Source organism: Streptomyces sp. NPDC048001, from assembly GCF_043203115.1.
GTDB lineage: Bacteria > Actinomycetota > Actinomycetes > Streptomycetales > Streptomycetaceae > Streptomyces > Streptomyces sanyensis.
In genome coordinates this window covers 84,628-310,526 of record NZ_JBIDBN010000008.1, presented here as the reverse complement: position 1 = coordinate 310,526, position 225,899 = coordinate 84,628, and the positions used below count along the sequence as shown (strand labels likewise).

The window sequence follows — 225,899 nt, the reverse complement described above, 5'->3', positions numbered from 1 at the left end:
GATCGCCGAGGTGGTCGCGCCCGGGGTGAAGATCTCCGCCACGCCCTTCTGCTTCAGGGGCGGGATGTCCTCCTCCGGGATGATACCGCCGCCGAAGACCTTGATGTCCTCCGCGTCGCGCTCCTTCAGCAGCTCGATGACCTTCGCGAAGAGCGTGTTGTGGGCACCCGAGAGGATGGAGAGGCCGATCGCGTCGGCGTCCTCCTGGATCGCCGTGTCGACGATCTGCTCGGGTGTCTGGTGCAGCCCCGTGTAGATGACCTCCATCCCGGCGTCGCGCAGCGCCCTGGCGATCACCTTGGCGCCGCGGTCATGGCCGTCGAGCCCCGGCTTGGCCACCACGACACGGATCGGACCCGTCACACCCATCTCAGCCTCCACATACCGTTGCGCCGCCTCCGGCACGGGTTCCGCGCCCTGGGACGGGCGCGGCAGGCGGACGCGGAAGTGAACGAACGTTATCTCCCGGTGTCCAGCATCCCGCAAGCCGCCGTTTCGCGGTGCGCCGGGAGGGGGAAATCACACCTGGGACATATTTCACCGAGCCCCGTGCCGGCACCGGGCACCGCACACCCCCCACAGGTGTGGACCCGCGGCACGGTCGCAAGGGGAGCCGCCGCAGGTCCGGAGCCTGCCGAGCCACCGCGCCGCGAGCCGCACGGCACGGCGGCCGGCAGCTCCGGACCACCGACGCGCCGTGCGCCCCCACTCAGGGCGCACGGGGCGGAGCCGCCCCCGCCGCGCCGGTCGGGAGGTCGCCGTGTCGGCTCCGTCATCCCCCTCGCAACCGCTCCCCTCGCAACCGCTTCCGCGACTCCTCCCCCTGCTCCCGCCCCCGCTGCGCCCCCTGGTCCGGTCGCTGCCGGTCGCGGTCCCGGCCGCCGCGCCCGACCTGACGCGGGAGATCGCCGCCGGGGCGGTGCGGTACTTCCTCGGGCTGGGCCGCTTCCGTGTCCCGGCCGACCTGCTGCGCGCCACCACTCTGGAGCTGCTCGTGCTGGCCGGGCACATCGTGCTGTACCCCTCCGGCCTGGCACCCGAGCGGACCCGCCCCGGCCGGTGCGCCGACACGCCCGCGCCGGGACCCGGCCCGGGGACGCCCCGCGCGGACGCGCACAGCACCGCGGACCCGGCCGTGGGCGAACGAGTGGAGCCGCCCGGCAGCGGCCGGGAGACGGGGGCGCTGCGCACGCTGCCGCCGCACCCGGCCGACGGCACCGCCCCCGCCCTGCTGCTGCACGGCTTCGCGGACAACCGCTCGGTCTTCGTCCTGCTGCGACGGGCACTGGCCCAGGACGGGCGGCGGGAGGTGCGTTGCCTCAACTTCTCCCCGCTGACCCTCGACATCCGGGCGGCGGCCGAGTTGCTGGGCCGCCGCGTCGAGGAGATCTGCGCCCGGACCGGGCATCCCCGGCTGGATGTCGTCGGCCACAGCCTCGGGGGGCTGATCGCCCGCTACTACGTGCAGCGCCTCGGGGGCGACCGGCGTGTGCGCACCCTGGTCACGCTCGGCACGCCGCATGCGGGCACCTCGGTGGTCCCGTTCGCCGGGGTCCATCCGGTCGTGCGGCAGATGCGTCCGGGGTCGGAGGTCATCGAGGAGCTGACCCGGCCCGCACCGGGCTGCCGCACGCGCTTCGTCTGCTTCTGGAGCGACCTGGACCGGATCATGTCCCCGGTGGAGACGGCCCGCATCGTCCACCCCGACCTGCTGGTGGAGGACGTACCGGTGCGGGGGATCGGCCATCTCGCACTGCCCGTGCATCCGGCCGTGACCTCGCGCATCCGCGAGGTCCTGGCGCCCGCCGGGGAGCAGGGGGCCGGCGGCGCGGCCGGACGCGACGGGACGGCCTCGGTGGCCTGACCGGCGCCCGCCGGTTCGGCGCCCCCTCGGAACCCGAGAGTCCGCACACGGGCGACCACTTATCGAACACGTCTCGAACGTAGGGCCAAAGCTCTGCCCACCGTCCACCGAAAGACGGCTGAATGCCCGTTTCCCGGGCAGCCGGAGGGCCCCGAAGATTGTCGGCATCGCATACCGCCGGGTACAGTCGCGCCACTGCGTCACCCCGGGAAGCCGAGCACCAGGGCCCCCGGATGCAGGTCCTGCTGCCGAGGCGAGAGAGAAGTTGGTGAACGACCAGCACGCCCACGCCGGGTACACCGAGCACACCACCGGCAGCTACGGTTCCGACCCGCTTTTCGGGTCGCTCCCCGAGGACTACACATCCGGTCACAGCGGCCAGTACGACTCTTCCCAGTGGAGCACCGCCGCACACCCGGCCGCCGGTTACGACGCCTACGCCACGGCGGGCGACCCGTCCCAACAGCCGCAGTACGAGGGGCAGTACGGCCAGTACGCGCCGTACGAGGGCACCGGGCAGTGGGACGCGGGGGCCTGGAACCAGGCTTCCGGAACCGGCCGGTACGAGACCGCGGCAGCCGCCTTCCCCCATGACGCGACGGCCCAGTGGGCCTCCCCCGCCCCCGGCGGCGCCTACGAGACCGGCGCCTACGACGCCACCGCCTGGAACACCGCCGCCGACCCCGCGGCCGCCCAGGAGGGCCTGGTCCCGCAGCAGTACACGCCGGACCAGCAGTTCGCCGCCTACGCCGCCCCCCAGGGCGAGTTCACCCCGGGCACAGACCCCGAGGGCGCAGCCGTACACCAGGGAGCGTACGCGGAGTACGCCGTCGGCCAGGAGGGCGACTACACCGCGTACGGCACCACGGCCTACGACGCCCACCCCGGCTACGAACCCACGGCCGTGTTCGAGGCCGCCTCCTACGACGCCGTGGACACCCGCTTCGAACCGGACGGCCACGGCACCGAGGTGCCCGCCTACGACCTCGGCGCCGAACAGGCCGCCGTCCACGAGGCCCAGGACCCGGCCGGCCACGAGGCCGCCCACGGCGAAGCCGTCCACGAGGCCGCCGCGCCCGGTGAGACCGGGTACGAGACCGGGGACGACGGGCCGGAGAGCGACACGCCGGAACTCGACCAGCACAACGCCCTCACCCAGACCATGACCGCGGTGCCCGTGCCCCCCGCCGCGGCCCGGCCGGTCCGCCGGTCCGGAGGCGGTCGCGGACGGCGCCGGACCCCGGCGAAGCGCTCCGCGCTCCTGACCGTCGCGGTGCCCTCCGTCTGCGTCCTCGGGGCCGCCGGTATCGCCGCCGCCTCCGTCGGCGACCTCGGCAGCACCGAGCAGAAGGACGACAAGGCCACCCTGGCCGCGCCCGACCCGGCGTCCGCCAAGGCCGTCGCGGCCAACAGCAAGATGGACACGCAGCTGGCCGCGCTCAGTGCCGACGCCCGCGACTTCGGCGACCGCGCCTCGCGCACCCAGGAGCGGATCGACCTCAAGGCGCGCCAGGCCGCCGAGAAGAAGAAGCGCGAGGAGGAGGCGGCCCGCCGCGAGGCGATGCGGCCCAAGTTCCTGCTCCCGGTCAAACAGGACGGGCTGAGCGCCTACTACGGCCAGTCCGGCGTCAACTGGATGTCCCTGCACACCGGGATCGACTTCCCCGTCCAGTACGGCACACCGGTGATGGCCGCCACGGACGGCACGGTCCGCACCCAGTGGAACAGCGCCTACGGCAACATGGCGATCGTGACCGCCCCCGACGGGACCGAGACCTGGTACTGCCACCTCAGCACCACCAAGATCCGCAGTGGGTCGGTCAAGGCGGGCGACGTCATCGCCTTCTCGGGCAACTCCGGCAACTCGACCGGTCCCCACCTCCACTTCGAGGTGCGCCCGGGCGGCGGCTCGGCGGTCGACCCGCTCGCCTGGCTGCGCAGCCACGGCCTGGACCCGACCTGAGCCCGAGGGGCCCGCAGGGTCCCCGGCGCACCGCCCCGCACCACCCCTGGCCGACCGCTCCGGCGCAGCACCGCTGCCGGAGCGCCCCGGCAGCGGCCCCTCCACCCGGGCACCTCCCGCAGGACCCCTGCGCGCTGCGCGTATCCCGCCGCCCACCGGCTCGCGATCCGGCCGGGCAGCCACCCTCCGGCTGGCTCCCTGCCCGTCGCCCGCGGGCGGCCGGGAGCGGCGCCGCGCACGTCCGGCCCGAGCGGGGCACCGCCGCGCCGCGCCCGGCGCCCCGCCGCTGTCAGAGCTTCTCGACCGGCGCGTACCGCAGCAGCAGGCGCTTGGGCTTGTCGTCGCCGAAGTCGATCGTCGCCTGCGCCTCCGAACCCGTGCCCGTCACCCCGACGACCGTGCCCAGGCCGAACTGGTCGTGCGTGACCCGGTCGCCCACCGCCAGCGAGACCACCGGCTTGTCGCCGGTGCGGCGGGTGGCGAACCCGCTGGCCTTGCCGCGTGAACGGGACGAGGAGAGCGACGCGGCGACACCGGACGTCGGCCCCGCGGGCGCGGCCATCGGCCCGGTCCGCTTCCACTCCAGGTGGGCGGCGGGGATCTCCTCCAGGAAGCGGGAGGGCGGGTTGTAGGCGGGCTGGCCCCAGGCCGAGCGCATCGCCGACCGCGTCAGGTACAGCCTCTCGCGGGCCCGGGTGATGCCGACGTAGGCGAGCCGCCGCTCCTCCTCCAGTTCCTTGGCCTGCCCGAGGGCCCGCATGTGCGGGAACACGCCGTCCTCCAGGCCCGTGAGGAAGACCACGGGGAACTCCAGCCCCTTCGCCGTGTGCAGGGTCATCAGCGTGATGACGCCGGAGCCCTCCTCGTCCTCGTCGGGGATCTGGTCGGAGTCGGCGACGAGCGCCACCTGCTCCAGGAACTCCGCGAGGGTGCCGCCACCGTCGCCCTCGGCCCGGTCCTTCTCGAACTCCAGCGCCACCGCCGCCAGTTCCTGGAGGTTCTCGATACGGGTCTCGTCCTGCGGGTCGGTGGAGGCCTGGAGCTCGGCCAGGTAGCCGGTGCGCTCCAGCACGGCCTCCAGCACCACGGCGGGCCCGGCTCCCGACTCCGCGATGGTGCGCAGCTCCTCCATCAGGACGTTGAAGCGCTTCACGGCGTTGGCCGAGCGCGCCGCCATGCCGTAGGCCTCGTCCACGCGGCGCAGCGCCTGCGGGAAGGTGATCCGCTCGCGCAGTGCGAGCGCCTCGACCATGGCCTCGGCACGGTCCCCGATGCCCCGCTTAGGGACGTTGAGGATGCGGCGCAGGGGCACCGCGTCCTCGGGGTTGGCCAGCACCCTGAGGTAGGCGAGGACGTCCCTGACCTCCTTGCGCTCGTAGAAGCGCACTCCGCCGACCACCTTGTAGGGCAGGCCGACGCGGATGAAGACCTCCTCGAAGACGCGGGACTGGGCGTTGGTCCGGTAGAAGACGGCGACGTCCCCCGCCTTCGCCTCGCCCGCGTCGGTGAGCCGGTCGATCTCCTCGGCGATGAACTGCGCCTCGTCGTGCTCGGTGTCCGCGACATAGCCGGTGATCCGCGCACCGGCGCCCGCGTCCGTCCACAGGTTCTTCGGGCGGCGGGACTCGTTGCGCTCGATGACGGCGTTGGCCGCCGACAGGATCGTCTGCGTGGAGCGGTAGTTCTGCTCCAGCAGGATCGTCGTCGCCTCCGGGTAGTCCTCCTCGAACTGGAGGATGTTGCGGATGGTCGCGCCGCGGAAGGCGTAGATGGACTGGTCCGCGTCGCCGACGACGCACAGCTCGGCGGGCGCCAGGTCTTCGTACCCCTGCCCGACCAGCTCCCGCACCAGGGTGTACTGGGCGTGGTTGGTGTCCTGGTACTCGTCGACCAGGACGTGGCGGAAGCGGCGCCGGTAGTGCTCGGCCACGTCCGGGAAGGCCTGGAGCAGGTGGACGGTGGTCATGATGATGTCGTCGAAGTCCAGGGCGTTGGCCTCGCGCAGCCGCGCCTGGTACATCCGGTACGCCTCGGCGAGCGTCTTCTCGAAACCTCCCCCGGCGCCTTCGGCCTGGGAGGCGCCCCCGGCCGCCCGGTCGGCGAAGCTCTCCTCGTCGACCAGCTCGTTCTTGAGGTTGGAGATCTTGGCGCTGAACGACTTGGGCGGGAACTTCTTCGGGTCGAGGTCCAGGTCCCGGCAGACCAGGGCCATCAGGCGCTTGGAGTCGGCCGCGTCGTAGATCGAGAACGACGAGGTGAACCCGAGCCGCTTGGACTCGCGGCGCAGGATGCGCACACACGCGCTGTGGAAGGTCATCACCCACATGGCGTTCGCCCGCGGGCCGACGAGCTGGCCGACGCGCTCCTTCATCTCCCCGGCGGCCTTGTTGGTGAAGGTGATCGCCAGTATCTGGCCGGGGTGGACGTGCCGGGTGCCCAGCAGGTGCGCGATCCGGTGGGTGAGCACACGGGTCTTGCCCGACCCGGCGCCCGCGACGATGAGCAGCGGGGATCCGGTGTGGACGACGGCGTCGCGCTGCTGCTCGTTCAGCCCCTCCAGCAGGGCCGAGGGATCGACCGCGGGCCGGGGAGCGCCGTCGCGGTAGTACCCGTCGCGGGCCGGCGGCACGTCGTACGCCCCCTGGAAGAGGTCGTCCGGGATCGGCTCGGGGGCCGCGTCCTCGGGCGGCGGGGGGTGCTCCTCCCCGTGCGGCTCCTCCTCGGGGGGCTGGAGGCCGGTCAGGAAGCTGTCGTCAAAGAGGCTGCTCATCGCCTACCGAGTCTAGGCCGCCCCGCCGACACTCCGGGACGGCTTCCACCGGGCGGACGGCACCGCACGCGGGCGGGGGCGGAACGTGCACATTGGGTGACCGGCCGGATCCGGCGCGGGACCCCGGCACCCCCTCTCGAAAAAGGTCACGGAAATGTATCGGACATATCGAACATCAACCTTCACAGGGTGCTCACGTATTGGCTAGCGTGCTCGACCAGACGGCCCGCTCCCCTCCCGGCGAACCGCGCCGAACGGGTCGACTACGCCGAATCCGGGCCCCCCGCTGGGCGGTTCGGAGCCGGGGACCCACTTGATGCACGACCGGGGTGAATCGGGCCGCGCCGCGCGCTGCCCGTAGGGCGTCTTCCGTTCGCCCGAACCCGACAGCTAACCCGGTAGGCGGTCCACGGAAGAAGGAGATGCCGGCCTTGGCGTCGCATCGCAGGATCCGCAGCCGCAGTACCAAGCCCTCCCCCGCCGTCGGGTTCACCACGGCCGCCCTCGCCGGGGTCACGCTGCTGTCGGGACAGAGCGCCTCCGCCGCACCCGGCGAGCCCTCGCCCTCCATCGAGGAGGTGCAGAAGAAGGTCGACGACCTCTACCGGCAGGCGGGCAGCGCCACGCAGGAGTACAACAAGGCCAAGGAGGCCGCGACCGAGCAGCGGCGCGAGGTGGACACGCTGCTCGACCAGGCGGCCACCCGGGCGGACAGGCTCAACGAGTCCCGGCGCGCGCTCGGCACCTTCGCCGCCGCGCAGTACCGCACCGGGGCGGTGGCGCCGACCGCGGCGCTGATGTTCGCGGAGAGTCCCCAGGCCTACTTCGACCAGACCCGTCTGATGGACCGGATGACCGACCAGCAGCAGCAGGCGGTCGCCGACTACGAGGCCCAGCGTGCGGAGGCCGCCGAGCAGCGGGCGGAGGCGGGCGAGCGCCTGGAGGAACTGAGCGCCTCCCAGGAGGCCTTGCGCACCAGCAAGCAGAACGTGCAGGCGAAGCTCGCCGAGGCGCGGTCCCTGCTGTCCCGGCTGACCGCCGAGGAGAAGGCGCGCCTGGAGGCGATCGAGCGCGAGAAGGCCGAGGAGGCCCGCCGCAAGGCGGAGGAGAAGGCCAGGGCCGAGGCGGAACGGGCCGAGGCGGAGCGGCAGGCGGCGCAGGAGGCCGAGGCCGCCCGTGCGCCGGAGACGGCGCGGGAGACGGCACAGCCCCCGGCGCAGGACGCGGACCCCGGGAGCGGGACGGCGGACGGCGGGCACGCGGCGAAGGCCGACAAGGTGATCGACTTCGCCCGCGCGCAGATCGGCAAGCCGTACGTCTGGGGGGCCACCGGACCGAGCTCCTACGACTGCTCGGGCCTGACCCAGGCCGCCTGGAAGGCCGCCGGAGTGGACCTGCCCCGCACCACCTGGGACCAGGTGGAGGTCGGCACCCGGGTCGCCACCCAGGACCTGCTCCCCGGGGACCTGGTCTTCTTCTACGACGACATCAGCCACGTCGGCATCTACATCGGCGAGGGCATGATGATCCACGCACCGAAGCCGGGCGCCAACGTCCGCGAGGAGTCCGTCTACTCCATGCCGATCCACGGCAGCGTCCGCCCGGCCTGAGCCCGGCGGAGCCTGCGGCGGGGGGCGGCGGGGGTGCCGCCCCCCGCGGCCCCCGTCGGAGGCGAGCCGGACGGCGGCGGAAGCTCAGGTCCAGAGCGTGGCGATGAAGACGTTCGCCGTGGTCAGCGCCCCGACCGCGCCGAAGAGGGCCTTGTCCACCCGCTCCTCGTCCCGCTTGACGTAGACCAGCCCGAGGACCACCACCAGCACCGCCAGCTTCACGGCGATCTTGACGTTGTCGACGGGCTGGTCGTCCGCCTGGTTCAGCCCCACCAGGGCCACGCCCGTGACCAGCATGGTCAGTGCCCCGTGGAGCATCGCCGGGGTGAAGCGGGCCGTGCCCGCGCCCATCGCCTTCATCTGGGTCAGGAAACCGCCCAGCAGCGAGGCGATACCGATGACATGCAGGGCGACGAAGACATTGATGAGTACGTCCATACGGCGGAGCCTATGCGGCCCATACCACCGGATCCCGACCGGGTCGCCCCCGTCCGCGGCATCGGTCCACGGGCTCCCGTTCCCGGTCCTCCGGCGATCGGTTCCGACCGCCGGACGAAGCACGGAGGGCAGGCTTCGGGCAGTTCCGGTCGGCGCCGCCTCCCGCGGCGGCCGCGCGGTCTAGCGTCCAGCACCAGGTGGCCGGCTCCCACCGCCGTCGTGCAGCCGGACGGCTCGGCCACCCCCGCCGAAGGGTCCGGCGGCCCACCGCTCTCCCGTGCGGTGCGCGCCGCCGGGCCCCGGGGACGACGGACGGACGACGGAAGGAACGGCGCCACCGTGGCAGCGCACCGGAAACCCAGGCAGCGTCCGCACACCGGACCGGCGGGCCGGACGGCCGCCGCCCTCGCCCTCGCGGGCGCCGCCGGCGGCACGGCGCTCGGCGGAACGGCCCAGGCCGACCCGCGGCCGACCACCGCCCAGGTCAAGGCGAAGGTGGACACGCTGTACCGGGAGGCGGAGGCCGCGACCGAGCGCTACAACGGCGCCAGGGAGCGGGCGGACGCCGCCCGCGACGAGCTCGGCGCCCTCCGCGACGAGGCGGCCCGGCGCACCGAGCGGCTCAACACCTCGCGCGAGGCGCTCGGTTCCTTCGCGGCCGCGCAGTACCGCGCGGGCGGGATCGACCCCGGTCTCCGGCTCGCCCTCACCTCCGATCCCGGCGACTACCTGGAACGCGCCTCGCTCGCCGAGCGCGTCGGCGACCGCCGGGCGTCCGCCCTCGCCTCGGTGCGGCGCCAGCTCGTCGACCTCGCGGAGCTGCGCGAGCGCGCCGGGCTGCGGGCGGCCGAACTGGAGCAGCACCGCGGCCGGGCGGCACGGCACAAGCAGTCGGTCCGGGCACGGCTCGCGGCGGCGGAGCGGCTGCTGGCCCGGCTCACCGCGGAGGAGCGGGCCGCCTACGCGCGGGGCGCCGCCGAGGGTCCCGACCGCGCCGACCGCGCCGGGCGCGCGGACATGCCCGCCCCCAGGGCGCCCTCGGGTCCGGCCGACGGACGGGCCGCGCGGGCCGTGGCCTACGCCTACGGCGCCCTGGGGAAGCCCTATGTGTGGGGCGCCACCGGACCCGGCGCCTACGACTGCTCGGGGCTGACGCAGGCGGCCTGGCGCTCGGCGGGCGTGGCCCTCCCCCGCACCACCTACACGCAGATCGAGGCGGGGCGGCGGGTGGCCCGTTCCCAACTGGCGCCGGGCGACCTGGTCTTCTTCTACCACGGCATCACCCACGTCGGGCTCTACATCGGCGACGGCAGGATGATCCACGCCCCACGGCCCGGGTCACCGGTGCGGATCGCCGGCATCGACGAGATGCCGTTCGCGGGCGCGGTCCGCGTCGCCTGAGACCGGCGCGCCGCCCCCGACGGCGCCCCCCGCCCCCGACGTCGCCCGCCGTACGGCGGCGGCCCACCGGCCGCACACGCACGGCACGCCGGGCCCGCGTCAGACCAGGCGGCGGGCGGTCGCCCAGCGGGTGAGTTCGTGCCGGTTGGAGAGCTGGAGCTTGCGCAGCACCGCGGAGACGTGGGACTCGACCGTCTTCACCGAGATGAACAGCTGCTTCGCGATCTCCTTGTAGGCGTACCCGCGGGCGATCAGCCGCAGCACCTCGCGCTCCCGCTGGGTCAGCCGGTCCAGGTCCTCGTCGACGGGGACCGCGTCGGTGGAGGCGAAGGCGTCGAGCACGAACCCGGCGAGGCGCGGCGAGAAGACCGCGTCCCCGTCCTGCACCCGGAAAACGGAGTCCACCAGGTCCGCCCCGGTGATCGTCTTGGTGACGTAGCCGCGCGCACCGCCCCGGATGACGCCGATCACGTCCTCCGCGGCGTCCGAGACCGACAGCGCCAGGAACCGGACCGGATCGACCGCCGCGCCCATCAGCGTGGCGCAGCGCCGCAGCACCTCCACCCCGCCGCCGCCCGGGAGGTGGACGTCCAGCAGGACGACCTCCGGGCGGGTGGCGGTGATGACGGTGACGGCCTGGTCCACGTCGGCGGCCTCCCCGACGACCTCGACGCCCGTCTCCTCCGTCCGCCCGATCTCGGCCTGGACGCCCGCCCGGAACATCCGGTGGTCGTCCACGAGCACCACCCGCACCCGCCGCCCGGCGGTCTCCTCCGCAGCCTCGGTCATCCGTCAGCCCTCTCCATCTCGAGCTCCACCTCGGTCCCCCCGCCCGCCGCCGAGCGGAGCCGTGCCGTCCCGCCGTTGCGCTGCATCCGGCCGATGATCGACTCTCTGACACCCATCCTGTCACCGGGGACCGCGTCCAGGTCGAATCCCGGCCCCCGGTCCCTGACGGAGACGAAGACCGACCGCGGCTCCACCTCCGCGTACACCTGCACGGCCCCTCCCGAGCCACCGTACTTGGCCGCGTTGACCATCGCCTCGCGCGCGGCCTGCAGCTGCGCCCCCAGGCGCTCGTCGAGCGGGCAGTCCCCCACGACGACGACCTCCACCGGCACACCGTGCTTGTCCTCGACCTCGGCGGCGGCCCGGCGGACCGCCTCCGCCAGCGTGTCGGGGGCCTCGTCCTCCTCCTTGCCCGTGCCCTCCGGGCGGTAGAGCCAGTTGCGCAGCTCCCGCTCCTGGGCCCGGGCGAGCCGGCGCACCTCCCCGGCGTCCTCGGCGTTGCGCTGGATCAGGGTGAGGGTGTGCAGCACCGAGTCGTGGACGTGGGCGGCGACCTCGGCCCGCTCCTGGGCCCGGATGCGCATCGTCCGCTCCTCCGAGAGGTCCTGGGTCATCCGCACCAGCCAGGGGCCGGCGAGCAGCGCGACCCCGACGATCACCGCGATCGCGGCGGTGAGGATGTTGCCGAGCTGGGCGGCCGAGCCGCGCACCACGACGAAGACGGTGAGACCCGCCGCGGCGAGCGCGACACCCGCCACCACCCGCGCCACCGGGAAGAGCCGGCCCCCGCCGGAGGAGCCGGGCAGCCAGCTGGCCCGACGTGCGTTGTCGGCCTGCCGCCACACCAGCACCACGCCCGCGCCGATCAGCAGCGTGGGCACGATGTAGCGGTTGGTGCTGTTGCGTTCGAGGTTCTCCACGAACAGCGCACCGCCGAAGAGCAGCGCGGCGAGGGCGACGAGTTGCCCCTTGTCGGGCTTGCGCAGGCGCTTCCTGCCGTCGGGCGTGGTCTCGACGAGCGGGCGGGGGGCGGCCTCCCGCCCGCCGACACCCAGCGGGACGGCGATCCAGAGGACGGCGTAGGGCAGCGCGCCCAGGCCGTCCGCCATGAACAGCACCAGGAACACCAGCCGCACCCAGACCACCGGCACGCCCAGATGGCCCGCCAGCCCGCGCGCCACGCCGCCCAGCATCCTGCCGTCGGCGCTGCGGTAGAGCTTGCGCACGGCGGGCTCGTCGGTCTCGGGCGGGCGGGCGGCGACTGGCATACCCAGATCGTCACACGGAGGCGGGGGCGCGGACATCAGGGCCGCCCCTGAGACCGACCCTGACCCGGACCCGGCGCGGCCCCCGGTCCCGCAACCGGTCCCGCACCCGGGCACGGGACCGGGCGGGAACCCGGACGTCCCGGGCCGGACTCGGGGCAATATCAGGGGAGGTCCAGGGTCGTGACGGCTGCCGTGCACCCCGACGGCCCGTCACCATGGAGGCATGAGCCAGCCGACCGCCGCACCGCCCAGCCCCCCGCACGAGCAGCCGCAGCCGCCGCTGCGGCGCTCCCGGCGCGGCAAGCTGGTCGCCGGGGTCTGCGGCGGACTCGGCCGGCACTGCGACGTGGACCCGGTGATCTTCCGGGTCTCGATCGGCGTGCTGTCCGCCACCGGCGGCGTCGGCCTGATCTTCTACGGCTTCGCCTGGCTGCTCATCCCCTCCGACGACGACGATGACGGGGAGAACGAGTTCCGCCGCCTGCTCTCCGGGCGGGTGGACCGCGCCTGCCTGAGCGCCCTGCTGCTGGCCCTGATCGGCTGCGGCCTGCTGCTGTCGATGCTGCGCAACGCCGATCTGCTCGCCTTCGCGGCGATGCTGTCGCTCGCGACGGCGGGGCTCGGCGTGTGGTCGCTGCGCCGCCGCGCCGGCGCGCCCGAGGGCGCACCGGCGGCGCCCTCGGCGGCGCACACCGTGGCGGAGGCACCGCCCGAGACCAAGGCGCCGCCCTCGCCGGACGGCCCCTCCTGGTGGCGGGACCCGATCCTCAAGGACGGCACCACGGGGCCCGTGGCGACCGGCTACCTGTGGGGACCGGCGGATGCCGCGGCCCTCGCCCCCGAGGAGGCCGCCGGTGTCCGCGGGGCGGCGCCCGCGCGGCAGGGGTCCCGGCGGGGCATCGGCGGGCCGGTGGTGCTGCTGGCCCTGCTGGCCGGGGCGATCGGCACCGCGGCCACCTGGGGCGGGCCCCTGGGCACCAGCCTCCAGACGGGGCTGGTCGCCGCGCTAGCGGTGCTCGGCGCGGGGCTGGTGGTCAGCAGTGTGCTGGGGCGCACCGGGGCGGGCACGGTCCTGCTGACCGCGGTGACCGCCGGGCTCCTGGCGGGCGCCGCGGCGCTGCCGCCGGGCATCGACACGGACTTCCGCGAGGACACCTGGCGGCCCTCGACGGTCGCCGGCGTCCGCCCGTCCTACGAGCTGGGCTCGGGCTCGGCGACCCTGGACCTGTCCGGAGTGGACGTGCCCGAGGGGGACACCGCGTCGACCCGCGCGGAGGTGGGCCTGGGCGTGCTCAGGGTCGTGGTGCCCGCGGACGCGGTGGTGGTGCTTCGGGCCACGGCCGGGGTCGGCGGGGTCCGCCTGCCCGACGACCCGCCGGACATGGTGCGCGTCGACCCGGGACGCACCGTGCGGGAGACCCTGCGGCCCCCGGAGGGTGCGGCCGCCGCCGGGACCGTCAGGCTGGAACTGGAAGTGGGCATCGGACAGGTGGAGGTGGACCGTGCGCAGCCGTGAGAGCGTCCACGGCTTCCGGCCGGGGCGGCTGATCGCCGGGCTCTGCGCCCTGGCCGTCGCCGCGCTGTACGCGGGGGACGTCGCCGGCGAGTGGACGGTCCCGTGGTTCACGGCCCTGCCGCTGACGGCCGCCGGGCTGGCGCTGGCGGGCGTCGCGGGCTCGGTCCACTACACGGTGCGGCGCCGCCGCGCGCGCAGCAGGGCGTCCAGCGACCAGTAGGACGCCCCGGCGAGCACCAGGGGCAGCCAGGCCATCAGGTAGACCAGGTCGTTCCCGTAGTAGTACGGCTCGGTCTGCCAGCTGACCGTGAGCCACAGGCTCAGCGAGATGAGCGCGCCTCCGAGTGCCGCGACGCGGGCCAGCAGGCCGACCAGGGTGCCGAGGCCCACGGCGAGTTCGCCGAGGGCGATGGCGTACCCGAAGGCCACGGGGTCGTTCAGCGCGAGGTCGACCAGGCCCGGCACCGCGGCGGTACCGCGGACGGCGTTCATGAGCTCACCGAGGGAGCCGGGGCCGGTGGCGGCCAGGAAGGTGCTGTCGGTGAGCTTGTCGATGCCCGCGTAGACGAAGGTGATCCCGAGGAAGAGCCGCAGGGGCAGCAGGGCGTACCGGGCCGCCTGGTCCCGCCGGGTCGGCGGCGTTTCGCCGGCAGTACCGTAGGTGGCCGTCGTCCGGTCCATGTCTCTCATTGCCCGTCCCGCCTCGAAGTGTCCGTCTAATCGACCATACGTACGGGGAGACCGCCCCGCTCAGCGGTGTGCGGCGCGGATCGTGACAGGACCGTACGGCGGGCGGGGCGGTCGGCGGAAGCCCCCGGGGGCGGGAGGTGCCGGTGCCCGGACGCACCGGGGGACGGCGACGCCGCCGACCGCGCGGCGCGGGCGGCGGCGTCGGCCGGCCTCAGGGGGAGCTCACTCCCACTCGATGGTGCCCGGCGGCTTGCTCGTCACGTCGAGGACGACACGGTTGACGTCGGCGACCTCGTTGGTGATCCGGGTGGAGATGCGTGCCAGCACGTCGTAGGGCATACGGGTCCAGTCGGCGGTCATCGCGTCCTCGGAGGACACCGGCCGCAGCACGATCGGGTGGCCGTAGGTGCGGCCGTCGCCCTGCACGCCGACGCTGCGGACCTCGGCCAGCAGGACGACCGGGCACTGCCAGATCTCCCGGTCCAGGCCGGCGGCGGTGAGCTCCTCGCGGGCGATGGCGTCCGCCTGGCGCAGCAGGTCCAGGCGGGACTTGGTGACCTCGCCGACGATGCGGATGCCGAGGCCCGGTCCGGGGAAGGGCTGGCGCTGGACGATCTCCTCGGGCAGGCCGAGTTCCTGGCCGACCATGCGGACCTCGTCCTTGAACAGCTTGCGCAGCGGCTCGACGAGCGCGAACTCCAGGTCCTCGGGCAGTCCGCCCACGTTGTGGTGGGACTTGATGTTGGCGGTGCCGGTGCCTCCGCCGGACTCCACGACGTCCGGGTAGAGGGTGCCCTGCACGAGGAAGGCGACGTCCTCGCCCTCGCCCGCGGACTCGGCGACGATCTCGGCCTGGGCCTGCTCGAAGACGCGGATGAACTCGCGCCCGATGATCTTCCGCTTCTCCTCCGGGTCCGAGACGCCCGCGAGGGCGGCCAGGAAGCGCTCCTCCGCGTCCACGACCTTCAACTGGACGCCGGTCGCGGCCACGAAGTCCTTCTCGACCTGCTCGGTCTCGCCCTGGCGCATCAGGCCGTGGTCGACGTAGACGCAGGTGAGCTGGGAGCCGATGGCCTTCTGGACCAGGGCCGCGGCCACGGCCGAGTCCACGCCGCCGGAGAGGCCGCAGATGGCCCGCTTGGTGCCGACCTGCTCGCGGATGGCCGCGACCTGCTCCTCGATCACGTTGCCCGTGGTCCAGGAGGGGCGGATGCCCGCACCCCGGTAGAGGAAGTGCTCCAGGACCTGCTGGCCGTGGGTGGAGTGCATCACCTCGGGGTGGTACTGCACGCCGTAGAGCTTCTTCTCGTCGTTCTCGAAGGCGGCGACCGGCACGACGTCGGTGGACGCGGTGACGGTGAAGCCCTCGGGCGCCTCGGAGCAGGCGTCGCCGTGGGACATCCACACGGACTGCTCGGCCGGGGTGCCCTCGAAGAGGGTGGAGCCGGGCTTGGAGACGTGCAGCGGAGTGCGCCCGTACTCGCGGGAGCCGGTGTTGTCGACCGTGCCGCCCAGGACGGTGGCCATCAGCTGGAAGCCGTAGCACATGCCGAAGACGGGGACACCCGCCTCGAACAGCGAGCGGTCCAGGCGGGGCGCGCCCTCGGCGTACACGGAGGACGGGCCGCCGGAGAGGATGATCGCCTTGGGGTTCTTCGCCAGCATCTCCGCCACGGGCATCGTGGAGGGGACGATCTCGCTGTAGACGCGGGCCTCGCGGACCCGGCGGGCGATGAGCTGTGCGTACTGGGCGCCGAAGTCGACAACGAGGACGGTGTCCGGTTGCGTTGCGGGCGCGGCAGCGGGGGACGCTGATGACACTGGCGGCCTTCCGGCGGTGGGAGGGAGTCGGTATCTGTCGATTCTACCGGGGCGCCCGACGGCACTTTTCGTCTCACCATCCGAACCCGCTTTGGCGCGGGCCCCGCCGCGGTCCATACTGTCGCCATGCAGCAGCTGACCTTCGTCTTTACCTATGGCACCGGCCCGTCCGGCTGCCATGGTCGCGCTGCTTGAGCAACTGACGAGCGACTTCCCAGGCGCCCCGGGCCGACAGGCCCGGGGCGCCTCGGCTTTCCGGTCCGTGCCGCTCCGGGGCCCTGCCGACACCGCAGAGGAGCCCCCTCATGACCGAGGTACTCGACCGCACCGGCGCCCGCACCGAGGACGCCGCGCAGGTGATCACCGGTGCGCGCGAGCGCATCGACGCGCTGGACGACCGGATCATCGGGCTGATCCAGGAGCGCATGGCCGTCTCGGCCGTGATCCAGGAGTCACGGATCGCCTCCGGCGGGCGCCGGGTGAGCCTGGCGCGGGAGATGGACGTGCTGTCCCACTACCGGGACGCGCTCGGCAGGCCGGGCACCGCGCTGGCGATGACGGTGCTGGAGCTGTGCCGCGGCCGGGTCTGACCGGCTGCCGGGGCCGGGGAACGGCCCCGGCTCCCGGCCCCGGCTCCCGGCCCCGGCTCCCGGTCCGGGACGCCGGACGCCGGGGCGGGAGTACGGCGTGCACCTGCGTTCGGGTGCGCCCTCACCCGTACGGCGCGTGACGCCCGCGGCCGGATCTCGTTGTTCCTCTTGTCCGCGCCAGCCAGGGGCGGACCGCCAAGGAGAAACCACGCGTGGCTCCGCTGGAGCGTGTGACGCGCCCGAGGTGCGTCGTGGGACCTCGCCCCAGCGTGTGTGACCGGTCGGCAGGGGACAGCAGCCCGGTCACCCCAAGAAGCGGTCGGCTCCGGGGACGCCCGGCGCCGACCGCATCCGGTCCGTCCGCACGGACGCCCGCACCCTCCGTCCTCCCGACGCGGCGCTACCCCCCGGCGCCGCACACCGGCGCCGACGCTGCCCTGACGTCGGTGCTGCCCGAAGGGCCCCGCGGCCACTGCCCGCGGGGCCCTTCGTCTGCCCGGGTGCCCGCGTGGAGCCGGGGGAAGCGCGAGGGTGTCACCCGATCACGGAAAGTGACCCACCTCACACCTCGGACCGGTTACCGGGGGACAACCATTCCCAGGGGACACAGGTCATGCATGCGTAACAACGGCCACGTGCGCGCCCCGCGCGCCGGGCCGCGCGGGAACCAGGAGGCCGCTGCACTCGGAGGGGGGTGCAGCGGCCTTCGTCCTGCCGGTGCGCGCCGGGCGGACCGGGTTCCCCCTGGCCCGCGGGCGGCGGCTCAGACGTCCTGCGGCTTCTTCCCCCCGGCCTCCGCCGGGCGGGGAGGCACGGCGGGCATCCCGAGGAAGGGCAGGCGCAGGGCGCCGAAGGCCTCCGCCGGGACCGCGGGGCGCTCCGGCCTCACCGGAGCCAGCCGCACATAGGCCGCACCCTGCTCCGGGCGGGGGTCCGCCTCGCCCTTGTTGGGCCAGAAGGACATCGCCCGCTCGGCCTGGGCCGTGATGGTCAGCGAGGGGTTGACCCCGAGGTTGGCGGAGACCGCCGCCCCGTCGACGACCGAGATGCCGGGGTGCCCGTACAGCCGGTGGTAGGGGTCGATCACGCCGTCCTCGGCGGAGGCGCCGATGGGGCAGCCGCCGAGGAAGTGCGCGGTCAGCGGGGTGCCCATCAGCTCGCCGATGTTGGAGCCGGCGAAGCCGTTGATCTCCTCCGCCAGGAGGGAGGCGGCCCGGGTGGCCTCCGGGATCTGGGTGGGGTTCGGCGCTCCGTGCCCCTGCCGTGCGGTGAGGAGCCCCTTGCCCAGGCCGCCCGGCTTGCGGTACGTGGTCAGCGAGTTGTCCACGGACTGCATGACCAGGCCGATGATGGACCGCTCCGACCAGCGGCGGTTGGACAGCGAGCGCATGGCCAGCCAGGGGTGGCGGGCCACGTTGCCGAGCCAGCCCGCGACCCGGCCCTTGGCGCGGAAGGGCACCTGGAGGATCGTCAGCCCGCCCATGGCGTTGGAACCCCGCCCGTAGCGCACCGGCTCGATGTGGGTGTCGGCATCGGGGTGGATCGAGGAGGTGATCGCCACACCGCGGGTGAAGTCCGCCTTCGCGCCGTGGCGGCTGCGGTAGCGGCGGTCGGTGGTCTGCGCGCCCACCAGGGCCTCGGAGTTGGTGCGGGTCAGCTCTCCCAGGCGGTGGGAGAGGCGGGGCAGCAGGCCGCTGTCCTTCATGCGGTGCAGCAGGGTCTGGGTGCCGTAGGTGCCGGCGGCGATCACGACCCGCCGGGCGGTGTAGGTGCGCCCCGCGCCCCTGCGCCGCTTGTCGCTGGGCACCGTGCGGACGGCGAAGCCGCCGCGGGAGTCCTCGGTGACCGCGACGGCCGTGGTCATCGGGTGGACCGCGGCACCGGCCCGCTCCGCCAGGTGGAGGTAGTTCTCGTTGAGGGTGTTCTTCGCACCGTGGCGGCAGCCGGTCATGCACTCGCCGCACTGGGTGCAGGGCCTGCGCGAGGGGCCCGCGCCGCCGAAGTAGGGGTCGGGCACCTCGCGCCCCGGCCGGGCCGTGCAGGCGCCGTCGGCGTCCTGGCCGTCACCGAAGAACACGCCGACCGGGGCCATGTGGAAGGTGTCGCCCACGCCCATGGCCTGTGCGGTCGCCTTCAGATGGACGTCGGAGGGGGTCATCGTCGGGTTGAGGCGGACGCCCAGCATCCGCTTGGCCTGGTCGTAGTAGGGCCCGAGTTCGTCCTGCCAGTCGGTGATGGCCCCCCACTGGGGGTCCCGGAAGAACGCGGTGGGCGGCACGTAGAGCGTGTTGGCGTAGTTGAGGGAGCCGCCGCCCACCCCCGCGCCGGCCAGCACCATCACCTTGCCGAGCAGGTGGATGCGCTGGATGCCGAAGAGGCCCAGCGCGGGGGCCCACAGGTAGTTGCGCAGGTCCCAGGAGCTGCGGGGCAGGGTCTCGCGGGTGAAGCGGCGGCCCGCCTCCAGGACGCCGACCCGGTAGCCCTTCTCCGTGAGGCGGAGCGCGGAGACCGAACCGCCGAAGCCGGAGCCCACCACCAGCACGTCGTAGTCGTAGGGGCCGTCGCCCGCGTCCTGTTCTCGGGCAGGGGGTACCTCGGACATGGCTCTCCTCGTCGGCTCTCTTCGGGCGTGCGGGGCGGTTCGGGTCGGTTCGGGGCGGCGGGGGCGGGGGCGGCCGGCCGGGGGCGGGTCGGCCGGGGCAGCGCCGGCCGGGGGCGGGTCGGCCGGGGCAGCCGTCAGCGCAGGCGCAGCGCCTTCATGGCCCGGAGACCGGTGCTCATCAGCGCGGCGTACCTCTCGTCGTCCATCCCGAAGGACGGCGCCAGGGGGAGCACCCGCTGCTGGGCGACGGTCTGGGCCTCCGTGTACTTGAGGATGCCCTCGGAGCCGTGGCGGCGGCCGAGGCCGGAGTCCTTCATGCCGCCCATCGGCGCCCGGACGCTGCCGTAGGCGGGTGCGTAGCCCTCGTTGATGTTGACCGTTCCGGTGCGCAGCCGGGCGGCGACGGCGTGGCCGCGCCGTCCGTCGCGGGTCCACACACTCGCGTTGAGGCCGTAGGGCGTGGCGTTGGCCCGGTCGACGGCCTCGTCCTCGTCGGTGAAGCGGTAGAGGGAGACCACCGGGCCGAAGGTCTCCTCCTCGCACACGGCCATCGGCCCGGTCACGCCGTCGAGGATGGTGGGCTCGTAGAAGTAGGGGCCGATGTCGGGTCGGGCGGTGCCGCCCGCGACCAGGGTGGCGCCCGCCGCCACGGCGTCCTCCACGTGCCGGGTGACGGTCTCGAGCTGGCGCGGCCCGACCAGCGAGCCCATGTCCGCCCCGTAGGCCAGGGCGTTGCCGAGCCGCATGGCCCTGGTGCGGGCCGCGAAGCGCTCGGTGAACTCGTCCGCCACCGATGCGTGGACGTACAGCCGCTCGATGGAGATGCACAGCTGGCCGGCCGAGGAGAAGCACGCGCGGACCGCCCCGGCGGCCGCCTTCTCCACGTCGGCGTCGTGGAGGACCAGCATGGCGTTCTTGCCGCCGAGTTCGAGCGAGACGCCGACGAGCCGGTCGGCGGCGCCGCGGGCGACCTCGCGGCCGGTGCGGGTCGAGCCGGTGAAGGAGACGTAGTCGGCGTGCCGCACCAGGGCGGGGCCGACGACGGGGCCCTCGCCGAGGACGACCTGGAAGACCTCCGGGGGAAGCCCCGCCTCGACGAGCAGGTCCCGGGCCCACAGGGCGGTCAGGGCGGTCTCCGTGTCCGGCTTCATGACCAGGGCGTTGCCGGCGACGAAGGCGGGCAGGGCGTCGCCGACGGACAGCTCCAGCGGGTAGTTCCAGGGGGCGATCTGGCCGACCACGCCCCGGGGCTGGCGCAGCTCGGTGGTCTTGGTGAGCACGGGCACCACACCGGTGTGCCGGCGGGGGCGGAGGTAGGCGGGGCCCTTGCGGCCGTAGTGGCGGGCGGCCACGGCGACCGCCAGCACCTCCTCGTGGGCGTGCAGCCGGGCCTTGCCCGTCTCCAGCTGGATGAGGTCCAGCACCTCGGCCTGGCGTTCGAGGAGCAGATCGTGGAAGCGCAGCAGCACGGCGGCGCGGGCGCGGGCCGGCGTGGCCTGCCACGGGCCCTGGGCGGCGCGGGCCCGTACGAAGGCCGCGGCGACGTCCTCGGGGGTGGACTCGGGCAGCTCCGCGAGCCTCTCGCCGGTGAACGGCGCGTGGTTGGCCGTGCTGCCGGAGCCCACGACGTCCTTGGCCAGCCGGGCGACGACCTCGGGCGTCACCACGTCGGCGGCGGTGCGCGCACCGGCCGGGGCCGGTGCGACCGGGTTGGTTCCGGGGCGGGTCGCCGCGGTGGCGGTCGAGGAGGTGGTGGAGAGCGAGTCCGTCATGGGGCGAGACTAGGACGCAATCCCCACTTTGGATACCCGTCGGTAACACGTTTTCGGGGACCCTCGACACCACGCCAGTGATCACTGGCACATAACCCCTGATCAGGGGGTTGTCGCCCCCGGAAGGCCCGCGAGGTCCCTCGCGGAGCGCTGTGGGGGAAGACACCGCATGGGCGAACCCCGCCCGGTGCGGCGCTAGCCCGTGACCCGGTAGGTGGCGGTGGCCTGCCGGTGGATCTCGGTCACCTTCTCCCGCTGGTCCGCCGGGCCGATCACCTGGATGACGTGGTAGCGGTCGCCCACGATCAGCGCCAGGTTGCGCACATAGACCTCACGGCCGGTGCTGTCCTGCCAGGTGAACTGGCCCTCCGCCATGGCCTGGCGGCCCACGTCGATGCGCCGCAGCCCGCTCGCGGTCGCCCAGGAGGAGTCCCTGAAGGGCTGGAGTTCGCGCTCCTTGTCCCGCTGGTAGGCGAGCGGATCGTCGCCGTGCCCGGCCACCGAGTCCCGGCCGGGGACGACGATCAGGGTGAAGTCACCGCCGAGGTAGCGCACCTGGCCCGCGTCGTTGACGGGGCGCCGCTGCCACTCCTCCACGACGGCCAGGCGGAAGCCCTCGGCGTCCTCGCGGAGCACGTACCCGTCCGGGAGGGTGGCGGCCGGGGCGGACGTCTGCGGCTGCTGCGAGCCCGGGGTGGCCTCGGGGGAGCGGCCCGGGTCGGTGCGGTCCGGGCTCGGCTCGGCCTCCGCGGAGGGGCGCTGCCCCGCGCCGTCCGCCTTCGGGGTGCCCGACCGGTCGCCGGACGCGGGCATGAAGTAGTACGCGTAGGCGACCGCGGCCGCCAGCGCCAGGAGCACCGCCAGGAGCAGGGTGCGGCCCAGCGCCCGCGGCTTCCGGCCACCGCGGGTGCCGGGCCCGGGCAGGGGGTCGTCGAAGCGGTCGGCCGCGTCGAAGCGCTCACGGGACGCGGGAGGCCGGGAGGCCGGACCCCGGGACTTCCGGTGGCGGTGGCGGCCCGCCTCCCGCGCACCGAAGCGCCGTCGGCGCACCAGCTCGCCGCGGCGGCGCACGATGGGCAGCAGCGTCGGGTCGACCGGCCCGGAGGGCACCGACACCAGGCCGTGGCCGACCTCCGGTTCGGGCGCCGACCGGACCAGGGAGCGGAGCCAGCCGTTCAGCTCCTCGCACTCGGGCCGCTCCATGGGGTCCTGGCGCAGCAGGGACTCCACGACCGGCCGCAGCGGCCCGCACTCCTCGGCGAAGGCGGGCGGCTCCGCGCACACCATCTGCACCAGCTCGGCGGCGTTGTCCTCGGGGTAGGGGGCGTGGCCCTGCACCGCGCGGTAGAGCAGCGCACCGAGCGCCCAGAGGTCGGTGGCCGGGCCGACCGGCGCCGCAAGCTGCCAGTTCTCGTGCACGGGACCGGCCTGCTCGGGAGCCCAGCGCTCGGTCACGGCGCCGACGACCGTGATCCGGGCCTGCCGGGCCCGCTCGGCGGCCAGCGGCGTGGTCGGGCCGCGGAAGGACTCGGCCCGGGCGCCCGCCGTCTCCTCGTCCCATCGGGGGGCACCGGCGGCCGGGGCGGGTTCCCCGGTGGCGGGGCGGCGCTGGGCGTCGGCCCGCAGGGCGTCGGCGCCGCCGCTCCAGCCGCCGGCGGTGCCGCGGTGGGCGGGCAGGGCCGGGCGCGGCTGCGGCGACGCACGCTCCGCCGCGCGGCGACGCACCCCGTAGGGATCGTCCCGGTAGGCGTCGGAGGGGGCGGAGGGGCGCCTGGCGGGCAGCCCGCCGCCCCCGGCCGGGAGCGGGCCGGGGCCCTCGCGGCCGGGCGGGGGCGCGTCGTGCCAGGTGCCGGCGAGACGGGCCCGGCCGGGGCCGTCGGCGTCCCCCGGGCCCTCGCCGCCGGGAAGCTCCCCGGCGGTGCGGCCGTCCCCGGCGTCCGGTGCGCTCCCGGCGGGTCGGGCGGCGTCGGGGCCGTGGGCCCCGAAGCCGCCGCGGGCGGGGCCCTCGGCGGCCTCCGGCTGCGGGCGGCCTTCCCCCTGCCCGGGCTCCGCGAGCCGCTCGCCGTCCCGTGGCCGGGCCGCGGCGCGGGCACCGGCCCGGTAGGCGGCGATGGCCCCGGCCCCGGCGGCCCGTCCGTCGGGCGGGGCGGCCTGCTCGAAGCCGGACTCCCGCGGGAGCGCGGGCAGGTCCCGGGCCGGACGCCCCGGGGCGGGCACCGCCAGGCCGTGGCGGGCCGCCGGGGCGAGCGCCGCGGGGCCGCCCGGGGAACCCTCGGTGTACGAGGTGGTGCCGTAGGCGGTGCCGGCGGACGGGCCGCGGGGCCCGGCGGAGCCGCCGCCGGGGAGCGCGGGCGCGTCCTCGTCCGGCCGCCGCTCGGGCACCGGCTCGTACCCGCACAGGGCCTCCTCCGCGGCACCGGAGGCCAGCCCGGTCAGCACCACGCGGCCGTCCTCGCACACCAGCACCGTGCGCACGGTGATGTTCCGGTGGGTCCAGCCGTGGGCGTGCAGCACCCGGAGTGCGGTCAGGACGTCGGAGGCCACCTCCGCGGCGCGGTAGGGGGTGAGGGGCCGCTCCGCCAGCAGCGCGGCCAGCGGCCGGGCCGCCACGACCTCGCTCACGATCCACAGCGACCCGTCCTCGGCGAACACGTCGAAGACCTGGTCCAGCCGGGGGTGGTCGGGGATCCGCGCAGCCGCCTGCGCGGCCTCGACGGCGCGGAGCACCGCCGGGTCGGTGGGCCGCAGCGTGGCCCGGCCGTGCGCCCGGCGCGGCACGGCGGCCCCGGCCAGGCCGTCGCCGTCCATCACCTCGGCCTCGACGACCTCGGGCAGCGGCACCTGCCGCACGAGCACTTCGTGGCCGCTGTAGGTGTCGAAGGCGCGGGTCTCGGCGAGTTCGCCTTCCTCCGAGGACTCCGAGGGCAGACGGTAGCGGTCGGCGAGCACCCGTCCCGCGTACTCCTCCACGACGCCTCCCCGCAGCGCGCTGTCCCCCGGCCGGTCCGCGATCACCGCACCGAACCGTCATATCCGGTCGGCGGGCGGCTCCTTGTGGCGGTATACCGTCCGCGAGGTCTCACGATACGTGCCCCGACTCACTCCTTGGGGCTGAACGTGGCGAACGCCGTGCGGCGCAGGGTCGTGCAGGCCTCGCCGTCCCACTCGCTCGCCTTGCAGGTGATCATGATGGCGTAGCCCCGGCGGGCGTCCACCTTGAAGCCCCTGTTGAGTATCCGTACCCGCTGGCCGTTCTCGTTGCGCTCGAACTCCCAGTCGGCGACGGTCGGGTAGCCGTTGTACTCGACCCGGGTGATGCCGATGTGCCGGTAGCCGTTGCTGGTGGCGCTGACGCCGGCGACGGCGGCGGCCCAGGCGGCGTGCGCGTCGTCCCTGGGGCTGTCGGTGAAGTCGACCTGGACCCGGGGCACTCCCCCGTCCACGCTGAACTTGGCGCCCGAGTTGCGGCCCGCGATGCCGGTGAAGTGGAAATCCCGGGGCATGGCCACGGTGAAGCGGAACTGCTCGTTGGAGACGGCCGCGTACCCCTCGGGCAGCGCCCCGGCTCCGCCGGTGCCGCCGCCCGTGCCGCCGTCGTCCTCGGAGGCGTCGTCGTCGCCGTCCGCCTCGTCCTCGGTGCCGCCGGGTGCGGTGCCGCCCGTGCCGCCGTCCTGGTCGGGCTGCCGGACGCTGCCGGGGTCGGCGGCGCCGTCCGGCTCTCCGCCCGCGGAGCCCTCGGCGCCCGCGGCCGCGGTACCGGCCGAGGCCGTCCCGGTGCCCGTGCCCGGGGTGGAGCCCTTGGCACCGTTGTCGTCCCCGCCGTTGAGGGCGAGCACGAGGACGGTGGACAGCACGGCGAGTGCGGCCACCACAGCGATGATCACCAGTGTGCGGCGGGGCACCACGTCCGTGAGCGGGGCGCGCACCGGCGCGGGGCGCCGTCCGCCCGGGGCGGCGGGCACGGCAGCCCGCTCCCCGGAGGGGCCCTGCTCCGGGGTGCGCTTCTCGGCCGTGGCGGCGGCCGCCGCGTTGCGCACGGAGCGCAGGGCGCCGCGCACCCGGGCCGCGGCGGCAGGGTCCTTGGGCTGGGCGAGGGGACGCGGGGCGGTGGCGGGCGGCGGCGGGGGGGAGGCGGGCAGCGGTATGACCCGGGTCTGCTCGGGCGGGGCGGCGGCGTGGCCGTCGGCCTCCTCCGGGGCGTTCACCACCCGGGTCAGCAGGGCGCGGGCACCGGCGTCGTCGAGCCGCTGGGCGGGGTCCTTGGCGAGCAGGCCGTAGACGACGTCCGTGAGGGGGCCCGCGTTCTTCGGGGGGTCGAGCGGTTCGGTCATCACTGCGGTGAGCGTGGCGATGGCCGACCCCTTGTCGTAGGGCGGGCTGCCCTCGACGGCGGCGTAGAGCAGGCCGCCGAGGGACCAGAGGTCGGCGGCGGGGCCGGGCTTGTGCCCCCGCGCCCGCTCGGGCGAGATGTAGGAGGGGGCGCCGACGAGCATGCCGGTCGAGGTGAGGGAGGGGTCGCCCTCGACCTGCGCGATGCCGAAGTCGGTGAGGACGACGCGGTCGTCCTTGCCGATGAGCACGTTGGAGGGCTTGACGTCCCGGTGCAGGATGCCCTCGCGGTGGGCGGAGCGCAGTACGTCGAGGACGGCGAGTCCGACCTCGGCCGCGCGACGGGGGGTCAGTACGCCGTCCTCGCGGATGACCTCGGCCAGGGACTTGCCCTCGACCAGCTCCATCACGATCCACGGGCGGTCGTCCTCGTCGACCACGTCGAAGACGGTGACGGCGCTGTTGTTGCGGATCCTGGCGATGGCCTTGGCCTCGCGCAGGGTCCGGGTGATGAGGCGGCGCTTCTCCTCCTCGTCGATGGCGTTGGGGAAGCGCAGTTCCTTGACGGCGACCGTCCGGCCGAGGGTCTCGTCCACGGCGCGCCAGACGGTGCCCATGCCGCCGCGGCCGAGGACCCCGCCGAGGCGGTAGCGCCGTGCGAGAAGGCGGCCTTCGGCGGTGGCGGGCGCGCTCGCGCCGCCGGTGGGGAGGGAGCCCGTGGCGCCGCGTGCCGCCGCTTCGGCCCCGGACGCCTCCGCGGCGGGCCGCTTGCCGTGCGCACCCGTGCCCGGCGCGTCCTCGGCGGGGACGTCCCCGGCCGGCACCTCTCCGCCCGGAGCGCCGTCGTCGGACGCGTCCTCGTCGGGCGCGTCCCCGGCGGGCACGCCGGCGGCCGGCCCGTCACCTGCTCCGGGCCCGGCCGGCGCCGCAGCGGACTCCGCCGGGCGGCCCGCCCCGGCCCGCTCGGTCGGGTCCGCGCCGGAAGTACCCTCCGCGGCCGGGTCCTCGGCGGGGGCGGCCCCGCCCGGGGACGTCCCGTGCGCCCGTTCGCCGCCGGGTGCCTCCTCGGCGTCCGCGGCCCCGGGGCCCGGAGCGCTCCCGGCATCGTCCTGTGCGCCCTTGCGCGCGGTGCCGTTCGGCCCGGCCGCGCCCGCGGTGTCCGCCGGGGGGCCCTCTCCGGCCTCGGGCCCGGCGCCGCCCGCGGACGCGCGCCCCGCACCCGGTGCCGGACGGCCTCCGGAACCCTCGGCCGGCGCGGACCCCACCGGCTCCCCGGCATTCCGCGCCTCGTCCACCGCCCGGTCGCTCCGTGTCGCCGTCACGGTACCCACCCCCGACTCGCCCTCAGGAGCCGTCGCGCTCCCGGTGCCCGGCGCACCGGAGACCGCGGCCCCGCTTTTCTCGTCACGCTCCGTGGACACCGCGGACGAGCGCTGTCCGGGGATCGCACCGGCCGGGCCGAAGCCGCTGCCGGGCGCGCCGGACGCACCCTCACCGCCGGCGGATTCCTCACCCCTGCCTGCGGTTTCGGCCGTCACGGCCTCGTTCCGCCGGGACTCCCGCGACTGCTCAGCCTCCGACATGCGTCCCCTCTGCGATCCTGATCTTCGCCCGCGCCGCCCACGCGCGCGAGGCGGGTAACCCGCCCTGGCAGAGCGACCATTGTCCCTCACTCGGGGACCGCACGTGCTCCCGGGGGCCGCCCGGTCCCGGCCTCCTACGCCCCCGCCATGCCGCTACACGGCGTGTCGGCGGCCCTCGCGCTGGTCGGGACGGCGAGGGGCGGGGCGTGCGCCCGCCCAACCCTCCTCACCCCGGGGCGGGTTGGGCGGACGGGAGGAGACGGCGGCCCCGCGGAGGGCGGCGCGGGCGCCCGACGGGAGGTGGAAGCCTGCCCGGGACCCCGGCACAGGCGCTCACAGCGGCACGATGTCCGGCGCCCCCAAGCGTGCCGCGTCGGCGGTGAGGTCGTCGGGCTGGCGCTGCGACTCCCGCTCGGCCTCGACCCGCTTCTCGTAGTGCTCCACCTCCTTGTCGATCTGCTCCGGCCCCCACCCGAGCACCGGGGCCATCAGCCGCGCGCACTCCCGGGCGCAGCGCGTGCCGCGGTCGAAGGTCTCGATGGAGATGCGGGTGCGCCGGGTCAGCACGTCGTCCAGATGGCGGGCGCCCTCGTGCGAGGCGGCGTAGACGACCTCCGCCCGGAGGTAGTCGTCCGCTCCGGTGAGCGGTTCCCCGAGGGAGGGGTCCTCGGCGACCAGGGCGAGCAGTTCCTCCGTCAGGGCGCCGTAGCGGTGGAGGAGATGCTCCACCCGGACGACGTGGAGACCGGTGCGCGCGGCGATCCGGGCCCGGGCGTTCCACACGGCGTGGTAGCCCTCGGCGCCGATGAGCGGGGTGTCCTCGGTGACGCAGGCCGCGACACGCTGGTCCAGGCCGTGGACGGCCGCGTCCACCGCGTCCTTGGCCATCACCCGGTAGGTCGTGTACTTGCCGCCCGCCACGACCACCAGGCCCGGGACGGGATGGGCCACGGTGTGCTCGCGCGAGAGCTTGCTCGTGGCGTCCGACTCACCGGCCAGCAGGGGGCGCAGCCCGGCGTAGACGCCCTGGACGTCGTCGCGGGTGAGAGGCACCGCCAGCACGGAGTTGACCTGCTCCAGCAGGTAGTCGATGTCGGCGCTGGACGCCGCCGGATGGGCCTTGTCCAGATCCCAGTCGGTGTCGGTGGTGCCCACGATCCAGTGACGGCCCCAGGGGATGACGAAGAGCACCGAGGTCTCGGTGCGGAGGATCAGACCGGAGGTGGAGTGGATGCGGTCCTTGGGGACGACCAGGTGGATGCCCTTGGAGGCCCGCACGTGGAACTGCCCGCGCTCGCCGATGAGCGCCTGGGTGTCGTCCGTCCACACGCCCGTCGCGTTGACGACCTGGCGGGCGCGGACCTCGTAGGTGCCGCCGCCCTCGACGTCCTCCACCCGGGCGCCGACGACCCGCTCGCCCTCGCGCAGGAAGCCCACCACGCGCGCCCGGCTGGCGACATGCGCGCCGTAGGAGGCCGCGGTGCGCACGAGGGCGGTGACGAAGCGGGCGTCGTCCGTCTGGGCGTCGTAGTACTGGAGGGCGCCGACCAGGGCGTCGCGGCGCAGCGCGGGCGCGGCCCGCAGCGCACGGCGCCGCGAGAGGTGGCGGTGGAGGGGCAGGCCCCGGCCGCGGCCCGAGGAGACCGACATCGCGTCGTAGAGGGCCACGCCCGAGCCCGCGTACCACCGCTCCCAGCCGCGGTGGCGCAGCGGGTAGAGGAAGGGCACCGGCCTGACGAGGTGCGGGGCGAGGCGGTCCAGCAGCAGCCCGCGCTCCTTCAGCGCCTCCCGGACGAGGGCGAAGTCCAGCATCTCCAGATAGCGCAGACCTCCGTGGATCAGCTTGCTCGAACGGCTTGACGTGCCCGAGGCCCAGTCGCGCGCCTCCACGAGGGCGGTCGACAGACCGCGTGTCGCCGCGTCCAGTGCCGTGCCCGCGCCGACCACGCCCGCACCCACGACCAGGACGTCCAGTTCGTGCTCGGCCATCGCGGCGAGTGCCTCGGCACGCTGGCCGGGTCCCAGTGTCGCTGTCCTCACTGCTGCCTCCCGTCGCCCCCGTCGGTTGCCGCGCTCGGCATCCCACAGTCGATTCTGTCCCCGCTCGCCGGGTTCAGCCACCGCCTGTGGATAACACCCCGTTAGCCACGCGCTCCCAATGCGACAGAACGGTCATATTTACGCCTAGTCTGACATTGCATCCCCCTGTTTCGCCCACAGGGATTGCACAAGGAGTCCCCTCCGGCTATGGGAAGGACGGACCACGCCATGCCCGCAGATCTCGCCGTCATCGGTCTCGGCCACCTCGGTCTCCCCCTCGCCCAGGCCGCCGTCGCCGCCGGGGTGGAGACCGTCGGCTACGACCCGCGGCCGCGCGGCCCGGGGGGCGGCCACCCCGAACCCGCCGCCGGCGTCACCGCAGCCGACGTGCGCCGGATGCTCTCGGCGGGCTTCCGCACCGTGGACGACCCGGCGGAGCTGGGCCGGGTCCGCACCGCCGTCGTCTGCTCCCCCACCCCGCCGGGCCCCGACGGCACCCCCGACCTCACCGCCCTCACCGGCGCCGCCCGGGTCCTGGCCTCCCGGCTGCGCCCGCACACCACGGTCATCCTGGAGTCCGCGGTGCCGCCCGGCACCACGGACGGAGTACTGCGACCGCTCCTGGAGGACGGCTCCGGGCTGCGCGCCGGACGGGACTTCCACCTCGCGCACTCCCCCAGCCGCACCGACCCGGGCACCCGGGACCGCGGCTACGCCACCACCCCCAAGGTCATCGGCGGGCTCACCCCGGCCTGCACGGAGTCCGCGGCCGCGTTCTACGGGCGCCTCACCGACAAGGTGGTCCGCGCCCGCGGGCTGCGCGAGGCGGAGACCGTGAAGGTGCTGGAGACCAACTTCCGGCACGTCAACATCGCCCTGGTCAACGAGATGGCGGTGCTCTGCCACGACCTCGGCATCGACCTCTGGGACGTCATCCGCTGCGCCGAGACCAAGCCCTTCGGCTTCCAGGCGTTCCGTCCCGGACCCGGCGTCGGGGGCCACGGCACCCCCCTCGACCCCGGCCCGGCGCCCGGGCGGGGACTGCGGATGGTGGGTCTGGCCGCCGACATCAACACCCGGATGCCGCGCTATGTCATCCAGCGCTGCGCCACCCTCCTCAACGAGCACGGCAAGTCCGCCCGGGGTGCGCGGGTGCTGCTGCTGGGGGTGACGTACAAGCCCGACCTGGCCGACCTCCAGGGCTCCCCCGCCGCCGAGGTCGCCTGCCGGCTGAGGGACATGGGCGCCCAGGTCAGCTACCACGACCCGCATGTGCCCGACTGGCGGGTGCGGGAGGTCCCCGTCCCGCGGGCGGACTCGCTCTACGAGGCCGCGGCCCGCGCGGACCTGACGGTGCTGCTGCAGAACCACCGCACCTACGACCTGCAGGGACTGGCCGTGAAGGCCCAACTCCTGCTGGACACGCGGGGGGCGACGCCCGTCGGCGCGGCGCACCGGCTGTGACAGCGGCGGGAGGGCGGCGGGACGGCCGCACAACGGTCGGGTAACCGAGAGGCGTGGCGTCCGGGCGGACTGCTAGTGTCCGGACCGCTCGCACGTCCGTGCGACGAACGTCATACCTCCAGGGGGAACTTCCACATGACCCAGCCCGTACCGCCGCCGTCGGGGAACCCGTTCGCCCAGGGTCCGCAGGGCGCCCAGGGTCCGCAGGGCGTTCCGTACGCTCCGCCCCCGCCGCCCGCCCCGGCCCGGGAGAACCTGGGTCTCGGCCTGCTCGTCGCCCTCGCCGCCGCGCTGGTCCTGGCGGGCGCCTACGGCGCGCTCGCCGGCTCCATCGAGCGGGAGGTCGGCTACGCGGCCGTCGCGGTGGGCTTCCTGATCGGCTTCGCCTCGGCCAAGGTGGGCGGCCGGAACCCGGTCCTCCCGATCGCCTCCGCGGTGCTCGCCGTCGGTGCGGTCTACCTCGGGCAGCTGGTCGGCATCGCCGTCGTGGGCAGCAAGGAGCTGTCCGTCCCCTTCCTGGATCTCTTCCTGGAGTTCGACCTGCTGACGAAGGTATGGAGCGAGAGCGCGGAGGCCATGACCTACGTCTTCCTCGGGATCGGCGCGCTCACCGCGTTCGCCGGCGCCCGGAAGGCCAACGCCTGAGGCACCACGGCGCCCGCGCGAGCGGCGCACGGAACGAGGGCCGGGCACCCCCTGCGGGGTGCCCGGCCCTCGGCGTGCGGCCTTCGGCGCTCGGCGCTCGGCGCTCCGTCAGCGACGGTGCTGCGAGTCCGCCACGGTCACCTCGACGCGCTGGAACTCCTTGAGCTCGCTGTAGCCGGTGGTGGCCATCGCCCGGCGCAGCGCCCCGAAGAAGTTCATGGAGCCGTCGGGGCTGTGCGAGGGGCCCGCCAGGACCTCCTCCGTGGTGCCGACGATGCCCAGGTCGACCAGCTTGCCGCGCGGCACGTCCTCGTGGACGGCCTCCATGCCCCAGTGGCGGCCCCTGCCCGGGGCGTCCGTGGCGCGGGCCAGCGGGGAGCCGATCATCACGGCGTCCGCACCGCAGGCCACAGCCTTGGGCAGGTCGCCCGACCAGCCCACACCGCCGTCGGCGATGACATGGACGTACCGGCCGCCGGACTCGTCCATGTAGTCGCGGCGGGCGGCCGCGACGTCGGCCACGGCGGTCGCCATCGGGACCTGGATGCCCAGCACGTTGCGGGTGGTGTGCGCGGCACCGCCGCCGAAGCCGACCAGGACCCCCGCGGCGCCGGTGCGCATCAGGTGGAGCGCGGCCGTGTAGGTGGCGCAGCCGCCGACGATGACGGGCACGTCCAGCTCGTAGATGAACTGCTTGAGGTTGAGCGGTTCGGCCGCCCCCGACACGTGCTCGGCGGAGACCGTGGTGCCGCGGATGACGAAGATGTCCACCCCGGCGTCGACCACGGCCTTGGAGAACTGCGCGGTGCGCTGCGGGGAGAGTGCGGCGGCGGTGACGACACCGGCGTCGCGCACCTCCTTGATCCGCTGCCCGATCAGCTCCTCCTTGATCGGAGCGGCGTAGATCTCCTGGAGGCGGCGGGTGGCCTGCTCCGGGGCCAGCTCCGCGATCTCGTCGAGCAGCGGCTGCGGGTCCTCGTAACGGGTCCACAGGCCCTCGAGGTTCAGTACGCCCAGGCCGCCCATCTCACCGATGCGGATCGCGGTCCGGGGGGAGACGACCGAGTCCATCGGGGCGGCCAGGAACGGCAGGTCGAAGCGGTAGGCGTCGATCTGCCAGGCGATCGAGACCTCCTTCGGGTCCCGCGTGCGGCGACTGGGCACGACGGCGATGTCATCGAACGCGTACGCCCGGCGGCCGCGCTTGCCGCGCCCGATCTCGATCTCAGTCACGTGTGTGGCCTTTCCCTCTACGTCTGGCGCTACCAGTATCCCCGACATGGCGCGGGGCGGCCCCGGCGCCCGGCCACCCGTGGTGTCCGCGCTCCCGGGACCGCCCCTGCGGTGCCGTGCGGTGCGTGCGGGCGCCGGAGCCCCCGCGCCGCGCCTACGTCCTGCTGTAGTTCGGCGCCTCGACCGTCATCTGGATGTCGTGCGGGTGGCTCTCCTTGAGGCCCGCCGAGGTGATCCGGACGAAGCGGCCGTTGTCCTGGAGCTCGGGGACCGTCCGGCCGCCCACGTAGAACATCGACTGGCGCAGGCCTCCGACCAGCTGGTGCACCACCGCGGAGAGCGGTCCGCGGTAGGGGACCTGGCCCTCGATGCCCTCGGGGACCAGCTTCTCGTCCGAGGCGACGCCCTCCTGGAAGTAGCGGTCCTTGGAGAAGGAGCGCTGGTCGCCGCGGGACTGCATGGCGCCGAGGGAGCCCATGCCCCGGTAGGACTTGAACTGCTTGCCGTTGATGAACAGCAGCTCGCCCGGGGACTCCTCGCAGCCGGCGAGCAGCGAGCCGAGCATCACCGTGTCCGCGCCCGCGACGAGCGCCTTGGCGATGTCGCCCGAGTACTGCAGGCCGCCGTCGCCGATGACCGGCACCCCGGCCGACTTGGCGGCCAGTGCCGCCTCGTAGATCGCGGTGACCTGCGGGACGCCGATACCGGCGACCACGCGGGTGGTGCAGATGGAGCCGGGGCCGACGCCGACCTTGATGCCGTCCGCACCCGCGTCGATGAGCGACTGGGCGCCGTCGCGGGTGGCGACGTTGCCGCCGATGACGTCCACGGAGGCGTTGGACTTGATCTTGGCGATCATGTCCCCGACGAGCTTGGAGTGGCCGTGCGCGGTGTCCACGACGATGAAGTCGACACCCGCCTCGATCAGGGCCTGGGCACGCTCGAAGGCGTCGCCCGCGACACCGACCGCCGCGCCGACGAGCAGCCGCCCGTCCTTGTCCTTGGCTGCGTTCGGGTACTTCTCCGCCTTGACGAAGTCCTTGACCGTGATCAGGCCCTTGAGGACGCCCGCGTCGTCGACCAGCGGCAGCTTCTCGATCTTGTGGCGGCGCAGCAGCTCCATCGCGTCCACGCCGGAGATGCCCACCTTGCCGGTGACCAGCGGCATCGGCGTCATGACCTCGCGCACCTGGCGGGAGCGGTCCGATTCGAAGGCCATGTCGCGGTTGGTGACGATGCCGAGCAGCTTGCCCGCCGCGTCGGTGACCGGCACGCCGCTGATGCGGAACTTGGCGCAGAGGCGGTCGGCGTCGGCGAGCGTGGCGTCCGGGTGCACGGTGATCGGGTCGGAGACCATGCCGGACTCGGAGCGCTTGACCAGGTCGACCTGGTTGGCCTGGTCGGCGATGGAGAGGTTGCGGTGCAGCACGCCCGCGCCGCCCTGGCGCGCCATGGCGATGGCCATCCGGGCCTCGGTCACCTTGTCCATGGCGGCGGACAGCAGCGGGATGTTCACCCGCACGTTCTTCGAGAGATACGAGGAGGTGTCGATCTGGTCGGGGGCCATGTCGGAGGCCCCCGGCAGCAGCAGCACATCGTCGTAGGTCAGCCCGAGTGTCGCGAATTTCTCGGGCACTCCGTCGACGTTGGTCATGACACCTTCCCCAATGGCCTTGATCGGTGCGGATGTCCATGCTAACGGGCTCCGCGGCGGTCTCATTCCACGATCAGCGTCGATCACCCGCTTCGTAGCTTCGTACGTGGTGACGGCGCGGACGGTTCACTGCCCCGCGAGCGCCCTCAGACGGCTGAGCGCACGGTGCTGGGCGACCCGGACGGCGCCCGGCGACATCCCGAGCATCTGGCCGGTCTCCTCGGCCGTCAGACCGACGGCGACGCGCAGCACCAGCAGCTCGCGCTGGTTCTCGGGGAGGTTGGCCAGGAGCCGCCGCGCCCACTCCGCGTCGTCGCTGAGCAGGGCACGCTCCTCGGGACCGAGCGAGGTGTCGGGGCGCTCCGGCATCTCGTCGGAGGGGACGGCGGTGGACCCCGGGTGGCGCATCGCGGCCCGCTGGAGGTCGGCGACCTTGTGCGAGGCGATGGCGAAGACGAACGCCTCGAAGGGGCGACCGGTGTCCTTGTAGCGCGGCAGGGCCATCAGCACCGCCACGCAGACCTCCTGCGCGAGGTCGTCGGCGAAGTGACGGGCGTCACCCGGGAGCCGGCTCAACCGGGACCGGCAGAAGCGCAGCGCCAGCGGGTGGACATGCGCGAGCAGGTCGTGCGTGGCCTGCTCGTCGCCGTCGACGGCACTCTGGACGAGCGCTCCGATGGCCCCCCGGGCGCCCGCCGCCTCGTCGTCACGCATCGGTCCATGGTGCCTTGGCGGCGGCGCGTCCGCGGCGGCACGTCCCATGTTGTGCACCGAAGCGTTATGAGCAGGCGCGCCGGAACTCATCTCCTGCGCCCTCCCCTTCCGCTCGACCGAATCGTCCCCGAGGAACTCCACACCTCAAGGATGCGGCATCGCGCGGGAAACGGATGCCCTCGGGCATCCGTCACCCCCGTCGGGACCCTCTCAGCGGACCAGACCCCAGCGGAATCCGAGTGCGACGGCGTGCGCCCGGTCCGATGCGCCGAGCTTCTTGAACAGCCGCCGGGCGTGCGTCTTGACCGTGTCCTCGGAGAGGAAGAGCTCGCGTCCGATCTCGGCGTTGGACCGGCCGTGGCTCATCCCCTCCAGCACCTGGATCTCGCGCGCGGTCAGCGTCGGGGCAGCCCCCATCTCGGCCGAGCGCAGGCGGCGGGGGGCGAGCCGCCAGGTCGGGTCGGCCAGCGCCTGGGTGACCGTGGCACGGAGCTCGGCGCGCGAGGCGTCCTTGTGGAGATAGCCGCGCGCCCCCGCGGCGACCGCGAGCGCCACGCCGTCGAGGTCCTCGGCGACGGTGAGCATGATGATCCGGGCACCGGGGTCCGCCGAGAGCAGGCGGCGCACGGTTTCGACACCCCCCAGACCGGGCATGCGCACGTCCATCAGAATGAGGTCCGAGCGATCCGCACCCCAGCGGCGGAGGACTTCCTCGCCGTTGGCCGCGGTCGTCACACGCTCGACGCCGGGCACGGTCGCGACCGCGCGGCGGAGCGCCTCTCGGGCAAGCGGGGAGTCGTCGCAGACGAGGACGGACGTCATGACTGACCTCCGTGGCTCTCGCAGCTGATGCGCGTCACCTTGAGCCTCCAGGCTGGGTACGTATCTTCACCTGTGCGGTTGAACGCTGTCGGACATGTGCCCGAGAGCTTCTTCTTTCAACCGCCTCTGCACTCTCAACGATGGTCACTCGAAAGAGTTACGGCCGGGACCCGACTCTTCGGCACCCTGCGTGAGCACGCCTCCACAGAGGGAAGCTCCGCAGGTCACCTGGGGTCCCGCGAGAGATAGTGCCCCATTCAGACGGTTTTCTTCCCATTGACTGGTGTCTTTGGCTAGATTCGCAATGAGTCATATTTACATCTACTTACACAGGAGATGTACGGTCGTTGGCACAGCGCGGGACGCTGATCCGGGCAAGCACCGGCCCGTGGCCCCGCCCGCTCCCAGCGGTCCTGTTCCACCCAGGACCTCCACCCAGCACGGTTTCAAGGGGACATGCGCTATGGCAGATTTCTCTCGCCTTCCCGGACCCAACGCCGATCTGTGGGACTGGCAGCTCCTCGCGGCGTGCCGCGGAGTCGACAGCTCTCTCTTCTTCCACCCCGAGGGCGAGCGCGGAGCAGCGCGGAGCGCGCGCGAGAACTCGGCGAAGGAGGTCTGCATGCGGTGCCCGGTGCGGGCCCAGTGCGCCGCGCACGCCCTCGCGGTCCGCGAACCCTACGGAGTGTGGGGCGGGCTGACCGAGGACGAGCGCGAGGAGCTGATGGGGCGCGCACGGCACCGCCTGGTACCGGCGGCCAGCGCGGGCGGCTCGGGCCACGGCTGACGGCGGAAGGCCGCCCACGATCGAAGAAACGTTCCTGCGCCCCCGGCGGGCGGGCGCGGCGTGACCCCGGTGCCGCCCGGGGCGCCGGGCGGGCGCACCCCGGCGCGCGCCCGGCCGGGCTCAGCGCACCGCGGCGAGGGCGAGATGGTCCAGGGTGGCGGCGACGGCGGGCACCTGGGAGAGGTCCGGGAGGGTGAGCGCCACGATCTCCCGGCGCACCGGCGGATCCACGGCGACCGTCCGCACCCCCTGCGGACGCACCGACTCCAGGGCCAGCTCCGGCAGCACCGCCACGCCGAGCCCGGCGCGGACCAGACCGATCACGGCCGGGTAGTCGTCGGTGGCGAAGTCGATCCGGGGGGCGAAGCCCGCGTCCTCGCAGACGTCGACGAGCTGCCTGCGGCAGCGCGGGCACCCGGCGATCCACGGCTCCTCGGCCAGGTCCCCGATGGCCACCGTGCCCGCGCCGGCCAGCCGGTGGCCCTCCGGCACGAGGCCCACCAGCCGGTCGGTCAGCAGCGGCCGGACGGCGAGGTCGTCCCACTCCGCCCCCGCGCCCCCGTACCGGAAGGCCAGGGCCACGTCGCAGTCGCCCTCCCGCAGCATCTCGACGGACCGGGGCGGTTCGGCGTCCACGAGGGAGACCCGGGTGCCGGGGTGGGCGGCACGCAGGGCCGCCAGCGCGGCGGGGACCAGCGTGGAGCTGCCGCTGGGGAAGGACACCAGCCGCACCCGGCCCGCGCGCAGTCCGGCGATGGCGGCGACCTCCTCCTCGGCGGCGGTCAGTCCGGCGAGGATCCCGGCCGCGTGGCGCACCAGCACCTCGCCCGCCTGCGTCAGGCGCATCTCGCGCCCGGTGCGGACCAGCAGCGGCGTGCCGGCGGACGCCTCCAGAGCCTTCATCTGCTGGCTCACCGCGGGCTGGGTGCACCCGAGTTCGCGGGCCGCGGCGGAGAAGGAGCCGGTGGCGGCCACGGCGCGCAGAACGCGGAGATGACGGGCTTCGATCATCCGACCATCATAAGTGGTGCTTGGGGCGACGCGAGGTTGAGCGGCCTTCGCTTTGGGATGCTCGGCTAACGTCTCCGGCATGAAGCTCCTCAGCGTGAACACCGGACGGGCCGAGGCCGTCCCGTACACCACCGCGGCCACGGGAACCACCGGCATCGACAAGCACCCCGCGGACGGTCCGGTCGCGGTGGCGGACCCCGGGCCGCATGGCACCGGCGGCAGCGGGCTGGCCGGGGACTCCATCGGCGACCTGCGCCACCACGGCGGGACCCACCAGGCGGTCTACGCCTTCGCCCGCGAGGACCTGGACGCCTGGGAGCAGCGCCTGGGCCGCCCGCTGCGCAACGGGATCTTCGGGGAGAACCTGACCACCCTCGGCGTGGACGTCAACGGAGCGCTGATCGGCGAGCGGTGGAGGGTGGGCGCCGAACTCGTCCTGGAGGTGACCCGCGGCCGGATCCCCTGCCGCGTCTTCGCCGACCGGCTGGAGGAGAAGGGCTGGGTCAAGCGCTTCACCCGGCAGGGCGAGCCCGGGGCCTATCTGCGGGTGGTCGAGCCGGGGGAGATCCGCGCCGGGGACCCGGTGGAGGTGGTGCACCGGCCCGCCCACGGCATCACGGTGGCGACGGCCTTCCGGGCCGAGACCGTCGAGCGCGGCCTGCTGCCGACGCTCCTCGCCGCGGGCGACGCCCTCCACCCCGAACTGCTCCGCACGGCCCGGGAGTACGCCGCCGGGACCGGCACCGGCGGGGCGGGGGACGGCACGTCCGGCACGGGCGGGGAGGCAGAGGACGCACGAGAATAGGGCGGTGCGCGGCCGGCGGGCGACCAGGCCGGTGCCCTGCACGGCCGCCGGGGGCACTAACGTGCCGCCTATGACGACTGCACTGATCACGGGAGCGACCGCGGGCATCGGCGCCGCCTTCGCACGGCGGCTCGCGGCCGACGGGCACGACCTGGTGCTGGTCGCCCGTGACACCGCGCGCCTGCGGGAGCACGCCACGGAGCTGCACGACGGGCACGGCATCGAGGCCACGGTGCTGACCGCGGACCTCGCCACGGAGGCGGGGATCGCGGCCGTGGAGGAGCGGCTGCGCGACCGCCGGAATCCGGTGGACCTGCTGGTCAACAACGCGGGCTTCGGGAACAAGGGCCGCTTCCTGGACGTGTCCGTCGCCGACGAGCTGACCATGCTCAAGGTGCACTGCGAGGCCGTGCTGCGGCTGACGACGGCGGCGGCGGGAGCCATGCGGGAGCGGGGCCGCGGCGGCGTGGTGAACGTCGCCTCGGTGGCCGCCTTCGTGCCGCGCGGCACCTACGGCGCCTCCAAGGCGTGGGTCGTGCAGTTCACCCAGGGCGCGGCGCGGGACATGGCCGGGTCGGGGGTGCGGCTGATGGCACTGTGCCCGGGGTTCGTGCGGACCGAGTTCCACCAGCGCGCCGGGATGGGCACGGACAACATCCCCGGCTGGATGTGGCTGGACGCCGACAAGCTGGTGGCCGAGGCGCTGGCGGACCTCGCACGGGGCAAGTCGCTGTCGGTGCCCGACCCCCGCTACAAGGCGCTGATGGGCGTGGTGAAGCTGACCCCGCGGAGCCTGCTGGGCGGGCTGACGTCCCGGACGGGCCGGAAGTACGGGCCGCAGTGAGCGCGCGCACCGGGGACCACAGCACCGATATGTGACCTGCGTCACTAGAATGGCGGGTATCCCGACGTCAGGGAGGCGCCATGAAGTTCGTGCAGATCATCGACTACCGGACCGCCGACTTCGACTCCATGAACGCCCTCATGGACCGGTGGGTCGAGCAGACGAAGGGCAAGCGGACCGCCTCGCACGCGGTCATCGGCCGGGACCGCTCGGAGGCGGACCACTACCTGGACATCGTGGAGTTCGACTCCTACCAGGAGGCGATGGAGAACTCCCAGCTGCCCGAGACCGACGCGATGTTCCGGGAGATGGTGGCCCTCTGCGAGGGGATGCCGTCCTTCACCGACCTCGACGTGGTCCGTGAGGAGCAGTCCAACGCCGCGACCGTCCGGCGCTTCTTCCACGAGATCGCCGCGGGCGGGAACCTGGCGGCGATCGACGAGGTGTTCGCGCCGGACTACGTCGACCACGACGTCGCCAACGAGCCGGAGAGCGAGACCGGCGCGGAGGTCGTCCGCCGCGACCTGACCATGTGGCGGGAGGCCTTCGAGTTCACCTTCGACATCGAGCGGCAGGTGGCCGAGGGTGACGAGGTGGCCGTGATGTGGCGGTGGACCGGCCGCCACAAGGGCGACTTCCAGGGGATCCCGGCGACGGGCGAGCAGTGCTCGATGACCGGGACGACCTTCTTCCGCTTCGATGGCGGAAGGATCAAGGAAGGCTGGTTCCACTTCGACCGGCTGAGCCTGATGCAGCAGCTCGGCGCTGCCTGACCGGCCCCGCCGCGACACGGCCCCGCACAGGCGGGCAGGCCCCTGAGCGGACGGCCCCCGCCTGCCCGCGGGTGCGGGCGGGCGGGGGCCGTCCAGGCGGCGGCGCGGGGCGCCGCACGCGGTGCGTCAGTGGCTGTGGCCGTGGCCGTGGCCCGCCTCGGGCTCCTCCTCGGCCGGCTTCTCGACGACCAGGGTCTCGGTCGTGAGCAGCAGGGAGGCGATGGAGGCGGCGTTCTCCAGGGCGGAGCGGGTCACCTTGACCGGGTCGATGACACCGGCCTTGACCAGGTCGCCGTACTCGCCGGTGGCGGCGTTGAAGCCGTTGCCGGCCTCCAGCTCGGCCACCTTGGAGGTGATGACGTAGCCCTCCAGGCCGGCGTTCTCGGCGATCCAGCGCAGCGGCTCGACGGCGGCGCGGCGGACGACGGCGACGCCGGTGGCCTCGTCGCCCTCCTTGCCCAGGTTGCCGTCCAGCACCTTGACGGCGTGGACCAGCGCGGAGCCGCCACCGGAGACGATGCCCTCCTCGACCGCGGCGCGGGTCGCGGAGATGGCGTCCTCCAGACGGTGCTTCTTCTCCTTCAGCTCCACCTCGGTGGCGGCGCCGACCTTGATCACGCACACGCCGCCGGCCAGCTTCGCGAGGCGCTCCTGGAGCTTCTCGCGGTCCCAGTCGGAGTCCGTGGCCTCGATCTCGGCCTTGATCTGGTTGACGCGGCCGGCCACGTCGGCCGAGTTGCCGCCGCCGTCGACGATCGTGGTGTCGTCCTTGGTGACGGTGACGCGGCGGGCGGTGCCGAGCACGTCCAGACCGGCCTGGTCGAGCTTGAGGCCGACCTCCTCGGCGATGACGGTCGCACCGGTGAGGGTGGCCATGTCGCCGAGCATCGCCTTGCGGCGGTCGCCGAAGCCGGGGGCCTTGACGGCCACGGCGTTGAAGGTGCCGCGGATCTTGTTGACGACCAGGGTCGACAGGGCCTCGCCCTCGACGTCCTCGGCGATGATCAGCAGCGGCTTGGAGGCACCGGCCTGGATGACCTTCTCCAGCAGCGGCAGCAGGTCCTGGATGGAGGAGATCTTGCCCTGGTGGATCAGGATGTACGGGTCGTCGAGGACGGCCTCCATACGCTCCTGGTCGGAGACCATGTACGGGGACAGGTAGCCCTTGTCGAAGGCCATGCCCTCGGTGAAGTCCAGCTCCAGACCGAAGGTGTTGGACTCCTCGACGGTGATGACGCCGTCCTTGCCGACCTTGTCCATCGCCTCGGCGATCAGCTCGCCGACCTGCTGGTCCTGCGCGGAGAGCGCGGCCACGGCGGCGATGTCGGCCTTGTCGTCGATCGGACGGGCGGTGGCCAGCAGGTCCTCGGAGACGGCCTTGACGGCGGCGTCGATGCCCTTCTTCAGGGCGGCCGGGGAGGCGCCGGCGGCGACGTTGCGCAGGCCCTCGCGCACCAGCGCCTGGGCCAGCACGGTGGCGGTGGTCGTACCGTCACCCGCGATGTCGTTGGTCTTGGTCGCCACCTCCTTCACCAGCTGGGCGCCGAGGTTCTCGTACGGGTCCTCGACCTCGACCTCGCGGGCGATGGTCACACCGTCGTTGGTGATGGTGGGCGCGCCGAACTTCTTGTCGATGACGACGTTGCGGCCGCGGGGGCCGATGGTCACCTTGACGGTGTCGGCGAGCTTGTTGACGCCGCGCTCAAGGGCGCGACGGGCGTCCTCGTCGAACTTCAGGATCTTCGCCATGGAGCTTCTCAAGTCCTCTCGAAAACGAACCGCGCCCCTCGCCGCCCGGCTTCAGCGGGGTGACCAGGGGCGCGGCTCGAAGCAAATCGGTGAATTACTTCTCGACGATCGCGAGCACGTCGCGGGCCGAGAGGACGAGGTACTCCTCGCCGCTGTACTTCACTTCGGTGCCGCCGTACTTGCTGTAGAGCACGACATCGCCGACGGTCACGTCGAGCGGAAGACGCTCGCCGTTCTCGAAGCGGCCCGGGCCGACGGCCAGGACGACGCCCTCCTGGGGCTTCTCCTTGGCGGTGTCCGGAATGACCAGGCCAGAGGCCGTGGTCTGCTCGGCGTCGAGCGGCTGGACCACGATGCGGTCCTCGAGCGGCTTGATGGCAACCTTGGAGCTGGTGGTCGTCACGATCCGACCTCCCCCTTCGGAGATCTCACGGGGTCAACTGATCTGAGGTGGCGACCAGGTGGATCCGTCGTCGCGGGTGCCGGACCTGCCCGTCGCTGTGTTGGCACTCTCCAGTGGTGAGTGCCAGGAGCGAGACTATGACTGCGATTAGCACTCGGTCAAGCGGAGTGCCAATCCACGCGGTGGCGTCGCGCGGTTCCGGCGGTCGGGGACGCGGGTGCCCCCGACCGGAAACCCGGTCGGGGGCACCCGCGTCCCGCGCGCGGCGTACCGCCGGTCCCCGGCCGGGGACCGGCGGGATCAGACGTAGTCCTCCAGCCTGGCCACGGCGTAGCCCTTCTCCGTGACCGTGCGCATGACCCGGCGGACCATGTCCGCCATGGAGCCCTTCCACTCGTCCTCGCCCCGGAAGTGGGTGAGGATGATGTCACCCGGATGGAGGTCCCGGTCCCACTCGCGCCACTCCATGCGGTCCGGGAACGCCTCGGCCGCCCACAGCGGGACGGCCTCGATCCCGCAGGACTTCGCGACCCTGAGGGTGTCGCCGTTGTAGTTCCCGTAGGGCGGGCGGAAGAGTCTCGGGCGGGTGCCGAAGCGCTTCTCCATGCGGTCCTGCTGGCCGCAGATCTCGTGCTCCTGCCGGGCGCGGGAGAGACCGGGCAGATAGCGGTGGTTGAGGGTGTGGTTGTGCAGCGCGGCCCCGGAGTCGCGCATCTTCCCGAAGTAGCCGTAGTCGTCGCTGATCACGTAGTCGCTGAGGAAGGCGCTGTACGGGATCCCGAGTTCGGACATCATCCGGAGCAGTTCCGGGTCCTTCTCGGCCCCGTCGTCGATCGTCAGGAAGACGATCTTCTCCTTGGTGGGGACGGTCGTGAAGACCGGTGGCAGCGCGTCGCCCCCGGCCACCTCGAAGCCCTCGCGGGTGGTGATCTCGGGCTTCTCGGCGGGAGGGGGCGGGGCGGCCAGCGGGGTGCGCTCCAGCCCCCACTTCCTGGCCGCCGCCGCGCGGACGGCCTGGGTGCGGCGGACCTTCTCCGCGTAGGCCTCGAGCGCGCCCGAGGCGCCCCCGGAGGCGCTCTCCCCGGCCTTCCGCTCGGCCCCTGCGGCCGCGGGCGGGTTCCCTTCACGGGGGCCGGAGGGCTCCTCCGCCGCGCACGCGGCGAGTGCCGTGACGACGAGGGCGGCGAGCACGGCACGCGCCCGATGCCCCCTCATTTTTTCCTTTTGTCGTACTAGTTGCATGGCGTCGCATCCTGTCAGCGGTGGCCCCCCGCACCGCCGCGACACCGCCCGCGATGGCGGAACCGTCCCCCGCCTGGCCGACAATGGCCCGGTGAACGACCTCGATCCGCTCGCCGCCCTCACCGCCCTGCGCACCGACGAGGGCAGCGCCCTGCTGGCCCGGCTCGCCGACCACGACCCCGCGGAGGAACTGGCCCTCGCCACCCGGCTGCGCCGCGACCACCCGGCCGCCCTCGTCTCCGCGGCGCTGGGGCAGGCCCGGCTGCGGCAGCGGGCGGTCGCCAAGTTCGGTGCCGGGGACGCGGGCCGGATGTTCTTCACCCCCAACGGCGTGGAGCAGTCCACCCGCCGCACCGTCGCCGAGCACCGGGCGCGCCGCTTCGCCGGCCTCGGGGTCCGCAGCGTCGCCGACCTGTGCAGCGGCATCGGGGGCGACGCGATCGCCCTCGCCCGGGCGGGCATCACCGTGCTGGCCGTCGACCGCGACCCGCTGACCGCCGCCACCGCCCGCGCCAACGCCGAGGTCCTGGGCCTCTCCGGGCTGATCGAGGTGCGCTGCGCCGATGTCGCGGACATCGACACCACCCCCTTCGACGCGGTGTTCGCGGACCCGGCCCGGCGCGGCGGACGCGGCCGGATCTTCGACCCCGAGGCCTACTCCCCGCCGCTGTCCTGGGCGGTCGGCGCGGCACGCGGCCGCCCGCACGCCGCGCTCAAGGTCGCCCCCGGCATCCCCCACGAGGCGGTGCCCGAGGGAGCGGAGGCGGAGTGGATCTCGGACGGCGGGGAGGTCAAGGAGGCGGTGCTCTGGTTCGGCACCCGGCCGTCGGCGGTGCGGGCCACCCTGCTGCCCGGGGGACACGTGCTGTACGGCCGCGGGCTGCCCGACCCGGAGGTCCGCCCGCCGGGCCGCTACCTCTACGAGCCGGACGGCGCCGTCATCCGCGCCCACCTCGTCGCCGAGGCCGCGCAGGAACTCGACGGCGGGCTGATCGACGCCACGATCGCCTACGTCACCTCCGACGCACTGCGCCGCACGCCCTATGCGACCGCCTACGAGATCACCGATGTGCTCCCGTTCAACGTGAAGCGGCTCAGGGCGCTGCTGCGGGAACGCGGCGTGGGCCGCCTCACGGTGAAGAAGCGCGGCTCCGCGGTGGAACCGGAGGAGCTGCGCCGGAAGGTGCGCCCCCAGGGCCCGGGCGAGGCCACCGTCTTCCTGACCCGGGTGGCCGGCGCCCCGTCCATGCTGGTGGGACGGCCGGTGTAGCCGGTCCCCTCGGAGCGCTTCAGCCCGCCCCCGGCCCCCGGGTCCCGGGCTCCGCCGTGCCGGGGGCCGTGCGGGCCGCGCGGCTGTGGAGCAGCGCCCGCTCGCGTGCGTTGCGCGCGAGGCGGGCGGCGCGTGCGAACTCCCCGTGTGCTTCGTCCGTGCGCCCCATCCGCTCCAGCAGGTCGCCCCGGACGCTCGGGAGCAGGTGGTAGCCGCCCAGGGCGGGCTCGCCGGACAGCGCGTCCACGAGGTGCAGCGCCGTCTGCGGCCCTTCGGCGTAGGAGACGGCCACGGCCCGGTTGAGTTCCACCACGGGGGACGGGTCGAGGCGTGCCAGGAACCCGTAGAGCAGGGCGATCGTGGCCCAGTCGGTCTCCTCGTAGCGGGCGGCCCTCGCATGGCAGGCGGCGACGGCGGCCTGGAGCGCGTAGCGGCCGTGCGGCCCCGGGCCCGCGCGCTCCAGGGCGGCCGCGCCCCGGTGCATCAGCAGCCGGCTCCACCGCGACCGGTCCTGGTCCGCGAGCAGCACGGGCTCGCCCGAGGGGCCGGTCCGGGCCGGGATACGGGAGGCCTGGAACTCCAGCAGCGCGGCGAGCCCGTGGACCTCGGGCTCGCCGGGCATCAGCCCCTGGAGCACCCGGGCGAGGCGCAGGGCCTCCTCGCACAGGGCGGGCCGCAGCAGGTCGTCACCGGCGGTGGCCGCGTACCCCTCGTTGAAGACCAGGTACACGACCTCCAGGACGGAGCCGAGGCGCGCGATCCGCTCCTGTCCGGCCGGGACCTCGAAGGGGACGTCCGCGGAGGCCAGCGCCCGCTTGGCCCGCACGATGCGCTGCGCGACCGTGGGCTCGGCCGTGAGGAAGGCCCGTGCGATCTCCCCGGTCGTCAGCCCGCCGAGCAGCCGCAGGGTGAGCGCGATCCGGGCGTCGGCGGAGAGGACGGGGTGGCAGGCGGTGAAGATCAGCCGCAGCAGGTCGTCGTCGATCGCGTCGGGCTCGGCGGGCTCCGGCGGCGGCACGTCGGCCAGGTCCCTGCCGACCTCGGCCAGCTTGCGGGCGTAGGTCTCCCTGCGGCGGACCAGGTCGACGGCCCGGTTCCGGGCGACGGCCGTGAGCCAGGCGCCCGGGCGGTCCGGGACGCCCGACCCGGGCCACTGCTCCAGCGCGGCGAGGAGCGCGTCCTGGGCGAGTTCCTCGGCGATGCCGACATCGCGCACCACACGTGCCACCGCGGCGATGATCCGCGCGTACTCGATGCGGAAGGCGGCCTCGACGGCCTCTGCCGCCCGCCCCCCGGGGTTTCCCGTCACGGCCACCCATCACAGCAGCCGGGGCGGGGGCGGGCAAGCACGGCGGTCGTCCTTCGGTGATCAGTCCTCCGCGATCTGCCGGACCTCGCAGCTGAACTCCCACTCGACCGGGTGAATCTCCATGAAGCGGCGGGTCCATTCGAGGGCCTCGGCCTTGTCCTTGCACTGGCAGATCGAGTAGCCGCCGACGACCTCCCGGGTCTCGGTGAACGGCCCGTCGGTGTACGACAGGCGGCCGCCCGACCGGGTGATCCGGGTGGCCTCGGAGCTCGGCCGGAGCGCCGCGGTGTCGAGCATGACCCCCGCCTTGGTGATCTCCTCCAGCAGCCGGCCCATCCGGTCGCCGAAGTCCTCGGGGAACTCGGCGGCCTCCATCGACGCCTCGTCGATGCGGACCATGGTCAGAAAGCGCGGCACGGTGAACTCCTCGGATGCGGTGGCGGGGCCGTTCCCCGCCTCTCACCCCTGCGTCGAACGGCGATCGCCCGGATCGACAGCCCGTCGCGAGAATCTTTCTCCCGGGAACGGTCCGGACGGTCCGGGGGCGGCGGCCGGTCCGCCCGCCGCCCTCAGAGCGGGTCGAGTCCGGCCGACTCGAAACGCCAGCGGTGCACCGGCCTGGTGACCGCGTCCGCCGCGGGTTCCGGCAGCTCGGGCAGCTCGGCGTGCACGTCGTGCACCTCCCACCAGGTGACCACCAGCACCCGGTCCCCGGCCGCGCGGAAAGTCTCCCGGCGCAGCGGCCGGCGGTCGAGCACCTGCGCCCGGGCCCACTCCAGCAGCTCGGCACCGCGGCCCTCGGCGGCGCGGGCCTCCCACATCAGGGCGACGACGGTCACGAGTACAGGTTCTCCTTGCTGATCTCGTGCACATGGTCGTGGTCGTGGGAGTGGCCGTGGGCGCCGGGGACGTGGGGGTCCGTCACCGGGAGCGAGGAGTCCGCGGACAGCTCCCAGTCGGAGGCGGGGCGGTTGCGGGCGACCATCTCGGCCCCCAGGGCCGCGACCATCGCCCCGTTGTCGGTGCAGAGCTTCGGGCGCGGCACGCGCAGCCGGATCCCGGCCCGCTCGCAGCGCTCCTCGGCCAGCGCCCGCAGGCGCGAGTTGGCGGCCACCCCGCCGCCGACCATCAGGTGGTCCACGCCCTCGTCACGGCAGGCCCGCACCGCCTTGCGGGTGAGCACGTCCACGACCGCCTCCTGGAAGGAGGCCGCCACGTCGCGCACCGGGACCTCCTCCCCCGCGGCCCGCTTGGCCTCGATCCAGCGGGCGACGGCGGTCTTGAGGCCGGAGAAGGAGAAGTCGTAGGCCGGGTCCCTGGCCCCGCTCAGCCCGCGGGGGAAGGCGATGGCCTCCGGGTCGCCCTCCCTCGCCAGCCGGTCGATCACCGGGCCGCCGGGGAAGCCCAGGTCCAGCACGCGGGCGATCTTGTCGAAGGCCTCCCCCGCGGCGTCGTCGATGGTCGCGCCCAGGGGGCGGACGTCTGCCGTGATGTCCGGGGCGAGGAGCAGCGAGGAGTGCCCGCCGGACACCAGCAGGGCCATCGTGGGCTCCGGCAGCGGGCCGTGCTCCAGCTGGTCCACGCAGATGTGGGAGGCGAGGTGGTTGACCCCGTAGAGCGGCTTGCCCAGGGCGTAGGCGTACGCCTTGGCCGCGGAGACGCCGACCAGCAGCGCGCCCGCGAGGCCGGGACCGGCGGTGACCGCGATGCCGTCGAGGTCGCGGGCCGAGACTCCGGCCTCCGCGAGGGCGCGCTCGATGGTCGGCACCATGGCCTCCAGGTGCGCGCGGGAGGCGATCTCGGGGACCACGCCGCCGAAGCGGGCGTGGGTGTCGACGCTGGAGGCGACGGCGTCGGCGAGCAGGGTGGTGCCGCGGACGATGCCGACCCCCGTCTCGTCGCAGGAGGTCTCGATGCCGAGGACGAGCGGTTCGTCAGCCATGGGTGTGAGTCTCTGTTCCTTGTACGGTGAGGCGCATGACGAGGGCGTCGACGTTGCCGGGCTGGTAGTAGCCCCGGCGGAACCCCACGGGCACGAAGCCGAAGCGCTCGTAGAGCTTCTGCGCACGGGTGTTGTCCACGCGGACTTCGAGGAAGACCTCGTCGCACTCGAAGGCCGTGGCGTGGCGCAGCAGGTCGCCGAGCAGGCGGGCCCCGAGCCCGGTGCCCTGGCTGCCGGGGGCGACGGCGATGGTCTGTACGTCGCCGAGTCCGCCGGCGGCGGCGAGGCCCGCGTAGCCGGCGAGGGCGCCGTCCAGCTCGGCCACCACGTAGCGGCGGGTGGACCGCGGGCCTCGGGCGTGGGCGAGTTCGGACCAGAACATCCCCGCGGACCAGGCGTCCTCGGGGAACAGCGCGCGTTCCAGCTCCAGCACCGGGGGGATGTCCCACCAGCGCATCTCGCGCAGGACGGGGGTGCTCACTGCGGTGTGACCACCTTGTAGTTCCTGGGCACCTGGGCGTCGGGGCGGCGCAGGTAGAGGGGTTGCGGGTCCAGGAAGCCCGCGCCGGTCGCCAGCCGCTCGGCGGCGAGCGAGGCGAGGGCCGCCGCGCTCGCGTGCTCGGGGGCACGGGCGTCGGGGAAGGTCCCGGGGTAGAGCAGGGCTCCCGCGCCCACCGCGGGCACCCCGGCGACCTGCTCCGCGATCTCGGCGGGCCGGTCGACGGCGGCCTCGGTCACCCGGGTGCGGGAGTCCGCGTAGCGGGCCCAGTAGACCTCCTTGCGGCGGGCGTCGGTGGCCACGGTGAAGGGCTCGTCGAGCCCCGCCGCGTAGGCCAGTCCGTCGAGGGTGCACACACCGTGCACGGGGACGCCCAGCGCGGAGGCGAAGGTCGCGGCGGTCACCAGCCCGACGCGCAGTCCGGTGTAGGGGCCCGGGCCGACCCCGACCACGATCCCGGTCACGGAGCCGAGGTCCGTGCCGGCCTCGGCGAGCACCCGGTCGACGGCCGGGAGCAGCAGCTCGCCGTGGCGGCGGGCGTCCACCCGGGAGGACTCGGCGACGACGCCGGTGCCGTCGTGGAGGGCGGCGGTGACGGCGGGGGTTGCGGTATCCATGGCGAGCAAGAGCACGCGAACAGCCTACGGCTCCCACGGGGCGGGCACGGTGCCCCGTCGAACGTGACGGCGGCTGCTACCGTCACGTTCGACGGGGAACGCTTGCGAAAGGTGGGGCACGGTGGCACGGAGCAGCTCGGGACTCGTGGCCGGGCTCACGGCGGCCGCGCTGGCCGCGGTCGGTTTCCTGGCCTTCCAGGCGCGCGCCAGCGCCCCCGACGTCCTCGCGGCCCCGCAGGCGCCCGGGGCCACGCCCTCGGCACAGGTCTCCGGCGCCCCGAAGCCCCCCGCGAAGGACCCGCTGGCCGTCCCCGAGGACTCGGGCACCGGCGAGCGCGTGGTGTACGCGCTGGCGGACCGCAGGGTGTGGCTGGTCGGCGAGAGCGGCGAGCCCCGGACCTTCCGGGTGATGCCCTCGACGGTGAGCCCCGAGCCGGGGACGTACGCGGTGACCTCGCGGTCGGGCAGGGTGGCGGGCTCCGACGGCGTGCCGATCGAGCATGTGGTGCGCTTCACCTCGGTGGAGGGCGTCACCATCGGGTTCAGCGCGGCGGTGGACGGCTCCATGGACAGCCCCGACCCGGAGAAGCGGACCGGCGGGGTGCGGATGAGCCGTGCCGACGGGGACGCGATGTGGAAGTTCGCCGCGATCGACTCGGCGGTCGTCGTCGTCCCCTAGGACGTGCACTACTAGGACGTGCTCCCCTGGGACGTGCTCCCCGGGCGGGCCACGGAGCCGGAGCCGGGGATGCCCGGCTCGGCGGTCAGGCGGCGTCGCGCCGTGTGCCGGGTTCCTCCCGGGCCGGTGTGGCGGGCCGCGGCGGGGTCGAGAGCCCGGTGGCGGGCCGCGGCGGGGTCGAGACCGCCGTGGCGGCGGCGCAGGACGCCAGCAGGTCGTGCATGGACGGCACGGTGGCCGGGCGGGGGCCGTCGGCCGGGGCCGACGGGCGACGGGACTGCGCTGCGCGCTCCGATGCCGGCATGGACGCCTCCTGGAACTCCGGGGCGGTCGTGGTGAGGTATACCTAACCAGCTCTGGAGGCCATGTCACCATGCGCGGGGCGGACCGCGCAACATCTTTCCGACACCTTGTCGGAACACACGGAAGCCCGCTGAGCGCCCCGTCGGCGGGCGCCGGTCCCACCGCCCCGGCCCTCGGACGGCCCGCCCGCGGAGCGCGGCGGGGTCAGACCGCGGCGGACTCCAGGCCCGCCGCGCGCCAGCGCTCGCCGTAGCCGTGCAGGGCGATCTCGCGCCGGTCGTCGTCGGTCTCGCCCGCCATGCGGTGGATGAGCACGTGCAGACGGTCCTCGGACAGGTCCTCGACCTTGCCGTCCCCCCACTCCACGACAACCACGGACTCCGGCAGCGACACGTCCAGGTCGAGGTCCTCCATCTCGTCGAGCCCGCCACCGAGGCGGTAGGCGTCGACATGGACCAGGGCCGGGCCGTCCCCGAGCGGCGGATGGACCCGGGCGATCACGAAGGTGGGGGAGGTCACCGCTCCCCGCACGCCCAGGCCCTCGCCCAGGCCGCGGGTCAGCGTGGTCTTGCCGGCTCCCAGCTCCCCGGTCAGCATCACCAGGTCGCCGGGGCGCAGCAGCTTGGCGAGGCGGCGCCCCAGGTCCTGCATCCCCTCCGGGGAGTCGACGGTGAGCCGGGACCCGGCCGTGGGGCGGGACGGGCCGGCGGCGGCCGTCTCGGCCTGCGCGCCCGCCTGCGGGCTAGCCTCCGGGCTGTGCTGTGCTTCCATACGTGCCAACGTTAGCCGCATCCGGCACGGCGCCCGCCCGGACCAGCAGGTCCGCGATCCGGTCGGTGACCGCCTCGGGGTGCTCCAGCATCACCAGGTGCCCCCCGTCGGGCACGATCACCAGTTCCGCGTGCGGCAGCCGGTCGGCGATGGCCTCGCTGTGCGTGCTCGGCGTCACCAGGTCCTCGTCTCCCGAGAGCACCAGGACCGGTGTCCCGGAGAACACTCCGAGGGCCTCGCTCTTGTCGTGCTCGGCGAAGGCCGGGTAGAACTCCGCCACCACGTCGATCGGCGTCGACTCGATCAGCCGCTCGGCGAAGCGGGCGACGGCCGGGTCCACGTCCCCGGACGAGAAGGAGTACCGCTTGACCAGCCCGGCGAACAGGTCGGCGGTGGCCCGGCGCCCCCGCTCCACCAGCTCCGCCTGCGAGCCGAGGGCCCTGAGCACCCCGGGCAGCACCCGCCGCACCGCGTTGACGCCCGCCACCGGCAGGCCGTAGTTCACCTCGCCCAGGCGGCCCGCGGAGGTGCCCACGAAGGCGGCCGCCGCCACCCGGTCCCGGACCAGCTCCGGGCAGTGCGCGGCGAGCGCCATCATCGTCATGCCGCCCATGGAGTGCCCGACGAGCACCAGGGGCCCCTCGGGTGCCGCCGCCTCGACGACCGCCTTCAGGTCCCTGCCCAGCTGGTCGATGGTGACCGGTACCGCGCCGGGGCCGGTCTGGGAGGCGCCGCGGGCCGAGCGGCCGTGGCTGCGCTGGTCCCAGTAGACGGTGCGCACCAGCCCGCGCAGGGCGGCCCGCTGGAAGTGCCAGGAGTCCTGGCCGAGGCAGTAGCCGTGGCTGAAGACGACGGTGACGGGGGCGGGCGCCTTGCGGCCGAAGAGGCGCCGCCGTCGGGGGGCCGCGGCCTGCGGGTCGACCTCGTCGACCTCGTAGTAGAGCACCGTGCCGTCGTCGGCGACGGCACGGCCGGGGGTCCCGCGCAGGGATCCGTAGGGGCCGGCTGCGTCCAGGGCCAGCCGCGCCTTCCGGCGCATGCCCCGCCCGACGGTGAGCCGTTCGACGGCGACGCCCGCGGCGGCGCCCGCCGCGATCACCCCTATCGCCGCGCCGGCGACGCCCGCTCTGCGCCAGTGGCCCGCGGCCGCCGCCGCGACGGCCTCCCCCGTACCGGTCTCGCCCACCGTGCCCCTCCTACTCGTCGCTGTGCCCGTGCCCGTGCTCGTGCTCCTGCCGCCGGGGGCCGGGGGCCCCGTGGTCCGCGGGCCGCCGCCCCGGCTGCGGCCCGCCGGACGGGCCGGGGGCCGGGACCTGGTCCGCGCCCTCGTTCCGATGGACGCGCGGAACCCGCGTCCCGATGCGCGTGACGATCTCGTAGGCGATCGTCCCCGCGGCACGGGCCCAGTCCTCGGCCGTCGGCTCACCGCGGTCGCCGGGGCCGAAGAGCAGCACCTCGCTGCCCTCCGGAACCGTCCGGCCGCCCAGGTCGACCACGAACTGGTCCATGGCCACCCGCCCGGCGACCCGGTGGCGCTCGCCGCCGATCAGGACCGGTCCGGTCCCCGAGGCGTGCCGCGGGATGCCGTCCGCGTACCCGAGCGGCACCAGGGCCAGGGTCGTCTCGCCCGGGGTGACGTAGTGGTGCCCGTAGCTCACGCCGTGGCCCGCCGGGACGTGCTTCAGCAGGGCCACCGAGGCGGACAGGGTCATCACCGGGCGCAGTCCGAGCTCCTCGGAGGTTCCGAGTTCGGGCGCGGGTGAGATGCCGTACAGGGCGATGCCCGTGCGCACCAGGTCGAAGTGCGTCTCGGGGAGGGTCAGCGTGGCGGGCGAGTTGGCGAGGTGCCGCACCTCGGGGTCGATGCCCGCCTTCTCCGCGTGGTCCAGCAGGTCCCGGAAGACGTGCAGCTGGGCCGCGGTGGAGGGGTGGCCCGGCTCGTCGGCGCAGGCGAGGTGGGACCACAGGCCGGTGACCCGCACCAGGCCCTGCTCCTCGGCGCCGCGCGCCGCGGCCACCAGGGCGGGCCAGTCGGCGGGCGGGCAGCCGTTGCGGCCGAGGCCCGTGTCGGCCTTGAGCTGGACGCGCGCGGGGCGGCCGGCCGCGCGGGCGGCGTCCACCACCTCGCGCAGCGCCCACAGCCCGCTCACGGACATGTCCAGGTCGGCCTCGATGCCCTCGCGCCACGGGTCGCCCGGGGTCCACAGCCAGCACAGGATCCGCCCGCCGACGCCCGCCGCGCGCAGGGCCAGCGCCTCGTGCGGGGTGGCGGTGCCGATCCAGGTGGCACCGGCGGACTGCGCGGCCAGGGCACAGGGCACCGCGCCGTGGCCGTACGCGTCCGACTTGACCACGGCCATCAGCGCGGCGCGCGGGGCGCGGGCGCGCAGCGCGCGGACGTTGGCGCGCAGCGCGGCGAGGTCGATCTCGGCGCGGGCTCGCGGCTGTGCGGGGCTGTGCGGTGTCTGGCTCATCCCGCCCAGTCTCTCAGAGGCCTCCCCGGCGGTCCGTACCCCCGGCGGTCGACCGCGTCACGTGCCCGTGGCCCGTGCCCGGCCTCCGCTCCGGTACGGCGCCGTGCCAACGGGGCCCCGGGGGCGCCGGGTTCAGGGGCGGTCCGGCTCGGGCGGCTCGGCGCCGTGCGGGTCGCGCACCCCGCGCCACGCGGCCGGGAGCGCCGCGGCCACCTCCTGGGCGGTCAGCGGCACCCCCCGGGCGGAGGCCAGCCGGGCGGCGAGACCGTGCAGGTAGGCGGCGGCGGAGCCGGCGTCCCGGGCCCCGAGACCGGCGGCGAGCAGGGAGCCCGCGAGCCCGGAGAGCACGTCGCCGCTGCCCGCGGTCGCCAGCCAGGGCGTGCCCATGGGGTTGACGCGGACCGGGGAGCGTCCGCCGTCGGGAGCGGCCACCAGGGTGGTGGACCCCTTGAGCAGCACCGTCGCGCCGTAGCGGGCGGCCAGCTCCCGGGCGGCCGCGAGGCGGCCGGCCTCCACCTCCTCGCGGGCGCAGCCGAGCAGCGCGGCGGCCTCGCCGGCGTGCGGGGTGAGCAGGGTGGGGGCGGTGCGGTCGCGGACCTCGGAGGCCTCCAGCAGCCGCAGGCCGTCCGCGTCGACCAGCACGGGGACGTCGGAGGCCAGCACCTCGCGCACCCCCTCGCGCATCTCGCCGATGCCGGGGCCGACGACCCAGGACTGGACCCGGCCCGCCTCGCCCGGCCGCCCCGTGCTGACCAGGCACTCGGGGAAGCGGGCGATCACGGCCGCGGCGCCGGGGCCCACGTAGCGGACCGCTCCCGCCCCGCCGCGCAGGGCGCCCGCCACGGCGAGCACGGCCGCCCCCGGGTACCGGGCCGAGCCGGCCACCACGCCGACCACGCCGCGGCGGTACTTGTCGCTCTCGGCGGCGGGCAGCGGCAGCATCCGGGCGACGTCGGCGTGCTGGAGCGCCTCCAGCGCGGGCACGGACGGCAGCTCGCCGCCCAGGCCGATGTCCACCAGGTGCACGGCGCCCGCGTACTCCCGGGCCGGGTCGACCAGGAGTGCGGGCTTGTGGGTGCCGAAGGTGACGGTCAGGTCGGCCCGCAGCGCCTCGCCGGGCACCTCGCCCGTGTCGGCCTCGACGCCGCTCGGCAGGTCGACGGCCACGACCACCGCGTTTGAGCCCCGGGCGGCGCGGGCGAGGGGCACGGCGTCCGGGCGCAGGCCGCCGTGCCCGCCGATGCCGGTGATGCCGTCCACCACCAGGTCGGCCCCGGCGAGGGCGTCGAAGGGGTCCTCGGCGACCGCTCCCCCGGCTTTCAGCAGGGCCGCCAGCCCGGCCGGGTGGGTGCGGCCGGGGGCGAGCGGAACCGCGGTCACACCGGCGCCGCGGCGGGCCAGCCGGGCACCGGCGAACAGGGCGTCGCCGCCGTTCGCGCCGCTGCCCACCAGGAGCACGACCCGGGCCCCGTAGACCCGGCCCAGCACCCTGGCACAGGCGGCGGCCAGCCCGGCCGCGGCGCGCTGCATCAGCGCGCCCTCGGGCAGCCGGGCCATGAGCTGCGCCTCGGCGTGGCGGACGGCTTCGACGGTGTACGCGCTACGCATGCCCCCGAGTCTGCCGCACCGGGGTGGCCGCCGCGTGCCGGGAGGGACGGCAAGTCGCCGGGGGAAGGGCCGGGTTGAGGCCGGGCCCCTCGGCCGCCGGGCGGGCACGGGGTCCGCCCCGGCCGGCCGCCCCCGGAGGGTCCCGGGCGCCGCCCGGGCCGCTCCGGGGCGGCCGGGAGCGGCGGGGAGCGGCCGGGGGCGGCGGGTCAGCCCTCGGCGACGACCACCGCGGAGGCCACGCCCGCGTCATGGCTCAGCGACAGATGCCAGCTGCGCACGCCCAGCTGGGCCGCGCGCGCGGCCACCGTGCCGCGCACCCGCAGCCGGGGGCGTCCCGAGTCCTCGACATAGACCTCCGCGTCCGTCCACAGCAGTCCCGCGGGCGCGCCGAGGGCCTTGGCCAGGGCCTCCTTCGCGGCGAACCGGGCCGCCAGGGACGCGTACCCCCGGCGCTCCCCGCTCGGCAGCAGCAACTCGTGCTCCACGAACAGGCGCCCGGCCATGCCGGGCGTCCGCTCCATCGACGCGGCGAAGCGGTCGATCTCCGCCACGTCGATCCCCACCCCGATGATCATCCTCCGGGCCCTCCCGCCCCTCGCGCGCGCTCGGCGCTCATTCCACCGTCACCGACTTGGCCAGGTTCCTCGGCTGGTCCACCTCGTTGCCGCGGGCCGTGGCGAGTTCGCAGGCGAAGACCTGGAGCGGCACGGCGGCCACCATCGGCTGCAGCAGCGTCGGCGTGGCCGGGATCCGCACCAGGTGGTCCGCGTAGGGCACGACCGCCTCGTCGCCCTCCTCCGCGATCACGATGGTGCGGGCGCCGCGGGCCCGGATCTCCTGGATGTTGGAGACGATCTTGCCGTGCAGCACGGAGCGCCCCCGCGGCGAGGGCACGACCACCACCACCGGCAAGTCCTCCTCGATCAGGGCGATCGGCCCGTGCTTGAGCTCCCCCGCGGCGAACCCCTCGGCGTGCATGTAGGCCAGCTCCTTGAGCTTCAGCGCGCCCTCCAGGGCGACGGGGTAGCCCACGTGGCGGCCCAGGAACAGGACGGTGTCCTTGCCGGCCAGCGAGCGGGCCAGCTCGCGCACCGGCTCCATGGTCGCGAGGACCCGCTCCACCTGGCCCGCGATCTGCGCGAGGTCCCGCACCACGGCCCGGATCTCGTCCCCCCACTGGGTGCCCCGCACCTGGCCGAGGTAGAGGGCGAGCAGATAGCAGGCCGCCACCTGCGTGAGGAAGGCCTTGGTGGAGGCGACGGCGACCTCCGGTCCGGCGTGGGTGTAGAGCACCGCGTCGGACTCTCGCGGGATGGTCGACCCGTTGGTGTTGCAGATGGCGAGCACCCTGGCGCCCTGCTCGCGGGCGTGGCGCAGCGCCATCAGGGTGTCCATGGTCTCGCCCGACTGCGAGACGGCGACCACCAGCGTGCGCTGGTCCAGGATCGGGTCCCGGTAGCGGAACTCGCTGGCCAGCTCGACCTCGCAGGGCACCCGGGTCCAGTGCTCGATGGCGTACTTGGCGATCAGCCCGGCGTGGAAGGCCGTCCCGCACGCCACGATGACGACCTTGGTCGCCTCGCGCAGCTCGGCGGCGGGGATGCGGATCTCGTCCAGGGTCAGTTCGCCCGAGGCCCCGATGCGGCCGAGGAGGGTGTCGGCGACGGCCTTCGGCTGCTCGGCGATCTCCTTGAGCATGAAGTAGTCGTAGCCGCCCTTCTCGGCGGCGGAGGCGTCCCAGTCCACGTGGTAGGAGCGGACGTCCGCCGGCAGCCCGTCGAAGCCGGTGACCGTCACCCCCTCGCGCCGCAGTTCGACCACCTGGTCCTGCCCGAGCTCGATCGCGGAGCGGGTGTGGGCGATGAACGCGGCCACGTCCGAGGCCAGGAAGTACTCGTCCTCGCCGACGCCCACGACCAGCGGGGAGTTGCGCCGTGCGCCGACCACCACGCCGGGTTCGTCGGCGTGCACGGCGACCAGGGTGAAGGCGCCCCGGAGCCGCCGGCACACCAGCCGCATGGACTCGGCCAGGTCCGCCGAGGAGGAGAACTCCTCGGCGAGCAGATGGGCCACGACCTCGGTGTCCGTCTCCGAGGAGAGGTCGTGGCCCCGCTCGGCCAGCTCGGCGCGGAGCGCGGCGAAGTTCTCGATGATGCCGTTGTGGACCACGGCCACCCGGCCCGCGTTGTCCAGGTGGGGGTGGGCGTTGGCGTCGGTGGGGCCGCCGTGCGTGGCCCAGCGGGTGTGGCCGATGCCGGTGGAGCCGCTGGGCAGGGGCCGCTCGCCCAGTTCCTTCTCCAGGTTGACGAGCTTGCCCGCCCGCTTGGCCGCGGCGAGCCCTCCGTCGGCGAGCACCGCGACCCCGGCCGAGTCGTAGCCGCGGTACTCCAGCCGCTTCAGCCCGGCGATGACCACTTCCAGCGCCGACTGCCCGCCGACGTAACCCACGATTCCGCACATGTCGGCAGCCTAAGGGCTGTCCCGCGGTACCCGCCGGATCAGCGCCCGCCCGCCGGGGATGCCGTGCGCCCGCCGGGGAGTGCGGGTCGGTACACCGGGGGCCCGGGGGCCCGGGGCCGCTCGCACCGGCCGGGCACGGCGTGCGCCGGGCCGCGCGGGGCCTCCCGTGCGGCGTGCCCCGCGGGAAGGGCTCCGGCGGCGGACCGGCGGGGGTGCGGACCGGCCGGATCCGGGGTGTGCTGGAGACCGGGACCGGCACGGCACCGCCGACCACGGCCCGCCCCGCCCCGTCCGGGGACGCACGGTCCCCGGGCACGCACCCCCAGGAGGCGCGGTGAAGCCCCAGCCCATGACGCCGACCCGGCAGGTCCGGCTCTCCGCCGGGGAGCGGGCCGCCCGCGGCCGCGCGGCGCGTACCCGCGCGCCCCGCTCGGCCCACAGCGAGTTCGCCCCCTCCCGCCACCGGGCCGACCCCGTGGACGTGATCGAGAGGCAGTCGGCGCGGCGGGTGCGGGAGCTGGTGCCGCTGCGCTACGGGCGGATGTCCGAGTCCCCGTTCCGCTTCTACCGGGGCGCGGCGGCCGTGATGGCGGGCGACCTCGCCACCACCGCCGACACCGGCCTGCGCACGCAGCTCTGCGGCGACGCCCACATGCTCAACTTCCGGCTGCTGGCCTCCGCCGAACGCAACCTGATCTTCGACATCAACGACTTCGACGAGACCCTGCCCGGCCCCTGGGAGTGGGACCTCAAGCGGCTCGTCACCAGCCTGGTCATCGCGGGCAGGGAGAACGGCTTCACCGACGCCCAGCGGAGCAGGACCGCCCGGGACTGCGTGCGCTCCTACCGCGAGCACATGCACCGCTACGCGAGGATGCGGCTGATGGACGTCTGGTACGCCAGGTCGGACGCCGCGCAGATCAAGGCCGTCGCGGCCGAGCACCTGCACGCCCGGGGCCGCCGCCGGCTGGACCGCTCCCTCGCCAAGGCCCGCGGCCGCGACAGCCTCCAGGCCTACGGGCGGCTGAGCACCGTGGTCGGCGGGGAGCGGCGGATCGCGGCCGACCCGCCGCTCCTCGTCCCCCTCGGGGACCTGCTGCCCGAGGTGGAGCGCGCCGTGCTGGAGGAGAAGATCACCAGCCTGCTGCTGCGCTACCGCGCGAGCCTGCGCAGCGACCGCCGGCACCTGCTGTCGCAGTTCACCCCGGTGGACATGGCGCGCAAGGTGGTCGGCGTCGGCAGCGTGGGGACGCGCTGCTGGATCGTGCTGCTCCTCGGCCGGGACGACACCGACCCGCTGTTCCTCCAGGCCAAGGAGGCGGACACCTCGGTGCTGGCACCGCACCTGGGGGACACCGAGTTCGCCACGCAGGGCGAGCGGGTGGTGGCGGGACAGCGGCTGATGCAGTCGGCGGGCGACATCCTGCTGGGCTGGGAGCGCGTCGAGGGCATCGACGGGGCGCAGCGCGACTTCTACCTGAGGCAGCTGCGGGACTGGAAGCTCGTCCCGGACGCCACCCGGATGACGCCCAAGGCGATGCGGCTCTTCGGCGCGCTGTGCGGCGGGACGCTGGCCCGCGCCCACGCCCGGTCGGGCGACCGGATCGCCATCGCCTCGTACCTCGGCGGCAGCGACTCCTTCGACCGCGCGGTGGCGGCCTTCGCGGAGCGCTACGCCGACCAGAACGAACGGGACCACCAGGCCCTGCTCGACGCCGTCCGCCGCGGGCGCGTCATCGCCCGGAGGGACTGAGGCCCCGCGGCCGTGCCGCAGCCCTGACGTGCCGAGGCCCGCACGAGGGGTGCGCGGGCGGGCGGACGCCGGCCCCCCGGGCCCCGCTCCCGCGTGACCCACCCCACGCCCCACATCCGGCCCCCGGACACGACAATGGGGCGTGTGATCCCTTCGCCGCCACGAAGCGCCCACCGCCGGGCCGAGCCTCCGGCGACCCCCTACGTCGACCTCAGCCGCGCCGAGTGGAGCGCCCTGCGGGAGAAGACGCCGCTGCCGCTGAGCGCGGCGGAGGTCGAGCGGCTGCGCGGCCTCGGCGACGTCATCGACCTGGACGAGGTCCGCGACGTCTACCTGCCGCTCTCCCGGCTGCTGAACCTGTACGTGCAGGCCACCGCAGGGCTGCGCGGGGCGCTCAACACCTTCCTCGGCGACGCGGGCAACGGGCACGGGGCACAGCGGGGGACGCCCTTCGTCATCGGGGTGGCGGGCTCGGTGGCCGTCGGCAAGTCCACCGTGGCCCGGCTGCTCCAGGCCCTGCTGGCCCGCTGGCCCGAGCACCCGCGGGTGGAGCTGGTGACCACGGACGGCTTCCTGCTGCCGATGAAGGAGCTCAGGGCCCGCGGGCTGATGTCCCGCAAGGGCTTCCCCGAGTCCTACGACCGGCGCGCCCTCACCCGCTTCGTGGCGGACATCAAGGCCGGGAAGGACGAGGTCACCGCCCCGGTCTACTCCCATCTGATCTACGACATCGTGCCCGACGAGCGGCTGACCGTGCGCCGGCCGGACATCCTGATCGTGGAGGGGCTGAACGTGCTCCAGCCCGCGCTGCCGGGCAAGGACGGGCGCACCCGGGTCGGCCTCGCCGACTACTTCGACTTCAGCGTGTACGTCGACGCACGTGCCGAGGACATCGAGACCTGGTACCTGAATCGTTTCCGCAAGCTGCGGGAGACCGCCTTCCAGGACCCCTCGTCCTACTTCCGCAAGTACACCCAGGTCTCGGAGGAGGAGGCGCTGGACTACGCCCGCTCCATGTGGCGCACCGTCAACCGGCCCAACCTGCTGGAGAACGTGGCACCGACCCGCGGCCGGGCGACCCTGGTGCTGCGCAAGGGCCCCGACCACAAGGTGCAGCGGCTCTCCCTGCGCAAGCTCTGACGCTCCGTCAACCCGGCCGTCCGCGGGGCCCCGGGCGCCACGCAGACGGCGAACGTGCGCGCACCGCGCCCCCGGGCGGCCTACGATCCCCGCGTGCTGCACCTGCGCCTGATCACCCCGGCCGACCGCACCGACGAGGTGGTCGCCCTGCTGGAGCGGACCGTCGGCACGGCACACCTGGTGGTGCTCGCGGGCGCCGCCCGGGACCCCGCGGGGGACGTGGTGCTGTGCGACGTCGCCCGGGAGGCTGCCGACGGCGTCGTCACCGAGCTGCGCGCCCAGGGCATCGACCGGTGCGGGGCGATCAGCCTGCAGGACACCGCGCTGACGCTCTCCCTCCGGGCCGAGGAGGCCGAGCGCGAGGCACCGGGCGACAGCGCCGACGCGGTGGTCTGGGACGAACTGGTGGAGGCCACCCAGGAGGAGTCGACGCTCAGCGGCACCTATCTGGCCTTCCTCGCGATCGCCACCATGATCGCCGCCTGCGGTGTGGTGCTCGACAACGCCGTGCTGGTCGTGGGGGCCATGGCGGTCGGGCCGGAGTTCGGCCCGCTGGCGGGGCTGTGCACGGCGATCGTCCGGCGCGCCCCCGCCCTGGCACTCCGCTCCCTCGTCGCGCTGGTCGTCGGCTTCGCCGCGGCCGTCGCCCTGACGGTGGCCTTCAGCCTCCTGATGGACGCGCTGGGCCTGTTCACCGAGGCGCGGGTGGAGGGCGCGCGGCCCAACACCCGTTTCATCTACGACCCCGACCTGTTCTCCTTCGTGGTCGCGCTCCTCGCCGGCATCGCCGGGATACTGTCGCTGACCTCGGCGAAGTCGGGTGCTCTGGTGGGCGTCGCGATCTCCGTGACGACGGTCCCGGCGGCGGCCAACGCGGCCGTCGCCTTCGCCTACGCCGACTATGTGCAGGCGCGCGGTTCGGCCGAGCAGCTCCTGCTGAACCTGCTCGGCCTGACGCTCTCGGGGACGGCGACCCTCCTGGTGCAGCGCCTGGTCCGGCGGCGGGCGGCGCCCCGCGGCTGAGGCCCCGGGCACCGCCCGCGGCCCGTGCGGCCCGGACGGCGCCCGGCCCCGCCCGCGGGGGCCTGCGCCGCGCGCGGGGGCCTGCGCCGCGCGGGCGGGACGGGACGGGGCGAGGCGGGCGGGGGGATCAGCCCAGCGCGGACTTCACCACGTCGGCCAGCCGCCCGGCGACGGCATGCGCCTGCTCGATGTCCGCGGCCTCCACCATCACCCGCACCAGCGGCTCCGTGCCCGAGGGCCGCAGCAGCACCCGGCCGGTGGCCCCGAGGTCGCGCTCGGCCTCGGCCACGGCCTGCGACAGCTCGGCGGAGGAGCCCACCCGGGACTTGTCCACGTCCCGCACGTTGACCAGGATCTGCGGCAGGCGCTCCATGACGCCCGCCAGCTCCGCCAGGGAGCGGCCCGTCGCCGCGATCCGCGCGGCCAGCATCAGGCCGGTGAGCGTGCCGTCCCCGGTCGTGGCGTGGTCCAGGACGATCACATGCCCGGACTGCTCGCCGCCGAGGGCGTAGCCGGACTCCTTCATGGCCTCCAGCACATAGCGGTCACCGACGGCGGTCTGCACCAGCTGCACGCCCTCGCGCTCCATGGCCAGCGTGAAGCCGAGGTTCGACATCACGGTCGCGACGACCGTGTTGCCGCGCAGGGTGCCCGCCTCCTTCATCGCGAGCGCGAGCACGGCGAGGATCTGGTCGCCGTCCACCTCGTTGCCGGCCCCGTCCACCGCCAGGCAGCGGTCGGCGTCCCCGTCGTGGGCGATGCCCAGGTCGGCGCCGTGCTCGACGACGGCGGCCTTGAGCAGCTCCAGGTGGGTCGAACCGCAGCCGTCGTTGATGTTCAGGCCGTCGGGCTCGGCTCCGATGGTGACGACCTCGGCGCCGGCACGGGCGAAGGCCTCCGGCGACACCCGGGAGGCCGCTCCGTGCGCCTCGTCCAGGACGATCCGGAGCCCGTCGAGGCGGTTCGGCAGCACGCCGATCAGATGGGCGACGTACTTGTCGAAGCCCTCGTCGTAGTCCCGGACGCGGCCGACGCCCGCACCGGTCGGGCGGTCCCACGGCTCGCCCGTGCTGTGCTGGCGGTAGACCTGCTCGATGCGGTCCTCCAGCTCGTCGGCGAGCTTGTGGCCCCCGCGGGCGAAGAACTTGATCCCGTTGTCGGGCATGGCGTTGTGGCTGGCCGAGAGCATCACACCGAGGTCGGCCCCCAGCACGCCGGTGAGGTAGGCCACCGCGGGCGTGGGCAGCACGCCGACGCGCAGCACGTCCACCCCGGCGCTCGCCAGGCCGGCCACGACGGCGGCCTCCAGGAACTCTCCGGACGCGCGGGGGTCCCGGCCCACCACGGCGGTGGGACGGTGGCCGGCGAAGGATCCCGCCTCGGCGAGCACATGCGCCGCCGCCACCGAGAGGCCCGTCGCCAGCTCGGCCGTCAGATCGGCGTTCGCCACGCCGCGTACACCGTCGGTCCCGAAGAGTCGTCCCACTGTTGTCCTCCGAAAAGCTGATGACTCGAACCGCTGTTACACGCCCGAGATCGTCGTGCCGATAGACGAACGCCCCGGCAGCACGGAGTGCCGCCGGGGCGAACGAAGAGCCAGCGCGGGATTTAGCGCTTGCTGTACTGCGGGGCCTTGCGGGCCTTCTTCAGACCGGCCTTCTTCCGCTCGACCGCACGGTCGTCGCGGGACAGGAAGCCGGCCTTCTTCAGCGGGCCGCGGTTGTTGTCCACGTCCGCCTCGTTCAGGGCGCGGGCCACACCGAGGCGCAGGGCGCCGGCCTGGCCGGAGACGCCGCCGCCGGCGATGCGGGCGATGACGTCGTAGCGGTCGTCGAGCTCCAGCACCTTGAAGGGCTCGTTGACCTCCTGCTGGTGCACCTTGTTCGGGAAGTAGTCCTCGAGGGTGCGCCCGTTGATCTTCCACTTGCCGGAGCCCGGGACGATCCGGACACGGGCGATGGCGTTCTTGCGGCGGCCCAGGCCGGCGGCCGGCTGCGGGTCGCCGAAGCGGGAGGCCATGGACTCGGTGGTGTACTCGCCCTCGACCGGAACCTCGGTCTCGGTGGTGTACTGCTCGACGTCAACCTCTTCGAGCGGGGTCTCGGCGGTGGTCTCAGCCACGATGCTCCTCAGATTCTCTTCGTCTTAGGGGGTGGCCGGACTTACTGCGCGACCTGGGTGATCTCGAACGGGACAGGCTGCTGCGCAGCGTGCGGGTGGTTCTCGCCCGCGTAGACCTTCAGCTTCGAGAGCATCTGACGGCCCAGGGAGTTCTTGGGGAGCATGCCCTTGACGGCCTTCTCCACGGCCTTCTCGGGGCTCTTCTCCAGCAGCTCGTCGTAGCGGACGGAGCGCAGACCACCCGGGTAGCCGGAGTGGCGGTACGCCATCTTCTGGGTCCGCTTGTTGCCGGACAGGTGCACCTTGTCGGCGTTGATGATGATGACGAAGTCACCAGCGTCAACGTGCGGCGCGTAGATCGGCTTGTGCTTGCCCCGGAGAAGGGTCGCGGCGGTGGTGGCCAGACGGCCCAGGACGATGTCCTGCGCGTCGATGATGTGCCACTGGCGCGTCACATCGCCGGGCTTGGGGCTGTACGTACGCACGGTCGTAGCCTTCGCTTCTTCAGTGATGGGGATCCTCCGTGGCCCGTGAAGGCACGAAGGACGGGGTCCTGACAAGGCCACCCGGACAACCACGACAGCCGTGACCGCGCATCGGTGACGCAAACCGCGCGCAGGTCGCTGGTGGTCGGCCCGGTGGACCGGCGTAAGGGCCCCTCACGTGAGATAGAGCAAGCCAATACGCATAACGAACCAGAAGAATACCGTCGGCCCCCCGCACGGGTCAAAACGCGCGGGCGGCACCGCTCCCGGACCCGACCGCCGGGGGCCGGGCCCTGCCCCGTGCCACCGCCCTCAGCGCGTCCGCTCGACCCGGCGCTCGTCCCACACCGGCCCGGACGTCTCCCGGACCCGGCCGTCCGACCCGAAGACCAGATAGCGGTCGAAGGAGCGGGCGAACCAGCGGTCGTGGGTGACGGCGAGCACCGTGCCCTCGTACGCCTCCAGCCCGGTCTGGAGCGCCTCGGCCGACTCCAGGTCGAGGTTGTCGGTCGGCTCGTCCAGCAGCAGCGCCGTGGTGCCCGCGAGCTCCAGCAGCAGGATCTGCAGACGCGCCTGCTGGCCGCCGGACAGCTTCTCGAAGGGCGTGTCGCCCTGCCGCTCCAGCTCGTAGCGGCGCAGCACGGACATCGCCCCGCCCCGGTCCCTGGAGTGCTCCGTCCACAGGATGTCGACGAGGGTGCGCCCGAGCAGCTCCGGATGGGCGTGGGTCTGGGCGAAGTGGCCCGGGACGACCCGCGCACCGAGCCGCCACTCCCCCGAGTGCGCCACCGGCTCGCCCGCCAGCAGCCGCAGGAAGTGCGACTTCCCCGAGCCGTTGGAGCCGAGGACCGCCACGCGCTCCCCGTAGAAGACCTCCAGGGAGAAGGGCTTCATCAGCCCCGCCAGCTCCAGGTTCTCGCAGGTCAGCGCCCGCACCCCGGTCCGTCCGCCGCGCAGCCGCATCCGGATGTCCTGCTCCCGCGGCGGCTCCGGCGGCGGGCCAGCCTCCTCGAACTTCCGCAGCCGGGTCTGCATCGCCCGGTAGCGGGAGGCCATGTCGGGGCTGTTCGCGGCCTGCTGGCGCAGCCGCAGCACCAGGGCCTTCAGCCGCGCGTGCTCCTCGTCCCACCGCCTCCTGAGCTCCTCGAAGCGGGCGAAGCGCTCCCGGCGCGCCTCCGGGAAGGACGCGAAGCCGCCGCCGTGCACCCACACGTCCGAGCCCGCCGGGCCCGGCTCCACCGCCACGATCCGCTCCGCGGCGCGGGAGAGCAGTTCCCGGTCGTGGGAGACGAACAGCACCGTCTTGCGGGTCTCCGCCAGCCGCTCCTCCAGCCAGCGCTTGCCGGGGACGTCCAGGTAGTTGTCCGGCTCGTCCAGCAGCAGGACCTCGTCCGGACCGCGCAGCAGCGCCTCCAGCACCAGCCTCTTCTGCTCACCGCCGGAGAGCGTGCGCACCAGGCGCCACTGCGCCTTCTCGTAGGGGACGCCCAGCGCGGCCGTGGTGCACATGTCCCACAGCGTCTCGGCCTCGTAGCCGCGCGCCTCCGCCCAGTCGCTGAGCGCCTGGGCGTACGCCATCTGCGCCGCCTCGTCGTCCTCCTCCATGATCCGCAGCTCGGCGGCGTCCACCGCGGCGGCCGCCTCCCGGATCCGCGGCTGGGCGACCGACACCAGCAGGTCCCGGACGGTGCGCTCGTCGCGCACCGACCCCACGAACTGGGGCATCACCCCCAGTCCGCCGCTGACCGTCACCGAGCCGCCGTGCGGCTGGAGTTCCCCCGCGACGATCCTCAGCAGCGTCGTCTTGCCCGCTCCGTTGGCGCCGACGAGCGCCGCGACGGCCCCCTCGCCCACCCGGAACGAGGCGTCGCCCAGCAGCGGGCGCCCGTCCGGGAGGTAGTACTCGACGTGCGCCGCCTCCACATGTCCCATGGGTGCGATTGTGACCGCCGAGGACGGGTACGCCCAACAGGTTTAGGATGCGCGGCATGAGCTTCGGGCAGGGGGGACCCCCGTGGGGGTCCGGAGGACAGCACCAGGACCCGTACGGCCAGGGCGGGTACGGCACCGGCACCGGCGGCTACGGGCAGGGCCCGGACGCCGGTGCGCCGGGCGGGTACGGGGACGGCCGGTACCGCTCCGGCGCCGGCGACCGGGACACCCCCGACTGGGCGGCCCTGGCCGACGCCTCGGCCGCCCGGATGCGCCGCCGACGCTGGACGATGATCGGCGGGGGCGCCCTGGCCACGGTGCTGGTCGCGGGCGCCGTCGCCATGGCGATCGTCTCCTCCACCAAGGACGGCGAGGCCGTCGCCTCGGGCGGATCGCTGCCCAGTGCGCCCACGCTGCCCGCCGACACCACCGCACCGGAGCCCTCGTTCTCCTCGGTGGCGCCGCTGCCGCCGCCCGACCCCAGGGAGTTCGTCTCCGACCGCGCCAAGGACACCGCGCCGCTGACCGCCGAGTCGCTCTTCCCCGGGCGCAAGCTCACCATGGGCAACGGCGAGCGGGCGTACACCAAGGGCTCCACGGCCCGCACCGGCAGCTGCGCCACCGCCGCCACCGGGGCCCTCGGCGCGGTGCTCGAACGCAACGGCTGCGAGCAGGTGTTCCGCGCCACCTACCGCACGGGCGATCTCGCGGTGACCGTGGGCGTGGCGACCTTCGCGGACGAGAAGACCGCGAAGAAGGTCGTCCAGGAGGCCGAGGGGAGCATCACCCCGATGCCCGGAGGGGGCGTCCCGGTCTTCTGCAAGGGCGGCCCGGTGTGCCGCAACACCTACAACTCCTACGGCCGCTACGCCTACTTCACCATCACCGGGCACACCTCGGCGACCTCGGTCACCACCCAGGACACGGCGGCCTACCAGGCGGGGGACGACATCGGGGAGTTCGCCTTCCGCCAGATCGTCCGGCGCGGCGAGGCCCAGGCCTCGGCGGCGGCCACCCTGCCGGCGCAGTAGCCGGGCGCGGCGGGGCGCCGCGTCCGCCCGGCGGCGGGCCCGGTGGGCGGGCGCCTCAGCAGCAGCCGGAGGCCCCGGGCAGGGTGCGCCGGTTGCGGGCCTCGCGGTTGCGGGCCGCCAGCAGTTCGTCGGCCGGGTAGCCGACCTCCTCCAGCGTCAGGCCGTGCGGGCGCACCACATGGACGGCCGAGTCGCGCACCCCCGCCGCCAGCACCTTCGCGGGCCAGTCGGCCGGACGGTGCCCGTCGCCGACGAACAGCAGCGCGCCCACCAGGGAGCGGACCATGTTGTGGCAGAAGGCGTCGGCCTTCACGGTCGCCGTCAGCACACCGGAGGCGTCCCGCTCCCAGGACAGCCGCTGGAGGGTGCGGATGGTCGTCGCACCCTCGCGCCGCTTGCAGTAGGCGGCGAAGTCGTGCTCGCCGAGCAGCCCGGCCGCCGCCTCGTTCATCGCGTCCACGTCCAACGGCCAGTCGTGCCACAGGACATGGCCCCGCAGCAGCGGGTCCACCCCGCCGGGGTGGTCGGTGACCCGGTAGGCGTACCGGCGCCAGACGGCGGAGAAGCGGGCGTTGAACCCGGCGGGCGCCTCGGCGGCGCGCCAGATCCGCACATCGCGCGGGAGCCTGCCCGCGAGGCGCTTCAGCAGCTTCTCCCGGTGCTCGGCCCACACCCCGGCGGGCAGGTCCACGTGCGCCACCTGACCGCGGGCGTGCACGCCCGCGTCGGTGCGCCCGGCGACCGTCAGCTCGTAGGTGGTCCCCGAGCGGGTCACCGTGCGCAGGGCGTCCTCGATCTCGCCCTGCACCGTGCGCTGCCCGCGGGCCTGCTTCGCCCAGCCCGAGAAGGCCGTGCCGTCGTAGGAAAGATCCAGCCGCACCCGGACGAAGCCGGGCTCCACCTCGTCGCTCACGCGACCATCCTCTCAACTCATGCGGAACGGGCCCGCCCCCTCGAAGGGGGACGGGCCCGCTCGGTGAACCCGGTGCCGGGTTCAGGCGTCCTTGGACTCCTCGGCCGGGGCCTCGGCGGCCTCGTCCGCGGTGGTGTCCTCGGCCTTGGCGGCCTCCGACTCCTTGACCGCACGCTTGGTGGCGGCCTCGGCCTCGGCGACGGTCGCCTTCTTCGCGATCTCACCCTCGACCAGCTCGATCACGGCCATCGGGGCGTTGTCGCCACGACGGTTGCCGATCTTCGTGATGCGGGTGTAGCCGCCCGGACGCTCGGCGTAGCGCGGAGCGATCTCGGTGAACAGGGTGTGCACGACGCCCTTGTCCGTGATGGTCTGCAGCACCAGGCGACGGTTGTGGATGTCGCCCTTCTTCGCCTTGGTGATCAGGCGCTCGGCGACCGGACGCAGGCGGCGGGCCTTGGCCTCGGTCGTGGTGATGCGGCCGTGCTCGAACAGCGACTTCGCCAGGTTCGCGAGAAGCAGCTTCTCGTGCGCGGCGCTGCCGCCGAAACGGGCTCCCTTGGTGGGACGCGGCATGGGTTTCTCCTTGTGATCTGCACCGGCCGTACCAGGTACCGGTGTCAGTTACCGGCGGACGGGCGCCCGCCGGAAGTGGGGGCCGGGCCGCTCGGCGGCGGCCCGGCGCAGTCTCAGTACTGCTCGGTCTCGACGAAGCCCGCGTCCGCGTCGTCGTCGGCGCCGAAGGCGTCGGCGGCGGCGGTCGGGTCGAATCCGGGCGGGCTGTCCTTGAGGGCCAGGCCCATGCCGGCCAGCTTCGCCTTGACCTCGTCGATCGACTTCGCACCGAAGTTGCGGATGTCGAGCAGGTCGGCCTCGGAACGCGCCACGAGCTCACCCACGGAGTGGATGCCCTCGCGCTTGAGGCAGTTGTAGGAGCGGACCGTGAGCTCCAGCTCCTCGATCGGCAGCGCCAGGTCGGCGGCGAGGGCGGCGTCCGTCGGGGACGGGCCCATGTCGATGCCCTCGGCGTCGATGTTCAGCTCGCGGGCCAGGCCGAAGAGCTCGACCAGGGTCTTGCCCGCGGACGCCATGGCGTCGCGCGGGCGCATGGCCTGCTTGGTCTCGACGTCGACGATCAGCTTGTCGAAGTCGGTGCGCTGCTCGACACGGGTCGCCTCGACCTTGTAGGTGACCTTGAGCACGGGGCTGTAGATGGAGTCGACCGGGATGCGGCCGATCTCCTGGCCCACCTGCTTGTTCTGCACCGCGGAGACGTAGCCGCGACCGCGCTCGACGGTCAGCTCCATCTCCAGCTTGCCCTTGCCGTTGAGCGTGGCGAGGACCAGGTCGGGGTTGTGGACCTCGACACCGGCCGGCGGGGCGATGTCCGCGGCGGTGACCAGGCCGGGGCCCTGCTTGCGCAGGTACATCACGACCGGCTCGTCGTGCTCCGAGGAGACGACCAGCTGCTTGATGTTGAGGATGAGGTCGGTGACGTCCTCCTTGACCCCCGGCACGGTGGTGAACTCGTGCAGGACGCCGTCGATCCGGATGGACGTGACGGCGGCACCCGGGATCGAGGAGAGCAGGGTGCGGCGGAGGCTGTTGCCGAGCGTGTAGCCGAAGCCCGGCTCAAGGGGCTCGATGACGAACCGCGAGCGGTACTCGTCGACGACCTCTTCGGTCAGCGAGGGGCGCTGAGCGATCAGCATGGTGTGGATTCCTTCAGTCGTGGACGCCCGCTATTTGACGTCCTCTGATACAGGGTACGGGCGGTACGCCCCGAAGGGGGCGTACCGCCCGCAACACCCTGGTGGAGCAGCCGCGGGGGCTGCCCGCCGGTGCCGTGCGTCAGACGCGGCGGCGCTTGGGCGGACGGCAGCCGTTGTGCGGGGTGGGGGTGACGTCCTGGATCGAGCCCACCTCCAGGCCGGTGGCCTGGAGCGAGCGGATCGCGGTCTCACGGCCGGAGCCGGGACCCTTGACGAAGACGTCGACCTTGCGCATGCCGTGCTCCTGCGCGCGGCGGGCGGCCGACTCGGCGGCCATCTGCGCGGCGAAGGGGGTGGACTTGCGCGAGCCCTTGAAGCCGACGTGGCCGGCGGAGGCCCAGGAGATCACGTTGCCCGAGGGGTCCGTGATCGAGACGATCGTGTTGTTGAACGTGCTCTTGATGTGCGCGTGGCCGTGAGCGACGTTCTTCTTTTCCTTGCGGCGCACCTTCTTGACGGCGCCCTGACGTCCCTTGGGGGGCATCTCTCAAACTCCTACGGGAGGTGGTCGGTCCTCCAGCGAAGACCGCTGGTATCACGGGTGGCGGGAGTTCCCCGCCGGCCCGCGGCGTCCTGCTGAGGACTACTTCTTGCCCGGCTTCTTCTTGCCGGCGATGGCGCGACGCGGGCCCTTGCGGGTACGTGCGTTCGTGCTGGTGCGCTGACCGTGGACCGGCAGGCCGCGACGGTGCCGCAGACCCTGGTAGCAGCCGATCTCGACCTTGCGGCGGATGTTGGCCTGGATGTCGCGGCGGAGGTCACCTTCGGTCTGGAAGTTGACGTCCACGTACTCGCGGATCTTGACCAGGTCCTCTTCGGCGAGGTCACGAACGCGGACGTTGGGGTCGACACCGGTGGCGGCGAGGGTCTCCTGGGACCGCGTGCGCCCGATGCCGAAGACGTAGGTGAGGGCGACCTCGATGCGCTTGTCGCGCGGAAGGTCAACGCCTTCAAGGCGTGCCATTCATGGCTCCTGATGTAGTCGGAGGTCTTCCGCAGAGCCGTTCCGTGGCCGCCGACCCCGTGACGGGGTGGTACGGACCAGGTCTCCGGCCTCCACCGGAGGTGTCGCCGACCGTAGCCAGGCGGACTCTGCGTATGTACATGGTGTTACGTGCGTCGCGCGAAGATCCGCGAGTCGTGCAGGTGGTCGTGCGTCAGCCCTGGCGCTGCTTGTGGCGCAGGTTGTCGCAGATGACCATGACCCGGCCGTGGCGGCGGATCACCTTGCACTTGTCGCAGATCTTCTTGACGCTCGGCTTGACCTTCATGGGATGTGAGGTTCTCCGGGTCAGTGCCGTCGCCCCGGGGACGGGGCACGACAAGATCTACTTGTAGCGGTAGACGATCCGCCCACGCGTCAGGTCGTAGGGAGAGAGCTCCACCACGACCCGGTCGTCCGGGAGGATGCGGATGTAGTGCATGCGCATCTTGCCGGAGATGTGCGCGAGGACCTTGTGACCGTTCTGGAGTTCCACCTTGAACATGGCGTTCGGGAGGGACTCGATCACGGTGCCCTCGATCTCGATGGCACCTTGCTTCTTGGCCACGCTATGCCCTTCGAATCGGCTACCTTGATCGGCTCTCCACCCGGGTGCGGGCACACGGATGCACGAGAACCGACGCATCAGTCTACGTCAGGGGTCCCGAAAAGACGAATCCGTCAAGTCTGCCCACCGGCGGAGATCGTTATGCGGACGGGGCTCCCCGGACACACCGCCGGGAGGGCCGGCGCGGCGGCCTCAGGCCGAGGCGGCCGGGTCCGGCGCCGCGGTGATCCCCAGTTCCGCCAGCTTGGCCCTGCCGCCGTCGGGGGCGGTCAGCACCAGCGGCCCCTCCTCCGTCAGCGCCACGGAGTGCTCCCAGTGCGCCGACCAGGTGCCGTCGGTGGTGACCACCGTCCAGTCGTCGGCGAGGACCTCGGTGTGGGGCGTGCCCAGCGACACCATGGGCTCGATCGCCAGGCAGAAGCCGGGCACGATCTTCGGCCCGCGCCCGCGCTTGCGGGAGACGTAGTTCAGCAGGTGGGGGTCCATGTGCATCTCGGTCCCGATGCCGTGGCCGCCGTAGTCCTCGATGATCCCGTACCTGCCCGTCGCGGGCCGGGGCTGGCGGCGGATGTAGGTCTCGATGGCGCGGGAGACGTCCACCAGCCGGGCGCCGTTGCGCATGGCCGCGATCCCCGCCCACATCGACTCCTCGGTCACCCGGGAGAGCTCCACGAGCTCCTGGGAGTGGCCGGTGCCCACGAAGGCGGTGTACGCGGCGTCGCCGTGCCAGCCGTCGATGATCGCACCGCAGTCGATCGAGATGACGTCCCCGTCCTTCAGGACGGTCTTCTCGTCGGGGATGCCGTGGACCACGACCTCGTTGACCGAGGTGCAGATGGTGGCGGGGAAGCCCCCGTACCCCAGGAAGTTCGACTTGGCGCCGTGGTCGGCGATCACCTTGCGGGCGATCTCGTCCAGGTCGCGGGTGGTCGCGCCGGGCACGGCGGCCTCCCGCGTGGCCGCGTGGATGGCGGCGACGACAAGTCCCGCCTCGCGCATCTTCGCGATCTGCTCGGGGGTCTTGATCTGCACCATTGCAGCGGGCGCCTTTCTGGGCGGGGAAAAGAGGGGCGTGTCAACGATAAGGCCGCGGCGTCCACCGGACACCGCGGCCTCGTCTGGTTCGTGCGGGATCAGCCCTGTGCGGCCTCGTCGACCTGGAGGGCCTCCATCGCGCGGGCGGTCACCTCGGCGACCTTGCCCAGCGCGGAGATCGTGACCACCAGGCCCTGGGCCTTGTAGTAGTCGATGATCGGCTCGGTCTGGGTGTGGTAGACCTCCAGCCGCTTGCGGACCGTCTCCTCGGAGTCGTCGTCGCGCTGGTACAGCTCGCCGCCGCACTCGTCGCAGACGCCCTCCGCCTGCGGCGGGGTGTAGACCACGTGGTAGACGTGCGCGCTGCTGTTGCGGCACACCCGGCGGCCGGCGATGCGCTTGACCACCTCGTCCTCGGGGACCTCCAGGTCGAGCACCGCGTCCAGGGCGACGCCCTCGCCGCGGAGCATCTCGTCCAGCGCCTCGGCCTGGCCCACGTTGCGCGGGAAGCCGTCGAGCAGGAAGCCGCCCTCGGCGTCGGCCTGGGCCATGCGGTCCCGGGCCATCCCGATGGTCACCTCGTCCGGCACCAGGTTGCCCGCGTCCATGTAGGACTTGGCGCGCTTGCCGAGCTCCGTGCCCTGCGAGATGTTGGCACGGAAGAGGTCACCCGTGGAGATGTGCGGGATCGACAGGTTCTTCGCGAGGAAGGCGGCCTGCGTTCCCTTCCCGGCACCGGGCGGTCCGACGAGGACGATACGCATCAGCGGAGGAACCCTTCGTAATTACGCTGCTGGAGCTGGCTCTCGATCTGCTTCACGGTCTCCAGACCCACACCCACGATGATGAGGATGCTCGTCCCGCCGAACGGGAAGTTCTGGTTCGCGCCTCCGAAGCCTGCCAACGCCATCGTCGGGACAAGAGCAATCAGACCCAGGTACAGCGAGCCCGGCCAAGTGATCCTGTTGAGCACGTAGCTCAGGTACTCGGCAGTAGGACGACCAGCCCGGATGCCCGGGATGAAGCCACCATACTTCTTCATGTTGTCCGCGACTTCCTCGGGGTTGAACGAGATCGCCACATAGAAGAAGGCGAAGAACACGATCAGGAGGAAGTAGGTCGCGATGTAGTAGGGGTGGTCTCCCGTGACGAAGTGGGACTCGATCCAGGTCTTCCAGCCGGACTGCGAGGTGGAGAACTGGGCGACCAGCGCCGGGATGTAGAGCAGCGACGAGGCGAAGATGACGGGAATCACACCCGCCTGGTTCACCTTGAGCGGGATGTAGGTGGACGTACCGCCGTAGGACCTGCGGCCGATCATGCGCTTCGCGTACTGCACCGGGATGCGGCGCTGGGCCTGCTCGACGAAGACGACGAGGCCGACCATCACGAAGCCGATCAGGATGACCGTGCCGAACTCGATCCAGCCGCCGGCGAGCTTGCCGCTCTCCTTGATGGCCCACAGGGCGCCCGGGAAGCCGGCGGCGATCGAGATGAACATCAGGATCGACATGCCGTTGCCGATGCCCCGGTCGGTGATGAGCTCGCCGAGCCACATGACGGCCGCGGTGCCCGCGGTCATGGTGATCACCATGACGACGGTGGTGAAGATCGACTGGTCGGGCACGATCTGGTCGCCCACGCGGCAGCCGCTGAACAGGGCGCCGCTGCGGGCGGCGGCCACGATGCCGGTGCCCTGCAGGACGGCGAGCGCCACGGTCAGGTAACGGGTGTACTGCGTGATCTTGGCGGTGCCGGACTGGCCCTCCTTCTTGAGGGCCTCCAGCCGCGGGATCACCACCGTCAGCAGCTGGAGAATGATGCTCGCGGTGATGTACGGCATGATGCCGAGCGCGAAGATGGTGATCTGCAGCAGCGCACCGCCGCTGAACATGTTCACCAGCCCGAACAGGCTGTTATTGCCCTGCGAGGCTGCGTCCACACAGATCTGGACGTTCTGGTAACTCACGCCCGGGATCGGGACCTGTGACCCGAGGCGGTACAGAACGATGATGCCCAGGGTGAAGAGCAGCTTCTTGCGCAGGTCGGGCGTCTTGAACGCCCGGGCGAACGCGGTGAGCACGGTGCCTCCTGCGACCCCCGCGCTAAGCGTCAGAGGTGACGGTCTTGAGGATCGACGAATACGTATTCAGCCAGAACCGCCCGGCGGACCGGGCGGCGTGTTCTGGAGGCCAGCGGTTTCGCCGCTACTGTCAACGACCTCCAGGAGCAGAGCAACAGTGCACGCCACCTTACCGGCGACCGCCCCTCCTGGAACAACCATCCAGCCGGGGTATGCCGCAAAGACGACCGGTCGCGCGGCCCCGCCGACCGCCGTGCGGTGCCCGGTCTGGGCAGGCTTGCGGTAGAGCGGGGGCCGGTGGGCGGTGTCTGCCGTACCACTGCCCGGGCGGTCGTCCGGCGGTGCTCCGGGGCCGGGTTCCACACGATGTGGTGACCACCGGACGGCACGGGCCCCTGAGGCGGCGCCCGGCAGGGCCCCGCGGGCCCGGAAGCCCCGGGGCGGGCGGCGTGCGGCCGCAGGCACCGTACGGCGGCCTACGGCAACGGCCTGGGCCGCCCCCCTGGAGGGACGGCCCAGGCCGCAAAAGCGTCCGAGACTCAGACGAGCTCGGTCACGGTGCCGCCGGCGGCGGTGATCTTCTCCTTGGCGGAGCCGGAGACGGCGTCGACCGTCACCTGCAGCGCCACGGAGACCTCGCCCTGGCCCAGGACCTTGACGAGCTGGTTCTTGCGCACGGCACCCTTGGCGACCAGGTCGGCCACGGTGACCTCGCCACCCTGCGGGTACAGGGCCGCGAGCTTGTCCAGGTTCACGACCTGGTACTCGGTGCGGAAGGGGTTCTTGAAGCCCTTGAGCTTCGGAAGGCGCATGTGGAGGGGCATCTGCCCACCCTCGAAGCGCTCCGGAACCTGGTAACGGGCCTTGGTGCCCTTGGTACCACGACCGGCCGTCTTACCCTTCGACGCCTCACCACGACCCACACGGGTCTTGGCGGTCTTGGCGCCCGGGGCGGGACGGAGGTTGTGGACCTTCAGCGGGTTCTGCTCCGCCATGTCAGTCGACCTCCTCGACCGTCACGAGGTGGCGGACGGTGTGCACCATGCCGCGGAACTCGGGGCGGTCCTCCTTGACGACCACGTCGTTCAGGCGCTTGAGCCCGAGCGAACGCAGGGTGTCGCGGTGGTTCTGCTTGCTGCCGATGTACGACTTCGTCTGCGTGATCTTGAGGCGAGCCATTACGCACCCGCCCCCGCACGCGCACGCAGCAGGGCCGCGGGGGCCACGTCCTCGAGGGGCAGACCGCGGCGGGCCGCGATCTCCTCGGGACGCTGAAGGCCCTTCAGGGCCTCCACGGTCGCGTGCACGATGTTGATCGCGTTGTCCGAGCCGAGCGACTTCGACAGGATGTCGTGCACGCCCGCGCACTCCAGCACGGCACGCACCGGGCCACCGGCGATCACACCGGTACCGGGGGCGGCGGGCTTGAGCAGGACGACGCCGGCAGCCTTCTCACCCTGGATCGGGTGCGGGATGGTGCCCTGGATACGGGGGACCTTGAAGAAGTGCTTCTTGGCCTCCTCCACACCCTTGGCGATGGCGGCCGGCACCTCCTTGGCCTTGCCGTAGCCGACACCCACGGTGCCGTCACCGTCGCCCACCACGACCAGCGCGGTGAAGCTGAAGCGACGACCACCCTTCACAACCTTGGCGACTCGGTTGATCGCGACGACGCGCTCGACGTACGCGGTCTTCTCGGCGGCAGCTGCGCCGCCGTCACGGCCCTTCCGGTCCCGCCGCTCGCCGCCACCGGCACCGCTTCCGCGGCGCTGGGGTCCAGCCATTGGATTTACCTCTCTCTTTTCCGCTAGCTACGCTGCGACAGGCTCAGAACTTGAGCCCGGCTTCGCGGGCGGCGTCGGCCAGGGCGGCGATGCGCCCGGCGTACCTGTTGCCACCACGGTCGAACACGACAGCCTCGACACCGGCGGCCTTGGCGCGCTCGGCGACCAGGGCGCCGACCTGCTTGGCCTGCGCGGACTTGTCGCCCTCGCCACCGCGGATCGAGACGTCCAGGGTGGACGCCGACGCCACGGTGTGGCCCTTGAGGTCGTCGATGACCTGCGCGACGATGTTGCGGTTCGAACGCGTGACGACCAGGCGCGGACGCTCGGCCGTACCCGACACGCTCTTGCGGATACGGATGTGACGACGCTGCTTCGCGGCGCGCTTGTAAGCGTCGCCCTTGGCGATCTTCGTGCCGTATGCCATGGCTTACTTGCCCGCCTTTCCGACCTTGCGGCGGATGACCTCGCCCGCGTACTTGACGCCCTTGGCCTTGTACGGGTCGGGCTTGCGCAGCTTGCGGATGTTCGCGGCGACCTCGCCGACCTTCTGCTTGTCGATGCCCTCGACCGAGAACTTGGTCGGCGACTCGACCTTGAAGGAGATGCCCTCGGGCGCCTCCACCAGGATCGGGTGGCTGTAGCCGAGCTGGAACTCCAGGTTGGAGCCCTTCGCGGCGACGCGGTAACCGACACCGCTGATCTCGAGCGCCTTGGTGTAACCCTGGGTCACGCCGGTGATCATGTTCGCCACCAGCGTGCGGGACAGGCCGTGCAGGGCCTTGTTCTGACGCTCGTCGTTCGGACGGGTGACGTTGAGAACGCCGTCCTCGCCCTTCACAATCTCGATCGGCGCGGCGACGGTGTGCGTGAGAGTGCCCTTGGAACCCTTCACGACGACCGTGCGGCCATCGATGGTGACGTCCACACCGGCGGGAACCTGGATGGGGAGCTTGCCGATACGCGACATGAGCTGTTCCTCCGTTCCCGACTACCAGACGTAGGCGAGGACTTCCCCACCCACGCCCTTCTTCTGCGCCTGCTGGCCGGTCAGGAGACCGTGGGACGTGGAGATGATCGCCACGCCCAGGCCGCCGAGGACCTTCGGCAGGTTGGTGGACTTCGCGTAAACACGCAGACCCGGCTTGGAGATCCGCTTGATGCCGGCGATCGAACGCTCACGGTTCGGGCCGAACTTCAGCTCCAGGACGAGGTTCTTGCCGACCTCGGCGTCCTCGACCTTCCAGCCGGTGATGAAACCCTCCTGCTGGAGGATCTCGGCGATGTGCGACTTGATCTTGCTGTGCGGCATCGCCACGGTGTCGTGGTATGCCGAGTTCGCGTTACGCAGACGCGTCAGCATGTCTGCGATCGGATCAGTCATGGTCATGAATTGGCCTTCGGCCTCTCTCGCCGGGGTTTCCTGTATGCGCCATCCCTCTCCCCACACAGGGGCGGGACGGGTGCGGCGCGGGGACCTACGGCGTAGTAAGTCGGTAGGGCGGCGGACGCCCAACCCTGCAAGCCTACGGCATGCGGGAGGGCGGCCGCCGTCCAGGTGCTTACCGAGAGACTCCGGGGAATCCCAACGAGGGGACTACCAGGAGCTCTTGGTCACGCCCGGCAGCTCGCCACGGTGAGCCATCTCACGAAGGCACACGCGGCAGAGGCCGAACTTGCGGTACACGGAGTGCGGACGGCCACAGCGCTGGCAGCGGGTGTAGGCACGCACACCGAACTTGGGCTTACGAGCAGCCTTGGCAATCAGAGCCTTCTTCGCCATCTCGCTCACGCCTCCTTGAACGGGAAGCCGAGGTGACGCAGAAGGGCACGGCCCTCGTCGTCGTTGGTCGCCGTGGTGACCACGGTGATGTCCATACCCCGGACGCGGTCGATCTTGTCCTGGTCGATCTCGTGGAACATGACCTGCTCCGTGAGACCGAAGGTGTAGTTGCCACGGCCGTCGAACTGCTTGGGGGACAGGCCGCGGAAGTCGCGGATGCGCGGGAGCGCGAGCGACAGGGTGCGGTCCAGGAACTCCCACATGCGGTCGCCACGGAGCGTGACGTGGGCACCGATCGGCTGACCCTCGCGCAGCTTGAACTGCGCGATGGACTTGCGGGCCTTGGTGACGGCCGGCTTCTGACCGGTGATCGTGGCGAGATCGCGGATGGCTCCGTCGATCAGCTTCGAGTCACGGGCGGCGTCGCCGACACCCATGTTGACCACGATCTTGACGAGGCCCGGGATCTGCATGACGTTCTCGAAGGAGAACTCCTCACGCAGCTTCGGGGCGATCTCGTCGCGGTACTTCGTCTTGAGACGCGGAGTGGTGGTGGTAGCCATCAGATGTCCTCACCCGTCCGCTTGGCAACGCGGATCTTGTTGCCCTCGTCGTCGAAGCGGAAGCCGACGCGGGTCACGACCTTCTTGCCGTCCTTCTCGACGACGAGCTGGACGTTGCTCACGTGGATCGGAGCCTCGGTGGTCACGATGCCGCCGGTCTGCGAACCACGGGCGGTCTGGCCGGCCTTGGTGTGCTTCTTGACCCGGTTGACACCCTCGACCAGGACGCGGTCCTCGCGGGGGAAGGCCGCGATGACCTTGCCCTGCTTGCCCTTGTCCTTGCCGGTGATGACCTGAACCAGGTCGCCCTTCTTGATCTTCATGCTTACAGCACCTCCGGCGCGAGCGAGATGATCTTCATGAACTTCTTCTCGCGCAGCTCACGGCCGACGGGGCCGAAGATACGGGTGCCGCGAGGGTCGCCGTCGTTCTTCAGAATGACGGCGGCGTTCTCGTCGAAGCGGATGTACGAGCCGTCCTGGCGGCGGCGCTCCTTGACGGTGCGAACGATGACCGCCTTGACGACGTCACCCTTCTTCACGTTGCCACCGGGGATCGCGTCCTTGACGGTGGCGACGATGACGTCACCGATGCCCGCGTAGCGGCGACCGGAGCCACCGAGAACACGGATGCAAAGGATCTCCTTGGCACCAGTGTTGTCGGCGACGCGCAGTCGCGACTCCTGCTGGATCACGTCTATCTCCTGATTGTCTGCCGGTTCCCGGCGGGGGTCTCCGCTGGAGACCCCCGCCGAGCCTGGCGGAACGAACTCGAAGGGCTACCCCTTCGAGCGATTACTTGGCCTTCTCGAGGATCTCGACGACGCGCCAGTGCTTGGTGGCGGACAGCTTCCGGGTCTCCATCAGGAGGACGCGGTCGCCGACGCCGGCGGCGTTCTGCTCGTCGTGGGCCTTGAGCTTGTTCGTACGGCGGATGACCTTGCCGTACAGCGCGTGCTTGACGCGGTCCTCAACGGCGACGACGACGGTCTTGTCCATCTTGTCGCTGACGACCAGACCCTCGCGGGTCTTGCGGGCGTTGCGCTCGGTCTTCTGCTCAGTCACGTTGTTCTCGCTCATCAGGCGCTCTCCACCGTCTCGATGCCCAGCTCACGCTCACGCATCAGGGTGTAGATCCGGGCGATGTCCTTGCGGACGGCCTTCAGCCGGCCGTGGTTCTCGAGCTGGCCCGTCGCCGCCTGGAAGCGGAGGTTGAACAGCTCTTCCTTGGCCTCGCGGAGCTTGGCAACAAGCTCCTCGTTGCCCAGCTCGCGCAGCTCGGACGCCTTGGTTCCGGCCGACATCACGCTTCACCTGCCTCGCGCTTGACGATCTTGCACTTCATCGGCAGCTTGTGAGCCGCACGGGTCAGCGCCTCACGCGCGATCTTCTCGTTCGGGTAGGACAGCTCGAACATCACCCGACCGGGCTTCACGTTCGCGACCCACCACTCCGGCGAACCCTTACCGGAACCCATGCGGGTCTCGGCCGGCTTCTTGGTCAGCGGGCGGTCCGGGTAGATGTTGATCCAGACCTTGCCGCCACGCTTGATGTGGCGGGTCATCGCGATACGGGCCGCCTCGATCTGGCGGTTGGTCACGTACGCCGGAGTCATGGCCTGGATGCCGTACTCGCCGAACGCAACCTGCGTACCACCCTTGGCCATGCCGTTGCGCTTCGGGTGGTGCTGCTTGCGGTGCTTGACCCTACGGGGGATCAGCATGTCGGTCAGGCCTCCGTTCCGGTGCTCTCAGCAGCCGGAGCGGCGGCGGCGGCCTCGGCCTTGGGGGCCTCGGCAGCCTGAGCCTGCTGCGGCTTGCGTCCACGACGCTCGCCACCGCGACCGCGGCCGGCCGGGCGGTCCGCACCGCCGCGGGCCGGACGGTTGCCGGCACGGGCGGCGGCGTTCTCCGCGCGGACCTCGGCGATGTTCTTGACGTCGCCCTTGTAGATCCAGACCTTCACGCCGATGCGGCCGAAGGTGGTCTTGGCCTCGAAGAAGCCGTACTCGACGTTCGCACGGAGCGTGTGCAGCGGCACACGGCCCTCGCGGTAGAACTCCGAGCGGGACATCTCGGCGCCGCCGAGGCGGCCACCGCACTGGATCTTGATGCCCTTGGCGCCCGCCTTCATCGCCGACTGCATGCTCTTGCGCATGGCACGGCGGAAGGAGACGCGGGAGGAGAGCTGCTCGGCGACGGCCTGGGCCACGAGCTGAGCGTCGACCTCGGGGTTCTTGACCTCGAGGATGTTCAGCTGGACCTGCTTGCCGGTCAGCTTCTCGAGGTCGCCGCGGATGCGGTCGGCCTCGGCGCCGCGGCGGCCGATGACGATGCCCGGACGGGCCGTGTGGATGTCCACACGGACGCGGTCACGGGTGCGCTCGATCTCGACCTTGGAGATGCCGGCGCGCTCCATGCCGGACGTCATCATCCGACGGATGGCGACGTCTTCCTTGACGTAGTCCTTGTACAGCTTGTCGGCGTACCAGCGGGACTTGAAGTCCGTGGTGATGCCGAGCCGGAACCCGTGCGGGTTTACCTTCTGGCCCATTACCGGGTTCCTTCCTTGCTGCTGACGACCACGGTGATGTGGCTGGTCCGCTTACGGATCCGGTAGGCACGGCCCTGGGCACGCGGACGGAACCGCTTCAGGGTCGGGCCCTCGTCCACGTACGCCTCGCTGATGAACAGCGACGAGGCGTCCGTGTGGTCGTAGTTGTGCGCGGCGTTGGCGATGGCGCTGTCCAGCACCTTGCCGACCGGCACGCTCGCGGCCTGCGGGGCGAAACGCAGGACCGCCTGAGCCTCCGTGGCATCCATGCCACGGATGAGGTCCACCACGCGGCGGGCCTTCATGGGCGTGACGCGGATGTACCGCGCCTGGGCCCTGGCTTCCATGGTTGTCCCTTCGGTGTAAGTCATGAGTCGTTCCACCCCGCGTCTAGCGGCGCTTCGACTTCCGGTCGTCCTTGACGTGGCCGCGGAAGGTGCGAGTCGGCGAGAACTCGCCGAGCTTGTGGCCGACCATGGACTCGGTGACGAACACCGGGACATGGGTCTTGCCGTTGTGCACCGCGATCGTGTGGCCGAGCATGGCCGGGACGATCATCGAGCGACGGGACCAGGTCTTGATGACGTTCTTGGAACCGGCTTCGTTCTGGGCGTCCACCTTCTTGATCAGGTGGTCGTCGACGAAGGGCCCCTTCTTGAGACTGCGCGGCATCTGAACCCGCTCCTAGCGCTTCTTGTTCGTCTTGCGGCGGCGGACGATGTACTTGTTGCTCGCCTTCTTGGGAGAACGAGTACGACCCTCCTTCTGACCCCACGGGGAGACCGGGTGGCGGCCACCCGAGGTCTTGCCCTCACCACCACCGTGCGGGTGGTCAACCGGGTTCATCGCCACACCGCGAACGGTCGGGCGGACGCCGAGCCAGCGCTTGCGGCCGGCCTTGCCCCAGTTGATGTTCGACTGCTCGGCGTTGCCGACCTCGCCGATGGTGGCGCGGCAGCGGACGTCGACCAGGCGGATCTCGCCGGACGGCATGCGCAGGTGGGCCATCTGGCCCTCCTTCGCGAGCAGCTGCACGGAGGCACCCGCGGAGCGGGCGAACTTCGCGCCGCCGCCGGGCCGCAGCTCGATGGCGTGGATGGTCGTACCGACCGGGATGTTGCGCAGCGCCAGGTTGTTGCCCGGCTTGATGTCGGCCCCGGGGCCGTTCTCGACGCGGTCGCCCTGGCCCAGGCCGCGCGGCGCGATGATGTAGCGCTTCTCGCCGTCGGCGTAGTGCAGGAGCGCGATGCGCGCGGTGCGGTTGGGGTCGTACTCGATGTGAGCGACCTTGGCCGGCACGCCGTCCTTGTCGTGACGACGGAAGTCGATCACGCGGTAGGCGCGCTTGTGGCCACCGCCCTGGTGACGGACGGTCACACGACCGGTGTTGTTACGGCCGCCCTTGCTGTGCAGCGGGCGGACCAGCGACTTCTCCGGCGTGGACCGCGTGATCTCGACAAAGTCGGCGACGCTGGAGCCACGACGGCCCGGGGTCGTCGGCTTGTACTTGCGGATACCCATTGTGTCTCAGTCCTCGGATGATTCCGGACTTCTGGACGATTCCGACCGCCGTCAGGCGGTCGGACCGCCGAAGATGTCGATGCGGTCGCCCTCGGCAAGGGTCACGATGGCGCGCTTGGTGTTGGCGCGCTTGCCGAAACCGGTGCGGGTGCGCTTGCGCTTGCCCTGCCGGTTGATCGTGTTGACCCCGGTGACCTTGACCGAGAAGACCGCCTCGACGGCCTGCTTGATCTGGGTCTTGTTGGCGCCGGGCGCGACGATGAACGTGTACTTGTTCTCGTCGAGCAGCGCGTAGCTCTTCTCGGACACGACCGGCTTGACGAGGACGTCGCGCGGGTCCGTGAAGGTCTTGCTCGTGATCGTGGCCTCGGACATCAGGCCTCGCTCCCTTCGGTGTCGTTGGCGGCCTTGGGGCCGGACACGAAGGACTCGAAGGCGGCCTGGGTGAAGACCACGTCGTCGGAGACGAGCACGTCGTACGTGTTCAGCTGGCCCGGCTCCAGGATGTGCACCTGGGGCAGGTTGCGGGCGGACAGCCACGCGGCCTCGTCCGAACGCTCGGCGACCAGGAGCAGGTTCTTGCGCTCCGAGATCCTGCCCAGCAGGGACTTGGCGGACTTGGTGGAGACCGCACCGTCGACCACGCCGGAGACGACGTGGATGCGGGAGTGGCGGGCCCGGTCGGTGAGGGCACCGCGGAGGGCGGCGGCCTTCATCTTCTTCGGGGTCCGCTGCGAGTAGTCACGCGGCACGGGGCCGTGGACGACGCCACCGCCGGCGAACTGCGGCGCACGGGTCGAACCCTGGCGGGCGCGGCCGGTGCCCTTCTGGCGGTACGGCTTCTTGCCACCGCCGCGGACTTCGCCGCGGGTCTTGGTCTTGTGCGTGCCCTGGCGGGCAGCGGCCAGCTGCGCGACGACGACCTGGTGGATCAGCGGAACGCTGACCTTGGCGTCGAAGATCTCCGCGGGGAGCTCGACGGTCCCGGCCTTGTCGCCTGCCGGCGAAAGGATGTCAATGGTGCTCATCGGTTACCTCAGGCCCCCTTGGCCGCGGTACGGACCAGGACGAGGCCGCCGTTCGGACCAGGAACCGCGCCCTTGATGAGCAGCAGGCCCTTCTCCGCGTCAACGGCGTGAACGGTCAGGTTCTGGGTGGTGACCCGCTCGTTGCCCATGCGGCCAGCCATGCGGAGGCCCTTGAACACGCGGCCCGGGGTGGCGCAGCCACCGATGGAGCCGGGGGAGCGGTGCTTGCGCTGGGTGCCGTGACCGGCGCCGAGGCCACGGAAGTTGTGGCGCTTCATGACACCGGCGAAGCCCTTGCCCTTGCTCTTGCCCGTGACGTCGACCTTGACGCCGGACTCGAACACCTCGGCAGTGATCTCCTGGCCGAGCGTGTACTCGCTGGCGTCGGAGGTGCGGAGCTCCACCAGGTGGCGGCGGGGGGTCACGTCGGCCTTGGCGAAGTGGCCCTTGAGGGGCTTGTTCACCTTGCGCGGGTCGATCTCGCCGAAGGCGATCTGGACCGACTCGTAGCCGTCGGTGTCGTTCGTACGGACCTGGGTAACGACGCAGGGTCCGGCCTTGACGACGGTCACCGGGACGACACGGTTGTTCTCGTCCCAGACCTGGGTCATGCCGAGCTTCTCGCCCAGGACGCCCTTGATCTGCTTAGCCATCTCTTCCGCGCCTCTCAGAGCTTGATCTCGATGTCAACGCCGGCCGGAAGGTCCAGGCGCATCAGCGAGTCAACGGTCTTGGGCGTCGGGTCGAGGATGTCGATCAGGCGCTTGTGCGTGCGCATCTCGAAGTGCTCGCGCGAGTCCTTGTACTTGTGCGGCGACTTGATGACGCAGTACACGTTCTTCTCAGTGGGCAGCGGCACCGGGCCCGCGACCGACGCACCAGTGCGGGTCACCGTCTCGACGATCTTCTTCGCCGAGGAGTCGATGACCTCGTGGTCGTAGGCCTTGAGCCGGATGCGGATCTTCTGTCCCGCCATGGCTACTTCGTAGTCCTGTCTCTCGTATGAACGCTCTGGTACCCGGCGGGTCCTGCGCTCTTCTCCGACCCACGCGGTCGGGCGTGTCGCATCCCCTCTACGAAGATCTCCTCATAAGGAGGTCCCAACCAAGGGGGTGCGGGCCGAAGGACCGCGGGACGGGGGAAGAACTCCCACCGGGCGCCTGGCCGGTACCCCGCTGACACTTCCCGGAAGATTCCCGTACGTCCGCCCCTGCACCTCGCGGCACATCGCGTGGGACGACGAGTACTGTGGGACTCGCTTCCGGTCCTCCCGGCGGGAGGCGCGCAGCATCGGCACTCAACCGAGCAACCCGGACAGTCTGCCATACGAGGCAGGCGCCTGGCCAATCGAGCCGAAGAGAGTACCCCGCGGAGGGTGCGTGTCAAACAGGGGCGCGCGTCGGGAGTGCCGCCGGGCCGCCGGCCCCGCCGACCGTCCGGCCCTCGGGACACCGTTGCGCTGACGGGCGGAACCACGCGGACGGGCCGTCCGGACGGACACGCACGGGGCCCTCAGCCCGGGACGGAGACGCGTCCGCGCCGGAGGGCGGCGAGGCCCAGCCCGAGGGCCAGCACCAGGGCCGCGGGGACGGCGAGGGCGAGGGCCGGGTGCACCGCGCGTTCCAGAAGCCACGCACCGAGAAGCCCCCCGGCGAACATCGCGGCGACGGAGGCCGCCCGCCGCAGCTCGCTGCCCGCACCGCCGCCGACCCGGGAGTCGGACGCCAGCGGGGGCAGCACGATCAGCAGACCGGTGAGGGCCCGGGTGGTCACCGTGGTGGGGACGTCGGCGACCGGGGCCCGCAGGGAGGTCACGTTGCGCGCCCCCATGGCGCACGCCACCATCGCGATCACGGCCAGGTGGCGGCCGTCCACCTGTCCGTGCGGACCGCTCTCGATACCGGCCCGCCAGATCACCAGGGCCGCCGCGCCCAGCAGGAGCCCCTCCCCCATCAGGGCCCCGGCGAACCAGCGCCGGCCGCGGGCGTCGATCGCCGACTCGAGGCGGGATCCCGCGATCGCGCCGAAGGCGAACCCGGCGAGGGAGACCCCCGAGACCGTCGCCGAGATGCCCGGCGCCCCGGCGATCGCGAAGCCGAGCAGCAGCACGTTGCCCGTCTGGACCGCCGCGAAGACCGGACCGAGCACCAGGAAGGACACCGCCTCGATCATCCCGGTGGTCAGGGTGAGCAGCACCATCACGGAGGTCAGCGCCCTGCCGGTCCTGGGTTTCATACCGGGACGATAGGGGCGTGATCGCGGCGCCCGGCGTACCGCTGGGCACGCCTCACCCCGCTGGGGCAACATCCGCGCCGGGCGGCCTCCTCCAGGGCGCCCGCCGTTGACGGCCCAGGGCCGGGGCGCCCCCGGCCGGGCAGACGGGGCGGGGGCCTCCCGGGCGCGCCGCTCGCGTCACCCGGTCGTCCCCGGTTCATGGCGTGCGCAGCACGCGCCCCCGCAGCATGCCCACGACTACCGGCCCCCGCCCTTCCTCCAGGCCCTTCGCACATCGCGCCTGAAGAGGCGGTACCCCTCCCGCAGGTTCATCCACTCGAAGAAGGCGGCGATCCCCCCGAGGACGGCACATACCAGGCGAAGCACAACACTCCACGGTCCCTCCACACCCGCCCCCTCCCCATGTCCTGCCCTCGCACCGGCCACTCGGTCTCTCCACAGCACAACCCCGCGCCTGCGGACTCGGCGACCGCGTGCAGCCTCCGGGCACCCGCCCCCTCCCGGGCAGCTGCGCCCGTGAACGACGGCGGGCGGCGAGCCGTGTCCGTGACGGAGCAGAAGGCGCTCCGGAACCGCCGGCACGGTCCCGTGCTCCCCCCGCCCCCTATGGGTGCCCCTCGCGCTTCCCTCCCGGGCCGCGCCGTCGGACACGGCGGGAGAGTTCCCGGGCCACCCAGCCGGTGAGAACCGCGAAAAGGACGAGCGAAACCCAGTCGAGAACGCTGCCCCAACTGTGGTCCTCCATGTCGATCAGCAGGGTCAGGGCCACTACGCCCCACGGCGCCAGCAGCCCGACCAGCGGCTTCCTGTCGTCCTTCATCGGTCTCTCCCCCCGAGAGATGCGCCCTCCGCTGTCCGCAGCCACCGATCCCCGTGGATCGGGGGCTCGGCGCCGAGAAGCAAGGCCGGTGAGGGGATTGTAGGGGTCGGACACCACCCCTGAACCTGAGGCAGGCCGTCGCCCGACGGGCCCTCTCCCCGGCCCGGTTGGACGGAAGAGCGGACGGAGCGGAGCGGCGCACGTCGCACACGCGCGTGCGCAGCGACCACGCGGGCTGCTCCCGTGCCGTGGCCGCTGCCGGCTGCGAGACGGCGCAGCACCCCGGGTCCCCTGACGGGGCCGCCGTGCACCGACCGGGGTCGGTCCGGCGCGGCAGCCCCGCACCCGCGTCCGGAGGATCAGCCGGCCGCGGGAGGGATGGCAGGGCCGCGGGTGGCGTCCGGCGCCTGGTGGGGCCCGGCCGGGCGCCGCGCCGCCTCCGGCGGTCCCGCCCGCCCCGCGGTGCAGGGAGCCGGTGATGTGCCGTCGGTTGCGGACGGCGCTCCACAGCCCCGCCACCCCCGGGTGCTGCACCGGCACGGGCGGGGGGCTATAGCACCGTGTTATGGCCAGGCGTTAGTACCCCGTTCATCGTTCCTCCGGAATTCTGGGACATGTCCATGACGAACTCCCGCCCCACAGACGGGAGCGCGGCGCGGACGCGGCCCCCCGGGGCCGCCAACCCCCACACATGCACGCCCACCCAGCGTGTCCTTCGAATCGAGGAACCTTGCGCATATCAAGGCTCATCCCCGCGCTCCTGGCAGCCGTGGTCTCCGTCCTCGCGCTTCTCGCCCCCGCCGCCACCGCGGCACCGGCGCCCGTACCCCCGACGGCCAAGGCCCCCCAGCCCATCATCGGCGGGGGCTACGCGCAGAGCGGCCCCTGGGCCGCCCGCCTGTTCTCGAACGGCCGGGAGACCTGCTCGGCGACGATCATCGCCCCGACGTGGATCCTCACGGCCAAGCACTGCGTCACCGGCGGCGGGCTGTCCTTCCGTATCGGCAGTCTCGACCAGCACAGCGGCGGCACGGTGGCCAACGGCGTCCAGACCTACACCCACGGCGCGGACCTCGCGCTGGTGCGGCTCGACCGCTCCGTGTCCGCGACCTACGCCCGGCTGGGCCAGCCGGGCACCGTGCGCGTCGGCCAGAACGTCCAGGTCTACGGCTGGGGCGCGACCTCCCGGTGCGGCTCCGAGGCCAACTGCCAGTCCCGCTACCTCAAGGTCGCGAACGTGACGGTGACCCACGGCTGCGGCGACGCCTACGGCGGGTCCGCGATCTGCGCCCGCCGCGGCGACGGGATCACCGCGGGCGGCGACTCGGGCGGCCCGATGATGCTCAACGGCGTCCAGGTCGGCGTGGCGTCCACCAGCGACCGCCAGACCACGACGGCGTACACCAACGTCACGGCGTACCGCTCCTGGATCCAGTCGGTCGCCGGCGTCTGATCCCCTCGGCACAGCAGGACGGCCGGGCCCCGCACCCACACGGATGCGGGGCCCGGCCCCTGTGCGCCTGGCCGCGGGGCGCACAGGCGACCCCCGCACACGCACGGCGAAGGGCCCCGCACCCAACAGGGTGCGGGGCCCTCCCACAGCTCAGGCGAGCTGCCGGGTCAGAACACCGGGACTTACTTGGTGATCTTGGTGACCTGGCCGGCGCCCACGGTCCGGCCACCCTCACGGATGGCGAACTTCAGGCCCTCCTCCATGGCGACGGGCTGGATCAGCTCGACGGTCATGGTGGTGTTGTCGCCCGGCATGACCATCTCGGTGCCCTCGGGGAGGGTCACGACGCCGGTCACGTCCGTGGTACGGAAGTAGAACTGCGGGCGGTAGTTGTTGAAGAACGGGGTGTGACGGCCACCCTCGTCCTTCGACAGGATGTAGGCCTGGGCCTCGAACTCGGTGTGCGGCGTGACCGAACCGGGCTTGATGATGACCTGGCCGCGCTCGACGTCCTCGCGCTTGATGCCACGGAGGAGCAGACCGACGTTCTCACCGGCCTGGCCCTCGTCGAGCAGCTTGCGGAACATCTCGATGCCGGTGACCGTGGTGGTGGTCTTCTCCTGCTTGATACCGACGATGTCGACGGTCTCGTTGACCTTCAGGACACCACGCTCGATACGACCGGTGACGACGGTGCCACGACCGGTGATCGTGAAGACGTCCTCGATCGGCATCAGGAACGGCTTGTCGACGTCGCGCTCCGGCTGCGGGATGGCCTCGTCGACGGCCTTCATCAGGTCGAGGACGGACTTGCCCCACTCGGCGTCGCCCTCGAGCGCCTTGAGCGCCGAGACCTTGACGACCGGGACGTCGTCGCCCGGGAACTCGTACTCGGAGAGGAGCTCACGCACCTCGAGCTCGACGAGCTCCAGGATCTCCTCGTCGTCCACCATGTCGGCCTTGTTCAGGGCGACGACGATGTACGGAACGCCGACCTGGCGGGCCAGGAGCACGTGCTCCTTGGTCTGCGGCATCGGGCCGTCGGTGGCGGCGACCACGAGGATGGCGCCGTCCATCTGCGCGGCACCGGTGATCATGTTCTTGATGTAGTCCGCGTGACCGGGGCAGTCGACGTGGGCGTAGTGACGCGACTCGGTCTGGTACTCGACGTGCGCGATGGAGATGGTGATACCGCGCTGGCGCTCCTCGGGAGCCTTGTCGATCTGGTCGAAGGCCGAGGCCTCGTTCAGGTCCGGGTACGCGTCGTGCAGCACCTTGGTAATGGCGGCCGTGAGGGTCGTCTTACCGTGGTCGATGTGACCGATGGTGCCGATGTTGACGTGCGGCTTAGTCCGCTCGAACTTCGCCTTCGCCACTGGGGTCCTCCTGTGGAGTGGTTCTGTACGCCTTACTCATCGGCGCCAGGTGATCTTTGCTGGGAAGCCGACCGCCGGGGGTTCGACCCGAAGGTCTCGGGGCGAACCCCGGCGGACGGTGTCAAGCCTAAAGCGTGAACCCGGGTGGGTTACTCGCCCTTGGCCTTCGCGATGATCTCCTCGGCGACGTTCCGGGGAACCTCGGCGTAGGAGTCGAACTGCATCGAGTAGCTTGCGCGACCCGAGGTCTTGCTGCGGAGGTCTCCGACGTAGCCGAACATCTCCGAGAGCGGCACGAGGCCCTTGACGATCCGGGCGTTCATCCGCTCCTCCATGGACTGGATCTGTCCACGGCGGGAGTTGATGTCACCGATGACCTCGCCCATGTAGTCCTCGGGCGTGGTGACCTCGACGGCCATCATCGGCTCCAGGAGCACGGGGCTGGCCTTGCGCGCGGCCTCCTTGAAGGCCTGCGAACCGGCGATCTTGAACGCGAGCTCGGAGGAGTCGACCTCGTGGTAGCCACCGTCGATGAGGGTGACGCGCACGCCGGTCATCTCGTAGCCGGCCAGGATGCCGAACTGCATGGCCTCCTGCGCACCCGCGTCCACCGAGGGGATGTACTCCTTGGGGATGCGGCCACCGGTGACCTTGTTGACGAACTCGTACGCGGCGTCGCCGCCCTCGATGGGCTCGATCGCGATCTGCACCTTGGCGAACTGACCGGTACCACCGGTCTGCTTCTTGTGGGTGTAGTCCACGCGCTCGACGGCCTTGCGGATCGTCTCGCGGTACGCGACCTGCGGCTTGCCGACGTTGGCCTCGACCCGGAACTCACGGCGCATGCGGTCGACCAGCACCTCGAGGTGCAGCTCGCCCATACCGCCGATGATGGTCTGGCCGGTCTCCTCGTCCGAGTGAACCTGGAAGGAGGGGTCCTCCTCCGCGAGACGCTGGATGGCGACACCCAGCTTCTCCTGGTCACCCTTGGACTTGGGCTCGATCGCGACCTGGATCACCGGCGCCGGGAAGTCCATGGACTCCAGGATCACCGGGTTCTTGTCGTCGCACAGCGTCTCACCGGTGGTGGTCTGCTTCAGGCCCATGACGGCGACGATGTCGCCGGCGCCCACCGAGTCGATCTCCTCACGCTTGTTCGCGTGCATGCGGTAGATCTTGCCGATGCGCTCCTTCTTGCCCTTGACGGAGTTCAGCACCGCGGTGCCGGAGTCCAGGCGACCGGAGTAGATCCGGACGAAGGTGAGCTTGCCGAGGTGCGGGTCGCTCGCGATCTTGAACGCGAGGGCCGACAGCGGCTCCTCGTCGGACGGACGGCGCTTGACGACCGTGTCCGCGTCCTTGACGTCGTGGCCCTCGATGGCCTCGACGTCCAGGGGCGACGGCAGGTAGCGCACGACCGCGTCGAGCAGGGGCTGGACGCCCTTGTTCTTGAACGCGGTGCCGCAGAACACCGGGGTGACGGTGGCGTCCTTGGAGACGCCGGACGCGATGGTGATACGACGGATCGCGGTGTACAGCTGCTCCTCGGTGGGCTCGTTGCCCTCCAGGTACAGCTCCATGATCTCTTCGTCGTTCTCGGCGACCGTCTCCAGGAGCTTGCCGCGCCACTCCTCGGCGGCCTCGGCGTGCGTGGCCGGGATGTCGACGGTGTCGTACATCTCGCCCTTCGACGCCTCGGCGGACCAGACGAGGGCCTTCATCGTCACGAGGTCGATGACGCCCTTGAAGTCGGCCTCGGCACCGATCGGGAGCTGCATGACGATCGGCACCGCGCCCAGGCGGTCGCTGATCATGTCGACACAGCGGTGGAACTCGGCACCGGTGCGGTCGAGCTTGTTGACGAAGCAGATGCGGGGCACGCCGTAGCGGTCGGCCTGGCGCCACACCGTCTCGGACTGCGGCTCCACGCCGGCCACACCGTCGAACACGGTCACGGCACCGTCGAGCACGCGGAGCGAACGCTCCACCTCGACCGTGAAGTCGACGTGGCCCGGGGTGTCGATGATGTTGATCGTGTGGTCGACGTTGGCGAGCGGCCAGTGGCAGGTGGTCGCAGCGGACGTGATCGTGATGCCACGCTCCTGCTCCTGCTCCATCCAGTCCATCGTGGCGGCGCCGTCGTGGACCTCACCGATCTTGTAGCTCACACCGGTGTAGAACAGGATGCGCTCGGTGGTCGTCGTCTTGCCCGCGTCGATGTGGGCCATGATGCCGATATTGCGCACCTTGGCCAGGTCAAGCGAAGTGGTAGCCATAAGGCTTCAGTCTTCTCTCGGTCTCGATGTGGGTGCGACTACCAGCGGTAGTGCGCGAAGGCCTTGTTGGACTCGGCCATCTTGTGCGTGTCCTCGCGCTTCTTGACCGAGGCGCCGAGGCCGTTCGAGGCGTCCAGCAGCTCGTTCATCAGGCGCTCGGTCATGGTCTTCTCGCGACGGGCGCGGGAGTAGCCGACGACCCAGCGCAGCGCGAGGGTGGAGGCGCGACCGGGCTTGACCTCGATCGGCACCTGGTAGGTGGCACCACCGACGCGGCGGGACTTGACCTCGAGGGAGGGCTTGACGTTCTCGAGGGCGCGCTTCAGGGTGATGACCGGGTCGGCGCCGGTCTTCTCGCGAAGACCCTCCATGGCGCCGTAGACGATCCGCTCGGCGGTGGAGCGCTTGCCGTTCAGCAGGATCTTGTTGATGAGCGAGGTCACCAGAGGGGAGCCGTAAACCGGGTCGATGATGACCGGGCGCTTCGGGGCGGGGCCCTTACGAGGCATTCTTACTTCTCCTTCTTGGCGCCGTAGCGGCTGCGGGCCTGCTTGCGGTTCTTGACACCCTGGGTGTCGAGGGAGCCGCGGATGATCTTGTAGCGAACACCCGGCAGGTCCTTCACACGGCCGCCGCGCACGAGCACGATGGAGTGCTCCTGCAGGTTGTGTCCCTCACCCGGGATGTAGGCCGTGACCTCGATACCGGAGGTCAGACGCACACGCGCGACCTTACGGAGGGCCGAGTTCGGCTTCTTCGGGGTGGTCGTGAACACACGCGTGCAGACGCCGCGACGCTGAGGAGAACCCTCGAGTGCGGGCGTCTTGTTCTTCTCGACCTTGTCCTGCCGGCCCTTGCGGACCAGCTGCTGGATCGTAGGCACTACTTCTCCGGTTTCTGTGTGCCGTCAGTGAAGCTAACCTGGAACGTTGCCGACCCACGCGGTCGGGTGTGTCGAATACTGCGGACGCCCGCGGAGAGCGGCAACGGACGCAGATTGCGGTGGCCTTTGTCGGACTCGCACTGCGGTTGAGGACACGCACGCGAGCCCGGGCACACCCCAGGCACAAGGTCTGAGCGTACCTACCGTACGGACATCGGTCAAAACAAATGCCCCGGCGCGACGGAGTCGGCCCGCGCCCTCGGGAACCCGGCCCCGAGCAGGGAGGCAGACGCCGTCACCGCCCGTCGCGGCCCGGCTCCGGCAGGGCACGGCCGTCGCGCCCCCGGGCGGAGCCGGGCCCGGTGCCCGCGGGGGCCCGGAGCGGGGGCCCCCGGGCCCGGGCCGCTCGGGGCCGGTGCCCCGCCCGGCCCGGGGCGGGGCGCCTGGGAGCCGCCCGGGACAGCGCGCCGAAGGCGCTGCCCGCCACGCAAGGCGCTGCCCGTTGCACGGGGCGGGGATCCGCCCCCGGGCGGCGCCCGGGGCCGCTCGCGCGCCCCCGGCAGCCCGCCGGGCGGAGCAGCACCGTCACCCGATCGGCGGCCCGCGCCCGGGGGGAGGCGCCCGCTGCGCAGGGTGCCGCACCCGACGGGGGTGATCGGCGGCCCGGCTCCCGACGGGGCCGCGCTGCCGCCACCGGCGGCACGGAAGCCCCCTCGGGACCAGGCGGCACGGAAGCCCCCTCGGGACCAGGGCGGGCACCCCACGGGGGCGGGAGCACGCCGGAGGGCGTGCGCGCCACCGGGCCGCCCGGACCACTCCGGACGGCGAGGGCGTACGCGCCACCCGGCCGCCCGGGCCGCTCCGGACGGGCGCGGCTCGGCGGCCGTCCGGGCGGCGCAGCCGGCGCCTCCCGCCCCCGGACCGGCTCCTGGCGGAGCGGTCCCCGGCCCGCCCGGAACCCCGGGTCACGCGGCGGGCCGGCGGCCTCCCGGTGGGCAGGCCCCGGGACCGCCCGGACCCCCGCGCGCGGGACCGCCGCGGACAGCCCGGGGCCGGGGGCCGAGGGCTGCGGGCGCGGGGCCTGCGGGCCGTCGCCGCCCTGCGCGGCATCCGCCGCGGGGACGTCACCGCAGGCGCCACCGCGAGCACCGGGCCCCGGCGGCGCCGGCGGAGCGCCTCGCGCCTCAACCACCGCCGCCTGTCGCCCTGTTGCCGACTTCCGGCAACGAAGCGCCGCTCAGGACGGCCGTCCCCGGCCCCTGACCGGGGGTCCTCCGCAGCCGCACAATGCGGTGAGCCGACCCGTCCGGTAGAGGAGGCCCGCCATGGCCGACCCACGCGCCCGAACCGTTCGTGCGATGGACGACACCGCGATCGACGTCCGTCTGACCGTGATCGAGTACGCCGAGATCGCGCGCGGATACGAGGCCGCGGTGTCCGCGCCCGGCGCGCCCCCGAGCGCCACGGAGGACTACGCCGTCGTCATGGACGTCCTGGCGCTCGTCCACGGCCTCCCGGATCCCGACGTCCCACCGGTGCTGGCCGTCGGTGCACGGGCCCTGCGCCGGGTCCATCTGGCGCTGCTCGGCACACCGCCGCAGCGGGAGGAGCCGTGACCGGGCGCCCCGCGGGCGCGGAAGCCGCCCCGGCCGCACCGGCGGCGCGGACGCCCGGCCCCCGGCGGGCCGCGGCCGTCGCCCGCACCGCCGCGGCCCACGCGGTCGGTGCCGGGGCCGCCCTGCTGGTGCTCGCCACCGTGGTGGAGTTCTCCGCGGCCGCGGCGGCGGCCCTCTGGGGCGTCTGCCTCGTCACCGCGGTGTCGCTGGTGCGCCGGCCGGCGGGCGGTACGAGGCGCGGCACGGTGCCGCTGCCGCCCGCCCCCGCGCGCAGCCCCCAGGGGGCCGCGGAGGCGGCGGTCACCCGCTACGGCGAACGGATCGCCCGGACCCCGCTGCCGGTCGACGCCACGACCGCCGAGGACTGGCAGCTGGCCCTGGACGCCTACGAACGGGCGAAGCGCGTGCACCCGGGCCTGGTGCCGGAGGCCGTCGCCGAGGGGCAGGCCGCCCTGGAGAGGCTGTCCTCCGCGGCGGCCGACGACCGTCTGGAAGAAGAGCATCCGGCCCTCTGGAGCGAGGGCAGCGGACCGGCGGTGCTGCGGATGCCTCCCCCGCCGGGGTGGACGGGCAGATGCCTGCTGGTCTTCGAGGGCGAGGCACCGGACGGCTTCCTGGTGCGCGCCCGGCACGGACGCGGCGACCGGCGGCGCCGGGCGGTGCGCCTCGCGCACCGCGGCCACGGCCCGGCCCGCGTCCGGGTACCGGCGCCCGCACCGTTCGCCGGCGCGCTCACGGTGGAGATCGTCACCGCGGGTGCCTGGCGTGCGGCGCTGGTGCCCGCCCGGGAAGCCCGCCCGCTGTCCGGCACCGTGCGGGGCGACGCGACCGAGGTGCTGCTGAACCGGGCCCGCCACGGCGCGGCGACCTTCGTGCACCTCGGCGACGGGCCGTTCACCGTTCGTGAGCTGATCGCCGAGGCCCCGCGCGCGGGGCGGGCGATCGCCGAGGGCCGGGGCCGCTGCTCGCTGCTGCTCGGCCTGCACGGGGTCGCGGCGCTCCTCGTCGAGGCCGAGGGCCCGTGGACCGTTGCGCCCGCCGTCCCGGCGTCCGCCGCCCCCGTGGGCCCCTGACGGAGGCCGGCCGGCGAGGCCGGAGCCCGGCCCCTCCCCGCGCGGGCACGGGGCCGGGCCGGGGACGCGGGAAGGGCGGTCACCCCCTGCCGGGAGTGACCGCCCTTCTCGTCGTCTGGGACGACCCGCTTACTGGTTGTACGGACCGTAGTCGTAGTCCTCCAGCGGGACGGCCTGGCCGGAGCCGGTGCCGAACGGCGAGTAGTCGATGTCGTCGTAGCCGACGGCCGAGTACATCGCGGCCTTGGCCTCCTCGGTCGGCTCGACCCGGATGTTGCGGTAGCGGGACAGGCCCGTACCGGCCGGGATGAGCTTACCGATGATGACGTTCTCCTTGAGGCCGATCAGGGAGTCCGACTTGGCGTTGATCGCCGCGTCGGTCAGGACCCTGGTCGTCTCCTGGAAGGACGCCGCCGACAGCCACGACTCGGTCGCCAGCGAGGCCTTGGTGATACCCATCAGCTGCGGACGGCCGGAGGCGGGGTGACCGCCCTCGGTGACCACACGACGGTTCTCGGTCTCGAACTTCGAGCGCTCCACCAGCTCGCCGGGCAGCAGCTCGGCGTCGCCGGACTCGATGATCGTCACGCGGCGGAGCATCTGCCGGATGATGATCTCGATGTGCTTGTCGTGGATCGACACGCCCTGCGAGTTGTAGACCTTCTGGACCTCGCCGACCAGGTGGACCTGGACCGCACGCTGGCCGAGGATGCGCAGCACGTCGTGCGGGTTGGTCGCACCGAAGGTCAGCTTCTGGCCGACCTCGACGTGGTCGCCCTCGCGGACGAGCACCTTGGCGCGCTTGGAGATCGGGAAGGCCGTCTCGTCGCTGCCGTCGTCCGGCGTGACGATGATCTTCTTGGTCTTCTCGGTCTCCTCGATCCGCACGCGGCCGGCGGCCTCGGAGATCGGGGCGACACCCTTCGGGGTACGGGCCTCGAAGAGCTCGACGACACGCGGCAGACCCTGGGTGATGTCGTCACCGGCCACACCACCGGTGTGGAAGGTACGCATCGTCAGCTGGGTGCCGGGCTCACCGATGGACTGGGCGGCGATGATGCCGACCGCCTCGCCGATGTCGACCAGCTTGCCGGTGGCCAGCGAGCGGCCGTAGCAGAAGGCACAGGTGCCGACCGCGGACTCGCAGGTCAGGACCGAGCGGGTCTTGACCTCCTCGACCCCGGCGCCGACCAGGGCGTCGATGAGCACGTCACCGAGGTCGACGTTGGCCGGCGCGATGACCTTGCCGTCCACCACGACGTCCTCGGCGAGCATCCGCGCGTACACGGAGGTCTCGACGTCCTCCGCCTTGCGCAGCACACCGTCGGCGCCGCGGTCGGCGATCCGCAGCTTCAGGCCGCGGTCGGTGCCGCAGTCCTCCTCGCGGATGATGACGTCCTGCGAGACGTCCACCAGACGACGGGTGAGGTAACCCGAGTCGGCGGTACGCAGGGCGGTGTCCGCCAGACCCTTACGGGCACCGTGCGTGGAGATGAAGTACTCCAGCACGGAGAGGCCCTCGCGGAAGGACGCCTTGATCGGACGCGGGATGGTCTCGTTCTTGGCGTTCGACACCAGACCGCGCATACCGGCGATCTGACGCATCTGCATCATGTTTCCGCGCGCGCCCGAGTTGACCATCATGAAGATCGGGTTGGTCTTCGGGAAGTTCGCGTTCATCGCCTCGGCCACCTCGTTGGTCGCCTTGGTCCAGATCGCGATGAGCTCCTGGGTGCGCTCGTCCTTGGTGATCAGGCCGCGCTCGTACTGCTTCTGGACCTTCTCGTCCTGCGCCTCGTAGCCCGCGACGATCTCCTTCTTCGCCTCGGGGACGACGACGTCGGAGATGGCCACGGTGACACCGGAGCGGGTGGCCCAGTAGAAGCCGGCCGCCTTCAGGTTGTCGAGCGTCGCCGCCACGATGACCTTGGGGTAGCGCTCGGCGAGGTCGTTGACGATCTCGGAGAGCTGCTTCTTGCCCACCGAGTAGTCGACGAACGGGTAGTCCTCGGGCAGCAGCTCGTTGAAGAGCGCACGGCCGAGCGTGGTCTTCAGGCGGAAGCTGTCGCCCTGCTGCCAGTTCTGCTCCTCGCCCTCCTCGGGCGCGGGCGGGGTCCAGCCGCGCGGCGGGATGGTGCCCACCGGGAAGCGGATGTCGATCTTCGCCTGGAGCGAGAGCTCGCGGGCGTCGAAGGCCATGATCGCCTCGGCGGTGGAGCCGAAGGACCGGCCCTCGCCCTTGACCTCGCGCTCCTCCTCGTCCGTGGTGAGGAAGAAGAGGCCGAGCACCATGTCCTGGGTGGGCATGGTGACCGGACGGCCGTCGGCCGGCTTGAGGATGTTGTTCGAGGACAGCATCAGGATGCGGGCCTCGGCCTGCGCCTCCGCGGAGAGCGGCAGGTGCACGGCCATCTGGTCACCGTCGAAGTCCGCGTTGAACGCGGTGCAGACGAGCGGGTGGATCTGGATGGCCTTGCCCTCGACCAGCTGCGGCTCGAAGGCCTGGATGCCGAGGCGGTGCAGCGTGGGCGCACGGTTCAGCAGCACCGGGTGCTCGGCGATGACCTCTTCGAGGACGTCGTACACCACGGTGCGGCCGCGCTCGACCATGCGCTTGGCCGACTTGATGTTCTGCGCGTGGTTCAGGTCGACCAGGCGCTTCATCACGAAGGGCTTGAACAGCTCCAGCGCCATCGCCTTCGGCAGACCGCACTGGTGCAGCTTGAGCTGCGGACCGACGACGATCACGGAACGCGCGGAGTAGTCCACGCGCTTGCCGAGGAGGTTCTGGCGGAAGCGGCCCTGCTTGCCCTTCAGCATGTCGCTGAGGGACTTCAGCGGGCGGTTGCCGGGGCCCGTGACCGGGCGGCCGCGGCGGCCGTTGTCGAAGAGGGCGTCGACCGCCTCCTGGAGCATCCGCTTCTCGTTGTTCACGATGATCTCGGGGGCACCGAGGTCGAGCAGGCGCTTCAGGCGGTTGTTGCGGTTGATGACCCGGCGGTACAGGTCGTTCAGGTCGGAGGTCGCGAAGCGGCCACCGTCCAGCTGCACCATCGGACGCAGGTCCGGCGGGATCACCGGGACGCAGTCCAGGACCATGCCCTTGGGGCTGTTGGAGGTCTGGAGGAAGGCGGAGACGACCTTGAGGCGCTTGAGCGCACGGGTCTTCTTCTGGCCCTTGCCGGTCCGGATGATCTCGCGGAGGCGCTCGGCCTCCTCGTCCAGGTCGAAGGACTCCAGGCGCTTCTGCAGCGCGGCGGCGCCCATCGAGCCGTCGAAGTAGGTGCCGAAGCGGTCGCGCAGCTCGCGGTAGAGCAGCTCGTCGCCCTCCAGGTCCTGGACCTTGAGGTTCTTGAAGCGGTTCCACACCTCGTCGAGACGGTCGATCTCGCGCTGGGCGCGGTCGCGCAGCTGCTTCATCTCGCGCTCGGCGCCCTCGCGCACCTTGCGGCGCACGTCGGCCTTGGCGCCCTCGGCCTCCAGCTCGGCCAGGTCGGTCTCGAGCTTCTTGGCGCGGGCCTCCAGGTCGGCGTCGCGGCGGTTCTCGATCTGCTGGCGCTCGACGGAGACATGGGCCTCCAGCGAGGGCAGGTCGCGGGTGCGGCGCTCCTCGTCGACGTACGTGATCATGTACGCCGCGAAGTAGATGACCTTCTCCAGGTCCTTCGGGGCCAGGTCCAGCAGGTAGCCCAGGCGCGACGGGACGCCCTTGAAGTACCAGATGTGGGTGACGGGGGCGGCCAGCTCGATGTGGCCCATCCGCTCACGGCGCACCTTGGCGCGGGTCACCTCGACGCCGCAGCGCTCACAGATGATGCCCTTGAAGCGGACGCGCTTGTACTTGCCGCAGTAGCACTCCCAGTCCCGGGTGGGGCCGAAGATCTTCTCGCAGAAGAGCCCGTCCTTTTCCGGCTTCAGGGTGCGGTAGTTGATGGTCTCCGGCTTCTTGACCTCACCGTGGGACCAGGTCCGGATGTCGTCCGCGGTGGCCAGGCCGATCCGCAGCTCGTCGAAGAAGTTGACGTCGAGCACTTTTTCGTCAATCCCTCTTTCGGGGTCGTGTCTCAATCATGGTCTGAACGGTCCCGGGGCGGCGGGGGCTCCTCCCGGAGCCCCCGCCGGGCCCGTCAGACCTCTTCGACGCTGCTCGGCTCGCGCCGGGACAGGTCGATACCGAGCTCCTCCGCGGCGCGGAAGACGTCCTCGTCCGTGTCACGCATCTCGATGGACATGCCGTCCGAGGACAGCACCTCCACGTTGAGGCAGAGCGACTGCATTTCCTTGATGAGCACCTTGAAGGACTCGGGAATGCCGGGCTCGGGGATGTTCTCGCCCTTGACGATGGCCTCGTAGACCTTCACACGGCCGGTCACGTCGTCGGACTTGATCGTCAGCAGCTCCTGGAGCGCGTAGGCGGCGCCGTACGCCTCCAGCGCCCACACCTCCATCTCACCGAACCGCTGGCCACCGAACTGGGCCTTACCACCCAGCGGCTGCTGGGTGATCATCGAGTAGGGACCGGTCGAGCGCGCGTGCAGCTTGTCGTCGACCAAGTGGTGGAGCTTGAGGATGTACATGTACCCGACGGAGATCGGGTCCGGGAACGGCTCGCCGGAGCGGCCGTCGAACAGGCGCGCCTTGCCGGACGGGAGCACCATGCGCTCGCCGTCGCGGTTCGGGATGGTGTGCTGGAGCAGACCGGCCAGCTCGTCCTCGCGGGCACCGTCGAAGACCGGGGTCGCGACGTTGGTGCCGGGGGCGACGTCGTCGGCGCCGATCGCCTGGAGGCGCTGCGCCCACTCGTCCGCGAGGCCGGAGACGTCCCAGCCGCGGCTGGCGAGCCAGCCGAGGTGGATCTCCAGGACCTGCCCGGGGTTCATCCGGGACGGGACACCCAGCGGGTTGAGGATGATGTCGACCGGGGTGCCGTCCTCCAGGAAGGGCATGTCCTCGATCGGGAGGATCTTGGAGATGACGCCCTTGTTGCCGTGGCGGCCGGCGAGCTTGTCACCGTCGGTGATCTTGCGCTTCTGGGCGACGTAGACGCGGACCAGCTGGTTCACGCCCGGGGGCAGCTCGTCGCCCTCCTCGCGGTCGAAGACGCGCACGCCGATGACCTTGCCGGTCTCGCCGTGGGGCACCTTCAGCGAGGTGTCGCGGACCTCGCGCGCCTTCTCGCCGAAGATCGCGCGGAGCAGGCGCTCCTCGGGCGTCAGCTCGGTCTCGCCCTTCGGGGTGACCTTGCCGACGAGGATGTCGCCGGCGACGACCTCGGCACCGATGCGGATGATGCCGCGCTCGTCGAGGTCGGCGAGGACCTCCTCGGAGACGTTCGGGATGTCCCGGGTGATCTCCTCGGGGCCCAGCTTGGTGTCGCGGGCGTCGACCTCGTGCTCCTCGATGTGGATCGAGGAGAGGACGTCGTCCTGCACGAGGCGCTGCGACAGGATGATCGCGTCCTCGTAGTTGTGGCCCTCCCACGGCATGAACGCCACGAGCAGGTTCTTGCCGAGCGCCATCTCGCCGTTCTCGGTGGCGGGGCCGTCGGCCAGGACCTGGCCCTCGATCACGCGGTCGCCCTCGGAGACGACGACCTTCTGGTTGACCGAGGTGCCCTGGTTGGAGCGGGAGAACTTGGCGACCCGGTACGTGGTGTACGTGCCGTCGTCGTTGGCGACGGTGACGTAGTCGGCCGAGACCTCCTGGATGACACCGTCCTTCTCGGCCTTGATGACGTCGCCGGCGTCGGTGGCGCAGCGGTACTCCATGCCGGTGCCGACGAGCGGGGCCTCCGCCTTGATGAGCGGGACGGCCTGGCGCATCATGTTCGCGCCCATGAGCGCGCGGTTGGCGTCGTCGTGCTCCAGGAAGGGGATCATCGCGGTGGCGACGGACACCATCTGGCGCGGCGAGACGTCCATGTAGTCGACCTCGGCCGGCGGCACGTAGTCGACCTCGCCGCCGCGGCGGCGCACCAGGACGCGGGCCTCGGCGAAGCGGAGGTCCTCGCCCAGGGTGGCGTTCGCCTGGGCGATGACGAAGCGGTCCTCCTCGTCGGCGGTCAGGTAGTCGACCTCGTCGGTGACCTGGCCGTCGACGACCTTGCGGTACGGGGTCTCCACGAAGCCGAAGGCGTTGACGCGGCCGTAGGAGGCGAGCGAGCCGATCAGACCGATGTTCGGGCCTTCGGGCGTCTCGATCGGGCACATGCGGCCGTAGTGCGAGGGGTGCACGTCACGGACCTCGAAGCCGGCCCGCTCACGCGAGAGGCCACCCGGGCCGAGCGCCGAGAGGCGGCGCTTGTGGGTGAGACCCGACAGCGGGTTGTTCTGGTCCATGAACTGCGACAGCTGGCTGGTGCCGAAGAACTCCTTGATGGAGGCGACGACCGGCCGGATGTTGATCAGGGTCTGCGGCGTGATCGCCTCGACGTCCTGGGTGGTCATGCGCTCGCGCACGACGCGCTCCATACGGGCGAGACCCGTGCGGACCTGGTTCTGGATCAGCTCGCCGACGTTGCGCAGGCGGCGGTTGCCGAAGTGGTCGATGTCGTCGGTCTCGACGACGATCTCGGTGCCGTTCTCGCCGATCGTCTCGGTCTCGCCGGCGTGCAGCTTGACCAGGTACTTGATCGTGGCGATGACGTCGTCGGTGGTGAGCACGCCGGCGTCCAGCGGCTCGTCCGCGCCGAGCTTCTTGTTGACCTTGTAGCGGCCGACCTTGGCCAGGTCGTAGCGCTTCGGGTTGAAGTACAGGTTCTCCAGCAGCGTCTGCGCGGCCTCGCGGGTCGGCGGCTCGCCCGGGCGCAGCTTGCGGTAGATGTCGAGCAGTGCGTCGTCCTGGCCCTGGGTGTGGTCCTTCTCCAGGGTGGCGCGCATGGACTCGTACTCGCCGAACTCCTCCAGGATCTGCTCGGTGGTCCAGCCGAGCGCCTTGAGCAGGACGGTGACGGACTGCTTGCGCTTGCGGTCGATGCGCACACCGACCATGTCGCGCTTGTCGATCTCCATCTCCAGCCAGGCACCCCGGGAGGGGATGATCTTGGCGGTGTAGATGTCCTTGTCGGACGTCTTGTCGATGGAGGAGTCGAAGTACACGCCCGGCGACCGGACCAGCTGCGAGACCACGACACGCTCGGTGCCGTTGATCACGAAGGTGCCCTTGTTGGTCATGAGCGGGAAGTCGCCCATGAAGACCGTCTGGGACTTGATCTCGCCGGTCTCGTTGTTGGTGAACTCGGCCGTGACGAAGAGCGGCGCGGCGTAGGTGAAGTCGCGCTCCTTGCACTCGTCGATGGAGTTCTTCGGAGGCTCGAAGCGGTGGTCGCGGAAGGTCAGCGACATCGACCCGGAGAAGTCCTCGATCGGGGAGATCTCCTCGAAGATCTCCTCCAGACCGGACTTGGTGGGGACGTCCTGTCCGCTTGTCAGAGCCGCCTCGACACGAGCCTTCCATGCGGCGTTGCCGAGCAGCCAGTCGAAGCTCTCGGTCTGGAGCGCAAGGAGGTTCGGAACCTCGAGGGGCTCCTTGATCTTTGCAAAGGAGATGCGCAGCGGGGCGGTGCTGGCGCCGTTGTTCGTATTCGCGGTCGAGGCGTTGCGCGAGGCGGCCAAGAGGGGGTCCTTCCGAGGGCTCGGACTCACTACGCGCGTGCCGGTCCCATCCTGTGCACGGAGAGGGAAAGCCCAGGTCAGGGCTGTTCCTTCGCTCGATGCTCAGATATGGGCATGCCCCTGGTGACGGGCAGAGGGCAGCTAACAGGCAGCGCAAAGGGTCAGTGTAGCCACTTGGCACACTGATGTCCAGTGCGGGTTCTCGAGACCCTCGTTGTTCTCATCTCCGCGACCCCGTGCGCCCTGAGGCGCACATCGATACTGCCCGTTCGGTCGTCGATCCATGCCTCGGATACGGATCGTTGTGACGACGCGTCCTGAGAATTGCGCGCTGCGTGCGGTTCGTCAAGGCCCCCTGCCCTGAGCTGCCGTTCCGGCTGCCCGGGACGGCCGCGAGGGGGCGCACGGCGTTGATCACCATACTCCCCGCACGGCGGGAGGCAAGGCACCCGCCCCGGCCATGCCGAAGGGCGACCACCCATTGGGTGATCGCCCTTCAGTGCGCGAGTGTTACACGCGCGGAGTCATCGGACTCGCGGGGTCACTTGACCTCGACGGCCGCACCGGCGCCCTCAAGGGCGGCCTTGGCCTTGTCCGCGGCCTCCTTGCTGACCTTCTCGAGGACCGGCTTCGGGGTGCCGTCGACGAGGTCCTTGGCCTCCTTCAGACCCAGGGAGGTCAGCTCGCGCACGACCTTGATGACCTGGATCTTCTTGTCGCCGGCGCCGGTGAGGACGACGTCGAACTCGTCCTGCTCCTCGACGGCGGCGGCGTCGCCACCACCCTGGCCCGGGGCGGCGGCCACGACGGCGGCCGGGGCGGCGGCGGTGACGTCGAACTTGTCCTCGAACGCCTTCACGAACTCGGAGAGCTCGATGAGGGTCATCTCCTCGAACTGCGCGAGCAGGTCTTCCTGAGAGAGCTTCGCCATGATGGCGGTCCTTCCACTAGATCGGCAGGTGCCGGGTGTGTGTGTCAGGCGGGCGTACTGTCGGCCCGCTGCGACCGTCGCCTCAGGCGGCGGTCAATGCGCGAGCCGAGTTACTCGGCACCGCCCTGCTCGGCCTTCTTGGCACGAAGCGCCTCCGCGGTGCGGACGAACTTCGAGGGAAGCGCCTGGAAGAGCGCGGCAGCCTGGGACTGCTTGCCCTTCATGGCGCCCGCCAGCTTGGCGAGCAGAACCTCGCGGGACTCGAGGTCCGCGAGCTTCTTGATCTCATCGGCGGACAGCGCCTTGCCGTCGAGGACGCCGCCCTTGATGATGAGGTTCGGGTTCTCCTTGGCGAAGTCACGAAGACCCTTCGCCGACTCCACCGGGTCACCGGTGACGAAGGCGACCGCCGTCGGACCCGCGAAAAGCTGGTCCTCGAGCGTGTCGATCCCGGCCTCACGGGCCGCAATCTTGGTCAGCGTGTTCTTCACCACGGCGTACTGGGTGTTCTCACCGAGGGCACGGCGCAGCTCCCTGAGCTGAGCCACGGTGAGACCCCGGTACTCGGTCAGCACGGCGGCGTTCGAGCTGCGGAACTGCTCCGCGAGCTCGGCCACCGCGGCAGCCTTGTCGGGCCTTGCCATGAGCGTCGGCCTCCTTCCGGGTGATGAGGACCGCTCAGAAGGGGCTGAACAACACGAACGCCCCGGGCACAGGTGCACGGGGCGTGGCTCGACCGGTCGGACATGCCGTCCGGGAGCGTGTTCCACAGTCACCTGCGCGGGACGTCCGCTGCTGAGCGGATCCTTCGGCCACCGGACCCTCGGGAGGAGAGCACGGCAACGACCAGCGGTCTTTGGCTTCCGTGGAAGCGTACGGGAAGCGGCCCCCGGCGGGCAAATCCGCTCCGCGCGGCCCCTTCCGCGCCCGGTGCCCTGCCGGCCCCGGCGTGTGCGGCGGGGCCGGCCGCCGTTGGAGCGCGGGCGCCGTGGGGCCGTACGGGACGGCCCCGGGCCCCCCGGGCCCGCACAGGGCGGGTCGGGGGTCCGGGGCCGCGGCGCGGGCGGGACCGGGCGGGTCAGACGCCCGCGCCGCCGGTGGGCTCCTCCATGGCGGCGCCGAGCTCGGCCATCATCTCCATGAAGTCGACGGTCTGGTCCGCCGGAGGCGTCTCGACGGCGATCCCGGCACCGTAGTCCGAGTACTCGGCGGTCACGGCGACGGCCCCCTCGGGGGTGTCCATGCCCACGTTCATCCGGACCGGGTAGCCGTCCCCGTTGACCCAGACCTCGATGTCGTAGCCCTCGGCGCCGACCTGCTCGACGTTGCCGAGCAGCTCCTCGCGCTCCTCGGGGGTGAGGATGTCGAGGGAGGAGTCGGCCTCCAGCATCTCGGCGACCGTGAGCGAGCCCTTGTAGTGCTCGGTGTCCACGCCGCCGATCTTCTCCGAGCCCACGTGCTTCAGGTTCGGCGATTCGAGCAGGATCGCCAGCTGGGCCGCCGGGTCCTGGTTCATGTTGTCCAGGCCACCGGTGAGCTGCTTCTGCAGGTCCTTGTCACCGGACTGCTCCGCCAGCGCGGTCATGTCCAGCTTCATCCAGCGCTTGCCGTCCATGTCGGCCGTGGCATCGGCCCCCATGTCCAGGTAGATGACACCGTCCTGCATGATCATGCGGACCTCGCCCGGGGTGGACGGATTCTGCTGGAAGCTCTCACCCTTGACGGTCATGTCCATCGCGCCGGGGTTCCAGCCGAGGACGCCCTTCATCTCCATCGAGCCCGCCGCGGCGGAGCCGGGCAGGGCTATGGTCATGTGGACCTTGGCCGACTTGGCCTCTCTGGTCTTGGAGAAGGAGGCCGTCAGGGCCTCGGTGGCCGCCTCCCGGCTCTGGAGCTTGGCCTTGGCCGGAGCCTCCGCGGCCTTGTCGTCCCCGCCCGTGCAGCCGGCGATGCCGACGACCGCCGCGAGAGCCACCGCGGCCGCACCCGCACGCCTGATCGCCACCGTCTTCATTCCCCACCCCTGATGGTCGTGCGCACCCCCGAGGAACGCGGGCGCCCTTTGCGTTCCCTTGAACCGTAACCCACACGGCTGACAGTCCGGCACCGGATGTTTCCGGGCCGCACCGGCCCGGAAACGCCGGAACGGCCCTTCCGGCTCCGAGGAGCCGGAAGGGCCGTTCCGTGGTGCGACGGGGCGCGGGCCCGCGGTCGCCGTCGGTGTCAGACGGCGGCCGGGTCCTCCTCGACGAGGAGGTTGCGGGTGCGGTTGGAGTCCAGCGGGATGCCGGGGCCCATCGTGGTGGTCAGGGTCGCCTTCTTGATGTAGCGGCCCTTGGCGGCGGACGGCTTCAGACGGAGGATCTCCTCCAGCGCGGCCGCGTAGTTCTCGACCAGCTTCGTCTCGTCGAAGGAGACCTTGCCGATGATGAAGTGCAGGTTCGAGTGCTTGTCGACGCGGAACTCGATCTTGCCGCCCTTGATCTCGGTGACGGCCTTGGCGACGTCCATGGTGACGGTGCCGGTCTTCGGGTTCGGCATCAGGCCACGGGGACCGAGCACGCGGCCGAGGCGGCCGACCTTGCCCATGAGGTCCGGGGTGGCGACGACCGCGTCGAACTCGTTCAGGCGGTTGCCCTTGGAGATCTCGTCGATCAGTTCGTCGGAGCCGACGATGTCGGCGCCGGCGGCCTCCGCCGCCGCAGCACGCTCACCGGTCGCGAAGACCAGGACCCGGGCGGTCTTGCCGGTGCCGTGCGGAAGGTTGACGGTGCCGCGGACCATCTGGTCGGCCTTGCGAGGGTCGACGCCCAGGCGGAAGGCGACCTCGACGGTGCCGTCGAACTTGGTGGCGGCGGTGTCCTTGGCCAGACGGACGGCCTCGAGCGGGGCGTAGTTGCGGCCCCGGTCGACCTTGGCGTCCGCGCCGCGGAGTGCCTTGCTGCGCTTCACTTCTTCTCCTGTGGGAGTCAACCGCGCGGTCTCGCCGCGCGGCGGGTGTGGAGTCGTGGTCCGGGCCGGCGCTGGCCCTGCCACTGAGGTCTTACGGGAGCCGTCAGCCCTCGACGGTGATGCCCATGGAGCGGGCGGTACCGGCGATGATCTTCTCGGCGGCGTCCAGGTCGTTGGCGCTCAGGTCCGGCATCTTGGTGGTGGCGATGTCACGGATCTGGTCGCGCGTCAGCTTGCCGACCTTGGTCTTGTGCGGCTCGCTGGAGCCCTTGTTCACACCCGCGGCCTTGAGGATCAGCTTGGCGGCCGGCGGAGTCTTGGTCACGAAGGTGAAGGAGCGGTCCTCGTAGACCGTGATCTCCACCGGCACGACCATGCCGCGCTGCGACTCGGTCGCGGCGTTGTAGGCCTTGCAGAACTCCATGATGTTGACGCCGTGCTGACCCAGGGCGGGACCGACCGGCGGAGCCGGGTTGGCCGCGCCGGCCTGGATCTGGAGCTTGATCAGCCCCGTGACCTTCTTCTTCTTGGGAGGCATGTGCTCTCTCCGGGTCCTAGTGAGAGTTTCCAGCACTCCAGCCGATCATCCGGATGGAGGCATACCGCACAACGATAACGGGTATCCATGTGCGGCCAAAAACCGAGCAGGTCAGACACCCTGCGCGGGGTGGTCTGACCTGCTCGGAAGCGCTGCGGCGTCTCGGGTGCCCGAGGCGTCAGTTCTTCTGGATCTGGTCGAAGCTCAGCTCGACCGGGGTCTCGCGGCCGAAGATCTCGACGAGGCCCTTGACCTTCTTCGAGTCTGCGTTGATCTCGTTGATCGTGGCCTGGAGGGTCGCGAACGGGCCGTCGGTGACGGTGACCGAGTCGCCGACCTCGAAGTCCAGCACCTGGACCTCGACCTTGCGGGCCGGAGCCGGCTTGCCCTCGGCCTCGGCGGCCTCGCGGGCGGCCTTCTCCTCGGCCTCGGGGGCGAGCATCTTGACGATCTCGTCCAGCGTCAGCGGGTACGGGTCGTAGGCGTTGCCCACGAAGCCGGTGACACCGGGGGTGTTGCGGACGACGCCCCAGGACTCGTTCGTCAGGTCCATGCGGACGAGCACATAGCCGGGCAGCTTGTTCTGCCGGACGTTCTTGCGCTCGCCGTTCTTGATCTGGACGATCTCTTCCTCGGGGACCTCGGCCTGGTAGATGAAGTCCTCGACGTTCAGCGAGACGGCACGCTGCTCCAGGTTGGCCTTCACGCGCTTCTCGTAGCCCGCGTAGGTGTGGATGACGTACCACTCGCCCGGCAGGCCGCGGAGCTCCTCGCGCAGGGCGGCGATCGGGTCGGCGGGGGCCTCGGGCTCGGCCGGCTCCTCGGCGGCGGGCTCGCCCTCGGGCTCGCCGTCCGCCGCGGCCTCGTCGTCCGCCTCGGCGGCGCCCTCGTCCTCCACGTGCAGCGCGGCCTCTTCGGCGGGCTCGGCGGCGGCGTCGGCCGCCTCGGCCTGGTCGGGCTCCACCGCGTCCGCCGCCTCGACGATGTCGAGCTCGTCCTTCACGGACTCGGAGCCCTCGCCGGAGTGCGCGGCGTCGTTCAGGTTCGGGTCAGACACGGTGGCTGCTTCTTCCTGGATACAGATGGGGTGGAACATGCGAAAGGGGCGCCGGTGACGGCGCCCTCCGCGGATCAGCCGAAGACGTACTTGACTGCTTCCTGGAAGCCAAAGTCAATCACGGTCACGAGGCCGATCATGATGACAACGAAGATGATCACCACAGTGGTGTACGTCGTCAGCTGGCTACGGGTCGGCCAGACGACCTTGCGCAGCTCGGCGACGATCTGACGGTAGAAGAGGCCGAGGCGGCCCAGCGGGCCCTTCTTGCCCCGCTTGCCGCCCTTGCGGGCCTTCTTCGACTCCTGCGACTCGTCCTCGGCATCAGGCGTGTCGATGGAGCCCACGGCGTCCGTCACGATGTCTCACCTGATTCCCGGGTCGTGGCCGTGCCGCGCCCGGTGGAGCCGCACGGCGGTGCATGGAAGTACGTACATGCGCACACATCCTGGCGATAGGTGTGTGTAGCAGGGCCGGAGGGACTTGAACCCCCAACCGCTGGTTTTGGAGACCAGTGCTCTACCAATTGAGCTACGACCCTTTGCGGTGTTCCCCAACCTACCGCATCCGACCCGATGCACTACGTGCCCGGTGCGTACGCGGCCGGTGAGGGCCAACGACGGTTGAGTGTACGTGTTCCCCGGCCCGGCGTCGAACAGGATCCGCCGCCGGGGTGGGCGGGGTCCGGTTCTGACCGTTGTTGTCCGCTCTCCGGAACCTGTGTGTCACGCCGGTTCGCCGTCTGACAGCATGGCCGCATGAGCGCTGCCACCCCTCCCACCGAGCGCCGGGTCTCCGCGCGCATCGGTGCGATCTCCGAGTCCGCGACCCTCGCCGTCGACGCCAAGGCCAAGGCCCTCAAGGCCGCCGGCCGGCCGGTGATCGGCTTCGGCGCCGGCGAGCCCGACTTCCCGACGCCCGGCTACATCGTCGAGGCGGCCGTCGAGGCGTGCCGCAACCCGAAGTACCACCGCTACACCCCGGCGGGCGGGCTGCCCGAGCTGAAGAAGGCGATCGCGGCCAAGACGCTGCGCGACTCCGGCTACGAGGTCGACCCGGCCGAGATCCTGGTCACCAACGGCGGCAAGCAGGCCATCTACGAGGCGTTCGCCGCGATCCTCGACCCGGGCGACGAGGTCATCGTCCCGGCGCCGTACTGGACCACCTACCCCGAGTCGATCCGCCTCGCGGGCGGCGTGCCGGTGGAGGTCGTCGCCGACGAGACCACCGGCTACCGGGTGTCGGTGGAGCAGCTGGAGGCCGCGCGCACGGAGAAGACCAAGGTCGTCCTGTTCGTCTCCCCGTCCAACCCCACCGGCGCGGTCTACAGCGAGGCCGACGCCCGCGCGATCGGCGAGTGGGCCGCGGAGCACGGCCTGTGGGTGCTGACCGACGAGATCTACGAGCACCTCGTCTACGGCGACGCCGTCTTCACCTCGCTTCCGAAGCTGGTCCCCGCGCTGCGCGAGAAGTGCATCGTGGTCAACGGCGTGGCGAAGACCTACGCGATGACCGGCTGGCGCGTGGGGTGGATCATCGGCCCCAAGGACGTGGTCAAGGCCGCGACCAACCTCCAGTCGCACGCCACCTCCAACGTCTCCAACGTGGCGCAGGCCGCCGCGCTCGCCGCGGTCTCCGGGGACCTGGACGCGGTGGCGGAGATGCGCACGGCCTTCGACCGACGCCGTCTGACCATCGTCCGGATGCTCAACGAGATCGACGGCGTGGTCTGCCCGACGCCCGAGGGCGCCTTCTACGCCTACCCCTCGGTGAAGGGCCTGCTGGGCAAGGAGATCCGGGGCAGGCGCCCGCAGAGCTCCGTGGAGCTCGCCGCGCTGATCCTCGACGAGGTCGAGGTCGCCGTGGTCCCGGGTGAGGCCTTCGGCACCCCCGGCTACCTGCGCCTGTCGTACGCGCTCGGCGACGAGGACCTGGTGGAGGGCGTGTCCCGGATCCAGAAGCTGCTGGCCGAGGCCAAGGCCTGAGCCGGGGCGGCACACGCCGCACGGCCGACGACAGCGGGGCGGCGCCCCTCCCGGAGACGGAGGGGCGCCGCCCCTCGTCGTGGGAGGGCGCCACCGCAGGCGGGCGGGAGCCGGGGAGTGTGCCGCGTCGTCCGTTCGGGCAGGCGCCGGGGAGTACTGCGTCGTCCGTTCGGGCAGGCGCCTGATCGGGGAAACCCCCTGCCGCGCGGGCGTCCGCTGAGGCAGGATCTCCCAATGGAGCACGTACGCGACCTCTCCCTTCTCCCCAAGGCCCATCTGCACCTGCACTTCACCGGATCCATGCGGCCCGCCACGCTGCTCGAACTGGCCGACAAGCACGGCGTCCACCTGCCGGAGGCGCTCACCGGCGGCCGGCCGCCGCAGCTGCGCGCCACCGACGAGCGCGGCTGGTTCCGCTTCCAGCGGCTGTACGACATGGCCCGCTCCTGCCTGCGGGACCCGGAGGACATCCGGCGGCTGGTGCGCGAGGCGGCCGAGGAGGACATCCGGGACGGCTCGGGGTGGCTGGAGATCCAGGTCGACCCGACCTCCTACGCCCCGCGCCTGGGCGGCCTGATCCCGGCGCTGGAGATCATCCTGGACGCGGTGGACAGCGCCTCCCGGGAGACCGGGCTGGGGATGCGGGTGCTGGTCGCCGCCAACCGGATGAAGCACCCGCTGGACGCGCGGACCCTGGCCCGGCTGGCGGTGCGCTACGCGGACCGGGGCATCGTTGGCTTCGGGCTCTCCAACGACGAGCGGCGCGGGATGGCCCGCGACTTCGACCGGGCCTTCGCCATCGCCCGGGAGGGCGGCCTGCTGGCCGCTCCGCACGGGGGCGAGCTGACGGGCCCGGCCTCGGTCCGCGACTGCCTGGACGACCTGCACGCGGCGCGCGTCGGCCACGGGGTGCGGGCAGCGGAGGACCCGCGGCTGCTGCGCAAGCTGGCCGAGCGCGGGGTCACCTGCGAGGTGTGCCCGGCGTCGAACGTGGCGCTCGGGGTGTACGAGCGGCCGGAGGACGTCCCGCTGCGGACCCTGTACGACGCGGGGGTGCCGATGGCGCTGGGGGCGGACGACCCGCTGCTGTTCGGCTCCCGGCTGGCCGCCCAGTACGAGCTCGCCCGCCGGCACCACGGGTTCACGGACGAGGAGCTGGCCGAGCTGGCCCGGCAGTCGGTGCGCGGTTCGGCCGCGCCGGAGGACGTGAAGGAGAAGCTGCTCGGCGGGGTGGACGACTGGCTGGCGGCGCCCCCCGGGTAGGCCGCGCGGCGGAGGCCGCCCGCGGCCTCAGAGGGAGACGCCGACGGTCACCGGTTCGTTGACCAGGGTCACTCCGAAGGCGTCCCGGACCCCGGCGACCACCTCGCGGGCGAGGGCGAGCAGGTCCTCGGTGGTGGCCTCGCCGCGGTTGGTGAGGGCGAGGGTGTGCTTGGTGGAGATCCGCGCCGGGCCGGTGCCGTAGCCCTTGGTGAAGCCGGCCCGGTCGATCAGCCAGGCGGCCGAGGTCTTGGTCATGCCGTCCGCGGCCGGGTAGGCGGGCGGGAGGACGCCGTCGCCGAGGCGCTCGCGCACCCGGGCGAGGAACGCCTCGTGCTCGGCGGGGCCGAGCAGGGGGTTGGTGAAGAAGGACCCGGCCGACCAGGTGTCGTGGTCCTCCGGGTCGAGGACCATGCCCTTGCCCGCGCGCAGGGCGAGCACGGTCTCCCGGGCGGCCGCGAGCGGGACCCGCTCGCCGGCCCCGACCCCGAGCACCCGGGCCGTCTCCGCGTAGCGCACGGGTGCGGACAGGCCGCCGGCGTCCTCCAGGGCGAAGCGCACCCGCAGCACCACATGGCGGTCGGGGCGGGCCTTGAAGCGGCTGTGGCGGTAGGAGAAGGCGCACTCCTCGCCGGAGAGCACCACCGTCTCGCGCCTCACGCGGTCGTAGGCGACGACCTCGGTGATCGTGCCCGAGACCTCCTGGCCGTAGGCCCCGACGTTCTGGATCGGGGTGGCGCCGGCCGAGCCGGGGATCCCCGCGAGGCACTCGATCCCGGCGAGGCCCGCGGCGACGGTGCGGGCGACCGCGTCCGACCAGACCTCCCCCGCGGCGAGCTCCAGGCGGGTGCCGTCGAGGGCGAAGCCGGTGGTGGCGATGCGCAGCGCGGTCCCGTCGAAGCCCTTGTCACCGATCACCAGGTTGCTGCCGCCGCCGATGACCAGCAGCGGGGTCCCGGTGTCGTCCGCCTCGCGTACGGCGGCGACGACCTCGTCGTCGGTGGTGGCCGTGACCAGCCGGGTGGCGGGGCCGCCGAGCCGGAAGGTGGTCAGGGGGGCGAGGGGGGCGTCGTGGAGTACCTGCACGGGGACAAGAGTACGGTCCGCCGGTGCGCCGCCCCGATCCCCGGTGGCGGGCCCCGGCCGGGCGGGCCCTTCCGGAGGCCGGGGGCGCGGGCGCGGGCCCGTGCCCCCGGCGGGTCCGGTGCTCAGGCCGCTCCGACCGGGCGGGGGGCGTGCGCCGCCGGGCGCTCCGCCTCCGCCGGGGCGTCGGAGCCGGGCTCCGCCGCCTGTGCGGGCGGCGTGTCCTGCGCGTCCTGCGCGTCCCGGGGGGCCGGTCGGCCGCCGGGTATCAGCAGGGCGGCCAGGGCGGCGAGGGCGACCGCGCCCGCGCCGATCCACAGGGCGGGGACGGTGCCGTCGGTGAACTGCCGGCCGTCGGCGTAGCCGCCGCGGGCGGCGAAGACCGCGCCGAGCACCGCGATGCCGAGGGCGCCGCCCACCTCCCGCAGGGCGTTGTTGGCGCCGGAGGCGATGCCCTGCTCCTCGCGGCGGACGCTGGACATGACCACGTTGGCGGCGGGGGCGAAGTACAGGGCCATGCCGATGCCGCTGAGGATCAGGGCGGGGAGCTGCGCGGTGTAGGAGACACCGGGTTCCAGGACGAGGGCGAAGGCCGCCAGGCCGAGGGCCTGGAGGGCCAGTCCGGCGACGACGACCGGTCGGCCGCCGATCCGGTCGGAGAGGATGCCGGCGACGGGCGCGACCAGCAGCGGCATGCCGGTCCAGGGGAGCATCCGCAGCCCCGCCTCGGTGGGCGAGTAGCCGGCGACGACCTGGAGGAACTGGCTCAGCAGGAAGATCGACCCGAACATCCCGAGGAACATCAGCAGGCTGGCGATGTTGATGCCGAAGAAGGCACGTTCGCGGAAGAGCCGCATGGGCAGCATGGGACGGCGTGCGGTGAAGCCGTGCCGGACGAAGGCCAGGAGGAGCACCGTGCCGCCGACCAGGCCGAGGAGGACCCGGGTGCCGGTCCAGCCGTGGGCGTTGCCGTTGACCAGTCCGTAGACGACACCGAAGAGGCCGCCGCTGACCAGGAGTGTGCCGGGGAGGTCGAGACGGGCGTCGGGTGCGTGGGACTCGGCGAGGCGCAGCCGGGCCAGGGGCAGCAGGACCAGTCCGACCGGGACGTTGAGCCAGAAGATCCACTGCCAGGCGATGTGCTCCGTCAGGCTGCCTCCGATGAGGGGTCCGCTGGCCACGGCGAGGCCGGTGACGGCGCCGAAGACGCCGAGGGCGGCGCCGCGCCGGGCGGCGGGGACGGCGGCGGTCAGCAGGGTGAGGGTGAGGGGCATCATGATCGCCGCCCCGACGCCCTGGACGGCGCGGGCGGCGACCAGGGCGTCGATGCCGGGGGCGAGCGCGGCGGCCGCGGAGGCGCCGGTGAAGACCGTCAGCCCGGCCATGAAGAGCCGTCGGCGGCCGAAGCGGTCCCCGAGTGCGGCCCCCAGCATGAGCAGGACGGCGAAGGTGAGCGTGTAGGCGTTCACCGTCCATTCCAGGTCCTCCAGCGAGCCTCCGAGGTCGGCCCGGATGGACGGCAGCGCGGTGGTGACGACGAGGTTGTCGAGGGCCGCCATGAACCCGGCGACGCTGGTGATGACGATCGTCCAGGCGGCGAGGCCGCGTGGTGCGTGGTGCTCGTTCACTGCTCCCCCAGAGGGTTATTTATTGATTACTAACTTATGCGGGCAGGATGCGCCCCGGGAGGCCCGCCCGGCCCGGGCGGGCGCCTCACTCCCCTTCGGGGCACGTGGACGCGGGGCCGTGGAGGCCCGACCAGAGCCGGTGCCCGGGCGGGAAGCCCATCGAGACCAGGACGTTGATGAGCATGCCGTAGGCGAGGAACGTCGTCGTCTCCCCCACGTCCGCCCCCAGGGGCGCGTGGACCGCGTCCCACAGGGCCACCCAGCCCGCCCTGACCCGTTCGCCGAAGGCGTGGTCGCCCGCCGCCTCGGCCGCGGCCACCGCGACGTACATCTGCATCTGCATCAGCAGCTTGTCGGGGTCGTCGGCGATGAGGCGCTGGTAGGCCGCCCCCATGGCGGCGAGCGCCTCCTCCCCGGCGAGCCCGTCGGACGCCTCCTCGAAGACCCGGCGGGTGTCCGAGAGGCAGCGCTCGCTGGCGGCGAGGAAGATCGCCTCCTTGTTCGGGAAGAGACGGAAGAGGTACGGCTGCGAGACGCCGACCCGGCGGGCGATCGCCTCCGTCGAGGTGCCCTGGTACCCGGCCCGCGCGAACTCGGTGACCGCCGCCCTGATGACGCTCTCGCGCCGCTCCTCCGCACTCATCCTGACCATGAGAACTAAGTTAGTGACCAATTACTAAACTGGCAAGCCCGGAAACGGCTCCGGCTCCCGCCGTGCGGCGGGAGCCGGAGCCGTTTCCGTCGGGGACGCCGGTCAGGCGAGGGGTCGGGCCCGCCGGCGGCGTCACCACGACGCAGCCTCACTGTCAGGCGAGCTGCACGACCGCCCGGGCCATGCCGAGCACCTTCTGCCCGGCGCTGGTCGCCGTCAGGTCGACGCGGACCCTCTTGTCGTCCAGCAGGGCCGCGACCTTGCCGCTGACCTCGATCACGGCACCCTCGTCGTCGTTCGGGACGACGACCGGCCTGGTGAAGCGGACGCCGTACTCGACGACCACACCGGGGTCCCCCAGCCAGTCGGTCACCACACGGGCGGCCTCGGCCATGGTGAGCATGCCGTGCGCGATGACGTCGGGCAGGCCGACCTCCACGGCGAAGCGCTCGTTCCAGTGGATCGGGTTGAAGTCGCCGGAGGCGCCCGCGTACCGCACCAGCGTGGCGCGCGTCACCGGGAAGGACGCCGACGGCAGCTCGGTGCCGACCTCGACGTCCGCGAATGCGATCCCCGCTGCCATCACGCCTCCTCGGCGGCCCGCGCCACCAGCTTCGTCCACGCCGTCACCACGTGCTCCCCGGCCTCGTCGTGCACCTCGCCGCGGATGTCCAGGATGTCGTTCCCCGCCAGGGACTTGATCGCCTCGATGGTGGAGGTGACCGTCAGCCGGTCCCCCGCCCGGACCGGGCGCACATAGGCGAACCGCTGGTCCCCGTGCACGACCCGGCTGTAGTCGAGACCCAGCTTGGGGTCCCGCACCACCTCGCCGGCCGCCTTGAAGGTGATGGCGAAGACGAACGTCGGCGGGGCGATCACGTCCGGGTGGCCCAGCTCGGCGGCGGCACCGCGGTCGGTGTACGCGGGGTTGGCGTCACCGATGGCCTCGGCGAACTCGCGGATTTTCTCCCGGCCCACCTCGTACGGCGCGGTGGGCGGGTACGTCCGCCCCACGAAGGACTGGTCGAGCGCCATGGGCTGGCTCCCTCCTGGTTGGGCGACTGCAAGGGGTCGGCGGTTACGGCACGCGGTCGGGCCGCGGCCCGACGACCGGCGGGAGTCCCCGCGCGGCGTGCAACGACACGAGGCCGCCCCCGTGCGGGGGCGGCCTCGTGTACGAGCCTGATTCAGCGCGTCTCGCGGTGCGCCGTGTGCGAGTTGCAGCGCGGGCAGTGCTTCTTCATCTCAAGACGGTCCGGGTTGTTGCGCCGGTTCTTCTTGGTGATGTAGTTCCGCTCCTTGCACTCCACGCAGGCCAGCGTGATCTTCGGGCGGACGTCGGTGGCAGCCACGTGAGTGCTCCTTGACGGACGGATGGGAATGGATGAACGCAGAAAAGAGTAGCCGATCGCAGGACCGACCCCACAATCGGCTACCGTAAGTAGCGGTGACCGGACTTGAACCGGTGACACAGCGATTATGAGCCGCTTGCTCTACCGACTGAGCTACACCGCTTTGATGTTCCGGATCCGCCCGGAGGCGGGTCCTTCACACCAGAGCCCCAATACGGAATCGAACCGTAGACCTTCTCCTTACCATGGAGACGCTCTGCCGACTGAGCTATTGGGGCGAGCGAGGAAGACATTACACGCTCGCCCACCGATGTCCCAAATCCGTTTGCCCCGCCCCCGGGCCGCCCCGCGCGGGCTCCCGCGACCCGGGCCGTCCCCCCGTTCACGACCGACCCCCGCGCACCGTCCGCACCACCCGCGACCTGCCCGGTACGACTATTGGCCTCCTCCGCGAAGCGCACCGCGGGCCGCCCTAGTCTCGACCCGTACCGGGGGCCACCGAGCCGTCGACCCGGTCCCGGCCGCAGCCGCACAGGAGCCCGATGCCCGACAGCCAGCCGCCTCCCCGCGACGGTGCCGCCGCGGACCCCACCGCGCTGCTGCTGTGCGGCGCCCGGCTCGCCGACGGCCGCGTCGTCGACGTCCGGATCGGCGGCGGCCGCATCGAGGCGGTCGGCTGCGCGGGCAGCCTGCCCCCGCACCCGTCCCGGCTGGACCTCACCGGGCACCTGCTGCTCCCCGCACCGGCGGAGCCCCACGCGCACGGCGACACCGCCCTCACCGCCGAGACGTCCGGCCCCGTCTCCTACGCCCCCGCCGACATCCAGCGGCGGGCCACCGAGGCGGCGCTGCTCCAGCTCGGCCACGGCGCCACCGCCCTGCGCTGCCATGTGCGGATCGGCGACGTCCAGGGGCTCGGCGCGCTGGAGGCGGTGCTGGCCGCGCGGCGGTCGCTGCGCGGGCTGGCGGACCTGAGGGCGGTGGCGGTGCCCCGGGTGCTGACCGGCGCGGCCGGCGCCGAAGGGCTCGCACTGCTGCACGACGCGATGAAGATGGGGGCCGCCGTGGTCGGCGGCTGCCCGGACGACGACCCCGACCCTGCGGGCTTCGCGGAGGCCGCGCTGGAGGCGGCGGCCGAGCACGGCCGCCCCGTCGACCTGCACACCCACGGCGACGACCCCGCCCGTCTCACCCGGCTCGCCGCCATGGCGGGCGGGCTGCGGCAGCGCGTCACGCTCGGGCCCTGCGCCGGGCTCGCCCTCCTCCCCCGCGAACTCGCCGCCCGGGCCGCCGACCGGCTCGCTGCCTCGGACGTCGGCGTCGTCTGCCTGCCCCAGGGCGGCTGCGCCGGGGTCGCGCACCGCGGATCGGCCCCGGTGCGGCTGCTGCGGGCGGCGGGGGTGCGCATCGCCGCGGGCAGCGGGGCCCTGCGCGACGCCGTGTGCAACCCGGTGGGCCGCGGCGACCCCCTGGAGGCCGCCTATCTGCTCGCCTCCCAGTCCGGACTGGTGCCCGAGGACGCCTACGACCGCGTCGCCGCCGCGGCCCGGGAGGTCATGGGCCTGCCCGAGGTGCGGGTGGAGGCGGGCTTCCCCGCGGAGCTGCTGGCCGTGCGGGGCGAACGGGTCCGGACCGCGCTCTCCCTCGCCTACAGCCGGATCGTCATCCACCGCGGCCGGGTCGTGGCCCGCACCAGCGCCGTGCGCGAGTACTGCGACTCGGCGGCGGCACTCGAACTGCCGCGCCAGGGGCGGGCGGACGGCAGCCCGTAGGGGCGGGCGGCGAGCCGGGCCCCCGCGCCGCGCACACGCCGCGACACGGGGTCCTTGCCGCCACCGGTCGCCGCACGGACGTACCGTCGGGGCATGCGCATCGTCATCGCTGGCGGACACGGCCAGATCGCACTCCGACTCGAACGCCTGCTCTCCTCGGCCGGACACCAGGTCGCGGGCGTCATCCGCAACCCCGCACACGAGGCCGACCTGCGGGAGGCCGGGGCCGAACCGGTGCTCCTCGACCTCGAGTCCGCCTCCCCGGAGGAGGTCGCGGGCGTGCTGGAGGGCGCCGACGCCGCGGTCTTCGCCGCCGGGGCGGGCCCGGGGAGCGGCACCGCCCGCAAGGACACCGTCGACCGCGGCGCGGCGGTGCTGTTCGCCGACGCGGCCGAACGCGCGGGCGTGCGCCGGTACATCGCGGTGTCGTCGATGGGCGCCGACGCCGGGCACCCGGGCGACGAGGTGTTCGACGTCTACCTGCGGGCCAAGGGCGCGGCCGACGACCATGTGCGCGGCAAGTCCGGCCTGCGGTGGACCGTGCTGCGCCCCGGGCAGCTGACCGACGAACTCGGGACCGGCCTGGTGCGGCTGGCGGCGTCCACGGGACGGGGCCCGGTGTCGCGCGACGACGTGGCCGCGGTGCTCGCGGAGCTGGCGGAGTCCGACGCGACGGCGGGCCTCACCCTGGAGCTGGTGTCCGGCGGCGTGCCGGTCGCCGTGGCCGTGCGCGACGTCGCGGGCAACTGACCGGTCCGGTCCGGGCGTTCACCACCCCCGCCCGCGCCGGCCGGCAGGCCGGGGGCGCCCCCGGCGGGCGGCGCCGGGGCGTGGTGGAGAGGCGCACACGGGTACGGGAGCCCACGGGCGGGGCGACTGGGGCGGGCGGGGCGACTGGGGACCTGCCGCATTCGGGTTCTTCCCGCACCCCCACCGGCGCGGCCGACGGACCGGATAGGACCGGCGGCGCTGTCATCGATGCAGATCCGCACGGTCTGCGTCCAGGAGTGCCCGATGAACCAGCCGCCGCTCACGGTCCGCCATCCGCTCGCCGTCGCCGCCCCGCGCATCGCGCCCGCCCTGGCCACCACCGCCCTCCTCGTCCTCGGGCGCGTCTGGAACGCCAACGGTGCCGAACACTCGCTCGGCAACGCCGTCCTGATGACCGTTCTGGCCACCGCCGCGGCCGCGGCCGGGGTCTGCTCCGTCCTCGGTCGGGCGGGGGACGGCGTGCTCGCGGGGTTCGCCTTCGCCACCTCCGGGGGCCTGGCCCTGGCCGGTGTCGCGGGCTACGCCGACGGTCTCTCGCTGCCGCTGCTGCTGTGGGCCGTCGCCACGGCCGTGGCCTACGCGCTCGCGGTCCGCCACTGGCGTGCCGAGCGCCGCGCCTCGGCGGCCTTCGAACGGCGGATGACGGAGAAGCGCGAGGACCACGGGCATGCGGAACGCATCGAGGCGATGCGCTCCCGCACCCGGATCGAGGTCGCCCGCGAGGGCGGCGCCTACGCCCTGGCGCTCGCCGAGGCCATGACGGCCCGTGCGACGCTCCCCGGCTACGACCCGGTGGTCCTGGGCCGGGGCGGGCTGCCGCGCCTGCCAGGGGGGCCGGGCGACAGGACCGGGGACGAGGGCTGAGCCCCTCGGGTCGGCGGCCCGCCCGTACGCGGCCCGCGCTCCGGAAAAACCCGTTTCCCACCCGAAAGGGATCATTGAGAGGGTGGTTGGCGATCCCCCTCCGGAAGGAACCAGCGCCATGCCCCGAGCCGTCACCCTGATCCGCTCCGCGTCCCTGTCGGACGTGGCCGAGTACGCCTACGCCGCCACCGCTCCCGCCGAATCCCGGCTGATCTTCCTCGCCGGTTCCTGCCCGCTCGCCGAGGACGGCTCCACCGTGGCCGTCGGCGACGTGGCCGGGCAGGCCGCCAAGTCGGTGGAGAACCTGCGCACCGCGCTCAAGGACGCAGGCGCCGATCTGCAGGACGTCATCAGCACCCGTGTGCTGGTCGCCTCCGACCGCCAGGCCGACCTGGTGGCGGCATGGGAGGTGGTACGGGACGCCTTCGGCGCACACGACGTCCCCAGCACCCTCATGGGCGTCACGGTCCTCGGCTACGACGACCAGCTGGTGGAGATCGAGGCGGTCGCCGCCGTCCTCGACGCCTGAGGGCACGCGCCGACCGGGCCCTGCGGGCGGGGGTTCGGCCCGGGGCGCCGACGCCGCACGCACCCGCTCCGCGACGGTGCCCGACCCGGCGGAGAAGCCCGGCACTCGCCCCGAGCGGCCGGGCTCTCGTGCTCTCAGGAGCGCGGCGGCTGTTCCCCCTCCGCCTCGGCCTCGTACGGCGGGATGCGCCGGCCGCGCGACTCGGCGATGTTCAGAACGTCCGTCAGGCTCTCGACGAGACGGCGCGCGATCCAGCGGAGCTCAGGAGCCGTCAGGTCCGCACCGTCCTCGACCATCGGCTTGGCCAAGGTCAGGATCACGGCCGCCGCATCGACCTGGCGGCTCTCGACGGTGTCGGCGAGCCGGGAGAAGAAGGTCCGAGTCCCGTCCGTCACCAGGTGTGCAAGCTTGCCCTCGGGCCCCGGCCAGGGCAGGAGCCGGACGTGCGCGGGAGGGGTGGTCATGCGGCCGCCCCCTGCCCCGGGGCCGCTTGCATCGGCCGCCGGGGTCTTCTGCTGTGCTCTGCACCACCGAGATTACGCGACATCGCGAATACGCACTACCGCACTACCGCGATAGCTGGATGACGCGAAACCGCGCACCCTGAGACCATGGATCTTGATCGTTCCGTTCCCGTGTGGCCGCAGGTAGCGGATGAGCTACGCCGACGGCTGGACGCTGGGCGGTACAAGCCTGGCGAGCGCTTCCCCGGCACGGTGGACATCGCCGCCGAGTTCGACGTGAGCCAGTCCACGGCACAGAAGGCCGTGGCCGCTCTCCGGAGAGAGGGACGGCTCTACACGATCCTCGGACAGGGCTCGTTCGTGAAGGATGACGTGTAGCAGAAGCGCCGCAGGCCGGGCCGGCATGGGGCGCGACCAGCGCCTGCCGGTCGGGGTGTACACCGCCTCCACAGCTCGGCGTTCGGCCCTGCCCGCACCGCAGCGGCGGAGCAGCACGGGAGGCTCCCACCCGCGCAGGGCCCCGGTGTACCCCCGGGACTCCCGCCGTCTTCGACCAGTTGGGTTCCTCGGCGCGGGTGCCTCACGGCCGCGCCGACCGGGAGTCGCGACCACTCTCACCGCCGCGGACAGGGCCCCGGTTGTCCAGTGCGTTCTCGGCGAGCCTCGATCCTGTGCATGCAGAACGGCCCCTGATCGCGTTTCCGCAGATCAGGGGCCGTTCCATCGCGTGGCGGCGCCAGGATTCGAACCTGGGTAGGCTAAGCCGACGGATTTACAGTCCGCTCCCATTGGCCACTCGGGCACACCGCCATGGGATTGCCGCCGGAAACCCGCCCCGGTGGGGCGCTGCTCCCTGGCAACGACGTAAACGATACCTGATGCACCGGGGTGCTTCGCCACCCGGTTGATCAGGGGGCGGCCGGGGCCGCGAAGGGCCGGACCGGACCGGCGCGCGCGGCCTCCCGGAGGGCGCGGCCGGGGCCGCGCACCCTCCGGGAGGCGGCGGCGGAGCCCTTAGGCTGGAGCCTGCCGTCCGGTCCGCCGGACACCCCACACGACCCGATACAAGGAGCCACAGGACATGGCCGACTCCAGTTTCGACATCGTCTCGAAGGTCGAGCGGCAGGAGGTCGACAACGCCCTCAACCAGGCCGCCAAGGAGATCACCCAGCGCTACGACTTCAAGAACGTCGGCGCCTCGATCTCCTGGTCCGGCGAGAAGATCCTGATGCAGGCGAACTCCGAGGAGCGCGTGAACGCGATCCTGGACGTCTTCCAGACGAAGCTGGTCAAGCGCGGCATCTCCCTCAAGGCGCTGGACGCGGGCGAGCCCCAGCTGTCCGGCAAGGAGTACAAGATCTTCGCCTCGATCGAGGAGGGCATCTCCCAGGAGAACGCCAAGAAGGTGGCGAAGGTCATCCGCGACGAGGGCCCCAAGGGCGTCAAGGCGCAGGTCCAGGGCGAGGAGCTGCGCGTCAGCTCGAAGAGCCGCGACGACCTCCAGGCCGTGCAGGCGCTGCTGCGCGAGCAGGACTTCGACTTCGCGCTCCAGTTCGTCAACTACCGCTGATCAGCCGTTCCACACCGCATGAACGTCGTCGGGCGGACGTCGCGGGCGCGACAGGGGGTACCGCCGAGAGCAGGTTCGACCACCACCCTCGTTGCTCCCTCGCCATCGGGTGGCAGGCATCGGTGCCCGGCACCCGATGCGGGTGGGCTCGCTCCACTGAGCGCGATGGCGCGGTTGTGGCCCTCGACGGCCGGGGGAGTGCCGGATCCTCTTGGCACTCCCCCGCTCTCACGACCAGGCGCAGAGGGAGCCGCGAACGGCGTGCCCCAAACGGTGAGGACAGCTCACAGAGGCCCGTCGGCGACTGCGACCTTCCAGGCAGCACTTCCTGACAGCTTGACGGAAACCGCCTGAGGCCCTTTCCCGGTTATTCGCTGGGCGGCGTTCTCCACCCCGTCGCAAGGGTGGCTGACCCATTGCCCGCCGTCGACCTCCAGGGATATGTCCCCGGTGCCCGAGCACACGAAATGCACCGTGTACGACGGCTGCATCGGAGTAAAGACGGGGAGATCGGTACCCGCCTCTCCGCTCGTCTCCCGAACAATAAGCTCCTTGCCCCGAGCCTGTTCCAGCTTCAGGCCTGGATCAGGTTCCCGACTCCCGAACTCCCCGGATGGACCTCCAGGTGAGGGGCGACTTCCCTCACCAGGTGAGGCCGTGCACCCCGCGACCAACGCAAGAACCACCGCACCGGCTGCCATCCATGCTCTCGAACTCACTCTTCCCCCCAATCACCGAAGGCCGAAACTCCAGGTAGGCATACCACGAGGCCACCGGGCGGACCTCACTCGCAGACGCGCCAGTTCGTCCGGTACGGGGCAAGGAATTGAAGTACTTCTTGGCACCGCAGGAGCAGTTGCTGTACACGTAGGCGGTCCAGGCGGATACATCCTCCCTCCAGATGACCACCGACGAAGACAAACAGTGCGTGAAGCCCACCTGAGGCGGATATCCGACGCAAAGAGGCGCGAGGCGCCCATAACCCACCCACAGCGTCTCGCACACCGGAGAAGCTGAATCATTTCTTCCGGATAGACGGCCCCAGCACCTCAGGCTTGAACGAGAACTTCTCCATCCTTCGGTGTGCTTCCTCCGCTCGGTCGACAACTGACCCACCCACCGCGTAGCGCCGCGCTCGCCGGCCGCCGGCCGTCCGGTCGCCATGTCGGATTCTCGCCAGCCGTGGGGGCCCGGGAGGGGCACACTCGACCTCGGGGCGAGCCGAACGTCCCGGCACCGCGGCACCAAGGAGGACACCGGTCATGGCCACCGTCTACGACATCGTCGACAGCCCGCTGGGCGAGCTGCTGCTGGTCGGCGAGGAGTCGCCCTCGGCGCCGGGCGGGACGGTCCTCGCCTCGCTCTCGCTCCCCGGCCAGAAGGGCGGGGCGGTCGTGGGAGAGGGCGCCCGTCGCGATCCCGGCGCCTTCCGGGCGATCGGCGAGCAGCTCTCGGCCTACTTCTCCGGCGGGCTGACCCGCTTCTCGGTGGCGCACACTCCCGCCGGCACCGACTTCCAGCGCCGGGTGTGGCAGGCACTGGAGGAGATCCCCTTCGGCCGGACCACCAGCTACGGCGAGATCGCTGCCCGGGTCGGCACCCCGGGCGCCGGGGTGCGCGCCGTCGGCACGGCCATCGGCCGCAACCCGCTGCTGGTGGTACGCCCCTGCCACCGGGTGATCGGCGCGGACGGTGCGCTGCGCGGGTACGCGGGCGGGCTGGCGGCCAAGGCCGCACTGCTGCGGCTGGAGGGAGCGCTCGCGGAGTGAGCGGGACGCTCTTCCCCCGGGAACGGGCGGTGGTCGCGGACGGCGCGGTCCACGTCCCCGACTGGCTGCCGCCGGAGCGGCGCCGGGCTCTGGTGGACGCCTGCCGCGCCTGGGCCCGCGGCCCGGTGCCGCTGCGGCACACCGTGCTGCCGGGCGGCGGTGCGATGTCGGTGCGGACCGTGTGCGTGGGGTGGCACTGGCAGCCCTACCGCTACTCACGTACCGCGGACGACGTGAACGGCGCCCGGGTGGCGGACTTCCCCGGGTGGCTGGTCGGGCTGGGGCGCGAGGCGCTCGCGGCGGCCTACGGGGACGGTCCGGAGAGCCGCGGCTACACGCCGGACACCGCCCTGGTGAACTTCTACGACTCCGCCGCGCGGATGGGCATGCACCAGGACCGCCAGGAGCGCTCCCCGGCGCCGGTGGTGTCGCTGAGCATCGGGGACGCCTGCGTCTTCCGCTTCGGCAACACCGCGAACCGGGGGCGGCCCTATGCGGACGTGGAGCTGCGCTCCGGCGACCTGTTCGTCTTCGGAGGCCCCTCCCGGCTCGCGTACCACGGGGTGCCGAAGGTGCTGGCGGAGTCCGGGGACCCGTCGGCGGGGCTGCCCCGCGGCCGGCTCAACATCACGCTGCGGGAGACGGGGCTCCGCTGACGGCCTGTCGGGCAGGGTGCCCTCGGCACCGCCGACGCGGCTCAGTAGGGTTCGGCGCATGACACCGGAACTGCGCCGGACCCTCGGGGTCTTCGACGCCGTCGTGATCGGTCTGGGCTCGATGGTCGGCGCGGGCATCTTCGCGGCGCTCGGCCCGGCGGCGGCCGCGGCCGGGTCCTGGCTGCTCGTCGGGCTGGCCCTGGCCGCCGCGGTGGCCTACTGCAACGCGATGTCCTCGGCCCGGCTGGCGGCGCTGTACCCCTCCTCGGGGGGCACCTACGTCTACGGGCGGGAGCGGCTGGGCGACTTCTGGGGCTATCTGGCGGGGTGGGCCTTCGTCGTCGGCAAGACGGCGTCGTGCGCCGCGATGGCGCTGACGGTGGGCAGCTACGCATGGCCGGAGCAGTCCCGTGCCGTGGCGGTGGCCGCGGTGGTGGTGCTGACGGCGGTCGACTACGGGGGTGTGCGGAAGTCGGCGCTGGTGACCCGGGTGATCGTCGCCGTGGTGCTGGCCGTGCTGGCCGCGGTGGCGGTGACGCTCGCGGTCTCGGACGCGGCGGACCCGGGGCGGCTGGCCCCGGGGGGCGGCACGGGACCGGGCGGCGTGCTGCAGGCGGCCGGGCTGCTGTTCTTCGCCTTCGCCGGGTACGCGCGGATCGCCACGCTGGGCGAGGAGGTGCGCGACCCGGCGCGGACCATCCCGCGGGCGGTGCCGCTGGCGCTCGGAGCGGCGCTGGCCGTCTACGCCGCGGTCGCCGCGGCGGCGCTCGCCGTGCTGGGGGCGGCCGGGCTGGGTGCGGCCGAGGCCCCGCTGGCCGCCGCGGCCGAGGCGGCCGGGGCGGACTGGCTGGGGCCGGTGGTCCGCGCGGCCGCGGTGGTGGCCTCGCTGGGGTCGCTGCTGGCGCTGATCCTCGGGGTGTCGCGTACGACGCTGGCGATGGCCCGGGACGGGCACCTGCCCAGGGGCCTGGCCGCGGTCCATCCGCGCTTCCGGGTGCCGCACCGCGCGGGGCTGGCCGTGGGGGCGGTGGTCGCGGTCGTGGCGGCCACGGTCGACGTGCGCGGGGCGATCGGCTTCTCCTCGTTCGGGGTGCTGGTCTACTACGCGGTGGCCAACGCCGCGGCGTGGACGCTTCCGTCCCGGGCGGCGCGGGTCACGGCCGGCTGCGGGCTGACCGGGTGCCTGGTGCTGGCGCTGTCGCTGCCCGCGGTGTCGGCGATCGCGGGCACGGGGGTGCTGGCCGTGGGCGCGGTGCTGTACGCGCTGCGCCGACGGCACGACGGCGGGGGCGGCGCCTCCGCCTGAGGGCCCCTGCGCACACCGGGGGGCCGCGGCACGGCGGGCGTCAGTAGCGCCGCCCGGCGAACGGCTCGTCCGTCCGGACGATCTCCCTCCCGAGCGGCATCAGCGACACCGGGATGAGCTTGAAGTTGGCGATGCCGAAGGGGATGCCGATGATCGTCACGCAGAGCGCGATGCCCGCGGCGATGTGCCCGAGGGCGAGCCACCACCCCGCCAGCAGGATCCAGAGCACGTTCCCGATCAGGGACGGTGCCCCCGCGTCGTGCCGGTCGACGACCCGGTACCCGAAGGGCCACAGGGCGTAGACGCCGATCCGGAAGGCCGCGATACCGAAGGGGATGCCGATGATGGTGATGCAGAGGATGAGCCCTGCCACCAGGTAGCCCAGGAACAGCCAGAAGCCGCTCAGGAACAGCCATATGACATTCAGAAGTGTCTTCATGGGCGGTGACCTGCCATCTGCTCGAGTCGTGCGATGCGTTCCGCCATCGGCGGGTGGGTGGAGAACATCCTGGAGAGGCCGCGTCCCGGGGCGAAGGGGTGGGCGATCATCATGTGGCTCGCCGTCTCCAGCCGGGGCTCCGGTGGCAGCGGGAGCTGCCTGGTGCCCGCCTCCAGCTTGCGCAGGGCGCTGGCCAGGGCGAGCGGGTCCCCGGTGAGGTGGGCTCCGGAGGCGTCGGCCTCGTACTCGCGCGAGCGGCTGACCGCGAGTTGGATGACGGAGGCGGCCAGCGGGCCGAGGATCATGACGAGCAGGAGGCCGAAGAGGCCCGGGCCGTCGTCGTCGCTGGAGCGGCCGACGGGGATCAGCCAGGCGAAGTTGACCAGGAACATCACCACCGAGGCGAGGGCTCCCGCGACGGAGGAGATGAGGATGTCCCGGTTGTGGACGTGGCTGAGTTCGTGGCCGATGACCCCGCGCAGTTCCCGCTCGTCGAGGAGCGCGAGGATGCCCTCGGTGCAGCACACCGCGGCGTTGCGCGGGTTGCGGCCGGTGGCGAAGGCGTTCGGCGCCTGGGTCGGGGAGATGTAGAGCCGGGGCATGGGCTGGCGGGCGGCCGTGGAGAGTTCCCGGACCATGCGGTAGAGCGCCGGGGCCTCGAACTCGCTCACCGGCCGGGCCCGCATGGCCCGCAGCGCGAGCTTGTCGCTGTTGACGTAGGCGTAGGCGTTGGTGCCGACGGCGACGACGAGCGCGACGACCAGCCCCGTACGGCCGAAGAAGCTGCCGATGACGAGGATCAGTGCGGACAGGCCCCCGAGGAGTACGGCGGTCTTCAGCCCGTTGTGCCGGCGGTGCACGGTACGCCCTCCAAGTGGTGCGGCAGGGGAACCCTTTTGCCTGGTGGTGCTCCACCCTCCAGTGGACCCTTCTGTTCTGGTCAACGCCAGGCGGGGGACGCTGGTTCCCCGTGTCACCGGGCCGCGGCCGGCGCCGTCCGGGTGACGCCGCCCCCGGTGCGAGGGGTCCGGGAAGCGGGATGAGGGGCGGGACGTCACGGCCCCGGACAGCGGGACGAAGGCAGGCCCGGCGACCCCGGAAAGCAGGACGAAGTCAGGCCCGGCGGCCCCCGCGAAGCGGGGCGAGGGCGGGACCCGGCGGCCCCGGGCGGGGTCAGAAGAGGGTGGTCGCCGCGAACCGCAGCACCGGCTGGGGCCAGCCGGAGAGGACCACCGCCGTCACCGCGGTCACCGCGACGGCGACCGCCGCCGGGGCGGGCCGGGGGCGCCGCGAGGGGGCGGCCCGGTCCCCCTCGGTGGACACCGGTGCCCCGGGGGCCCCGGCCGCCTCGGGGGCGCGGAAGAGGAGCGCCGTCCAGCGCAGGTAGTAGTAGAGGGCCACCACGACGTTGACGGCCATGACGACGGCCAGCCAGCCGAGGCCCGCGTCGACCGCCGCCGAGAAGACGGCCACCTTGGCGAACAGGCCGATGACGCCCGGGGGCAGCCCGGCCAGGCAGAGCAGGAAGAAGCCCAGGGCCAGGGCGGCGAGCGGACGGGTCGCGTACAGGCCCCGGTAGTCGGCGATCCGGTTGGCCGGGCGGGTGCGGGCGACGAGCGCCGCGACCGAGAACGCCCCGAGGTTCACCACGGCGTACATCAGCGCGTAGGCGACCGTGGCGCCGATCCGGTCGTCCCCGGCGTACGCGGCGGCGGCGATCGGCACGAGCAGGTACCCGGCCTGCCCGACGGAGGACCAGGCGAGCAGGCGGACGGCGCCCCCGGTGCGGGTGGCCGACTGGCGCAGGGCGGCGACGTTGCCCGCGGTCATGGTCAGGGCCGCCAGGACCGCCAGGACCGGCCCCCACACCCGGGAGTGGCCGGGGAAGGCGACGACGGTCACCAGGATCAGGCCGGTGAAGCCGACCGCCTTGCCCACGACGGAGAGGTAGCCGGCCACGGGCAGCGGGGCCCCGGCGTAGGTGTCGGGGACCCAGAAGTGGAAGGGAACGGCGGCGGTCTTGAAGGCGAAGCCCACCAGGGTCAGGGCGACTCCGGTGGTGGCCAGGGTGCCGAGGGGCGCGGGCACGTCCGCCAGTCCGGCGGCCACCCGGGTGAGGTGCAGGGTGCCGGTGGAGGCGTAGACGAAGCTGACGCCGAGGAGCGTCACGGCCGTCGCGGTGACGGAGGAGAGGAAGAACTTCAGCGCCGCCTCGCTGGACCTCCGGTCGCCGCGGCGCAGTCCCACGAGCGCGAACGCGGGCAGCGAGGCGACCTCCAGGGCGACGACGAGGGTGGCGAGGTCCCGGGAGGCGGGCAGCAGGGCGGCGCCCGCTGCCGAGGCCAGCAGCAGGAACCAGTACTCGCCCGCGGGCAGCTCGCGGCGGGTGTCGGTGAGGGAGAGGACGGCCGTCAGCAGGGCGCCGCCCAGGACCAGGAACTGGATGACGAGGGTGAAGTGGTCCGCGGTGTAGCTGCACGCGGTCGCGTCGGTGGTCAGGCAGAACGTGGAGCGGTCGCCGGCGCGCAGGGGGATCAGGGCCAGCAGTGCGGCGGCCAGGCCGGCGATCGCCGTGGCGCCGAGGAGCGGCTTGCGGCGCTCCTCGGTGAACAGGTCCGCGACGAGGACCACCAGGGCGGCCACCGCGGTGAGGGTGGGCGGGGCGATGGCCTGCCAGTCGACCGACTGGACGAGGCCGGCGGCTGCCGGGTTCACGACCTGCCTCCTGCGAGGAGCTGCTGCACGGCCGGGTCGGTGAGCCCGAGGAGGACCGCGGGCCAGAGTCCGGCGAGGACGGTGAGGGCGACGAGCGGCGTCCAGGTGGCCGCCTCGTGGCCGCGGAGGTCGGCGAGGGTGCCGGGCGGCTCCGGGGGGCCTGCGGCCCCGGCCGGGGCCGGGTGGCCGGGGGCGGCGGCCTCCGCCACCGCGCCGGGCACCGGCGCGGTGGTGGCGCCCATGCACACCCGCCGCACCACGACGAGGAGGTAGGCGGCGGTCAGCAGGGTGCCGAAGGCCGCCACGGACAGGAAGACGAGGAAGGCGGGCCGGTTCAGGCCCTCGGCGGGGTCGAAGGCCCCGAACATCGCGAGCATCTCCCCCCAGAACCCGGCGAGCCCGGGCAGGCCGAGGGAGGCGACCGCGGCGAAGGCGAGCAGCCCCCCGAGCCGGGGCGCCCGCCCGTAGAGCGCGGCGCCGCCCGCTCCGGCGAGGGTGTCGAGGTCGGCGGTGCCGTAGCGCTCCTTGACGGCGCCGACGAGGAAGAAGAGCAGGCCGGTGATCAGCCCGTGGGCGACGTTGGCGAACAGGGCGCCGTTGACTCCGGTCGGGGTCATGCTGGCGATGCCGAGCAGGACGAAGCCCATGTGGCCGACGGAGGAGTAGGCGATCAGGCGCTTCAGGTCGCCGCCCGAGCCCCGCCGGGCCAGGGAGAGGCAGGCGAGGGACCCGTAGACGATGCCCACGGCGGCGAAGCCGGCCAGGTAGGGCGCGAGGACCTGCATGCCGTGCGGGGTGATCGGCAGCACGATCCGGACGAGGCCGTAGGTGCCCATCTTGAGCAGGACGCCCGCCAGCAGGACCGAGCCGACGGTGGGCGCGGCGGTGTGGGCGTCGGGCAGCCAGGTGTGCAGCGGCCACATCGGGGTCTTGACCGCGAGGCCGAGGCCGATGGCCAGGGCGGCGGTGACCTGCACGGTGGCCGTCAGCCCCCGGCCCTCGCCCGCGGCGAGGGCGACCATGTCGAAGGTGCCGGCCTGGAGGCCGACCAGCAGCAGGCCGAGCAGCATCACCACGGAGCCGAGGAGCGTGTAGAGGATGAACTTCCACGCGGCGGCCCGCCGTCCGGCACCGCCCCAGCGGGCGATGAGGAAGTACATCGGGATGAGGACCGTCTCGAAGGCCAGGAAGAACAGGACCAGGTCCAGGGCGGCGAAGGTCGCCAGGGTGCCGGAGGCGAGGACGAGGAGCAGGGCGGTGAAGGCCCTGGCCGAGTGGCCGCCCTCGGGGGCGCCGGAGCCGGGGCGCCGGGTGGCGTAGCTGTGCAGCGCGCAGAGGAAGGTCAGCAGGGAGGTCAGCACGATCAGCGGGAGCGAGATGCCGTCCACGCCGAGGTGGATCCGCACGTCCAGGGCGGGGATCCAGCTGAGGTCGGTGGTGGCCTGCATCCGCGAGGGGTCGTCGTGGTCGAAGCCGGCCGCCAGGACGAGGGAGGCGAGCAGCACGGCGCCGGTGACGGTCACCCCGTGGCGCAGCACGGCCTGGTCGGGTCCGGTGCCGCGCAGGCCGGGCGGGGCGGGCAGCAGGGCCGCGGCGGCACCGACGAGCGGGGCGGCGACGATGAAAACGAGGAGGAGCTGCATCACGGACTCGCTGATGTCGATCACGGCTCAGGACCCCGCGTTCGTGTGGGACAGGACGACGGCGAGCACGGCCACGGCGACCGAGCCCGCGAGGAGTGCGCCGAGGTAGGTCTGCACGTTGCCGGTCTGGGCCCGGCGGACGGCGGCGCCGAGCAGCCGGGCGCCGGTGCCCGAGCCGCGGACGTAGGCGTCGACGACCTCGCGGTCCAGGAAGGACACGAGCCGCGCCCCGGCCCGGACGGGCCGGACGAACAGGGCCGAGTACAGGGCGTCGACGCGGAAGCCCTCGGCGGCGGACCGGTGGAGCGGGCCGAGCAGCAGCCGACCGGGGTCGGTGGGGTCGGCGGCCGCGGAGACGGAGCCGTGGGCGGGGGCGTGGCTCGCGATCGCCGCGGCCTCGGAGACGGCGGGCGCCTCGCCCGGGTGCGCCGCGACGGCGCCGGCCGGGGGGCGGGCCGCGGGCGCGGTGGCATGGCGCCAGGCCGCGTAGGTGACGAGGCCGCCGACGAGGGCCGCGCCGGTGCCGAGGACGGCGGTGGTCAGGGTGGGGGTCAGGGCGCGGCCGTCGAACCACCCGGGGAGGGCGCCGTAGGCGAGCCCGAAGGCGAGCGAGGGCACGGCGAGCACCCACAGGACGGAGGTCATGGCGACCGGCTGGCGCCCGTGGTCGGGGGCCTCGGCTCCCCGTCCGCGGAAGGTGCGCAGCCACAGCCGGGCCGCGTAGGCGGCGGTGAGCAGGGCGGTGGCCAGGCCCGCCACGAGGACCGTCCAGCCCGCCGCCGCGGGCACCGCGCCCGAGCCGTCGAGGGCGGCGTGCTCGGCGGCCACCAGCACGGCCTCCTTGGAGAAGAAGCCGGCGAAGGGCGGGATGGCGGCGAGGGCGAGCAGGGCGACGGTCATCGTCCAGAAGGCGTCGGGCACGCGCCGCGCCAGGCCGCTCATCCGGCTCATGGCGGCCAGCGAGTTGGTGCCCGCCGCATGGATGACGACACCGGCGGCGAGGAAGAGCACCGCCTTGAAGGCGCCGTGGGAGAGCAGGTGGAAGACGGCCGCACCGCGGTCGCCGACGGCCAGGGCGCCGGTCATGTAGCCGAGCTGGCCGATGGTCGAGTAGGCGAGCACCCGTTTGATGTCGTCCTGGGCGAGGGCGGCGAGCCCGGAGCCGACCATGGTCACGGCGGCCATCGCGGCCAGCACGGTCATCGCGGCGGCGGAGGCGGCGAACAGCGGGAGCAGACGGGCGACGAGGTAGACGCCCGCGGCCACCATGGTGGCGGCGTGGATGAGCGCGGAGACGGGGGTGGGGCCCGCCATGGCGTCGGGCAGCCAGGTGTGCAGCGGGAACTGCGCCGACTTGCCCGCGACGCCCGCGAGGAGCAGCAGCGCGACGAGCGTCGGGTGCTCGATCGTGCCCGCGGCCACGGCACCGAGCACCCCGGTGATGCGGAAGGTCCCGGCGGCGGAGGCGAGGGCGAACAGGCCGATCAGGAAGGGCACGTCGCCGAGCTTGGTGACGAGGAAGGCCTTCAGGGAGGCGGCGCGGGCCTCGGGCGTCTCCCAGTAGTGGCCGACGAGGAAGTAGGAGCAGATGCCCATGACCTCCCAGCCGACCAGCAGCACCATCAGGTCGCCGGAGTAGACGACCAGCAGCATCGCGGAGGTGAACAGGGAGACCAGCGCGGCGTAGGAGGGGTAGCGGGGGTCGTCGCGGAGGTAGGCGGTGGAGTAGATCTGCACGCAGGCGGCCACCACGCCGACCAGGACGGCGACGAGCGCGGCGAAGCCGTCGACGTACAGGGCGAGGTCGACGGGGACCGAGCCGGTGGGGGTGAGTTCGGTGGACGCCTCCACGGCGGGCCCGCCGCCCTGGCGGACGGCCACCGCGACGGCGAGCCCGGCGGCGGCGAGGGTGGGCAGGACCGCGAGCGGGCGGACGAACCCGGGCGCGGTGCGGCCGAGCAGCAGGCCCGCCACGGCGCCCAGGAAGGGCAGGAGGGGGACGAGGACGGCGAGGGTCGTGGTGGTCACGCGGCGGCCTCGGCCTTCTCCTCGCGGTCCGCGGGCGCGGTCGGGCGGTCCGGGCCGCCGGGCCCGTCGTCGCCGGGCCGCTCGGCGGTGTCGCGCAGGCGGTCGACGTCGGAGGTGCCGCGGTTGCGGTAGACCATCAGCACGATCGCCAGGCCGATGCCGATCTCGGCGGCGGCGATCGCGATGGTGAACAGGGTCAGGGCCTGCCCGGCGTGCAGGGTGTCGCGCAGCCAGACGTCGAAGGCGACCAGGTTGAGGTTGACGGCGTTGAGCATCAGCTCGACGGACATCAGGACCAGGATCGCGTTGCGGCGGGCGAGCACTCCGTACAGGCCGATGCAGAACAGCAGCACGGCGAGGACGGCGGGATAGGCGAGATGCATCAGCGCGTCCCCTCGGGGTCCTCGGTGCCGTCGGCCCCCCGGGAGCCGGGGGCCGCCGTGTCCCCGGTGGCCCGGGGGTCCTTGCGGGAGAGCACGATCGCCCCGACGAGGGCGGCGAGCAGCAGCACCGAGAGGGCCTCGAAGGGCAGCACCCAGTGCCGGAAGAGCATGTCGCCGGTGACCCGGGTGGAGCCCTGGACGGGTCCGTCCAGATCGATCCAGGCGGTGCGGAAGGCGTCGAGGACGACCCAGCCGAGGGTGGCGGCGGCGAGCCCGGCCACGCCGAGGGCGATCCACCGGTTGCCGGAGTCGGCGTCCGGCGAGGGCCCGATGGGCGCCTTGGTCAGCATCAGCCCGAACAGCAGCAGCACGACCACGGAGCCGACGTAGATCAGCACCTGCACCCAGGCGATGAACTCGGCCGTGAGCAGCAGGTACTCGACGGCGACGCCGCCGAGGGCGACGACCAGCCAGAGGGCGGCGTGCACCAGTCGGCGGGTGGTGACGGAGACGAGGGCGGCGCCGAGGGTGGCGAGGCCGACCAGGACGAAGGCGACCTCGACGCCCGTGGGGGAGAGGAAGCCCTGGGGGGCGGCGGCGGGCGTCATGCCGGTCCCTCCCCGCCGCGGCGGTCGCCGCCGTCGCCGGTGCCGTCGGCCTCCGCGGCGGGCCCGGAGGGCTCGTCGGCCCGGGCCGCCGCCGCGGCGGCTTCGGCGGCTTCGAGCTTCTCGGCGGCCTTGCGGGCGGCGGCGAGCTCCTTGGGCTCCTCGGCCCGCGGGTCGAGCGGCGGCGGCGCGGGCACCGTCCACATCCACTCCCGGAGCTTGTCCCGCTCGTGGGTGAGTTCGTGGATGTCGGTCTCCGCGTACTCGAACTCGGGCGACCAGAACAGCGCGTCGAAGGGGCAGACCTCGATGCAGATGCCGCAGTACATGCAGAGCGAGAAGTCGATGGCGAAGCGGTCCAGCACGTTGCGGCTGCGTTCGCGGCCGCCGGGGGCCGCGGGCGGCACGGTCTCCTTGTGGGAGTCGATGTAGATGCACCAGTCCGGGCACTCGCGGGCGCACAGCATGCAGACCGTGCAGTTCTCCTCGAACAGGCCGATGACCCCGCGGGTGCGGGGCGGCAGCTCGGGGAGGACGTCCGGGTACTGGGCGGTGACGGATCTCCTCGTCATCGTCCGCAGGGTGACGGCCAGGCCCTTGGCCAGACCGGATCCGGGGATCGGGGACACGGCTAGAGCACCACCTTGACGACGCCGGTGAGGGCGATCTGGGCGAGGGCGAGCGGGACGAGGACGGTCCAGGCGAGCCGCTGGAGCTGGTCCTCGCGCATCCGGGGGTAGGAGACCCGCAGCCAGATGACGACGAAGGCGAGCACCGCGGTCTTCAGCAGGGTCCAGAGCCAGCCGAGGCCGTCGGCGCCCAGCGGGCCGTGCCAGCCGCCGAGGAAGAGGACCGTGGTCAGGCCGCAGAGCACGACGATGCCCGCGTACTCGGCGAGCAGGAACAGCGCGAAGCGCATCCCGGTGTACTCGGTGTAGGCGCCGAAGATGATCTCGGAGTCGGCGACGGGCATGTCGAAGGGCGGACGCTGGAGTTCGGCGAGTCCGGCGACGAAGAAGACCACGGCCCCGACGATCTGCCAGGGCAGCCACCACCACTCGAAGGCGTCGAGGATGCCGGTGAGGGAGACGGTGCCCGCGGCCATCGCGACGGAGGCGGCGGCCAGCAGCATCGGCAGCTCGTAGGAGAGCAGCTGGGCCGCGGTGCGCAACCCGCCGAGCAGGGAGAACTTGTTGGCCGAGGCCCAGCCCGCCATGAGGGAGCCGAGTACGCCGACGCCCATCACGGCGAGCACGAAGAAGACGCCCGCGTCCACGACCTGCCCGACCGTGTCCGGTCCGACGGGGATCGCGAGGAGCACGAGGAGGTAGGGCAGGAGGGCGACGGCGGGTGCGAGGCGGAAGACGCGGCGGTCGGCCTCGGCCGGGACCACGTCCTCCTTCTGCGCGAACTTCACGCCGTCGGCGACGAGCTGCGCCCAGCCGTGGAAGCCGCCCGCGTACATGGGGCCGAGCCGGCCCTGCATATGGGCCATCACCTTGTGCTCGGTCTGCCCGACGACGAGCGGGAGGACCAGGAACGCGGCGAAGACGGCGAGGAGCCGGAGGGCGACGTCGAGCACGTCGTTCACGCGGGGTCGCCTCCGGTCGGTCGGTCGGTCCCGGGCCGGTCGGTCCTCTCGGGTGCGTCGGTGGCCTCGGGTGCGTGCTCTTCGGGCCGGTCGCTCTCGGATGCGTCGGTCTCGGATGCGTCCGGGGCGGGGGCGCCGGGCCGGTCGGTCCTCTCGGGAGCGTCACTCTCGGATACGTCCGGGGCGGGGGCGTCCGGGGCGGGGGCGCCGGGCCGGTCGGTCCTCTCGGGAGCGTCACTCTCGGATACGTCCGGGGCGGGGGCGTCCGGGGCGGGGGCGTCCGCGCCGGGCTCCTCGCCGCCGTCCTCGCGGCCCTGGGCGGGCGCGGTGGCACCGGTGTCCGCGGCCGCGCGACCGCCACCGGCGGAGGGCGGCTCGCCCTGTGCACCGGGGCCGGCGTCGTCGAAGGCCGGGCGGGCGTGGTGCCAGGGGGCGTCCGCGCTGCGGGACGCCTGCGGGGCGGGCTCGGTGCCGGGTGCGGGGGGCGCGGACTGCGAGGCGGAGCCCTCGGCCGCGCTGCGGTTGCGGCGGGGGCGGGACGCGGGAGGCGCGGACTGCGAGGCCGAGCCCTCGGCGGCGCTGCGGTTGCGGCGGGGCGGGCGCTCCTCTGCCGCCGGGGCACCGGAAGTGGCCCCGGGCTCCGGGGACGCGGCCGTCCCGGCCGCCTGGGAGGCCGAGCCTCCCGACGCACTGCGGGTGCGGCGCACGGGCCGCTCCCCCGCGGCGGCACCGCGCGCGGCCCGGGCGGGACGCGCCGGAGCAGGCGGGAGCTGACCCTTCAGCGGGCCCCACTCGTTGGGGTCGGGCACCCCGGGGGGCAGCATCTGGCGGCGCTTGGGGCCCCCGTGCTCCGACTCCCCCGGTTCCTTGGCGCCCGGCCACGCCTTGGCGACCCGGGCGGCCAGCACGAAGTCCTTGCGCAGGGGATGGCCCTCGAACCCCTCGGGCAGCAGCAGCGGGTGCAGGTGCGGGTGGCCGGTGAAGTCCACTCCGAACATCTCGTGGGTCTCGCGCTCGTGCCAGTCGGCACCGGCGTACACGCCCACGGCGGTCGGCAGCGAGGGGGCGTCGTGCGGCACGGTGGTGCGCAGCAGCAGCCGGCGGACGGTGCCCCGGCCGAGGGCCGCGACGTGGGCGCAGACCCGGAAGCCGGTGCCCGGCTCGTCGACGGCGCTCAGCCAGTCGAAGAAGGTGCAGCCGAGGGTGGAGCGGGCGGTCCGAAGCGCGCGGAGCCACTCCTGCGGGGGGACGTCCACCGTGAGCAGGTCGTGGCTGCGCTCGGCGGTGGCCTCGGGGCCGAAGAGCTCGGCCGCCGCCTCGGGCAGACGGTCGTAGGCGTTCACCGGTCGTCCCCCCTTTCGGGGCCGGGGCCCGGCCCGGGCGCCGGGGGCGGGGCGACCAGGCCGCTGCGCAGGGCCTCCGTCGAGGGGCGCGTCCCGCCGCCGTGTCCGTAGCGCTCCCCCAGCGACTCGCGTGCGATCTTCTCCTGGAGCTTGAGGATGCCCTGGAGCAGGGCCTCGGGCCGGGGCGGGCAGCCGGGCACGTACACGTCGACGGGGATGATCTGGTCGACGCCCTTGGTCACCGCGTAGGAGTCCCAGTAGGGACCGCCGCAGTTGGAGCAGGCGCCGAAGGAGATCACGTACTTCGGCTCCGGCATCTGCTCGTACAGGCGCTTGACCGCCGGGGCCATCTTGTCCGTGACCGTGCCGGAGACGATCATCAGGTCCGCCTGCCGGGGGCCGGGTGCGAAGGGGATCACGCCGAGCCGGATGAAGTCGTGGCGCGCCATGGAGGCGGCGATGAACTCGATGGCGCAGCAGGCGAGTCCGAAGTTGAACACCCACAGGCTGTAGCGGCGCCCCCAGTTGAGGACCACCTTCATCGGTTCCGGAGCGAGGCGCGAGAGCACGCCGAGCCGCTGGGGCTCGGGCAGGTCCACCGGGTTCACGCCCATGTCAGGACGCCCTTCTTGTACGCGTAGAGCAGTCCCACGGCCAGGAAGCCGAGGAAGACGAACATCTCGACGAGCGTCGTGGCGCCGTATCCGTCGGCGGCGAAGACGGTCGCCCAGGGGAAGAGGAAGATCGAGTCCACGGCGAAGATCACGTAGAGGAAGGCGTAGACGTAGTAGCGCACCTGCGTATGGGCCCAGCCCTCGCCCACCGGGTCCACGCCGCACTCGTAGGTGAGCAGCTTCTCCGGGGTGGGCACGGCGGGCCGCAGCAGCCGCCCGGCGGTGAAGGCCACGGCCACGAAGAGCACGCCGGCCGCCGCGAGCAGGCCGACGACGGTGTAGCCGCGGAAGTACTCCGCCGCGAGTGGGACCACGCTCGTCTCCGGCACGTCCGCCCTCGCTCCCTGTCGCCTCGGTGTTCCGGGCCCCGGGCCGGTGCGCCCCGGGGCCGCCGCGCCCCGCACCGCCCGCGTGCGGCCGGAGCGCCGCCTCCGTCCGGCGCCGCCCGGCGCCTCTCGTACGCACGGGAGTCTAAGCCCTGTCCCGCGATCCCCCACGGGCCCGCGGCGAGGGCCCGTGGCACCCCGCCGCGTTGCCCGGACCGCCCGCGCCCGCGCGGCGGGAGAGCCGCCCTCCGCCGCCCTCCGCCGCGCGGCGCCCCGCAGCCGACGCGGCCACGGCCCGGGACCGCATGGGGTGGGCCGCCGGGGCCGGGCCGGGGCCGGGTGGGGTTATCCCCACTCCGCCCCACCTACGGACCCCATGGCGTCCGGCGCGCGATCCGTGCAGGCTGGGCGCATGACCGTGAGCAAGATCGCCTCCGGGGCCGCGAAGGGGCCCGCCTCCGCGCCGGTGGACGGGTACGCGCCCGGCGAGGACGCCCCGCCGCCCGTGCGCCACGTCCTCGACCGCCGCACGTTCCGGGAGCTGTCGTTCCTCCTGCTCGACCTGCCCGCCGGCCTGCTGGGGTTCGTCTACGCCGTGGTCACCCTGTCCGTCGGCGCCGGGCTGTCGGTCACCGTGGTGGGGCTGCCGCTGCTGGCCGGGGGGCTGGCGGGGGCCCGGCTGCTGGGGCGGCTGGAGCGCGGCCGGGCACGGGCGCTGCTCGGTGTGCGCATCGAGGAGCCCAGTCCGCTGCCGGGCGGGGGCGGGCTGCTGCCGTGGGTCTGGAGGCGGCTGAGGGACCCGGTCGCCTGGCGCACGGTGCTCTACGCGTTCGTGCGCCTGCCGTGGGCGGTGGCCGTGTTCGCGGTGGTGCTGACCTCCTCGCTGGTGCTGTTCCCGCTGGTGCCGTACCTGGCGCGCGGGCTGGCGAACGCCGACCGGGCCATGGTGCGCGGGCTGCTCTCGCCCTCGGACGAACTGGAGCGCCGGATAGCCGAGTTGGAGTCGGGCCGCGGGGTGGTGGTGGACACGGCCGCGGCCGACCTCCGCCGCATCGAGCGCGACCTCCACGACGGCGCGCAGGCCCGGCTGGTGGCCCTCGCCATGGGTCTCGGGCTGGCGAAGGAGAAGCTGCTGGAGGACCCGGACGCGGCCGCCGCCATGGTGGACGAGGCCCACGGGGAGGTGAAGCTGGCCCTGAAGGAGCTGCGCGACCTCGCCCGCGGCATCCACCCGGCCGTCCTCACCGACCGGGGGCTGGACGCGGCCCTGTCCTCCCTCGCCTCCCGCTGCACGGCGCCGGTCGCGGTCACGGTGGACCTGTCCTCGCGGCCCGCCCAGGCCATCGAGGGGATCGCCTACTTCACCGTCTCCGAACTGCTCCAGAACGTCAGCAAGCACGCGGGGGCCAGCCGGGTCACGGTGGACGTGTGGCGGGCGGACCGGCGGCTGCTCATCCAGGTCGTGGACGACGGCAGGGGCGGCGCCCGGCTGGAGGGCGGGACCGGCATGGCGGGGCTGGCGGAGCGGCTGGGGGCCGTGGACGGGCTGTTCGCCCTGGACTCCCCGGTCGGGGGTCCGACGACGGTGACCGCGGAGCTGCCCTGGCGCGAGCGCGGCTGAGCGGCGACGGGCCGCGCGGGGCGGGCCGGGTGGACCGGCCCGCCCCGCGGCCTGCCCTCGCGGCGCGCGCCCGGGCCCTCCGCGGGGCCCGGGCTCCGTCCGGTGGCCCCCCGGGTCGCCGGTGCCGGCGGCCCGGGGGGCAACGGGGTGGGGAAAACCCCCGGAGAAGACGGCGACCGCCCTCATGGCCCCGGCGGTCCGCGATGCGGAGGCTGGAACCATGACAGCCCGCCTCGCAGAACGGACGCCGCCGATGGCCTCGGACCGCAGCCCCGACCCCGCACCCCCGCGCCCCGCGCAGGGGCTGACCGCCGTACTGCGCGCGCCGTTCACCGGCCGCACCTGGCGGGAGTTCGGCTGGATCCTGCTCGGCCTTCCGCTGAGCGCCGTGCTGTTCTCGCTCGCGGTGTCCCTGGTCTCCGCCGGGGCGGGGCTGCTGGTCACCTTCCTCGGCGTACCGCTGCTCGCCGGGACCTTCGCCGTGCTGCGCGCCGCGGGCGCCGTGGAGCGGGCGCGGGCCGGGGCCCTGCTGGGGGTGGAGGTGCCCGCCCCGGAGCCGGTGCGCGCCCGGAGGCGCGGCTTCCTGGCGTGGGTCGGCGGGATGCTGAAGAGCGGGGCCTCCTGGCGCCACCTGCTCTACGCGGTGCTGCACTTCCCGTGGGCCGTCTTCACGTTCTCCCTGCTCGTCACGGTCTGGGCGTCCGGGTGGGCGCTGCTCGCCTACCCGCTGTGGCACTGGGTGTTCCCGGTGTTCACGGGCCAGCAGGGACTGCAGCTCTACGGCGACGGGACCGGCGGCCACTACCTGGACACCCCGCTGGAGATCGCGGGCACCGGCGTCGTCGGACTGCTGCTGACCCTGGCCGCGCCGTATCTCGCCCGGGGACTGAACCAGGTGGACCGGCTGATGGTGACCGGCCTCCTCGGCCCGTCCCGGCTGGCCAGCCGGGTGGTGGAGCTGGAGTCGGACCGGGGGGTGGTGGTGGACACGGCCGCGGCCGACCTCCGCCGCATCGAGCGCGACCTCCACGACGGCGCGCAGGCCCGGCTGGTGGCCCTCGCCATGGATCTCGGGCTGGCGAAGGAGAAGCTCGCGGAGGACCCCCGGGCGGCCGCCACCATGGTCGACGAGGCGCACGCGGAGGTGAAGGTGGCCCTGAAGGAGCTGCGCGACCTCGCCCGCGGCATCCACCCGGCCGTCCTCACCGACCGGGGGCTGGACGCGGCCCTGTCCTCCCTCGCCTCCCGCTGCACCGTCCCGGTGGCGGTGGAGGTCGACCTGTCCTCGCGGCCCGCCCAGGCCATCGAGGGGATCGCCTACTTCACCGTCTCCGAACTGCTTCAGAACGTCAGCAAGCACGCGGGGGCGACCGTCGCCTCCGTGGACGTCTGGCGTGCGGAGGACCGTCTGATGCTGCGGGTGGCGGACGACGGGCGGGGCGGGGCGGACCCGGCGGCGGGCAGCGGCCTGGCCGGACTGGCGGAGCGGCTGGCGGCGGTGGACGGGATCCTCGCCGTGGACTCCCCCGCGGGCGGCCCCACCTCGGTGGTCGCCGAGCTGCCCTGGCGCGACTGACCCGGCACCCGTCTCCCGCCGCCCTGACCCGGCCCCGTCTCCCGGCACCCGTCTCCCGCCGCCGCCCCGAGGCCGGGGCCGGGGCCGGGGGCGAGGGTGCCCCGGCGCACGCGCCGCTCAACTCCGCCGCGCCCGCGCGCGTCCCCTGGTGGGGCGACCTTGCGCGCTCCCCCGCGGATTCCCGCGGGCCGCGCCCGCCCGGCGCCCTTACCTGGGATGCTGTACGCAGCGTACGGGCGGACACGGGACGAGTGGGGGGCACGGGACTGTGGAGGACAGGGTGCGGGTGGTCATCGCCGAGGATTCCGTGCTGCTGCGGGAGGGCCTGACCCGGCTGCTGACCGACCGCGGCCACGAGGTCGTGGCGGGGGTGGGGGACGCGGAGGCGCTGCTGAAGACCGTCGCGGAGCTCGCCTCCGGTGACGCGCTGCCCGACGTGGTGGTGGCCGACGTGCGGATGCCGCCCACCCACACGGACGAAGGGGTCCGCGCCGCGGTGCGGTTGCGCCGCGAGCACCCGGAGGTCGGCGTGCTGGTGCTCTCGCAGTACGTCGAGGAGCGGTACGCGACCGAACTGCTGGCCGGCAGCAGCCGCGGTGTCGGCTACCTGCTGAAGGACCGGGTCGCCGAGGTGCGGGAGTTCGTGGACGCGGTGGTGCGGGTCGCCCGGGGCGGCACCGCGCTGGACCCGGAGGTCGTGGCCCAGTTGCTCGGGCGCAGCCGCAGGCAGGACGTGCTCGCCCGGCTCACACCGAGGGAGCGGGAGGTCCTCGGGCTGATGGCCGAGGGGCGCACCAACTCGGCGATCGCCCGGCAACTCGTGGTGAGCGACGGGGCCGTGGAGAAGCACGTGAGCAACATCTTCCTGAAGCTGGGGCTGTCCCCCAGCGACGGCGACCACCGGCGGGTCCTCGCGGTGCTGGCCTACCTCGACTCGTGAGGTGCCCGGCGACTCGTGAGGTGCCCGGCGCCCCGCGCCCGAGCGGGACCCGGCGGGGCGACGCGGCAGGGAAGGAACGGACGGGGGCCGGTGGTGCATGACAAAACCGGTCGCCACGGCGTCTCATTAGGTTCATCCGACACGTGAGCGGTCCCGGAAGGGCGCCCCTGCCGTCGTAGGGTTGCCCGTAGGGCGGCCGGTCGACCGGCCGCGTCCCGGGGAGCCGCCTCGACGAGGGAGGTCCAGTTCAGTGACCAGCCAGGTCAGTAGCCCGGCAGGACAGGCCGGCGAGGCCGACGGGGCCCAGCACGCCCATGAGTCCCAGGAAGCCGTCGTCGGCGAGCAACGCAGACCCGGCGACGGGAAGGAGGTCCGCCGGCTGGACCGGGTGATCATCCGCTTCGCGGGCGACTCCGGTGACGGTATGCAGCTGACAGGCGACCGTTTCACCTCGGAGACGGCGTCCTTCGGCAACGACCTGTCGACGCTGCCGAACTTCCCCGCCGAGATCCGCGCCCCCGCAGGGACACTGCCGGGTGTGTCGAGTTTCCAGCTCCACTTCGCGGACCACGACATCCTCACCCCGGGTGACGCCCCGAACGTGCTGGTCGCGATGAACCCGGCGGCGCTGAAGGCGAACATCGCCGACGTCCCGCGCGGCGGCGAGATCATCGTGAACACCGACGAGTTCGCCAAGCGGGCCATGGCCAAGGTGGGGTACGAGACCTCGCCGCTCCAGGACGGCTCGCTGGACGCCTACCGGGTGCACGAGGTGCCCCTGACGACGCTGACCATCGAGGCGCTCAAGGAGTTCGGCCTGTCCCGCAAGGAGGCCGGGCGGAGCAAGAACATGTTCGCGCTGGGTCTGCTGTCGTGGATGTACCACCGGCCGACCGAGGGCACCGAGCGCTTCCTGCGGCGCAAGTTCGCGAAGTCGCCGACCATCGCCGAGGCCAACATCGCCGCCTTCCGGGCGGGCTGGAACTTCGGCGAGACGACCGAGGACTTCGCGGTGTCCTACGAGGTCGCCCCCGCGAGCAGCGCCTTCCCGCCGGGCACCTACCGCAACATCTCCGGGAACCTGGCCCTGTCGTACGGGCTGATCGCGGCGGCGCGCCAGTCGGACCTGCCCCTCTACCTGGGCTCGTACCCGATCACCCCGGCCTCGGACATCCTGCACGAGCTGTCCCGCCACAAGAACTTCGGGGTGCGCACCTTCCAGGCCGAGGACGAGATCGCGGGGATCGGCGCCGCGCTGGGCGCGGCGTTCGGCGGCTCGCTGGCGGTGACGACCACCTCCGGTCCGGGGGTGGCGCTCAAGAGCGAGACGATCGGGCTCGCGGTCTCGCTGGAGCTGCCGCTGCTCGTCGTGGACATCCAGCGCGGCGGCCCGTCGACCGGCCTCCCCACCAAGACGGAGCAGGCCGACCTGCTCCAGGCGATGTACGGGCGCAACGGCGAGGCCCCCGTCCCGGTGGTCGCCCCGCGCACCCCGGCGGACTGCTTCGACGCCGCGCTGGACGCCGCGCGGATCGCGCTCGCGTACCGCACCCCGGTGTTCCTGCTGTCGGACGGCTACCTGGCCAACGGCTCCGAGCCCTGGCGCATCCCCGAACTCGACGAGCTGCCCGATCTGCGGGTGCAGTTCGCGAGCGGTCCCAACCACGAACTGGCCGACGGCACCGAGGTGTTCTGGCCGTACAAGCGCGACCCGCACACCCTGGCCCGGCCGTGGGCGGTCCCCGGGACGCCCGGTCTGGAGCACCGGATCGGCGGCATCGAGAAGCAGGACGGCACGGGCAACATCTCCTACGACCCGGCCAACCACGAGTTCATGGTCCGGACCCGGCAGGCCAAGGTGGACGGCATCGCCGTCCCCGAGGTCGAGGTCGACGACCCGGACGGCGCACGCGCCCTGGTGCTGGGCTGGGGGTCGACGTACGGGCCCATCACGGCGGCGGTGCGGCGGCTGCGGGCGGCCGGGGTGCCGATCGCCCAGGCCCATCTGCGGCATCTGAACCCCTTCCCGGCGAACCTGGGCGAGGTCCTGCGGAGCTACGACCGGGTCGTGGTGCCGGAGATGAACCTCGGTCAGCTCGCCACCCTGATCAGGGCCCGGTACCTGGTCGACGCGCACAGCCACACCCAGGTGAACGGCATGCCGTTCAAGGCGGAGCAGCTCGCCACGGCTCTCAAGGAGGCCATCGATGACTGAGGCGCTGTCGCTGGTGCCCAAGGCCGAGGCACAGCAGTCCATGAAGGACTTCAAGACCGACCAGGAGGTGCGCTGGTGCCCCGGCTGCGGGGACTACGCGATCCTGGCGGCCGTGCAGGGCTTCATGCCGGAGCTGGGCCTGGCGCGGGAGAACATCGTCTTCGTCTCGGGCATCGGCTGCTCCTCGCGCTTCCCGTACTACATGGACACCTACGGGATGCACTCCATCCACGGCCGCGCCCCGGCCATCGCGACGGGGCTGGCCTCCTCCCGGCAGGACCTGTCGGTGTGGGTGGTGACGGGGGACGGCGACGCGCTCTCGATCGGCGGGAACCACCTGATCCACGCGCTGCGCCGGAACGTGAACCTGAAGATCCTGCTGTTCAACAACCGGATCTACGGGCTCACCAAGGGCCAGTACTCCCCCACCTCGGAGCTCGGCAAGGTCACCAAGTCGACGCCGATGGGCTCGCTGGACGCGCCCTTCAACCCGGTCTCGCTCGCCCTGGGGGCGGAGGCGGGCTTCGTGGCCCGCACCGTCGACTCCGACCGCAAGCACCTGACGGAGGTGCTGCGTCAGGCGGCGGCGCATCCGGGCACGGCGCTGGTGGAGATCTACCAGAACTGCAACATCTTCAACGACGGGGCCTTCGACGTCCTGAAGGACAAGGCGCAGGCCGAGGAGGCCGTCATCCGCCTGGAGCACGGCGAGCCGATCCGCTTCGGCGCCGGCCTCACCAAGGGCGTGGTGCGCGACCCGGGGACCGGGGACCTGCACGTGGTCGAGGTGACCCCGGAGAACGAGTCGGCGGTGCTCGTCCACGACGCGCACGCGGCCAGCCCGACGACGGCCTTCGCGCTCTCCCGGCTGGCCGACCCCGACACCCTGCACCACACCCCGATCGGTGTGCTGCGCAGTGTGCACCGCCCGGTCTACGACACGCTCATGGCGGAGCAGCTGGAGGCGGCCGTCGAGCAGCAGGGCAAGGGCGACCTGGGCGCGCTGCTGGCGGGCGGCGACACCTGGACGGTCGTCGGCTGACGCCCCGGCCCCCCGGGGCCGGGTCACGGAAGGAGGGCCGGCGCCCCGCGGGGCGCCGGCCCTTCCGGCTGCCGGGGGCGCTCCGGGACGCCCCCGGGGCCCGCGGCGGGACGCACCAGGCGCACCAGGCCGCACCGGGCCGCTCCGGCTCAGGCGCCCCCGGCCGGGGGCGCCTGGCGCAGCTTCTCCTCGTCGTAGGCGGCGCGCGCGGCCTCGACCTCGGCGACGCTGCGCTCGGTCCACCGGGCCAGCTCCCACACCTGGGCGGCGGCCTGCCGGCCGAGAGGGGTGAGCGAGTACTCCACGCGCGGCGGGATCACGGGCCAGGCCTCGCGGTGGACCAGGCCGTCCCGCTCCAGCGTCCGCAGGGTCTGGGCCAGCATCTTCTCGGTGACGCCGCCGATGCCGCGGCGCAGCTCGCTGAAGCGGTGGGTGCGCTCCAGCAGCAGTGCGAGCACCAGCACCCCCCAGCGGCTGGTCACGTGCTCCAGGATCGCCCGGGACGGGCAGAGCTCGCGGTTCACATCGGGCGCGGGGCCCTCGTCGGCACGTACGGACATACCAGTACCTTACTTCAAAGTGGGTACTTACGAATAGTAAGCGCCTTTCCTAGGGTGGTCCCCGAACCGCCGGAGCGCCCACGCGGCGGGCCCGGCACCCCCACCCCGAGGAGAACGTCATGAGCATCGTCGTCACCGGCGCCACCGGAGCACTCGGCCGCCTGGTCGTCGAGGAGCTGCTGCGCACCGTCCCCGCCGCTTCGGTCGCCGCGGCCGTACGCGACACCTCGAAGGCCGCGGACCTCGCCGCACACGGCGTCGAGGTCCGCCGGGCCGACTACGACCGGCCGGAGACCCTCGCCGCCGCCCTGCGCCCCGGGGACCGCGTCCTGCTGGTCTCCGGCAGCGAGGTGGGCCGGCGCGTCCCGCAGCACACGGCCGTCGTCGAGGCGGCCCGGGCGGCGGGCGTGGCGCAGCTCGCCTACACCGGCATCCTGGGCGGCCCCGAGGCCGACTTCGACCTGGCCGCGGAGCACACCGAAACCGAGCGGCTGATCCTGGCCTCGGGGCTGCCGCACACCCTCCTGCGCAACGGCTGGTACACGGAGAACTACACCGCGCACCTGGCACAGGCGCTGGAGCACGGCGCGGTCCTCGGCAGCACCCGGGGCGGCAGGATCGCCTCCGCGGCGCGCGCCGACTACGCGGCGGCCGCGGCCGCCGTGCTGACGCAGGACGGGCACCTGGGCCGGGCGTACGAGCTGAGCGGCGACACCGCCTGGTCGCTGGCGGAGTACGCCGCCGAGCTCTCCCGGCAGACCGGGCGGACCGTCGTCCACACCGAGCTCACGCCGGAGGCGCATCTGGCCGCGCTCACCGGAGCGGGCGTGCCCGAGCCCTTCGCGCGCCTGCTGGTGGACGTGGACGACGCCATCGGGCGCGGCCGGCTCGCGGGGCGCAGCGGGGACCTCGCCCGGCTCGCCGGACGGCCGGCCACCTCCCTGGCGGACTCCGTCGCGGTGGCACTGAAGTCCGCCTGACAGACGTCTGACCAGGGCTTACGGGGGCACCGCCGCGGACCTGCCCGACGAGATCCGACCCCGCCCGGCGCCCCTCGTCGGAGCTTCAACAATCCGTCAGTACCGTATGCCGATACGGGCATGACACCGAGGCCCTGCCCGTCGTACCGTCTTCTCGGGACGCACAGGGGCAGGAGGGGTCAGTGACGACGCGGAACGACCAGCGGGCAGGGCTGCTGTACGGGATCGGGGCCTACGGGATGTGGGGCCTGGTCCCCCTCTTCTGGCCGCTGCTCAAGCCCGCCGGGGCCACCGAGATCCTCGCCCACCGGATGGTCTGGTCGCTCGCCCTGGTGGCCGTCGCCCTGCTGGCCCTGCGGCAGTGGGGCTGGGTCCGGGAGCTGCTGCGCAGCCCGCGGAAGCTGGGGCTGATCACCCTGGCCGCCTCGGTGATCTCCGTCAACTGGGGGCTCTACATCTGGGCCGTCAACGCCGGTCGCGTGGTCGAGGCCTCGCTGGGGTACTTCATCAACCCCCTGGTGACCATCGCGCTCGGTGTGCTGCTGCTGAAGGAGCGCCTGCGGCCCGCGCAGTGGGCGGCCGTCGGCATCGGCGGCGCGGCGGTCCTGGTGCTCGCCGTCGGGTACGGCCGCCCGCCGTGGATCTCCCTCGTCCTCGCCGTGTCCTTCGCGATCTACGGCCTGGCGAAGAAGAAGGTCAACATCGGGGGGCTGGAGTCGCTGGCCGCCGAGACGGCGATCCAGTTCCTGCCGGCCCTGGCCTTCCTGCTCTGGCTCGGCTCCCGGGGCGAGGCGGCCTTCGGGGCGCACGGTGCCGGGCACGCCGCGCTGCTGGCCGCGACGGGCATCGTGACGGCCGTGCCCCTGGTCTGCTTCGGCGCGGCGGCCATCCGGGTCCCGCTGTCGACCCTCGGACTGCTGCAGTACCTGGCGCCGGTCTTCCAGTTCCTGCTGGGCATCCTCTACTTCAGGGAGGCGATGCCCGCCGAGCGGTGGGCCGGGTTCGCCCTGGTGTGGCTGGCGCTGTCGGTCCTGAGCTGGGACGCCCTGCGCACCGCCCGGCGGAACAAGGCGGAGGCCCGGCGGCTGGCCGCCCAGGCCGCCGCCGCGGGCGGCGAACCGGCCGCGGCGGCCCTGCCGGGCACCCCGGCCCCGGGCGGCATCGTGGCCTCCGGCGCCCCGGCGGCGGCCGGGGTCCCGGCCGCCGCCGGGCAGCCGCACGGCGCCGAACGTGAGCGGACGGAGCGCGCCACCGAGCCCACGGCCTGAGCCGCCCCGCGCGGCTCGCGTCCGGTGCGGCTCGCGCCCGGCGCGCGGAACATCCGCGCGCCGGGCGGCCGGAGCCCGTACAAGTAGGGCATGACACTGCACTGGAAACTCGTCGTCGACGCCCGTGACCCGCACGCCCAGGCGGACTTCTGGGCGGCGGCCCTCGGCTACCTGGTGGAGGACAACAGCGCCCTGATCGACCAGGTGCTGGCCGCCGGGGCGGCACCGGAGGAGGCCACGGTGGAGTCCCACGGCCGCCGCGCCTGGCGCGATCTGATCGCCGTCCGGCATCCGGACGACCCCTGCGACAGCCGGAGCGGGACGGGGCTCGGGCGCCGGATCCTCTTCCAGCGGGTGCCCGAGGAGAAGACCGGGAAGAACCGGCTGCACATCGACCTGCACACCGCCCCCGGCGAGCGGGAGGCCGAGACCGCCCGGCTGGTCGTCCTGGGCGCCGCGGTCCTGGAACACCGGAGCGAACCCGGCGGGGAATGGACCGTGATGACCGACCCCGAGGGCAACGAGTTCTGCGTCCACTGAAGGACACCCGGCGCCCGCCTGCCGGCCGGGCGCCCCGCCCACGCACCGGCAGCGCACGAACGGGGCGGTCCGAGGGGCGTACAGCCTGGCGGAACCGCGGTACCGGCGCTATCGGGCCCCCATGGATGCACGCCACCGCCCGCGGGACAGATGGCACACCCCGTCGGGCGTGATGCGCACGCGCGCGCCGAGCAACGGCAGGGAGCCTTCCGCGTTCAGCCGGTTGCGGATGCGTTCCAGCGCGGACCAGAGCCGTTGCGGTCCACCCTGGTGCACGGTCGGCGGGTCGGTCCACTCGGCGGACGCGCGTGCCCACGATCCGTCCGGGTGCACCAGGTAGGCCGTTCGCGTCCGTCCGCTGGTCTCGTATCCGGGTTCCACACCCGGTGCCGTGACCTCCAGCATGGACCGGAGTTCCCACGCGTTCGCCACGTCCAGCACGGGGTAGCGACCCGTACCGGCCTCGTCCCCGTCTGCCCCACGGGCGAGGGCGAACAGTTCGGCGAGAGCGGGCGGGTAGTCGTCGCCGGTCCGGGTGAGCATGAAACCCGCCATGTCCCGTTCCACCTGCCCCACCACGTCCCCGTTCCGGTCCTTCCACCCGGTGATGATCAGGGACGTGCGCGCGAGCGTCGTCGCTATGCGTCCGCCGGGTTCCAGTGCGGCGAGTACCGCGCGGAGCCCCGGACCGGGTGCGAGGGCGACCGTGCACACGATGCGGTCATACGAACCCGGCACGCCCTCGGTGGCGTCCGCCGTGATCACCTCCGGGCGGTATCCCATGTCCCCGAGCCGGACCCGCGCTGCACTGACCAGATACGGGTCCACGTCCAGACTCGTCACGTGCTCGTCCCCGAGTCGGCGACAGGCGTACGCGGTGAGCCCGCCGGCTCCGGTCCCCAAGTCCAGCAGGGACAGCCCGTCCCCGAGTCGCCCGTGCCTGAGCATCCGCACCACCAGACTTGGCATGGTCGCGGATGACGTGGGCAGCCCCTCGGGCTGGTCTCCGGGTTCGGCGTGGTCGGCGTGCAGCGTGCCCACCCTGGTGATCAGGGACCGGTCCGCGTACGCGGCGTCCAGCCAGGCTTCCGGCTCGCTCGGGCCGTCGCGCAGTACCCACCGGCCCGAGTCGTCCACGTCCCACCATCGGGGCACCAGCTCGTGACGGGCGACGCGTGCCACGGGGGCGAGCCATCGTGAATCCGGGTCGGTCACCTGGTCCGCGAGGGCGCTTGCCTTGCTCTCCCAGTTCATGTGGCGAGCCTTCCAGGTCAGTACGCGGGGTCACAGGCTTCCGTGTTGGCGGGGTCACAGTCGCCGGAATCGTCGGGCGGGCACGCGTTCGCGCGCAGCGGGGGCACGCTCGCAGCCAGTTCCGCCCATGCCGCCCCGCCGAACACCTCGGCGAGGGGGGTTTCCCGGACGTTGCCCGCCGGGAAGTCACGCGAGAGCACGCACCCGGCCACGTTCCCGTTCGGGAGGATGGCAGCGCGTCCGCGGGTGCACCTGCCGCACATCTCGTCCAGCGTCGGTGCCTGCCCCGGCAGTGCGGCGCGGCCCACGGCACGCACCCGGTCCGTGTTGATGTGCTTCACACCCATGGATTCCAGCTCGGCACGCGCTTCCGCAACGCGCTGCCCCGGCAGGATGTCCACGATTCCGGCCCGGACCGTGGCCCCGCGCTTGATTGCCTCGCGGATGTGGCTCCGGGTACGGACGTGACTGCCCTGCCGCCCGGTGATCTTGTCGTGTTCGGCGGGGTCATCGCTGTAGTAGCTCGTCCCGAGGGTCACGCCCTCGCGGGTGAACACGTCCCACCAGTCGGGGGCGACGTGGAACAGGTTGCTGTAAACCTCGACGTGCAGCCCGAGGGAGAGCGCGAGTTCCGTGAAGTCACGCCAGCACGGATGAACGGTCGGCTCACCCCCGATGAGCTGGACGGTGCGGATGCCGAGTGCGGCAGCATCCGTGATGACCGCGCGCCAGTCCGCGGGCGTCATGGTGCCGTGGCTCGCTTGCGGGCTGGACTCGGACAGACAGTGCGTACATGTGAGCTGACACCTTCCGGTGATTTCCAGCTCAAGAGAGCGGATACCGGCAAGCGGACTTGCGGCGGGCGGTTCAAGAACAGTGGTCACGGTGCAACTTCCCTCCGAGTGAGGATCGTTCGGAACGTGCCGGGCCGGTCGGCTGCCAGACCGTCACGTACGACAGCCGACCGGGGTTGAGCCCCGCCCTCTGCCACAGATCGAGTCGCGGACCCGTGCTGTCCCGGTCCGGGTCCGATGTGGCGAGGGCGGGAGTATCAGGGCGCTACGTCCACGGGTCCGCAGCGAGGACGTACAGGGGGTGTGGCAGTCCGCCGATGCGGTGGGGTATCGGCTCGGGGGCCGCCTGGTCGGGCTCGTCGGCGGGGAGCCGGACCGGCCAGACGGACAGGGTGTAGGTGCAGTCCGCATCCGGGACCGTGATGAACAGCGGGCGCCCGTCCTTGATGTGCTCGCGTGCCTCGCGTTGCCCGTCCGGGTCGGCTGCCCACGCGCGGAGTTCCGCGGGGCAGTCCGGCACGGGCGCGGTCGCCGCACGTATGGCCGGCTGCACCCACATCGAGCGCAGCGGATCGGGGTCGAGCCGGTCCGCGATGCGCAGTGCCTCGCCGCAGAGCCATCGGAGTGCCAGCACGGGGGAAATGCTCTGCGTGGTCCCGAGGACGTGCTGCACGGTCTCGCCCGTGCCGTACACGGGCCCTTCCGCGCGTACCTCCGCCCAGTAGCCCGCCGGGTCGGATCGGTCGTTCATGACGGACGCCCCGGCCACATGACCCACGGGCGTTCGATCAGTTCGGCGTAGCCGGTGTGCTCGGGGTGCTCCCGCATGTGGTCGAACACCCAGGTCTGCGGCTCGGTCGGGTCCACGCTCGCCGGTGACATCGCGGCGCACTCGGTGTCGTCCTCGGTGAGCGTGAGGCACCGGAACGCGTAGGTCGTCGGCGGGGCGTCGTCGTCCCGGTCCGGGCATAACGTCCAGTCCACGAAAGCGAACCTGCGCCGGGCGGCAGCGGTCACAGGCGCTCACCCCGGCTCCGAGCGTTCACGCGGGCGGTCTCCGCCCTCAGGCGCTCCATCGGGTCCGCGGGGCGCACGCGCTGGGGCTCGGCGTCCCACTCGGCCCCGCCGCCGACGGGGCGCAGTGACCAGTACGGGCCGACGACCCCGCGGAACTCCCCGAGCCGGTCGGCCCCGGTGTCCATCATCAGTGCACCCACGGAGGGCGGCACCGGCTCCACGTTCACTCGCCTGTCCCCTTTCACTACCAACCCGGCTGCTCGCTCTAGGCAACCGCGTGATCACGCTCAGCGGTACTGTCGGGAAGCGCACAAGGATTAAGAGTGTTAAGCGCTTAGCGCAGTCGTGCATGGGGAGTTGAACGACCGTGGGAACCAGCGAACCGAACACAGTCTTAGAGCGGCTGTTTCGCGAGACCGGATGGACACTGCGGCAGTGCGCGCAAGCGGTCAACCGGGTCGGAACCGAGCGTGGAACCCCGAAGCAGTACCGTGCACCCTCCGTCCATCAGTGGTTGAGCGGGAGTGTGCCGCGCGAGGACGCTCGGCCGCTGATCTTGGAAGCGTTCACCCGAAGGCTCAGGCGACCCGTCACCCATACGGAAGTTGGCTTCCCCGTTCCTGAGGCTGGGACGGAAGCGACCGAGACCAGCGCGGTCGACGGCATCATCGATCTTGGGAGGCTGGACATGGACCCTTCCCGACGTGGCGTGCTGAGCGTCGCTCTGTTCTCCGTCGCGCTGGCAGTCCCCGAGTGGCCGGACGTGGTGGGGCGAATGGAGGCTACCCAGAACGGCACGCGAACCCGAATCGGTATGTCCGACGTGCACACGGTCTCGGCGATGACGGAGCAACTATCCAGCATGGACGACCAGTTCGGGGGACGCACCACACGCCCACTGGCAGCAGCTTTCCTGGTGAACACGGTTGCACCGCTTCTGCGGACGCCCGGCCCCGAGGACGCGCGAAGAGCCATGATGTCCGCGGCTTCCGATCTGTGCTATCTCACGGGGTACATGGCGGTGGACGAAGGGTTGCACGGTCTCGCACAGCGCTACTACCTGAAAGCGCTGGAGCTCGCGGGAGCATCGGAAGACCATCTGACGTACTGCACCACGCTTCGCGGTATGAGCGTACAAGCCGTTGACCTGGGACAAGGGCCGATGGCCAAGCGGCTCGCCGACGCGGCGGCAGCGTCCTCCCCGCAGGCTGGACCACGCATGCGCGCCTTCCTCGCCGGACAGCAAGCGCATGCTGCCGCGCAGATCGGGGACCGGCGTTCCGCACTCGTGTACTTGCAGGAAGCCGAAGTCGCCATGGACAAGGCGGAGTCCCGCGGAAGGGTTTTCGGGTCGTACGACCCCGCATCGCTCAATTACCACACCAGCCAAGTGCGCTTCGAAATGGGCGACGTGCACGGCGCTGTTGCCGCCATGCAGGAATCGGACCGGCTTCGCTACGGCATCTACCGGCGCACCCGCGTAAAGGAACGCGCGATCCTTGCCGAGCGGCAACTAGCAGTGGGCCACCTCGAAGCCGCGTGCCGGACATGGGGGCTCGCACTGGACGACTATCCCCTGGTCGACTCGGGGCGCATCGACAAACGCATGACGGACATGTTCAACCTGATCAGGCCCCATGCACGGAATCACGACGCCCAAGCGCTGTACGAACGTGCGCGTGCGGTCGTCCGGCCCGAGCTGGTTCCGGCATGACGGAAGGCCCGCCCATACCCTCCGCGAAGACGCGCGTCCCTCCGTGAGCCCGGCGCCCGCGGGGCCGCCATGCGTGGCGTGATCTGATGACTGTCCGGCATCCGGACGACCCCTGCGGCAGCCGGAGCGGGACGGGGCTCGGGCGCCGGATCCACTTCCAGCGGGTGCCCGAGGAGCAAACCGGGGTGAACCGGCTGCACACCGCCCCCCGGTGAGCGGGAGACGAAGACCACGCGGCTGGTCGTCCTGGGCGCCACCGCCCTGGGGCACCAGGCGGACCCAGCAGGGAATGGACCCGTCATCAGCCGATCCGGGCACTCACAGCCCGCGGTTCACCAGATACCCCCGGCTCAGCGGCGAACGGTCGCGTCACTCAACCCGGCAACCTCAACTCACTGACAAAACAGATCAGCCGAGATCATCTGCGATGAACGACCCGATTCCGTTCTCCGTGCGGATCAGCCCGCGCTCACGCAGATCCGCCAGCGCCTTCCGCACGGTCACCTGGGCTACGCCGAACTCGGCACAGAGCGCCAGGATGCCCGGCAGCTTCGACCCCTCCGGGTACACCCCGGCGTCAACGCGCCGCTCGATCTCAGCGCTGATCTGTACCCACTTCGCGCGGGTCGGGTCCAGCTCCACAAGCTCAATGCTCCGCGCTGCGGCGAAGTACGGCTAGGGATAGCGAGCTATAGCAAGGTAGCGTACGCTGGGTCACCCGGCACCCGCCGGGAACGAAAGCGCCCCAGGGCGACCGGGCAAGGGTCGGCACCTGGGGCTGAGCCGACTGAACTGGAGTCGACCCCATGCGAAGCCTACTGGCCGTGCTGTGCGCGCTCTTCCTGCCCGCCCGTGGGAAGCACCGCGCCACTCCCACCCCCGCCGTCCGCCGATTCCACCGGCCGCTGCCGACGCCCAAAGCGCCCCGTCCGGCCGACGTGATCGAGGCTGACCGGCTTCCGCTCGTCCGGCCCTACCTCGGCGGCTTCGAGTGGCAGCAGGAAGGGGAACGACAGCGCGACCGGCGCGCAGCGGCGGCACTCTCGACGACGGGCGTCGACTTCCTGGGGGTACCGGCATGACCGAGCTTCGCCGCATGCTGCCGGGTGCCGACGGACGCTCTGACTTCTGCCAGCCGGGAGGAACCCTCGCCGCTATGAGCGACGCGATCGAGAACGACGCGATCGAGTCGGGCGCCGTCGTCCTGGGGCTTGTGCGCGCCATGCTCGCCGGTTCCCAGCTGACCGCCGACGAGAGCCGGTACATGCTGCGCCGGACGGCCGAATGCCTGAGGGATGCGCTGAACGTCGGGGAGCTGCGCGGGGAACGACTCAAGGCAGCAGGATGCGATTGACCGGACGGAGCCCAGGCGGACCGGCACGAGATCCGCAGGGCCGCCGGAATCGGCGCGCGGGAGCCGGCCGCCGGACTGCGCTGCTCGGGCTCGAAGGTGCCGCGTATCGGCAGGGCTCCTCGCGCGGGGAGCGTCGCCGGTGGCACCGCGCGTGTCCTCGTCACGTCGACCCTGGGCATCACCCGGCCGACCGAGGCTGCACCGAGACCGACGGGCCCGCCAGATCACCCGCACCCACCCGAGGGCCCAGAGCCCACACCGTTTCGGATCCATGGAACGGAGTGTCGGGAGACCCCGAGGGCCATGCGTTCTGCGCCCGCTGAAGGACGCACCGGGGCGGCCGCCGTCACCCCCGCCTACCCCCGGCACCGGCGCCCCCGCCGCCGCAGGTCGGGCGGGATGTCCGCTATCCGAACGCCGCTGACCGGATTGCGCCCTTGACGGTGCCTCCGCGTCTCACCCACCATTCAGGGCGCACAGCGCAGTCGAGCACACCCCGTTCCTGCACCACGTCCACCCGGCACAGCACCTCGCGCACAACCGCGCGGCCGGGCGGTGCCCCGAGCCAGGGTGCCGCAGCGGACACCCGCACCGCGCACGGCACGATGCCCGCGTACCCCGTACGACGCTCCTCGCACCGCCCACGCGGGTCACGCACGACGCAGACGCACCACGCGCACCATGTTCACGCTCCAGCGCCCCGGACCCCGTCGGCCCGGGGCGTCCTGCACGTTTTCCGTCCCATCCCCATACGGAATCCGGAGCCCCCACATGAAACTCTCCGTTCCCGGGCGCACCCTCGCCACGGCGACGCTCGCCCTCGCCGGGCTGCTCGCCGCCGGCGCACCGGCGCAGGCCGCGCAGAGCGCGCCCTCCGCGGCGGCCGCACCCGACATCCCCGTGGCCAACGTCAAGGCCCACCTCGACCAGTTCCAGTCCATAGCCTCCGCCAACGGCGGCAACCGCGCCCACGGCAGATCCGGCTACCGGGCGTCCCTCGACTATGTGAAGGCGAAGCTGGACGCCGCCGGGTACACCACCACGATCCAGCAGTTCAGCTACGGCGGCAGCACCGGCTACAACCTGATCGCCGACTGGCCGGGCGGCGACACCGCCCAGACGCTGATGACCGGCGCCCACCTCGACTCGGTCAGCTCCGGAGCCGGCATCAACGACAACGGCTCGGGCTCCGCGGCCGTCCTGGAGGCGGCGCTCGCCGTCTCCCGCGCCCAGCTCCAGCCCGACAAGCACCTGCGCTTCGGCTGGTGGGGCGCCGAGGAGCTCGGCCTCGTCGGCTCCCGGTACTACGTCAGCAGCCTCTCCTCCACCGAGCGTTCGAGGATCGCGGGCTATCTGAACCTCGACATGGTCGGCTCGCCGAACGCCGGGTACTTCGTCTACGACGACGACACCCTGCTGGAGCAGACCTTCAAGGACTACTTCGCCGGGATCGGGGTGCCGACGGAGATCGAGACCGAGGGCGACGGCCGTTCCGACCACGCCTCGTTCAAGAACGTCGGCATACCGGTGGGCGGCCTGTTCACCGGCGCCGGGCGCACCAAGACCAGCGCCCAGGCGCAGAAGTGGGGCGGCACGGCCGGGCAGTCCTTCGACCGGTGCTACCACTCCTCCTGCGACACCACGGCGAACATCAACGACACCGCGCTGGACCGCAACAGCGACGCCCTGGCCCACGCGCTGTGGACCCTGTCCTCGGGGACGACGGTCCCGCCGGACGGCGACGTCTACGAGAACACCGCGGACGTGTCCATCCCGGACTACGGCCCGGCCGTGACCTCGACCGTGAACGTCTCCGGACGCAGCGGCAACGCCCCCTCGGCCCTCAAGGTCGGTGTGGACATCAAGCACACCTACCGCGGTGACCTGGTGGTCGACCTGGTCGCGCCCGACGGCAGCACGTACCGGCTGAAGAACTCCAGCGGCGGTGACTCCGCCGACAACGTGATCGCCACGTACACGGTGGACGCCTCCGCCGAGGCGGCCAACGGCGCGTGGAAGCTGCGGGTGCAGGACGTGGCCCGGTGGGACACGGGCTACATCGACTCCTGGAAGCTGACCTTCTGACGGACCGGCGGCGGCCGAGGCGCCGTCCCGGGGCCCGCCCGGGCCCGACCGTCCCCGCGGACCCCCGTCCCGGCGCACGACGCCCGCGCCCCGCCGTACCGATCCGGGTACGGCGGGGCGCGGGCGTGCGCGGGGCGCGGCGGACGCCCTCCGGGACGGCCCTCAGCGGGCCCCGTCGGCGATGCCGACCAGGGCGTCCTTGGTGACGGCGCCGACGTAGACCGTGCCGTCGTCCGTGAGCAGGGCGTTGACCAGGCGGGTCGAGAAGACCGTGCCGGTGCCGAACTTGCCGCTGACCTTGTCTCCGAGGGAGTCCAGGAAGGCCCCGGCCCCGCCCGGCAGCCCGTCCGCAGCGGAGGGCGCCTTCTCCTGCCCGGCACCGCCCGAGGGGCCTTCGAGCACGGCCACGGCGGTCCAGCCCTCGCCGATGACGTCCACGGCGCCGACGTCCTCCGCGCCCCCGCCGGGCAGCAGCTCGCCGACCGGGGACCCGGCCTCCTCCGCCGCCTCCCGTGCCGCCGCCTCGTCGGCCTCGGTGACCCTGGCGCCCTTCGGCGGGGTGAAGGAGAAGGTGGACGCGGCGGGCTTGGCGAAGTCGACCCGGGTGAAGCCCACGTCCACCACGGCCTTGCCCCCGTCGCCGGCGGTGAGGGTGGCCTTCAGCGGGGTGCCGGTGCGCGCGTCGACCGCGATGGTGACGGCCCCGACCGTCGACCCCTTCTGCTCGGGCCGTACGACCAGCCGGTAGGCGTCCCGCCCGGCGATCCTCGCGGTGCCGTCCACCTCGTAGGAGGTGGTGTCGCCGGACAGCTCCAGCAGCCGGTCCGTCAGCTCCTTCGGGGTCAGGGGCGCCGCGAGCGGGGCCCCGTCCCGCTCGGCTGCGGGGCCGCTCCCCTCTGGGTCCTCCGCGTGGAAGACCTCGTTGGAGGCGCTGTCGTAGGCCCACAGCTCGTCCCCGTCGTGGATGAGGGTGTACTCGTCGGAGCCGTCGACGACGGTGAGCCGCTGGCGGTCCGGGCCGTCGGCGGCGACCCGGAGGGTGTGGGTGCCGGTGGCCAGCTCGGTCAGCCGGGACTGCGGGTCGGCGGAGGAGTCCGCGCCCCCGGCGACCGCGCCCGCCAGCCCGTCCAGGGCGGGCAGCCCGAGATCGGTGCTGATCTTGACGGTGCCGGAGAGCTGCTGGGTGTCCGAGGCGGCGATCTTCTCGATGAGCTGCCGCGCCGTGATCTCCGGCAGCTCGGGGTCGCCGGAGGCGGCCAGTGCGGGGACGAGCCCGATGGTGCCCGCCGCCACCGCGGCCACCGCCATGGGGACCGCGTAGCGGGCGGCCTTGCGGCGTCCCGCGGCGGGCTCCTGCTCCCGGTCGGCGGAGTGTGCGCTGTCGTTCGGTGCCATGGTGTCCCCTACCTCCGTGGTCGTTCAGCGGTGATGGTGTCCATCCGACCAAACCGACGGCCCCTCAGGCATCAGCCCGCGGGCTGGAACCGCGTACCCCTCAGGGATGACAACCGGGGCTCCGCCGCGCCCGGGGCCGTAGGGGTCACCCCGAGGCGGGACGGGGGGTGGAGCGGCCCCAGCGGGTGTGCCGGGGCGCGTGGCGGGGCGGGGTCACCCCGCGCGGTGCACCACCGCGTCGCAGAGTTCCTCCAGCGCCGCCTTCGGGTAGCCGTCCGGCAGCGGGGCGAGCAGGGCGCGCGCCTCCTGGGCGTAGCGCACGGTGTCCCTGCGGGCCTGCTCCAGTGCCGGGTGGGCGCGCAGCAGCCGCAGCGCCTCCGCGTGGCGGGCGTCGTCGGCGAGGTCGGAGTCGAGCAGGGCGACGAGCTCCAGGTCCTCGGGGCGGCCGTGGGCCTCGGCGGCGGCGCGCAGCAGGAGGACCGGCAGGGTGGGGATGCCCTCGCGCAGGTCGGTGCCGGGCGTCTTGCCGGACTCGTGGGAGTCGGAGGCGATGTCGAGGACGTCGTCGGCGAGCTGGAAGGCGACTCCCAGCCGCTCGCCGTACTGGGTGAGGACGTCCACGACGCGCTCGTCGGCACCGGCCATCAGCGCCCCGAAGCGGCAGGCGACGGCGATCAGCGAGCCGGTCTTGCCCGCGAGGACGTCGAGGTAGTGCTCGACCGGGTCACGGCCGTCCCGGGGGCCGGCCGTCTCCAGGATCTGGCCGGTGACCAGGCGCTCGAAGGCCTCCGCCTGGATCCGTACGGCCTCGGGGCCGAGGTCCGCCAGGACGTGGGAGGCGCGCGCGAAGAGGAAGTCCCCGGTGAGCACGGCGACCGAGTTGTCCCAGCGGTTGTTGGCGCTGGGAACGCCGCGTCGCACGTCCGCCTCGTCCATGACGTCGTCGTGGTACAGCGTGGCGAGGTGGGTGAGCTCCACGACGACGGCCGACGGCACCACGCCCGGCGCGTGCGGGTCGCCGAACTGCGCGGCCAGCATCACCAGCAGCGGCCGGAAGCGCTTCCCGCCCGCGTGGACGAGGTGCTGGGCGGCCTCCGTGATGAACGGAACCTCGCTTTTGGTGGCATCGAGCAGGCCCGCCTCCACAGCCGACAGTCCGGTCTGGACATCGGCTTCAAGAGCCTGGTCCCGCACGCTCAGCCCGAACGGCCCGACGACGGTCACGAGGGGGTCTCCTGTCTGCTGACGATCACACGAATCGTCGAGGTGTCACTGGGTTCACTCAAGTCAGCGTATCCGGTCGCCTTTCGATCACCGTGAGCGCCTTCCCGCGGCCGCCGGTATGTTCGTGATCAGGGGCGACACGCCCTCGCGGCGCCCGCCTCCCCCCGGGGCCGGACCCGGTCCCGCCGATCGTCCCGGAAGGACCCGCGTCCGCCCGCGGGCCTCCGGGGCCGTGCAGCCGGAGCCCCCATGCGCATCCGCACCGACTTCCCCCACGAGGTGCTCGTCGAGGACGCCCGTGTCCCGCTGCCGGACGGCATCGCCCTCCATGCGCGGATCTGGCGGCCGGTGGACGCCGGGCCGGTGCCCGCGGTGCTGGAGTACGCGCCGGACCGGCTGACGGACGCCTCCGCGGTGCGCGACGGCGAGCGCCACCCCTGGTACGCCGGGCACGGCTACGCCTGCGTCCGGGTCGACGCGCGGGGCCACGGCTCCGGCGGCGGGGTCCCCGGTCCCGGGGGCGGGGCGGGCGAGGTGGCGGACGGGAGGGCGGTGGTGGGGTGGCTGGCCGCCCGGCCCTGGTGCACCGGACGGGTGGGCATGATCGGCCTCGGCTCCGCCGCCGCCACCGCCCTGCGGGTCGCCGCACCGGCCCCGGCTCCCCTGCGGGCGGTGGTCGCGGTCTGCCCGTCCGGCGCCCCGGGCGCCCCGGGTGCTCCCGGTGCTCCCGGTGCTCCCGGCGAGGAGCCGCTGGGGGGTGCGGGCGCCGCCCAGGGCCTCCTCGCCGAGGTCTCCGAGGGGCTCGCGCACGCCGCCCGGCCACCGGACCCCCGGCACTGCGAGGGGGACTGGCGCGCGCTGTGGGAGACCCGGCTGGAGGCGCTCCGTCCGCCGTGGCGGACCGCGCCCGGCACCGGGCCCGCGGGCACGGGCGGCACGGGCACGGGCGGCACGGGCACGGGCGCCGCCGACACGGGCGCCGCCGACACGGGCGGCACGGACGCGGGCGGCACGGGCACGGGCGCCGCCGACACGGACGGCGCGGACACGGGCAGCGCGGACACGGGCGCGGGCGGCTCTCCCGTCACGGCCGCGGTGCTGGCCGTCGGCTCGCTGCACGGCCCCGGCAGCGCCACGGTGCTGCGCCTGGTCGAGGAGCTTCCCGCGGACCGGGTCCGGGGGCTGCTGGGAGCCTGGCAGCACCAGTACCCGGACCGGGCCGAGGACCCGGCGGAGGCGGTGGGCTTCCTCCAGGAGACGCTGCGCTGGTGGGACCACTGGCTGCGCGGCCGCGACACGGGGGTCCTCACCGGTCCGCTGCTGCGCTGGCGGCTCGGGGGCGCCGGGCCGGAGGGCGCCCGGTGGGCGGCGTCGGAGCGCTGGCCGTCCCCGCGGGTGGCCGAGGTGCGCTGGGCGCTCGGCGGGGGGCCGGTGGCGGTGGCCTCCCCGCTCCACACCGGGGTGGACGCCGGGCGCCACCGCCCGGTGGGGCACGCCGGGGACCTGCCGCCGGACCAGCGGGAGGAGGACGCCCGCTCGGTCTGCTTCGAATTCCCGGTGGGGGCGGAGCCGGTGGTGGTGCTGGGGCGGCCGCGGGTGGTCCTGCGGCTGACCGGGATCGCGCCGGGTGCCCCGGTGGCGGCCCGGCTGTGCGACGTCGCCCCCGACGGGACCTCGGTGCTGGTCGCCCGGGGTGCGCTGCGGCTGCCCGCGGCGGGACCGGGCGGCCCCGGCGGGGCGCACGGGGACGGCGGGCCGGACGGGGACGGCGGGGCGCACGGGCCGCGCAGGGCGGGCGGGGAGGGCGGGGAGGGCGGGGAAGGCGGGACGGCCGGACCCGGCGGGGTGGTGGTCGCACTGACCCCCGCGGCCCACCGCTTCGCGCCCGGCCACCGCGTCCGCCTCGCCGTCTCCGGCGCGTACTGGCCGTGGCTGTGGCCCGCGCCCGGCCCGGTGGACCTGGTGCTCGACCCGGCCGGCTCCGCTCTGGTGCTCCCGATGTGCGGGGCCCCGCAGGCGGACCGCGGGGACGCCGCACTCCCGGGCACCCCCGCGGCGGAGCCGGAGCACGCGGCGCCGCCGCTGGTCTCCGTACCGGGGACACTCGATCCTCCGCCCTCCCGGCTGCTGGTCACCCGTGACGTGCCCGCCGGGACCTGGACCGTGGAGGCGGTGCCCCACCGCGGCCGGCCCCATGTGCACCCGGACGGGCTGGAGTACACCGAGGAGGCCCGCGAGAGCTACACCGTCGAGGACTCCGACCCGCTCTCCGCCCGGGCCCGCTCGGTGCACACGATCCGGCTGCACCGCCCCGAGACCGCCTGGGACGTGCGGGTGGAGGTCCGCTCGGAACTGCGGTGCGACGGCGCCGGCCACCTCGCCGCCTCCGCCGAGCTGGTGTGCCTGGACGGTCGCGAGGCGGTCTTCCACCGGACCTGGGAGGAGCGCCTGCCCCGGGGCCCGTACCCGCTCCCCCGGCCTCCGGACTGAACCGGCCGCATCCACCGCCCCGGTGGACGGCCCCGGGGGCCTGTACGCCCCGGGCGCCCGGAGCCCGGCACCGCCCCGTCGATTCCGATAATCGGACGGAACTCTCCGGAGAATGGTCACCCCGGACGCTCCCGCCCGCCCGGGCCGTGGACGTAACGTGTGGTCCACACCCGTGGAAAGCGAGGCAGGCACCGATGTCCGAGCAGAGCCCGCTCGAACTGGCCGACGGCGACCCCTTCGGCCCGCACAACCTCCCGTACGGCGTCTTCACCACTGCCGACGAGCCCGAACGCCGCAGGCTCGGCGTGCGGATCGGCAACCATGTGCTCGACGCCGGGGCGGCGGCCCGGGCGCTCGGCTCCCCTTACGCCGGACTGCTCGACCAGCCCCATCTGGGCCCGCTGCTGGCCGCCGGGCGCAGCACCTGGCGGGACGTCCGCCGGGCGCTGACCGCCTGGGTCACGGTGCCCGCGCACCGGACGGCGGTGGAGCCGCTGCTGCACCGGCTCGGTGACATCACCCTGCACCTGCCCTACGAGGTGGCCGACTACGTCGACTTCTACGCGAGCGAGCACCACGCCACCAACGTCGGCCGCATCTTCCGCCCCGACGGCGAGCCGCTGACGCCCAACTGGAAGCACCTGCCCATCGGTTACCACGGGCGCGCGGGGACCCTGGTCGTCTCCGGGACCGACGTGGTGCGCCCCTCCGGGCAGCGCAAGGCCCCCTCCGACCCGGCGCCGGTGTTCGGGCCGTCGGTGAAGCTGGACATCGAGGCGGAGGTCGGCTTCCTCGTCGGCACGCCCTCGGAACTCGGCTCCCCGGTCCCCCTGGAGCGCTTCGAGGACCATGTCTTCGGCCTGTTCCTGCTGAACGACTGGTCGGCGCGCGACCTCCAGGCCTGGGAGTACGTGCCGCTCGGCCCCTTCCTGGGCAAGTCCTTCGCCACCTCGGTCTCCCCCTGGGTCACGCCGCTGGAGGCCCTGGAGGACGCCCGCACCGCGCCGCCCGCCCGGGACGTGCCCCTGCTGCCGTACCTGGACGACTCCGCGGAGGAGCGGCCCGGCGGCTTCGACCTGCACATGGCCGTGGCGATCAACGGCACGGTGGTGGCCGAGCCGCCGTTCGCGTCCATGTACTGGACCGCCGCGCAGCAGCTCGCCCACATGACGGTCAACGGCGCCTCCCTGCGCACCGGGGACGTGTACGCCTCCGGCACCGTCAGCGGCCCCGGGAAGCACCAGCGCGGCTCGCTGCTGGAGCTGACCTGGAACGGCCGGGACGCCCTGGAACTGGCCGAGGGGAAGCGGACCTTCCTGGAGGACGGCGACGTGGTGACGATGACCGCCTGGGCCCCGGGCCCGGACGGCGTCCGGGTCGGCCTCGGCGAGGTCACCGGGCGGATCGTCCCCTCCCCCCGCTAGGTCGCGCCTGTCCGCCCGCGGGGCCGCGGCCCCGCGGGCGGCACGGCACGCATCGGCGACGTGGCCCCGGCACCCCCGGCTCAGGGGTACCGGGGCCACAGGCACCTCCGGGGGGCTGCACCTGCCACGCCGCGGAGGCGCCCTGGGCGGCACGGCGCCGGCGCGTGCCGTGCCGCCCGGGAGGCGGCCGCGCCGGGAGGGCGCGGCCGCGCGGACCGTCCGGTCCCCGGGGAGGCGCCGAGGGCGCGCCCGGGACCGGGTCCTCAGCCGGGGCGGACCCCGGGGGCGATCAGGCGACCCGCCACAGCGCGGGCACCGCCGGCGGTTGCCAGCCCGGCTGGGCGAGGTGCCCCTGGAGGCACACATAGGCCGTGCCGCCGTAGGTCACCCGGTCGCCCGCCGCGTAGGTGGTGCCGGCCGCCCAGGTGCCGCCGGGCGGCTGGGTGGTGGGGCTTCCGGTCGGCGTGGGGCCCGGGCCCTGAGGGACGTTGAGCACGAAGTCGAACGCCGCCTCCCTGCTGCCGCCCGCGTCCCGGACGGTCATCAGCAGGCGCGGGTCGTAGAGGGAGTCGGTGTTGTTGCGCGGCTCGCCGGGGAAGTAGAGCTGGGTCGTCAGCACCGGGCGCCCGGGGGCCTGCGCCTTCACGTGGATGTGCCGGGTCCGCCCCGGGTAGAGGCCCGGGACGACGGTGGTGAGGCGGAACATGCCCTGGGCGTCGGTGTACTGGTGGCCGCGGAAGCGGAAGCCGGTGTTGTCGTAGGCGCCGTTGACGTCCGCCTGCCAGAAGTCCAGCAGGACCCCGCTGATCGGGCGGCACCCGAGACCGAAGACATAGCCCGACACCGTCAGGCGGGTTCCCGGGGTGCCGGGCTCCAGCAGCGAGGTGCGGCGCGGGGAGTTGGGCTTGAAGTAGGGGCCCTCCATCTGCGGTGGCGTCGGGTCGTCGCCGTCGTCGCAGGCGGGGGTCGCCTCGGGTGCGGTGCCGTCGGCGGCCGCGGTGCGGGCGAGGGCGGGCACGCCCATGAAGGCCAGGGGTGCCGCGACCGCGGCGGCCGCGGCCGCGCGCAGCACGGTCTTGCGGCTCGGGTGGGGCGAGGACGCGTCCCGCGCTCCGGTGGTCTCCTCACCGGGCGCGGTCCCGCCCGGGGTGGTCTCGCCGTCCATGGCTGCTCCTTGTGGGGGCTGGGGGATCGCCAACGAACCTAGGCCCGGGCGGCGGGGCGATCGATGGACGGAACACGGGGCTCGTGGTGAATACCGCCGTGGCGCGTGCCGCCGCCCCGCCGGAAGTCCCCGGGGCTGAGCCCCGTCTCCCGCCGGAAGAAGCGGCAGAAGTAGGCGGGATCGGTGAAGCCGACCCGTCCGGCGACCTGCCGGACCGTCAGATCGGTGCGGACGAGGAGGCGTTTGGCCTCGTGGGTGCGGGCGGCGCGCACCAGCTGACCGGGGGTGCGCCCGGTGGCCGCCTTGACCGCCTCGGTGAGGTAGCCCGGGGTGACGCCGATGCGCCGGGCGCAGTCGCCCACGGACCAGCTCCCCGGCTCGGGCTCGGGGCCCCCGATCAGGCGGGCGAACTCCTCGGCCACCGCGGCGGCGCGGCCCGGGGGTGCCGGGGCGGCCCGCACCGGGCGCCGGGGCATCCGGGCCGCGCGCACCACCAGGACGTGGAGCAGGGCCCGCAGGACGGAGTCGAAGCCCTCGGCGGCCCGGAGGTACTCGCCGGAGAGCTCCTGGAGCAGCCGGGCGGTCCCCTCGTGCGCGGCGGGGCCGAGCCCGAGCCAGGGGCCCCGGGAGAGGCGCAGCAGCAGGTCCCGGTCGCCGGGGTGGTCGAGCAGGAAGTCCTCGGTGAAGAGCACCACCGAGCCGTCCAGCCCCCGGGCGTCCTCCCAGTGGTGCACCTGGCCGGGGGCGATGACGCACAGGTGGGGCGGCTCCAGCTCCCAGCGGGCCAGGTCGACGACGTGCGCGCCGCGGCCCGTGGTGACGTGGACGATCTCCCAGAAGGTGTGGCGGTGGGGGAAGTCCGCCCGGGACATGGGGCCGATGGTGTCGAAGGTGCCGATCGCGAAGGGCATGGCGTTCGGCAGCGCGACCTCCAGCCGGTGCATGGGCAGCACGCCCTCCCGGGGCGCGTCGCAGGGGGTTCCCGGTAACACGGTGGTGCCGCGCATCGCCTCTCCTCGTCCTCTCGCAGGAAACCGGATGTCAGGTCCAGACCAATCGGTGCCGCGCCACCCTGCCATGCGGAGGCGCCCGGCGGAACGGCGCGCACCCGTCGCGTCAACGCACCGACCCTCCGTACACACGTCCGTGGGGCTACGGACGCCCCGTTCCCCGTCGACCTGGACCTCACGGCGATCACCGCCGAGCGGGGCGGGGCCCGGCCCTGAGGCCCGCGGGCGCACGGCGAAGGGTCCGGCCCCCTCCCGGGGACCGGACCCTTCGCCGTCGGAGCGGCGCGGCGCTCAGCGCACGAACACGCCCGCCTGACCGGCCAGGTCGAGGAAGTACTGCGGCGCCACGCCCAGCACCAGCGTCACCGCGACGCCGACCCCGATCGTGGTCATCGTCAGCGGCGAGGGCACCGCCACCGTCGGCCCCTCGGGCTTGGGCTCGCTGAAGAACATCAGCACGATGACCCGGATGTAGAAGAACGCGGCGATCGCCGAGGAGATCACACCGACCACGACCAGTTCGCCCGCGCCGCCCTCCGCCGCCGCCTTGAACACGGCGAACTTGCCCGTGAAGCCGGAGGTCAGCGGAATGCCCGCGAAGGCCAGCAGGAAGACCGCGAAGACCGCCGCCACCAGCGGCGAACGCCGCCCGAGCCCGGCCCACTTGGACAGGTGGGTGGCCTCGCCGCCCGCGTCGCGCACCAGGGTGACGACGGCGAAGGCGCCGATGGTCACGAAGGAGTAGGCGAGCAGGTAGAACAGCACCGAGGAGATGCCCTCGGGCCGCATCGCGATCACACCGGCGAGGATGAAGCCCGCGTGGGCGATGGAGGAGTAGGCCAGCAGCCGCTTCACGTCGGTCTGGGTGATGGCGACGATCGCACCGCCGAGCATGGTGACGATGGCCACGCCCCACATGACCGGCCGCCAGTCCCAGGCCAGACCCGGGAGGACCACGTACAGCAGCCGCAGCAGGGCGCCGAAGGCGGCGATCTTGGTGGCCGCGGCCATGAAGCCGGTGACCGGGGTCGGCGCACCCTGGTAGACGTCGGGCGTCCACATGTGGAAGGGCACGGCGCCGACCTTGAACAGCAGGCCCATCAGCAGCAGCGCACCGCCGACGAGCAGCAGCGCGTCGTTGCCCATGGTGTCGGCGAGCGCCGGGTCGATGGTGCGGACGCTGCCGTCGACGACCTCGGCGATCCGCGCGTAGGACACCGAGCCGGCGTACCCGTAGAGCAGCGCGATGCCGAAGAGCATGAACGCCGAGGAGAAGGCGCCGAGCAGGAAGTACTTGACCGCGGCCTCCTGCGACAGCAGCCGCTTGCGGCGGGCCAGCGCGCACAGCAGGTACAGCGGCAGGGAGAAGACCTCCAGCGCGATGAAGAGGGTCAGCAGGTCGTTGGCCGCGGGGAAGACCAGCATCCCGGCGACGGCGAACAGGCTGATGGGGAAGACCTCGGTGGTGGTGAACCCCGCCTTCACGGCGGCCTTCTCCTGGTCGCTGCCGGGTACCGCGGCGGCCATCGCGGCGAAGGAGTCGGCCCGGCCGCCGTCCCCCGCCGGGTCCAGCCGGCGCTCTGCGAAGGTGAAGACCGCGACCACCGAGGCCAGCAGGATGGTGCCCTGGAGGAACAGGGCGGGGCCGTCGACGGCGATGGCGCCCATGGCGGCGATCTGCGCCTTGGTGGTGGCGTACCCGCCCGCGGCGAGGCCGACGACCGCGGCGAAGGCGGCCGCGAGGGCGACCACCGTCAGGAAGAGCTGGGTGTGGTAGCGGGCCCGGCGGGGGACGAAGGCCTCCACCAGGATGCCCACCACGGCGGCGCCGACCACGATCAGCACCGGCGCCAGCTGGGCGTACTCGATGTGGGGTGCGGGGATCGAGCCGATCGGCTCGACCTCCGCAGCCGTCGTCCACAGGCTGTGGACAGCTGTAGCGCTCACTTGGCCGCCTCCACCTCGGGCCGGGGGTCCTGCTTCTGTACGTCGGACATCGTGTGCTCCACGGCCGGGTTGACGATCTCGGTGACCGGCTTCGGGAACACGCCCAGGAAGAGCAGCAGCGCGATCAGCGGTGCCACCACGGCCAGTTCACGCGCCTTCAGGTCCGGCATGGCCCGCAGCTCCTCCTTGACCGGGCCCGTCATGGTGCGCTGGTAGAGCACCAGGGTGTAGAGGGCGGCCAGCACGATGCCGGTGGTGGCCACGATCCCGGCGACGGGGTAGACGGAGAAGGTGCCCACCAGGACCAGGAACTCGCTGACGAACGGGGCCAGGCCGGGCAGCGACAGGGTGGCCAGGCCCCCGATGAGGAAGGTCCCGGCCAGCACCGGCGCCACCTTCTGCACACCGCCGTAGTCGGCGATCAGGCGCGAGCCGCGCCGCGAGATCAGGAACCCGGCGACCAGCATCAGCGCGGCGGTCGACAGGCCGTGGTTGACCATGTAGAGCGTGGCGCCGGACTGGCCCTGGCTCGTCATCACGAAGATGCCGAGGACGATGAAGCCGAAGTGCGAGACCGAGGCGTAGGCCACCAGGCGCTTGATGTCCCGCTGGCCGACGGCCAGCAGCGCGCCGTAGACGATGCTCACCAGGGCCAGCACCACGATCACCGGGGTGGCCCACTGGGACGCCTCCGGGAAGAGCTGGAGGCAGAAGCGCAGCATCGCGAAGGTGCCGACCTTGTCGACCACCGCGGTGATCAGCACGGCCACCGGTGCGGTGGCCTCGCCCATCGCGTTCGGCAGCCAGGTGTGCAGCGGCCACAGCGGGGCCTTCACCGCGAAGGCGAAGAAGAAGCCGAGGAACAGCAGCCGCTCGGTGGTGGTCGCCATCTCCAGCTCGCCGCTCGCCCGCGCCGCGGCGATCTCCGAGAGCGAGAAGCTCCCCGCGACCACGTAGAGCCCGATGACCGCGGCCAGCATGATCAGGCCGCCGACGAGGTTGTACAGCAGGAACTTCACCGCGGCGTAGGAGCGCTGGGCCGCCGCGTGCTCCTCGGTGCCCGCGTGGGCGCGGTCGCCGAAACCGCCGATGAGGAAGTACATCGGGATGAGCATGGCTTCGAACAGGATGTAGAAGAGGAAGACGTCGGTGGCCTCGAAGGAGAGGATCACCATCGCCTCGACCATCAGGATCAGGGCGAAGAAGCCCTGGGTGGGCCGCCAGCGCCTGGAGCCGGCCTCCAGCGGGTCGGCGTCGTTCCAGCCGGCCGCGATCACGAAGGGGATCAGCAGCGCGGTGAGCGCCACCATCACCACGCCGATGCCGTCGACGCCGAGTTCGTAGCGGACGCCGAAGTCGGCGATCCAGGCGTGCGACTCGGTGAGCTGGTAGCGGTCGCCGCCGGGCTCGAAGCGGGCGAGCACCACCCCCGCGAGGACGAGCGTCCCCAGGGAGAACAGCAGCGCCGTCCACTTGGCCGCCGTCCTGCGGGCGGCCGGCACGGCCGCGGTGGCGATCGCGCCGACCGCGGGCAGCACCGCCGTGGCGGTCAGGATCGGGAATGACATGTCAGACCGCCCTCATCAGCAGGGTCGCGGCGACCAGGATCGCCGCACCGCCGAACATCGAGACCGCGTAGCTGCGGGCGTAGCCGTTCTGCAGCCTGCGCAGCCTGCCGGACAGGCCGCCGAAGCCGGCGGCCGTGCCGTTGACCACGCCGTCGACCAGGGTGTGGTCGACGTACACCAGGGACCGGGTCAGGTGCTCGCCGCCGCGGACCAGGACCACGTGGTTGACGTCGTCCTGGTACAGGTCCCGGCGGGCGGCCCGGGTGAGGAGCGAGCCGCGCGGCGCCTCCACGGGCACCGGTCGCCGCCCGTACATCGCCCAGGCGACCGCGGCGCCGGCCAGCAGGACCACCACGGTGGCGGTGGTGATGGCCGGGACGCTGATGACCGGGTGGGGGTGCTCGAACTCGGTGACGGGTGCGAGCCAGTTGACGAAGCGGTCGCCGACGGCGAAGAAGCCGCCCGCGAAGACCGAGCCGAAGGCCAGCACGATCATCGGGATGGTCATGGACTTCGGGGACTCGTGCGGGTGCGGCTCCTTGCCCTCCGCGTCCGGCTGCCAGCGCTTCTCCCCGAAGAAGGTCATGATCATCACGCGGGTCATGTAGAACGCGGTGATCCCGGCGCCCAGCAGGGCGACACCGCCGAAGATCCAGCCGCGGACGCCGTCGTCGTAGGCGAAGGCCGCCTCGATGATCTTGTCCTTGGACCAGAAGCCGGACAGGCCCGGGAAGCCGATGATGGCCAGGTAGCCCAGGCCGAAGGTGACGAAGGTGACCGGCATGTACCTGCGCAGGCCGCCGTAGCGGCGCATGTCGACCTCGTCGTTCATGCCGTGCATGACCGACCCGGCGCCCAGGAACAGCCCGGCCTTGAAGAAGCCGTGGGTGACCAGGTGCATGATGGCGAAGGCGTAGCCGATCGGGCCGAGGCCCGCGGCCAGCACCATGTAGCCGATCTGGGACATCGTCGAACCGGCCAGCGCCTTCTTGATGTCGTCCTTGGCGCAACCGACGATCGCACCGAAGAGCAGCGTGACGGCGCCGACGATCACGACCGCGAGCTGCGCGTCCGGTGCGGCGTTGAAGATCGCCCCGGAGCGGACGATCAGGTACACGCCCGCCGTCACCATGGTGGCCGCGTGGATCAGGGCGGAGACCGGGGTCGGGCCCTCCATCGCGTCGCCCAGCCAGGACTGCAGCGGCACCTGGGCCGACTTGCCGCACGCGGCGAGCAGCAGCATCAGGCCGATCGCGGTCAGCGTCCCCTCGGAGGCGCCGTCCACCGAGGACAGCACCGGGCCGAAGGCGAAGGTGCCGAAGGTGGTGAACATCAGCATGATCGCGATCGACAGTCCGACGTCGCCGACGCGGTTGACCAGGAAGGCCTTCTTGGCGGCCGTGGCCGCGCTCGGCTTGTGCTGCCAGAACCCGATCAGCAGGTAGGACGCCAGGCCGACGCCCTCCCAGCCGACGTACAGCAGCAGGTAGTTGTCGGCGAGCACCAGCAGCAGCATCGCCGCGAGGAACAGGTTCAGGTAGCCGAAGAAGCGGCGGCGCCGCTCGTCGTGCTCCATGTACCCGATGGAGTAGAGGTGGATCAGGGTGCCCACGCCGGTGATCAGCAGGACGAAGGTCATCGACAGTTGGTCCAGGCGGAAGGCCACGTCCGCCTGGAAGCCCTCGACCGGGATCCAGCTGTAGAGCGTGCTGGTCAGGGTGCGCTCCTCGGCGCCCTTGCCCAGCATGTCGGCGAAGAGCACCGCGCCGACCACGAAGGAGGCGGCGGCGAGCACGGTGCCGAGCAGGTGCCCGGTCCCGTCCAGGCGCCGGCCGCCCAGCAGGAGCACCACGGCTCCGAGCAGGGGCGCCGCGACGAGCAGCGCGATCAGGTTCTCCACGATTCGTCCGTCCCCTTACAGCTTCATCAGGCTGGCGTCGTCGACCGAGGCCGAGTGGCGGGAACGGAAGAGCGACACGATGATCGCGAGCCCGACCACGACCTCCGCCGCGGCGACGACCATCGTGAAGAACGCGATGATCTGGCCGTCGAGGTTGCCGTGCATCCGGGAGAAGGCGACCAGGGCGAGGTTGCAGGCGTTGAGCATCAGCTCGATGCACATGAACACCACGATCGCGTTCCGCCGGATCAGCACGCCGGTGGCGCCGATGGTGAACAGCACCGCCGCCAGATACAGGTAGTTGACCGGATTCACCGCGTGGCCTCCTGTCCGTCCCGGTCGTGCTCGGCCCGGTCGCGGCCGAGCCGCTGCTCGGAGCGCTGCTCCAGGGCCTTGAGGTCCTCCATCGCCTCCCGGGACACGTCCCTGACCTGGCCGCGCTCCCGCAGCGTCCTGCTGACGCTGAGCTCGGAGGGGGTGCCGTCGGGCAGCAGGCCCGCGATGTCCACCGCGTTGTGCCGGGCGTAGACGCCCGGTGCCGGCAGCGGCGGCAGGTGCTTGCCCTCGCGGACGCGCTGCTCGGCCAGCTCCCGCTGGGTGCGGGCCCGCTCGGTGCGCTCGCGGTGGGTGAGCACCATGGCGCCGACGGCCGCGGTGATCAGCAGCACGCCGGTGATCTCGAAGGCGAAGACGTAGCGGGTGAAGATGAGGGCCGCCAGGCCCTCCACGTTCCCGCCGCGGGCGGTGTTGGCGGCGCCGAGGCCGTTGAAGTTCCGCAGCGCCGCGTTGCCGATCCCGGCGACCAGCAGCACGCCGAAGCCGAGCCCGCACAGGGCGGCGAGCCAGCGCTGGCCCTTGATGGTCTCCTTCAGCGAGTCGGCGGCGGTGACGCCGACCAGCATGACCACGAAGAGGAACAGCATCATGATCGCGCCGGTGTAGACGACGATCTGGACGACGCCCAGGAAGTAGGCGCCGTTCGCCAGGTAGAACACGGCGAGGACGATCATCGTGGCGGCGAGGCAGAGGGCGCTGTGCACGGCCCGCCGCATCAGGACGGTGCACAGCGCGCCGACCACGGCGACCGTGCCCAGGATCCAGAACTGCACGGCCTCGCCGGTGGAGGTGGCGTAGGCGGCGAGGGTGCTCACGCGTCCACCTCCTCGTCCTTCGGCCGCTCCTCGGCGGAGACGGCCCGCTGGCGGACGGTTCCGGGGGCGGCCTCGGTGACCAGTCCCCGGTAGTAGTCCTGCTCGTCGGTGCCGGGGTGGATGGCGTGCGGCGTGTCGACCATGCCGTCCTCCAGCCCGGCGAGCAGCTGCTCCTTGGTGTAGATGAGGTTCTCGCGGCTGCTGTCGGCGAGTTCGAACTCGTTGGTCATCGTCAGCGCGCGGGTGGGGCACGCCTCGATGCAGAGGCCGCACAGGATGCAGCGGGCGTAGTTGATCTGGTAGACGCGGCCGTAGCGCTCGCCCGGGGAGTAGCGCTCCTCCTCGGTGTTGTCCGCGCCCTCCACGTAGATGGCGTCGGCCGGGCAGGCCCACGCGCACAGCTCGCAGCCGACGCACTTCTCCAGTCCGTCCGGGTGCCGATTGAGCTGGTGGCGGCCGTGGAAGCGCGGCGCCGTGACCTTCTGCTGCTCCGGGTACTGCTCGGTCAGCCGCTTCTTGAACATGGCCTTGAAGGTCACGCCGAAGCCGGCGACGGGGTTCTGGAACGAGCTCCGGGATTCCTCAGACACCGTCAGCCTCCTTTCCGTCCTGGGGACCATCACTGTCGGGTCGCGGTGCGCCGCTGGCGATCAGCTCGCGGTCGCCGCGCGGGCGCCTGCGCGGCACCGGTGGCAGTTCCTGCCCGGGCAGCGGCGGCACGGGGAAGCCGCCGGCCATCGGGTCGAAGGGCCCTGCCTCCGCGGCGCGCGCCGCCTCGGCCTCCTTCTCCCTGCGGCCGCGGAAGACGTCCGCGACGAGGGAGAGCAGCAGCACCGCGATCACGGCGCCCGCCACATAGAGCACGATCTGCTGGAACTCGTAGTTCTCGTTCCGCAGGGCCCGCACGGTGGCGACCAGCATCAGCCACACCACGGAGACCGGGATGAGGACCTTCCAGCCGAGCCGCATCAGCTGGTCGTAGCGGACGCGTGGCAGGGTGCCGCGCAGCCAGATGAAGAAGAAGAGCAGCAGCTGCACCTTGAGGACGAACCAGAGCATCGGCCACCAGCCGTGGTTCGCGCCCTCCCAGAAGGCGGAGACCGGGTAGGGGGCCCGCCAGCCGCCCAGGAACAGGGTCACGGCGACGGCGGAGACGGTGACCATGTTGACGTACTCGGCCAGCATGAACATCGCGAACTTGATGGAGCTGTACTCGGTGTTGAAGCCGCCGACGAGGTCGCCCTCGGACTCCGGCATGTCGAACGGCGCCCGGTTGACCTCGCCGACCATGGTGACGATGTAGATGAGGAAGGACACCGGCAGCAGCAGCACGAACCAGCGGTCCTCCTGCGCGTCCACGATCGCCGAGGTGGACATCGACCCGGAGTACAGGAAGACGGAGGCGAAGGCCGCCCCCATCGCGATCTCGTAGGAGATCATCTGCGCGCAGGAGCGCAGGCCGCCCAGCAGCGGGTAGGTCGAGCCGGAGGACCAGCCCGCGAGGACGAGGCCGTAGATCCCGACGGAGGCGACCGCCAAGAGGTACAGCACCGCGATCGGCAGGTCGGTGAGCTGCATCGTGGTGCGCTGGCCGAAGATCGAGACCTCGTTGCCCGCCGGCCCGAAGGGGATGACGGCGATGGCCATGAACGCCGGGATGGCCGCGACGATCGGCGCGAGGACGTAGACCACCTTGTCCGCGCGCTTGACGACCACGTCCTCCTTGAGCATCAGCTTCATGCCGTCGGCGAGCGACTGGAGCAGCCCCCAGGGGCCGTGCCGGTTGGGGCCGATGCGCAGCTGCATCCAGGCGACGACCTTGCGCTCCCACACGATGGAGAACAGCACGGTCAGCATCAGGAAGGCGAAGCAGAACACCGCCTTGATCAGGACGAGCCACCACGGGTCGCGGCCGAACATCGACAGGTCCTCCAACGCGAGGACGCCGTGGTGTGCTTCGGCCGCATGAGCCAGGTCGATCATGCGCGCACCTCCGGTGCGGGGGCGGGCGGTACGGCGCCCGGCGGGACGGCGGGGGTCGAGGGCCCGGTCGGCCGTGCGGTGCCGCGCGGGGGCACGGCGGCCGGACGGCGGGGGCCGCGGGCGGTCATGACCGCACCTCGCCGGGCTCCGGCGCGGCCCCGGCGGCGGGTGCCACGCGGACCAGTTCGCCCGGGCGGGCTCCGGTGCCGTCGGTGACGCCGCCGCCGACGGAGTTCATCGGCAGCCACACCACCCGGTCGGGCAGTTCCTCGGTGACGGCGAGCGGCAGGCGGACGGACCCGGCGGGCCCGGACACCTCCAGCTCGTCCCCGTCCCGCACGCCCGCCTCGGCGGCGGTGGCGGGCGACAGCCGGGCGAGGGCCGGGTGCCGGGTGCCGGCCAGCGCCTCGTCGCCCTGCTGGAGCAGGCCGTGGTCGAGCAGCAGCCGGTGCCCGGCGAGGACGGCCTCGCCCTCGGCGGGCCGCGGCAGCGGCCGCCCGGACTCGGCGGGCTCGGCGGCCCGGGGCCCGTCCCAGCGGCCGAGCCGGTCCATCTCCGCGCGGACGGCCCTGAGGTCGGGGAGCGCGAAGTGGACGTCGAGGGCGTCGGCGAGCATATGGAGCACCCGGGTGTCGGAGGGCGCCAGGCGGCGGGTCATCTGCTCGGGCTTGAGCGCGGCCTCGAACATCCGCACCCGCCCCTCCCAGTTGAGGAAGGAGCCCGCCTTCTCGGCGACCGCCGCCACCGGCAGGACCACGTCGGCCCGCTCGGTGACCTCGCTGGGCCGCAGCTCCAGGCTGACCAGGAAGCCCACCGCGTCCAGCGCCTCGCGGGCCCGCGCCGGGTCCGGCAGGTCGGCGACCTCGACGCCGGCGACCAGCAGGGCGGCGAGTTCGCCGGTGGCCGCGGCGGTGAGGATCTGCCCGGTGTCCCGGCCGTAGCGGTGGGGCAGTTCGCGCACCCGCCACGCCTCGGCCGTCTCCTCCCGCGCCCGGGGGTCGGTGGCCGGGCGACCGCCCGGCAGCAGCGAGGGCAGCGCCCCCGCCTCGACGGCCCCGCGCTCACCGGCGCGGCGCGGGATCCACACCAGGCGGGCCCCGGTCGCGGCGGCGGTGCGCAGGGCGGCGGTCAGCGCGCCGGGCACCCCGGCGAGGCGCTCCCCGACGAGGAGCACGGAACCCTCGGCGCGCAGTGCCTCGGCGGCCTCGGCGCCCCGCTCGTCCAGGCCCACGCCGGAGGCGAGCGCGTCCAGCCACTCGGTCTCGGTGCCCGGGGCGGCGGGCAGCAGGGTGCCGCCCGCCTTGGTCAGGCCCCGGGTGGCGTGGGTGGCGAGGGCGAAGGTCCGCTGCCCGTGCTTGCGGCGGGCCTTGCGCAGCCGGAGGAAGACGCCGGGGGCCTCCTCCTCCGCCTCCAGCCCGGCGAGCAGCACCGCGGGGGCCTGCTCCAGGGCGCTGTACGTGACCGCGTCGCCGGAGAGGTCCCGTCCCCGCCCGGCGACGTGCGCGGCGAGGAAGTCGGCCTCCTCAGCGGAGTGCGCCCGCGCACGGAAGTCGATGTCGTTGGTGTCGAGGGCGACCCGCGCGAACTTGGCGTAGGCGTAGGCGTCCTCGACGGTGAGCCGGCCGCCGGTCAGCACGGCGGCCCGGCCGCGGGCCGCGCCCAGCCCCTCGGCGGCGGCCCGCAGCGCCTCCGGCCAGCTCGCGGGCTCCAGTTCGCCGGACTCCCCGCGCACCAGCGGGGTGGTGAGCCGGTCGCGCTGCTGGGCGTAGCGGAAGCCGAAGCGGCCCTTGTCGCAGACCCACTCCTCGTTGACCTCGGGGTCCTCGGCGGCCAGCCGCCGCATCACCTTGCCGCGCCGGTGGTCGGTGCGGGTGGCGCAGCCGCCGGCGCAGTGCTCGCAGACGCTCGGCGAGGAGACCAGGTCGAAGGGGCGGGAGCGGAACCGGTAGGCGGCCGAGGTCAGCGCGCCCACCGGGCAGATCTGGATGGTGTTGCCGGAGAAGTACGACTGGAAGGGGTCGCCCTCGCCGGTGCCGACCTGCTGGAGGGCCCCGCGCTCGACCAGCTCGATCATCGGGTCCCCGGCGATCTGCTGGGAGAAGCGGGTGCAGCGCGCGCACAGCACGCAGCGCTCGCGGTCCAGCAGCACCTGGGTGGAGAGGGGGACCGGCTTCTCGTAGGTGCGCTTGCGCCCCTCGAAGCGGGACTCGGCCTGGCCGTGCGAGACGGCCTGGTTCTGCAGCGGGCACTCGCCGCCCTTGTCGCAGACCGGGCAGTCCAGCGGGTGGTTGATCAGCAGCAGCTCCATCACGCCCTGCTGCGCCTTCTCGGCGACGGGCGAGGTGAGCTGCGAGCGGACCACCATGCCGTCGGTGCAGGTGATGGTGCAGGAGGCCATCGGCTTGCGCTGGCCCTCCACCTCGACGATGCACTGGCGGCAGGCGCCGGCCGGGTCGAGCAGCGGGTGGTCGCAGAACCGGGGGATCTCGATGCCGAGCTGCTCGGCGGCGCGGATGACCAGCGTCCCCTTGGGGACGGAGATCTCGACGCCGTCGATCGTCAGGGTGACGAGGTCCTCCGGCGGGACGGCGCCCTGGCCGCCGCCGGAGGGCGCACTGGTCGTGACGGTCATGCGTTCACCTCAGCATCCATGCCGTTCCGGCCCGCCCAGGCCGTGGACTTCGCCGGGTCGAAGGGGCAGCCCTTGCCCGTGATGTGCTGCTCGTACTCCTCGCGGAAGTACTTCAGCGAGGAGAAGATCGGCGAGGCGGCGCCGTCGCCGAGGGCGCAGAACGACTTGCCGTTGATGTTGTCGGCGATGTCGTTGAGCTTGTCGAGGTCGTCCATGGCGCCCTTGCCGGCCTCGATGTCGCGCAGCAGCTGGACCAGCCAGTAGGTGCCCTCCCGGCAGGGGGTGCACTTGCCGCAGGACTCGTGCGCGTAGAACTCGGTCCACCGGGTGACGGCGCGGACCACGCAGGTGGTCTCGTCGAAGCACTGGAGGGCCTTGGTGCCGAGCATCGACCCGGCGGCGCCGACGCCCTCGTAGTCGAGGGGGACGTCGAGGTGCTCGTCGGTGAACATCGGCGTGGAGGAGCCGCCCGGGGTCCAGAACTTGAGCCGGTGCCCGGGCCGCATCCCGCCGCTCATGTCGAGGAGCTGGCGCAGGGTGATGCCGAGGGGGGCCTCGTACTGGCCGGGCGAGGCGACATGGCCGCTGAGCGAGTAGAGCGTGAAGCCGGGGGACTTCTCGCTGCCCATGGACCGGAACCAGTCCTTGCCCCGGTGCAGGATCGCGGGAACCGAGGCGATCGACTCGACGTTGTTCACCACGGTGGGGCAGGCGTACAGACCGGCGACCGCGGGGAAGGGGGGCCGCAGCCGGGGCTGGCCGCGGCGTCCTTCGAGGGAGTCCAGCAGGGCCGTCTCCTCGCCGCAGATGTAGGCGCCCGCGCCCGCGTGCACGGTCAGTTCGAGGTCGAGGCCGCTGCCGAGGATGTCGGTGCCGAGGTAGCCCGCCTCGTACGCCTCGCGGACGGCCTCGTGCAGCCTGCGCAGCACGGGCACGACCTCGCCGCGCAGGTAGACGAAGGCGTGGCGGGAGCGGATCGCGTAGCAGGCGATCACGATGCCCTCGATGAGGGAGTGCGGGTTGGCGTAGAGCAGCGGGATGTCCTTGCAGGTCCCGGGCTCCGACTCGTCGGCGTTGACCACCAGGTAGTGGGGTTTGCCGTCGCCCTGCGGGATGAACTGCCACTTCATCCCGGTGGGGAAGCCCGCGCCGCCGCGGCCGCGCAGGCCGGAGTCCTTGACGTAGGCGATCAGGTCGTCGGGGTTCATGGCGAGCGCCTTGCGCAGGCCCTGGTAGCCGTCGTGCCGGAGGTAGGTCTCCAGGGTCCAGGACCCGGGCTCGTCCCAGAAGGCCGAGAGCACGGGGGCGAGCAGCTTCTCCGCGTTGTGCTCGCCGCCGGTGCCGGGCCGTCCCCCGTGCTGGGTGGACACGGTCATCACTCCCCCTCCTCGCCGGCGGGTCCGGCCGGGTGCTCCGGGTCGGATGCGGACGTCTGCTGCGGCGCGTCGTGCGAGCCGAGGTGCTCGGACCCGGGCTGCGGGCTGTCGGCGGGCGCCTCGCCGCGCGGGTGGACCACGCGGGCGGGGGCGCTCTCGCCCCGGGCCAGGCGCAGGCCGACGAGGGAGGCGGGGCCCGCGCCGCCGCCGGCCTCGACGGCGCCGGGGCGCTCGTCGGGGAAGCCCGCCAGGATGCGGGAGGTCTCCTTGAAGCTGCACAGGGTCGCCCCGCGGGTGGGGGTGACGGGGCGCCCGGCGCGCAGGTCGTCGACGAGCCGCCTGGCCGAGTCGGGGGTCTGGTTGTCGAAGAACTCCCAGTTGACCATCACCACGGGGGCGAAGTCGCAGGCTGCGTTGCACTCGATGTGCTCCAGCGTGACGGCGCCGTCCTCGGTGGTCCCGCCGTTGCCGACCCCGAGGTGCTCCTTGAGCTCCTCGAAGATCGCGTCGCCGCCCATCACCGCGCACAGGGTGTTGGTGCAGACGCCGACCTGGTAGTCGCCGGACTCCTTGCGGCGGTACATGGAGTAGAAGGTGGCGACCGCGGTGACCTCGGCGGTGGTGAGGTCGAGCAGCTCGGCGCAGAAGCGCATCCCGGTGCGGGAGACGTAGCCCTCCTCGGACTGCACCAGGTGCAGCAGCGGCAGCAGCGCGGAGCGCGAGTCGGGGTAGCGGGCGATGACCTCGCGCGCGTCCGCCTCCAGCCGGGCGCGCACGTCCGCGGGGTAGTCGGGTGCGGGCAGCTGCGGCATGCCCAGCGATACGTCCGTCATCGGTCGACGCCTCCCATCACGGGGTCGATGGACGCGACGGCGACGATCACGTCGGCGACCTGGCCGCCTTCGCACATGGCCGCCATGGCCTGGAGGTTGGTGAAGGAGGGGTCGCGGAAGTGGACCCGGAAGGGCCGGGTGCCGCCGTCGGAGACGACGTGCACGCCGAGTTCGCCCTTGGGGGACTCGACGGCCGCGTACGTCTGCCCGGCCGGGACCCGGAAGCCCTCGGTCACCAGCTTGAAGTGGTGGATCAGGGCCTCCATGGAGGTGCCCATGATCTTCTTGATGTGGTCGAGGCTGTTGCCCAGGCCGTCGGGGCCGAGCGCGAGCTGGGCGGGCCAGGCGATCTTCTTGTCGCCGACCATGACCGGGCCGGGCTCCAGCCGGTCGAGGCACTGCTCGACGATCCGCAGCGACTGGCGCATCTCCTCCAGCCGGATCAGGAAGCGGCCGTAGGAGTCGCAGGTGTCGGCGGTCGGGACCTCGAAGTCGTAGGTCTCGTAGCCGCAGTAGGGGTCGGTCTTGCGCAGGTCGTGCGGGAGGCCCGCGGAGCGCAGGATCGGCCCGGTGGCGCCGAGCGCCATGCAGCCGGTGAGGTCGAGGTACCCGATGTCCTGCATGCGGGCCTTGAAGATCGGGTTGCCGGTGGCGAGCTTGTCGTACTCCGGCAGGTTCTTCTTCATGGTCTTCACGAACTCGCGCAGCTGGTCGACCGCGCCCGGGGGCAGGTCCTGGGCGAGGCCGCCGGGCCGGATGTAGGCGTGGTTCATGCGCAGGCCGGTGATCAGCTCGTAGAGGTCGAGGATCAGCTCGCGGTCGCGGAACCCGTAGATCATGATGGTGGTGGCGCCGAGCTCCATGCCGCCGGTGGCGATGCACACCAGGTGGGAGGAGAGGCGGTTGAGCTCCATCAGCAGGACGCGGATGACGCTGGCGCGGTCCGGGATCTGGTCCTCGATGCCGAGGAGCCGCTCCACGCCGAGGCAGTACGCCGTCTCGTTGAAGAACGGCGTCAGGTAGTCCATGCGCGTCACGAAGGTGGTGCCCTGGGTCCACGTCCGGTACTCGAGGTTCTTCTCGATGCCGGTGTGGAGGTAGCCGATTCCGCAGCGGGCCTCGGTCACCGTCTCGCCGTCGATCTCCAGGATCAGCCGGAGCACGCCGTGGGTGGACGGGTGCTGGGGGCCCATGTTGACGACGATCCGCTCGTCGTCGGCCCTGGCCGCGGAGCGGGCGACCTCGTCCCAGTCGCCGCCGGTGACGGTGTAGACGGTGCCCTCGGTGGTCTCGCGGGGGCTGGCGGGTGGTGTGGTCACGAGTACGACCTCCGCTGGTCCGGAGCCGGGATCTGGGCGCCCTTGTACTCGACGGCGATGCCGCCGAGGGGGTAGTCCTTGCGCTGCGGGAAGCCCTGCCAGTCGTCCGGCATCATGATCCGGGTGAGGGCGGGGTGCCCGTCGAAGACCAGGCCGAAGAAGTCGTACGCCTCCCGCTCGTGCCAGTCGTTGGTCGGGTAGACCGGCACCAGCGACGGGATGTGCGGGTCGCCGTCGGGGGCGGAGACCTCTAGCCGGATCAGCCGGCCGTGGGTGAGCGAGCGCAGGTGGTAGACCGCGTGGAGCTCGCGGCCGGTGTCGTGCGGGTAGTGCACCCCGCTGACGCCCGTGCACAGCTCGAAGCGGAGCGCGGGGTCGTCGCGCAGTGTGCGGGCCACGCGCACCAGGTGTTCGCGGGCGATGTGGAAGGTCAGCTCGCCGCGGTCGACGACCGTCCGCTCGATGGCGTTCTCCGGGAGGAGGTCCTGCTCCTCCAGCGCCCCTTCGAGTTCGTCGGCGACCTCGTCGAACCAGCCCCCGTAGGGGCGGCTGGACGCGCCGGGCAGGCGCACGGAGCGCACCAGCCCGCCGTAGCCGGAGGTGTCCCCTCCGTCGCCGGCGCCGAACATGCCGCGCTGGACGCGGATCTCCTCGCCGCCTTCGCCCCGCTGCCCGGGGAGGTTCTGCTCGGAGAGCTCCTTCTCCGGGTTCGGTTCGTCGCTCACCGCAGCAGCCCCTTCATCTCGATGGTCGGAAGGGCCTTCAGCGCGGCTTCCTCCGCCTCGCGGGCCGCTTCCTCCGCGTTCACGCCGAGCTTGGAGGACTGGATCTTCTGGTGGAGCTTGAGGATCGCGTCCATCAGCATCTCGGGGCGCGGCGGGCAGCCGGGCAGATAGATGTCGACGGGGACAATGTGATCAACACCCTGCACAATCGCGTAATTGTTGAACATTCCGCCCGATGAGGCGCAGACGCCCATGGAGATCACCCACTTGGGGTTGGGCATCTGGTCGTAGACCTGCCGCAGGACGGGCGCCATCTTCTGGCTCACCCGCCCGGCGACGATCATCAGGTCGGCCTGGCGCGGCGAGCCGCGGAAGACCTCCATGCCGAAGCGGGCCAGGTCGTAGCGGCCGGCGCCCGTGGTCATCATCTCGATGGCGCAGCAGGCGAGGCCGAAGGTCGCGGGGAAGACGGACGACTTGCGCACCCAGCCCGCGGCCTGTTCGACGGTGGTCAGCAGGAAGCCGCTCGGCAGCTTCTCCTCGAGTCCCATGAGAGTGCCCCTTCGTCCCTCAGTCCCATTCCAGGCCGCCGCGCCGCCACACGTAGGCGTAGGCGACGAAGACGGTGAGCACGAAGAGCAGCATCTCCACGAGCCCGAAGATCCCCAGGGCGTCGAAGCTGACGGCCCAGGGGTAGAGGAAGACGATCTCGATATCGAAAATGATGAAGAGCATCGCCGTCAGGTAGTACTTGATCGGGAAGCGGCCGCCTCCGGCCGGTACGGGCGTCGGCTCGATGCCGCACTCGTACGCTTCAAGTTTCGCCCGGTTATACCTTTTTGGGCCGATAAGCGTGGCCATGACCACGGAGAAGATCGCAAACCCTGCCCCGAGGGCGCCGAGCACAAGGATGGGCGTGTAGGCATTCACCCTCCCCGCTCCTTCCAGTCGTCCTTGACCGTTGGACCGCACCGGGCAAGCGCTGCGCCGCCTCGAAGATCGTGCACATGTGAGGCAGTTCACAAGCCCGACTGCCCCGCATCCTATGCCCGTCGGTCTGTGATCTGCGACACGGGGTCCGGCATCGAGTTTGTGATCTCCACCACCCGACGAAGGATCATGAAGCCACCGGACCCATGATCTTCGTACGCGAAGCTCACGGATGATCACCAGACGTGACAAGCGACCTCGTTACCGCTGGTCGGGGCGGTGTCGCCTCTATCAAGCCATGGCCTGTACAAGCAAATTGGCGAGGGGTGGCACAGCGGTGGTAAAGGACTGCGCCTCACCCGGTCGTGGGACGCGGCGGACCGCAGTGGACACGTGCACCGGTTCACGAGCCCCCGGACCGTCTCCCGATGGTGACCGCCCTGTGACCTGCACCACGTATCGGGAGCGGGCGGAAAAGAGGGCTTGGCCATCGGCCTGAAGCGGTGGTAAGCGTCCGGCAATTCGGACCTTTTATTCAAAGCCCATGATCACAGGCTTGATCATGCTTGCCCGATTTGCCCGATACGGCGTCAATAAAGGGCCGCCGGGGACGGATTCACCGGTTCCGGTGGCAACTGTGGTGCAGCCCACGTTTCTTGAAGGGAACCATCGGGCCCTGATAGCGGTGGTGTCCATGTCCCACACCGCTCACATACCCAGCCACCGGAAGCCCCGCCGCGGCGGCTCGCGCAGCGCGCTCCGCGCCGGAGTTGCCGGTGGCTTCCTCAGCACCATCGCCGTGGCCGGCGCCTCCGGTCCGGCCCACGCCGAGCCGGTGACCGAGACCATCGAGATGCCGGTCCTCACCTCGGCGGACCTCTCGGCCCACGTCGCCCAGGCGGCCGCCGCCACCCAGGAGATCGCGCTCGACGCCGAGCTCCAGGCCCAGGAGGACGCCGCCGCCCTCAAGGCGTCCAAGGAGGCCAAGAAGGCCAAGGCCGAGGCCGACCGCGAGGCCGAGGCGAAGAAGAAGGCCGAGGAGAAGGCCCGCGCCGACGCCGAGGCCGCCGAGGCCGCGGCCGCCCAGGAGCGCGCCAGCCGCAGCACCGAGCGCACCACGCTCTCCACGACCGCGAGCACCGCCTCCGCGCCGTCCTCCCAGACCGCCTCCGCCCCGGCGAGCGGCTCCGCCGGCACCGTCGTGGCCTTCCTCAAGGCCCAGCTCGGCGACGCCTACGTCATGGGCGCCTCGGGCCCCAACGCCTGGGACTGCTCCAGCCTGGTCCAGGCCGCCTTCCGCCAGGTCGGCATCGACCTGCCCCGCGTCTCCCAGGACCAGTCGGTCGCCGGCACCCAGGTCGGCACCTCCAACCTCCAGGTCGGCGACATCCTCTACTGGGGCGCCGCGGGCTCGGCGTACCACGTCGGCGTCTACATCGGGGACGGCAAGTACCTGGACGCGGCCAACCCGAGCAAGGGCGTCGTCATCCAGGACCTGTCCGGCTACCCGGCCACGGGCGCGGTCCGGGTCCTCTGACCCACCGCCCTCCCTGCTGCCACAGGGCCGCCGCCCCGGAGGGGGGCGGCGGCCCTGTGGGCTTTTCGGAAAGAAAACGCCTCGTTGAGGCTCTTTCATCCTGAATAGTCGCAGGTCATGGGTGTGTGGATGGCTCGGACGATGGTGCCGATACGCTGTGTTGAACATTGAGCTCGCCGTAGTAGTCGCCAGGACTTCAGCTGTGCGAAGGCCCGCTCACCCGGAGTTCTCAACCAGGCATGGTTCCGGTTGAACTACTTGTCGTGCTCGGGCTGTTCGCGGTGGTGGTCGTACGGGGTACGGAAGGTGGCGCTGGCGCCCTGATAGTCGCGGTCCGCCAGGACGAGGGTCTGCCGGGTGCGGCAGGCCTGGACGATGACGTGAGCCCGGGCCGCGGTCAGGTCGTGGTTCCTGCCGGGATCGCGCGGGAGAACCGGAGCGGTGTGCCGTCGGGACGGACGATGACCTGCACGATCAGGCCATGCCTACGATGCTTCATCGAGTAGTACGGTTCGTCCGCGCGGATCCGGTCGGTGGGGATCAGCGTGCCGTCAACGATGACGTGGTCGCCTTCGCCGAGGCCCGTGAGGGCTCGTGGAGGCCGGGTGCCCAGTCGGCCAGGAGGTCCAAGGTCTTGCCGACGTACCGCCAGGCGGTGGCCCGGGATATCCCGAAACCAGCCATACATCACCCGCCCGCCGGGCCCTGGCTCAGCCTCGGCAGCGACGCCGGTCCCTGCGACCGCAGGGCACGCGGCCGCCCTCGTCCCACGTCCGCCGCCACCGCTGCACCGATCGGACACTGACCCGCAGGCCCTTGGCGATCGCCGAGTTCGCCTCGCACCGGGCGAACCGCTCCGCCGCCTGGAGCCGTAACTCCTCGCGGAACTGCTGGCGTTCGGCGGTGAGCCCGCCCCCTTGTGGGTACCGCATGCCTCGCTGATACCTCAGCGGACGACCAGTCGTCAGCCCCTACGACACCACAAGTTCAATCTCAGTACTTCGACTGCCCGCACGTCCGCTACGTCTTGGGCGAGAACCCCATGAGTTCCTGAGCAGCATGCGGAACACTAGCCACGCCCCACCGGGTAGCGCCTCGATGAGCTGACTCTTCACCTTGAGTCGGAACTGACCTGTCATTCTTTGCATACCCCTCGCTACCGAGCTCCGGCTGACCGAGGGCGTTCCATCCATTCAACGGCAACTCAACACCCAGAACAGCTGAACCAGGCTGGCCCCTCAAGGCGACACTCGGCTCTTGGGCCACCCAGTCCAACCAGCCCAAAAGCACGAAAACGGTCCACCGACTCCGTCGGCGGACCGTCACGAAAATTCAAGGTCAGCGGAGTGCGATAAAAATTCCCCCTGTGACCGCCGCCGCACCAGCGATCGTGAAGGCTGTTCCCAGAATACGTGCCACAATCCGGGTTTCCCTCTCTCCGCGCGGAGAGAATCCTGTAACTGAACGGATCTTGTTTATTACTCCCGGATTTGTCGCGCTAACCAGGAACCAGATTCCCACGGACGCGAAGAACAGCCCAGCAGTGAACAACAGGAGCATTTGCCCCCCTACCGAGAGCGGCTCTTTAGCAAGATCGTTCACGCTTCCTCCTTTAAAAGATGCTTTCACCATTCACCAACCCACGTATAGGCAGGCCCCCTGAAAAATCGGCAACGAGAACGTCGCTGCCAACTCCGATCTCCAATTCTCCTACCAGCGACCCGTTTTCCTTGCGGGCACCGCCCGTTCCCCATGCGAAATGCCCACTGATAGGAGCACCAACGCTGACCTCGAATCACCCACTTTGACACTTCAACCTCTGAAGGATTGAAAGCAGCTTCGCCTCTCCCCCTCGTTCACCCCACGAGATCAGGCGCTCGAGTGCACTCCGATAGGCTGCTTCAATATCTCCAAGTGAAACGACTTCATCCAAGATGATCTGCCCCAGGCACTCTCCAGCAGACTCATCCCAGTAGTCCCTAAGAGCAGTAGCCCGCACCTGCATCGCCTCTCCCGAACTGACAGCAGGTGAGAATTTAACGAAATACGGCCCCTCGAAGAAGTACGCATCTGCAGCCTCGCCAGCTCGAGCCATCTCAATAGCAGACCCGAGCGACCCAAGGACTGAGATTGGCGAGTCCGCCCATCGCCCACCGGGAAAGCTCTCGCCGTTCAACGTGATCCACACTTCCCCCGTAACAAAGGTAGGGTCCGACGAGTCAATCCCAAGGGAATCGACGTTTAGCCTGATATCGAACACCACTCCCCCACCCTCCCCCTTGAGAACCTAACGACACATTCATGCAACTGAACTACCCATAAGGATAGATCGACGACATAACGCCACCACCGCGCGGAACCTGAACGCGAACGTCTCTGCCATTCACTCCTCTTAGGGCAGCCGAGCCGCGCACCGTCGGGCAATTTCACACAAGGATCGCAGTCGACCCGGCCATCACATAATACGCGCGCTACGCGAAGCCTTCGATCTTCTTTTCGCAGGTCAAGCGCAGTTTGCTGGTCCGGTGAGGTGCATGAGTGTCCGGGGTTGTTGCCGTCGCTACTGCCGTCAGCCGGTTCAGCCCAGGTACGGCTTCTCGCGGTGTTCCAGGAAGTGCTGGAGCCTGAGTCCTTGGGTGTGGTGCATCGGCAACCGCTCGATCTCTTCCGGCGGCACGAACCGGAGCTCGGTGGACTCGTCGGAGATCTCCAGCTGGCCGCCGATGATGCGGGCAGTGAAGCAGACGTTGAACTGTCGGCGGACCTCGCCGTCGGTGTAGGCGATGATGTGCTTCGGGTCGGTGTAGGTGCCGACCAGGCCGGTGATCTCGACGTCGAGGCCGGTCTCTTCCTTGACCTCTCGGACGGCGGTGCCGGGCAGGGAGTCGGTGAGGTCCATGCCTCCGCCGGGCAGTGCCCACAGGTCGTTGTCGCGGCGGCGCTGGAGGAGGATGCGGCCGTGGTCGTCGGTGACGACGGCGGATGCGGCGACGACCATGCTGTTCGGCTTGGGCGCGTTCGGGTCGTCGTAGTACTCGGTGCGGGCCACGGTCAGCCTTCCTCTCGTACGTGCGTCGCGGTCGCCCACACGGCGTTGAAGCTCTCGGCGTAGGTGTCGAACATGCCGCCTGTCTCGTGACGGCGGAGATGCCATACGGGGGCGGCGTAGGCGTTGATGCCCCAGACGTGGGCGTTGACGAGTTGCTGGTCGTCGGCGCGGTAGAGGGAGTTGTAGAGCGTGGTGCTGTGGGTGCGGACTTCGATGCCCGGGGTTGCGGCGAGGGGTCTGTAGTGCATGAGTGCGAGGCGGCAGCGGGATTCGATGCCGTGGCCGAACCGCTCCTCCTTGCCGCGGGCTTGGACGGTGTCGCTGTCGGGGTCCCCGATCGCGATGCGGACGGTGCAGCCTGCGGCGGCGCGTTCGGTGAGGAGTTCGTTCAGCCGCGGGTACGCCTCGTGGAGGAAGACGGCTGCGTAGACGAGGATGTCGATCCGTTCCCGGGCCTGGGCCATCAGGTCGGTGAACGTCGAGACGGGGATGTCGGCGCGCTGCTCGTAGAGCGCGACCAGTTCGGGGCTGATGGCGCGGGCGGGGCGGGCTTGGCGGAGCGCCGGCCAGAGTGCGTGCACGTCTTCTCCCAGTGCTTTGGCTGCCTGGAGGGCTGTTGCACGGCGTGGGGTGCGCCCGAGGTTCACCCAGCGCTCGACCGACTTGGGGTCGACCTCGACCTGCTGAGCGAGTGCGGCGTATGTCCAGCCTCCGTCCACCATGACGGCTCGTAGTCTCTCGTTCGGCACGCGTCTCCCCTTTTCCTCTCAGGACGGCACCAGGGACGTTCTACAGGGTGCGGGACGTCCCAAAGTGGGGTTTGGCGGAGGTTCCTTCGTCCCGGTGACCGGCGTGAGGATCGGTGCCGACCCTGCGGCACCAACAGGCCCAGGGGCACGCATCAACGCCGCCGAGGAGCGTCACCGTGCGAATGAGCACCACCCCACATGTTCCCGCCCTGCGACTGGACGCCCGGTCACGCGCCGCCTCGCCGGGGTGGTCACGATGACGGCCCCCACCCCTGATGCCGACGGGCACACCGTCTCACCCGATGCCGGCGCCCTGGTGGTCGACCGGCGGAGCGGCAAGGTGGGCGTGGTGATGGGGCATGTGGGAATGTACGTGCAACTTCGACCGCCACGCGGTGGCCGGGAGTGGGACGTGCCGCCCCAGGACGTACGTGCGCCGACTCCGACGGAGGAGTTGAGCGCGAAGGTGGCCGTGGCCAACCGGAGGTGGGGCCGGTGACCCCTCGCTCGGTCCTGCGCTACGAGACCTGGACGCTCCAGCCCGACCGCGAGCCGGACGCGGAGCCGGTCCTGTACGCGATGCAGTGCGCCGTGGACGGAGAGACCTCGCCGACAAGCGAGGACTTCGCCGAACCGCAGAACTGGGTGCTGGCACACTGCGGGCAGAACCCGTCCCACCACACCTACCGGGAGATCATCACCCGGCCCTGGAGGACCTGGCGGCAGACGTGACCCGCCCCGCTGACCCACGCACCGCTCCGCGCTGACCCACCCGACTCCCCGTCCCTGCCGGGCGCAGCCGATCGAGGCTCGGTTCGGGCAGGGGCTGCGGCCGCCGGAAGTGGCCCGCAGGTTAGGACTGTCGCGGAAGTCGGCGTACGCCTGGCACGCGGCCTGGCGGGACGGCGGCAGGCCGGCCCTGGCGTCCAAGGGGCCTGGTGGCTTTCCGTGTCAGCTCAGCGATGCCCAGGCAGAACGCCTGCAGGTCGAGTTGGAGGCCGGCCCTGCGGTGCACGGCTGGGTGGAGGACCAGCGGTGGACCCTTGCTAGGGTCGCGGAGCTGATCCACCGGCTGTTCGGGCACCGGTACACCCAGCGTGGGGTGTCGTATCTGCTGCACCGGCTGGGCTGGTCGCCGCAGGTCCCCGCGCACCGGGCCGTCGAGCGCGACGAGCAGGCCGTAGAGAGCGGTGGCGGACGGAGCAGTGGTCGCGGGTAAGAGGACGGCCCAGCTCCTGGGCGGGTGGTTGGTCTTCGAGGACGAGGCCGGACAGGACCTGAAGCCCGGCAAGGGCCGGACCTGGTCGCGGCGGGGCAGGACGCCGCTGGTCAAGGTGACCGGCAAGGGTTCGGGCCGGGTTCTGATGGCCGGGGTGATCTGCGTCAGACCGGGCCGCGAGACCCGTCTGATCTACCGGACACAGACGTACCGGGGCCGAACCGGCGAGAAGAAGGGCTTCCGGGCCCGCGAGTTCTCCGGCCTGCTGACCTCCGCCCGTCGGCAGCTCGGCGGTGCCCCGCTGATCGTGGTGTGGGACAACGCCAGCACCCATCACGCCAAGCCCTTGCGGGAGTTCTGCGAACGCAACAGCGACTGGCTGACCATCGTCAAGCTCCCGCCCTACGCGCCCGACCTCAACCCCGTCGAAGGCGCCTGGGCCCACCTGAAGAAGTCCCTGGCCAACCTCGCACCCCACACGATCGAAGACCTCACCCCACTCGTGAAGAACCGGCTTCGAGGCATCCAACGCCGACCCGACGTTCTCGACGGCTTCATCGCCGAGACAGGACTGACACTGGAGCCCCCGTAGCCTGTCACACCACCCTTTCAACCTCAGCGTCAAACACTCCTGACGCCCCACCGGAAAGTAATCCGGTGGGGCGTCAGACACTGATGAAACCCTAGGGCTGCCATCGAATTCTCTTCATTTCGATAGGCGCAATCGGGTCACGATGACGATTTGATTCGCTCGACCTCTCGACGAATCGGACCAATCCGGGGAACTCGATCCCACCACCATTCGCCATTCGATCGCTCACCACCATCGAGACGACGAACAGTTCCAGATTCATCAATTTCAGTGAACTGCATGAACCTGGAGTCGACATCATCGAGCGCCCGCCTGAATCCCCCAAGGAAATCCGAGTCGATGTTTTTCATGCCACGAGAGACGAAGCTCCTGAGTGCGAGGGCGGCAATCAAATCATAGACGCCCCACACCGTCCTGTCGGAATCGGGTAGCCCAATCTCCGCCTCAATCCTGAGAACGTGATTGCGCCAGCCCTCCAGCAGCTCAACCAGCCCTAGGGACCGCTCCGGGGCGACTGGAACTGAGACGCCCTCTAGTCGACGGATATCCATATCCGCCAGGAAGCATCCGAGCCATTCGCCTCGTTCGCTTGTATTCATCCATTCACCTGCCAGGGTAATACGACGTGGACTTCCACGGCATATCCCAGTTGATAATTACGCGGACGCCATTGTGGTCAAACCTTGACGAGTTCTGCCCGTCCAATTGGCGCGGGCCGGCCTGCCGAAGTGTCGTCTCGATTTCGGCAGCGGACGGACGCCCCATCGCCGGGTTCCCGTCACCCGTATGCCCCTTCACGAACTCAACCATCTCGTCGAGGCTGTACTCGCTCCCATGGAAGTCCTCGCCACCGAGACGGTCTCCATTCCGGCCACCAGTTGGAACTCCACAATTCGGACCGGAATTGTGGACCAAGACCGGAGTAGCCCCCGCCAGCACATAGTACGTGTGCAGGTCGGCAACAGTGAGGTTGTAGGTGTCCTGCGTTGCGTCGTACGTGCGGACCGTCACTACGGATACTGATGTGCCGTCTGCCTTGCGCAGTGTCATGCCGGGCTTGAGATCGCCAGCGTCAAGCCATTCCCCTTCGGACTCCGACCAGAAGGGGTGGTGGTTCGTAGTGGTGAGGGCGGAAGACTCTCCGTCCGCTTCGACGGTGAGGTCGACGTATGCCTTGTCACCCTCTGTGAAGATCGTCGCGGTGACAGCCCTCGGCGCCGTTTCGCCAGTCGCTGGATCAGTGGCCAGAACCTCATCGCCAACGACGATATCTTCGATTGGTACAGCCGTGCCGTCTGCAAGTGCGACTTTGGTGCCAGCCACAAAACTATGCCTGCCCGTCAGGCATTTTACGATGGACATCAAGCCATCGAAGAATTTTTCACCCTTACGCGTTGCCGCCACAGCATCGCCGGCGATAGGAACCATGGCGACGACACTCCAGCCCGCTTCGCTCCAGTTCCCTTCAAGAACGTAAAGCCCGGCGTTGGCAAGGTCTGCAAGAGGGCCTGCCGGAGTGAATCCGGCCACGTCCAAGGCCAAGTGAACGTCGGAAGAGCTGAGCTTCTTCTCCTCACGAACCCATTTATCGTAGACGCCGTACTTCTGGCTGCCCTTTCCCTTCTCGCGATGAACAGATACAGACGTCGTGATCTGACGGCCGATTGCGACAACCGACGTGGTGACGAGGCGAGTGTCGTCGGATGTGTAGGTGTACTTCGTATCGCGGTCGTTGAAGGTCCAGTTCCCCGGCCCCCCGCTCCACCAAGCGTCGTTGTCCTTCAGGTACTTGCTGTCGTCACCGCTTGCCGTGATGAGCGGCTTCAACCCCGTCGGGTCGGACATCATGACCGGGTTGCCGTTGGCGTACGTGTACCCGTTCATCTGGAGCGGGTCGGTCAGGTCGATGAGCGGGTCGGCCGAGATGAAGCGGCCCGTGGAGGCGTCGTACTCGCGGGCGCCGATGTGGGTCAGGCCCGTGGTCGGGTCGTCGATGCCGGTGCCGAGGAAGGTGTGGCGGCCGGGCCAGCTGGAGGGTTCCGCGCCGCGCGGGTTGCCGTAGGGGTCGAACTTGCGTCGGGTGACCGTCTGGCCCTCGGACTGCTCCACCGCGGTCGTCGCCGTGTTGTGGTGGTCGGCGAGCAGCACGGTGAGCTTGTGCCCGGTGCTCTTGCCGCCCGTGGAGCGGACCGTGGTCGGTCCCCCGGGCTGGGCGTAGTAGCGCTGCGCCTCGACGGCGGTGCCCGAGCTGTTGACCGTGATCTCGGACTCGCCGAGGTACAGCGTGCGGGTGGTGCCGTTGTCCTCGATCAGCCGGTTGCCCGCGGCGTCGTAGAGGTAGGTGACGTTCGCGGTGCCGTTGTCGTCGGTGTCGACCGAGGTGAGCTTGTTGCGGCGGTCCCAGGTGAGGGCCTGGGTGTCGCCGTTCAGGACGCGCTCGGTGGTGTTGCCCGAGGTGTCGTAGGCGTAGGTGTTCCGCGAGGTGACCGTGGACCCGGGGGTGCGCTCGGTCGAGTCCACCGCGGCCAGCGTGTGCGGCTGGGTCGTGACCGGCGGCTGCGCCCCCGGCACGGCGACACCGTAGGTGTAGGTGTGGACGTCGTCCAGGGCCGGGTCGGTCAGGTCGTGGACGGTCATCCGGGTGCGGTTGCCGATGGCGTCGAAGGCGTACGACTGCCAGTAGCCGTCACCGTCCGGGCCCGCCGAGAGGCCGGAGCGGTCCGGGCCGGCGCCCGGTGCGGCGGACTCCGTCGGGCAGCCCGCGGTGCCCGTCCAGGCGTGGACCAGGCGGCCCATCGGGTCGTAGGAGAAGCACTGCCGGTCGACGCGGGTCGGCGACTGGGTGTCCGTGATCGAGGTGATGTTGCCGACGGTGTCGTAGCCGTAGCTCAGCGCGGAGATCCGGTTCGGCCCGGTCTCCCGGTCCGTGTAGGCCGTCTCCAGGCGGCCGGTGTGCTCGTCGTAGAGCTGGGTGCTCCACACCCGCTGCGGGGCCTCGCCCGAGGCGGTGCGCAGGACCTCGCCGTAGGGGCTGTAGACCGTGTCGGCGGTGTAGTAGCTCAGGCCCGAGGTGGTGACCGGCATGCCCTCGCCGTTGTAGCGGGTGACCACCTTCTCGGCGGCCAGTCCGCCCGGGGTGGCCGGGAGGCTGGTCGACTGCACCTTGCCGGTGTGGGTGTAGGCGGTCGCGTAGCTGTAGGTGCCGGCCAGGCCGGTGGTGGCGGGGATGCTCGGGATGACCGTCTTCGAGCCCGTGGGGCGGTACTCGGTGTCGTAGCCCGTGACCTCGCTGGTGAAGGCCGCGCCGGAGTGGTAGCGGGTGGAGGCGACGGGCAGGCCCTTGGCGCCCGGGAGGCTGTCGAAGGTCCACGCGGCGACGAGCGGGCCGGTGGCGGAGTCCTCGCGCAGCTCCGTCTGGCGGCCGAGCACGTCGTAGGTCGTGTACTGCTTGCGCCCCTGCCCGTCCTGGGACCAGATCTGCCGGTCCAGGTCGTCGTAGCCGAAGTGGGCGGCGCCCGTGTCCGGGTCGGTGGAGGCGGTCTTCCGGCCGCGCACGTCGTAGCTGTACGTCCAGGCGTTGCCCTCGGCGTCGCTGACGGAGGTGAGCGTGCCGCGGGCGTCGTAGCCGTAGGTCGTGTCGATGGTGGCGGGCGCGGGCCCGCCCAGGTCGGTGGTGGTGTAGTGCTGGATCCGGGAGGTGCGCCCCAGGGCGTCCGTCCAGGTCTTCACGGCGCGGCTGCCGGGCAGCGGGGTGGTGCCGTCCACCGACATGCCGGTGCGGGCGAGGCCCCAGTCGCCCTCGTAGCGGACGGTCGACGTGTGCTGCGGCACGTCCTCGTGGAGGGTGGTGACGCGCACGGCGCGCCCGAGGCCGTCGTAGGCGGTCTCGGTGGAGCTGGGGACCTCGCTGACGGTCTCCGGGAGGAAGATCTCCGCCGTCGGCTCGCCCTCGGTCAGGTAGCCGTTGTTGGTCAGGCGGACGCCGCCGCCGTCGTTGTGGAAGGTGTCGGTGACGATGCGGCCGCCGCCGAGGGCCTCCGTCTGGGTCTGGCGCACCCGCAGCAGGCCGTCGTAGAGGGTGACGCTGTCCGCGTAGGTGCCGTTGTCGCGCAGGAGGCTGGTGGTGACGGCCGGGGGCTCGTTGTCCTCCAGCTGGTAGGAGAAGACGGCGGTGGCCTTGGCCTCGCCCTGGTGGGAGGGCGACCACATCCGGGTCACCCGGCCGAGGTTGTCGTAGGTGCTGGTGGTCCGGCGGCCGTTGGCGTCGGTGGTGGCGAGGACCGAGCCGCGCCCGGGGTCCGCCTCGGAGGTGGTGGTGTGGCCGAGCGCGTTGGTGACGCTCAGGGTGAACACCGGCCCGGTGGCGGGGCTGTAGGAGGTGGTCGTGGTGGTGCCCGCGGCGTCCTTGACCTGGGTGGGGCGGCCGAGCGCGTCGTAGGAGGTGCGGGCGGAGGTGATCCAGCCCGTGCCGGTGCCGTCGATCGTGTCGACCTGGTGGGGCAGGCCCTTCACGGGCGCGGTGCCGAAGGCGTCGAGCGCGTCGTAGGAGGTGCGGACGTCCGAGACCACCTGGTTCCCGGTGGCCGAGGCGGCCTGGGCGCAGTCGCCGACGGTCGTGCGCTTCCGCTGCGGCAGGCCGATCAGGTGCTTGCCCGTGTTGTGGACGTAGGTGACGGTCGAGCAGGTCTCGTCCGCGCGGGTCGTGGAGTCCGAGGGGGTGAGGCTGTAGCGATGGACGGTGACCGGCAGGCCGTAGGTGGCGTCGTGGGAGGTCTGCGTCCGCACGGTGCGGGTCCGGCCGCCGCTGACGGTCTCGATCCGGTCGGTGCGCTCGACGGTGGTGCGCACCGCCTCCAGGTCGGGCAGTCCGGTGCGGGCGCGGGAGGCCAGCACGGTGGCCTTCGGGACGCTGAACTCGCGGGAGGCGACGGTGCCGCCGTCCTTGGTGTAGACGATGCTCTCGGCGGCCCGGCCCTGGAAGGCGCGCAGGTCCTTGCCGAGTTCGACGGTGCCGGAGGAGTCCTTGACGGTGATCTGGGCCCGGCCCGCGTCGCCCGACATGCCGCGGAAGTAGCGGGTGACGGTCTTGGAGCGCTCGGTGGCGTCGGTGTTCCCGGCGGGGGTGGTGGTGCCCCTGCGGACGACGACCTCGGCGTAGCCGCGCCACTGGTTGTAGGTGCGCAGTTCCGGCTTGGAGAACTCGTCGGTGCCCTTGGCCCAGGCGCCTCCGCCGACGTACTGGTAGGTGGTGGTGACGTCGGGCTGCCGTGCGACGCGGTCCTTCTCGGTGATGCCGTCGACGACGTACTTGTTGAACCACTCCAGCGGCGGTGTCTCCAGGTCCGGGTCGGGTGACCAGTGGGCCGGGAAGCAGCGGCCGGTGTTCGCGTCCGGGGCGGGGTGGGAGGTGCCGGGGGCGCAGGGGGCGGAGTAGTCGACGTGGATCTCGCCGCCGGTCTCCGTCCGGATGGTCTCGACGCGGAGCCGGTCGAAGCCGGGGGTCTGGTCGTCCGGCCCGGTGGCGACGCGGTTGGGCATGTCGACGACGTTGGGCAGGAAGGAGACCGGCGGGACGGCGGTGCTGAGCTGCTTGCCGTCCGCGTCGCGGGCGGTGCCGTAGGCGGTGCGGGTGACGGAGTCCAGCCAGAGCGGCGGGTGGGTGTCGGTGCGCTGCTTGGGGAAGGACTGGGCGAGCGTCCAGCGGTCGACGAGGCTGAGGGCGGTGGAGCCCGGGGTGCGCTGGCCGTAGGTGGTCACCGCGCTGAGCCGCACCCGGCTCCAGAAGGTCGGTGAGGAGATGTAGCACTTCTTGGACGCCTCGGCCTCGCAGTGGAGCGTCGAGGGGGTGTCCCACCAGGGCTGCTTGTCGGCGTAGTTCTTGGAGGTGAACTCCGTGTCGGAGCAGCTGACGGCGCCTTCCTTGATGCAGCGCTGGGCGACCGAGAAGGTGACCTTGCCGGCGGGCGGGCCGTCGAGGGCGCCGGCCCGCAGGCCGTAGAGGATCTGGGTCGGGTGGCCGCCGCGCACATAGGTGACGTGCTTGGTGAAGTCGCCGTTGCGGGCGTAGTCGTTCTTCTCCTGCGCCCAGTCGATGACCATGGCGTTGCCGAGGGTGTCCTCGACGTAGTCGAGGTTCCAGCGCCAGGCCTGGGTGCAGGAGGAGTCGGCGTAGGCGGTGGCGTGGCAGGGCTCGCCGCTGTGGTTGCCGAAGACGGGGACGGTGAAGACCGAGTTGGTGGTGCCGTGCCCGGTGAGGGTGTTCCGGCCGAACCAGTAGCGCGTGCCGTCGGCGGTGGTGACGACCCAGTACTCGCCGTCGTAGGCGCCGGTCTGGGCGGACTTGGCGGAGCCGGTCTTGCTCTTGTACTCGATGCGGGTGTTGTCGCCGTCGGCGCTGTACCAGGTGCCGCTGTCGTCGTCGCGCACCATCTCGGTGGTGGAGCCGTTCAGCGACAGGGACAGGTTGTCGCTGGCCCAGCAGAGGTCGGACTTCTTCTTGTCCTTGCTGCCGGTGTTGTTGGGGCTGTTCTGGCGGTCCTCGGAGCAGCTGCGGTAGCGGCGCTCGACGAAGCCGGGGTTGTAGTCCCAGCCGTCGCCGATCCAGGAGGCCTGGCCGTTGGTGACGGAGGTGCGGCCGTCGACGGACTGGGAGGAGTAGGCGAAGGCGATCCGCGGGGCGGGCCCGGCGGGCGGGGCCGGGACGGTCAGCGGGTAGCTCCAGGAGAAGCCGCCGCTGCTGCCGCCCGCGGACCAGGTGCCCGACGGCGACAGCGGGGTGGCCTTGTAGGTGCCGCCGGCTCCGGAGGCGGAGTCGGAGGCGGCGAGGACGGCGGGGCCGCCGCCGGACTGGGGGGAGAGTCCGGTGGTGGGGGCGTCGGCCGGGTCGACCGTGGCGCGCACCGTTCCGGTGGCGGGGTCGTTCTCGCTGGGGACCTCGACGGCGGTGGTGCACTCGGGGAGTTCGGGGGTGGTGAGGAAGCACTCGGGGAGCTGGGTGAGCTTCAGCCGGGTGGACCACTCGGTGCCGTAGAGGTCCTCGAAGGCGGAGTAGTCGAGTTCGACGTCGACCGGGGTGGAGCCGCCTGCGGGGGGCGTGACCGTGATGATCGCGCCGTCGACGGACGCCTCCTCGGTGGACTGGCGCGGCTCGACGCTGACGGACCAGTCGCCGTCGGGTGCGGGCGGGGCCGGGTCCTCGGGGGTGGCCGATGCCTGGCCGATGCGCACCGGCAGGGTGCCCGCCTGGACGAGGTCCGCCCCGGCGGACTCCAGGCTGACGCTGGCGGTGCCGCCCGCGGGCGGGCTGACCGCGGAGGGGTTGTACTCGGGCAGCGGCTCGACGGGGGCGCCGGACCAGGTGCGCAGGGCCTCGATGCCCGCCTCGTCGGCGGGCAGCGGCCGGTCCTGCTGGAGGCCGGGCAGCTCGACGCCGTCGCGCGTGCCGCCGCCGGGCGGGACGGCCCAGGCCGCCCCGGGCAGCAGCGTGGTGACGAGCGCCCCGGACACCAGGACGCCGACCACGCGGGCACGGCGTGCGCCGCGGGCCCTCAGTCCCGCGCGACCGGTTCCGGGCAGACGAAACGGACTCCCCGAAAAGGGCGAGGACATGCGTGGGCCCCCCACTTCCCTGCCGCCCGATCCGCGGCCAGGGGTGCGGAGAGGGCAGGGAGATCGACGAATAGCCCGGTGATTGTGCAGGTCCCCGCCATGCAATATCCACATCTGGCGGATTCGTGTGCCATCAATCACACAGGCATCCGGGAACCGCCGATCCAGAGGGTCATGAACCGGGGCATTGGCCGAGGAAGGGGGCCTCGAAGGATCTTGGAGACAGGAGTCCGATCACGGATGAGCGATCATCAACCGCCAGGGAACGGACACACGTTCGGGTCCCTATATGGCCTTTTGGCAGGGCTTTGCGGGCGGAGGCGTGCCGCGGGCCCCTCCCGGTGGCCGCCGGGGGCTCCGGTCCGCCCCGAGGGCGCAGGACCTGACAGGGCCTCAGGGCCCGCGGACGCACGGTGACGAAAGCGTGAAGATGAGTCATGCTCCTCCCGCACACTCCCGCGCGGCCAGAGATCCGTCTCCACCCTGTTCCCGCGCGGACACGCCGGAGGGGAAGGGACGACATTGGGAGCCTCGAAGTCCGCGGAGCAGCCGCCTCCCGCGGAGGCGGCCGCTGAGGACCCAGGGCACCGCAGGGCACCCGCACCGGGCCGGCCCAGGCGGCGCCTGGTCGCGGCCCTGTCCGCGCTGCTCGCCGTGGCCGTCGCCGTCCCGGTGGCCGTCCATCTGACCGGCACCGAGGAGGCGCGTCCGGCGGACGCCAAGCCCTCGGCGCCGAAGGCGCCGCTCACCGCCGCCGAGGCGATGAAGCGGGCGAAGGCCACGGGCAAGGAGGTCGAGGTGGAGGCCGAGCGCGACAGCGACTCCATCACCTGGGCCCAGCCCGACGGGATGTTCCGCCTCGTCCAGCACAGCGACACCTTCCGGGCGAAGGTCGACGGCGTCTGGAAGCCGATCGACACCACGCTGGAGCGCGTCGAGGGCGGCTACGCGCCCAAGGCCGTCAACCAACCGCTGCTGTTCAGCGCGGGCACGGCCGACCGGGCCTCCCGGGCCCTGGGCCGCGCCGTGCTCGCGCCCGCGGCACCCGGCGCCCGGTCGGGACCGTGGTCGGATCTCGTCCGGCTGACCGCCGAGGGCCACGAGCTCGTGGTCCGCTGGCCGGGTCCGCTGCCCGAGCCGGTGGTCGACGGCGGCCGGGCGCTGTACCGCGAGGTGCGCCCCGGCATCGACCTGCTGCTCACGGCGCGCGACGGCGGCTACTCGCATGTGCTGATCCTGCACACGCGCGAGGCCTCCCGGGACCCGCTGCTGGCCGAGCTGGCCTACCGGCTGGAGTCGCCGGACCTGAGCTTCCGCCTGGACAAGGCGTCGAACGTGGTGACGGCCCACGACGCCGAGGGCGGGGAGGTCGCCGCGGCGCCGACGCCCTACCTGTGGGACTCCGCCGGGGAGCGCCGGGTGACGCTCGGCGAGCCCTCGCCGTCCGGACGGCCCGCCGACCCCGCCCTGGGGCTCCCGGGGCTGGCCGGACCGCAGCCCGGCACCCATGACGCGGTGCTGAAGGCCGGTCTGGAGGACGGCCTCCACCGCGTCGAGGTGCCGCGCCGCTTCCTGGACGACGAGGACACGGTGTACCCCGTCTTCGTCGACCCGTCGTTCCGGGTCCACAAGTCCCACTGGACCCTGCTGTACGACCGCTACAAGTCCTCCAGCTTCTGGAACGGGCAGAACTTCAACGACGGCACCAACGAGGCCCGGGTGGGCTACGAGTCGACCACCGGCGGCCTGTCCCGGTCGGTGTTCCAGTTCAAGCTGGAGACCAAGCTGCACGACGCGACGGTCAGGGATGCGACCTTCACCGCGCTGCAGACCTACTCCTGGGGCTGCTCCGACCGCCGGTACAACCTCCACCGGACCGGAACCATCTCCGCCACCAGCACCTGGAACAACCAGCCGGGCTGGGCCCCGGTCCTGGCCCACGCCACCAACGGCTGGGGCTACAACTCGGGCTCCTGCCCCGACAAGTGGGTGGGGCTGGACATCACGTCGGCGGCCCAGGACGCGGCGAACAACAACTGGGCGTACCTGAACTTCGGGCTGCGGGCCGCCAACGAGGCGGACACCAACTCCTGGAAGAAGTTCCAGGCGAACGGCGAGAGTTCCCCGTACATCACGATCGTCTACAACCACGCGCCGAACGAACCCGTCCGGTCGAGCATGGTGATGGACCCCGGGGGCACCTGCGACAGCGGCTCTCCGCCGCCCACCATCGGCAGCAAGGACGTCACCTTCACCGCCAAGAGCTCCGACACCGACGGCAACCTGGCGAAGCTCCGGTTCAAGGTGTGGGCCGCCGACGGCTCCGGGATCGTCCTGGACAAGCAGGTCGCGACGAACAGCAGCGGCGCGGCCTTCGCGACCGTCGCGCGGAGCCAGTTCACCGACAAGAAGACCTACACCTGGACGGTGCTGGCGATCGACTCCGAGGGGTCCGTATCGCCCTGGGGTCCGGCCGGGACTTACTCCTACTGCGGGTTCGTCGTCGACTCGTCCGTCCCGGGCCGGCCCGACGTCTCCTCGGCCGACTTCCCTCAGCAGAGCGACGAGGGAGACGTCTGGTCCGCCGAACCCTTCGGCACACCGGGCGACTTCACCCTCAGCCCGCAGGACGCCGCCTCGGACGGTGTCGTCCGCTACGTCTACAGCTTCGACTCGAACGACTACGACCAGCAGGTGACCGCGCAGGCCGACGGCACGGCGGTGATCTCCGGCGTACAGCCCCACTTCGCCGGGCCCAACACCCTCTACGTCAGGGCCGTGGACGCCGGCGGCAACATGTCCTCCGTACGGGTCCACACCTTCTACGTGAGGCCGCGCGGCACCCTCGACGCGCCGGGGGACGTCACGGGCGACGGCTACCCCGACCTCCTCGCCGTCGACGGCCTGGGGAACCTCCGGACCTACCCGGCGGACGCCACCGGGGACGTCAACATCCACATGCCGGGCGCCCATCTCGACGGCAAGGACCTCGCGGCCGGCTACTGGAGCGACGCCGAGGGCAACCCGGCGCTCATCAGCCACAGCACCGACTGGCACCCGGGCGACGGCATCACGGACGTCCTGGCGCGGATGCCCGACGGGAGGCTCTACGTCTACCCCGGCGACGGGTACGGCGCCGTGGACGTCTCCGAGCGGCTGGAGGTCCTGCTCCCGGAGAACGCGCCCGACCCCGCCTCGTTCACGCAGGTCCTCGCCACCGGCGACGTGACCGGCGACGGGCGCCCGGACGCCCTGGTGGTGGCCGCCGACCAGCTCTGGGCGTTCACCGGGTACTCGGGGGCGAGCTTCGCCGAGACCGAGATGGTCGGGTCGGTGAGCTGGTCCGCCTACGACCTGGTCGGGCTCCGCGACATCAGCGGCGACGGCCTCGCCGACCTGCTGATGCGGGGGCCCAACGCGAGCGCCGGACTGCTGCTGAGGAAGGGCAAGCCGGATCCGGACGGAGGCGTGGACTTCCGCTCCTTCTCCAGCCCGAGCTCCGGTGCCGGCGGTGCCCAGGTGATCTACGGGACGACCGGCTGGGGGCGCGACGACGTCCCGATGATCCTGGGGACGCCCGACGTCACCGGTGACGCCGACGGCATCCCGGACCTGTGGGCCGTCCGGAGCGACGGCACCCTCCGGCTCTACGCCGGGGGCAGGACCTCGCTCGGCTCGGGCACCGTGGTGGGCGAGCAGAGCTGGACCACGCTGAAGGCCCTCGGCTGACGGCCCGCGCCGCCGGGCCCCGGGTGCTCCCGGAACCCGGCGGACCACCCGCGGCCGCAGGGCCCCTCGGACAACGCTGCCCCGCCCGGTCCACCGACCGGGCGGGGCAGCGGCGTTCCGCCGGGGACCGGGCGGGGGCGTCGGGCCCCGGGTCACCGGGGTTGCGGCGTCAAGCCCGCGGCGCCACCTTGGAGAGGCCGTTGATGATGCGGTCCATGGCGTCGCCGCCCGACGGGTCCGTCAGGTTGGCGAGCATCTTCAGGGTGAAGCGCATCAGCAGCGGGTGGGTCAGGCCCCGCTCGGTGGCGATCTTCATGACCTTCGGGTTGCCGATCAGCTTCACGAAGGCGCGGCCCAGGGTGTAGTAGCCGCCGTAGGTGTCCTTGAGGACCTTCGGGTAGCGCTGGAGGGCCAGTTCCCGCTGGGCGGGGGTGCTGCGGGCGTGGGCCTGGACGATCACCTCGGCCGCGATCTGCCCCGACTCCATCGCATAGGCGATGCCCTCGCCGTTGAAGGGGTTGACGAGGCCGCCCGCGTCGCCGACGAGCAGCAGGCCCCGGGTGTAGTGGGGCTGGCGGTTGAAGGCCATCGGCAGCGCGGCGCCGCGGATCGGGCCGGTCATGTTCTCGGGGGTGTAGCCCCAGTCCTCCGGCATGGAGGCGCACCACGCCTTGAGCACCTCGCGCCAGTCCAGCTCCTTGAAGGAGGCGGAGGTGTTGAGGACGCCGAGGCCCACGTTGGAGGTGCCGTCGCCCATGCCGAAGATCCAGCCGTAGCCGGGCAGCAGGCGGTCCGGGCCGGGCCCGCGCCGGTCCCACAGCTCCAGCCAGGACTCCAGGTAGTCGTCGTCGTGGCGCGGGGAGGTGAAGTAGGTGCGCACCGCGACGCCCATGGGGCGGTCCTCGCGCCGGTGCAGGCCCATCGCCAGGGAGATCCGGGAGGAGTTGCCGTCGGCCGCGACGACCAGCGGCGCGTGGAAGGTGACCGGGGTCTTCTCCTCGCCCAGCTTGGCGTGCACGCCCGTGATGCGGCCGGTGCGGTCGTCGACGACGGGCTCGCCGACGTTGCAGCGCTCGTACAGGCGGGCGCCGGCCTTCTGGGCCTGCCGGGCCAGCTGCTCGTCGAAGTCGTCGCGCTTGCGGACGAGGCCGTAGTCCGGGTAGGAGGCCAGCTCGGGCCAGTCGAGCTGGAGGCGTACGCCGCCGCCGATGATGCGCAGTCCCTTGTTCCGCAGCCAGCCGGCCTCTTCGGAGATGTCGACGCCCATGGCGACCAGCTGCTTGGTGGCGCGCGGGGTGAGCCCGTCGCCGCAGACCTTCTCCCGCGGGAAGGCGGTCTTCTCCAGCAGCAGGACGTCCAGGCCCGCCTTGGCCAGGTGGTAGGCGGTCGCGGAGCCGGCCGGGCCCGCGCCGACGACGATCACATCGGCGGTGTGCTCGGTGAGGACTTCGGTCACGGCGGGATCTCCCGAAGATTCGTTGCGATATTGCGTACCGAACGGCACAGGACAGGGGCAGTCTATGGGGGCGTACGCCGTCGTCGACCGAAGGGCTCCTCCATGACCGACAGGCCCCTGCCCGTGATAGCGCTGCGTGTGCCCACCGACGAGGACGCGCTGGCGTGGCACCGGGTGTTCGCCGACCCCGAGGTCATGGAGTTCCACGGGGGGCGGCCGGCGGAGCTGTCGGTGTACGAGGAGCTGACCGCGCGCCAGCGCCGCCACGACGCCGAGCGGGGCTTCTGCCTGTGGACGGTCCTCGACGCGGACGGCGAGGTCGTGGGCTTCACCGGCGCCCAGCCGTGGCCGCACGAGGGGTTCGGGCCGGTCGGGGAGATCGAGATCGGGTGGCGGCTGGCGCGCCGGGCGTGGGGGCGGGGCTATGCGACGGCCGCCGCGCGCACCGCGGTGGAGCGGGTCCGGGCGGCGGGGGTGCCCGAGGTGGTGGCGATGGTGGACGCGCGCAACGAGCGGTCGATCGCGGTGACCCGGCGGCTGGGCATGGAGCTGGCCGAGACCTTCCGCACCCCGGTGGCGGGGCGGGAGGGGTACTGCTTCCGGCTGAGGCTCGGCGAGGGCTGAGCACGGGGAGCCCGGGGGGGGCGGGGAGCCGGGGCCGGGCACGGAAAGCCGGGGCCGGGCACGGGGACGCACCGCCGCGCTCCCCTGCCGTCGCCGGGTGCGTCAGAAGACCGACAGCCCCGTGAGGGTGGTGAAGCGGTCCAGCGCGGCGACGCCCGCCACCGAGTTGCCGTGCGCGTCCAGTCCCGGGCTCCAGACGCACAGCGTGCAGCGCCCGGGGACGACGGCCACGATCCCGCCGCCGACGCCGCTCTTGCCGGGCAGTCCGACGCGGTGGGCGAACTCGCCCGCCGCGTCGTAGGTGCCGCAGGTCAGCATCACGGCGTTGATCTGCTTGGCCTGGCTGCGCGACAGCAGCCTGCTGCCGTCGGCGCGGAGCCCGTGCCGGGCCAGGAAGCGTGCGGCCAGGGTGAGGTCTGCGCAGCTGGTGGTGATCGAGCACTGCCAGAAGTAGTGGTCGAGGAGGGCGGGCACGGGCCCGGCGATGTTGCCGTAGGAGGCCATGAAGTGGGCCAGGGCCGCGTTGCGGTCGCCGTGGCCCGCCTCCGACGCGGCCACCTCCGGGTCGAAGGCCAGCTCCTTGTTGCCGCTCTCCTCGCGCAGGAACTCCAGCAGTTCGCTGCTGGCGTCGCCGGTGAGGGTCTGGAGTGCGTCGGTGACCACCAGGGCCCCGGCGTTGATGAACGGGTTGCGCGGGATGCCGTTCTCGTACTCCAGCTGCACCAGGGAGTTGAACGGGTTGCCGGACGGCTCCCGGCCCACCCGCCGCCAGAGGGCGTCGCCGTCGGCGGCGAGCACCAGGGCGAGGGTGAAGACCTTGGTGATGGACTGGGCGGAGAAGGGGTGGCGCCAGTCCCCGACCCCGTACACGTTCCCCTGGAGGTCCGCGACGGCCATGCCGAAGCGCGCCGGGTCCACCCCGGCGAGGGCGGGGATGTACTCGGCCGGGCGGCCGGAGCCGAGCAGCGGGGACACGTCGTGGGCGATCTGCTCCAGGACGGCCTGGTAGTCGACGGCGACCGCCTGCTGTTCCATGGTGCGGTTCCTAGCGGGGCTTGGTGCCGCGGTGGAGCGCGACGATGCCGCCGGAGAGGTTGCGCCAGGCGACCCTCGCCCAGCCGGCCCCCTGCAGACGGGCGGCGAGTCCGGGCTGGTCGGGCCAGCTCTGGATCGACTCGGCGAGGTAGACGTAGGCGTCGGGGTTGGAGGAGACCGCGCGGGCCACGGGCGGCAGCGCCCGCATCAGGTACTCCTCGTACACGGTGCGGAAGGGGGCCCAGGTCGGGTGGGAGAACTCGCAGATGACCACCCGGCCGCCGGGCTTGGTGACCCGGTACAGCTCGCGCAGGGCCCGGTCGGTGTCCTGGACGTTGCGCAGCCCGAAGGAGACGGTGACGGCGTCGAAGACGCCGTCGGCGAAGGGCAGCCGGGTGGCGTCGCCCGCGGTGAGCGGCAGCCACGGGTGGCGGCGCTTGCCCTCGCGGAGCATGCCGAGGGAGAAGTCGCAGGGCACGACGTAGGCGCCGGCACGGGTGAAGGGCAGCGAGGAGGTGCCGGTGCCCGCGGCGAGGTCGAGGACCCGCTGCGCCGGGCGCGCGTCGACGGCCCGTGCGACCTCCCTGCGCCAGCGGCGGTCCTGGCCGAGCGAGAGCACGTCGTTGGTGAGGTCGTAGTTCGCCGCCACGTCGTCGAACATCGAGGCGACTTCGTGCGGCTGCTTGTCCAGGGTTGCTCGCGTCACGCAGCCCATTGAAGCAGCCCGGGGGCGGCGCCCGGGCGCGGGGAGGGGCGGCGGGGGCGCGCGGGCGGCGGGCGCTCAGCGGCGCCGGTGCACCAGCCGGCCGCCGAGCACGGTGGCGACGCAGCGCCCCGCGCCCCGGGCGGCGAGGGCCGCGCAGGGGTCGGCGCCGGGTGCGGCCCCGCCGGGGCCGAGGACGTCGAAGACGGCGAACGCGGCGGGGGCGCCCTCCGACAGCCGGGCCGCGGCGAAGACCTCCGGCCCGGGGGCCGTGCGGCCCGCGAGGGGGTCGAGGGAGACCGGTCCGGGCGGTGCGGCGGAGCGCTGCCTCCGGGCGAGGCCGGAGCGGTCCGCCGCGTCCCGGGCGAAGGGCCGCTCAAGGGTCCCGGCGACGGCGACGGTGCCGTGCGCCAGCATCCGCTGGACGCCCCGGCGGGCGCTGCCGCCCCACCGGGTGTCGGTCAGCGCGAGCACGTCGAGCGCGGCGCCGGTGAGCGGCTCGGTGCCGAGTTCGGCGGCCTCGCGCGGGTCGGGGTGGTAGGCCCCTTCGAGCAGTTCGGGGCCCCAGGGGTTGACCAGGCCGGGGGTGAGCAGGCCGGGCCAGCGCCGCACCCGGGCGCCGGGGAAGCGCCCGGCCAGATCCGCGGGCGTGCCCAGGGCGGCGATCTCGCGTCCGCGGACGGCGACCGCGCCGCCGGGCAGCGGCATCAGCCCGTGGCCCGGCAGCAGCAGCTCCGCGGTGTGGAGGGTCAGCACGGCGGCCCGGCGCCTCAGTCGGCGGCGAGCAGCTTGAGCTCGGGGTGGGCGGTGCCGCCCTGGATCGCGGTGGAGGAGATGTGCGAGACCACCCGCTCGTCGACGGGGTCGTCCGCCGGGTCCTCGTGCACCGCGAGGTGCTCGTAGGTGGTGCTCCGCTGGGCCGGGACGCGCCCCGCCTTGCGGATCAGGTCGATGATCTCCAGGCGGTTGGAGCGGTGCCTGGCGCCCGCGGAGGAGACCACGTTCTCCTCCAGCATGATCGAGCCCAGGTCGTCGGCGCCGTAGTGCAGGGAGAGCTGGCCGACCTCCTTGCCCGTGGTCAGCCAGGAGCCCTGGATGTGGGCGATGTTGTCCAGGAAGATCCGCGCGATGGCGATCATGCGCAGGTACTCGAAGAGCGTCGCCTGGGTGCGGCCCTTCAGGTGGTTGTTCTCGGGCTGGTAGGTGTACGGGATGAAGGCGCGGAAGCCGCCGGTGCGGTCCTGCACCTCGCGGATCATGCTCAGGTGCTCGATGCGCTCGGCGTTGGTCTCGCCGGTTCCCATCAGCATGGTGGAGGTGGACTCCACGCCGAGGCCGTGGGCGATCTCCATGATCTCCAGCCACCGTTCGCCCGACTCCTTCAGCGGGGCGATCGCCTTGCGCGGGCGCGCGGGCAGGAGTTCGGCGCCGGCCCCGGCGAAGGAGTCGAGCCCGGCGGCGTGGATCCGGCTGACGGCCTCCTCGACGGAGACGCCGGAGATCCGGGCCATGTGCTCCACCTCGGACGCGCCGAGGGAGTGGATCACCAGCTGGGGGAACTCCTTCTTGATCGCGGAGAAGTGCTCCTCGTAGTACTCGACGCCGAAGTCGGGGTGGTGGCCGCCCTGGAACATGATCTGGGTGCCGCCCAGCTCGACGGTCTCCGCGCAGCGGCGCAGGATGTCGTCGAGGTCGCGGGTCCAGCCCTTGGCGGTGTCCTTCGGCGCGGCGTAGAAGGCGCAGAACCGGCAGGCCGTGACGCACACGTTGGTGTAGTTGATGTTGCGCTCGATGATGTACGTGGCGATGTGCCCGGTGCCCGCGTAGCGGCGGCGGCGCACGGCGTCGGCGGCCGCGCCCAGGGCGTGCAGGGGCGCGGAGCGGTACAGGTCGAGGGCTTCCCCGGGGGTGATCCGGCCGCCGCCCGCGGCGCGGTCCAGGACGGACTGGAGGTCGGCCTTCTCGGTCACCGGGCGTCACCCTTCGGCGGTCTTCTGCGGTGGAACGGACCGGTCCAGGCTACGCCACGGCACCGCGCCCCCCGCGGGCGGCCGGGCCGCCCCGGGGGCCGGGCGGCGGGGCGGGCGGCCCTCAGGGAGCGAGCAGTTCGACCCGGACGTCGGCGGGGAAGCCGGTGGTCGGCCCGGTGCGCCGGGCGAACTCCCGCACCCCGGCGAGCTGGTCGGGGCCGAAGCGGAAGTCCAGGGTGGTGAAGTACCGCTCCAGCAGCGCCGCGTCGAAGCTCTCCCAGCGGGCGGCCTGCTCGGCGACCTTGGCGACCTCCTCCAGCGACAGGTCCCGCGAGGCGAGGAACGCCTCGTGCACCTTGCGCACCACGACGGGCTCGCGGGCGAGGTAGTCGCGCCGCGCGGCCCACACGGCGAAGACGAACGGGAGCCCGGTCCACTGCTTCCACATCGCACCGAGGTCGTGCACCTGGAGGCCGAGGCGGGGGGCGTCGTGCAGGGAGGCGCGCAGGGCGGCGTCCCCGATCAGGACGGCGGCCTCGGCCTCCTGCATCATCACCCCGAGGTCGGGCGGGCAGCTGAAGTAGTCGGGGGCCACGCCGTACCGCTCGGCCAGCAGCAGCTGCGCGAGCCGCACCGAGGTGCGGGAGGTGGAGCCGAGCGCGACGCGCCGCCCGTCCAGCTGCTCCAGCGGGGCCTGCGAGACGATCACGCAGGACATCACCGGGCCGTCGCAGCCGACCGCAAGATCGGGAAATGCGACGAGGTCGTCGGCATTGCGGAGGAATTCGACGAGGGTGACCGGAGCGATGTCGAGTTCGCCGCGGACCAGGCGCTCGCTGAGCTTCTCCGGGGTGTCCTTCGTCAGCTCCAGGTCGAGAAGAGTTCCCGTTCTGGCCAGCCCCCAGTAAAGCGGGAGACAGTTCAGGAACTGGATGTGACCGACCCGCGGCCGACTGCGCGGGATGCCGTCCGCTGTGCTTTCACCAAGACTGTCCACAGCGTGAGGCTAGCCCCGCGGAGCGGCTGCTTCCGCAGCGGGGGCGGGCCCCGCATGTCGGCCCTCCTCCCAGCAGGTGCACGTCAGCCGGGGGGCCGCCGCATCAGACGTACGGGTGACGTGATCTTTCCCTCTACCGCTTCGCGCACGCTGCGTGCTAGGCTCGACGCAAGTTGCAGTTTGGTTTCCCTTGCAGTACAGAGCCTGCGGAGCATGTAACCCGCAGGCTTTTGTCGTTTTCAGACTTCTTGCAGGTTCTGGAGCAGGGCAACCCTTTGGCCCAAGGAGGGCTTATGGCTACCGGAACCGTCAAGTGGTTCAACGCTGAAAAGGGCTTCGGCTTCATCGCCCAGGACGGCGGCGGCCCGGATGTCTTCGTCCACTACTCCGCGATCAACGCGTCTGGCTTCCGCTCCCTCGAGGAGAACCAGGTCGTGAACTTCGACGTCACCCAGGGCCCCAAGGGCCCGCAGGCGGAGAACGTCACCCCGGCCTAAGGGCCAACGGTCGGCGATCGCGCACGACGTAGCAGTACCCAAGGAGCCCTGCCCCGTACGCCGTACGGGGCAGGGCTCCTGCCTGTCCGGCGGCGGGCGGGCCGGAGCGGGCGGGGGGACGCGCACGGAGGGGGGTCCGGCGCCCGTCCGGTGGTGCGGACCCGGACGGGCGCCGGACCGGTGGTGCGGACCCGGTCAGCGGTACAGGGACTCGATCTCCGCCGCGTAGTCCCGGGCGATCTCGGTGCGGCGCAGCTTGAGCGACGGGGTGAGGTGGCCGCTCCCCTCCGTGAAGTCGCCGGTCAGCACCCGGAAGCGGCGGATGGACTCGGCGCGCGAGACGAGGCGGTTCGCCTCGTCCACGGCCCGCTGGAGCACCTCCAGCAGTTCCCCGTCCTCCACCAGCGCGGCCATCGGCAGCCCGGTCTTCCTCCTCATCCGCAGCCAGTGGTCCAGCCCGTCCTGCTCCAGGGTGATCAGGGCGGTGACGTAGGGGCGGCCGTCGCCGACCACCATGCACTGCCCCACCAGCGGATGCGCGCGCAGCCGGTCCTCCAGCGGCGCCGGGGCGATGTTCTTGCCGCCCGAGGTGATGAGGATGTCCTTCTTGCGCCCGGTGATGGTCAGATAGCCGTCGGCGTCGAGGCTGCCCAGGTCACCGGTGGCCAGCCAGCCGTCCTCCGCCACCGGGACCGGCTCCCCGCGCTCCGGGTCCCAGTAGCCGGCGAAGACGTGCCCGCCGCGCAGCAGCACCTCGCCGTCGTCCGCGATCCGCACGGCGGTGCCGGGCAGCGGCCAGCCGACCGTGCCGAGCCGGGGCCGCAGCGGGGGCGTGAGGGTGGCGGCCGCGGTGGTCTCGGTGAGGCCGTACCCCTCGAAGACCTGGACGCCGGCACCCTCGTAGAACGAGGCGAGCCGCCGTCCCAGGGGGGAGCCCCCGCAGACGGCGTACCGCACCCGGCCGCCGAGTGCGGCGCGGATCCGCCGGTAGACGAGCGGGTCGTAGAGCGCGCGGGCGGCGCGCAGACGCAGCGAGGGGCCGGGTCCGGTGCCGTGCTCGGCGGCCTCGCGGGCCTGCCCGTAGCGCCGGGCGACCCCGGCGGCGCGGTCGAAGGAGGCCGCACGGCCCATCTTCTCCGCGGTGGCCCGGCCGGTGTTGAACACCTTCTCCAGTACATAGGGGATCGCGAGCAGGAAGGTCGGCCGGAAGCCCGCCAGATCGGCGAGCAGGTCCTCCGTCGCGAGGGACGGGGCGTGGCCGAGCCGCACCCGGGCGCGCAGGCAGCCGACGGCGACCATCCGGCCGAAGACATGGGAGAGCGGCAGGAACAGCAGGGTGGAGGCGGGGTCGCTGCTGACCGCCTTGAAAACGGGGTGGAGCAGTTCGACGGCGTTGTCGACCTCGGCGAAGAAGTTGCCGTGGGTGAGGACGCAGCCCTTGGGGCGGCCGGTGGTGCCCGAGGTGTAGATCAGCGTGGCCGCGGACTGCGGGCCGAGGCCCTCCCGACGGCCGGTGACCAGCGCGTCGGGGATGCGGGCCTTGGCGCCGGCCGTGCGGAGCTGGTCGACACCGCCGGTGTCGACCACCCACAGGTGCTCCAGCCCGGGAAGCCCGCGGCGCTCCTGGCTGACGGTCCGGGCCTGGTCGACGGTCTCGACGACACAGGCGGCCGCGCCGGAGTCCTGGAGGATCCAGCGGGTCTGGAAGGCGGAGGAGGTCGGGTAGATCGGGACGGTGACGAGCCCGGCGGCCCAGCCGGCGAAGTCGAGCAGGGTCCACTCGTAGGTGGTGCGGGCCATGATCGCGAGGCGGTCGCCGGGCTTGAGGCCCATGGCGATCAGGCCCTTGGCGACGGCGCGGACCTCGGCGGCGAACGCGGCGGCGCTCACGTCCTGCCAGGTGCCGTGCGCGTCCTTGCGGGCGAGCACGGCCTCCCGGGGGGCCTCGCGCTCGTTGTCGAAGGGGATGTCGGCGAGCGAGCCGCGGGCGGGGGGCGGCACCAGCGGGGGGACGCTCACCTCCCGGACGACTCCGTTCACCAGCGTCCTTCGCGGCTCGACGGGGGCGGGTGCACCGGCGGGGCGGACCGTTTCGACGGACACGTGCGGCTCCTCGGTAGAAGGCGGGTGCGTGCGACGGGTGGTGCCGGGTCGATCGATCGGGGCGGGGCTGCGGGGGGACGGAACGGAGGCCGGTCGCCGGGGCCGAAGCGGCCCGCGGACCGGCGGGAGAGGGGGCACGAGCGCCCGCGACCGCCGAGGCGCCCGCGGGGAGGCGCCGGGACCCCCTCGACCAGTTGCTGACTCCTGAGTAAACTTACTGCCCAGTAAATCTACGGCCGGGCAGGGAGCAGGACAATGGCCGACCGCCGTCCCCCGTCCACCGGCAGGGCCCCCGGCCGCCTCCCGGCCCCCGGCCGGAGCGGGCCGGGGGCATGACCGCGACCCGGACGATCACCCCGGCCGCCTCCCCGGCCGCGGACGGCACGGCCTTCCGGCTCCGCGGCGACGGCCGGACCCGTGTCGAGGGCAGCACCCGCCGCGCCGCGGCCGGGAGGCCCGGGGGCGTCTGAGGGCGCCGTGCTCCCGGGGGCGGGTGAAGACGCCGCACCGCGGCCGGGGAGCCGGGGCGCGTGAGGGTGTCGTGCGCCCCGGGGTGCGTGAAAGTGCCGGGGTGCGTGAAAGTGCCGGGCCGCCGTCCTGGCGAGGCGGCCCGGCCGTGATTCGCCGGACGGCCTGCCAGGAGGGCCGGCCCCGGCCGTGATCCGCCGGACGCGCCCTACCGGGGGTCCCGCCCCGGCCGTGATCCGCCGGACGCGCCCTACCGGGGGGTCCAGCGCTCCCCGCGCATCAGGCCGCCCAGGCCCGTCCAGGCGAAGTTCATCAGCGTCGCGGCCGCCTCCTTGGCGGTGAGGCCGCCGGAGTCGTTGGCCCAGCCCGCGAGCGACTCGGCCGCCCCCACCAGCGACTGGGCCAGGCCCTCGACGTCCCGCCCGGCGAGTTCCCCGCCGCGCCCGGCGGCGGCCGGGGTGCCCTCGCGGGCCGCGGCGATCAGCGCGGTCACGAAGGCGACGATCTCCTCACGCATGGCGGCCACCTCGGCGGCGAAGGGCTCGCCGTGCGTCCGCGCCTGGCGGTGCAGGACCGACCAGCCGTCCGGGTTCTCCGCGGTGTGCCGGAAGAACGCCTCAAGCCCCGCCCACAGCTGGCGGTCGGGGGCCAGTCCCGGCTCGGCGGCCGCCTGCACCGCCTCGGTCAGCCGGGCCGCCTCGCGCCGGATGCAGGCGACGAACAGCTCCTCCTTGGAGTTCAGATAGAGGTAGACCAGCGGCTTGGACACCCCGGCCAGCTCGGCGATCTCGTCCATCGAGGCGGCCCGGTAACCCCGTCGGCCGAAGGTCTGCACGGCGGCGTCCATCATCTGCTGCTCGCGCACTTCCCGCGGCATACGCTTGGCCCGCACGCCCTTCACAGCACCCATCGTCGACCAATCCTCCCGCCCCGGCGCTTACTCCGCGGTAAGACTACGGCGCGGCGGGACCTCCACGGGAACGGCGGAGTCCGCATGGGAAAGATCGTCCTGATGATGTCCGTCTCCCTCGACGGGTTCATGGAGACCGAGGACCGCGACATCGGCTGGGGCCGGGTCGACGAGGAGCTGCACTCCGACCTGAACGAGGTGGTGCGGGGCATGCGCGGCCTCCTCAGCGGGCGCGTCACCCATGAGCTGATGGCCCGGTACTGGCCGACCGCGGACGCCGATCCCGGCGCCTCCCCGGCGGTCGCCGAGTTCGCGGGCATCTGGCGGTCGCTGCCCAAGACGGTCTACTCGCGGACCCTGCGCTCGGCGGAGTGGAACACCACCGTGGTGCACGAGGTGGTGCCCGAGGAGGTGGCGGCGCTGCGGGACGCCGCGCCGGGCGACCTCGCCCTCGGCGGGGCGGACCTCGCGGACACCTTCCTCCGCCACGACCTGGTCGACGAGTTCCGCATCCTGGTCCACCCCGTACTGCTCGGGCGGGGGCGGCCGCTGTTCCGGTCGCCGCGCGAGGAGCGGCGGGACCTCGAGCTGGTCGCCACCCGCACCTACGGCGGCGGAGTGGTCCTGCTGCACCACGCCCGCCGCCGCTGACGGTCCGGGACGCGCCGGCGCCCCGGACCGGGGGCGGTCCGGGGCGCCGGCGCGGTGCCGGGGTGCGGTGCTACACGGCGGCGGCGGGGACGGGTGCCGTCTGCCCGGCGTCCTCGCGGCCGGAGGCGATCTCGTCGAGCGGCGAGGAGGTCGCGCTGTCGTAGGCGTCCCGGTCGAGGATGCCCTCCCGGGCGGCGACGACCACCGGGACCAGCGCCTGGCCGGCCACGTTGGTGGCGGTGCGGATCATGTCGAGGACGGGGTCGATGGCCAGGAGCAGGCCCACGCCCTCCAGCGGGAGGCCGAGCGTCGACAGGGTGAGGGTCAGCATCACGGTGGCGCCGGTCAGACCGGCGGTGGCGGCCGAGCCCACGACGGAGACGAAGGCGATCAGCACATAGTCCTGGATGCCGAGCTGCACGTCGAAGATCTGCGCGATGAAGATCGCGGCGAGCGCCGGGTAGATGGCGGCGCAGCCGTCCATCTTGGTGGTGGCGCCGAAGGGGACCGCGAAGCTGGTGTAGTTCCGCGGGACGCCGAGGCGCTCGGTGACCTTCTGGGTGACGGGCATGGTCCCGACGGAGGAGCGGGAGACGAAGGCGAGCTGGATCGCGGGCCAGGCGCCCCGGAAGAACTGGACCGGGTTCAGCTTGGCGGCGAAGGCCAGCAGCAGCGGGTAGACGCCGAAGAGCACCAGGGCGCAGCCGATGTAGACGTCGGCGGTGAAGGTGGCGTACTTGCCGATCAGGTCCCAGCCGTAGTCGGCGATGGCGTAGCCGATCAGTCCGACGGTGCCGATCGGGGCGAGGCGGATGACCCACCACAGGGCCTTCTGGAGCAGTTCCAGCACGGACTCGCTGAGGTCCAGCACGGGCTTGGCGCGCTCGCCGAGCTTCAGCGCCGCGACACCGGCGACGGCGGCCATGAAGACGATCTGGAGCACGTTCAGCTCGGTGAACGGCGTGATCACGTCGGTGGGGATGACGCCGGTGAGGAAGTCGATCCAGGAGCCGGAGTTCTTGGGCTCCTGGCCGTCGGCGGGGGTCAGGCCGGTGCCCGCGCCGGGGTCGGTGAGCAGGCCGATGGTGAGGCCGATGGCCACCGCGATCAGCGAGGTGATCATGAACCACAGCAGTGTGCGGGTGGCCAGCCGCGCGGCGTTGTTCACCTTCCGCAGGTTGGTGATCGACACCACGATGGCGAAGAAGACGAGCGGGGCGACGGCCAGCTTCAGCAGCTGGACGAAGATCGAGCCGATCTGGTCGAGGGTGTCCTTGAGCCAGGACACGTCCTGGCTGCGGGCGAGCCAGCCGAGGAGGACGCCGAGCACGAGGCCGGCGGCGATCTGGGCCCAGAAGGGGATCTTCGGGAGGGGTATGCGGGGACCCGTGCCGGACTGCTCGCCGGCAGGGGTGGACGCGGTGTTCGCGGACACGGACGCACTCCAGGGAGGGGCGTTGGGGGACTTCGGGGAACGGGGTGCGGCGCGTGGGAGCGCGGCGCCGCCGCAAGGCGTGGTGCCGGGTCGAACCTGGGAGGCCGGGCCTCTCGAAGGCGGCCTCTCAGCAACAACAGACCGCGGACGTACAGCGGCAGAGGTCGACATGCAGGCGCGCCACGAGCGGGGTGCTCGCGGGGTCACGGGGGCGCACTGATGTCTTCACGCCGATACATTAACACTTGAACTTTGAGAACCTCAAAGCTCCCCTTGGAGTCAAGGCCGTCGTTCCGGCCATGCGCGACTCCCGGTGGTCCCCTCCGCCGGGGCTGCCCCGGCGGGGCCGCTACGCGGCGCCGTCCTCCTGCGAACGGTTCGCCTCCAGGCGGGACTTGGCCTTGTCGACCTTGGTGGAGATCTGCTGCGACATCGCCTCGCGCTGCTTGCGCAGCAGGACGAAGCTGAGCGGCGCGGAGATGACCAGTGCGAGCAGGATCACCCAGGCGAAGTTGGCGTCCCCGAGCCCCTTGGGCACGGCGCCGACCTGCACGAGGCCGGCGACGGCGACGAGGCAGCCGACGAAGATCGCCAGCCGCAGCGCGGTGTACCGGATGGCGGCGCTCGACTTCCCTGCGGACACTGCGGGCCTTCTTCCTCTGTACGACGGGGGCCCGTCTGCGCGACGGGCGGTGCCCGTCCAGTGAAGCACGGGCCGCGACGGCGGCGGGCCCGGGGCCGCGGGCGGAGCCGCCGGCGGGACACCGCGGACGGCGGGAGAGCGGCCCCGGGGCGCGCAGGAAGGGCCCGGAGCAGCGGGCCCCGGCATGTGGCGACTTCGCGGGCGCCGTCCAGGAGAAAGGCGCCCGGAGCAGCGGCCCCGGCATGCGGAGGAAGGCGCTCAGAGCAGCGGCAGCAGCATGATCACGTCGTCGCGGTCGTCGCCCTCGGCGACGCGGATGGCGCCCGGCACCCGGCCGACCTCCTTGTAGCCGCAGGCGGCGTAGAAGCGGTCCGCGCCCGTGCCGCCCCGGCAGGTGAGGCGCACCGCCTCGACGCCGTCCATCCCGCGGGCGGCCTCCTCGACGCGGGCCATCAGCTCCCGCCCGTGGCCCCGGCCCTGGTGGCGGGGGTGGACCATGACCGTGTACGCCCAGATCCAGTGGGTCATCAGCGGATGGGTGTTGCGGGCGAGGAAGGCGGTGGCCGCGACGGCTCCCTCCTCGTCCCGGCCCACCAGCAGCCGCATCCCGCCGTCCGCCATGGCGGCCAGGTGGCCGATCCAGCGCGGGCGCACGTCCTCCGCGGTCACGGGCGGGACGAAGCCCACCGCGCCTCCGGCGTTGGTGACGTCGGCCCACAGGGAGACCACACCGGCGGCCAGGTCGGGGCCGGTGGACGGGTCGAGTTCGTAGGTCAGCGCCATGCGGGCAGCGTACGGGTGCGCCCGGGGCGGCTGCCTCCGGGTCCGGCGGGAGGGGTCAGAGGCGCATCGGCTGCGGCGTCTCGCGGCGGTCCGGGTCCGGGCCCGGGTACTCGCGGATGACCTCGTAGCGGGTGTTGCGCTCCACGGGCCGGAAGCCGGCGTCGCGGATGAGCTCCAGCAGGTCGTCGCGGGTGAGCTTGCTGGGGGTGCCGTAGTTGTCGGCATCGTGGGTGATCTTGTACTCGACGACCGAGCCGTCCATGTCGTCCGCCCCGTGCTGGAGGGCGAGCTGGGCGGTCTGCACGCCGTGCATGACCCAGAAGACCTTGACGTGGGGGACGTTGTCGAAGAGCAGCCGGGAGACGGCGAAGGTCTTCAGCGCCTCGGCTCCGGTGGCCATGGTGGTGCGGGCCTGGAGCCTGTTGCGGACCTTGCCGTCCTGCATGTCCACGAAGTCGTGCTGGTAGCGCAGCGGGATGAAGACCTGGAAGCCGCCGGTCTCGTCCTGGAGCTCACGCAGGCGCAGCACGTGGTCGACGCGGTGGCGGGGCTCCTCGATGTGCCCGTACAGCATCGTGCTGGGGGTCTTGAGGCCCTTCTCGTGCGCCAGGCGGTGGATGCGCGACCAGTCCTCCCAGTGGGTGCGGTGGTCGACGATGTGCTGCCGGACCTCCCAGTCGAAGATCTCCGCGCCGCCGCCGGTCAGGGATTCGAGACCGGCCTCGATCAGCTCGTCGAGGATGTCGGAGGCCGACATGCCGGAGATGGTCTCGAAGTGGTGGATCTCGGTGGCCGTGAACGCCTTGAGGGAGACGTCCGGCAGGGCCTTCTTCAGCTCGGAGAGCGAGCGCGGGTAGTAGCGCCAGGGCAGGTTGGGGTGGAGCCCGTTGACGATGTGCAGCTCGGTGAGGTTCTCGTTCTCCATCGCCTTGGCGAGGCGGACGGCCTCCTCGATGCGCATGGTGTACGCGTCCTTCTCGCCCGGCTTGCGCTGGAACGAGCAGTAGGCGCACGAGGCGGTGCACACGTTCGTCATGTTCAGGTGGCGGTTGACGTTGAAGTGGACGACGTCGCCGTTCTTGCGGGTGCGGACCTCGTGGGCGAGCCCGCCGAGCCACGCCAAATCGTCCGACGCGTAGAGCGCGATGCCGTCCTCGCGGGTCAGCCGCTCACCGGCCCGGACCTTCTCCTCCAGCTCGCGCTTGAGCCCCGCGTCCATGCGGCCGCCTCCCAGATCTCCACGTAAACAGGCTCCGACCACCGTACTCCCCCGCCCGGCGGGCGCTTCACGGGCGGGGCGGTACGGCGGCCGCGGCGGTGCGGGACCGGACGGCCGGGCGGCGGGCGGTACGGGGAGCGCGGCGCGGGGGCGTGCACGCCGGTGCGCCCGGGGTGCACCGGGTGCGCCCGGGGCGGCGGGCGCCTCAGTCCTCCTCGGGAAGCTCCCCGACGCGGTTCTCCCACTTGGTGGAGAGCACGATCGTGGTCCGGGTCCGCGAGACGCCCCGGGTGCCGGAGAGCCGCCGGATGGTCTTCTCCAGTCCGTCCACGTCGCTGGCCCGCACCTTGAGCATGTAGGAGTCGTCGCCCGCGATGAACCAGCAGTCCTCGATCTCCGCCAGGTCCCGCAGCCGGCGGGCCACGTCCTCGTGGTCGGTGGCGTCGGTGAGGGAGATGCCGATCAGGGCCGTGACCCCGAGCCCGAGCGAGGCGGCGTCGACGGTGGCGCGGTAGCCGGTGATGACCCCGGCGGCCTCCAGCCGGTTGATGCGGTCGGTCACGGAGGGGCCGGAGAGCCCCACCAGGCGCCCGAGCTCGGCATACGACGCTCTGCCGTTCTCACGCAGAGCCTGGATGAGCTGCCTATCCACGGCATCCATAAGCCTGAGCCTTCCATTGTTCAGTGATTCCGCGAGTTTACGTGTAGAATCTAAGGCATGCAGGGCCGACACCCTGCGATTAACTCAAACGATCACAGTTGATCCCACAGGATCACGATCCATACAGGAGATGACACTCACCGTGTACACGATCGAGATGGCCCACGCCCGCATGCGAGAGCTCCAGGAGCTGGCCGACCGCTCGCGTGCCCACCGGCCCACCGGCGCGCGCCGGGGAGGCAGGCTCCGCACCCCGCGCACCGGCGGGAAGCGCTAACCCCGGGCGGAGCCGCCACCGAGCTCCCCCTCCCAGCGGCGGTACAGCCGATGCGGCACCCCTGCCGCGTCGAGCACCCGCCCCGCGACGAAGTCCACCAGATCCTGGATGTGCGTCGCCCCCGCGTAGAACGCCGGAGAGGCGGGCAGCACCACGGCGCCCGCCTCGTCCAGTGCCACCAGGTGCCTGAGCGTCTGCCCGTTCAGCGGGGTCTCCCGCACCGCCACCACCAGCGGACGGCGCTCCTTGAGCGTCACGCTGGCCGCGCGCTGGAGCAGGTCCTTCGACAGGCCGAGCGCCACACCCGCCACACAGGCCGTGGACGCCGGCACGATCAGCATCCCCTTCACGGCGTACGAGCCGGACGACGGCCCGGCCGCCAGGTCCCCGGCCGCCCAGTGGCGGACGTCCGCCGCCCCGGTGTCCACCTCGAAGGCGCCCGGCTTGCCGTCCGCCCCCCGGGCCAGCCAGCGGCCCAGGTCCTCGCGCCAGTGCGCGTCCCGGTAGGCGATGCCCGTCTCGTCCAGCAGCGTCAGCCGGGAGGCCCGGCTGACGACGAGGTCCACGCTCTCGCCCGCGGCGAGGAGCGCCCTCAGCACGGCGGCGGCATACGGGGTTCCGGAGGCGCCCGACACCCCCACGATCCACGGGCGGCGACTGTTCACTTCCTGCGGCTCCACAGCGACGAGCCTATCCGGCGCGCCGAACGCGCCCGGGAGCACGCCCCCGGGGCACGGCCCCCGCCGGGCGCCGTGCGGGGCGGGGACGCACCCTCGGTGCGCCGACGCGCCCCGGCGCATCCCCGCACCCCCCGGGGCGGGCCCGGGCGGGCACCCTCAGGCGTCATGGAAGCGGAGGAGTCGCTTCGCCGCGCCCCGCAGCGCGCGGTCGGCCGCGGACACCGGCAGCCGCTCCCGGGTGTACCGCATCGACTGCCGCCCCCGCGCCCCGAAGGACGCCTTGAACGCGGCGAGCGAGGACCCCGGGCGGGAGTCCCCCATGTGGTAGTAGCGGCAGCCCGCCGCACAGGCGTCCTCGATCGCCAGCCGCTGGAGCAGGTGGTTGGCCCGGACCGGATTGGCCAGCTCCCGGTCCATGGCCCCCCGCCAGTACTTGGCGTGCGGCCCGTGGCGCAGCACCACCGCCCCCGCCGCCGGTTCGCCGCCGCAGGTGGCCAGGTAGACGGTGCACGCCTCACCGAGCCGCTCCGCGACCGCCTCCAGCCGCCGCAGCGGGAAGGCCCGGCCCTGGCGGAAGCGGGCCAGCGCCTCCGGCTCGTGCTGCTGCTCCGCCCAGCGCAGCACCGACTTCTCCCAGAGCGCGTAGAAGGCGGGCACCAGCCGCCCGGTGCGGTCGGCCACCACCTCCACCGGCGAGCGCTCCGCGCGGTGGACGTCCCGCTTCACCCGCGGCCGGAAGTGCTCCCAGGCCGCCGCGAAGCCGCCCCGGAGGTCGACGACCTGCATGTAGTGGGCCTCGGCCCGGAAGGCGGCCGGCAGCGCCTGCCCCCACACCGGGGCCTCGTCGGGCCCGAAGCGCACCCCCACCCGCAGCGCGGGGCGCGTCACCAGGTCCCCGAGCACCGCGGCGGCCTGGGCCGGGCGGAGGTCGCCGTCCGGGAGCAGCGGGCCGCCGATGCCCCAGCCGGACGGCCAGGAGTCCTCGACGGTCAGCGGGCCCGGCAGACCGCGGCGGCGCACCAGGGGCAGCACCGCGCAGGCCCCGTCGGGGAACTCGTACAGCCGCCCGGCGTCCGTCCAGGGGCCGGTCGCGCAGATGGCGTCGAGCCAGGCGGGGGTCTGGGTCACCAGGGCGCAGCCGTCCGCGCGGGCGGCCCGCCACCACACGTCCCGCGGCACCGGGCTCGTCACGCTGACGGGGCCCGCGCCCGCGGCCGCCGGGAGTTCCACGACGTCCATGCCGCCTCCTCGGCACGGTCACCGGCCCCGTGCGCCGCCCGCCGGAGCGGCAGGCGCCCTGCGGGAGGCCGGCGTCCTCCTCCCAGTATGGGCGCGGCCCCCCGGGCGCGCGTGCTCCGGGGCCGGGGGGGCGGGCGCCCGTCCACAACAGGCCCGATCCGGTGAGCAGTTCTAGAATTGCCAGCAAATGTCCTCCGCACGGATCGGCCACGGGCGCACGCTCGCCACCGAGGTCGTGGGCCCCGTGGACCCGACGGGCCACCGCTTCGCCCACGCGCCGTGGGACCCCCTGCTCGGCCTCCTGCCGCTGCGCTCGCCGCGGCTGCTCGGCGGACCGACCGACCGCCTCGCCGCCCGGCGGCTGACCCGCGGGCTGGGGCCGTGCAGGGTCGGCGTCGTACCGCGGCGGCGCTTCGAGTCCGGCCTGCTGGTCTTCACCCTCCGCACACCGGGGGCCTCCGCCGTGGTCAAGCGCGCCCGCGACGCCCGCGCCGCCGCGGTCCTGGTCCGCGAGTGGGAGGTCCTCGGGGCGCTGCTGGCCGATCCGCGGCTCGCCCCGTGGCGGGCCCTGCTGCCGCGGGCCCTCGGCCCGCGGCCCCGGGCCCCCGTGCCCGTGCTCGCCCAGGAACGGCTGCCCGGCTCGCCCTGGGCGGGGCCGGGCCGGGGCGGTCCCCCGCCGGGTGCCGACCCGGTGCTCGACGCCGTGCTCGACCTGCTGGCGGCGGTGCGGCGGGCGACCGGGCGGCCCGTCCCGGCCGCCGACCGGGGTGCCTCGTGGACCGCCGAACCGCTGGGCCTGCTCGCCTCGGAGGTCCGCTGGTGCCGGTCCGGAGCGGGGGCCGAAGGGCTCGCCGCGCTGCGGCTGCGGCTGCACCGCGCCCTGCGCGGCGCCGTGCTCACCGAGGGCTGGACGCACACCGACCTCCACCCGGGCAACGTGCTGCTCGACGGGCGCCGCGCGGTGACCGGCCTCGTCGACTGGGGCGGCGCGCTGCCCGCCGGCCCGGCCGAACTCGACGCCTGCACGGCCGTGCTCACCGTGCGCAGCGCCCGGGACGGGCGGCCGCTGGGGCGGCTGGTCGCGGACGCGCTGCGGCCGCCGGGGCTGCCCGCCGCGGACCGGGCGCTGCTGGTCCGCAAGGGCGCAGCGCCCGACGGCGGCGGCGGCGACCCGGCCCTGCTGCCGTTGCTCGCCTGGCTGTGGCATGTCGCCGGCAACGTCCGCAAGGCCCCCGGCTACGGACGCAGCACCTGGTGGACGGCCGGGACGGTGGCCCCCGTGCTGCGGGAGGCGGCACGATGGGCGAGGGGCTCCTGACGCCCGGCGACGGACCGGCCCCGGGACACGCGTCGGCGCACCCCGGGCCGGGGCCCCCGCGCCCCGGCGGGGGCCGGGCGCCCCGCCCCCGTTCGGCCCGCGGCACGGCCTCCGCGGTGCTGCTGCCCGTCTCCCTGGCCTTCTGGCTGGCGGCGCTGCGCGACGTCGACCTGGACGCCATGCGCGACCTGGGCCTGCTCCAGGTGCTGCCGGGGATCTTCTGGGCCGCGCTGGGGCTGCTCACCCTCGGCTTCTGCCTGGCGCTCAGCGACCGGCGGACGCACCGCGGCCTGCTCGCCGCCCACACCCTCGGCCTGATCGCGGTCCTGCACGCCACCCCGACCCTCCTCTACCCCACGCTGCGCTACTCCTGGGCGTGGAAGCACCTGTCGGTGACCGACGCCCGGCTGCGCAACGGCGGCGAGGTGCCGGACGCGGGGAAGCTGTCGGTCTACGACGAGTGGCCCGGGTTCTTCGACCTGAACGGGCTGTTCCTGAGGGCCACCGGACTCGACTCGGGCGTCGGCTACGCGGCCTGGTTCCCCGCCTTCACCAACGCGCTGCTGCTCGGCCCGCTGCTGCTGCTCTACCGCTCCGTCACCCGCGACCCGCGGCTGGTCTGGGGGGCGGTGTGGATCTTCTACTCCTGCTCCTGGGTGGGCCAGGACTACTTCGCCCCGCAGGCCTTCGCCTTCCTGATGTTCGTGACCGTGATCGCCCTGGTGGTGCGCCGCCTGCCCACCTCCGCGGCACCGGCACCGGGAGCGGCACCGGCACCGGGAGCGGCACCGGGACCGGGAGCGGCACCGGGACCGGGGCCCGGGCCGCCGGAGGGCGGCCTGGCGCCGCCCGGCTCGGCGCCGAAGCGGTCCCCGGCCTGGCCTCCGGGGCTGCTGGCCGCGGTGCTGGTCGTGGTGGCCGCCATCGCCGCCTCGCATCCGCTGACGCCGCTGATGCTGGTGAGTGCCCTCGCCCTGCTGGCGCTGCCGCGGCGCAACCGCCGGGTGGTGCTGCCGGTGCTGGCCGGCGCCGTGGTGGCGACCGTCGCCTGGGACACCACCGTGGCCTGGTCGTACATCTCCACCCAACTCGGCGACCTCGTCGGCGCGGTGCTCGAACCGGACGCGAACATCGCCTCCGGCCTGGCGACCCTGGGCACCGCGGCCCCCGGGCAGACCCTGCTGTCCTGGGTCGACCGGATCCTGTCGGCGGCCGTCTTCGTGCTCGCCGCGGTGGGCTTCCTGACCCGGCCCTGGACCCGCCGCACCGGCCTGCCGCTGCTGGTGCTCGCTCCCCTGCTGCTGCTGGCCGTCAACGCCTACGGCGGGGAGATGATCTTCCGGGCGTACCTCTTCGCCCTGCCCGCCGCCGCCCTCCTGGTCTCCGCCGCGCTGCTGCCCCCCACCCCGGGCACCGGGGCGGGGCCGTCGGCCGCGGCCGACGGCGGCCCCCGGGCCCCCGACGCCCCGGCGCTGCGCACCCTCGCCGTCCTGCCGGTGCTCCTCGCCATGCTCGGCGGACTGGTCTTCGGCTACTACGGCAAGGAGGCGGTCAACCGCTTCACCCCGGACGAGGTCGCCGCGGCCCGCTTCGTCACCGACAACGCGCCCCCCGGCTCCAGGATCGTCTCCCTCACCTCCGACGTCCCCGGGCTGGACCGCCTCTACGACCGGCACGAGCGCGTCCAGCTGGCCGCCCAGGACCCGGAGGACAAGCAGCGCCTGGTGCGCGACCCGCTCGACGGCGTCGAGGGGTACGTCTACGGGGCGACCCCGACACGTCCCGCCTATATCGTCCTCAGCCGCGCGCAGACCATGAACTGCTATCTGACCGGGACACTGCCCGCCTCCCTCACCCCGCGGCTGGAGGCGGCGATGGCGGGGGCGGAGGGGTTCACCCGGGTGTGGGACACCGCCGACGCCACGGTCTTCCGCTATGTGACGCCGCCGCCGGACTCCCCGGGAGGAGATGGGAGGTGAACCCCGTGCGCCTGCTCCTCGCCCTGTCCGGCTGGGCCGCCCTCGCCGCGACCGCGCTGCCGCCCGCCTCGGTGCCCCGTACCGCCCTGGTCGCCGCGTTCCTGCTGGTGTGCCCCGGGCTCGCCGCGGTGCGCCCGGGCAGGGCCGCGGCCCTGCGTCACGGCTCGGACCGCACGGCCCTGCTGGAGCAGGCCGTGCTGGCCGTGGTGCTCAGTCTGGCGCTGTCGGCGCTGGTGGCCCTCGGGCTGTTCCTCGCCGGGGTGTTCACCGCCGTGCGGGCGCTGGTGGTGCTGGCCTGTCTGACCTCCGCCCTCGCGCTGCTGCCCCGCCCGCCGCTGCCCCGGCGCACCGGGGGGCGGCCGTGACCGGGGGCGGCCCGCTGCGCCGGGCCGCGCTCGCGCTGCTGCTGGTGCTGCTCGCCGCCTGCGCCGGCGACCGGTCGGCTCCGGCGCCCCGGGGCGGCCCGCCCGCCGGGGACGACTGGCGCACGGTGCTGGCCGAGGACTTCGAGGGCGACCGGCTGGACACCGGCCGGTGGGCGACCTGCTACGACTGGAACGTCGACGGCTGCACCAACGAGGGCAACGACGAGCTCCAGTGGTACCTCCCCGGGCAGGTGTCCGTCTCGGACGGGCGGCTGACGCTGACCGCCGAGCGCCGCGACACCCGGGGCAGCGACGGCGAGGTCTACCCCTGGCGGTCCGGCATGATCTCCACCGGCCGGGACGACTGGTACTCCCGGCCCCGGCAGACCTTCACCTACGGCTACTTCGAGGCGGCCGTCCGCATCCCGGCCGAGCCCGGCATGTTCCCCGCCTTCTGGCTGATGCCCGCGTCGAGGTTCACACCGCCGGAGGTCGACATCATGGAGTTCCTGGGCACCAGCCGGCAGCTGGACATGTACGTGCACTGGCGGGACGCGCAGGGCGCCGAGCAGCGGGCGAACGGCAGTCACGGCCCCGTCGACTTCGCCGCGCGCTCCCATGTGTTCGGCCTGCTGTGGGAGCCGGACCGGCTGGTCTGGTACGTGGACGGCGTGGAGCGCTTCCGTGCCACGGAACCGGAGCAGATCCCGCACGAGCCGATGGAGGTGCTGCTCAACCTCGCGGTCGGGGTGCCCGACCCGCCCCCGGACCAGGTGGACTCGGCGCGGATGACGGTGGACTGGGTGCGCGTCTGGCAGCGCTGATCCGGCAGGACGGGGACCCGGCGGCCCCGGACCCGCCCCGCCTCACCCCCGGGCCGCCGCGCCCCCGGCCGTATGCGGCGGGGGCAGCGCCTCGCAGGGGACGCGCAGCCGCGCCCGCAGACGGCGCCAGGCACGCCAGCCGCGGGTGCGGGCGCCCTCCGGGAAGGGCGCCACGGGCGCGCCCTCGCCCGCCGCCCAGCGGGCGAACTCCGCGGGGCCGGTGTCCGCCCGCAGCATCAGCCGGGCGATCCGCAGGGGCTCGTCGGCGGCGGAGCTGAAGCCCTGCCGGACGGCGGCGGCGGAGGTCCAGCCCGCCCGGGCGGTACGGCGGCGCACGGCGGGACCGGAGTAGCCGTGCGGATAGGCGAAAGCGGTGACGCGGTGCCCCAGTTCGTCCTCGATCCGGCGCCGGCAGCCCTCGATCTCCGGTGCCAGGGCGGCGGGCGGGAGGGTGTCGAGCTGGGGGTGGGTGGCCGTGTGGCCGCCGATCTCGAAGCCCGCCGCGTCGAGTTCCCGGACCCGGTCCCAGTCCAGCATGGCCGCCGGGGGCAGGGGGCCGGGCCCGGCCGTCCGGCCGGGCCGCCGGACGGCGCCGGTGGTGAGGTACAGGGTCGCGGTCAGTCCGCGGGCGGCGAGCAGCGGGGCCACTGTGGTGTGGAAGTCCGCGAAGCCGTCGTCGAAGGTGAGCACGGCGCAGCGGGCGGGCAGCGCCGCGGCGGCGGCCGGGGAGCGCTGGGCGGCCACCAGCCGGCTCAGCGGGACGACGGCCACACCGCGGTCGGCGAGGAGGTCGAGCTGCCGGGCGAACGCACGGGGGCGCACGGTGAACGGCGCGATCCAGGCGGGCGGTTCCTCGCAGACGCTGTGGTAGAGCAGCACGGGGACCGGCGCCGCGGACCGGACCGCCGGACCGGCTCCCGAGGGGCTCACGGGGCGTCCCCGGCCGGCTCGCCGCGGGCCCTGCGGACGGCCCCGGCCAGCAGCCCGGCGCGGCCCACGACATAGCCCGCGACGGTGGCGCCGACGCCCGTGCACAGGGCGGCGAGGACACGCGGGCCGCCGTCGGTCCCCGGGCGCAGGGTCCGTGCGAAGGCCCGGGGCACGGCCGAGCGCAGGTAGGCGCGTTCGCTGGCGAGGGCGGCGCGGCTGCCCCGCAGGCTTGCCACGCGGGCCTTGGAGAGGCCCTCCGCGTAGCAGCGTGCCCGGAAGTAGGTGTGCTGGGCGCGGGCGCCGGGCACCCGGTGGCGGACGGCGGCGCCGGGTTCGTAGAGCAGCACGGCCCCGGGGCTGCGGGCGGCGATGCGCAGGCAGAGTTCGGTCTCCTCGCCGCCGAGCGGTGTCCTGCCGACGCGTCCCAGGTCGGTGCGGAAGCCCCCCGCGGCGAGCACCTCGGCGCGGCGGAAGGACATGTTGGCGCCGATGAAGTTGCGTACCGGCGCGGGGTGTTCGGGCAGCCCCCGGTAGGAGCAGCCGACCACCCAGTCGAACTCGGGCGGGAACCACGCGGGCCGCCCGGTGGTCCACCAGGGCCGGACCAGTCCGCCGACGCCGGCGACCGCGGGGTCGCCGTAGCCCGCGGCCAGGCGGGCGTGCCAGTCGGGGTCGGCCGTGGCGTCGTCGTCGAGGAAGGCGACGACCTCGCCGCGGGCGGCGGCCACCCCGGTGTTGCGGGCCCCGGACAGTCCGCGCCGCTCGTGGCTGGCGAGCACGCGCACCTCGCCCGGGAGCCCGGCGGCGGCCCGCTCGTAGAGCTCGGGGCAGTGGTCGACGACGAGGAGGATCTCGTCGACGGGACGGCTCTGGCGGCGCAGGGAGGCCACGGCGGCCCGGACGTCGTCCCACCGGTCGAGGGTGTAGGCGCAGACCACGACGGAGAAGGTGGGGCTGCTCGATCCGACGATCTCGCGGGTCCTCGTCATGACGCCTCCCGGGGGTCGGCCGGTCCGGTGGCCAGCCAGCGCGCCCGTCCGAGCAGCAGGGGCAGCGCCAGCAGGCACTCCGCCGCCAGCCAGGCGACCCCGGCACCGGTGATCCCCATGACGGGCAGCAGGGCCGTGGTGAGGCCGAGCACCAGCACGCACAGGGCGACCTGGAGTCCGACCGCGAGCCGCAGCCGGCGGCGGGCCCGGGAGACGTCGATGGCGAGGCTGACGACGATGTTGGGCAGGGCGGAGAGGGCCAGCAGGCGCAGCAGGTCGGCGCCGGAGTCGGAGTAGCCCTCGCCGAAGAGGTCGAGGATCAGCGGCGCCCCGGCGACGAGGACCGCGACCCCCGCCCCGAGGAGCAGCGCGGAGTGGCGCATCACCCGCCGCCCGTGCTCCACCAGCCGCTCGGGGCTGCGCACCGCCTCCACCACCAGCGAGCTGCCCAGGTTCCGGGTGACCAGGTAGAGCACGTAGGCCACCACCCAGGCGAGCGAGTAGTAGGCGCTCTGCTCGGGTCCGAGGTGGTTGAGGACGATCAGCGGGACCAGGGTGTAGGCGGCCATCCGGAACAGCGAGCCCGCGTAGTCGGCCGCGGCGTAGCGCACCGGCCGCGCGGGGGGCCTGGCGTCCGGGGAGGTGCGCTCGTGGCGGGGCACCGCGTGGCGCAGCAGCACGACGTTGGCGACGAGCAGCGCGACCACCAGCGCTCCGGCCCAGGAGAGCAGGATGCCGGTGGCCAGGGCGAGCAGCGCGCCCAGTCCCAGCAGCAGGATCTTGACGACGGCGAAGACGATGTTCTCCGCGACCACCCAGCCCGGTCGGCGCAGTGCGGTCAGCGCGCCGTCCTGCATCACGAAGACGGCGTACGCGGCGGTGGCGAGGACGAAGCACAGCGCGGGCAGCGGGGACCGGAGGAAGCCGAGGTCGGGTGCGGCCCTGGGCACGAGGAGCAGGAAGGCGCCCGCGGCCGCGGTGCTGGCGACGGCGCTGACGCCGTAGCAGGTGAGCACCATGCGCCGGGTGTGGCGTCCGGCCGAGGGGGCGAAGCGGATCAGGAAGTCGGAGAGGTTGAGCTGCCCGATGCTGGCGAGCAGCAGCATGGCCGAGAGCGCGGAGTAGCTGAGGCCGACGGCGGCGTCGTCGTACCAGCGGGTGGCGAGGACCCAGAACAGCGCGCCCAGCGCGGCGTTGACCAGGG

216 protein-coding genes, 4 tRNA genes, 1 pseudogene and 1 riboswitch (2 of these 222 only partly in view) are annotated in these 225,899 nt (G+C 72.6%); of the genes and pseudogenes, 63 read left to right on the top strand and 158 right to left on the bottom strand.

The genetic code is table 11. From position 1 onward, the window contains the following. Positions 1 to 369, bottom strand: the 5' portion of a protein-coding gene (locus tag ACGF15_RS17285) for a cobalamin B12-binding domain-containing protein (protein ID WP_256525507.1). It extends 39 nt beyond the left edge of the window; only the first 369 of its 408 coding nucleotides appear in the window; the start codon lies at positions 367 to 369; its stop codon lies beyond the left edge, outside the window. A gap of 535 nt (positions 370 to 904) precedes the next feature. On the opposite strand from ACGF15_RS17285, the gene ACGF15_RS17280 reads away from it, so the two are divergent. Both ACGF15_RS17280 and ACGF15_RS17275 read left to right on the top strand, forming a co-directional pair. Beyond that, the gene (locus tag ACGF15_RS17280; protein WP_392799950.1) at positions 905 to 1,864 is read left to right on the top strand and encodes an esterase/lipase family protein; all 960 of its coding nucleotides are present in this window, start codon (positions 905 to 907) and stop codon (positions 1,862 to 1,864) included. 268 nt (positions 1,865 to 2,132) lie between these two features. Next, positions 2,133 to 3,827 carry a peptidoglycan DD-metalloendopeptidase family protein gene (locus ACGF15_RS17275; RefSeq protein WP_392799819.1) on the top strand — a complete coding sequence of 565 codons (1,695 nt, stop codon included), beginning with the start codon at positions 2,133 to 2,135 and terminating at the stop codon, positions 3,825 to 3,827. Between the two features lie 289 nt (positions 3,828 to 4,116). Here the strand turns inward: ACGF15_RS17275 and pcrA are convergent, their stop codons facing one another. After that, positions 4,117 to 6,597 (bottom strand): DNA helicase PcrA, encoded by a 2,481-nt coding sequence (gene pcrA / locus ACGF15_RS17270; protein WP_392799816.1) that lies wholly within the window; start codon positions 6,595 to 6,597, stop codon positions 4,117 to 4,119. A 256-nt stretch (positions 6,598 to 6,853) separates the two neighbouring features. Further along, positions 6,854 to 7,018, top strand: a riboswitch (cyclic di-AMP (ydaO/yuaA leader). Position 7,019: 1 nt separating this feature from the next. Here pcrA and ACGF15_RS17265 point away from each other — a divergent pair. Beyond that, positions 7,020 to 8,207 (top strand): NlpC/P60 family protein, encoded by a 1,188-nt coding sequence (locus ACGF15_RS17265; RefSeq protein WP_362608616.1) that lies wholly within the window; start codon positions 7,020 to 7,022, stop codon positions 8,205 to 8,207. An 84-nt stretch (positions 8,208 to 8,291) separates the two neighbouring features. On the opposite strand, the gene ACGF15_RS17260 is transcribed toward ACGF15_RS17265, so the two are convergent. Further along, entirely contained in the window at positions 8,292 to 8,645 is a 354-nt protein-coding gene (locus ACGF15_RS17260) for a hypothetical protein (protein WP_345614519.1), read from the bottom strand. Positions 8,646 to 8,984: 339 nt separating this feature from the next. On the opposite strand from ACGF15_RS17260, the gene ACGF15_RS17255 reads away from it, so the two are divergent. Then, positions 8,985 to 10,046, top strand: coding sequence for an NlpC/P60 family protein (locus ACGF15_RS17255; protein WP_392799812.1), 1,062 nt, complete (start codon positions 8,985 to 8,987; stop codon positions 10,044 to 10,046). 99 nt (positions 10,047 to 10,145) lie between these two features. On the opposite strand, the gene ACGF15_RS17250 is transcribed toward ACGF15_RS17255, so the two are convergent. Both ACGF15_RS17250 and ACGF15_RS17245 read right to left on the bottom strand, forming a co-directional pair. Beyond that, positions 10,146 to 10,835, bottom strand: coding sequence for a response regulator transcription factor (locus ACGF15_RS17250; RefSeq protein WP_256525501.1), 690 nt, complete (start codon positions 10,833 to 10,835; stop codon positions 10,146 to 10,148). Next, positions 10,832 to 12,103, bottom strand: a complete 1,272-nt coding sequence (locus tag ACGF15_RS17245; RefSeq protein WP_392799809.1) for a PspC domain-containing protein — start codon at positions 12,101 to 12,103, stop codon at positions 10,832 to 10,834. The genes ACGF15_RS17250 and ACGF15_RS17245 overlap by 4 nt, the downstream gene beginning before the upstream one ends. Positions 12,104 to 12,326: 223 nt before the next feature. On the opposite strand from ACGF15_RS17245, the gene ACGF15_RS17240 reads away from it, so the two are divergent. Both ACGF15_RS17240 and ACGF15_RS17235 read left to right on the top strand, forming a co-directional pair. Then, positions 12,327 to 13,619, top strand: coding sequence for a PspC domain-containing protein (locus ACGF15_RS17240; RefSeq protein ID WP_392799806.1), 1,293 nt, complete (start codon positions 12,327 to 12,329; stop codon positions 13,617 to 13,619). Further along, complete coding sequence (locus ACGF15_RS17235) at positions 13,606 to 13,839, top strand: hypothetical protein (protein ID WP_345614515.1); 234 nt, start codon at positions 13,606 to 13,608, stop codon at positions 13,837 to 13,839. Before ACGF15_RS17240 ends, ACGF15_RS17235 begins: the two co-directional genes overlap by 14 nt. Here the strand turns inward: ACGF15_RS17235 and ACGF15_RS17230 are convergent. Beyond that, positions 13,788 to 14,300: a DoxX family protein gene (locus ACGF15_RS17230; protein WP_392799802.1), complete on the bottom strand. Its 513-nt coding sequence runs from the start codon at positions 14,298 to 14,300 to the stop codon at positions 13,788 to 13,790. The two genes, ACGF15_RS17235 and ACGF15_RS17230, sit on opposite strands and share 52 nt — an antisense overlap. Positions 14,301 to 14,531: 231 nt before the next feature. Further along, positions 14,532 to 16,130 carry a glutamine-hydrolyzing GMP synthase gene (gene guaA, locus ACGF15_RS17225; RefSeq protein ID WP_345614513.1) on the bottom strand — a complete coding sequence of 533 codons (1,599 nt, stop codon included), beginning with the start codon at positions 16,128 to 16,130 and terminating at the stop codon, positions 14,532 to 14,534. A gap of 305 nt (positions 16,131 to 16,435) precedes the next feature. Between guaA and ACGF15_RS17220 the strand changes: the two genes are divergently transcribed. Continuing rightward, positions 16,436 to 16,720 (top strand): chorismate mutase, encoded by a 285-nt coding sequence (locus tag ACGF15_RS17220; RefSeq protein WP_345614512.1) that lies wholly within the window; start codon positions 16,436 to 16,438, stop codon positions 16,718 to 16,720. A gap of 763 nt (positions 16,721 to 17,483) precedes the next feature. Here ACGF15_RS17220 and ACGF15_RS17215 read toward each other — a convergent pair. From ACGF15_RS17215 to ACGF15_RS17195, 5 genes are all read right to left on the bottom strand, one after another. Further along, positions 17,484 to 19,322 (bottom strand): GMC oxidoreductase, encoded by a 1,839-nt coding sequence (locus ACGF15_RS17215; protein ID WP_392799798.1) that lies wholly within the window; start codon positions 19,320 to 19,322, stop codon positions 17,484 to 17,486. 134 nt (positions 19,323 to 19,456) lie between these two features. Next, on the bottom strand, positions 19,457 to 21,094 hold the full coding sequence (locus ACGF15_RS17210) for a succinic semialdehyde dehydrogenase (RefSeq protein WP_345614510.1): 1,638 nt from the start codon (positions 21,092 to 21,094) through the stop codon (positions 19,457 to 19,459). Positions 21,095 to 21,289: 195 nt separating this feature from the next. After that, positions 21,290 to 24,064 carry a protein kinase gene (locus ACGF15_RS17205; protein ID WP_392799947.1) on the bottom strand — a complete coding sequence of 925 codons (2,775 nt, stop codon included), beginning with the start codon at positions 24,062 to 24,064 and terminating at the stop codon, positions 21,290 to 21,292. Positions 24,065 to 24,192: 128 nt separating this feature from the next. Continuing rightward, positions 24,193 to 27,006 carry a protein kinase gene (locus tag ACGF15_RS17200; protein WP_392799795.1) on the bottom strand — a complete coding sequence of 938 codons (2,814 nt, stop codon included), beginning with the start codon at positions 27,004 to 27,006 and terminating at the stop codon, positions 24,193 to 24,195. Between the two features lie 333 nt (positions 27,007 to 27,339). Next, complete coding sequence (locus ACGF15_RS17195) at positions 27,340 to 29,046, bottom strand: glycerol-3-phosphate dehydrogenase/oxidase (protein ID WP_362612083.1); 1,707 nt, start codon at positions 29,044 to 29,046, stop codon at positions 27,340 to 27,342. A gap of 228 nt (positions 29,047 to 29,274) precedes the next feature. Here ACGF15_RS17195 and ACGF15_RS17190 point away from each other — a divergent pair, with 228 nt between their 5' ends. Continuing rightward, entirely contained in the window at positions 29,275 to 30,510 is a 1,236-nt protein-coding gene (locus tag ACGF15_RS17190; RefSeq protein WP_362612085.1) for a nucleotide sugar dehydrogenase, read from the top strand. Positions 30,511 to 30,645: 135 nt separating this feature from the next. Continuing rightward, a complete protein-coding gene (locus ACGF15_RS17185; protein ID WP_362612087.1) occupies positions 30,646 to 31,155 on the top strand; it encodes a hypothetical protein in 510 nt (169 codons plus the stop codon). A gap of 108 nt (positions 31,156 to 31,263) precedes the next feature. Here ACGF15_RS17185 and ACGF15_RS17180 read toward each other — a convergent pair whose 3' ends face one another. The 4 genes from ACGF15_RS17180 to ACGF15_RS17165 all read right to left on the bottom strand — a co-directional run bounded on the left by ACGF15_RS17180 (position 31,264) and on the right by ACGF15_RS17165 (position 35,578). Further along, positions 31,264 to 32,388 carry a GuaB3 family IMP dehydrogenase-related protein gene (locus ACGF15_RS17180; RefSeq protein ID WP_256525488.1) on the bottom strand — a complete coding sequence of 375 codons (1,125 nt, stop codon included), beginning with the start codon at positions 32,386 to 32,388 and terminating at the stop codon, positions 31,264 to 31,266. 154 nt (positions 32,389 to 32,542) lie between these two features. Beyond that, positions 32,543 to 34,042, bottom strand: coding sequence for an IMP dehydrogenase (guaB, locus tag ACGF15_RS17175; protein WP_345614506.1), 1,500 nt, complete (start codon positions 34,040 to 34,042; stop codon positions 32,543 to 32,545). A 126-nt stretch (positions 34,043 to 34,168) separates the two neighbouring features. Further along, positions 34,169 to 34,756, bottom strand: coding sequence for a sigma-70 family RNA polymerase sigma factor (locus ACGF15_RS17170; protein WP_345614505.1), 588 nt, complete (start codon positions 34,754 to 34,756; stop codon positions 34,169 to 34,171). 210 nt (positions 34,757 to 34,966) lie between these two features. Then, complete coding sequence (locus ACGF15_RS17165) at positions 34,967 to 35,578, bottom strand: response regulator transcription factor (protein WP_003948568.1); 612 nt, start codon at positions 35,576 to 35,578, stop codon at positions 34,967 to 34,969. A 463-nt stretch (positions 35,579 to 36,041) separates the two neighbouring features. On the opposite strand from ACGF15_RS17165, the gene ACGF15_RS17160 reads away from it, so the two are divergent. Then, the gene (locus ACGF15_RS17160) at positions 36,042 to 36,365 is read left to right on the top strand and encodes a WhiB family transcriptional regulator (RefSeq protein WP_256525485.1); all 324 of its coding nucleotides are present in this window, start codon (positions 36,042 to 36,044) and stop codon (positions 36,363 to 36,365) included. Positions 36,366 to 36,485: 120 nt separating this feature from the next. Here ACGF15_RS17160 and ACGF15_RS17155 read toward each other — a convergent pair whose 3' ends face one another. Beyond that, positions 36,486 to 37,376: a LysR family transcriptional regulator gene (locus ACGF15_RS17155; RefSeq protein WP_345614504.1), complete on the bottom strand. Its 891-nt coding sequence runs from the start codon at positions 37,374 to 37,376 to the stop codon at positions 36,486 to 36,488. A 79-nt stretch (positions 37,377 to 37,455) separates the two neighbouring features. Here ACGF15_RS17155 and ACGF15_RS17150 point away from each other — a divergent pair, with 79 nt between their 5' ends. From ACGF15_RS17150 to ACGF15_RS17140, 3 genes are all read left to right on the top strand, one after another. Then, on the top strand, positions 37,456 to 38,181 hold the full coding sequence (locus ACGF15_RS17150; RefSeq protein WP_392799787.1) for an MOSC domain-containing protein: 726 nt from the start codon (positions 37,456 to 37,458) through the stop codon (positions 38,179 to 38,181). 70 nt (positions 38,182 to 38,251) lie between these two features. Next, positions 38,252 to 39,025, top strand: a complete 774-nt coding sequence (locus ACGF15_RS17145; protein ID WP_345614502.1) for an SDR family oxidoreductase — start codon at positions 38,252 to 38,254, stop codon at positions 39,023 to 39,025. Between the two features lie 80 nt (positions 39,026 to 39,105). After that, on the top strand, positions 39,106 to 39,798 hold the full coding sequence (locus ACGF15_RS17140; protein ID WP_392799783.1) for an ester cyclase: 693 nt from the start codon (positions 39,106 to 39,108) through the stop codon (positions 39,796 to 39,798). A gap of 126 nt (positions 39,799 to 39,924) precedes the next feature. On the opposite strand, the gene groL is transcribed toward ACGF15_RS17140, so the two are convergent. From groL to ACGF15_RS17125, 3 genes are all read right to left on the bottom strand, one after another. Beyond that, the gene (groL, locus tag ACGF15_RS17135; RefSeq protein WP_256525480.1) at positions 39,925 to 41,547 is read right to left on the bottom strand and encodes a chaperonin GroEL; all 1,623 of its coding nucleotides are present in this window, start codon (positions 41,545 to 41,547) and stop codon (positions 39,925 to 39,927) included. A gap of 94 nt (positions 41,548 to 41,641) precedes the next feature. Then, positions 41,642 to 41,950, bottom strand: coding sequence for a co-chaperone GroES (gene groES, locus ACGF15_RS17130; RefSeq protein WP_256525479.1), 309 nt, complete (start codon positions 41,948 to 41,950; stop codon positions 41,642 to 41,644). A 300-nt stretch (positions 41,951 to 42,250) separates the two neighbouring features. After that, positions 42,251 to 43,165: a polysaccharide deacetylase family protein gene (locus tag ACGF15_RS17125; RefSeq protein ID WP_392799779.1), complete on the bottom strand. Its 915-nt coding sequence runs from the start codon at positions 43,163 to 43,165 to the stop codon at positions 42,251 to 42,253. 25 nt (positions 43,166 to 43,190) lie between these two features. Between ACGF15_RS17125 and ACGF15_RS17120 the strand changes: the two genes are divergently transcribed. Then, positions 43,191 to 44,462 carry an SAM-dependent methyltransferase gene (locus ACGF15_RS17120; RefSeq protein WP_376426716.1) on the top strand — a complete coding sequence of 424 codons (1,272 nt, stop codon included), beginning with the start codon at positions 43,191 to 43,193 and terminating at the stop codon, positions 44,460 to 44,462. A 19-nt stretch (positions 44,463 to 44,481) separates the two neighbouring features. On the opposite strand, the gene ACGF15_RS17115 is transcribed toward ACGF15_RS17120, so the two are convergent. The 6 genes from ACGF15_RS17115 to tsaB form a co-directional block, all read right to left on the bottom strand. Further along, positions 44,482 to 45,771 (bottom strand): RNA polymerase sigma factor, encoded by a 1,290-nt coding sequence (locus tag ACGF15_RS17115; protein ID WP_392799776.1) that lies wholly within the window; start codon positions 45,769 to 45,771, stop codon positions 44,482 to 44,484. Between the two features lie 60 nt (positions 45,772 to 45,831). Continuing rightward, entirely contained in the window at positions 45,832 to 46,188 is a 357-nt protein-coding gene (locus ACGF15_RS17110; protein ID WP_392799773.1) for a YciI family protein, read from the bottom strand. Between the two features lie 152 nt (positions 46,189 to 46,340). Then, complete coding sequence (locus tag ACGF15_RS17105; RefSeq protein WP_362612103.1) at positions 46,341 to 46,610, bottom strand: hypothetical protein; 270 nt, start codon at positions 46,608 to 46,610, stop codon at positions 46,341 to 46,343. Continuing rightward, complete coding sequence (gene tsaD / locus ACGF15_RS17100; protein ID WP_345614495.1) at positions 46,607 to 47,713, bottom strand: tRNA (adenosine(37)-N6)-threonylcarbamoyltransferase complex transferase subunit TsaD; 1,107 nt, start codon at positions 47,711 to 47,713, stop codon at positions 46,607 to 46,609. Before tsaD ends, ACGF15_RS17105 begins: the two co-directional genes overlap by 4 nt. Beyond that, positions 47,706 to 48,194 carry a ribosomal protein S18-alanine N-acetyltransferase gene (gene rimI, locus ACGF15_RS17095; RefSeq protein WP_362614532.1) on the bottom strand — a complete coding sequence of 163 codons (489 nt, stop codon included), beginning with the start codon at positions 48,192 to 48,194 and terminating at the stop codon, positions 47,706 to 47,708. Before rimI ends, tsaD begins: the two co-directional genes overlap by 8 nt. Beyond that, entirely contained in the window at positions 48,191 to 48,844 is a 654-nt protein-coding gene (gene tsaB, locus ACGF15_RS17090) for a tRNA (adenosine(37)-N6)-threonylcarbamoyltransferase complex dimerization subunit type 1 TsaB (protein WP_345614493.1), read from the bottom strand. Before tsaB ends, rimI begins: the two co-directional genes overlap by 4 nt. Positions 48,845 to 48,950: 106 nt before the next feature. Here tsaB and ACGF15_RS17085 point away from each other — a divergent pair, with 106 nt between their 5' ends. Then, positions 48,951 to 49,508 carry a hypothetical protein gene (locus tag ACGF15_RS17085; RefSeq protein WP_345614492.1) on the top strand — a complete coding sequence of 186 codons (558 nt, stop codon included), beginning with the start codon at positions 48,951 to 48,953 and terminating at the stop codon, positions 49,506 to 49,508. Positions 49,509 to 49,593: 85 nt separating this feature from the next. Here ACGF15_RS17085 and ACGF15_RS17080 read toward each other — a convergent pair whose 3' ends face one another. From ACGF15_RS17080 to glmS, 7 genes are all read right to left on the bottom strand, one after another. Beyond that, positions 49,594 to 49,812, bottom strand: coding sequence for a hypothetical protein (locus ACGF15_RS17080; RefSeq protein ID WP_362614538.1), 219 nt, complete (start codon positions 49,810 to 49,812; stop codon positions 49,594 to 49,596). Between the two features lie 203 nt (positions 49,813 to 50,015). Continuing rightward, entirely contained in the window at positions 50,016 to 50,582 is a 567-nt protein-coding gene (gene tsaE, locus ACGF15_RS17075) for a tRNA (adenosine(37)-N6)-threonylcarbamoyltransferase complex ATPase subunit type 1 TsaE (RefSeq protein ID WP_345614490.1), read from the bottom strand. Continuing rightward, positions 50,554 to 51,768 carry an alpha/beta hydrolase gene (locus ACGF15_RS17070; protein WP_362614541.1) on the bottom strand — a complete coding sequence of 405 codons (1,215 nt, stop codon included), beginning with the start codon at positions 51,766 to 51,768 and terminating at the stop codon, positions 50,554 to 50,556. Before ACGF15_RS17070 ends, tsaE begins: the two co-directional genes overlap by 29 nt. Positions 51,769 to 51,778: 10 nt before the next feature. Then, entirely contained in the window at positions 51,779 to 53,056 is a 1,278-nt protein-coding gene (gene alr / locus ACGF15_RS17065) for an alanine racemase (protein ID WP_392799765.1), read from the bottom strand. 132 nt (positions 53,057 to 53,188) lie between these two features. After that, positions 53,189 to 54,664, bottom strand: coding sequence for an NAD(P)H-hydrate dehydratase (locus ACGF15_RS17060; RefSeq protein ID WP_362614543.1), 1,476 nt, complete (start codon positions 54,662 to 54,664; stop codon positions 53,189 to 53,191). 206 nt (positions 54,665 to 54,870) lie between these two features. After that, entirely contained in the window at positions 54,871 to 55,239 is a 369-nt protein-coding gene (locus tag ACGF15_RS17055; protein WP_392799762.1) for a holo-ACP synthase, read from the bottom strand. A gap of 37 nt (positions 55,240 to 55,276) precedes the next feature. Then, complete coding sequence (glmS, locus tag ACGF15_RS17050) at positions 55,277 to 57,124, bottom strand: glutamine--fructose-6-phosphate transaminase (isomerizing) (protein WP_392799759.1); 1,848 nt, start codon at positions 57,122 to 57,124, stop codon at positions 55,277 to 55,279. Positions 57,125 to 57,473: 349 nt separating this feature from the next. Between glmS and ACGF15_RS17045 the strand changes: the two genes are divergently transcribed. The 3 genes from ACGF15_RS17045 to ACGF15_RS17035 all read left to right on the top strand — a co-directional run bounded on the left by ACGF15_RS17045 (position 57,474) and on the right by ACGF15_RS17035 (position 61,040). Beyond that, positions 57,474 to 58,877: a DUF2252 domain-containing protein gene (locus tag ACGF15_RS17045; RefSeq protein ID WP_345614568.1), complete on the top strand. Its 1,404-nt coding sequence runs from the start codon at positions 57,474 to 57,476 to the stop codon at positions 58,875 to 58,877. A 144-nt stretch (positions 58,878 to 59,021) separates the two neighbouring features. Further along, positions 59,022 to 60,017: a type I pantothenate kinase gene (coaA, locus tag ACGF15_RS17040; protein WP_345614485.1), complete on the top strand. Its 996-nt coding sequence runs from the start codon at positions 59,022 to 59,024 to the stop codon at positions 60,015 to 60,017. A gap of 93 nt (positions 60,018 to 60,110) precedes the next feature. Beyond that, entirely contained in the window at positions 60,111 to 61,040 is a 930-nt protein-coding gene (locus ACGF15_RS17035; RefSeq protein ID WP_392799756.1) for a DUF389 domain-containing protein, read from the top strand. Between the two features lie 127 nt (positions 61,041 to 61,167). On the opposite strand, the gene glmM is transcribed toward ACGF15_RS17035, so the two are convergent. The 4 genes from glmM to ACGF15_RS17015 form a co-directional block, all read right to left on the bottom strand. Continuing rightward, a complete protein-coding gene (glmM, locus tag ACGF15_RS17030; protein WP_392799753.1) occupies positions 61,168 to 62,526 on the bottom strand; it encodes a phosphoglucosamine mutase in 1,359 nt (452 codons plus the stop codon). A 122-nt stretch (positions 62,527 to 62,648) separates the two neighbouring features. After that, positions 62,649 to 63,161, bottom strand: a complete 513-nt coding sequence (gene rpsI, locus ACGF15_RS17025; protein WP_256525460.1) for a 30S ribosomal protein S9 — start codon at positions 63,159 to 63,161, stop codon at positions 62,649 to 62,651. Between the two features lie 41 nt (positions 63,162 to 63,202). Next, complete coding sequence (rplM, locus tag ACGF15_RS17020; RefSeq protein WP_256525459.1) at positions 63,203 to 63,646, bottom strand: 50S ribosomal protein L13; 444 nt, start codon at positions 63,644 to 63,646, stop codon at positions 63,203 to 63,205. A gap of 312 nt (positions 63,647 to 63,958) precedes the next feature. After that, a complete protein-coding gene (locus tag ACGF15_RS17015) occupies positions 63,959 to 65,578 on the bottom strand; it encodes an ABC-F family ATP-binding cassette domain-containing protein (RefSeq protein ID WP_392799748.1) in 1,620 nt (539 codons plus the stop codon). 56 nt (positions 65,579 to 65,634) lie between these two features. Here ACGF15_RS17015 and ACGF15_RS17010 point away from each other — a divergent pair, with 56 nt between their 5' ends. Beyond that, entirely contained in the window at positions 65,635 to 66,609 is a 975-nt protein-coding gene (locus ACGF15_RS17010; protein ID WP_345614481.1) for a hypothetical protein, read from the top strand. A gap of 55 nt (positions 66,610 to 66,664) precedes the next feature. Here the strand turns inward: ACGF15_RS17010 and truA are convergent, their stop codons facing one another. The 33 genes from truA to ACGF15_RS16845 form a co-directional block, all read right to left on the bottom strand. Then, positions 66,665 to 67,522, bottom strand: a complete 858-nt coding sequence (gene truA / locus ACGF15_RS17005) for a tRNA pseudouridine(38-40) synthase TruA (RefSeq protein WP_345614480.1) — start codon at positions 67,520 to 67,522, stop codon at positions 66,665 to 66,667. An 81-nt stretch (positions 67,523 to 67,603) separates the two neighbouring features. Beyond that, a complete protein-coding gene (rplQ, locus tag ACGF15_RS17000; RefSeq protein ID WP_256525455.1) occupies positions 67,604 to 68,098 on the bottom strand; it encodes a 50S ribosomal protein L17 in 495 nt (164 codons plus the stop codon). A gap of 113 nt (positions 68,099 to 68,211) precedes the next feature. Beyond that, positions 68,212 to 69,234 (bottom strand): DNA-directed RNA polymerase subunit alpha, encoded by a 1,023-nt coding sequence (locus ACGF15_RS16995; protein WP_003956430.1) that lies wholly within the window; start codon positions 69,232 to 69,234, stop codon positions 68,212 to 68,214. Between the two features lie 139 nt (positions 69,235 to 69,373). Beyond that, positions 69,374 to 69,778 carry a 30S ribosomal protein S11 gene (gene rpsK / locus ACGF15_RS16990; RefSeq protein ID WP_017949643.1) on the bottom strand — a complete coding sequence of 135 codons (405 nt, stop codon included), beginning with the start codon at positions 69,776 to 69,778 and terminating at the stop codon, positions 69,374 to 69,376. Between the two features lie 99 nt (positions 69,779 to 69,877). Then, positions 69,878 to 70,258: a 30S ribosomal protein S13 gene (rpsM, locus tag ACGF15_RS16985; protein ID WP_159688557.1), complete on the bottom strand. Its 381-nt coding sequence runs from the start codon at positions 70,256 to 70,258 to the stop codon at positions 69,878 to 69,880. A gap of 193 nt (positions 70,259 to 70,451) precedes the next feature. After that, on the bottom strand, positions 70,452 to 70,565 hold the full coding sequence (gene rpmJ, locus ACGF15_RS16980) for a 50S ribosomal protein L36 (RefSeq protein ID WP_003956441.1): 114 nt from the start codon (positions 70,563 to 70,565) through the stop codon (positions 70,452 to 70,454). Between the two features lie 57 nt (positions 70,566 to 70,622). Next, positions 70,623 to 70,844 (bottom strand): translation initiation factor IF-1, encoded by a 222-nt coding sequence (infA, locus tag ACGF15_RS16975; protein ID WP_003956442.1) that lies wholly within the window; start codon positions 70,842 to 70,844, stop codon positions 70,623 to 70,625. A gap of 192 nt (positions 70,845 to 71,036) precedes the next feature. Then, a complete protein-coding gene (gene map / locus ACGF15_RS16970; protein ID WP_392799742.1) occupies positions 71,037 to 71,879 on the bottom strand; it encodes a type I methionyl aminopeptidase in 843 nt (280 codons plus the stop codon). 98 nt (positions 71,880 to 71,977) lie between these two features. After that, a complete protein-coding gene (locus tag ACGF15_RS16965) occupies positions 71,978 to 72,643 on the bottom strand; it encodes an adenylate kinase (protein ID WP_345614478.1) in 666 nt (221 codons plus the stop codon). Continuing rightward, positions 72,643 to 73,962 (bottom strand): preprotein translocase subunit SecY, encoded by a 1,320-nt coding sequence (gene secY, locus ACGF15_RS16960; RefSeq protein ID WP_362608807.1) that lies wholly within the window; start codon positions 73,960 to 73,962, stop codon positions 72,643 to 72,645. Before secY ends, ACGF15_RS16965 begins: the two co-directional genes overlap by 1 nt. A gap of 539 nt (positions 73,963 to 74,501) precedes the next feature. Beyond that, entirely contained in the window at positions 74,502 to 74,957 is a 456-nt protein-coding gene (gene rplO, locus ACGF15_RS16955; protein ID WP_256525450.1) for a 50S ribosomal protein L15, read from the bottom strand. Between the two features lies 1 nt (position 74,958). Continuing rightward, complete coding sequence (gene rpmD / locus ACGF15_RS16950) at positions 74,959 to 75,141, bottom strand: 50S ribosomal protein L30 (RefSeq protein ID WP_005313525.1); 183 nt, start codon at positions 75,139 to 75,141, stop codon at positions 74,959 to 74,961. After that, a complete protein-coding gene (gene rpsE, locus ACGF15_RS16945; RefSeq protein ID WP_256525449.1) occupies positions 75,141 to 75,746 on the bottom strand; it encodes a 30S ribosomal protein S5 in 606 nt (201 codons plus the stop codon). Before rpsE ends, rpmD begins: the two co-directional genes overlap by 1 nt. A gap of 43 nt (positions 75,747 to 75,789) precedes the next feature. After that, positions 75,790 to 76,173, bottom strand: a complete 384-nt coding sequence (rplR, locus tag ACGF15_RS16940) for a 50S ribosomal protein L18 (RefSeq protein ID WP_345614476.1) — start codon at positions 76,171 to 76,173, stop codon at positions 75,790 to 75,792. A gap of 3 nt (positions 76,174 to 76,176) precedes the next feature. After that, the gene (gene rplF / locus ACGF15_RS16935; protein WP_256525447.1) at positions 76,177 to 76,716 is read right to left on the bottom strand and encodes a 50S ribosomal protein L6; all 540 of its coding nucleotides are present in this window, start codon (positions 76,714 to 76,716) and stop codon (positions 76,177 to 76,179) included. A gap of 21 nt (positions 76,717 to 76,737) precedes the next feature. After that, a complete protein-coding gene (rpsH, locus tag ACGF15_RS16930; RefSeq protein WP_188337378.1) occupies positions 76,738 to 77,136 on the bottom strand; it encodes a 30S ribosomal protein S8 in 399 nt (132 codons plus the stop codon). 207 nt (positions 77,137 to 77,343) lie between these two features. Then, entirely contained in the window at positions 77,344 to 77,529 is a 186-nt protein-coding gene (locus ACGF15_RS16925; protein WP_003956452.1) for a type Z 30S ribosomal protein S14, read from the bottom strand. A 5-nt stretch (positions 77,530 to 77,534) separates the two neighbouring features. Continuing rightward, the gene (rplE, locus tag ACGF15_RS16920; RefSeq protein ID WP_345614475.1) at positions 77,535 to 78,092 is read right to left on the bottom strand and encodes a 50S ribosomal protein L5; all 558 of its coding nucleotides are present in this window, start codon (positions 78,090 to 78,092) and stop codon (positions 77,535 to 77,537) included. Continuing rightward, positions 78,092 to 78,415, bottom strand: coding sequence for a 50S ribosomal protein L24 (rplX, locus tag ACGF15_RS16915; protein WP_005313570.1), 324 nt, complete (start codon positions 78,413 to 78,415; stop codon positions 78,092 to 78,094). Before rplX ends, rplE begins: the two co-directional genes overlap by 1 nt. A gap of 2 nt (positions 78,416 to 78,417) precedes the next feature. Continuing rightward, positions 78,418 to 78,786, bottom strand: coding sequence for a 50S ribosomal protein L14 (gene rplN / locus ACGF15_RS16910; RefSeq protein ID WP_003956455.1), 369 nt, complete (start codon positions 78,784 to 78,786; stop codon positions 78,418 to 78,420). A 100-nt stretch (positions 78,787 to 78,886) separates the two neighbouring features. Further along, a complete protein-coding gene (gene rpsQ, locus ACGF15_RS16905) occupies positions 78,887 to 79,171 on the bottom strand; it encodes a 30S ribosomal protein S17 (RefSeq protein ID WP_256525445.1) in 285 nt (94 codons plus the stop codon). Beyond that, positions 79,171 to 79,395 carry a 50S ribosomal protein L29 gene (gene rpmC, locus ACGF15_RS16900; RefSeq protein WP_017949657.1) on the bottom strand — a complete coding sequence of 75 codons (225 nt, stop codon included), beginning with the start codon at positions 79,393 to 79,395 and terminating at the stop codon, positions 79,171 to 79,173. The genes rpsQ and rpmC overlap by 1 nt, the downstream gene beginning before the upstream one ends. Beyond that, a complete protein-coding gene (gene rplP, locus ACGF15_RS16895) occupies positions 79,395 to 79,814 on the bottom strand; it encodes a 50S ribosomal protein L16 (RefSeq protein WP_256525444.1) in 420 nt (139 codons plus the stop codon). Before rplP ends, rpmC begins: the two co-directional genes overlap by 1 nt. 5 nt (positions 79,815 to 79,819) lie before the next feature. Further along, positions 79,820 to 80,644 (bottom strand): 30S ribosomal protein S3, encoded by an 825-nt coding sequence (gene rpsC / locus ACGF15_RS16890; RefSeq protein WP_256525443.1) that lies wholly within the window; start codon positions 80,642 to 80,644, stop codon positions 79,820 to 79,822. Beyond that, entirely contained in the window at positions 80,644 to 80,991 is a 348-nt protein-coding gene (gene rplV, locus ACGF15_RS16885; protein ID WP_009327087.1) for a 50S ribosomal protein L22, read from the bottom strand. Before rplV ends, rpsC begins: the two co-directional genes overlap by 1 nt. A 43-nt stretch (positions 80,992 to 81,034) precedes the next feature. Then, positions 81,035 to 81,316, bottom strand: coding sequence for a 30S ribosomal protein S19 (gene rpsS, locus ACGF15_RS16880; protein WP_215183662.1), 282 nt, complete (start codon positions 81,314 to 81,316; stop codon positions 81,035 to 81,037). Positions 81,317 to 81,328: 12 nt separating this feature from the next. Further along, entirely contained in the window at positions 81,329 to 82,165 is an 837-nt protein-coding gene (gene rplB, locus ACGF15_RS16875) for a 50S ribosomal protein L2 (RefSeq protein WP_256525442.1), read from the bottom strand. Positions 82,166 to 82,216: 51 nt separating this feature from the next. Next, on the bottom strand, positions 82,217 to 82,540 hold the full coding sequence (rplW, locus tag ACGF15_RS16870) for a 50S ribosomal protein L23 (protein WP_256525441.1): 324 nt from the start codon (positions 82,538 to 82,540) through the stop codon (positions 82,217 to 82,219). After that, positions 82,540 to 83,193, bottom strand: a complete 654-nt coding sequence (gene rplD / locus ACGF15_RS16865; protein WP_345614474.1) for a 50S ribosomal protein L4 — start codon at positions 83,191 to 83,193, stop codon at positions 82,540 to 82,542. The genes rplW and rplD overlap by 1 nt, the downstream gene beginning before the upstream one ends. Positions 83,194 to 83,201: 8 nt before the next feature. Further along, positions 83,202 to 83,846 carry a 50S ribosomal protein L3 gene (gene rplC / locus ACGF15_RS16860; RefSeq protein ID WP_256525439.1) on the bottom strand — a complete coding sequence of 215 codons (645 nt, stop codon included), beginning with the start codon at positions 83,844 to 83,846 and terminating at the stop codon, positions 83,202 to 83,204. A gap of 14 nt (positions 83,847 to 83,860) precedes the next feature. Beyond that, positions 83,861 to 84,169 carry a 30S ribosomal protein S10 gene (gene rpsJ, locus ACGF15_RS16855; RefSeq protein ID WP_003948644.1) on the bottom strand — a complete coding sequence of 103 codons (309 nt, stop codon included), beginning with the start codon at positions 84,167 to 84,169 and terminating at the stop codon, positions 83,861 to 83,863. Between the two features lie 536 nt (positions 84,170 to 84,705). Continuing rightward, positions 84,706 to 85,428 (bottom strand): YoaK family protein, encoded by a 723-nt coding sequence (locus tag ACGF15_RS16850; RefSeq protein WP_392799726.1) that lies wholly within the window; start codon positions 85,426 to 85,428, stop codon positions 84,706 to 84,708. A gap of 604 nt (positions 85,429 to 86,032) precedes the next feature. Beyond that, complete coding sequence (locus tag ACGF15_RS16845; RefSeq protein ID WP_345614472.1) at positions 86,033 to 86,248, bottom strand: hypothetical protein; 216 nt, start codon at positions 86,246 to 86,248, stop codon at positions 86,033 to 86,035. A 730-nt stretch (positions 86,249 to 86,978) separates the two neighbouring features. On the opposite strand from ACGF15_RS16845, the gene ACGF15_RS16840 reads away from it, so the two are divergent. Continuing rightward, positions 86,979 to 87,701, top strand: a complete 723-nt coding sequence (locus ACGF15_RS16840; RefSeq protein WP_345614471.1) for a trypsin-like serine protease — start codon at positions 86,979 to 86,981, stop codon at positions 87,699 to 87,701. A gap of 182 nt (positions 87,702 to 87,883) precedes the next feature. On the opposite strand, the gene tuf is transcribed toward ACGF15_RS16840, so the two are convergent. The 4 genes from tuf to rpsL all read right to left on the bottom strand — a co-directional run bounded on the left by tuf (position 87,884) and on the right by rpsL (position 92,236). Next, positions 87,884 to 89,077, bottom strand: a complete 1,194-nt coding sequence (gene tuf / locus ACGF15_RS16835) for an elongation factor Tu (RefSeq protein WP_256525435.1) — start codon at positions 89,075 to 89,077, stop codon at positions 87,884 to 87,886. 149 nt (positions 89,078 to 89,226) lie between these two features. Continuing rightward, a complete protein-coding gene (gene fusA, locus ACGF15_RS16830; RefSeq protein WP_345614470.1) occupies positions 89,227 to 91,353 on the bottom strand; it encodes an elongation factor G in 2,127 nt (708 codons plus the stop codon). 38 nt (positions 91,354 to 91,391) lie between these two features. Then, a complete protein-coding gene (gene rpsG, locus ACGF15_RS16825; RefSeq protein WP_006347241.1) occupies positions 91,392 to 91,862 on the bottom strand; it encodes a 30S ribosomal protein S7 in 471 nt (156 codons plus the stop codon). Positions 91,863 to 91,864: 2 nt separating this feature from the next. After that, positions 91,865 to 92,236 carry a 30S ribosomal protein S12 gene (gene rpsL / locus ACGF15_RS16820; RefSeq protein ID WP_003948652.1) on the bottom strand — a complete coding sequence of 124 codons (372 nt, stop codon included), beginning with the start codon at positions 92,234 to 92,236 and terminating at the stop codon, positions 91,865 to 91,867. A gap of 1,358 nt (positions 92,237 to 93,594) precedes the next feature. Between rpsL and ACGF15_RS16815 the strand changes: the two genes are divergently transcribed. Together ACGF15_RS16815 and ACGF15_RS16810 are read left to right on the top strand one after the other, a co-directional pair. Next, positions 93,595 to 93,852 carry a hypothetical protein gene (locus ACGF15_RS16815; RefSeq protein WP_345614469.1) on the top strand — a complete coding sequence of 86 codons (258 nt, stop codon included), beginning with the start codon at positions 93,595 to 93,597 and terminating at the stop codon, positions 93,850 to 93,852. After that, positions 93,849 to 94,925 carry a hypothetical protein gene (locus tag ACGF15_RS16810; RefSeq protein ID WP_392799719.1) on the top strand — a complete coding sequence of 359 codons (1,077 nt, stop codon included), beginning with the start codon at positions 93,849 to 93,851 and terminating at the stop codon, positions 94,923 to 94,925. The genes ACGF15_RS16815 and ACGF15_RS16810 overlap by 4 nt, the downstream gene beginning before the upstream one ends. A gap of 129 nt (positions 94,926 to 95,054) precedes the next feature. Here ACGF15_RS16810 and ACGF15_RS16805 read toward each other — a convergent pair whose 3' ends face one another. The 10 genes from ACGF15_RS16805 to ACGF15_RS16760 all read right to left on the bottom strand — a co-directional run bounded on the left by ACGF15_RS16805 (position 95,055) and on the right by ACGF15_RS16760 (position 108,557). Beyond that, positions 95,055 to 98,957, bottom strand: coding sequence for a DNA-directed RNA polymerase subunit beta' (locus ACGF15_RS16805; protein ID WP_256525431.1), 3,903 nt, complete (start codon positions 98,955 to 98,957; stop codon positions 95,055 to 95,057). A 95-nt stretch (positions 98,958 to 99,052) separates the two neighbouring features. Next, entirely contained in the window at positions 99,053 to 102,538 is a 3,486-nt protein-coding gene (gene rpoB, locus ACGF15_RS16800) for a DNA-directed RNA polymerase subunit beta (protein ID WP_256525430.1), read from the bottom strand. Between the two features lie 541 nt (positions 102,539 to 103,079). After that, complete coding sequence (rplL, locus tag ACGF15_RS16795) at positions 103,080 to 103,469, bottom strand: 50S ribosomal protein L7/L12 (protein ID WP_256525429.1); 390 nt, start codon at positions 103,467 to 103,469, stop codon at positions 103,080 to 103,082. 110 nt (positions 103,470 to 103,579) lie between these two features. Continuing rightward, on the bottom strand, positions 103,580 to 104,113 hold the full coding sequence (gene rplJ / locus ACGF15_RS16790; protein ID WP_256525428.1) for a 50S ribosomal protein L10: 534 nt from the start codon (positions 104,111 to 104,113) through the stop codon (positions 103,580 to 103,582). Between the two features lie 434 nt (positions 104,114 to 104,547). Continuing rightward, entirely contained in the window at positions 104,548 to 105,483 is a 936-nt protein-coding gene (locus ACGF15_RS16785) for a hypothetical protein (RefSeq protein ID WP_392799714.1), read from the bottom strand. A 209-nt stretch (positions 105,484 to 105,692) separates the two neighbouring features. After that, positions 105,693 to 106,421: a 50S ribosomal protein L1 gene (gene rplA / locus ACGF15_RS16780; RefSeq protein WP_256525426.1), complete on the bottom strand. Its 729-nt coding sequence runs from the start codon at positions 106,419 to 106,421 to the stop codon at positions 105,693 to 105,695. A gap of 103 nt (positions 106,422 to 106,524) precedes the next feature. Beyond that, complete coding sequence (gene rplK, locus ACGF15_RS16775; protein ID WP_256525425.1) at positions 106,525 to 106,959, bottom strand: 50S ribosomal protein L11; 435 nt, start codon at positions 106,957 to 106,959, stop codon at positions 106,525 to 106,527. Between the two features lie 178 nt (positions 106,960 to 107,137). Continuing rightward, positions 107,138 to 108,016, bottom strand: coding sequence for a transcription termination/antitermination protein NusG (gene nusG / locus ACGF15_RS16770; protein WP_345614466.1), 879 nt, complete (start codon positions 108,014 to 108,016; stop codon positions 107,138 to 107,140). A gap of 74 nt (positions 108,017 to 108,090) precedes the next feature. Next, entirely contained in the window at positions 108,091 to 108,375 is a 285-nt protein-coding gene (secE, locus tag ACGF15_RS16765) for a preprotein translocase subunit SecE (RefSeq protein WP_345614465.1), read from the bottom strand. Between the two features lie 109 nt (positions 108,376 to 108,484). After that, positions 108,485 to 108,557: transfer RNA gene (locus tag ACGF15_RS16760), tRNA-Trp, on the bottom strand. 217 nt (positions 108,558 to 108,774) lie between these two features. Between ACGF15_RS16760 and ACGF15_RS16755 the strand changes: the two genes are divergently transcribed. Beyond that, complete coding sequence (locus tag ACGF15_RS16755; protein WP_345614464.1) at positions 108,775 to 110,001, top strand: pyridoxal phosphate-dependent aminotransferase; 1,227 nt, start codon at positions 108,775 to 108,777, stop codon at positions 109,999 to 110,001. Positions 110,002 to 110,235: 234 nt separating this feature from the next. Beyond that, entirely contained in the window at positions 110,236 to 111,264 is a 1,029-nt protein-coding gene (locus ACGF15_RS16750) for an adenosine deaminase (RefSeq protein WP_256525421.1), read from the top strand. A 27-nt stretch (positions 111,265 to 111,291) separates the two neighbouring features. On the opposite strand, the gene ACGF15_RS16745 is transcribed toward ACGF15_RS16750, so the two are convergent. The 8 genes from ACGF15_RS16745 to ACGF15_RS16710 all read right to left on the bottom strand — a co-directional run bounded on the left by ACGF15_RS16745 (position 111,292) and on the right by ACGF15_RS16710 (position 116,254). Beyond that, positions 111,292 to 112,347, bottom strand: a complete 1,056-nt coding sequence (locus ACGF15_RS16745; protein ID WP_392799707.1) for a UDP-N-acetylmuramate dehydrogenase — start codon at positions 112,345 to 112,347, stop codon at positions 111,292 to 111,294. Positions 112,348 to 112,469: 122 nt separating this feature from the next. Beyond that, positions 112,470 to 113,972, bottom strand: coding sequence for a DHA2 family efflux MFS transporter permease subunit (locus ACGF15_RS16740; protein WP_392799704.1), 1,503 nt, complete (start codon positions 113,970 to 113,972; stop codon positions 112,470 to 112,472). An 85-nt stretch (positions 113,973 to 114,057) separates the two neighbouring features. Then, positions 114,058 to 114,624: a TetR/AcrR family transcriptional regulator gene (locus ACGF15_RS16735; RefSeq protein WP_360653063.1), complete on the bottom strand. Its 567-nt coding sequence runs from the start codon at positions 114,622 to 114,624 to the stop codon at positions 114,058 to 114,060. 154 nt (positions 114,625 to 114,778) lie between these two features. After that, positions 114,779 to 115,207 (bottom strand): MaoC family dehydratase, encoded by a 429-nt coding sequence (locus ACGF15_RS16730; RefSeq protein ID WP_392799701.1) that lies wholly within the window; start codon positions 115,205 to 115,207, stop codon positions 114,779 to 114,781. Next, positions 115,207 to 115,659: a MaoC family dehydratase N-terminal domain-containing protein gene (locus ACGF15_RS16725; protein WP_360649978.1), complete on the bottom strand. Its 453-nt coding sequence runs from the start codon at positions 115,657 to 115,659 to the stop codon at positions 115,207 to 115,209. The genes ACGF15_RS16730 and ACGF15_RS16725 overlap by 1 nt, the downstream gene beginning before the upstream one ends. Before the next feature lie 152 nt (positions 115,660 to 115,811). Next, on the bottom strand, positions 115,812 to 115,976 hold the full coding sequence (rpmG, locus tag ACGF15_RS16720; RefSeq protein ID WP_003956487.1) for a 50S ribosomal protein L33: 165 nt from the start codon (positions 115,974 to 115,976) through the stop codon (positions 115,812 to 115,814). A 90-nt stretch (positions 115,977 to 116,066) separates the two neighbouring features. Beyond that, positions 116,067 to 116,139 (bottom strand) — tRNA-Met (locus ACGF15_RS16715). Between the two features lie 42 nt (positions 116,140 to 116,181). Further along, positions 116,182 to 116,254, bottom strand: a tRNA-Thr gene (locus ACGF15_RS16710). 264 nt (positions 116,255 to 116,518) lie between these two features. Here ACGF15_RS16710 and ACGF15_RS16705 point away from each other — a divergent pair. From ACGF15_RS16705 to ACGF15_RS16690, 4 genes are all read left to right on the top strand, one after another. After that, positions 116,519 to 117,748: an amidohydrolase family protein gene (locus ACGF15_RS16705; RefSeq protein WP_345614458.1), complete on the top strand. Its 1,230-nt coding sequence runs from the start codon at positions 116,519 to 116,521 to the stop codon at positions 117,746 to 117,748. 93 nt (positions 117,749 to 117,841) lie between these two features. Then, positions 117,842 to 118,498 carry an SDR family oxidoreductase gene (locus ACGF15_RS16700; protein ID WP_362612925.1) on the top strand — a complete coding sequence of 219 codons (657 nt, stop codon included), beginning with the start codon at positions 117,842 to 117,844 and terminating at the stop codon, positions 118,496 to 118,498. Between the two features lie 264 nt (positions 118,499 to 118,762). Beyond that, positions 118,763 to 119,383 (top strand): hypothetical protein, encoded by a 621-nt coding sequence (locus ACGF15_RS16695; protein ID WP_345614456.1) that lies wholly within the window; start codon positions 118,763 to 118,765, stop codon positions 119,381 to 119,383. Between the two features lie 118 nt (positions 119,384 to 119,501). After that, positions 119,502 to 119,912, top strand: coding sequence for a Rid family hydrolase (locus ACGF15_RS16690; RefSeq protein ID WP_345614455.1), 411 nt, complete (start codon positions 119,502 to 119,504; stop codon positions 119,910 to 119,912). A gap of 134 nt (positions 119,913 to 120,046) precedes the next feature. Here the strand turns inward: ACGF15_RS16690 and ACGF15_RS16685 are convergent, their stop codons facing one another. After that, a complete protein-coding gene (locus ACGF15_RS16685; RefSeq protein WP_392799695.1) occupies positions 120,047 to 120,376 on the bottom strand; it encodes a hypothetical protein in 330 nt (109 codons plus the stop codon). Between the two features lie 147 nt (positions 120,377 to 120,523). Here ACGF15_RS16685 and ACGF15_RS16680 point away from each other — a divergent pair, with 147 nt between their 5' ends. Continuing rightward, positions 120,524 to 120,754 (top strand): winged helix-turn-helix domain-containing protein, encoded by a 231-nt coding sequence (locus ACGF15_RS16680; RefSeq protein ID WP_345614453.1) that lies wholly within the window; start codon positions 120,524 to 120,526, stop codon positions 120,752 to 120,754. A gap of 350 nt (positions 120,755 to 121,104) precedes the next feature. Here ACGF15_RS16680 and ACGF15_RS16675 read toward each other — a convergent pair. Further along, positions 121,105 to 121,186 (bottom strand) — tRNA-Tyr (locus ACGF15_RS16675). Positions 121,187 to 121,457: 271 nt separating this feature from the next. Here ACGF15_RS16675 and ACGF15_RS16670 point away from each other — a divergent pair. From ACGF15_RS16670 to ACGF15_RS16655, 4 genes are all read left to right on the top strand, one after another. Then, positions 121,458 to 121,946, top strand: coding sequence for a YajQ family cyclic di-GMP-binding protein (locus ACGF15_RS16670; RefSeq protein ID WP_256525409.1), 489 nt, complete (start codon positions 121,458 to 121,460; stop codon positions 121,944 to 121,946). 1,262 nt (positions 121,947 to 123,208) lie between these two features. Further along, on the top strand, positions 123,209 to 123,715 hold the full coding sequence (locus ACGF15_RS16665) for a methylated-DNA--[protein]-cysteine S-methyltransferase (RefSeq protein ID WP_345614452.1): 507 nt from the start codon (positions 123,209 to 123,211) through the stop codon (positions 123,713 to 123,715). Further along, on the top strand, positions 123,712 to 124,371 hold the full coding sequence (locus ACGF15_RS16660; RefSeq protein WP_392799691.1) for an alpha-ketoglutarate-dependent dioxygenase AlkB family protein: 660 nt from the start codon (positions 123,712 to 123,714) through the stop codon (positions 124,369 to 124,371). Before ACGF15_RS16665 ends, ACGF15_RS16660 begins: the two co-directional genes overlap by 4 nt. A 58-nt stretch (positions 124,372 to 124,429) precedes the next feature. Continuing rightward, the gene (locus ACGF15_RS16655) at positions 124,430 to 125,677 is read left to right on the top strand and encodes an APC family permease (protein WP_392799688.1); all 1,248 of its coding nucleotides are present in this window, start codon (positions 124,430 to 124,432) and stop codon (positions 125,675 to 125,677) included. A gap of 40 nt (positions 125,678 to 125,717) precedes the next feature. Here the strand turns inward: ACGF15_RS16655 and ACGF15_RS16650 are convergent, their stop codons facing one another. From ACGF15_RS16650 to ACGF15_RS16595, 12 genes are all read right to left on the bottom strand, one after another. Next, entirely contained in the window at positions 125,718 to 126,116 is a 399-nt protein-coding gene (locus ACGF15_RS16650; RefSeq protein WP_256525405.1) for a YccF domain-containing protein, read from the bottom strand. Further along, positions 126,113 to 126,976: a zinc metalloprotease HtpX gene (gene htpX, locus ACGF15_RS16645; RefSeq protein WP_345614449.1), complete on the bottom strand. Its 864-nt coding sequence runs from the start codon at positions 126,974 to 126,976 to the stop codon at positions 126,113 to 126,115. The genes ACGF15_RS16650 and htpX overlap by 4 nt, the downstream gene beginning before the upstream one ends. A gap of 313 nt (positions 126,977 to 127,289) precedes the next feature. Next, positions 127,290 to 128,831 carry an NADH-quinone oxidoreductase subunit N gene (locus ACGF15_RS16640; protein WP_392799684.1) on the bottom strand — a complete coding sequence of 514 codons (1,542 nt, stop codon included), beginning with the start codon at positions 128,829 to 128,831 and terminating at the stop codon, positions 127,290 to 127,292. Then, positions 128,828 to 130,498, bottom strand: a complete 1,671-nt coding sequence (locus ACGF15_RS16635; RefSeq protein ID WP_392799682.1) for a NuoM family protein — start codon at positions 130,496 to 130,498, stop codon at positions 128,828 to 128,830. Before ACGF15_RS16635 ends, ACGF15_RS16640 begins: the two co-directional genes overlap by 4 nt. A gap of 3 nt (positions 130,499 to 130,501) precedes the next feature. Beyond that, positions 130,502 to 132,502 (bottom strand): NADH-quinone oxidoreductase subunit L, encoded by a 2,001-nt coding sequence (locus tag ACGF15_RS16630; protein ID WP_392799680.1) that lies wholly within the window; start codon positions 132,500 to 132,502, stop codon positions 130,502 to 130,504. Further along, on the bottom strand, positions 132,499 to 132,885 hold the full coding sequence (gene nuoK / locus ACGF15_RS16625) for an NADH-quinone oxidoreductase subunit NuoK (protein ID WP_345614445.1): 387 nt from the start codon (positions 132,883 to 132,885) through the stop codon (positions 132,499 to 132,501). The genes ACGF15_RS16630 and nuoK (ACGF15_RS16625) overlap by 4 nt, the downstream gene beginning before the upstream one ends. Continuing rightward, positions 132,885 to 133,493, bottom strand: coding sequence for an NADH-quinone oxidoreductase subunit J (locus tag ACGF15_RS16620; RefSeq protein ID WP_345614444.1), 609 nt, complete (start codon positions 133,491 to 133,493; stop codon positions 132,885 to 132,887). The genes nuoK (ACGF15_RS16625) and ACGF15_RS16620 overlap by 1 nt, the downstream gene beginning before the upstream one ends. After that, positions 133,490 to 134,119 carry an NADH-quinone oxidoreductase subunit I gene (locus tag ACGF15_RS16615; RefSeq protein ID WP_362615708.1) on the bottom strand — a complete coding sequence of 210 codons (630 nt, stop codon included), beginning with the start codon at positions 134,117 to 134,119 and terminating at the stop codon, positions 133,490 to 133,492. The genes ACGF15_RS16620 and ACGF15_RS16615 overlap by 4 nt, the downstream gene beginning before the upstream one ends. 2 nt (positions 134,120 to 134,121) lie before the next feature. Then, on the bottom strand, positions 134,122 to 135,081 hold the full coding sequence (locus ACGF15_RS16610) for a complex I subunit 1 family protein (RefSeq protein WP_256525398.1): 960 nt from the start codon (positions 135,079 to 135,081) through the stop codon (positions 134,122 to 134,124). Then, positions 135,078 to 136,424 (bottom strand): NADH-quinone oxidoreductase subunit C, encoded by a 1,347-nt coding sequence (locus ACGF15_RS16605; protein ID WP_392799675.1) that lies wholly within the window; start codon positions 136,422 to 136,424, stop codon positions 135,078 to 135,080. Before ACGF15_RS16605 ends, ACGF15_RS16610 begins: the two co-directional genes overlap by 4 nt. Then, positions 136,421 to 137,038 carry an NADH-quinone oxidoreductase subunit B gene (locus tag ACGF15_RS16600; protein ID WP_392799672.1) on the bottom strand — a complete coding sequence of 206 codons (618 nt, stop codon included), beginning with the start codon at positions 137,036 to 137,038 and terminating at the stop codon, positions 136,421 to 136,423. Before ACGF15_RS16600 ends, ACGF15_RS16605 begins: the two co-directional genes overlap by 4 nt. After that, a complete protein-coding gene (locus ACGF15_RS16595; protein WP_256525395.1) occupies positions 137,029 to 137,427 on the bottom strand; it encodes an NADH-quinone oxidoreductase subunit A in 399 nt (132 codons plus the stop codon). Before ACGF15_RS16595 ends, ACGF15_RS16600 begins: the two co-directional genes overlap by 10 nt. Positions 137,428 to 137,836: 409 nt before the next feature. On the opposite strand from ACGF15_RS16595, the gene ACGF15_RS16590 reads away from it, so the two are divergent. From ACGF15_RS16590 to ACGF15_RS16570, 5 genes are all read left to right on the top strand, one after another. Next, positions 137,837 to 139,045, top strand: a complete 1,209-nt coding sequence (locus ACGF15_RS16590; protein WP_392799669.1) for a sensor histidine kinase — start codon at positions 137,837 to 137,839, stop codon at positions 139,043 to 139,045. A gap of 253 nt (positions 139,046 to 139,298) precedes the next feature. Beyond that, on the top strand, positions 139,299 to 140,621 hold the full coding sequence (locus ACGF15_RS16585) for a sensor histidine kinase (protein WP_392799944.1): 1,323 nt from the start codon (positions 139,299 to 139,301) through the stop codon (positions 140,619 to 140,621). 268 nt (positions 140,622 to 140,889) lie between these two features. Further along, positions 140,890 to 141,561 carry a response regulator transcription factor gene (locus tag ACGF15_RS16580; RefSeq protein WP_345614439.1) on the top strand — a complete coding sequence of 224 codons (672 nt, stop codon included), beginning with the start codon at positions 140,890 to 140,892 and terminating at the stop codon, positions 141,559 to 141,561. 250 nt (positions 141,562 to 141,811) lie between these two features. Next, on the top strand, positions 141,812 to 143,776 hold the full coding sequence (locus tag ACGF15_RS16575; RefSeq protein WP_345614438.1) for a 2-oxoacid:acceptor oxidoreductase subunit alpha: 1,965 nt from the start codon (positions 141,812 to 141,814) through the stop codon (positions 143,774 to 143,776). Further along, the gene (locus ACGF15_RS16570) at positions 143,769 to 144,818 is read left to right on the top strand and encodes a 2-oxoacid:ferredoxin oxidoreductase subunit beta (protein WP_345614437.1); all 1,050 of its coding nucleotides are present in this window, start codon (positions 143,769 to 143,771) and stop codon (positions 144,816 to 144,818) included. The genes ACGF15_RS16575 and ACGF15_RS16570 overlap by 8 nt, the downstream gene beginning before the upstream one ends. A gap of 149 nt (positions 144,819 to 144,967) precedes the next feature. On the opposite strand, the gene ACGF15_RS16565 is transcribed toward ACGF15_RS16570, so the two are convergent. Continuing rightward, a complete protein-coding gene (locus tag ACGF15_RS16565; RefSeq protein WP_256525390.1) occupies positions 144,968 to 145,378 on the bottom strand; it encodes a helix-turn-helix domain-containing protein in 411 nt (136 codons plus the stop codon). 119 nt (positions 145,379 to 145,497) lie between these two features. Between ACGF15_RS16565 and ACGF15_RS16560 the strand changes: the two genes are divergently transcribed. The 3 genes from ACGF15_RS16560 to ACGF15_RS16550 all read left to right on the top strand — a co-directional run bounded on the left by ACGF15_RS16560 (position 145,498) and on the right by ACGF15_RS16550 (position 148,166). Further along, the gene (locus ACGF15_RS16560) at positions 145,498 to 146,358 is read left to right on the top strand and encodes an SDR family oxidoreductase (protein ID WP_392799663.1); all 861 of its coding nucleotides are present in this window, start codon (positions 145,498 to 145,500) and stop codon (positions 146,356 to 146,358) included. Between the two features lie 239 nt (positions 146,359 to 146,597). Next, positions 146,598 to 147,626, top strand: coding sequence for an EamA family transporter RarD (gene rarD, locus ACGF15_RS16555; RefSeq protein WP_392799941.1), 1,029 nt, complete (start codon positions 146,598 to 146,600; stop codon positions 147,624 to 147,626). A gap of 90 nt (positions 147,627 to 147,716) precedes the next feature. After that, positions 147,717 to 148,166, top strand: a complete 450-nt coding sequence (locus ACGF15_RS16550) for a VOC family protein (RefSeq protein ID WP_345614433.1) — start codon at positions 147,717 to 147,719, stop codon at positions 148,164 to 148,166. A gap of 108 nt (positions 148,167 to 148,274) precedes the next feature. Here the strand turns inward: ACGF15_RS16550 and ACGF15_RS16545 are convergent, their stop codons facing one another. The 5 genes from ACGF15_RS16545 to ACGF15_RS16525 form a co-directional block, all read right to left on the bottom strand. Next, positions 148,275 to 149,420, bottom strand: a complete 1,146-nt coding sequence (locus ACGF15_RS16545; RefSeq protein WP_392799660.1) for a methyltransferase domain-containing protein — start codon at positions 149,418 to 149,420, stop codon at positions 148,275 to 148,277. A gap of 17 nt (positions 149,421 to 149,437) precedes the next feature. Next, positions 149,438 to 150,304: a radical SAM protein gene (locus ACGF15_RS16540; RefSeq protein ID WP_392799657.1), complete on the bottom strand. Its 867-nt coding sequence runs from the start codon at positions 150,302 to 150,304 to the stop codon at positions 149,438 to 149,440. 175 nt (positions 150,305 to 150,479) lie between these two features. Beyond that, the gene (locus ACGF15_RS16535; RefSeq protein ID WP_392799654.1) at positions 150,480 to 150,965 is read right to left on the bottom strand and encodes a hypothetical protein; all 486 of its coding nucleotides are present in this window, start codon (positions 150,963 to 150,965) and stop codon (positions 150,480 to 150,482) included. Further along, complete coding sequence (locus ACGF15_RS16530; protein ID WP_392799651.1) at positions 150,962 to 151,198, bottom strand: hypothetical protein; 237 nt, start codon at positions 151,196 to 151,198, stop codon at positions 150,962 to 150,964. The genes ACGF15_RS16535 and ACGF15_RS16530 overlap by 4 nt, the downstream gene beginning before the upstream one ends. Positions 151,199 to 151,227: 29 nt before the next feature. Beyond that, the gene (locus tag ACGF15_RS16525) at positions 151,228 to 151,419 is read right to left on the bottom strand and encodes a hypothetical protein (protein ID WP_345614566.1); all 192 of its coding nucleotides are present in this window, start codon (positions 151,417 to 151,419) and stop codon (positions 151,228 to 151,230) included. A 179-nt stretch (positions 151,420 to 151,598) separates the two neighbouring features. Here ACGF15_RS16525 and ACGF15_RS16520 point away from each other — a divergent pair, with 179 nt between their 5' ends. Further along, the gene (locus ACGF15_RS16520; protein ID WP_392799648.1) at positions 151,599 to 152,945 is read left to right on the top strand and encodes a tetratricopeptide repeat protein; all 1,347 of its coding nucleotides are present in this window, start codon (positions 151,599 to 151,601) and stop codon (positions 152,943 to 152,945) included. Between the two features lie 86 nt (positions 152,946 to 153,031). Further along, positions 153,032 to 153,160, top strand: a complete 129-nt coding sequence (locus ACGF15_RS16515) for a hypothetical protein (RefSeq protein WP_392799645.1) — start codon at positions 153,032 to 153,034, stop codon at positions 153,158 to 153,160. A gap of 193 nt (positions 153,161 to 153,353) precedes the next feature. On the opposite strand, the gene ACGF15_RS16510 is transcribed toward ACGF15_RS16515, so the two are convergent. Next, the gene (locus tag ACGF15_RS16510; protein ID WP_345614427.1) at positions 153,354 to 153,587 is read right to left on the bottom strand and encodes a GntR family transcriptional regulator; all 234 of its coding nucleotides are present in this window, start codon (positions 153,585 to 153,587) and stop codon (positions 153,354 to 153,356) included. A 164-nt stretch (positions 153,588 to 153,751) separates the two neighbouring features. On the opposite strand from ACGF15_RS16510, the gene ACGF15_RS16505 reads away from it, so the two are divergent. The 3 genes from ACGF15_RS16505 to ACGF15_RS16495 all read left to right on the top strand — a co-directional run bounded on the left by ACGF15_RS16505 (position 153,752) and on the right by ACGF15_RS16495 (position 156,384). Then, complete coding sequence (locus ACGF15_RS16505) at positions 153,752 to 154,027, top strand: hypothetical protein (protein WP_392799642.1); 276 nt, start codon at positions 153,752 to 153,754, stop codon at positions 154,025 to 154,027. 74 nt (positions 154,028 to 154,101) lie between these two features. Next, on the top strand, positions 154,102 to 154,299 hold the full coding sequence (locus ACGF15_RS16500; protein ID WP_392799639.1) for a hypothetical protein: 198 nt from the start codon (positions 154,102 to 154,104) through the stop codon (positions 154,297 to 154,299). A gap of 771 nt (positions 154,300 to 155,070) precedes the next feature. Then, positions 155,071 to 156,384, top strand: a complete 1,314-nt coding sequence (locus tag ACGF15_RS16495; RefSeq protein ID WP_392799636.1) for a M28 family metallopeptidase — start codon at positions 155,071 to 155,073, stop codon at positions 156,382 to 156,384. A 162-nt stretch (positions 156,385 to 156,546) separates the two neighbouring features. Here ACGF15_RS16495 and ACGF15_RS16490 read toward each other — a convergent pair whose 3' ends face one another. Beyond that, complete coding sequence (locus tag ACGF15_RS16490) at positions 156,547 to 157,779, bottom strand: outer membrane lipoprotein carrier protein LolA (protein WP_392799633.1); 1,233 nt, start codon at positions 157,777 to 157,779, stop codon at positions 156,547 to 156,549. A gap of 213 nt (positions 157,780 to 157,992) precedes the next feature. Further along, positions 157,993 to 159,003 (bottom strand): polyprenyl synthetase family protein, encoded by a 1,011-nt coding sequence (locus tag ACGF15_RS16485; RefSeq protein ID WP_362610569.1) that lies wholly within the window; start codon positions 159,001 to 159,003, stop codon positions 157,993 to 157,995. 249 nt (positions 159,004 to 159,252) lie between these two features. On the opposite strand from ACGF15_RS16485, the gene ACGF15_RS16480 reads away from it, so the two are divergent. Together ACGF15_RS16480 and fahA are read left to right on the top strand one after the other, a co-directional pair. Continuing rightward, positions 159,253 to 161,493 (top strand): CocE/NonD family hydrolase, encoded by a 2,241-nt coding sequence (locus ACGF15_RS16480; RefSeq protein WP_392799630.1) that lies wholly within the window; start codon positions 159,253 to 159,255, stop codon positions 161,491 to 161,493. A 194-nt stretch (positions 161,494 to 161,687) separates the two neighbouring features. Continuing rightward, the gene (fahA, locus tag ACGF15_RS16475) at positions 161,688 to 162,917 is read left to right on the top strand and encodes a fumarylacetoacetase (RefSeq protein ID WP_392799627.1); all 1,230 of its coding nucleotides are present in this window, start codon (positions 161,688 to 161,690) and stop codon (positions 162,915 to 162,917) included. A 289-nt stretch (positions 162,918 to 163,206) separates the two neighbouring features. Here fahA and ACGF15_RS16470 read toward each other — a convergent pair whose 3' ends face one another. The 16 genes from ACGF15_RS16470 to ACGF15_RS16395 all read right to left on the bottom strand — a co-directional run bounded on the left by ACGF15_RS16470 (position 163,207) and on the right by ACGF15_RS16395 (position 181,456). Beyond that, positions 163,207 to 164,082, bottom strand: coding sequence for a carbohydrate-binding protein (locus ACGF15_RS16470; RefSeq protein ID WP_392799624.1), 876 nt, complete (start codon positions 164,080 to 164,082; stop codon positions 163,207 to 163,209). 38 nt (positions 164,083 to 164,120) lie between these two features. After that, positions 164,121 to 165,089, bottom strand: coding sequence for an AraC family transcriptional regulator (locus ACGF15_RS16465; protein ID WP_392799621.1), 969 nt, complete (start codon positions 165,087 to 165,089; stop codon positions 164,121 to 164,123). Positions 165,090 to 165,383: 294 nt separating this feature from the next. Further along, positions 165,384 to 167,039 carry an NADH-quinone oxidoreductase subunit NuoN gene (gene nuoN / locus ACGF15_RS16460; protein ID WP_345614418.1) on the bottom strand — a complete coding sequence of 552 codons (1,656 nt, stop codon included), beginning with the start codon at positions 167,037 to 167,039 and terminating at the stop codon, positions 165,384 to 165,386. Further along, complete coding sequence (locus ACGF15_RS16455) at positions 167,036 to 168,607, bottom strand: NADH-quinone oxidoreductase subunit M (protein WP_256525371.1); 1,572 nt, start codon at positions 168,605 to 168,607, stop codon at positions 167,036 to 167,038. The genes nuoN and ACGF15_RS16455 overlap by 4 nt, the downstream gene beginning before the upstream one ends. 1 nt (position 168,608) lies before the next feature. After that, complete coding sequence (gene nuoL, locus ACGF15_RS16450; RefSeq protein ID WP_345614417.1) at positions 168,609 to 170,507, bottom strand: NADH-quinone oxidoreductase subunit L; 1,899 nt, start codon at positions 170,505 to 170,507, stop codon at positions 168,609 to 168,611. Between the two features lie 15 nt (positions 170,508 to 170,522). Beyond that, the gene (nuoK, locus tag ACGF15_RS16445) at positions 170,523 to 170,822 is read right to left on the bottom strand and encodes an NADH-quinone oxidoreductase subunit NuoK (protein WP_345614416.1); all 300 of its coding nucleotides are present in this window, start codon (positions 170,820 to 170,822) and stop codon (positions 170,523 to 170,525) included. Continuing rightward, a complete protein-coding gene (locus ACGF15_RS16440; protein WP_345614415.1) occupies positions 170,819 to 171,658 on the bottom strand; it encodes an NADH-quinone oxidoreductase subunit J in 840 nt (279 codons plus the stop codon). Before ACGF15_RS16440 ends, nuoK (ACGF15_RS16445) begins: the two co-directional genes overlap by 4 nt. Further along, on the bottom strand, positions 171,655 to 172,278 hold the full coding sequence (gene nuoI / locus ACGF15_RS16435) for an NADH-quinone oxidoreductase subunit NuoI (RefSeq protein ID WP_345614414.1): 624 nt from the start codon (positions 172,276 to 172,278) through the stop codon (positions 171,655 to 171,657). The genes ACGF15_RS16440 and nuoI overlap by 4 nt, the downstream gene beginning before the upstream one ends. After that, the gene (gene nuoH / locus ACGF15_RS16430) at positions 172,241 to 173,641 is read right to left on the bottom strand and encodes an NADH-quinone oxidoreductase subunit NuoH (RefSeq protein WP_362610553.1); all 1,401 of its coding nucleotides are present in this window, start codon (positions 173,639 to 173,641) and stop codon (positions 172,241 to 172,243) included. Before nuoH ends, nuoI begins: the two co-directional genes overlap by 38 nt. Before the next feature lie 124 nt (positions 173,642 to 173,765). Continuing rightward, on the bottom strand, positions 173,766 to 176,273 hold the full coding sequence (locus ACGF15_RS16425) for an NADH-quinone oxidoreductase subunit G (protein ID WP_392799614.1): 2,508 nt from the start codon (positions 176,271 to 176,273) through the stop codon (positions 173,766 to 173,768). Then, positions 176,270 to 177,649: an NADH-quinone oxidoreductase subunit NuoF gene (gene nuoF / locus ACGF15_RS16420; RefSeq protein WP_392799611.1), complete on the bottom strand. Its 1,380-nt coding sequence runs from the start codon at positions 177,647 to 177,649 to the stop codon at positions 176,270 to 176,272. Before nuoF ends, ACGF15_RS16425 begins: the two co-directional genes overlap by 4 nt. Further along, positions 177,649 to 178,482 (bottom strand): NADH-quinone oxidoreductase subunit NuoE, encoded by an 834-nt coding sequence (nuoE, locus tag ACGF15_RS16415; protein ID WP_362613645.1) that lies wholly within the window; start codon positions 178,480 to 178,482, stop codon positions 177,649 to 177,651. The genes nuoF and nuoE overlap by 1 nt, the downstream gene beginning before the upstream one ends. Then, complete coding sequence (locus ACGF15_RS16410) at positions 178,479 to 179,801, bottom strand: NADH-quinone oxidoreductase subunit D (RefSeq protein WP_256525363.1); 1,323 nt, start codon at positions 179,799 to 179,801, stop codon at positions 178,479 to 178,481. The genes nuoE and ACGF15_RS16410 overlap by 4 nt, the downstream gene beginning before the upstream one ends. Then, complete coding sequence (locus ACGF15_RS16405; RefSeq protein WP_345614410.1) at positions 179,798 to 180,526, bottom strand: NADH-quinone oxidoreductase subunit C; 729 nt, start codon at positions 180,524 to 180,526, stop codon at positions 179,798 to 179,800. The genes ACGF15_RS16410 and ACGF15_RS16405 overlap by 4 nt, the downstream gene beginning before the upstream one ends. Then, a complete protein-coding gene (locus ACGF15_RS16400) occupies positions 180,523 to 181,077 on the bottom strand; it encodes an NADH-quinone oxidoreductase subunit B family protein (protein ID WP_018528252.1) in 555 nt (184 codons plus the stop codon). Before ACGF15_RS16400 ends, ACGF15_RS16405 begins: the two co-directional genes overlap by 4 nt. Before the next feature lie 19 nt (positions 181,078 to 181,096). Continuing rightward, positions 181,097 to 181,456, bottom strand: coding sequence for an NADH-quinone oxidoreductase subunit A (locus ACGF15_RS16395; protein ID WP_256525361.1), 360 nt, complete (start codon positions 181,454 to 181,456; stop codon positions 181,097 to 181,099). Between the two features lie 694 nt (positions 181,457 to 182,150). Here ACGF15_RS16395 and ACGF15_RS16390 point away from each other — a divergent pair. Then, positions 182,151 to 182,993, top strand: coding sequence for a C40 family peptidase (locus tag ACGF15_RS16390; RefSeq protein ID WP_256525360.1), 843 nt, complete (start codon positions 182,151 to 182,153; stop codon positions 182,991 to 182,993). 95 nt (positions 182,994 to 183,088) lie between these two features. Here ACGF15_RS16390 and ACGF15_RS16385 read toward each other — a convergent pair. The 6 genes and pseudogenes from ACGF15_RS16385 to ACGF15_RS16360 form a co-directional block, all read right to left on the bottom strand. Then, positions 183,089 to 183,674 (bottom strand): annotated as a pseudogene (locus ACGF15_RS16385) (transposase family protein); the annotation flags it as partial. Between the two features lie 29 nt (positions 183,675 to 183,703). Further along, a complete protein-coding gene (locus tag ACGF15_RS16380; RefSeq protein ID WP_392799606.1) occupies positions 183,704 to 183,925 on the bottom strand; it encodes a helix-turn-helix domain-containing protein in 222 nt (73 codons plus the stop codon). A gap of 406 nt (positions 183,926 to 184,331) precedes the next feature. Beyond that, positions 184,332 to 184,595: a hypothetical protein gene (locus tag ACGF15_RS16375; protein ID WP_392799603.1), complete on the bottom strand. Its 264-nt coding sequence runs from the start codon at positions 184,593 to 184,595 to the stop codon at positions 184,332 to 184,334. Positions 184,596 to 184,788: 193 nt separating this feature from the next. Beyond that, entirely contained in the window at positions 184,789 to 185,253 is a 465-nt protein-coding gene (locus ACGF15_RS16370; RefSeq protein WP_392799600.1) for a hypothetical protein, read from the bottom strand. Positions 185,254 to 185,571: 318 nt separating this feature from the next. Then, positions 185,572 to 186,042: an NUDIX domain-containing protein gene (locus tag ACGF15_RS16365; RefSeq protein ID WP_392799597.1), complete on the bottom strand. Its 471-nt coding sequence runs from the start codon at positions 186,040 to 186,042 to the stop codon at positions 185,572 to 185,574. Positions 186,043 to 186,044: 2 nt separating this feature from the next. Next, positions 186,045 to 186,764 (bottom strand): XRE family transcriptional regulator, encoded by a 720-nt coding sequence (locus ACGF15_RS16360; RefSeq protein ID WP_392799938.1) that lies wholly within the window; start codon positions 186,762 to 186,764, stop codon positions 186,045 to 186,047. Positions 186,765 to 187,038: 274 nt separating this feature from the next. Here ACGF15_RS16360 and ACGF15_RS16355 point away from each other — a divergent pair, with 274 nt between their 5' ends. The 4 genes from ACGF15_RS16355 (at position 187,039) to ACGF15_RS16340 (ending at position 188,602) form a co-directional block, all read left to right on the top strand. Next, on the top strand, positions 187,039 to 187,290 hold the full coding sequence (locus ACGF15_RS16355; RefSeq protein ID WP_392799594.1) for a hypothetical protein: 252 nt from the start codon (positions 187,039 to 187,041) through the stop codon (positions 187,288 to 187,290). Then, a complete protein-coding gene (locus ACGF15_RS16350) occupies positions 187,278 to 187,523 on the top strand; it encodes a hypothetical protein (protein WP_392799591.1) in 246 nt (81 codons plus the stop codon). Before ACGF15_RS16355 ends, ACGF15_RS16350 begins: the two co-directional genes overlap by 13 nt. A 277-nt stretch (positions 187,524 to 187,800) precedes the next feature. Next, a complete protein-coding gene (locus ACGF15_RS16345; protein WP_392799935.1) occupies positions 187,801 to 188,010 on the top strand; it encodes a winged helix-turn-helix domain-containing protein in 210 nt (69 codons plus the stop codon). After that, positions 187,982 to 188,602 carry an IS630 family transposase gene (locus ACGF15_RS16340; protein ID WP_392799588.1) on the top strand — a complete coding sequence of 207 codons (621 nt, stop codon included), beginning with the start codon at positions 187,982 to 187,984 and terminating at the stop codon, positions 188,600 to 188,602. Before ACGF15_RS16345 ends, ACGF15_RS16340 begins: the two co-directional genes overlap by 29 nt. 137 nt (positions 188,603 to 188,739) lie before the next feature. Here the strand turns inward: ACGF15_RS16340 and ACGF15_RS16335 are convergent, their stop codons facing one another. Further along, positions 188,740 to 189,201, bottom strand: a complete 462-nt coding sequence (locus tag ACGF15_RS16335) for a hypothetical protein (RefSeq protein WP_392799585.1) — start codon at positions 189,199 to 189,201, stop codon at positions 188,740 to 188,742. 4 nt (positions 189,202 to 189,205) lie between these two features. Further along, positions 189,206 to 196,123, bottom strand: coding sequence for a polymorphic toxin-type HINT domain-containing protein (locus tag ACGF15_RS16330; RefSeq protein ID WP_392799582.1), 6,918 nt, complete (start codon positions 196,121 to 196,123; stop codon positions 189,206 to 189,208). 609 nt (positions 196,124 to 196,732) lie between these two features. Between ACGF15_RS16330 and ACGF15_RS16325 the strand changes: the two genes are divergently transcribed. Beyond that, positions 196,733 to 199,939 (top strand): DNRLRE domain-containing protein, encoded by a 3,207-nt coding sequence (locus tag ACGF15_RS16325; protein ID WP_392799579.1) that lies wholly within the window; start codon positions 196,733 to 196,735, stop codon positions 199,937 to 199,939. Between the two features lie 169 nt (positions 199,940 to 200,108). Here ACGF15_RS16325 and ACGF15_RS16320 read toward each other — a convergent pair whose 3' ends face one another. Beyond that, positions 200,109 to 201,395, bottom strand: coding sequence for a geranylgeranyl reductase family protein (locus tag ACGF15_RS16320; RefSeq protein WP_362612250.1), 1,287 nt, complete (start codon positions 201,393 to 201,395; stop codon positions 200,109 to 200,111). Positions 201,396 to 201,497: 102 nt separating this feature from the next. On the opposite strand from ACGF15_RS16320, the gene ACGF15_RS16315 reads away from it, so the two are divergent. Then, complete coding sequence (locus tag ACGF15_RS16315) at positions 201,498 to 202,019, top strand: GNAT family N-acetyltransferase (protein WP_345616071.1); 522 nt, start codon at positions 201,498 to 201,500, stop codon at positions 202,017 to 202,019. Positions 202,020 to 202,121: 102 nt separating this feature from the next. Here ACGF15_RS16315 and ACGF15_RS16310 read toward each other — a convergent pair whose 3' ends face one another. The 5 genes from ACGF15_RS16310 to ACGF15_RS16290 all read right to left on the bottom strand — a co-directional run bounded on the left by ACGF15_RS16310 (position 202,122) and on the right by ACGF15_RS16290 (position 206,724). Then, on the bottom strand, positions 202,122 to 203,054 hold the full coding sequence (locus ACGF15_RS16310; RefSeq protein WP_345616069.1) for a glutaminase: 933 nt from the start codon (positions 203,052 to 203,054) through the stop codon (positions 202,122 to 202,124). Positions 203,055 to 203,064: 10 nt separating this feature from the next. Further along, positions 203,065 to 203,760: a demethylmenaquinone methyltransferase gene (locus tag ACGF15_RS16305; protein WP_392799575.1), complete on the bottom strand. Its 696-nt coding sequence runs from the start codon at positions 203,758 to 203,760 to the stop codon at positions 203,065 to 203,067. Positions 203,761 to 203,835: 75 nt separating this feature from the next. Next, entirely contained in the window at positions 203,836 to 204,513 is a 678-nt protein-coding gene (locus tag ACGF15_RS16300) for a hypothetical protein (RefSeq protein WP_345616065.1), read from the bottom strand. Between the two features lie 14 nt (positions 204,514 to 204,527). Then, positions 204,528 to 205,727 (bottom strand): cyclic dehypoxanthinyl futalosine synthase, encoded by a 1,200-nt coding sequence (mqnC, locus tag ACGF15_RS16295; RefSeq protein ID WP_256526782.1) that lies wholly within the window; start codon positions 205,725 to 205,727, stop codon positions 204,528 to 204,530. Between the two features lie 121 nt (positions 205,728 to 205,848). Further along, entirely contained in the window at positions 205,849 to 206,724 is an 876-nt protein-coding gene (locus ACGF15_RS16290) for a menaquinone biosynthesis protein (RefSeq protein WP_345616062.1), read from the bottom strand. A gap of 293 nt (positions 206,725 to 207,017) precedes the next feature. Here ACGF15_RS16290 and ACGF15_RS16285 point away from each other — a divergent pair, with 293 nt between their 5' ends. Further along, positions 207,018 to 207,221, top strand: coding sequence for a cold-shock protein (locus ACGF15_RS16285; protein ID WP_003967102.1), 204 nt, complete (start codon positions 207,018 to 207,020; stop codon positions 207,219 to 207,221). A 195-nt stretch (positions 207,222 to 207,416) separates the two neighbouring features. On the opposite strand, the gene ACGF15_RS16280 is transcribed toward ACGF15_RS16285, so the two are convergent. Continuing rightward, positions 207,417 to 209,324, bottom strand: coding sequence for an AMP-dependent synthetase/ligase (locus tag ACGF15_RS16280; protein WP_392799570.1), 1,908 nt, complete (start codon positions 209,322 to 209,324; stop codon positions 207,417 to 207,419). Positions 209,325 to 209,656: 332 nt separating this feature from the next. On the opposite strand from ACGF15_RS16280, the gene ACGF15_RS16275 reads away from it, so the two are divergent. Continuing rightward, entirely contained in the window at positions 209,657 to 209,794 is a 138-nt protein-coding gene (locus ACGF15_RS16275) for a hypothetical protein (protein WP_362612255.1), read from the top strand. Between the two features lie 248 nt (positions 209,795 to 210,042). On the opposite strand, the gene ACGF15_RS16270 is transcribed toward ACGF15_RS16275, so the two are convergent. After that, the gene (locus ACGF15_RS16270) at positions 210,043 to 210,702 is read right to left on the bottom strand and encodes a TetR/AcrR family transcriptional regulator (protein ID WP_256526785.1); all 660 of its coding nucleotides are present in this window, start codon (positions 210,700 to 210,702) and stop codon (positions 210,043 to 210,045) included. An 84-nt stretch (positions 210,703 to 210,786) separates the two neighbouring features. On the opposite strand from ACGF15_RS16270, the gene ACGF15_RS16265 reads away from it, so the two are divergent. Continuing rightward, positions 210,787 to 211,353: a dihydrofolate reductase family protein gene (locus tag ACGF15_RS16265; RefSeq protein WP_345616057.1), complete on the top strand. Its 567-nt coding sequence runs from the start codon at positions 210,787 to 210,789 to the stop codon at positions 211,351 to 211,353. Between the two features lie 70 nt (positions 211,354 to 211,423). Here ACGF15_RS16265 and ACGF15_RS16260 read toward each other — a convergent pair whose 3' ends face one another. The 6 genes from ACGF15_RS16260 to ACGF15_RS16235 form a co-directional block, all read right to left on the bottom strand. Next, entirely contained in the window at positions 211,424 to 212,788 is a 1,365-nt protein-coding gene (locus ACGF15_RS16260) for a dicarboxylate/amino acid:cation symporter (RefSeq protein WP_345616056.1), read from the bottom strand. Positions 212,789 to 212,915: 127 nt separating this feature from the next. Then, the gene (locus tag ACGF15_RS16255) at positions 212,916 to 213,005 is read right to left on the bottom strand and encodes a putative leader peptide (RefSeq protein ID WP_345616086.1); all 90 of its coding nucleotides are present in this window, start codon (positions 213,003 to 213,005) and stop codon (positions 212,916 to 212,918) included. Positions 213,006 to 213,137: 132 nt separating this feature from the next. Beyond that, entirely contained in the window at positions 213,138 to 213,431 is a 294-nt protein-coding gene (locus tag ACGF15_RS16250; RefSeq protein ID WP_345616054.1) for a DUF4229 domain-containing protein, read from the bottom strand. 258 nt (positions 213,432 to 213,689) lie between these two features. Further along, a complete protein-coding gene (locus tag ACGF15_RS16245) occupies positions 213,690 to 214,214 on the bottom strand; it encodes a GNAT family N-acetyltransferase (protein WP_345616053.1) in 525 nt (174 codons plus the stop codon). A 55-nt stretch (positions 214,215 to 214,269) separates the two neighbouring features. Beyond that, positions 214,270 to 215,433 (bottom strand): aminofutalosine synthase MqnE, encoded by a 1,164-nt coding sequence (gene mqnE, locus ACGF15_RS16240; RefSeq protein WP_256526790.1) that lies wholly within the window; start codon positions 215,431 to 215,433, stop codon positions 214,270 to 214,272. Between the two features lie 205 nt (positions 215,434 to 215,638). Beyond that, positions 215,639 to 216,094, bottom strand: a complete 456-nt coding sequence (locus ACGF15_RS16235) for an Lrp/AsnC family transcriptional regulator (protein WP_345616051.1) — start codon at positions 216,092 to 216,094, stop codon at positions 215,639 to 215,641. A gap of 130 nt (positions 216,095 to 216,224) precedes the next feature. Here ACGF15_RS16235 and ACGF15_RS16230 point away from each other — a divergent pair, with 130 nt between their 5' ends. Next, positions 216,225 to 216,371, top strand: a complete 147-nt coding sequence (locus ACGF15_RS16230) for a hypothetical protein (RefSeq protein ID WP_345616050.1) — start codon at positions 216,225 to 216,227, stop codon at positions 216,369 to 216,371. On the opposite strand, the gene ACGF15_RS16225 is transcribed toward ACGF15_RS16230, so the two are convergent. Both ACGF15_RS16225 and ACGF15_RS16220 read right to left on the bottom strand, forming a co-directional pair. Next, complete coding sequence (locus ACGF15_RS16225) at positions 216,368 to 217,051, bottom strand: UbiX family flavin prenyltransferase (protein WP_345616049.1); 684 nt, start codon at positions 217,049 to 217,051, stop codon at positions 216,368 to 216,370. The two genes, ACGF15_RS16230 and ACGF15_RS16225, sit on opposite strands and share 4 nt — an antisense overlap. A 156-nt stretch (positions 217,052 to 217,207) precedes the next feature. Then, positions 217,208 to 218,290: a GNAT family N-acetyltransferase gene (locus tag ACGF15_RS16220; protein WP_362612398.1), complete on the bottom strand. Its 1,083-nt coding sequence runs from the start codon at positions 218,288 to 218,290 to the stop codon at positions 217,208 to 217,210. A 187-nt stretch (positions 218,291 to 218,477) separates the two neighbouring features. Between ACGF15_RS16220 and ACGF15_RS16215 the strand changes: the two genes are divergently transcribed. From ACGF15_RS16215 to ACGF15_RS16200, 4 genes are all read left to right on the top strand, one after another. Then, positions 218,478 to 219,608, top strand: coding sequence for a phosphotransferase (locus tag ACGF15_RS16215; protein WP_345616046.1), 1,131 nt, complete (start codon positions 218,478 to 218,480; stop codon positions 219,606 to 219,608). A gap of 116 nt (positions 219,609 to 219,724) precedes the next feature. Further along, positions 219,725 to 221,587 (top strand): glycosyltransferase, encoded by a 1,863-nt coding sequence (locus ACGF15_RS16210; RefSeq protein WP_392799560.1) that lies wholly within the window; start codon positions 219,725 to 219,727, stop codon positions 221,585 to 221,587. Beyond that, on the top strand, positions 221,584 to 221,952 hold the full coding sequence (locus ACGF15_RS16205) for a hypothetical protein (protein ID WP_360643394.1): 369 nt from the start codon (positions 221,584 to 221,586) through the stop codon (positions 221,950 to 221,952). Before ACGF15_RS16210 ends, ACGF15_RS16205 begins: the two co-directional genes overlap by 4 nt. Beyond that, positions 221,949 to 222,776, top strand: a complete 828-nt coding sequence (locus ACGF15_RS16200) for a family 16 glycosylhydrolase (RefSeq protein ID WP_392799557.1) — start codon at positions 221,949 to 221,951, stop codon at positions 222,774 to 222,776. The genes ACGF15_RS16205 and ACGF15_RS16200 overlap by 4 nt, the downstream gene beginning before the upstream one ends. Positions 222,777 to 222,818: 42 nt before the next feature. On the opposite strand, the gene ACGF15_RS16195 is transcribed toward ACGF15_RS16200, so the two are convergent. The 3 genes in view from ACGF15_RS16195 to ACGF15_RS16185 are tightly spaced (each overlapping or abutting the next) and all read right to left on the bottom strand, a layout consistent with a single transcriptional unit that may run on beyond the window. Further along, on the bottom strand, positions 222,819 to 223,706 hold the full coding sequence (locus ACGF15_RS16195; protein ID WP_392799554.1) for a polysaccharide deacetylase family protein: 888 nt from the start codon (positions 223,704 to 223,706) through the stop codon (positions 222,819 to 222,821). Next, complete coding sequence (locus ACGF15_RS16190) at positions 223,703 to 224,695, bottom strand: glycosyltransferase family 2 protein (RefSeq protein WP_345616041.1); 993 nt, start codon at positions 224,693 to 224,695, stop codon at positions 223,703 to 223,705. Before ACGF15_RS16190 ends, ACGF15_RS16195 begins: the two co-directional genes overlap by 4 nt. Next, positions 224,692 to 225,899 carry the 3' portion of a teichoic acid transporter gene (locus ACGF15_RS16185; protein ID WP_345616040.1) on the bottom strand. The gene runs 157 nt beyond the window's last position, so only the last 1,208 of its 1,365 coding nucleotides appear in the window; the start codon falls outside the window, past its right edge; it ends in the stop codon at positions 224,692 to 224,694. Before ACGF15_RS16185 ends, ACGF15_RS16190 begins: the two co-directional genes overlap by 4 nt.

Coding starts and splice junctions, on each gene's coding strand:
- pcrA (WP_392799816.1), bottom strand. CDS start 6,597: ATGAGCAGCCTCTTTGACGACAGCTTCCTGACCGGCCTCCAGCCCCCC.
- ACGF15_RS17265 (WP_362608616.1), top strand. CDS start 7,020: ATGCCGGCCTTGGCGTCGCATCGCAGGATCCGCAGCCGCAGTACCAAG.
- ACGF15_RS17260 (WP_345614519.1), bottom strand. CDS start 8,645: ATGGACGTACTCATCAATGTCTTCGTCGCCCTGCATGTCATCGGTATC.
- ACGF15_RS17250 (WP_256525501.1), bottom strand. CDS start 10,835: ATGACCGAGGCTGCGGAGGAGACCGCCGGGCGGCGGGTGCGGGTGGTG.
- ACGF15_RS17245 (WP_392799809.1), bottom strand. CDS start 12,103: ATGCCAGTCGCCGCCCGCCCGCCCGAGACCGACGAGCCCGCCGTGCGC.
- ACGF15_RS17240 (WP_392799806.1), top strand. CDS start 12,327: ATGAGCCAGCCGACCGCCGCACCGCCCAGCCCCCCGCACGAGCAGCCG.
- ACGF15_RS17230 (WP_392799802.1), bottom strand. CDS start 14,300: ATGGACCGGACGACGGCCACCTACGGTACTGCCGGCGAAACGCCGCCG.
- ACGF15_RS17220 (WP_345614512.1), top strand. CDS start 16,436: ATGACCGAGGTACTCGACCGCACCGGCGCCCGCACCGAGGACGCCGCG.
- ACGF15_RS17215 (WP_392799798.1), bottom strand. CDS start 19,322: ATGTCCGAGGTACCCCCTGCCCGAGAACAGGACGCGGGCGACGGCCCC.
- ACGF15_RS17210 (WP_345614510.1), bottom strand. CDS start 21,094: ATGACGGACTCGCTCTCCACCACCTCCTCGACCGCCACCGCGGCGACC.
- ACGF15_RS17200 (WP_392799795.1), bottom strand. CDS start 27,006: ATGTCGGAGGCTGAGCAGTCGCGGGAGTCCCGGCGGAACGAGGCCGTG.
- ACGF15_RS17190 (WP_362612085.1), top strand. CDS start 29,275: ATGCCCGCAGATCTCGCCGTCATCGGTCTCGGCCACCTCGGTCTCCCC.
- ACGF15_RS17185 (WP_362612087.1), top strand. CDS start 30,646: ATGACCCAGCCCGTACCGCCGCCGTCGGGGAACCCGTTCGCCCAGGGT.
- guaB (WP_345614506.1), bottom strand. CDS start 34,042: ATGACCAACGTCGACGGAGTGCCCGAGAAATTCGCGACACTCGGGCTG.
- ACGF15_RS17170 (WP_345614505.1), bottom strand. CDS start 34,756: ATGCGTGACGACGAGGCGGCGGGCGCCCGGGGGGCCATCGGAGCGCTC.
- ACGF15_RS17165 (WP_003948568.1), bottom strand. CDS start 35,578: ATGACGTCCGTCCTCGTCTGCGACGACTCCCCGCTTGCCCGAGAGGCG.
- ACGF15_RS17160 (WP_256525485.1), top strand. CDS start 36,042: ATGGCAGATTTCTCTCGCCTTCCCGGACCCAACGCCGATCTGTGGGAC.
- ACGF15_RS17155 (WP_345614504.1), bottom strand. CDS start 37,376: ATGATCGAAGCCCGTCATCTCCGCGTTCTGCGCGCCGTGGCCGCCACC.
- ACGF15_RS17150 (WP_392799787.1), top strand. CDS start 37,456: ATGAAGCTCCTCAGCGTGAACACCGGACGGGCCGAGGCCGTCCCGTAC.
- ACGF15_RS17145 (WP_345614502.1), top strand. CDS start 38,252: ATGACGACTGCACTGATCACGGGAGCGACCGCGGGCATCGGCGCCGCC.
- ACGF15_RS17140 (WP_392799783.1), top strand. CDS start 39,106: ATGAAGTTCGTGCAGATCATCGACTACCGGACCGCCGACTTCGACTCC.
- groL (WP_256525480.1), bottom strand. CDS start 41,547: ATGGCGAAGATCCTGAAGTTCGACGAGGACGCCCGTCGCGCCCTTGAG.
- ACGF15_RS17125 (WP_392799779.1), bottom strand. CDS start 43,165: ATGAGGGGGCATCGGGCGCGTGCCGTGCTCGCCGCCCTCGTCGTCACG.
- ACGF15_RS17120 (WP_376426716.1), top strand. CDS start 43,191: ATGGCGTCGCATCCTGTCAGCGGTGGCCCCCCGCACCGCCGCGACACC.
- tsaD (WP_345614495.1), bottom strand. CDS start 47,713: ATGGCTGACGAACCGCTCGTCCTCGGCATCGAGACCTCCTGCGACGAG.
- ACGF15_RS17080 (WP_362614538.1), bottom strand. CDS start 49,812: ATGCCGGCATCGGAGCGCGCAGCGCAGTCCCGTCGCCCGTCGGCCCCG.
- tsaE (WP_345614490.1), bottom strand. CDS start 50,582: ATGGAAGCACAGCACAGCCCGGAGGCTAGCCCGCAGGCGGGCGCGCAG.
- alr (WP_392799765.1), bottom strand. CDS start 53,056: ATGAGCCAGACACCGCACAGCCCCGCACAGCCGCGAGCCCGCGCCGAG.
- ACGF15_RS17060 (WP_362614543.1), bottom strand. CDS start 54,664: ATGCGTAGCGCGTACACCGTCGAAGCCGTCCGCCACGCCGAGGCGCAG.
- ACGF15_RS17055 (WP_392799762.1), bottom strand. CDS start 55,239: ATGATCATCGGGGTGGGGATCGACGTGGCGGAGATCGACCGCTTCGCC.
- glmS (WP_392799759.1), bottom strand. CDS start 57,124: ATGTGCGGAATCGTGGGTTACGTCGGCGGGCAGTCGGCGCTGGAAGTG.
- ACGF15_RS17045 (WP_345614568.1), top strand. CDS start 57,474: ATGACGCCGACCCGGCAGGTCCGGCTCTCCGCCGGGGAGCGGGCCGCC.
- ACGF15_RS17015 (WP_392799748.1), bottom strand. CDS start 65,578: ATGGGACATGTGGAGGCGGCGCACGTCGAGTACTACCTCCCGGACGGG.
- ACGF15_RS17010 (WP_345614481.1), top strand. CDS start 65,635: ATGAGCTTCGGGCAGGGGGGACCCCCGTGGGGGTCCGGAGGACAGCAC.
- rplQ (WP_256525455.1), bottom strand. CDS start 68,098: ATGCCGCGTCCCACCAAGGGAGCCCGTTTCGGCGGCAGCGCCGCGCAC.
- ACGF15_RS16995 (WP_003956430.1), bottom strand. CDS start 69,234: ATGCTGATCGCTCAGCGCCCCTCGCTGACCGAAGAGGTCGTCGACGAG.
- rpsK (WP_017949643.1), bottom strand. CDS start 69,778: ATGCCCCCCAAGGGACGTCAGGGCGCCGTCAAGAAGGTGCGCCGCAAG.
- rpsM (WP_159688557.1), bottom strand. CDS start 70,258: ATGGCACGCCTTGAAGGCGTTGACCTTCCGCGCGACAAGCGCATCGAG.
- rpmJ (WP_003956441.1), bottom strand. CDS start 70,565: ATGAAGGTCAAGCCGAGCGTCAAGAAGATCTGCGACAAGTGCAAGGTG.
- map (WP_392799742.1), bottom strand. CDS start 71,879: ATGGTGCAGATCAAGACCCCCGAGCAGATCGCGAAGATGCGCGAGGCG.
- ACGF15_RS16965 (WP_345614478.1), bottom strand. CDS start 72,643: ATGCGTATCGTCCTCGTCGGACCGCCCGGTGCCGGGAAGGGAACGCAG.
- rplO (WP_256525450.1), bottom strand. CDS start 74,957: ATGGCGGAGCAGAACCCGCTGAAGGTCCACAACCTCCGTCCCGCCCCG.
- rpmD (WP_005313525.1), bottom strand. CDS start 75,141: ATGGCTCGCCTCAAGATCACGCAGACGAAGTCGTACATCGGCAGCAAG.
- rpsE (WP_256525449.1), bottom strand. CDS start 75,746: ATGGCTGGACCCCAGCGCCGCGGAAGCGGTGCCGGTGGCGGCGAGCGG.
- rplR (WP_345614476.1), bottom strand. CDS start 76,173: ATGGCATACGGCACGAAGATCGCCAAGGGCGACGCTTACAAGCGCGCC.
- rplF (WP_256525447.1), bottom strand. CDS start 76,716: ATGTCGCGTATCGGCAAGCTCCCCATCCAGGTTCCCGCCGGTGTGGAC.
- rpsH (WP_188337378.1), bottom strand. CDS start 77,136: ATGACCATGACTGATCCGATCGCAGACATGCTGACGCGTCTGCGTAAC.
- ACGF15_RS16925 (WP_003956452.1), bottom strand. CDS start 77,529: ATGGCGAAGAAGGCTCTGATTGCCAAGGCTGCTCGTAAGCCCAAGTTC.
- rplE (WP_345614475.1), bottom strand. CDS start 78,092: ATGGCTACCACCACCACTCCGCGTCTCAAGACGAAGTACCGCGACGAG.
- rplX (WP_005313570.1), bottom strand. CDS start 78,415: ATGAAGATCAAGAAGGGCGACCTGGTTCAGGTCATCACCGGCAAGGAC.
- rpsQ (WP_256525445.1), bottom strand. CDS start 79,171: ATGAGCGAGAACAACGTGACTGAGCAGAAGACCGAGCGCAACGCCCGC.
- rpmC (WP_017949657.1), bottom strand. CDS start 79,395: ATGTCGGCCGGAACCAAGGCGTCCGAGCTGCGCGAGCTGGGCAACGAG.
- rplP (WP_256525444.1), bottom strand. CDS start 79,814: ATGCTGATCCCCCGTAGGGTCAAGCACCGCAAGCAGCACCACCCGAAG.
- rpsC (WP_256525443.1), bottom strand. CDS start 80,644: ATGGGCCAGAAGGTAAACCCGCACGGGTTCCGGCTCGGCATCACCACG.
- rplV (WP_009327087.1), bottom strand. CDS start 80,991: ATGGAAGCCAGGGCCCAGGCGCGGTACATCCGCGTCACGCCCATGAAG.
- rpsS (WP_215183662.1), bottom strand. CDS start 81,316: ATGCCGCGCAGTCTCAAGAAGGGGCCCTTCGTCGACGACCACCTGATC.
- rplB (WP_256525442.1), bottom strand. CDS start 82,165: ATGGGTATCCGCAAGTACAAGCCGACGACCCCGGGCCGTCGTGGCTCC.
- rplW (WP_256525441.1), bottom strand. CDS start 82,540: ATGTCCGAGGCCACGATCACGAGCAAGACCTTCACGGACCCGCGCGAC.
- rplD (WP_345614474.1), bottom strand. CDS start 83,193: ATGAGCACCATTGACATCCTTTCGCCGGCAGGCGACAAGGCCGGGACC.
- rplC (WP_256525439.1), bottom strand. CDS start 83,846: ATGGCTAAGCAGATCAAGGGCGTCCTGGGCGAGAAGCTCGGCATGACC.
- rpsJ (WP_003948644.1), bottom strand. CDS start 84,169: ATGGCGGGACAGAAGATCCGCATCCGGCTCAAGGCCTACGACCACGAG.
- ACGF15_RS16850 (WP_392799726.1), bottom strand. CDS start 85,428: ATGAAACCCAGGACCGGCAGGGCGCTGACCTCCGTGATGGTGCTGCTC.
- ACGF15_RS16845 (WP_345614472.1), bottom strand. CDS start 86,248: ATGAAGGACGACAGGAAGCCGCTGGTCGGGCTGCTGGCGCCGTGGGGC.
- fusA (WP_345614470.1), bottom strand. CDS start 91,353: ATGGCTACCACTTCGCTTGACCTGGCCAAGGTGCGCAATATCGGCATC.
- rpsG (WP_006347241.1), bottom strand. CDS start 91,862: ATGCCTCGTAAGGGCCCCGCCCCGAAGCGCCCGGTCATCATCGACCCG.
- ACGF15_RS16815 (WP_345614469.1), top strand. CDS start 93,595: ATGGACGACACCGCGATCGACGTCCGTCTGACCGTGATCGAGTACGCC.
- rplL (WP_256525429.1), bottom strand. CDS start 103,469: ATGGCGAAGCTCTCTCAGGAAGACCTGCTCGCGCAGTTCGAGGAGATG.
- rplJ (WP_256525428.1), bottom strand. CDS start 104,113: ATGGCAAGGCCCGACAAGGCTGCCGCGGTGGCCGAGCTCGCGGAGCAG.
- ACGF15_RS16785 (WP_392799714.1), bottom strand. CDS start 105,483: ATGAAGACGGTGGCGATCAGGCGTGCGGGTGCGGCCGCGGTGGCTCTC.
- rplK (WP_256525425.1), bottom strand. CDS start 106,959: ATGCCTCCCAAGAAGAAGAAGGTCACGGGGCTGATCAAGCTCCAGATC.
- ACGF15_RS16755 (WP_345614464.1), top strand. CDS start 108,775: ATGAGCGCTGCCACCCCTCCCACCGAGCGCCGGGTCTCCGCGCGCATC.
- ACGF15_RS16750 (WP_256525421.1), top strand. CDS start 110,236: ATGGAGCACGTACGCGACCTCTCCCTTCTCCCCAAGGCCCATCTGCAC.
- ACGF15_RS16735 (WP_360653063.1), bottom strand. CDS start 114,624: ATGGTCAGGATGAGTGCGGAGGAGCGGCGCGAGAGCGTCATCAGGGCG.
- ACGF15_RS16730 (WP_392799701.1), bottom strand. CDS start 115,207: ATGGCAGCGGGGATCGCATTCGCGGACGTCGAGGTCGGCACCGAGCTG.
- ACGF15_RS16725 (WP_360649978.1), bottom strand. CDS start 115,659: ATGGCGCTCGACCAGTCCTTCGTGGGGCGGACGTACCCGCCCACCGCG.
- ACGF15_RS16705 (WP_345614458.1), top strand. CDS start 116,519: ATGCCCGACAGCCAGCCGCCTCCCCGCGACGGTGCCGCCGCGGACCCC.
- ACGF15_RS16700 (WP_362612925.1), top strand. CDS start 117,842: ATGCGCATCGTCATCGCTGGCGGACACGGCCAGATCGCACTCCGACTC.
- ACGF15_RS16695 (WP_345614456.1), top strand. CDS start 118,763: ATGAACCAGCCGCCGCTCACGGTCCGCCATCCGCTCGCCGTCGCCGCC.
- ACGF15_RS16690 (WP_345614455.1), top strand. CDS start 119,502: ATGCCCCGAGCCGTCACCCTGATCCGCTCCGCGTCCCTGTCGGACGTG.
- ACGF15_RS16685 (WP_392799695.1), bottom strand. CDS start 120,376: ATGACCACCCCTCCCGCGCACGTCCGGCTCCTGCCCTGGCCGGGGCCC.
- ACGF15_RS16680 (WP_345614453.1), top strand. CDS start 120,524: ATGGATCTTGATCGTTCCGTTCCCGTGTGGCCGCAGGTAGCGGATGAG.
- ACGF15_RS16670 (WP_256525409.1), top strand. CDS start 121,458: ATGGCCGACTCCAGTTTCGACATCGTCTCGAAGGTCGAGCGGCAGGAG.
- ACGF15_RS16665 (WP_345614452.1), top strand. CDS start 123,209: ATGGCCACCGTCTACGACATCGTCGACAGCCCGCTGGGCGAGCTGCTG.
- ACGF15_RS16655 (WP_392799688.1), top strand. CDS start 124,430: ATGACACCGGAACTGCGCCGGACCCTCGGGGTCTTCGACGCCGTCGTG.
- ACGF15_RS16650 (WP_256525405.1), bottom strand. CDS start 126,116: ATGAAGACACTTCTGAATGTCATATGGCTGTTCCTGAGCGGCTTCTGG.
- nuoK (WP_345614445.1), bottom strand. CDS start 132,885: ATGCATCTCGCCTATCCCGCCGTCCTCGCCGTGCTGCTGTTCTGCATC.
- ACGF15_RS16620 (WP_345614444.1), bottom strand. CDS start 133,493: ATGACGCCCGCCGCCGCCCCCCAGGGCTTCCTCTCCCCCACGGGCGTC.
- ACGF15_RS16600 (WP_392799672.1), bottom strand. CDS start 137,038: ATGGGCGTGAACCCGGTGGACCTGCCCGAGCCCCAGCGGCTCGGCGTG.
- ACGF15_RS16590 (WP_392799669.1), top strand. CDS start 137,837: ATGACCGTGAGCAAGATCGCCTCCGGGGCCGCGAAGGGGCCCGCCTCC.
- ACGF15_RS16585 (WP_392799944.1), top strand. CDS start 139,299: ATGGCCTCGGACCGCAGCCCCGACCCCGCACCCCCGCGCCCCGCGCAG.
- ACGF15_RS16570 (WP_345614437.1), top strand. CDS start 143,769: ATGACTGAGGCGCTGTCGCTGGTGCCCAAGGCCGAGGCACAGCAGTCC.
- ACGF15_RS16565 (WP_256525390.1), bottom strand. CDS start 145,378: ATGTCCGTACGTGCCGACGAGGGCCCCGCGCCCGATGTGAACCGCGAG.
- ACGF15_RS16560 (WP_392799663.1), top strand. CDS start 145,498: ATGAGCATCGTCGTCACCGGCGCCACCGGAGCACTCGGCCGCCTGGTC.
- rarD (WP_392799941.1), top strand. CDS start 146,598: ATGTGGGGCCTGGTCCCCCTCTTCTGGCCGCTGCTCAAGCCCGCCGGG.
- ACGF15_RS16550 (WP_345614433.1), top strand. CDS start 147,717: ATGACACTGCACTGGAAACTCGTCGTCGACGCCCGTGACCCGCACGCC.
- ACGF15_RS16545 (WP_392799660.1), bottom strand. CDS start 149,420: ATGAACTGGGAGAGCAAGGCAAGCGCCCTCGCGGACCAGGTGACCGAC.
- ACGF15_RS16535 (WP_392799654.1), bottom strand. CDS start 150,965: ATGAACGACCGATCCGACCCGGCGGGCTACTGGGCGGAGGTACGCGCG.
- ACGF15_RS16525 (WP_345614566.1), bottom strand. CDS start 151,419: ATGATGGACACCGGGGCCGACCGGCTCGGGGAGTTCCGCGGGGTCGTC.
- ACGF15_RS16515 (WP_392799645.1), top strand. CDS start 153,032: ATGACTGTCCGGCATCCGGACGACCCCTGCGGCAGCCGGAGCGGGACG.
- ACGF15_RS16505 (WP_392799642.1), top strand. CDS start 153,752: ATGCGAAGCCTACTGGCCGTGCTGTGCGCGCTCTTCCTGCCCGCCCGT.
- ACGF15_RS16500 (WP_392799639.1), top strand. CDS start 154,102: ATGAGCGACGCGATCGAGAACGACGCGATCGAGTCGGGCGCCGTCGTC.
- ACGF15_RS16495 (WP_392799636.1), top strand. CDS start 155,071: ATGAAACTCTCCGTTCCCGGGCGCACCCTCGCCACGGCGACGCTCGCC.
- ACGF15_RS16490 (WP_392799633.1), bottom strand. CDS start 157,779: ATGGCACCGAACGACAGCGCACACTCCGCCGACCGGGAGCAGGAGCCC.
- ACGF15_RS16480 (WP_392799630.1), top strand. CDS start 159,253: ATGCGCATCCGCACCGACTTCCCCCACGAGGTGCTCGTCGAGGACGCC.
- fahA (WP_392799627.1), top strand. CDS start 161,688: ATGTCCGAGCAGAGCCCGCTCGAACTGGCCGACGGCGACCCCTTCGGC.
- ACGF15_RS16470 (WP_392799624.1), bottom strand. CDS start 164,082: ATGGACGGCGAGACCACCCCGGGCGGGACCGCGCCCGGTGAGGAGACC.
- ACGF15_RS16465 (WP_392799621.1), bottom strand. CDS start 165,089: ATGCGCGGCACCACCGTGTTACCGGGAACCCCCTGCGACGCGCCCCGG.
- ACGF15_RS16455 (WP_256525371.1), bottom strand. CDS start 168,607: ATGTCATTCCCGATCCTGACCGCCACGGCGGTGCTGCCCGCGGTCGGC.
- nuoI (WP_345614414.1), bottom strand. CDS start 172,278: ATGGTCCCCAGGACGGAAAGGAGGCTGACGGTGTCTGAGGAATCCCGG.
- nuoH (WP_362610553.1), bottom strand. CDS start 173,641: ATGATCGACCTGGCTCATGCGGCCGAAGCACACCACGGCGTCCTCGCG.
- ACGF15_RS16425 (WP_392799614.1), bottom strand. CDS start 176,273: ATGACCGTCACGACCAGTGCGCCCTCCGGCGGCGGCCAGGGCGCCGTC.
- nuoF (WP_392799611.1), bottom strand. CDS start 177,649: ATGACCGTGTCCACCCAGCACGGGGGACGGCCCGGCACCGGCGGCGAG.
- nuoE (WP_362613645.1), bottom strand. CDS start 178,482: ATGACGGACGTATCGCTGGGCATGCCGCAGCTGCCCGCACCCGACTAC.
- ACGF15_RS16400 (WP_018528252.1), bottom strand. CDS start 181,077: ATGGGACTCGAGGAGAAGCTGCCGAGCGGCTTCCTGCTGACCACCGTC.
- ACGF15_RS16390 (WP_256525360.1), top strand. CDS start 182,151: ATGTCCCACACCGCTCACATACCCAGCCACCGGAAGCCCCGCCGCGGC.
- ACGF15_RS16380 (WP_392799606.1), bottom strand. CDS start 183,925: ATGCGGTACCCACAAGGGGGCGGGCTCACCGCCGAACGCCAGCAGTTC.
- ACGF15_RS16360 (WP_392799938.1), bottom strand. CDS start 186,764: ATGGTGGACGGAGGCTGGACATACGCCGCACTCGCTCAGCAGGTCGAG.
- ACGF15_RS16335 (WP_392799585.1), bottom strand. CDS start 189,201: ATGAATACAAGCGAACGAGGCGAATGGCTCGGATGCTTCCTGGCGGAT.
- ACGF15_RS16315 (WP_345616071.1), top strand. CDS start 201,498: ATGACCGACAGGCCCCTGCCCGTGATAGCGCTGCGTGTGCCCACCGAC.
- ACGF15_RS16310 (WP_345616069.1), bottom strand. CDS start 203,054: ATGGAACAGCAGGCGGTCGCCGTCGACTACCAGGCCGTCCTGGAGCAG.
- ACGF15_RS16285 (WP_003967102.1), top strand. CDS start 207,018: ATGGCTACCGGAACCGTCAAGTGGTTCAACGCTGAAAAGGGCTTCGGC.
- ACGF15_RS16275 (WP_362612255.1), top strand. CDS start 209,657: ATGACCGCGACCCGGACGATCACCCCGGCCGCCTCCCCGGCCGCGGAC.
- ACGF15_RS16270 (WP_256526785.1), bottom strand. CDS start 210,702: ATGGGTGCTGTGAAGGGCGTGCGGGCCAAGCGTATGCCGCGGGAAGTG.
- ACGF15_RS16265 (WP_345616057.1), top strand. CDS start 210,787: ATGGGAAAGATCGTCCTGATGATGTCCGTCTCCCTCGACGGGTTCATG.
- ACGF15_RS16245 (WP_345616053.1), bottom strand. CDS start 214,214: ATGGCGCTGACCTACGAACTCGACCCGTCCACCGGCCCCGACCTGGCC.
- mqnE (WP_256526790.1), bottom strand. CDS start 215,433: ATGGACGCGGGGCTCAAGCGCGAGCTGGAGGAGAAGGTCCGGGCCGGT.
- ACGF15_RS16235 (WP_345616051.1), bottom strand. CDS start 216,094: ATGGATGCCGTGGATAGGCAGCTCATCCAGGCTCTGCGTGAGAACGGC.
- ACGF15_RS16230 (WP_345616050.1), top strand. CDS start 216,225: ATGACACTCACCGTGTACACGATCGAGATGGCCCACGCCCGCATGCGA.
- ACGF15_RS16220 (WP_362612398.1), bottom strand. CDS start 218,290: ATGGACGTCGTGGAACTCCCGGCGGCCGCGGGCGCGGGCCCCGTCAGC.
- ACGF15_RS16215 (WP_345616046.1), top strand. CDS start 218,478: ATGTCCTCCGCACGGATCGGCCACGGGCGCACGCTCGCCACCGAGGTC.
- ACGF15_RS16190 (WP_345616041.1), bottom strand. CDS start 224,695: ATGACGAGGACCCGCGAGATCGTCGGATCGAGCAGCCCCACCTTCTCC.